Raw genomic sequence first — 227736 nt, 5'->3', positions numbered from 1 at the left:
ATGGTCCCCGCACGGCAGCCCATCCGCTTCCGCTATCTCGCGGACGGCGGCGTGTGGTTCGACGACGCGGACGCGGACCACCACGACGAGCACGGCGGCCGGATCAACCCCGCGGACGTCCAGGAGGCGCCGGAAGGCCCCGGCGCGGCGCGCGGTACCGTCGGCAAGCCGATGCGGCAGACGCTCTCGGCCGGGCAGCCGGTCTCGGCCTCGGTGGCCGCCTCCTAGTATCTCGGTGACCGCTCGTAGGACGGGATCCCCTTCGCGGGGCAGACCGTTCCACCGTCTCCGCGATCAGCGTGACGGTCCGCCCCGTCCCCTCCCGGCAGGGACACGGAAGGGGCGGGCCGCCCCGCGGGAACCCTGGGGCGAACCCGCCGGACCCCGGGCGGGGGGAGACCGCTCACCGCGAAACCCGGCACGTGTCGTGCGGGCCGTCAGGTCTCGCGGCGGAGACCGTTCGCCGCATCGGATCCTCACGCGTGCCGGCCGAGCGCGCCGAGGGCCTCCCTGGCGAGTTGCAGTTCCTCTCTCGGCCGGACCACCAGCACGGGCACGGACGCGCCGGGCGCGCTGACCGTGCCGTCGGCGTCGAGGTCGGTACGGGCGGGCGGCTCGACACCGAGCAGCGAGAGCCTGCGGCAGACGGCCTCGCGGACCTCCGGCTGGTCCCAGCCGATCTCCCCGGTGAACACGAGCGCGTCGAGCCGGTCCAGGCTCGTCGCGGCGGCGGCGATCTCCCGGCTCACCCGGTGCTCGAACACCTCCAGGGCCAGCGCGGCGGCGGGATCCCCGGAGGCGACGAGTTCCCGGGTGTCGCCCGACTTGCCGTCCGAGAGCCCGAGCAGTCCCGACCGGTGTTCCAGGCCCTCGCGCAGCTCGTCGAGCGTGAGCCGGGAACCGGACAGCAGCCACAGCAGCATGCCGGGATCGACGCTCCCCGACCGCTTGCTCATCGGGACCCCCTCCAGCGGGGTGAACCCCATCGAGGTGTCCACACTGCGCCCCTCGCGGACGGCGCACACCGATGAGCCTCCGCCGAGATGGGCCAGCACCACCCGCAGGGTTCCTTCGGGCCGCTCGAGCAGCTCCGCGGCCCGTCCCAGCGCCCAGGCGTACGACAGGCCGTGGAAGCCGTAGCGGCGCAGGCCGTATCGGCTCCTCCACTCGGCGGGCAGCGCGTAGGTGGCCGCGGCGGCGGGAAGTCCCGCGTGGAAGGCGGTGTCGGGGCAGAGCACGTGCGGGACGTCGGGCAGCCTGCGCCGGGCGGCCTCGACGAGCGCGAGGGCGGGCGGCACGTGCAGCGGGGCGAGGTCGGCGTACTCCCGTACCGCCTCCAGCACGCCGTCGTCCACGACCGCCGGCTCGCGTACGGCCTCGCCTCCGTGGACGAGGCGGTGGCCGACGGCGGCGAGGCCGGTGCCGGGGGCGGCGTCGAGGAATTCCGCGATCGCCCGCTCGGCCGCTCCGGGGTCGGGGCTCTGCTCGCTGTGCTCGGTGCGCAGGACCTGTCCGTCCCGGACGAGGTGAAGTTGGAGGCTCGACGATCCCGCGTTGACGGTGAGCACCGCCGGATCAGTGGTTCCCATCCCCCAGGCGTGCCCGGGGGCGGGCAGGGCAAACGGTGCCCGCCACGGGTCCTCGCCCGTCACTCCGCGTGGGCGTCCGGGGGGAGGGCGTCGAGGCCCGTTCGACCGCGCCGAACTGGGAGGACGACGTCCGGGCCAGGTGGCGGGAACAGGTCGCGGCGTCCGGTCACCGGCCTTCCTGACCACCGGCTGTTCGTAATCACTTGTTGAACTGTCATGAGCCACGGGCGTACGGTGGGGCCAGTGGCACCCGTCCTTCGTACGGCTCCCGACAGGGCGCTGTCGCCAACTGCCGTAGACAGCGGGGCGATATGACTCGACTATCCGTCACTGTGGACACGCATCCGCACTTCTCCGTGGTGACCCTGATCGGCGATCTGGACAAGTCATCGGCACCTCTGCTGGAGGAGAGGCTCGCGGACTTCATGAGGCGCGGCCACGTCTGCCTCGTCGTCGACACGACGGGGCTGGGATTCTGCGACTCCACGGGCATCTGGGTGCTGCTGACGAGCCTGCGGCGCGCCTACGAGCGAAAGGGCTGGCTGCGCCTCGTCGGCGTGCACGGATTTCTCGGCCGCCTGCTCGACCTGACCAGGTTGAGAGAGGCGTTCCCCATCGACTCCACCGTCGAGGAGTCACTGCGCGAGGTATCCGACGGGGTCGTCCCCGTCTCGCGCTGATCCCGATCGCCGGTGGCGTGCGGAGGTCCTGGACGAAGACATCCGGAAGGGGCGGTCCTGGACGAAGACACCGGAAGGTGGGTACGGCGGCACCCGCCCCCGTAGGAGGCCGGCGGTTCCGGCAGCGGGCGAGAGGGCCGCTGCCGGGTGCCGGAGGCGGATCAGTCGCGAGCGACCAGGCGGACGAACTCCTCGAACGAGAACCGGCCGTCGCCGTCGGAGTCGCCGTTCTGGTTCAGCGACCCGATGGCCTCGGCGGGCAGGGCGGGGAAGTGCTCGCCGAACTCGCTTTCCGTGATGAACCCGTCGCCATCGGTGTCGATGGCCGCGAACGCCTGCCTGAGCTCCGCCAACCGCTCCCCGTTGGGCTCTGTCGACATGGGACCCACCTCTCTCAACGACCCGCACTTCGATCAGCAGACAACTTACGGGAGGGAGCCCCCGTCCAGCCAAGCGACCCCATATAACACGTTTTATCATCGAAAATCCCTTTTAAGGCTCATCCTCGGCCCGCGCCTAGACTTCGAGCATGATTCGCCCCGCAACGCCGGACGACGTCCCGGCGATCATCGACATGATCCGCGGACTCGCGGAGTACGAGAGAGCGCTGGACAAGGTCGAGACCACCCCCGGCATGCTCCACGAGGCGCTCTTCGGCCCCTCACCGAGCGTGTTCTGCCACATCGCCGTCGACGGGGAGAGGATCGCCGGGTTCGCGATCTGGTTCGTCTCCTACTCGACCTGGCTCGGCACCCACGGCATCTATCTCGAGGACCTCTTCGTCCACCCCGAGCACCGGGGTGGCGGGTACGGCAAGAAGCTGCTCGCCACGCTGGCGGGCATCTGCGTGGAGCGCGGCTACGGCCGCTTCGAATGGTCGGTGCTCGACTGGAACACCCCGGCCATCGACTTCTACCGGGCGATCGGCGCGGAACACATCGACGAATGGGACAGGTACCGGCTCTCCGGCCCCGCGCTGGAGAAGGTCGCGGCGGGAAGCACGCGGTAGCCGTACCGGGAAGCGGTAGCCGTACCGGGAAAGGAATTCGTCCCGGGCCCGCCCTCACGGCGAAGACCGGCCGGAACACCCTTCCGGCCGGTCTTCCGTCCTGTCGTACGGCGTTCTCCCGTCTCCAGGGAGCCCGCGCGCGAAAACCCCGCCGGGACACGCTCCGGCCGTGAACCTTTCATCTCACGAAACCCCCGCACACCCGCCCTGAACTGGTACGACGAGCCGTTGCCGCAATGCGGGAGAAACACTCCGTTTACACCCCGGGATCGGCGACCTAGAGTCCGTCTCGCGTGAGCGCCTCACCGCCATTGATCAGCGACTCGTCACCCCTCGAAAGGGAGGGTAATTCTGTGAGTAAATGGCGAAGTATGGCTGTCGCCGGTGTGGTCACGTTCATGACCGCGCTCCTTGCCGTCGTCCTCGTTCCCCTGCCGGCCTCGGCGCACGGCGCCATGATGACGCCCGGCAGCCGGACCTTCTTCTGCTGGCAGGACGGTCTCTCCCCGCAGGGGAACATCGTGCCGATCAACCAGGCGTGCTCGGCGGCGGTGGCCCAGAGCGGGGCCAACTCGCTGTACAACTGGTTCAGCCTGCTGCGGTCCGACGGGGCCGGGCGAACCCGCGGGTTCATCCCCGACGGCCAGGTGTGCAGCGGCGGCAACCCCGGCTACAGCGGGTACGACCTCCCGAGCCCCAACTGGCCGGTGACGCACCTGACCTCGGGCGCGTCCATCCAGTTCAAGTACAACAAGTGGGCCGCGCACCCCGGCTGGTTCTACCTCTACATCACCAAGGACGGCTGGAACCCCAACCGGGCGCTGACCTGGGACGACCTGGAGAGCGAGCCGTTCCACACGGCCGACCACCCGCAGAGCGTCGGCTCTCCGGGCACCAATGACGCCCACTACTACTGGAACGCCAGGCTCCCGTCGGGCAAGTCCGGCCGACACATCATCTACTCGGTGTGGAAGCGTTCCGACAGCGCGGAGACGTTCTACAACTGCTCCGACGTCGTCTTCGACGGCGGCAACGGCGAGGTGACCGGCGTCGGCCGGACGGGCAACGACCCGACCCCGACCCCGACGCCCACCCCCACCGTGACGCCGACGCCCGGACCGACGCCGACGCCGACGCCCGGACCCGGCGCGTGCGCCGCCACCTACCGGACCGTCAGCACCTGGACGGGCGGCTTCCAGGGGGAGGTGACCGTGAGAAACACGGGCACGGCCGCCTTCAACGGCTGGACGGCGAGATGGACGCTCAACAGCGGCAGCACGGTGAACAGCCTGTGGAGCGCCACGCACACCACATCCGGGTCCACCGTCACGGCCAAGAACGTCGAATGGAACCGGACGATAGCGGGTGGCGCTTCGACCACCTTCGGATTCACCGGAACGGGAACCAGCGGCTCCCCCTCCGTCACCTGTAGCAGCCCCTAGCGCGACGCGGTCCCCGCCGGTACGTACCGGCGGGGACCGACGCGCGCCCGTCTCCGTCCCCGCCCCGCACCATTCCCGTCCCGCACCGGCGGAACGGAAAGACCGCCGGACCACCGCCTCCCCACGGCCGCCGCGCCCTCGCGAAAGGGCGGAAGGGAGTCCCGTGCCGCCCACCACGAAGCTCGCTCCACTGCTGGGTCTCGTCTCGCTCGGAGCGGCGGCGGCCCTGATCGTGGCGGCCTGCGCCGGCCGGACGCCGGAGGGCGGGCACGCCGTGGCGCACCCGCCCTCCTCGCCCTCCCACAGCGCCGTCCCGGCATCCCCGGCGTCCTCGCCCCCCACGCCCGTTCACGCGACTTCCAAGCGCGACACCACCGCCAAGGCCTCCGCGAGGTGCCGGGCGACGGTCACCCTGGTGGAGTCATGGCCGGGTGGCTACCGGGGCGCCGCGACGATCAGCAACACCACCGACCAGCCGATGCGTGACTGGTACATCCAGTGGATGCAGCCGCGCGAGGCGACCTTCAGGCAGTCCTGGAACGGCACCCACATGCAGAGCGGTCCCGTCGCGATGATCCATGCTCCTGTGGAGAAGCCGTCGCTGCCGCCGGGGGAGACCGTCTCCGACATCGGCTTCGTGGGAGCCGCCGCCACTCCCCCGACCTTCACCGAGATCACCTGCGGCTGACGGGACCGGCACGGCCCGAGCAGGGCCGGCCGGTCCGATCCGGTGTCAGCGCTTGGCGTAGCGCTGCTTGAAGCGCTCGACGCGCCCGGCCGTGTCGACGACCCGGCTGCGCCCGGTGTAGAAGGGGTGGCTCGCCGAGGAGACGTCGACGTCGACCACCGGGTAGACGTTGCCGTCCTCCCACTCGACGGTCTTGCGGCTGCCGACGGTCGAACGGGTCAGGAAGGCGAAACCGGCACTCGGGTCGCGGAAGACGACCGGGCGGTAGTCGGGGTGGATGCCCTTCTTCATGGCTATCTGTCCTCTCGGAACGGAACGTGCTGGCGGACGATCGGGTCGTACTTGACGAGGGTGAGCCGGTCGGGGTCGTTACGCCGGTTCTTGCGGGTCACGTAGGTGAAACCGGTGCCCGCGGTCGACCTCAGCTTGATCACTGGGCGCACCTCGTTCCTGGCCACGGTCGGCTCCTCTCGGGTTGGCGGGTCGCACGATGCCGATGATAACGGTTTTCATTCGCCGGACATTCCCGGGTGCGGGACGACGGCCGTGCGGGCGTCACCCCCCGGTAACCTCCCGTCCATCCGCCCCCTGTTCGCTGTGATCCATGCCGTGGCCGGAAACCGAGATCGTCGGATCGGACGTCAGCCCTCCCGTCACCGTGTACGGCACGGTGGACAGGAGTCCCGACGGGGAGCTCGCCCACGAGGGCAACAGGGTCCCCGACATCGTCGCCCTGGACCACCGGCGGCTGGTGGTCGCCTGGCGGGCCGGGGTCCGGGACGCGCGGGACCCGGCGCCGACCGACCAGGGCTCCATCATGTACGCCCGCTCGCAGGACGGCGGCCTGACGTGGACGGTGGGCACGCTCGCCGCCGCCACCGCGACGACCCGCTACCACTACGTGATCCTCCTCAACGACGCGGGCACGCTGTACGCGCTGCTCGGCGTGATCTCCGTCGACCGCGACCGCGACAGGGAAGGCGAGGTCGACGGCTTCCCCACCTCGCTGGCCGTCAGGAGGAGCACCGACGGCGGCCGTACGTGGACCGCCTTCCCCGTCACCGTCGACGTGCCGGACAACGCCAGGGGCGTGGTCGTCGCGGGCAGGCCGCTGCGGTTCGGCGGTGTGTGGCTGGTGCCGTACTGGCGGCACTCGGGCGGTACGAACAAGGCGGGCGTGCTGCGCTCGGCCGACCTGGTGACCTGGACCTCCGGCGGGATCGCGGAGAACCCGCCGGGGGTGGCGGTCGAGGAGCCGCAGATCGCGCTCTCCCAGGACGACCCCGGGACGCTCGTGATGGTGACCCGCGCCCTGGACCTGAGGAGCGGGACCTCTGCGGCGGCGCGCGACGCCCGCTACCGCTCGGGAGCGGCCCACAGCGCCACGGCGACCAGCACCGACGGCGGGCTGACGTGGTCCCCGCTGAGGCTGGACACGGACCTGCCCAACTACTACGTCAAGACGTTCTTCACGCGCGATTCGGCGGGCCGCCACCTGGCCATCTTCAACACGCTGGCCGGGCCGTTCACCGGCTCCTCGGCGAGCAAGCCCGACCAGTATCGTGAGGTGCTCTACTACAAGGTCCGGCGGCCCGGCGAACCCTGGGAGCCGGCGCGGCTCTTCGCCGACGGCCCCCGGCTGACGAGCGGCGCGGCCCGGGGGTGGGACGTCTACCCCAGCGCCGACGAGTACGAGCCCGGCCGGTTCTTCGTCGTCTGGGAGCACAACCAGACCAACATCAAGGTCGCCAGGCTCGACATCTCCCGTCCCGTCTCCGGCGCGCCCCTCGCCGAGGGTGACTGGACCACGGGCGCGAACGCGAGGGGCTGGACGCTGGGCGGCGGCGCGCGGATCGCGGGCGGCGGGCTCCGGCTCGCGAGCACCGGCACCGCGGCGTGCCGGGCGTCCTTCCCCCTCGACGCCTCCAAGGGATGCGACTTCACCCTGGAGTTCCGCGGCCGGGTGGACGACGACAGCGCGCTCGACCCGCGTACCGGAAACGGTGTGTGCCTCGGCGCGAAGGTGGCCAACGGCGCCAGGCGGCTCATGCTGACCGTGCAGCGCAGCGGGGTCTGGACGATGCGCAAGGGCTCCGCCGTCTGGGAGAAGGTCTACTCGCTGGACACGGCCGGCCGCACGGCGACCTGGAGGGTACGGGTGGACAGCGCGGGAACGGCCCGGCTGTTCAGGGACGGCTCCGACACCGGGGCGACCTGGGTGATCCAGGACAGCAGGGAGAGTCCCCAGCTCACGCACTGGGTGACCGGCACCCCCGGCGGCAACGCGGCCGGGGCGACCGTCGAGTGGACCCGGCTGACCCCCGCCTTCGAGGTACTGCCCTGACGTCGCGGCTCCCGGTGCGGCCGCGGCGGGAGCGCACGGTTCTTTTCCTGCTCTCAGGTGATTCGTCCCTTCGGCTCTCCGGCCCTCCAGGGGGGTGAGGCGGTAGCTTGGAGACCGCCATCACAGAGGAAGAGAGATCGTGACCACGTCTATTCATCAGCGGATCGCCGAAGAGCTGGGTGTGCGCGAGCGACAGGTGAGTGCGGCGGTGGACCTGCTCGACGGCGGGGCCACCGTGCCGTTCATCGCCCGCTACCGCAAGGAAGCCACCGAGATGCTCGACGACACGCAGTTGCGCACGCTGGAGGAGCGGCTGCGCTACCTGCGGGAGCTGGAGGAGCGGCGCACCGCGATCCTGGAGTCCATCCAGGGCCAGGGCAAGCTCGACGACACCCTGCGGGCGCAGATCCTGGCGGCCGACTCCAAGGCCCGCCTGGAGGACATCTACCTTCCGTACAAGCCCAAGCGGCGGACCAAGGCGCAGATCGCCAGGGAGGCGGGGCTCGAACCGCTCGCCGACGGCCTGCTGGCGGACCCGTCCGTCGACCCGCGGGCCGCGGCGGAGGCGTTCGTCGGCGAGGGGGTGGCCGACGCGGCCGCCGCGCTGGACGGCGCCCGCGCGATCCTGGTCGAGCGGTTCGGCGAGGATGCCGACCTGGTCGGCGAGCTGCGCGAGCGGATGTGGACGAAGGGCCGCCTCGTCGCGGCGGTCCGCGAGGGCAAGGAGGAGGAGGGCGCCAAGTTCTCCGACTACTTCGACTTCGCCGAGCCGTTCACCAAGCTGCCCTCGCACCGGATCCTGGCGATGTTCCGCGGTGAGAAGGAGGAGATCCTCACCCTCACCCTGGAGCCCGAGCAGGAGCCCACCGGCACCTACGAGGGCCGCATCGCGCACCACTTCGGCATCTCCGACCAGGGACGGCCCGCCGACGCGTGGCTGGCCGACACGGTCCGCTGGGCCTGGCGCACCCGCGTCCTCGTCCACCTCGGCATCGACCTGCGGATGCGCATGTGGCAGGCCGCCGAGGAGGAGGCGGTGCGCGTGTTCGCCGCGAACCTGCGCGACCTGCTGCTCGCCGCGCCCGCCGGGAGCCGCGCGACCATGGGGCTGGACCCCGGGCTGCGCACCGGGGTGAAGGTCGCGGTGGTCGACGCGACCGGCAAGGTGCTGGCCACCGACACCATCTACCCCCACGAGCCGCGCCGCCAGTGGGACCAGTCGCTGGCCACCCTCGCCGCGCTGGCGAAGAAGCACGACGTGGAGCTCGTCTCGATCGGCAACGGCACCGCCTCGCGCGAGACCGACAAGCTCGCGGGCGAGCTGGTGAAGCTGGTTCCCGGGCTGACCAAGGTCGTGGTGTCGGAGGCCGGGGCCTCCGTCTACTCCGCCTCCGCGTTCGCCTCGCAGGAGCTGCCCGGCATGGACGTGTCGCTGCGCGGCGCCGTGTCGATCGCCAGGCGGCTCCAGGACCCGCTGGCCGAGCTGGTCAAGATCGATCCCAAGTCGATCGGCGTCGGCCAGTACCAGCACGACCTCGCCGAGACCAAGCTCTCCCGCTCCCTCGACGCCGTGGTGGAGGACTGCGTGAACGCGGTCGGCGTCGACGTCAACACCGCCTCGGCGCCGCTGCTCACCCGCGTCTCCGGCATCGGCTCCGGGCTCGCGGAGAACATCGTCCAGCACCGCGACGCCAACGGCCCGTTCCGCTCCCGCAAGGCGCTGAAGGAGGTTCCCAGGCTCGGCCCGAAGGCCTTCGAGCAGTGCGCGGGCTTCCTGCGCATCCGCGGCGGCGACGACCCGCTCGACACCTCCAGCGTGCATCCGGAGGCGTACCCGGTGGTGCGGCGCATCCTGAAGAGCACCGGCGGCGACCTCGCGTCCCTGATCGGCAACGACACGGCGCTGCGGGCCCTGCGCCCGCAGGATTTCGTGGACGACACCTTCGGCCTGCCGACCGTCACCGACATCCTCGCCGAGCTGGAGAAGCCGGGCCGTGACCCGCGTCCCGCCTTCAAGACCGCGACCTTCAAGGAGGGCGTGGAGAAGCTCTCCGACCTCACGCCCGGCATGCTGCTGGAGGGCGTGGTCACCAACGTCGCCGCCTTCGGCGCGTTCGTCGACGTCGGCGTGCACCAGGACGGCCTGGTCCACGTGTCGGCGCTGTCGCACACCTTCGTCAAGGACCCGCGCGAGGTGGTCAAGCCCGGCGACATCGTCCGGGTGAAGGTGCTCGACGTCGACATCCCGCGCAAGCGCATCTCGCTCACCCTCCGGCTGGAGGACGACGTCAAGCCCTCAGGCCCCCGAGGGCCGCGCGACCAGCAGGGCGGCGGGCAGCGCCAGGGCGACGGCGGCGGCAGGCGCGGTGGCGGGCAGGGCGGCGGGCAGGGTCGCGGCGGGCAGGGCGCACAGGGCGGGCAGGGCCGCGGCGACCGGCAGCGCCAGGAGGGCGGCGGCCGGCAGCGCAACGCGCCGAGCGGCGCGATGGCCGACGCGCTGCGCCGCGCCGGGCTCGACGGCTCCGGAGGCAAGCGCTAGGCACCCGTCGCGCACCCAGCCGCGCACCCGCACGGGACACACCGCCCCGTGCGGGTGCGCGGATCGGGTGCCGCGACGACAGCGGGCACCCGAGCGGCATCGGGACCGGCAGGGCCACCGCCTTCGCGCGGCGGTGGCCCTGCCGGTGACCCCCGAGCCCTCCCGTCCGGCCGGGTTCACCTGGACCGGGTCACCGTACGAATGCCAGGCGCGTGGAGCCCCCGCCGCCGACCGGTACCCGGCGCCGTGTCGCCGGCGCGGGAACGGCGGCCGGTGGCACCGGCCACGCTCACCGGGGGCGGCGGCCCCGGCGGAAGGCGGAGACGGCGAGGACGAGACCGACGACGAGGGTGGCCAGGCCGATCCAGAACCACTCCCGCGCACCGCTCATGGAGCTGCCGCCCACGTAACCGAGACCCTGGAGCGCCCAGAGGCCGCCCGCCAGCACGAGCAGGACGCCGAGGCCGATCGGAAGCCAGGTCTTCATCGCTCACAGGTCCTTCGTGGTGCGCGGGTCGTGGAACTCGGAGGCGAGGAGGCCGAACAGCGCCTCGTCGAGGAAGGACCCGGCCACCCAGGCGTGCCTGCGGAGCGTGCCCTCGCGCCGGAAGCCGGTCTTCTCGGCGGCGGCGATCATCGCGCTGTTGGTGGCCAGCGTCTCCAGGCCCAGCCGGTGCAGTCCGCGGATGCGGAAGGCGTAGTCGCACAAAAGCCTCAGCGCGTCGGGGGCGTAGCCGTGGCCGCGCGCCTCGGGAAGCAGCGAGATGCCCAGGTGCCCGTTGCGGTTGAGGGTGTCGATCCCCCAGACGCTGCCGGATCCGAGCAGATCCCCGGAGAGGGACTGGATGGCGAAGCCGACGTTGGCCGGATCGGCCTGGCGCCGCTCGTAGTGGGCGATGACCTGGTCGATCGTCTCGGGAACCCAGGGCGCCGTGGTCGCCCCGGCCGCCGTCTCCACGTCGTCGTTCAACCGGTGGAGCGGGACCAGGTCCTCCTTGGTGATGGCCCTGAGCAGGACCCTGTCTCCACGAAGCATGAGTGAAACCCCACTGTCGATCGGCGGGCGGCGCGCGCGAGGGCTCGCCACGTACCGGACATCACACCATACGAAAAGTCGGAAAGAACACTGAATAACGTCACGCCGCGGATGGTCGGGACGCCGTCCCGCCACGGGCGCGGAGCCCCGCACGCGGCACCGGGTCACCGGGCGCCGAGGCCGGCACGGCGCCGGGCCCTGTGATCCGGTGCCGCACGCGCCTCTCCGATCGCCGTCCCGGAATTCTCTGACAGGAGCTCCTGACAGCAAGGCCTCGTGGAACGTTCCTTTCAGGGGTTCCACCGTAAATAAACTTTCCTTTTTACCGCCAGTTCACAGCGCTCCGCACAATCCGGGACCCGAAGCCGTGACGCTTTTTTTACTCCTTGTATTGACTTGAGAATGAAGGCTGGCCTAAGGTCCCGGGCAAGCGAGACCTTGCCGTGAAGGGACCCCCCATGACTCGCTTCCCCTGACGCCGGACGGCGGCGGGCGTGGTGATCGCGCTCGCCCCGTCGCCCTGACCACACCCCGTCACGAGTGTGGGGCGCACTGGCCGCCCCCGCCCGTGAAGGCTCCCGTTCTCCCTGCCGTATCCGTCGCGGCAGGGCCCAGGACGCGCCGAGCGAGCGCGTGCCGCCGCAGGGCGGGCCCGCCCCCGGGCCACCGTGCGGCCGCTCGCGGAAAGCACGCTCGCCGCGTCCGGCACCACCCGCATGTCACCCCCTGATACGGGTCGTGACGTCACGCACGCGTCGCGTCCCCACCGGGGCGGGGCGTCACCCGTACGTCACTCCCCAAGACGGAAGGAAATCCGCGCATGGACACCGGACAGTCGCCTCGCCGACGCCGTCGCATGTCGCTTCCCACCACCCTCGGCGGGATGTTCACCGTCGTCGTCCTCGCCCTCGCCGGCGTGACGACCGCGACGCCGGCCGCCGCCGCCACCGGGCAGATCACCGGCATCGGCGGCAAGTGCGTCGACGTCGCCGCGGCCAACACGGCCAACGGCACCCCCATCCAGCTGTACGACTGCAACGGCAGCGCGGCACAGCAGTGGACCCGCAACGGCGACGGCACCGTGCGCGCCCTGGGCAAGTGCCTGGACGTCACCGCCGCCTCCACCGCCAACGGAGCGCAGATCCAGCTGTACGACTGCAACGGCACCGCCGCCCAGCAGTGGACCTACAGCGCGGCCCGGGATCTCGTGAACCCGGCCGCCAACAAGTGCCTGGACGCCACCGGCCAGTCCAGCGCCAACGGCACCCGCCTGCAGATCTGGACCTGCACCGGCACCGCCAACCAGAAGTGGAACGCCCCGAGCGACGGCGGCGGCAACCCGCCCACGGACCCCCCGCCGGCCGGCAAGATGGCCGGAGCCCCGTACCTCTACATGGGCTGGGGCAACCCGCCGAGCCCGGCGACGATCATGAGCACCACCGGCGTGAAGTCCTTCACCATGGCGTTCATCCTGTCCGGCGGCGGCTGCACCCCGCGCTGGGACGGCTCCAGGCCGCTGACCGGCGGCACCGACCAGGCCGCGATCAACCAGATCAAGGCCGCGGGCGGCAGCGTGCAGGTCTCCTTCGGCGGCTGGTCGGGCAACAAGCTCGGCCCGAACTGCTCCACCCCGGCCGCCTACGCCGGCGCGGTGCAGCAGGTCATCAACGCCGTCGGCCCGGCGGTCGTCGACTTCGACATCGAGAACAACGACGAGTTCGAGAACTACACCGTCCAGGACCGCATCCTCAACGGCCTGAAGATCGTCAAGCAGAACAACCCGAACGTCAAGATCGCCGTCACCTTCGGTACCGGGATCAACGGCCCGAGCTCGACCGGTGTCCGCCTGATCAACCAGGCCAGGGCGCTCAACGTCCCGATCGACAACTACACGATCATGCCGTTCAACTTCGGCGCCTCGAACATCTACAACGCCACCGTCAGCTCCGCCGAGGGCCTGAAGAACGCGCTCAAGGCCGCCAACGGCTGGACCGACGCGCAGACGTACGCCCGGATGGGCATCTCCGGCATGAACGGCCTCTCCGACCAGGGCGAGCTGACGACCGTGGCGGCCTGGACCCAGATCCGCGACTGGGCCAGGTCCAAGGGCCTGACCCGCCTGGCCTACTGGGCGGTCAACCGCGACCGCCCCTGCCCCGGCGGCGACGCGGGCTCCGAGTGCAGCGGCATCTCCCAGCCCAACTGGGAGTTCACCCGCATCACGGCCGGCTTCTAGCCCGTGACGCCCCCTTCCAGTCCTTCCAGCTTCCAGCGGACACCGGATCGAAAGGAACAGCCGATGATCTCCACCAGCCCGGTGCCCCTTCCCGGCCCCCGCCCCTCGCGGAGCCACTCACAGGGCCGCTCACAGGGCCGCTCGCGGACGCGGCGCGCGCGGCTCGGCGGCCTCCTGGCCGCGACGCTCCTCGCCCTCGGCTCCGCCACGCTCGTCCCCTCCCCGGCGGGCGCCCAGGCCACCGCCGCGCGGAGCACCGCCGCCCAGCCCGCCGCCCAGCGGGCCCTGGCGGCGCCCGCCCCCGGCCCCCTCGTGTGGTCGGACGAGTTCAACGCCGCCTCCGGCACCGGCCCCGACACCACCAAGTGGCGCCGGGACGTCGGCGGCGGCGGCTGGGGGAACAACGAGCGGCAGTACTACACGGACGGCAACGGGAACATCGCCCACGACGGCGCGGGCAACCTGGTCATCACCGCGCGCAAGGGCAACCCCGCGGGACTCGGCTGCTGGTACGGCTCGTGCGAGTACACCTCCGGCAAGCTGACCACCGCCGCGACCTTCACCCGCGCCTACGGCCGCTTCGAGGCGCGGATGAAGCTCCCCCGGGGCAAGGGCATGTGGCCCGCGTTCTGGATGCTGGGCACCGGAGGGGCCCAGTGGCCCGCCAACGGCGAGATCGACATCATGGAGAACGTCGGCAGCGTCCCCGGGCAGGTGCTCGGCAGCCTGCACGGCCCCGGCTACTTCGGGGCCAACCCGCTGAGCGGCAGCTACAACCTCCCCGCGGGCCAGGCCTTCGCCGACGCCTTCCACACCTTCACCGTCGACTGGGAACCCGGCGCGGTGACCTGGTACGTCGACGGCGTCCAGTACTCCAGGAAGACCCCCGCCGACACGCGGGGCAACCCCTGGGTCTACGACCACCCGTTCTTCATGATCCTCAACCTCGCCGTCGGTGGTAACTGGCCCGGCTCGCCCGACGCCTCCACCACCTTCCCCCAGCAGCTCACCGTCGACTACGTCCGCGTCTACGCCCCGCCCAGCGGCGGTGGCCGTACGGGACAGATCACCGGTATCGGCGGCAAGTGCGTCGACGTCGCCGCCGCCTCCACCGCCAACGGCACCCCCATCCAGCTGTACGACTGCAACGGCACCGGCGCCCAGCAGTGGACCCTGGGCACCGACGGCACCGTGCGCGCCCTCGGTAAGTGCCTGGACGTCACCGCCGCCTCCACCGCCAACGGAGCGCAGATCCAGCTGTACGACTGCAACGGCACCACCGCCCAGCGGTGGACCTACAACGCCGCGACCCGCGATCTCGTGAACCCGGCCGCCAACAAGTGCCTGGACGCCACCGGCCAGTCCAGCGCCAACGGCACCCGCCTGCAGATCTGGACCTGCACCGGCACCGCCAACCAGAAGTGGAACGCCCCCACCTGACCGACCCCGCCTGATCTGACCTGACCTGGCCTTACCCGGCCTGACCCGGCCCGTCGCGGGCCGGAACCCTCACCCTCGGTTCCGGCCCGCGACGGGCTTCTCCCGTTCGCCGTCGCTCACGACGCGGTGACCGTGTCACCGACCGCGATCGTGCCGAGGGCGCGCGGGATGCCGAGCCTGCCGAACATGACGCCGCGACCGCCCTCGAAGACCCGGGTCCGGTAGCCGGCCAGCACCCGCAGAGGCTCGCCGTTCTTGCGCGCGGAGTCCTGGTCGACGTTGATGATGACGCAGCGCGCGCAGGGCTTGACGAGCTCGATCTCGGCGGCGCCGACGCGCAGCGTGGTCAACGCGTCCTCGCCGTAGGGGCCGAGGCCCTCCAGCACGATGTTGGGCCGGAACCGGTCCATCGGCAGCGGGCCGTCCACGCGCCGGTTCAGGTCGTCGAGGGACTCGCGGGACAGTACGGAGAGCGGGTGGGCGTCGGCGAACGCCAGCGTGCCGCCGCCCCGCGAGGTGGGCCGGGTACCGGCGAAGCGGACCAGGCGGCAGGGCGCTCCGAGGAGGTCGGAGAACCACGCGGCGGCCATCTCTCCCTGGTCCACGCCCTGGCAGGGCTTCCCGTGCACGGTCACCTCCAGCACCGGCCCGTCCACCGGCTCGTGGACCAGGGGCGTCACCGCCCCGGGCGCGCCCACGACGAGCTCCGTGCCGTCGTACGCGGGCCGCAGCGTCGCCAGCCGGGGCAGCTCCCGCTGCGACAGGTGCCGCAGGTCCGGCCGGACCAACATGAACTCGCGGTCGTGCCGCAGCCCCGTCGGTGTCAGCTCGGCGCCGGCCAGTGGGGTGCCGCCCGCGCTTTTGAGCGGGAAAACGTTCAGTTCCACGACGACGGCGACCGCGCTCTCCCCGCCGCGCGCCGCACCCTCCCGCGCGGATCCCTCGCGCGCCGAGCCTTCACCTGGGGATATCTTCCCCGTCCTCGCCGGGGCCGCACCGCGGAAGTCGTGCACCATGTATCGGACGCTAGGACATCCACCCGGGAGAGAGGTCAGAAAGGGGCAGTATCTGACAAAATTTCGTTAGTTTTGCCGCCGACCGTCCGGCGGAAAGGTCAGAGCAGGCGCCTGATGTCGCCGTACGCCCGGTAGAAACCGCCACGCTCGGAGAAGCGGACACCCTCGACGAGATAGCGGGCCCCGGCCTCGCGCACGCCCTTGGGGAACTGCACGTTGCGCCGCACGTCGTAGCCCTCGCTGACCACCCGTACCCGGAGCCGCTCGCCCTCGCGGAAGCACTCCACCACCACGCCGTCGCCGGTGTCGGGGACGGTGTCGAACACCACGGTCTCCAGCGCGGTGGTGGGTTCCACCACCGCCAGCCCGGCGGACGCCTTGACGTCCACGGCCTCGGGGACGGTGCCGTCCTGCGCCGCCCTGATCGCCTCCTCGGTGGCGTCGATGCAGGCCAGGGTGCCGTCGGTGGTCACGATGTAGAGGCGGTCGTCGAGATACTGCATGGAGAAGGCGGAGCCGCAGCCGGTCGCCAGTTTCCACAGGCGCTCGCCGCTGTGGTCGAAGCAGTAGATCGAGGAGTGGTTGTCACCGGCGAAGACGTACCGGCCGCCGGGGGCGGTGGCGCAGGAGAAGACCGTGGCGTCGCAGCGGTAGACCGCCTGGGAGGCGCCGTCCGACTTGCGCAGGCGGTGCACGGCCGAGCGCGAGGTTCCGGCGTAGACCGAGTCGGCCTCCTGCCAGCCGAACAGCACCGCGCCGGTGAGGGGCGTCTCCCAGACCGGCGTGCCGTCGGCCGCGTCGTAGCGGGCCACCCCGGTGGAGTGCCCGTGGTAGACGGCCTCGTCGTCGCAGCGGACCATCCAGGCCGAGTCGCCCCTGCCCTTGCGCGCCCACTGGAACTCGTCCTCGTGGTCGATGGTGGTGATCCGCCCCGCGCGGTCGGAGACGCCCAGCACGCCTTCGTGGATGTCCAGCCAGTAGATGTCGACGTCCTCGGCGATCTCGTACGCGACCCTGGGGACCTTGCCGCCGAGGTCGTAGACCTTGCCGTCGTCGGCGCCCGCGTAGATCCAGAAGTCGTCGCCGACGATGCACTTGACCCCGTCGGGCAGCTTGAAGCGGCCGGTGACGGTACCGCCGTGGGTGACGGTGTAGACGTCGCCGCGCTGGTTGCCGACCCAGCAGCGCTCGGAGTCGACGAAGATGCCGAACGCCGCCGCGCCACTGGCGAAGCGCCACAGCACCGGCGCCTGGGTGGCGGTGGAGCGGGTGCTCTCCACGCTGCGCCGGGTGACCGCGCGGCGCTGGCGCACCCCCTGGACGGCGGGGGCGTAACCCCGGCGGACCTTCTCGTTGATCTTCTTCGCGGCGGCCGCCTCGGCCTTCGCCGCGCTGGCGAACGCCGACGCCTTGGACTGGCCCGACTCGCCGATGCGGCCGTACCTGATCGTCACCTCGGCTCCGTCGACCACGACCTCGTAGAACTTGTGCGAGCTCCCGCCGTCCTCGGACAGTTCCAGGTAAGTGCTCCGCGCGGCCATGCCCCACCTTCTCGGTTGATCGACTTTCCGGGAGCGTAGGGCAGCCATACGACAAATAACGAAAAGTCAGGAAAAGTAGCGGCGAGGGTTGTCGATCAGCATCTGGTCCACCTGCGCGTCGCTCACCCCGGCCTCCCGCAGGGCCGGGAGCACGTCGTCGTGGATGTGGCCGAAGTGCCAGTTGGGCGCGGCCAGCGGTATGCCGTCGTCCCAGGCCGCGCCGAAGTAGTCCATGAAGCACGCGCTGTCGTGGCTGAGCACCATCCGGTCGGCGTAGCCGCGCTCGCAGAGCGCGACGACGGTGGCGACCCGCGACGCCGTGGAGTTGTAGGCGTCCAGCCCGAAGCGGTCCATGCCGAGCGTCGCGCCGGTGTCGGCCAGCCGCATCAGGTGGTCGAGGTCGTTGGAGTCGCCCGAGTGCCCGAGCACGACCTTGGCCGGGTCGACCCCCTCCTTCAGGAACAGGTCCAGGGCGACCAGCCCGCTCCCGGTGGAGGGGTTGGTGTGCACTGTGATCGGCACGCCGGTCCGCAGGTGGGTCCGGGCGACCGCCCGGCAGATCCGCTCGACGCCGGGGGTGAGCCCCTTACTCTCGATCGCGCACTTCAGGAACGCGGCCTTCACCCCGGTGTCGGCGATGCCCTCGACGATGTCGCGGGAGAAGTCCTCGACCATCGGCTCGGGCACGTCCATCATCAGGCCGGGGCCCCGGTGCTCGTACTGGTGCGGGACCTCGTCGAAGGAGTAGATCCCGGAGGCGACGACGATGTTCAGCTCCGGCACCTGGTCGGCCACCCGCCGCACGCGCGGGATGTAGCGGCCCAGTCCCCACACGGTCGGGTCGACGACGGTCCTCACGCCTTTGGCCGCCACCGCCCTGAGCTTGGTGACGGCGTCGGCCACCCGGTGCTCCTCGTCCCACCACGTGCCCCTGCCGTAGTTGTCGACGTGCTCGGGAGAGAGGACGAAGACGTGCTCGTGCATGAGGGTCTGGCCCAGGTCGGCGACGTCGACGGGACCTCTGACGGTGTTCACGACCGGCATGCGCGTCCTCCGGGGGGTGATCCGACCGGCCGACGGTTGCGTACCGAGCGGTCGCTTCCTGAGAAGGTAGGCCGGGGCACCGGGACCGTCAACCTGCCGCGCGGAGCGGGCCGCGCGGAAACGTTCGACCGGGAACGGCCAGTCCGAGCGGACCGCGCGGGAACCTTCGGCCGGGAACGGTCAGGCGCGGGCGGTCGCCGGGAGCGGGCGGTGGACGCGGCCGTGCCTGGCACCGGCCACCAGCCCCAGCATGGCCAGCACCGCCACCTCGAACCCCACCACCAGCCGCTGGATCACCCCGGCGGGGATGTCGTCGTTGGTCAGGTCCACGCCGAGCATCCGCACCACGTACGGGAGGACCACCAGGACCAGCACGCCCAGGGCGGCCAGGCTGAGCAGCCGGACCGGGCGGGCGTACGGGCTGGTCGCGTACCGCCTGGCCAGGAGCAGCCCGGCGACCGGCATCGTGAGGAAGGCCACGAACGCCGCGTACCTGTGGATGCCACCGGACATCGACAGCGGCACGCCGGGCTCGTCGGTCGGGAAGGCGCCGATCAGCAGCATGCACAGACCCCAGGTCCCGACCAGCAGGGCCACCGCGCGATCCTCGCCGCGACGGGCCAGCATGGCCCCGATGATGGTCGCCGCGACGGAGAAGAGCGTGAGCGACAGGGGCAGCAGCCAGCCGTCCGCCTCGAACGCGTACTCGCTGATCACGGTGTGCACCGGATCGAGACCGGTGACCACGTGCAGTCCCAGCATCGTGACGGCTCCCGCGCCGATCGCCGCGTAGCCGCCGAGGATCATCGTGTGCCGCGTGAACGCCTGGCTTCCCATGCCTCAACGATGGCGACGAGCAAGATCACGGAGTATCGGAGACAGCCCCCGGCCGCCCCTGAACGGTCCCGGATGGTCCCCGGGACGAGGTAGTGCCCACCCATCGGGGATATTCCCCGTTATACGCCTCTGAACTGCGCTAAAGCCCGCAAAGGTAGGGCCTTCCCCCTCAGGGTTCCGCCCTCGGGGGCGGGCCGTCCGGAGCACTCGCAGCACGGTGACGTGGCGGGCGGAGACGAGTCAGTGCGGGGATGAGTCGGCGCGGGGAACAAGCCGGCGCGGGTGTGGGCCGGCGGGAGTCACGGGAGGGTTCCGGAGTCGAAGGGCAGGCCGACGTAGTTCTCCGCGAGCGTGGTCGCCGCGGCCTCGGAGGAGGTGACGTAGTCGAGGTGGGAGGTCTGCAGGCGCCGCCCGTAGGGGTCGTCGGCGTCGAAGGTGTGCAGCAGCATCGTCATCCACCAGGAGAAGTGCTGGGCACGCCAGACGCGTTTGAGACAGCCGTCGGAGTACGTGTCCAGCAGTCCGGTGGAGCCCGTCGCGTAGAACTCCGCCAGGGCCGCGGTCAGCAGCCGGACGTCCGCGACGGCCAGGTTGAGCCCCTTGGCGCCGGTGGGCGGCACGATGTGGGCGGCGTCCCCGGCGAGGTAGAGGTTGCCGTGACGCATGGGCTCGGCGACGAACGAGCGCATCGCCGACAGGTCCTTGGAGATGATCGGCCCCTCGGCCAGCGCGAACCCCGGGACCGTCTCCAGGCGGGCCCGCAGCTCGGCCCAGATCCTCTCGTCCGGCCAGTCGTCGAGCGAGGCGTCCGGGGGGACCTGGAGGTAGAAGCGGCTGATCTCCGGGGAGCGCATGCTGTGCAGCGCGAAGCCCCGGTCGCTGTGGGAGTAGATCAGCTCCTCGGACGACGGCGGGACCCGCGCGAGGATGCCGAGCCAGGCGAACGGGTAGTCGCGCTGGAAGACCGACAGGACGCCCTCGGGAATCGACGGCCGCGAGACGCCGTGGAAGCCGTCGCATCCGGCGATCACGTCGCAGTCGAGGCGCTCGCCCTGGAAGGTGAGGTAGGGGTCCTGCTCCAGCGAGTGCAGCGCGACGTCGGGGACGTCGAAGAGGATCTTTCCTCCGTCGGCCAGCCGCCGGGCGATGAGGTCCTTGACGACCTCCTGCTGGCCGTAGACGGTGATGGCCCGCCCGGGGACCAGCTTCTCGAAGGCGATGCGGTGCCCGGCCCCGCCGTAGCGCAGCTCGATGCCGTGGTGCGGAAGCCCCTCCGCGCGCATCCGGTCGCCGACGCCCGCCTCGTTGAGCACGTCCACCGTGCCCTGCTCCAGCACCCCGGCCCGCACGCGCTGCTCGACGTACTCCCTGCTCCGCGCCTCCAGGACCACCGAGTCGATGCCCCGCAGGTGGAGCAGATGGGAGAGGAGCAGCCCGGCGGGTCCCGCGCCGACGATCCCGACCTGAGTTCGCATGCACCGAGCATTCCGTACCGTCCGCCCTCGCATACCGCACCCTTCCGCTCAGCGGAAAACCCCACCCCGCGGGAGCGGCGGTGACCGTGAACGTCCGGCGGGAGCGGGAGGTACGGGAGCCGGAGGCCGGTGGCGGGAAACACCGTCGGCGGGAGACGGCCGCGAGGCGGCCGCGAACGCTCAGCGGGGAGCGGCGGCGAGGTCGCGGGAGAGGGCGGCGGCGGCGGAAAGCACTGCCGACGCCAGCCGTCGCGGATCGGCGGTGTGCCGCCAGGTCACCAGCGACAGCGCCGCCACCACCCGGCCGCCCGCCCCCCGTACCGGCGCCGCGACCGAGCAGGTGCCCACCGACATCTCCTCCTGCGTGCGGGCGATCCCGGTCCTGCGGACCTCCTCCAGCTCGGTACGCAGCCGCGCCGGGTCCACCACCGTGTTCGGCGCGTGCGGGGTGAGCTCCCTGGCGAGCACCCGTTCCACCGTCTCCGGATCCGCGAAGGCCAGCAGGACCTTGCCGACCCCGGTCGCGTGCAGCGGCAACTCCCCCGCCACGCGCGAGACGACCGGCACGGAGGTGGGCCCGCGCAGTCGCTCGAGGTACAGCGCCCGGTCGTCGCGGAGCACCGCGAGCTGCACGTTCTCGCGGGTGGCGGCGTAGAGGTCCTCCATGTACGGCAGGGCGAGCTCGCGCAGCTCCCTCGGCTCCGCGGCCTGGGCGCCGATCTGCCACAGCAGCATCCCGACCCGGTAGGAGCCGTCGGGGAGCCGCTCCATGAACCCGCCCTCCACCAGCTCCCTGACCAGCCGGTGGCCGGTGGCGGGCGGCAGCTCGGCCCGGCGGCAGATCTCGGTGAGCGTCAGCCGCACGTCTCCCGGCAGGAACGCGCCGAGGATGGCCATGACCTTCCCGGTGACCGTGGGCGCCCTCACGCGCCCCAGCCTAGGTCCTGGCCCGCGGATCCCGCCGCGCCGGCCGTGACGGAACCCGGGAGGCGGGACCCGAGGCGGCGTCCAGGGAAGGAGCCCGGGGGCGCGACCCGGGGGACATCCGGGGGACATCCGGGGGACATCCGGGGGACGGAGTCTAGGGAGCGGAACCCAGGCGGGAGGCGAGGACCCCGGCGCGGGCGAGCTGCACCTCGCGGGCCTTCCTCGCGGCGTAGCCCAGCAGCGGCCTGGCCCAGGCGTGCACCACGAGGATGTCCTCGACCTCGGTGCCCCCGTCCTTCTCGTTGAGGGTGAACCGGTAGTCCAGACGCACCCCGCCGGGACTGTCGACCTCACCCTCGACGGTCCGCGGCGTGCTCCGCAACGTCACCTTGATCATGTTGTCGTACTTGACGAGGCCGAAGAACCTGAACCGCTCCACCGAGGTGTAGCGGGTCTCGGCCTCGCCCCGCTCGACGTCCTTGACGGCGACCACCATCGGCGAGAGCCCCACGTAGCTCTGCGGCTGGCTCAGATGGGCGTGGAGCACCTCCGGGGTGTTGCGAACGTGGAAGGTGTTACGCAGAGTGACCTTTGGCATACCATGCCCCCGTTTTAAGATCTTTACTGGGAGACAGTAACGGGTTCGGCCATGTACCAGCGGGCATGTTGCTCACCTCGGGTGAGGGAATCCAGCCTGCGGGGAAGCTCGCGCCGGGAGAACGGGTCGGCGGCGGCGTTGCGGATGTGGATGCCCACCGCGTAGATGTCCCTGACCTCCATGAGAGTGGAGTATCCCGGCCAGGAACGCAGGTCGCTGCCGTACGCGTCGGCGAAGGCGTCCACGTCGGCGGCGGTCAGGCCGAAGCGCCGCTGGCCGTGGTAGGTGTGGACCAGGTCCCACTCGCGGGGGCCGACCGCGACACCGTCCCAGTCGCAGAGCACCACGTGGCCGTCCGTGCAGCGCAGCAGGTTGTCGATCCACGCGTCGCCGTGCAGCAGCACCGGCTCGTCGTCCACGCCGAGGTCCGACCAGCGCTCCGTCAGCTCCGCGATGCGGTCGCGCAGCCAGGCCCGCTGGCAGGAGGTGAGCTCCTCGGACCGGTCCACGGCGCGGCGCACCTCGCACAGCGGGTCGACGAAACGCCGCAACGCCACCGGCGGGACCGGCAGCAGGTGCAGGCTGCGCAGGATCTCGCCCAGCTCCGTGGTGGTGGGGCGGCCGCTGGCCGGAACGTAGTGCCAGAAGGTGACGACCCTGCCCTCGTGCACCACGGGCTGCTCGGAGATCTCGTCGGCCGGGCGCACCGCGGGAAACCCCTGCTCGGCGAGCCAGCGTGCCACCGCGAGGACCAGCGGCAGCCGGGTCAGCGCGTTGGGAGCGGTGGCGATCCTGACCACGATCTCGCTGCGCAGCTTGAAGACGGCGTTGCTGCGCACCCGCAGCAACTCCGCGTCCCTGTGGTCGATGCCGAGGTCCTCGCAGACCTCCCGCAGGACGGTGAACGCCTCTTCGGCGAGCGCGTTCATCAGCCGACCGGTGCCGCGCCGGTGACCAGGTCGTTCAGGCGTCGCACCGCCGCCGCCCTGTGCCTGGTCTGCGGCACCTCCGACAGCAGCGCCCGCGCGCGGTTGAGCACGATGGAGGTGCGGTGTTCCGGCGGGACCTGGAGCAGCGCCTTCTCCGCCAGGTGGCAGGCGTCGTCGATCTTGCCGTCGCGGACCAGGTGCGCGGCCTGGTCGAGCAGGAGGAGGACAGGGTCGATGGCGTACGGCATCGAGGGCCCGGCGGGCCCAGGGTTCCAGTCGACGTCCTCGCCCAGCTCGATCAGGGTGCCGATCCGGTAGAACTGCAGCCGCCGCTCGGAGAAGCGGAACGCCAGGTGGTCGTGGCCCTCGGGGGGCATCCTGGCGAAGATCCGCTCCGCCTCGGCGAGCGCGATCCTGGCGGCCTTGTGCTCACCCATCCGGGCCAGGGCCCGCGCCTCCGCCGCCGCGCCGAGCGCCGCCGGGGAACTGGGCGCGCTGCCGGCGAGCATCCTGGCCTCGCGGGCCAGCCTCACGGTCTCGGCCAGGTCGCCGTAGTAGTAGGGGAGCATCGCCTGCTGCGCCCGGACGAGGGCGCGCAGCCGCACGTCGCCCATGTCGTCGGAGGCGTTGCGCGCGGTGCCGTACCAGGCGTGGGCCTGGCGGGTGTCGCCGAGCTTCATCAGCGCGTCGGCCGACAGCAGCGCCAGCATGACGGTGGCGTTGAGCAGGCGGCGCTGGGCCATCGCGGGCTGGCGGGCCAGCGAGAGCGTCCGGACGTCCGACAGCTCCAGCATGAGCCGGTAGAGCATCGGCAGCGGCGCGCTGCTGATGTACTCGCGCCGGTAGCGCAGCACCTGCTCGTCCAGCCGGTCGAGCTGCTCCTCGGAGACGGTGGCCAGGGCGAGCGTACGGTCCAGGTCCTGGCGGGTCCGCTCGACCTCGGCCAGCAGCCGGCCGGTCATCACGGACTTCGAACCGAGCAGGGCGTGGTGGAACAGCGCCCGCCGCTCGATGTCGTCCTCGGACCGTTCCCGTTCCTCGGTCTGGTACGGCGCGCGAGCCTCACCGCCGGAGACGACCACGACCTTGGTGCCCCCGCCGTCCTCGCAGTAATCTCCGGCCAGGCCCAGTCTTACGGCGTTCGCGCGGTACAGTCGAGCCAGTAGATCGATGGTCTGCGGGCGCGGCCGTGCCCGGTTGTTCTCCCAGGCGTTGAGCAGGTCGATGCTGGCCCGCGCCTCGCCCAGGTCCTGGCGCTCACAGAGCTCCTCCAGTTCCTGCACGGACTGCCTGGCCGACCATCCCCTGGCCAGGCGGTGTGCCTTGAGCAGGCTCGCTCCGCAGCAGCCGTGGATGGCCTGCGCGGTCTGCCAGTGGGTCCACTGCCTGGACGCCGCCTGCTCCCGCCACCGTCGCGCGCACGCGGGGGAATGCTCACCTCGGGCCACGGCACCCCTCCCGGTCGCTGTTTACACAACATTAACAAACACGCACCTCAGCGTAAACGCAGCTGTGCGCGACGCTCCTTTTATTCGCGGTTTCTCCACGGAACATCAGCGACTTTCCGGTCTATTCCACTGTTCCCGAGGGGGGTTGCGGAAGGACCGATTGCCTCAAGTGCCGCAAAACCGCACTCTGCAAAGAAGCAAGTCACGAGTGTCCGCCAGGAGTGATCCGGATGATGGCAGAGCACGGCCAGGGCATCGACCACCTGCGTCGGTTGGCCGCCCAGTTGGAGGCACACGCCTTCCAGGTGCGGCTGAGGTCGGCCGCAGGGCTTTATCCACGGCTTCATGTGATCAACCCCATGGCCCCCGCCAGGACCGAGGACGTGCTCGCCGCCCACGAGGAGGACGGCGAGTGGTGGTTCTGGCTGTCCTGGGCGGGGCGCATCGGCCACGCGGAGGACGTCGCGACGGCCGCGGAGCGTGTGGCCAGTGTTCTTCATGTGATACGGAGATAGGTGATTCTTGGGCCTGGCATGGGTAACACCCGGTGATCAAGCCCAGAATGGAGCGGCACCGTGAAAAGGATCCTGGTCGTGCAACGTCCGCGTCCGCCCCGTGAACCGGTGCCGCTCGATCTGCGCAGCCCCTCGGGTCGTACGCTCCCCTTCTGACGAGCCCCTGCGATCCACATCGGGTCGCGCCTCCCCTTCGGGAACGGTTGGCGAAGAGACCTTCCCGCCGCCCCCAAGGGGAGGTCAACAGGCACGATCCTCCGTCACGTACGGGGTTGCAAGAGGCTTTCAAGCGTTCTGCAGGTGGTTCGGTACACCTTGGGACCATGAACAGCGCCCCCTTCGCCTTCAGTGTCAGCGTGGTCGTCCCCGCCATGAACGAGGCCGAGAACCTCCCCCATGTCTTCGCGACCCTGCCGTCCTGGATCGACGAGGTGATCCTGGTCGACGGCAACTCCACCGACGACACGGTGGCCGTGGCCAAGGCCCTCCGTCCGGGACTGCGCGTCGTCAGCCAGACCCGCAAGGGAAAGGGCAACGCTCTCACCGAGGGCTTCGCCGCGGCGACCGGTGACATCATCGTCATGATCGACGCCGACGGGTCCACCGACGGCCGGGAGATCCACGCCTTCGTGACCGCGCTGGTCGAGGGCGCCGACTTCGCCAAGGGCTCCCGTTGCGCCCCCGGCGGGGGCTCGGACGACATCAGCCCGATCCGCTCGCTCGGCAACACGGTGCTGACCAAGATGACCAACCGGCTGTACGGCACCCGCTACACCGACCTGTGCTACGGCTACAACGCCTTCTGGGCCCGCCACCTCGACGCGCTCGACCTCGACTGCGACGGCTTCGAGATCGAGACCCTCATGAACATCCGCGCCGCCCAGGCCGGTCTCGTCATCCGCGAGGTCCCCAGCCACGAGCGCAGCCGCATCCACGGCGCCAGCAACCTGCACGCCGTCCGCGACGGCCTGCGGGTGCTCCGCACCATCCTCCGCGAGCGCGAGGGACGCGTCGGCGGCCTCCGGCTGCGGCAGGAGCGCCCCACCCACGCCACCGCCTGACCCGCGCGGATGCCGGACAGTTCTCTCAGCGCCGCCACGCCACCAGTAGATCCTCCGGCGTCCAGGCCGCGGCCAGCGGAAGTCCTGGTTCGAACCCTGCTCTGGACACCGCCACCTTCGGCGTGTCGACGGTCACACCGGGAATGGCGGCAGAGCCCCGAACCAGAGCGTCGTAGTCGTGACGGTCGAAGGGCCGCGCGTCAAGCCACTTGATCGATCCGATGAAGTGGACCCGGCTCGCGACAGGCTCCCGGTCTGCGCCCACGAGGTCGATCTCGGGATTGTTCTGCCTGTTCCACCACCCGCCCACGACCTCGGTATCCGGCCATTCGCCGTTTGGAAGCATCCTGGCCAGGCAGTCGCGTACGAGCGGCTCCACCGCGCGGCCTCGCCAGGTCGTCCACGAACGCTCGATTCGCCGCAACGCCAGATCCGGTCGGCCTCGCTCGCTGTCGGCAATGGCCCGCTGCAGGAACGCGAGCCAGAACCGGAGATAGTGGTCAGCCACCCGGTACCGCTTGTTCTTGGTGTCAGGCCGATCGGAGAGTGGAAGGTCGGCCGCTACCACGCGTTTGGCGACCAAGTTCGTGAGGATCGGCGCCAGGGTGCCGGACGGCAACGGCGTCGCTCCTCCCACGTTGGCGGCGATCGCGCTGAAGGTGCGCTCTCCTGCCCCGATGGTCTCCAGCACGGCTCGGGCATGGGTCGCCGACGGAAACTCTCCGAGCAAGGACAACTCCCCGGAGGCGAGAAGGGCGGACAGCGGGCTGGCGAGACTGTGGCGCAGAAAATCGATCCTGGCCACACCTCGCTCCCACGACCGGACCACTTCGGGAAATCCTCCGGTGATGAGCAACGCGTCCACGGCGTCGGCGGCGGGCAGCCCCGTCATGCCGGCGACGTCGTGGAGGCCGAGTGGCTTCAAGGTCATATGAGCGGCCCGGCCGAAGAACGGACGGCCGTACTCCTGCAGGGACTCCATCACCGACAGGTCGCTTCCGACCAGGATCAATAGGATCGGCCGGGTGGACAGATACCTGTCCCAGATCGTCTGCAGCGCTCCTTCGAACTCCCCGTCCTGCTCGATCAACCATGGGACCTCGTCGAGAACGACGACGCACGGGGTCTCGTCGGCCGAGGCCAGCATCAGCGCCCGCAGCGCGTGGTTCCAGTCCTGCGGCACGGCCCCCTGGACAAGCTCGCCACCCGCGAGTCCGGAAGAGGCGATGGCCTCGGCGAAGTCGCCGCGCTCCGCGACGGGACTGCGCCCTCTCGTCGCCTGGAAGACGATGTGCGGCAGGCCGGAACGGTTACAGAACTCCTGCACCAGGCGTGACTTGCCCACCCGCCTGCGACCGGTGACGATCACCGCCCGGCCTCGCGTTCCCCCCTTCCCCTCCAGCACGAGCCGCAGCTGTGCGTCCAACTGGTCGAGGTCAAGAGCCCTCCCGGCGAACTCCATCGATCCCACCTTAGTAATATCAAATCTTACTTAGATTGAATCTACATGGCGTGGCCGCATTGCGAGCTCATTATCAGGCCCCTGATCTGGTCGATCTTCATGCGGAGAACAGAGTCGATCTTCATGCGGAGAGCAGAAGAGACCTTCTACGGACAGTGGATCCCGGTGGCGGTGAAACGGGGCGAGGCGGATGCCGGTCTTCGACAGGCGGCAGCGCGACAGGCCGGTCCCGGAGAGAGCTCGAGCACCACGAAGCCCCAGGCGGTGCGGAGAGCAGGGCCGCCGCAAGGGCCTCAGGCGACCTCGAGCGCGTCGGCCACGGAGGGGAACACCTCGAACACCTGGATCAGGCCGGCGAGGTGGAGCCGCCTGGCCAGATTGCCCTGGACGCCGGTGAGGATGACCCGCACCCCCCTGTTCAGGCCCTGGTGGCGCACCTGGAGCAGCTCGCCGATCCCGGAGGAGTCGCAGAAGGTCAGGGCGGACAGGTCGAGGATCAGCATCGGCGAGGGCAGGGAGTCCCATGCCCTTCCCATCTCCTCGCGGAGCACGGACGTGTGGTAATGATCAAGCTCTCCACTCGCCCGTACGACGAGCGTCGTACCGTGCAGTCCGGATGTGGCGGTAAAGACCGTCTCCGGCTCATCTCCCACGAACATGACCAACCCTCTGACCGACCCTTTGCCCAAGCAACAATAACTGTCCCATACGGCACGGATCGCCCTGGTGCGGAGAAGCCCGGCCGTTCACGTCGTCTCGGGAAACGCCTCCACCGCCTCTTCGACCGTGCGCCGGGTGTCGAACAACTCCGCCACCCCCAGACGGCTCAGCCGTTGCCTCATCACGGTGGAGGGACCGACGAGGACGAGGGAGCCCGCGAGCCTGCGGACGCGGGTGAGGGCGTACATGAGCACGCCGTATCCGGTGGAGTCGCAGAAGGTGACCTCGGTGAGGTCGATCACCAGGCGCGGGTGGTCCATCGCCCCCAACGCGGCGTCTGCCTGCTCCTTCAGCAACGGGGAGGACCCGTAGTCCAGTGCCCCCACCGCGTGCAGGGCGGTGAAATGGCTGTGCTTGTCGGCTCGGACGCGGAATCTCGCGTCCTCCTCAGCCTTCGACATCGGCATCCTCTCCCGCCTAAGTCCCCGGTGCCCCAGCCAGGCGGTTCTAATCATCGCGGGCACGGCCGGACGGCGGAGGCATGCGGAACAATGGTGGCATGCTGAAAGCGCGCCCGGTGGCGGTACTGGTCGTCGGAACGCTCCTGACCGCCGCGTGCAGCGCGGCCCCGGCAGCGCCCACCCCGCCCACCCCGCCCACTGCGACACCGGCGCCGGGCGGTACGGCCTCGCTGACCCCCTCCTCCCCCGACTCCACCTCCCCGGGCTCCCCGAGCCCCGCGCCGCGGGACCCCTCGGCGAGTCCGGTGGCGACCGGGGCGATCGCCGCATCCGCCGAGTGGACGGCCGTGGGGGCCGCGAAGCTGTCGGGCGGCACGGCGCTGCTCGACGTGGCGGCGACCGGGCCCCGCGACGCCTGGGCCGTCGGATACCAGGACAGCGCCGAGGACAGGGAGGGCACGCCCGCCGTCCTCCGCTGGAACGGGAGTCGCTGGCGGGAGATGCCCCTGGGCGAGGGGGCCGGAGCCCATCACCTGGAGGGGGTCGGCGCGGCCGGGCCCGACGACGTGTGGGTGGTGGGCAACGGCCCGAGCGCGCTCGCCGCGCACTGGAACGGGCGGGCGTGGGCCCCGCACCGGCCCTTCGGGGTGGCCGAGGACTACCGGCTGTCGGACGTCACGGCGAGCGGCGGCGACGCGTGGTTCACCGCGAACGGCCCCTCAGGCGCGGTCGTCCTGGAGTGGGCGGGCGGCGAGTTCCGCAACGTGCTGAGCACCGGGGGCACCTTCGAGGCGATCACCTCCGGGGCGGGACACGTCTGGGCGGTGGGAACGAGCGAGACCCGGACCCCGCTGGTCTGGCACGGCACGGCCGGATCGTGGGAGAGCCTGGAGACGCCTCCGATCCCCGGCGGCCGGCTCAGCCAGGTCTGGCAGGTCTCGCCGTCGGAGGTGTGGGCGGTCGGGCAGGTCTCCGCCGCCCCGGGGGCGCGACCGGAGGGCGAGACCGGGCCGAGCGCCCAGGCGGAGACGCCGCCGGACGCCCGGGCGGGCGGCGAGGAGACACGGCCGCTCGTCCTGCGCTGGGACGGGACCCGCTGGACGCGGGTCGAGGTGCCGGTCTCCCGGGGGAGCCTGCACGGGGTCACCGCCTCCGGCCCCGGTGACCTGTGGATCAGCGGCGTCGACGCCGATCACGCCGGACAGGTGCTCATCCTCCGCTTCGACGGCGCCGCCTGGTCACGCGAGTACGGTCCGCTGTTCCGCACCTACACCACCACCCAGCAGTACGACGAGACCGACGACGTCGGAGGCACCGGCCTGACCCGGGTACCGGGCACCGGCACACTGTGGGCGGTGGGCTCGGTCGGCGTGGGCGACGACGAGAAGGCCTTCGTGCTCCGCCGCTGATACTCACCGCCGATCCCACCGCTGATAATCACCGTCGATCCCACCGCCGATCCTGCGGCTGATCTCGTCTACCGATCTCGTCTCCGAGGTCGCGGCCCGGCCGCCTCGCGCGGCGCCGAGGTCGCGGACTTGGAACACACGGTGTCCCTGCCGGAAACATGAGCCGCTTACTGTGCGGACATGGCGGGCTATTACTCCCAAACGCTACGACAGAGCCCTCGACGACATGACCGGGACGACAGAGGGCAGATCTCCGCCCTGGACGCCGCCCGGATCCGCGCGCTCACGTGACCCCTAGAACCCCTGACCCCACCCCAGACCTGCACGCGCTTGGTAAAAAATCCGTGAAAAAGTCGGTCAGGTGACGTAGTCTCTCTCAAACTCCAACAAAGAGGGAGTATCACATGAAAAAGGTTCTTATCCTCCAAAAGCCCCGGCCGCCCCGGAAACCCGTCGCCCTGGACCTCCGTACGCCCTCAGGACGAGCGCTGCCCTTCTGAGAGGAACAGCCGGTTGACGAACCAGAGGGCCACTCCGATCACGAGCAGCACTCCCGCGCGGACGTAGACGTCCACGCCCCTGCCGGTGACCGGAAGCACCAGGACGAAACAGACCACCGCCCCCAGGACCGGCATCCAGCTCGGCGCCCGGAAGTGATCATGGTCCACCCGGTCCCCGCGGAGAAGCAGCACGGCCACGTTGACCAGCGTGAAGACGCACAACAACAACAGCACCGTGGTGTCGGCCAGGCCGCCCACGTCGCCGGTGGCGACCAGCACCGCCGCGACACCCACGGTGAAGACGATGGCCACCCACGGGGTGGACCTCGTCGGATGGACCGCCGCGAAGACCCGCGGCACGATCCCCTCACGCGCCATGCCGTAGACCAGGCGCGAGGCCATGAGCATGTTGATCAGCGCGGTGTTGCCCACCGCGAGCAGCGCGATCAGGGCGAACAGCTTGGGCGGGAACGCCAGCCCGGCGACCTTGACGACCTCGAGCAGCGGGCCTGACGAGTCCGTCAGCGTCTTGGTGTCGACCAGCATGGTCGCCGTGAACGCGACCCCCATGTAGATGATCGCCGCGATGGTCAGGCCACCGAAGAGCGCGCGAGGGAAGTCTCGCTGCGGCTCCTTGGCCTCCTCGGCGAGGTTGACCGAGTCCTCGAAGCCGAGCAGGGCGTAGAAGGCGAGAGCCGTACCTCCCAGGACGCCGAGGAAGGCGCCGTTGGCCGGGTGGAACTCCAGGGCCCGCCCCGGGTCGCCGTCACCGGACACCAGGGCGAAGATCCCGATCGCGATGATGACCAGCAGGCCGAACGCCTCGATGATCGTCAGCACCACGTTGACCTTGATGGACTCGGAGATCCCGGCGAAGTTCACCAGCGTGATCAGGCCGAGGAAGATGAACGCGCCGACGACGACCGGCAGCGTGACGAACTCCCCCAGATAGTCGCCGCCGAAGGCCCGCGCGGCCGCACTCGCCGAGGTGATCCCGCTCATCAGCACCGCGAACGCCACGATAAAAGTGACAAAGGGAATATTGAACGCTTTGTTCGCATAAAGCGCGGCACCGGCTGCTTGAGGATATTTACCGACAAGTTCGGCATAGGCGGTCGCCGTCAGCGCGGCCAGCACGAAAGCCACGAGGAAGGGCGCCCACAGCGCCCCGCCGACGTGTCCGGCGACCTTCCCGACCAGGGCGTAGATGCCCGCGCCGAGGATGTCGCCCACCACGAACAGAAGGAGCACCTTGCGCCCGATGACCCGCTTGAGCGAGTGCTGACCGGAACCGGGATCGACGATCGCCTCAGCCATACCCCGCCCTTACCCATCGCGGGGGCGAAATCACGTCAGGTCACACGAGTCACTGTTGTAAGCGTCATGAAAGTGATCCGCAAGGAACCCTGCCTACAGTTCCAACTGTCACGAAATGCAATGAAAGGCAGAAATGTTCCGCGCCCTCTCTTCCCGCCGCCTCGCCGTCGCCGCCGCCGCGGGAATCGCTCTCATATCGATGACCGCCGCCTGTGGCGCGTCGTCCGCCAACAGCGCGGTCTGCACCGAGGCCGCGTGGTCGAAGCCCTTCGCGGACTTCACCACCGCCGCCACGTCGAGCGCCGGTGACCTCAACAAGTACAACGACGCCACCGCCAAGCTCGCCGCCGACCTCAAGGCACTGGCGGGCACGGCCGACGGCGAGGTGGCCACCGCCCTCAACGACTTCGCCGCGTCCTTCGAGTCGGTCAAGATCGACCCGAACGACCCGGCCGCGGCCGCCACGGCCGCGGGATCGCTGGCGACGAAGGCCCAGGAGGCGAGCACCAAGCTCGCCGCGGCCTGCGCCTAGGGGCCCGCTCCTGGACGAACCCGTCAACCGGACTCGTGCCTCCTGGTGACAGGAGGCACTCCGGGTACGGCCGCCGCCCCGCCTGCGGGGGGCAGTGCGGTGCGGCGGCCGTACCGACCATCTCCACCGGGTTCCACCGGGTTCCACCGGGTTCCATCGGGTTCCATCGGGTTCCATCGAGGCCCCTGCCACCGCGCGGCAGGGGCCTCGCACGTTTCCCCGCCTCAGTCCCGCCCCCCGGCCCCGCCCCCCGGCCCGGCCCACGCGACCGCCGGCCCTCGCCCGCGCGAGGCGGGGCACGTCAGGTCCTGGCGGCGCGGGCCTGCTCGTAGCAGCGCCCGAAGCCTTCGAGCACCGCGGGCCAGGAGCTGCGGACGGGTTCGGTCTCCCGGTTGTTCGCCGCGATCGACTCGCGCAGCTCGCGGTCGCGGACCAGCCTGGCCACCGACGCGACCAGGTCGTCGAAGCTCCTCCCGAGCAGCCCTTCCTTGCCGGGCCGTACGAAGTCGGCCACCCCGCTCTGCGCGCGCGCCACCACCGGCACCCCCGCGGCCCTGGCCTCCAGCGCCGCCAGCCCGAAGGACTCGCGGGGCGCGGGGGCGACGAACACGTCCGTCGAGGCGAGCAGCTCCCGGATCTGGTCGCGGCTGTAGCGGCCGGGGAGCGAGACCCAGCCGGTCATGCCGTTGGCCCTCAGATAGCGCTCCATCTGCGACCGGGCCGGGCCGTCCCCGACGACGGTCGCCCGCATCGGCGTCTCCCCCGGCACCTGGGCACGGGCCTCCCGCAGGAGCTTCAGCAACCGGACCGGCTGCTTGCGGGGCGCGAGCCGCCCCACCGCGACGACGTGCACCGGCTCGGGCCGTACCGGACCGCCCTCCGGCTCGGGCCGCGAGGGATCCCCGCCCGCCTCGGGGCGTACGTGATCGGCGGGAGGCGGCGAAGGAGGCGCGGGAAGGGACGCGGAGCGCCAGCCCGAGACGTCCAGGCCGTTGGAGACCACGTGCACCGGCACGCCGGGCCCGGCCACCGCGCGGATCGGCAGCGCGGCGGCCTCGCTCACCGCGGTGCCCACCAGCCCCCAGCGGTGCCACCCGAACAGCAGCCGCAGTCCCCGGTAGACCGCCCGCGTGACCGGGTCCCACATGCTGTGCACGGTGACGACCACGGGCAGGCCCGCGCGGGTCGCCGCCCGCACGCCCATCCAGGCGAACGGCGAGACCGCGCCCGTGTGCACGTGCACCACGTCGGGTCGCCGCGCTCTCACCAGACGGAGCAGGTGTCCCGTCCCGAAGGGATGGACCGGCAGGTCGAAGGGGAGTCTCGCGACGATCCTGTGCACCCCGGGAAGGCTCTCCCCCGGGGTGGCGGTCGCCACCTCGACCTGGTGACCCGCCTCCCGCTGCATCCGGATCAGATCGGCGACCTGCACCTCGATCCCGCCGAGACGCGGCAGATAACAGTCACTGATGTGGAGGATCCTCACCGTGCCAGCGTAGACCCGCGTGAGATCATGCCTGCGTGCCCCGCGTGGGCGCGCCCGAGTCGCGCGAACGGAGTGAGCCTGATCAGCAGCGTCAAGACAGCAGTGTTCTTTCATGCCCATCCCGACGACGAGGCCCTGCTCACCGCGGGCACCATGGCGATGCTCGCCGCCGAGGGCCACCGGGTGGTGCTCGTCGTGGCGACCTCCGGAGAGCGGGGCCAGGCCGACCTCGAACCCGGTGAGGCGCTGGGCGCCGCCCGCATGGCCGAGCTGTACAAATCGGCGGCGGCACTCGGCTGCGCCCGCGTGGTGAACCTCGGCTACGGCGACTCCGGGCTCGCGCCCGGCGGCGGGGTCGCCGACGACCGGCCCGACGACGCCTTCATCGACGCCGACGTCGAGGAGGCCGCCCGGCGGCTGGCCGCCATCCTCACCGAGGAGAAGGCCGACCTGCTGACGACCTACGACCCGGCGGGCGGCTACGGCCACCCCGACCACGTCCAGGTGCACCGGGTCGGCGGCCGGGCGGCCGAGATCGCGAAGACCCCGATCGTGCTGGAGGCCACCGTCAACCGCGACCCCCTGCTGCGGGGGCTGCGGCTCGCCAGGAGGTTCTACCCGCAGCTCGACATCCGGGCCTTCGAGCGGGCGTACTCCCCCGGCGAGGTGATCACCCACCGGGTCGCCGTGCGGCGCTTCGCCCGCCAGAAGCGGGCGAGCATGGCCGCCCACGCCTCCCAGGCCACCGGCGCCGACACCCGCACGCTCGGGGTGATGCTCAAGATCCCCCGGCCTCTGTACCGTCTCGTCTTCGGCACCGAGTGGTACGTCCGCCGGGACGCCCCCCTGGGCTCCCGGCTGAGGCACCCCTTCGAAGTTCCTCCGAAAGGATGAGAACGGGACCGGCAGACTTGACCGGGGGTGCCGGATGAAGAGCGGGCGGGTCACATGAAGAGCAGATTGCTCCAGGTCGGGCTGTCGGTCGTGTCGCTGGCACTCGCCGCCACGCTCGTGTTCTTCATGCCCCAGGTCGTGGCGGCCCTGACGGGCAAGCACGTCTCCTGGGCGCAGATCGGCGCGCAGTTCGCCTCGCTGGGGCCCCGGGAGGTCGCGCTGATGGCCGCCGTCTGGCTGCTCAGCCTCCTCGCCTACACCTTCGTGCTGACCGCCTCCCTTCCCGGGCTGACCCACCTGCAGGCCCTGACGCTGAACGCGAGCGGCAGCGCGGTGAGCAACCTGCTCCCCTTCGGCGGCGCGGCCGGGGTGGCGATGACGTTCGCGATGACCAGGGGGTGGGGTTTTCCCACCCGGCCGGTGCTGGTCTCCACGCTGACCACCGGCATCTGGAACACCCTGTTCCGCTTCCTGCTGCCGGCGGCGGGCATCGTGGCCCTGCTGTTCAGCGGGCAGCCGCTCAGCCCCTCGGTGACCAGGGCGGGCTGGGTCGGCGTGCTGTCCATCCTGGCGCTGGTCGCCGTGGTGACCGTCGCCCTCTACTGGGACCGCGCCGCGAACGTGCTGGGCCGCGGCCTCGACGCCCTGACCCGGCTGCTCCCCGGCCGGATCCGTCCCGGCGAGCACGCCGCCTCCGGGGCGCTGACCAAGCTGCGGGCCGACACCTCCGAGATCGTGCGGAGCCGCTGGGCCGGGCTGACACTGGGCATGGTCTTCTTCCTCGGCTTCCAGTGGCTGATCCTCGTCGTCTGCCTGCACGCGACCGGCGCCTACCCCGGCCTGGCGCAGTCGATCGCCGCCTTCGCCCTGTCCAGGGTCTTGACCACCGCTTTGGTGACTCCCAGCGGTACCGGAATAATGGAGGCCGGAACCATCGGCGCGCTGGTCTTCTTCGGCGCTCCGCTGGACTCCGCCACCGCCGCCGCCCTGCTTTTCGGGTTCTGGACCTACACTGTCGAAATCCCCTTCGGCGGGCTGGCGCTGGGGGTGTGGACGTTCCTGCGCAGGCGTGAGAACGCCACTCCGGCCCCTGAAAAGGAGTCGATCAGCCGCTAGATTGGGAAATACCTTGTATGCGATTGGAAGGCCCACATAGCGTGGCGGCTGACATGGTGGCTTTCCGAGTTCTCGGCCCGGTCGAGGCGTATTCCGGTGAGGACGAGCTCGACCTGGGCGGGCTTCGTCAACGTGCGGTCCTGGCACGCCTGCTCGTCGCGCGCGGGCAGGTCGTTCCCGTCGACTCCCTGCTGTACGACCTGTGGGACGACGACGCGGCCAAGGGCGCCCAGTCGGGTCTTCAGGTCTACATCTCCCGGCTGCGCAGGGTGCTGGAGCCGGGCCGTCCGCGCGGGGGCCCCAACCGGCTGCTGGTGACCGTGGCCTCCGGCTACGCGCTGCGCGCCGCTCCCGACCAGGTCGACGCGCTCCGCTTCGAGACGCTGGTCCGCACCGCCGGAGAGCACCTGGAGGGCGACGACCCCGCCTCCGCGCGGGCCCGCCTGGAGAAGGCCCTGGGCCTGTGGCGCGGCACCCCGTACTCCGACTTCGCCGACCAGCCGTGGGCCGAGGCCGAGGTCAACCGGCTCACCGAGCTGCGCCTGGTGGCCCGCGAGCGGCACGCCGACAGCGGCCTGCGGATGGGCCTGCCCGCCGAGTCGGTGCCCGACCTGGAGGCGCTGACCACCGAGCACCCGCTCCGCGAGGAGGGCTGGCGGCTGCTCGCCCTGGGCCTGTACCGCTGCGGGCGGCAGGGCGACGCGCTGGCGGCGCTGCGCCGGGCGCGCACGATCCTCTCCGACGAGCTGGGCATCGACCCGGGCCCGGCGCTGCGCAAGCTGGAGTCCGACATCCTGTCCCAGGATCCCGGCCTGCAGCTCGCCACCCCGCCGCCGGGCAGGCAGCGCCAGCAGGTGGCCGCGGAGACCTGGCCGCCCAGGCCCACGGTGGCCCAGGTGGAGCTTCCCCCGCTGGAGCCGGAGCCGTTCGTCGGCCGTGACGCCGAGCTGGGCAGGCTGACCACCGCCGCGGCCAGGACCGGCCGGTTCACCGTCGCGATCATCAGCGGCGACGCGGGCGCGGGCAAGACCACCCTGGTCCGCCAGCTCATCAGGCGGCTGTCCGACGACGGTTGGGGCATCTCCTCGGGCGCCTGTCCCGACAGCAGCGCCACGCCTCCCGGCTGGGCGTGGGTGGAGATCCTGCGCACCCTGGTGAACGCGGCAGGGCCCGGCGAGTACGCCTCGCTGCTGGCGCCGCTCCTCGACGACGCGGCCCCCGAGCCCGACGACGACCAGGCCTCCGGCGGGTTCCGGCTGCACCGGGCGGTGGGCGGCTACCTCGCCGCCGTCGCCAAGGAGACGCCGATCCTGCTCACCCTGGAGGACCTGCACTGGGCCGACGACCAGACGCTGGCGCTGCTGCGCGCCCTGCCGAGCCTGCTCGCCACCAGCCGGGTGCTGCTGGTGGTGACCTGCCGCGACAGCGAGCTGAGCGACCAGCAGGCCGACGTGCTGGCCGCGCTGGCCAGGCTCGGTCCCGTCCGGGTCGGCCTCACCGGGCTCGACACCAAGGCGGTGGCCGAGCTGGTCAGGGCGACCTGCGTGCGCGAGGTCGACGAGGACGCGGTCAACAGCATCGTCGAGCGCACCGGCGGCAACCCCTTCTTCGTCCGCGAGACGGTGCGCCTGCTCGACGCCGAGGCGGTGAGCGACCGCGCCACGGCCGCCGAGGTGATCTCCGGCGTGCCCTCCGGCGTCCGCGACGTGCTGCGCAGGCGGATCTCCCGGCTGCCCGCGACCGCCCAGCAGATCCTGCTGCAGGCCGCGGTGATCGGCCGGGACGTCGACGTGGACGTGCTGGTCGACGTCTCGGGCGACGAGGAGGCCGTGGTCGACGCGGTGGAGGCCGCGCTGCTCGCCGGCCTGGTCACCGAGCCGGGCCCCGGCATGCTGCGCTTCGACCACGACCTGGTCCGCGACACCCTGTACTCCGACGCCTCCCGGCTGCGCCGCTCCCGGCTGCACGCCGCGGTGGCCTCGGTGATCGAGCGCAGGAACCCCGGCGACGTGGCCGCGCTGGCCCACCACTACGACTCGGCGGGCACCAGCGAGACCGCCGGCAAGACGGTGCACTACGCCGGGCTCGCCGCCGAGCAGGCCGAGCGGCGCTTCGCCCACCGCGAGGCGGCCACCCTGTGGGAGCAGGCCATCGCCGCCTTCGACAGGTCGGGCATCACCCACACGCCAGACAGCACCAGGGATCGGCTGCTGCTGACCCTGCGGCTGATCAAGGCGCTGGCGCTCTGCGGCGACATGGCCGCGGCCCGCAGGCGGCGGCGCGAGGCGATGGACGCGGCGCTGCCGCTGGGCAACCTGGAGCTCACCGCCCGGGTGGCCGCCTCGCTGGCGGTGCCGCACAAGGGCATGGCCCGCGACTTCACCCGCACCGCCTGGGAGATCGTCGACGTCGCCGAGCAGGCGCTGGTCGAGCTGCCCGCCGGTGAGCAGTCGCTGCGGGCGAGCCTGCTGGCCACGCTCGCGCTGGAGCTGGAGGGGTCGGCCACCCCCCGGGGCGAGCAGGCCTCGCTGGAGGCCGAGGAGCTGGCCCGCCGGTCCGGTGACCCCGCCCTGCTGGCGACCGCGCTGAGCGGGCGGCTGCGCCAGTCGTACGGGATCACTCCGGTGGGCGAGCGCGAGGTCATCGGCAGGGAGCTGCTGGAGGTCGGCAAGACGACCGGGCAGATCTCGGTGCAGGCGCTGGCCCACCTGGTGCTGATGGAGTGCGCGGCCGCCTCGGGCGCGTTCGCCGAGGCCGACGCGCACGTGGCCGCCGCCGAGCGGCTGGCCAGGCAGTACGGCCTGTCCGCGCCGGCCTCGGTGGTCGCCTGGTACGCCGGGCAGCGCCTGATGATCGCCGGTGACTTCGCCGGGGCGGAGCGCGCCTACCGCGAGGCCGCCCGGCTGACCGCCAAGGCCGGGATGCTGGAGGGCCGCCAGGACCTGCCGCTGATCACCACGTTCTGCCTGCACCTGGTGAACGGGCGGGCCGCCGAGATGGTCGAGCCGCTGGCCGAGGCGCACCAGCGCGGGGCCAAGTGGACCCTCGACGCCTACGCGGTGGCCCTCGCCTCGGCGGGTCACCACCGCGACGCGCGGGCCGTGATCGCGGTGAAGACGCCCGTGCGCCCCGACTTCCTCTACGAGCTGGCGATGATCTGGCGGGCCCTGGCGGGCATGCTGCTGGACGACCGGGAGCGGATGATCGAGGCGTACGACACGCTGAAGCCGTTCGCCGACCGGATCGCGGGCGCCGGAACCGGGGTGGTGGCGCTCTGGCCGGTGGCCCTGACCCTGGGCGATCTGGCGCTGCGGCTGGGCTTCGCCGACGCGGTGAAGCCGCACTACGAGAACGCCCTCGCGGTGGCCGAGCGGGTCGGCGTGGGCCGGTGGGTGGAGGCGGCACAGCGCTCCCTCGGCGGCTGACGCCTCCCGGGCCGGCGCCTCCCCGGGCCGGCCTCTCCTGGGGTCGGCTCTTCCCAGGGACAGCGTTTCCCCGGGTCGGCGCTTCTCTGTGTCGGAGCTTCCCTGGGCCGGCGCTTCCCGGGTGGGCGCTTCCCGTGGGGGCGTTTCCCAGAGGCAGAGGCCGGGGAAGAGGCGCGGAGCGGGCGGATCAGCAGCTGACGAGGAACTTCTTGCTGCGCAGCGGGGCGTCGCCGGAGACCGACAGCACGACGCGGTACCAGCCGGGGTTGTTGACGATCCTGGGCTGCCACTCGACGGTCTGGCTCTCGCCGCCGAAGCCGGACCCGGTGCCCAGGTAGGTCTGCCAGCGGCGGGTACCCGGGCTCCAGCGCTCCAGGCGCCAGCCGTAGGAGACGGTGGCCCGGGGGTCCTCGTTGCCGACGACGCTCTGAACCTGGTACAGCCTGTCGCAGGGACCGAGCGCCTCGAGCGCGCTGACGGTGACCGTACCGGGGGCCGTGACCGTACCGGGGGCCGTGCCCGCGGCGGGAACCGCGCCCGCGGCGGAGACCCGCTCCGCGGCGGCCGGGACCCGCTCCGTGGCCGGCATCGACCGCGACGACAGCTCCACCGTCCGCACCGGCGCCTGCGCCGCCGCGCCGGCCGGGATCCGGGCCTGGGTGCCGTGGGTGGCCTCCACCCCCAGGTAGGCTCCGGCAAAGGCGAGGGTGGCGACGAGCAGCTTGACGGCACTCGCGGTTCCACTCGCCACCATCGGCGCCACACTGCTACGCGGACTCATGACAGACACCTTTCTTCGTTACATCCCAGGTGTACGCCACGGCTCTTGCCCTGGAGTTGACGTCCGCTTGCAACCGGGTCGCCGGAAGGGCGCCGGTCTGCCGGTTCAGGTAAGCCTCCCCTAATATCGAGGTAGGCAGGTGGAACGACCGTGGTGGTGATGTTCAGAGTGCGACCTGTTGTGGCGGGCATCCCCGACCCGGCCTCCGCGTCCTTCCTGGGCATGCCCCTGTGGCTCTGGGTGATCGTCGGCGGCCTGGCCCTGTTCGGCGCGTTCCAGGCCTACTACTGGATCGGCCACGTCCTGGGCTCCAGGCTCTACACCTCGCGGCTGGGCGCCAAGATCGGCCAGGAGAACATCACCCGGGTCGAGAACGTCGTCAGGAAGTGGGGCGCGCTCGCCGTCTACGCCTGCTTCTGGGTGCCCGGGCTGCGCCACACGCTGCCCTGGGTGGCCGGGGTGCTGCGGATCTCCTACCCCTGGTACGTCGTGGCCAGCGCGCTCGGCTGCCTGACCTGGGTGCCGGTGACCTCCTTCGGCCTGTACTCGGTGATCTGGGGCTGGCTGGGGCTGGCCGCGCGGTCGCCGCTCCTGGCGGGCCTGGCCGCGCTGGTGGCGGTCGCGGTGGTCGTCGGGTTCGTCCGCTGGCGCCGCCACCGGGCCGCCCGCCGCGAGGCGGAGAGACTGGCCGCCGCGGCCTGAACCGCGGGTCGTGACGGTCGCGCGAGCCCGGACGCCGGGCGAGACACCGGCCGGGCGGGGATCGTGGCGCGAACCCGGATGCGCCGGGTGAGACCGCTCCCGCGATCGTCCCTTCACGTCCGCACACGGCACCGATGTCAACTTTTCCATAGCCAAACCGCCAACTTCCGCATATCAACGGTGACCTCTGTCAGCATGGCTCGCATGCATCACGGGGGAACACGCCTCATAGCCCGCGCCGCGCTGGTCACCGCGGTCACCCTGGCCACCGTGTCTGCGGTGCCCGCTCTGGCCGCGGTGTCCTCGGCACCCGCGCCGCCCGGCAGGTCTCCGGCGCACGTCCCGAGCACCGGGGCCATGGCGTCCGCCCTGGTCACCGCGCCGTCCGCGCCCCGCGCGTCCGTCCTCACCGCCGCGTCCGGCGCGCTCGCCCTCATCTCCGCGCCCGCGGCGGAGCGGCGCGCCGTGCCCTCGGTGCCGGGACGGGCCGCGTACCTGTACGACGCGGGCACGGGAACGGTCCACCTGAGCAGGCAGGCGGGGAAGCGGATGCCGGTGGCCAGCCTGACCAAGGTCATGACGGCGTACGTCGTCCTCAGGGAGGCGAAGCCGGACGACACCGTCACGATCCAGGCGGCGGACGTGCGGCACGCGGCGGCGAACGGCGCGACCCACGCCTCCCTTCGCGCCGGGGAGCGGCTCACCGTCAGGGACCTGCTCTACGCGGTCATGCTCCCCTCGGGGGCGGACGCCTCCCACGCCCTGGCCCGCGTCTACGGTCCCGGCAACGCGAAGTTCGTGGCGAAGATGAACGCCACGGCCCGCTCGATGGGGCTGGTCGACACCCGTTACGCCAATGCCGACGGCCTGCCGAAGCCGGCTCCCGGTCACTCCACCGCCCTGGACCAGGCGAAGCTGGCCGATCTCGCGCTGCGCGACCCGCTGCTGCGGATCATCGCGTCCACCAGGCGCCACGTCGTGGCGAAGTCCAAGGTGCACCGGGCGCACTCCTGGACCAACTCCAACAAGCTGCTCGGCAAGACGCCCGGGGTCATGGGCCTGAAGACCGGCTACACCAGCGCCGCCGGATACTGCCTGTCCTTCGCCGCCGACCGCGACGGCCACCGGCTCGTCGGCGTCATCCTCGGCGAGTCCAACGCCGACCGGCGCTTCCAGAGCGCGACGCGGCTCCTCGACTGGGCGGGCGAGCAGGCTCCGTCCGAGCTGTGAGGACCGAGCCGTGAGGACCGGGCGGTGAGGACCGGGCGGTGAGGACGGCGGGAGCGGGGTGCTCCCGGGTCCGAGGCGTGTTCGGGCATGCCGGGGACACGCCTCGGACACGAACGCGAAGAGCGCGTGAACCGGGCCGCCCCCGGCCGCGCCGCCATCCCGCGCGCGGGAATCCGGCCGAACTCTGAGAGAGTTTGTTCCACACGTCGAGAGGAGTTGGACGGGTGGAACCCGATGGGGAGCTGAAACACCCCAGCCTGGTCGAGCTTTCGATGCGGCGGCTCCGTCACGAGATCCTCTCCGGCGCCCTCGCGCCGGGCGCGCGGCTGATCGAGGAGCAGCTCACCCAGCGGTTCGGCATCAGCCGGGCGCCGCTGCGCGAGGCGCTGCGGTCGCTCGGGCAGCAGGGGCTGGTGGAGCACCTGCCTCGGCGGGGAGCCCGCGTCACCGAGCTGACCAGGGGCGACGTGGACGAGCTGTTCGGGCTGCGCGACGTGCTCGAACGCTACGCGGTCGAGACCGCGCTGCCGCTCTCCGGGGTCCACGACATGACCGCGCTGGCCGAGGCGTTGGAGGGCATGGCGTCGGCGGTGCGGCTGGACGACCCGTTCAGCGAGAACGAGGCGCACCGGCGCTTCCACGTCGCGCTCGTCGCGCTCGCGGGCCACCGCCAGCTGCTGATGGCGTACGAGCCCGTCATCCTGAAGCTACAGCTCTACATGGCCGCGAACCTGCGCAGGGAGGCCGAGCAGCGAGCCCCGTCCGAGGGGGTGGAGCGGCACCGGCGGCTCTTCGAGGCCATCGCCTCCGGCGACCCGGCCACCGCGCTCGACGCCCTGTCCCGGCACGGGGCGCGCACCTACATCGGCTGAACACCTCCGCCGAGGGGCGCGTCCCGGGCCCGGCGACCGGTGTCCGCATCCGCGATCCCGGCCGGAACCCGACCGAGCTCGGCGACCGTCCCGGCCGACGCACGGCCACCGGGGAGGCGCGCCGGGCGGTGCGATCACGCTCCGGTCCGAGCCGCTAACAGAAGCGTAACCGGGCGGGAAAACCACGGACACAATTCTGTCGACAATCGACAAAAGGAGGATCCGAGGAACGGAGTCAACGTGTCCGATCCGCTTCTCGTCGAGGCCGAGCCGTACGCATACGGATTCGATCCGCGACACACAGCGCTGCTGCTCATCGACATGCAACGGGACTTCGTCGAGCCCGGGGGTTTCGGGGAGACCCTGGGCAACGACGTGTCCATGCTGCGGCGGGTCATCCCGCCGCTCCAGGAGGTGCTGGCCGCCACCCGCGCGGCGGGGATGACCGTCATCCACACCCGCGAGGGGCATCTGCCCGACCTGTCCGACTGCCCGCCCGCCAAGCTCGGCCGCGGCGCGCCGTCGCTGCGCATCGGGGACCCCGGCCCCAGGGGACGGATCCTGATCCGCGGCGAGTACGGCCACGACATCATCGACGAGCTGGCCCCCGCCGAGGGCGAGCTGGTCGTCGACAAGCCCGGCAAGGGCTCCTTCCACGCCACCGACCTGGACCGGACCCTGCGGGCGGCGGACATCCGCAGCCTGATCGTCACCGGTGTCACCACCGAGGTGTGCGTGCACACCACCGTCCGCGAGGCGAACGACCGGGGTTACGAGTGCCTGGTCCTGTCCGACTGCGTGGGCTCGTACTTCGCCGAGTTCCAGCGGTACGGGCTCGAAATGATCGCCGCCCAGGGCGGCATCTTCGGCTGGGTCGCCCCCTCCGGCGGCTATCTCAAGGCACTCGAAACACGGAGCTGACCGATGACCACGACAACCGACCCCGTCAAACTCAAGCTCCCCTGGTGGGTCAGCGGGGACACCAACGCCTTCTTCGGCCTCGGCTTCAACGTGATGGTCAACGTGCTGGTGCTGAGCGGCCTCTGCCTCGGGGTCGTCCACCTGCCCGGCTCCGACGTCTTCGGCGTCATCCTCCCGGCGATGGGCATCCAGCTCCTGATCGGCAACGTGTACTACACCTACCTCGCCCGGCGGCTGGCCCGCCGCGAGAACCGCACCGACGTGTGCGCGATGCCGTACGGGCCCAGCGTCCCGCACATGTTCATCGTCGTGTTCGTGATCATGCTGCCGACCTACCTGGCGACCAGGAACCCCCTGCAGGCCTGGGTGGCGGGGCTCGCCTGGTGCTTCATCATCGGCGTCATCGTGCTGATCGGCGCCTTCGTGGGCCCGTACATCCGCCGCTTCACCCCCAGGGCGGCGATGCTCGGCACCCTGGCGGGCATCTCGATCGCCTTCATCTCGATGCGGCCCGCCGCGCAGATGTGGGAGGCGGCCTGGATCGCGCTGCCGGTGCTGGTGATCATCATGGTCGGCTTCTTCACCGACCTGAGGCTGCCGGGCAACATCCCCGTCGGGCTCGCCGCGCTCCTCGCCGGTACCGCGATCGCCTGGATCGGCGGCTACATGAACCCCGCCGACGTGGGCGCCGCCGCCGAGAACATCGCGGTGAGCCTGCCGTCGCTGAACATCGACCGCCTGCTCGAAGGGCTCGGCCAGGTCTCGCCGCTGCTGGCCACCGCCATCCCCCTGGGCATCTACAACTTCACCGAGGGCATGAGCAACGTGGAGAGCGCCGCCGCCGCGGGCGACTCGTACAACCTGCGCTCGGTGCTCCTGGCCGACGGCGCGGGCGCGGTGGTCGGCTCGATGCTGGGCTCGCCGTTCCCGCCCGCCGTCTACATCGGCCACCCGGGGTGGAAGTCCGCGGGCGGCCGTACGAGCTACTCGATGGCGAGCGGCGTCGTGATCGCACTGTTCTGCTTCCTCGGCATGTTCGCGCTGCTCGGCGCGGTGCTGCCGGCGCCCGCGATCGTGCCGATCCTGCTCTACATCGGCCTGCTCATCGGTGCCCAGGCGTTCCAGTCGGTGCCGAAGGCTCACGCGGTGGCCGTGGTGATCGCGATCATTCCCAACATCGCCGCCTGGGCGCAGGGCTACATGGACAACGCGCTCGCCGCCGCGGGGACCAGCGCGCGGGAGGTCGGGTACGACACGATCGCGCGGAGCGGGACGGTCTACGAGGGAACGGCCCTGCTCGGCGGGGGCGCCGTGCTCGCCGGCCTGGTGCTCGGCTCGATCACGGCCTTCATCATCGACCGGTCGTTCCTGTGGGCCGCCGGGTACGCCTTCGCCGGCGCGGCCCTGGCCTTCATCGGCCTGATCCACGGTGAACGGGTCGAGTGGAACGCCAACGGCCAGGTCTCCCTGGGTTACCTCTTCGCGGGGCTGATCCTGCTCGCCTTCATCTTCCTCAAGCCCAGGCCGTCGGAGGAGACGGCGGTCGCCGCCGACGCGCCCGAGCCGGCCGCCGCGAGACCCGTCGCCGCGGGTTCGCCGGCGGCCCCCGCCACCTCGTGAGCGGTGCCCCGCGAACCGGCCGGCACCGGCTCGCGGGGCACGCCGTACGCCGACGACTCTCGCGAACCGGTCCGCGCCCCCGCGCCTCCATGCCGGGCACCGGGAACCACGTACACACAGGAAAGGCACATGCATCCTCCGCCTGATCCGGACAGCACGCCCCACCCCGCCCCGAACAGCACGAACAGCACGCTCCGCCTGGATCTGGAGAGCCTCTCCGGCCTCTACCGCTCCGGGACGGCCCGCCCCTCCGATGTCGCGGGGGAGGTGCTCGCGCGGATCGCGGCGCGGGGTGACGACCACGTGTGGATCACCCTGCGCCCGGCGGCGGACCTGCTCGGCGACGCTGCCGAGCTGGCCCGCCGCTGGCCTGACCCGGACGACCGTCCTCCGCTCTACGGCGTTCCGTTCGCGGTCAAGGACAACGTGGACGTGGCCGGGCTGCCCACCACCGCGGCCTGCCCCGCCTACTCCCACATCCCGGAAAGCGGTGCGCCGCTGGTGGAACGGCTGCTCGCGGCGGGCGCCCTCCTCGTCGGCAAGACCAACCTGGACCAGTTCGCCACCGGCCTGTCGGGCACCCGCAGCCCGTACGGCGCGTGCGAGTCGCCGCTGGTACCGGGCCTGATCTCCGGCGGGTCCAGCTCGGGCTCCGCGGTGGCGGTGGCCTCGGACCTGGTCTCGTTCGCCATCGGCACCGACACGGCCGGTTCCGGCCGGGTGCCCGCCGCGCTCACCGGCACCGTGGGGGTCAAGCCGAGCCGTGGCCTGGTCAGCACGCTCGGCGTGGTGCCCGCGTGCGCGTCGCTGGACTGCCCGAGCGTCTTCACCCGCTCGGCCGCCGACGGTCTCGCCGTCCTGTCCGTCATCGCCGCCTTCGAACCCGCCGACCCCTGGTCACGCGCGCTTCCCGTCCCCGGTCCTGTGCCGCCTTCCGCGTGCTCCCTGCGGATCGGGGTGCCGCGCGAACCGGAGTTCTTCGGCGACACCGCCGCCGAGGCGGCCTTCGCGGAGGCGGCGGAACGGCTCACCGGCCTCGGTCACCGGCTCGTCCCCGTCGACCTCGACCCGTTCCTCGCCGCGGGACGGCTGCTGTACGAGGGACCGTGGCTCGCCGAACGGCTCGCCGCGGTCGGCGACTTCGTGGCCCGCAACCCCGGTGAGGTCCACCCGGTCACCCTGAAGGTGCTGTCCGGCGGCGGCGCGCTCAGCGCGGTGGACGCCTTCGAGGGGCTCTACCGCCTGCGGGCGCTGAACGCGGAGACCCGGCGGGCATGGGCCTCGATGGACGTCCTAGCGGTCCCGACCGTGCCCACCACCTTCACCGTCGCGGAGATGCTCGAAAGCCCGATCGAACGCAACGCGGTCCTCGGCCACTACACCACCTTCACCAACCTCCTCGACCTGGCCGGGATCTCCGTACCGGCCGGAACGACGACCACCGGCCGTCCGCACGGCGTCACCTTCCTGGGACCGGCGGGCTCCGACGAACTCCTCGCCGGTCTCGGCGCCGCCTTCCACGGCCTGACCGGCGGCCCCGCGGTCCCTGTCCCGGACACGCGATCGACGGCCACCTCCGGACCGGGCGTCCGGCCGCCGGCCGTACACGCTCCGGAAGCGCGGGCGGTGCTCGCCGTGGTCGGCGCGCACCGCTCCGGCCAGCCCCTGCACGGCCGGCTCACCTCCCTCGGCGCCACCGGCCTGGGGACCGCCCTGACGGCTCCCCTCTACCGCCTCTACGCCCTGGACGACGGTGACATGCCTCGCCCGGGGCTGGTCCGCTCGACCTCCGGCGGCGTCCAGGTGGAGGTCGAGCTGTACGACCTGAGCGCCTCGGCACTCGGCATCCTGCTGACGCAGACCACCCCGCCCCTCGGCCTCGGCACGATCCGGCTCTCCGACGGACGCGCGGTGCACGGCTTCCTCTGCGAGCCGTACGCCACCGAGCAGGCTCCCGACATCAGCCACCACGGCAACTGGCCGGACTATCTCCTTTCCCTGCCGTAGCCCGGACGATCCGGCCCGCCGGACCGGCGACGGCTCCGGCACGTCCGGGCCCGCGCCCGCCGAGACGCGGGCCCGGGAGACGACCGTGCGCGAACCGGACGGGAGGACCTACGGTTGGCCGTATGACTGAGCGGTTCGCGATCCTGAGCGGTTCCACCTTCGAGGAGCGGATCGGATACGCGCGGGCGGTGGTCGACGGCGACCGGGTGCACGTGTCCGGGACGACCGGCTACGACTACGCGACCATGACGATCTCCGACGACGTGGTCGAGCAGGCCGAGCAGTGCCTGCGCAACATCGAAGAGGCCCTGGCCAGGGCGGGCTGCTCGTTCGCCGACGTCGTCCGGGTGCGGTACATGCTGCCCGACCGCGAGGACTTCGAGCCCTGCTGGCCGGCCCTGCGCCGCCGTTTCGGCGAGATCCGCCCGGCCGCGACGATGCTCGTGTGCGGCCTCGCCGACCCCCGCATGAAGATCGAGATCGAGGTGGACGCGCGCCGCCCCGCGACGCTGGTCATCGACTGACAGTGAGGATGTAGATGAACGCCTCCCCAGCGGCACCAGGCGCATGGTCGTCGGCGGTTCCGTCCAGTCTTTGAAGATCTTCACCAGGAACCGGCCGAAAGGACCGTCGCGAGCCCGGAGGAGTCCCGCCGTCCGGCGTCAACCGCCACGGCAAGGGACACGGGCGCCGTCACCCACAGAGCCGTCACCCACAGACCAGCCGGGCGGGGTCCCGCCACCGTCCCCGGTGATCGCGCCACAGCTGGAAAACCGTCGATCCCCGCCGGTAGATCACCTCAATGGTCTTGTGACCACCTTCCTCGCCGTCCGTGACACTCACGGAATCGACCCCGCCGGTCACCGGGAGCCGCTCGGTAATCCAGGAACCGCTGTCCACGGCGGAGGCAGTAGCCATGATCAGGCCGTTCTTCACCGGTACGAGCAGGCGAATCATCCCAGGGGAGTCGACGGTGACATCGGTGACGACGGCCACCGGGTTGCCTGTCACCGAGCCGGCGGAGATGTCCAATCGCAGCGGCATGGCCTTCCATCCCTTGTGGATGGGAGCCACGGGCCTGGGAGCCCTCTCCAACCGGATCAACCGCTCTCCGGAGCGAAGGACCGCCACGAATCGGCTCTCCCAGCCGATCTGGACCACGGTGATCGCGTCAACCCGCCCGGCACCTTTCCCTATTTCTCCCCGCCAACGCCAGACGAATGGCGTTTTAGTGTCATGGTCCGGGCGCTCCACCAAGGCGATACCGCCCTGCCTGCGCGGTGCGAACGCCAGAAACCGGATCTTCTCGTATGGCCTCATCTGGAGAAAAGAGGCTCTCCCCCCGACGTCCTGAACCGTCAACCCATCGATCTTGACCAGGTCGGGCCCGTTCCACCGGTGGTCGCTGTCACGCCAGCCGAAGACGAGGGCGCGTTTGCTGTGGCCGATCACCTCGATACCGCTGTAGGTGCTGAAAAACGCCGACGCCCCCTGCGGCGCGACCCACTTCCCTTCGATGACGGGATCCAGCCAGCGCCGGTCGCGACGGCCACAGACGGCGACTCCTCCACCTCGCAGTGGGATCACGACGCCCGGCCCGCTGGCGAGATCGAGTAGCGCGACCTCACCGGAGGCGAACAGGCGTACCGAAGCCGGGACGTCCCCGCCCAACAGCACGGCAGCCACCGCCAGGGTCGTCGCACGAAGAGCTATACGCCGGGCGGCGGCCGGCAGAACGATCCGCAGGTTCATCCAGGCGAAAACGCCCTGTTTCGCCTCATCCTCCAGACCAGCCCACATGGTCAGTGGCGTCCCCACCGCGAAGGCGACAAGACCGACGACCGTTCCCGTGCTGTCGCCGTCAAGCCCGACCTGAAGGCACACCAGCCAGGCGACGGCGCAGGCGGCGACGGTGAGGACGGTCGCCAGGATGATCCTGCTGCGCAGGCGCACTGCCACCTCCATGGTGAAGAAGAACCGATCACCCGCCGAAGATGCGACGCGCCAGAGGCAGGCAAGGGTTACTTCATTCTGCAATCCTCTCATCTTTATAAGAAATCCATACTTATCACAAAAAGAGAGTCCTCTTCCTATAAAACCCTTTTGTCATATTCTATCCAATTAATGCCCACGTGTCCTTTTCTGCGATATTCTTACACCGGAGGCACGGGAATTCTGACCGGATGGCGGAAACGTAACAGGAATATCGCGCACGATTGAGATGGCAAGGCGCGGAAGATAAGAAGTAGACGACAAGCGAACGTCCCCATCATGCGCGCCGCCAACACAGTCAACGGAGAAAATATGCCCCATCGCCCTCACCGTGTCCTGCGCACAGCCGGAGCGTTCATCCTTTCCGTTCCCCTCCTTCTGACCGGAACGCATGCCGCGAGCGCGACCACGAAGGCAGGGTCCGAGGACGCTCGAACGCTCCGAACGTCCGACGATCTCGAGGAGGCGACGGACCGCTACCTTTTCGAGTACTCCCTGGACGAGTTCGAGGCCGTGTGGGACGAGAAGCACAACAGCTCGGGAGATGCTCTGAGATGGACGGCGGACGACTGCTCCAAGTCACCTGACGCGCCATCGGGGTACAGATTCGACTACGCCTGCCGACGCCACGATTTCGGTTATCGCAATTACCGAATCCAGCACCGTCTCACCGAGGACAACCGGAAGCGCATCGACGACAACTTCAGGAAGGACATGTATACGATCTGCGATGAGTACAGGGGCTGGGCCGCACAGCAGGAATGCCATAGGCTCGCGGACGTTTACTACTACGCCGTCCGCCGTTTTGGGGCACAGCACCCATCGAAGTGCCGGGCCGGGGGAAACCCCAACCTGTGGAATCCCGCGCTCATCTCGACGGAAAGATCGGCGACTCTGTTCGGCAGGACGTTCGAACTACGTTTTCACTCCGGCGCCAACTGCGCTTGGGGGAAGATATCCAATGGATCCCGCGGGGACTCGGTCTGGGTCGACTGGTCGATCGACGGCGGCGACACCTGGAAGCAACTGAGTGTGACCAGAATCCCCTACGGGGGGCGTCAGGTGTACACAGTCGCGCACAATCATTCCGGTTACACGATGCGTGCCTGCGGTAAAGCCGGAAACCGGCCCGACATCGCATGCACAGGATGGTGGTGAGCGGCGTCATCGATCACCTCACGGCGCCGAGATCGAACCTCGCATGAGGCCGTGACAGGCGATGGCCGCCGCGGCAACCACGTTGAGGGAGTCGACGCCCATGCCCATTGCGGCCGGGCTCATCGGGATGCAGACCGCCTCGTCGGCCTCGCGCAGCCAGCGGGAGGAGAGCCCGTCCCCCTCCGAGCCGAGCAGCAGGGCCACCCGGTCGGCCATAGGAGCCCTATCTATAGGTGTGGCGGACTGGTCGGGAGTGAGGGCCAGCGTCCGGAAGCCCTTTGCGCGCAGTTCGGCCAGGCCGGCGTACCAGTCGGTCATGCGGGCGTACGGGATCGCGAAGACCGCTCCCATGGACACCTTCACCGAGCGCCGGTAAAGAGGGTCGGCGCAGCGCGGCGAGAGGATCACCGCTTCCACCCCCAGGGCGGCCGCGCAGCGGAAGATGGCGCCGACGTTGCCGTGGTCGACGAGGTCTTCGAGGACCAGGACGCGCCGGGGCGGTAAGCCGGTCCGTGCCATGGGCTCGCCGTCCTCGCGGGCGGCACCCGGCGCGGAACCGCGCAGGGAACGTGTCGTGAGTTCGGCGGTCCCGGGATCGGGTCCCGCCTGGGCGAGGTGACTTCCATCGCCGGGAGCGGCCCGGCCGGACAGGAGGTCCTCCACCCCGGGAAGAGGGAGGCGTTCCATGGCGGCGAGGGCGCCTCGGTGGACCTGGAAGCCGGTGACGTCCTCCATGACGGCGTCGTCCACGACGTGGACCCGGTCGCCGAGCGGGCCGAGGAGGTCGGCGAGAGGTTCGGCCCAGCGGGAGGTGAGGAGGACGGAGCGCACGGGGTAGCCCGCCGCGACGGCGCGGCGGATGACCTTCTCCCCCTCGGCGATGAAGAGGCCGTGCTCGGCCTCCATGCTCTTGCGCAGCTCGACGTCGCGCAGGTTGGCGTAGTCGGCCAGGTGGGGGTCGATGGCTTCAGGCACCCTCGAATACTGCCATGACCCGCCTGAGCTGCCATATCAGCGCGTAGACGAGCAGCATCGCGGAGCAGCCGACGACCACCCCCGCGCCCAGCCTCGTCACGAGCTCGGCAGTGGTGCCCGAGGGGAAGGCCACCGACCAGGCAACCGCGCCCAGCGGGATCGACACGGCGGTGGCCAGGAGCACGGCCGCCCGCTCGCCCGCGGGCAGGAGCAGCCGCTCGGGCACCGGCCGCGGCTCCATCCCGGCCAGCCCGCGCCAGGCCCACCAGAGGACGACCGCCAGGCCGATCACGGTGGAGGTGTACTGCAGCAGGCGGAACAGGGAGATCACTCCCGCCACCCGGGTGTCCAGCCAGCTCCAGCCCCACAGGGCCGAGCTGTACGAGTGGGTGAAGGAGTCCCAGAGCTTGTGGGTGAGGGCGCCCACGACGCCTCCGGCGATCACGGCGGGCAGCCGCCGCAGCCCGTACATGCCGGGGGTCAGCGAGGCGGCGCGCCCGGCGAGGGTGGGGGGCAGGAGCGCGGTCAGCGGGTCGCGGAGCACCAGGTGGAAGACGGCGAGCAGCACGACGACGGCGAACGGGTCGATCGTGAGGACGCCCCTGAGGGAGTGCCAGATCATGTAGTCGGGCAGGAACGGGAAGAAGATCGGCAGGTCGGGCACCATCGCCCCCAGCGCGAGGGCCCAGGGGTCGAGGAACCGGCGTACTCGCTCCGAGGAGATCATCGGCAGCACGGCTGCGACGTGACTGGGCGTGAACGGCACGGGTTTCCCTCCGACGATCCGCTGAACAGGTCCATCTTGCGACACGGCCGCCTCGTGGGAACACGCCGCTGTCACCGCGTGGAGCTTTGCCGCTTTCCCCCCTTCCACACTCCGTGACATATAGATTACCGAGCGCTGTCGAGCGGTATCCGGAGGTCGTCGTGACCGATCAGATCGTGCTGGCGCCGCCGAGCGCCGAGTGGCTGCGTGACGCCCGCAGGGCTCGCGCGCTCTCCCTGGCCACCCTGATCTGGCTGGGCGTCGAGAGCGTGCTCGGCATCGCCGCCGGTCTGGGAGCGCATTCGGTCGCCCTCATCGGCTGGGGCGTGTCGGCCCTGGTGGAGGCGGCGGCCAGCCTGATCGTGGTCTGGCGGTTCACCGGGGCGAGGACCGGGTCCGCGCACGCCGAGGCACGGGCCCGCAGGGCGGTGGCGATCAGCTTCTGGATCCTCGCCCCCTACCTGGTGCTGCACGTGGCGCACGACCTGGACGCGGGTCACCGGGCCGTGCCGAGCGTGCTCGGGATCGTGGTGACGGCGGCCAGCGTGGTCGGCATGCCGTTCCTGGGAATGGCCAAGCGGCGGCTGGGCGTGCGGCTGCACTCGGCGGCGACCGCGGGCGAGGGGACGCAGAACCTCCTCTGCGCCCTGCTCGCGGCGGGGGTGCTGGCGGGGCTCGCGCTGAACTCCGCCGGGTGGTGGTGGATCGATCCCGCCATGGCGGTTCTGCTGGCGGCGGTGGCGGTGCGCGAAGGTCTCAGGGCGTGGCGCGGGCACTCCTGCTGCCACTGACCGCCCTTCCCCGACCGCCGCCGCAGGGCTCCCCGGCCATCGGCCGCCGATCGCCGCCGGTGCTGCCGCCGATCGCCGCCGGTGCTGCCGCCGATCGCCGCGGGTGCTGCAGCCGATCGCCTTTTCCCGTCACCGGCCATCCGGTTCCACCGGCCGCCGGTCGCCTGTCTCCCGTTGCCGATCTTCCGTTGTTTCTGCCGCCCGACCAGGTGATCTCCGCCGCCGCCGGTCGTCGGCGGCCCGCGCGGACGCAGGGCTCAATGATCGACACATACGGTAACAGCGGCACCGAAATGCGTTTTTTGCCCCAGTAACCATTCCCAGTACAGTTCCGTGAATATTGCGGACGACCTCCCGATAGGGTGACCCGCTAGCTCCATGACATCGACACCAAAGAGGACATCGTGGGCGGACGTCACCGGACGGATGAACTCGAGGACGGCTACACCCCGTACAAGGAACCGCAGCCCAGACGCAGGCGCGGGGGACGCGGCAAGGTGCTGGTCCCGCTGGCCGGGTCCGTCGCCCTCGCGGTGCTGCTCGGCGTCGCCGCGTTCGTGGTCATCAACCGCGACCGCGGCGCCGGGGCGTGCGGGGGCGAGGCGCTCCCGCTGCGGATCACCGCCTCCCCGGACATCCAGCCCGCCCTGTCCCAGATCGCCGGGCGCTTCAACAAGGCGGCCCACGACATCGAGGGCAGGTGCGCCACGGTCACGGTGACCAAGGGCGCCTCGGCGACCGTGGCCTCCTCCTTCAGCGGCGGCAAGGCCGCCGCGATGGACATGTGGATCCCGGACTCGAAACTGTGGGTGACCAACCTGCGGGCGAGGAACCAGGAGGTGCCCGAGGCGGGCGAGTCCATCGCCCGCTCCCCCATCGTCATGGTGGCCTCCGGCTCGGTGGTGCCGAACCTGAAGAAGAGCTTCGGCGAGGCCAGCTGGGGCGGCATGATCAGCGCCGCCAACGTGGCCAACGTGGACGGGCCCGGCCGCAAGGTGCGCGTCCTCGTGCTGGATCCCTCGCTCAACGCCGCCGGGCTCGGCGCGCTCCTGGCCGCCGCCGGGGTGGCCACGGCCTCCGGCGCGGGCGAGGAGCAGCTGGTCGGCGCGCTCAAGAGCCTGTCGGGGTCGACGTCGACGGTCCGCGACCAGGACGCGCTGCTGGCCAGTCTCGGCGTCAAGGGCAGCAAGGCCCCGCTGGGCATCTCCTCGGAGCAGGGGGTCTGGGCGTTCAACAAGTCCAAGAAGCCCGAGGTCCCGGCCGTGCCGCTGTATCCGGCAGAGGGGACCATCAACCTCGACTACCCGGTGGTGGTCACCGCCGAGGACGCCGCCGTGCGCAAGGCCGCCGAGGCGTTCCGCAAGGAGCTGGGCAGCGAGGCGTCCAGGAAGACGCTGCAGGACCAGGGGTTCCGCACCCCGGACGGCAAGGGCGGCAAGGCGATCTCCGGCTCCGAGGGCTTCCAGGCCAAGGCCCCGCAGGCGATCGAGCCGCCCGACGGCAAGACCGTCGCGAGGATGTCCCAGACCTGGTCCCGGATCAAGCTGGGCACGAGGCTCATCACCCTGCTGGACGTCTCGGGCACCATGGCCCTGCCGGTGCCCGGTACCGGGCTGACCCGGATGCAGGCGATCAGCAGGATCGCCGTCGAGGGCATGAAGCTCTTCCCGGCCAAGAGCGAGATGGGACTGTGGGAGTTCTCCACCCATCTCAACGGCCAGGGGGTCGACTACCGCGAGACGGTCCCGGTCGGCCCGCTCACCGAGGACATGAACGGCGTCCTGCGCAGGGACGTGATCAACCAGAGGCTGATCACGACCCGGGCGAAGTCGACCGGCGACACCGGTCTCAACGACACCCTCGCCGCCGCCTACAAGCAGATGACCGACGAGTACCAGAGCGACAAGATCAACACGGTGCTGATCCTCACCGACGGCGCCGGCAACGACGACCCGGACGGCGGGATCAGCAACCAGCAGATCCTGAAGCGGCTCAAGGATCAGTTCGACCCGGAGAAGCCGGTCAGCGTCCTGATCATCGCCTTCGGTCCCGACGCCCCCAAGGGCAAGCGCCAGATGGACGCCCTGGCCAAGGCCACCGCCGGTGACGCGTACATCGCCAAGGACATCCTGGAGGTCAGGAAGTTCTTCCTGGAGGGCATGAAGCGCCGGCTCTGCGCTCCCAACTGCGACTGACCCTTCCCCCTCACCTTCATCCTGTACGGCTGGTGTCACATTGGCACCAGCCGTAGCAGTTTTCCCAGGTCATACCGTGTCGGCATGATATGAACCCCTTTGGTCAACCGGTTGCCGGGAGGTGGCGTCCTACGCGTGTGGGCTGGAACGGGTGAGTGGTGAAACCCGTGAACGAGCCCGTCTCGCGGGGGAGGAATGTCCGTGCCCGGATGGCCGACCGTCGGCCGAACCGACGATCAACAACTCGTTGAGGCGCTGCGGCGTGCCGACACAACGGCGCCGGCGAGCCTCTACGACTCCTATGCCGAACGTCTCAACGACTACGCCCACTCGCTGCTGGGCGACCGTGAGGCCGCCGCCGGTGCCGTGCACGACGCCCTGGTCGCGGCCCAGGGCGGCGTGGACCGCCTGCGCGAGCCCGGCCGCCTGCGCGCGTGGCTGTACGCGCTCGTGCGGATCCGGTGCGCGGACGAGGGGCGCGGCGGCCCGCGGGGGTCGGCGCCGCCGCCCGACGTCCACGACGACCCGGGCGAGCGGGAGCTTGCGGCCCTGGTCCACGAGGCGATGGCGGAGCTGAGCGGGCAGGAGCGCGAGGTGCTCGAACTGTCGCTCCGCCACGACCTCGGCAGCGGCGAGGTCGGCGCGGTGCTGGGGCTGACCTCCCGCCAGGTCACGGCGAGGCTCGGCCGGGCCCGCGACCACCTGGAGAACGCGGCCGCCGCCGTGGTGCTCGCCAAGGTCGGCCGGGCGCACTGCCCCGACCTGTCGGCGATGGTGGACTCGTGGGAGGGCCCCCTCACCACGCTGCTGCGCAGGCGGCTGTCGGCCCACATCGGCCGCTGCGAGGTCTGCGTCGAGCGCAGGGACCGGCACGTCTCGGCCGGGCGGCTGCTGGACCTGGTCCCCCTGGCCTACCCTCCGCTCTCCCTGCGCCGCCGGGTGATCGAGACCTGCGTGAACCCGGAGGCGCGCGAGGACCGCGCCGCCATCGTCGCCGGGAACGGCTTCGACAAGGCCGGTTTCCCCGTCGCGGCCGAACGGCGCTCGGGGGGCCGCCGGTGGGGTGGCAGGAAGGGCGCGGGCGGCAGGCGGGCACGCGACGAGAACTCCCCCTCGGGCGGGGGGAGCACGCCCCCCGAGGGCACCCGCTCCCGGCACGCGGCGCTCCCCGCGGACCCCGGGACGTCACACCCGGACGTGAGGGCGTGGCCGGCCGGGACGGAGGCGCGGTACGGGGAGAAGCGGGCGGGACACGCGGACACCGGGACACGCTCCCCGGAGAGCGCGCCGCGCCACCCCGAGATCGGGACGGCGCCGAGGTACGTGATGGCGTCGCCGGCGGACGGTGAGCCCGGACGCGCGACACCGCGGACGGACGCCGGGACCCCGCGCGCGTCATGGCCGGCGGAGGGCGAGGCGCGGCACGCGCCACCTCCCGTGGACGTCGAGGCCTGGCCGGCACCGGCCGTGAGCGCCGAGGCGTGGCCGGCCCCGACGACGAACCCCGACGCCTGGCCGGCACCCCCCGCTGACGGCGAGGCGTGGCGCACCACGCCACCCGCGAACACCGAGGTGTCACCGACGCCGTCCCCGGACGGTGAGACCTGGCGCACCCGGCCGTACGCTGACGGCGAGGCGTGGCGCACGTCGTCTCCCGACGACGAGATGTGGCCAGCGCCATCCACGGCCCGCGAGTCACGGCCCGCGTCGTCTCCCGACGGTGAGGTCTGGCGCACGTCGTCTCCCGACGACGAGATGTGGCCCGCGCCATCCACGGCCGGCGGATCGCGGCCCGCGTCGTCCCCCGACGAGGCGTGGCCCGGGGAGTCCCCCGAGAACGGTGAGGCCCTGCCCACCCCGCCGGCCGGCGGCACCGAGGTCTGGCCCACGTCGCCGGCGGAGGCTTCAAGGGTACGACGCACGCCACCGGCGGGAGACCCCGGGGTCCGGCGTACACCGCCGCCCCCCGGCGAGGGGAAGCGGAGGACGGAGGCGCCGCCCGCGCAGCGACGGCGGCGGCGCGGGCGCAGGGGGCCGGTGCTGCTGGCGGTGGTGTGCGTGCTGGCCGCCACCGGGGCGGTGGTCGTGGTGGGCGGGCAGGACCTGGCCGGAGGGGCATTGAGGGACCCCCGGACCGCGCCGGGGACGGAGCCCGCGCTGATCACGCTGGAGCCCGGCCCCGAGCCGGAGGCCGGCTCGCCGCCGGAGGAGCCGGAGGCGGAGGCCGCGCCGACGCCCACGCCGAAGCGGAGCCGGAGGACCGAGAGGCCCGTTCCCGCCGTCCCCACCGCCACCGCGGCGCGACCGGCACCGAGCCGCGCCCCCACGGCGGGGCGGCCCCGCCCCACCCGCACCGCCGCCAGGCCGCCCGCGGCCGGACGGCTGAGCGTCTCGTGTCCGGGCGACATCGGGGAGGGCGCCGGGCAGATCCGGCTCGCGGCGCGCAACGCCACGGTCTCGTGGTCGGCGACCACCTCCGGCGGGCTCGACGTCCACCCCGCGCAGGGGCGGCTGAGGGCGGGCACGAGCAGCGTGATTTGGGTCACCGCCAAGGATCCGTCGGAGAGCGGCGCCGGGCGGGTCGCGTTCAGGTCCGCCGGCGGCAACGCCGGATGCGCGATTTCCTGGGAAAGCCCTGAGTCCGAGGCCTCCACGCCCCAGGACGAGCCGGCTCCCGATCCGACTCCCACCCCTTCCGCCGGAGCGAGCTCCGAGGGGGCGACGGACTGATTCCCGTATCTCGTTTTACCTAACACCGAGACTTCTCCCGTGGATCAGGTAAACCATGGACTGGTGCCGAGCGTCGGCATTGACGTCCATGTTGAGTGATTGGTCACATGAAGAGCGCGATCAGTCACATCATTACCAACCAGGAGCTCGGAGATGTCGATCAAACGCAGGGTGCTCAATTGGGCCCTCACTCTCGCCTGTGTCGCGGGAGCCGTGATCGCCTTGGCCGACATCGACACTCCGTTACGCTTGTTCCTTACGCCCCTGTTCCTGTTGGTCGTGCCGGGCGCCGCAGTGGTAGGACTGTTGCGTGATCGTGACCCGCTTGCGGCACTATCAGTGGGTGCGGCAGCGAGCCTGGTTGTGAACGTTCTCCTGGCCGCTGCCATGCTTACCTTTGACGCATGGTCGCCCCGTGCCGGAGTCGCGACGATCGCGGTGCTCGGCGGCTTCATATACGTACTACGCGTGTTGTATCGGGGGAGCGGGAGCTTGCAGACCGAACAGGGGGCCAGGTCAAGGTGAACATCGTCATCGTTCGCCCGGAGGACCTCGGGGAGCCCGAGATCTCACGATGGCGGGAGTTGCAGGTGGCGGATCCGTCGCTGGACAACCCCTTCCTCTCCGTGGAGTTCACGCTCGCCATGGGGCGGCTGCGCGACTACGTCCGTGTCGCGGTCATCCAGGACGGTGGCAAGATCGTGGGGTTCTTCCCCTACGAGCGCCACAGCTTCGGGATCGGCAAGCCTCTCGGCGGCTTCCTGACCACCTGCCACGGGTTGATCTCGGTCCCCGGCCTCAAGCTGGACGTCCGGACCCTGCTGCGCGCCTGCAAGCTCTCCGTCTTCGACTTCGACCACCTGGTCCCCGGCCAGCCGACGTTCGCGCCGTACGAGTCGGACGTGCGACCGGCTCCGGTGATGGACCTCAGCGTGGGGTTCGAGACCTACATCGAGCAGGTGAAGGCCAACTCGCCGAAGAACCTCAAGACTGTCCGCTACAAGGAGCGCAAGCTCGGCCGCGAGCAGGGCGAGATCCGCTTCGAGTGGTACTCGGCCGACCCGGGCACGCTGCGCACGCTCACCAACTGGAAGTCCGACCAGTACCGCAGGACCGGCCGGGTCGACCGCTTCGCCCAGCCGTGGATCGTCCAGTTGCTCGACGAGATGCACGCGGCGAGGTCCGAGAGTTTCGCGGGCGTCCTGACCATGGTCTACGCCGGAGACAGGCCCGTCGCCGGTCACTTCGGCCTCCGGACGGCGACGACCCTGGTGGGCTGGTTCCCGGCCTACGACACCGAGTTCGCGCGTTACTCCCCCGGCATCATGCACCACCTGCACATGGCCGAGCACGCCGCGAACTCCGGGCTGCAGCAGGTCGACATGGGCAAGGGCGGACGCGAGTACAAGAGCTGGTTGAAAAGCGGTGACCTCTTCGTCGCGGAAGGCCGCGTGTCGCGTCCCTCCCCGGCCGCCGCCGTCCACTGGATCGGCCGCACCCCGGTCAACAAGGCACGAACGATCGTTACAGATCGCCCGAATTTGTACAGGCTTGCCGACCGTGTGTTGAAGGGTTTCGGCCGTATGCGCTCCCCCGCGCAGAACCAATCAGGCACTCCGGTCGTCAAGGAACCATGGGGAGTGGGCTAGACCGCTCCCGTTCATCACCACACCACCCGCCAGGACCCTCGCATGCATCCCTCATCGCATTCGCCGTTTCCGCCGGTCGTCCCGATCGGCGAAGACCCCGGGTCCGTCCGCCAGTCACCCCTGACGACCGAGCGCCCGGAAGGACATCCGTCACAATGAGTCCCGAGATCACCAAGCACTACAACAACAAGCCACCGCTGAGGGCGGTGCCACCCATAGAGCGGTTCACCCCCATCACGCCCAACATGGCGATCTCCCCCACCGTCAGCGTCGTCGTCCCCGCCATGAACGAGGCGGAGAACCTTCCGCACGTCTTCGCCACGCTGCCGCAGTGGATCGACGAGATCGTCCTGGTCGACGGCAACTCGAAGGACGACACCGTCGCCGTGGCCAGGAGGCTGCGTCCCAACGTCCGCGTGGTGCACCAGACCGGCAAGGGCAAGGGCGACGCGCTTTCGGCGGGCTTCGCCGCCTGCACCGGCGACATCATCGTGATGATCGACGCCGACGGGTCCACGGACGGCCGCGAGATCATCCAGTTCGTGGGCGCGCTGGTCACCGGCGCCGACTTCGTCAAGGGCTCGCGATACGCCTCCGGCGGCGGCAGCGACGACCTGACGTTCATCCGCAAGTTCGGCAACAAGACACTGACCGCGCTGGTCAACAGGATGTACGGCACCAGCTACAGCGACCTGTGCTACGGCTACAACGCCTTCTGGGCCCGCCACCTGGACGTCCTCAACCTCGACTGCGACGGCTTCGAGATCGAGACCCTGATGAACGTCCGCGCCGCCAAGGCCGGTCTCAAGGTTCACGAGGTCCCCAGCCACGAGCGCTGCCGCATCCACGGCGAGAGCAACCTGCACGCCGTCCGCGACGGCATCCGGGTGCTGAAGACCATCATCCGCGAGTGGCGGAGCAACCCGGCTCCCGTCGTTCACGAGCCGGCCGCCGCCGCCCCGGCCGCCGACCAGGGCGCCGCGTAACCATGAGAAGCAGTGTCGTCATCTGCGTCTACACCGAGGACCGCTGGGATGACATCCGGGCGGCCGTCGAGTCGGTCGAGAACCAGACGCACGCGCCGCACGAGATCATCCTGGTCGTCGACTACAACCCGGATCTCCACCTGAGGCTCAAGAAGGAGTATCCCGGCGCGATCGTGGTGGAGAACGCTCAGGAGAAGGGGCTGTCCGGTGGCAAGAACACCGGTGCGGCGACCGCCTCCGGCGACATCGTGGCGTATCTGGACGACGACGCCGTCGCGGAGCCTGGCTGGCTGGAAGCACTGGAGGAGGGCTTCCAGGACCCGACCATCGTGGGGGTGGGCGGGCTGACCAGGCCGCTGTGGGGCATCGGGCACCGGCCCGGCTGGTACCCCCACGAGTTCGACTGGACCGTGGGGTGCAGCTATCTCGGCATGCCCACGGAACGAGCCCGGATCCGCAACGTCATGGGCGGCAACGCGGCCTTCCGCAGGGAGGTCATCGGCGGTGTCGGCGGGTTCCACACCGGCATCGGGCGCAGCGTGCAGGGGCGCAAGCCCCGCCCGCTGGGCTGTGAGGAGACCGAGTTCTGCATCCGGCTCTCGCAGCGGATGCCTGGGTCGGGAATGCTGTTCGAACCGGCCGCGGTGATCGGCCACAAGGTGCCGCCCGTGCGCTCGACGTTCGCCTACTTCCGCTCGCGCTGTTTCGCCGAGGGCCTGTCCAAGGCGCTGGTCGCCCAGAGCGTGGGAGCCGGCGACGGACTGTCGAGCGAGCGGGCCCACGCGCTGAAGGCGCTGCCGCTGGGCGCGCTGCGCGGGGTCGGCGAGGCGCTGCGGGGCGACCCGTCCGGCCTCGGCAGGGCCGGGGCGATCGTCGTGGGCCTCGCCTGGACGACCTGGGGTTACATCGTCGGCTCCCTTCGACTGAAGATGAAGCGGGTGCGTGCGTCATGATCCGCGTACCGATCCTGATGTACCACTCGGTCTCCGACCGGCCCAACGCCGAGACGAAGCCGCTGGCGGTACGCCCCTCGGCCTTCGCCGAGCAGCTGGCCTACCTGAAGGAGAACGGCTTCACGCCGCTGACGGTGGCCGACCTGGTCGCCTCGCTGCACAACAACAACGGCCGTTCCATCCCGGAGCGGCCGGTCGTGGTGACCTTCGACGACGGGTACGCCGACTTCCACAGTGAGGCGCTGCCCCTGCTCGAACGCTACGACTTCCCCGCGACGGTCTTCCTGACCAGCGGGTGGGTCCGCGACGCGGGCAAGGACGCGGCGGGCAGGCCCCTCGACACGATGCTGTCGTGGAGCCAGGCCCGCGAGGCCGCCTCGTGCGGCATGGAGATCGGCGGGCACAGCCACAGCCATCCCCAGCTCGACCAGCTGCCCGAGGACGAGCTCCGCCAGGAGCTGCGGCGCAACAAGGCCCTGCTGGAAGACAAGATCGGTTCCCTGGTCTCGACGATGGCCTACCCGTACGGCTACTCCAGCGTGCGCGTGCGGCGCGAGGTCAGGAAGGCCGGATACTGGGCCGCCTGCGCGGTGAACAACGCCATCGCCGCCGACAGGCACGACGTGCTCGCGCTGCCGCGCCTGACCGTCGCCGAGGGCACGTCGATGAAGATGTTCAGCCGGGCGGTCGAGGGAAACCAGGTCCCGCTGATCTACATGAGGGAACGAATGCTGACGAAGGGGTACGCCGTCGTCAGGCGCACACGATACGGTCTGCGCAAGGTACGCGGCCAGGCGTGAACCACCGGCCACGCCCCGGGAGACGCGCGATCCGCGGGGCGGGTCGCGCACCGGTGGCCGACCCGGTGTGACCGGCGGTCCTCGTTCCGTCCGACGCCCCCTCCCCCGGGAGCGGAGGCGTCGGGAGAGGGGCCGCCCGGCCGGAGAACGGCCGCCGCACCGCTTCTCAACGATCTACGCGAAGCGCCCGGACATGACGGATCTCCGCGGTGACTCGTCACACCCTGGTCCGCGTAGCCGCCATGATGTTAGACGTGAGGCAACGGGCAGGTAATGACGTGACGACGACGGGGGCGGCGGAGACCGCCGAGGTCGGGGAGATCGATCCCACCCACCCCGCGCCTTCGGACGGAACCCGGGCCGGGTCCGACGGCGAGCCCACCGGCACGGCGCCCTCCGAAGCGCCTGACGACGAGGCTCCCGGCGAGCTCCCGGACGACGAGATCGCCGAGGGCGAGGCTCCGGACGGCGAGACGCCCGGCGGGGGTCCGTACGGCGAGAGTCCCGGCGGAGAGACGTCCGACGGCGAGGAGGCTTCGGGGGGCGACCCGCGCGACGACGCGGCCGACGACGGCACGCCGCCGGACACGGACGCCGCGGACGCCACGGGCGATGCGGACGACGCGGATGCTCTGGACGACGCGGACGCCTCAGACGAGGCGGATACCGCGGATGCCGCGAGCGCCTCAGACGGCGCGGATGCTCTGGACGACGCGGGCGGCACGGACGACGCGAACGCCCTGGACGAGGCGGATGCCGCGGACGAAGCGGGCGACGCGCCGGATGACAGCGTCTACGGCGACGACCCCGAGGTCACCGCCGTCATCAGGCTCCCCCTCCGCCCGGTCGCCCCGCCCCCGGCCGGCGTTTCCGAAAACGAGACGGCCGAGACGGCCGAGGTCCCGCCCGCGCCCACCGAGGACGAGGACGAGGACAGATTCGAGACCACGGCGGAGATGCGCCTGCCCGGCCGGGCCGCGCCACTCCTCAAGCCCGCCTCCACCACTCGGAGGCCCTCGGAACCCTCGACGTCCCCGCCGGCCGCGGAATCCTCAGCGCCCTCAGCGCCCTCAGCGCCCTCGCAGCCCTCCGACCCCTGGGAGTCCGCCGAGCTTCCTGGCGGAGAGCCGCGGGGAAGGTCCGCCGGGGCGCCCAGGCAGCCCCTGGAGGCCTCGAAGCACCTCCCCGAGGTCACAGAAACCCCAGCGGCCCACCAGGCCCCACAGGGCACGCAGAGGAGCTCGGGGACCGGTTCCGGGGCGGGAAAGGAAACCGGGAAGGGAGCGGGAAAGGCGGCGCCGGCGACCAGCGCCATGCCTCCGTCCGCGGCGCCCGCCGCCAGGCCCTCACGCCTGCAGGCCGTGATGCGGTCGGCCATGGTGTGGCTGCCGCCGGTCCTCACCATCGAGGGTCTGATCATGTACGTGCTGGCCCTGCGCGTCGCGCCGGGCCCGCTGCGGGGCGTCGACCTGAACGACATCGACGGGGTGGGCCTGATCTCGGCCATGCCGCCGACCGCGTTCGCCGCGATCCTGCTGATGCTCGTCGCGTTCTTCGTCACGATCGCGCAGAACACCGACCGCAAGTTCCTGCTGCTCTTCCAGATCGCGGCGATCACCTTCGCCCTGCACGGGGCGGCCGCCCTGATCGAGGACGAGGCCAGGTTCCACACGGCCTACGTCCACGCGGGCTTCGTGGAGTACATCAACCGCACCGGCGAGTCCTCCGCCCTCCTCGACGCCCGCCTGGCGTGGCCGGGGTTCTTCGCGCTGGTGGGGTTCATCACGAAGGCCGCCGGGGTCACCGACCTGACGACGATCATGCGGTGGACGCCGCTGCTGTCGAACCTGCTGTACCTCCTGCCGTTCGTGCTGATCCTGCGCCAGGTCGTCGCCACCACCCGGGCCCGCTGGTTCGCCGCGCTGCTGTTCGTCATCGTGCAGTGGATCGGCCAGGACTACTTCTCCTCCCAGGGCTTCACGTACGCGATCTACCTGGCCTTCGTGGCGATCGTGCTGCGCTGGTTCGGCAAGGTGGAGCCCCGCGAGAAACCGATGCCGGCCAAGGGGTTCGTCCGGCGGCTGCTGGCCCGCCTGGACGGGCTGACGCCGGGCGAGCTGCCGCACTCCACCGGCGTCTACGACCGGGCCATCATGCTGATCGTGCTGATCGGCCTGTTCGCGACCGCGACCGCCTCGCACCAGATCACTCCGTTCATGATGCTCGGCGCGCTGACCGGCCTGATCCTGCTGCGGCGCTCCTCGCTCAGTTGGGGGCTGCCCTTCTTCCTGGGCCTGATGGTGCTGGCGTGGATCAGCTACCAGACGGTCGCCTTCTGGAGCGGGCACATCGACCAGCTCTTCGGCGGTCTGGGCCGGATCCTGGAGAACCTCCAGAGCAACACCGGCGACCGGATCGACGGCAGCGACCCCAAGCACGCGCTCGTCCTGATGGCCCGCCTGGGCATCTGCGGCGTCATCCTGACGCTGGCCGCCGCCGGCCTGTTCCGCCGCCTGCGGCGCGGCGTCGGCGACCGCGCGGCCCTGCTGCTGCTGTGCATCCCGGTGCTCGCCCTCGGCCTGCAGAACTACGGCGGCGAGATCGGCCTGCGCATCTACCTGTTCGCGCTGCCCGGCGCCTGCATCCTGGCCGCGTACGCCTTCTTCCCGAACCTCCCCGCGGGCACCGAGGACGCGCCGGAGGAGACGGTGCCGATCCGCAAGCGCAACATCCGGTTCAACCCGGAGCTGACGCGGCGGATCTCGCTGCTGCTGGCCGCCGGGTGCGCCATGGTGCTGGCGATGGTCTTCCTGGTCGCACGGTACGGCAACGAGCAGTTCGAGCGGGTCTCCGCCAGCGAGGTCGCGGCGATGCACTACGTCTACGACCACGACAAGCCGAGCGCCCGCGTCCTCTACCTGGTCCCGGTGGTCGGCGAGGAGGTCACCCCGAGCATCCCGTGGGGCGAACGCGACTTCGACAAGATCTCCTACCAGCAGGTGCTGGTGGACAAGAACCCGGCCCTGCTCTCCACGGTGATCGACAAGCTCCGGGTGTCGCCGCCCAACACCTATCTGGTGGCCACCCGGGGGCAGGCCGGATACCTGCAGCTCAACCACGGCTTCCCGACGGACTGGGCGCCGAGGTTCCGCGCCGCGCTCGACGCCCACAAGGAGCTCAAGCGGGTCTTCAACGGTGAGGACGCCGCCGTCTACACGCTCAAGACCTACCCCGAGGGGGCCGAGATCCCCGAGCCGGGGGTACCGACCGGCGGCAGCGACCCGACCTCTCCGTGGACGCCGATCGGCCTGGGCGCACTGGGCGTGACGTGGATCGCGCTGTTCGGCTACGAGGTGTTCCTCCTGCGCGGCCGCGATCAGACGGCCAGGACGAGGAGGACGAGGAGGCGCATCCTGCTCGTCGCGGTGCCCGCGTTCGTGCTGGCCGTAGGGGTGATCGCGGAGAGGTTCATCGTCATCGGCTCCTGAGCTCAGCAAAGGACAAAGTCTCTCGGCGGACGATCGGCGCGCGCCATACTGAGCACCGTTCGCCGGGGGGCGCACGTCTCGAACTGCTCGAAGGACGGTCAGATGCTCGCAGAGGGACCCCGTGGCCGGGCGGGGGCCTCCACCGAGGTCACAGGGCGGCGGATCGCGGCGGTCGACGCGCTACGCGGTTTCGCGCTGTTCGGCATCGTGGTGGTCAACATCACCTATCTCGCCTCGGGATACCGGATGGCGGGGCTGGCGGCGCCGTCGTTCTCCGCGCCGCTCGACTGGGAGGTGCGCTGGGTCGTCTCGGTGCTCTTCGAGAACAAGTTCTATCTGCTGTTCGCCTTCCTGTTCGGCTACAGCTTCACCCTCCAGATCGACTCGGCCCACAGGTCGGGGGCGGCTTTCGTCCCCCGGTTCCTGCGCCGCCTGGGCGGGCTGTTCCTGCTCGGCCTGGCCCACGGGATCCTGCTGTTCCCCGGTGACATCCTGGCGACGTACGCGATCGTGGGGCTGGTCCTGCTGGCGGTGCGGCGGATCACCCCGCGCACCGCGATGATCGCCGCGCTCGCGATGACGGTGGCACTGGCCGTGGGGGTGCTGCTGCTGGCCGTGCTGGCGGCGCTGGGCACCGACGCCTCCGAGGCCGTTTCGGAGAGCGCGGCGCAGGCCGCCGTGTCGGACCGGGCCCTGCACGGCTCCGCGTCAATGATCATCAACGAGCACCTGCACAAGCTCGCCAAGATCTTCGTGTTGCGGGTCTTCTTCCAGGGGCCCACGGTGCTCGCCGCGTGCCTGGTCGGGCTGGCCCTGGGCAAGCTGCGGCTGCTGACCGACCTGTCCGGGCACACGGCCACGCTGCGGCGGCTGCAGTGGGCGGGATTCACCGCGGGGCTCGCCGGGGCGCTGGTCTACGCGCACTCGACCTGGTCGGGAGGCGGGCACGCGTACCACATGGTCGGCCAGACGGTGAACCTGGTCACCGCGCCGCTGCTGGCCGCGGCCTACGCCGCCACCCTGCTGCGCCTGCTGCCCGCGGTGCCGCGGCTGGCCGGGGCGCTCGCGGCGCCCGGCAGGCTGGCGTTGACGAACTATCTGGGACAGTCGCTGATCAGCTCGCTGATCTTCACCGGTTACGGGCTGAGCCTGGTCGACCAGGTCAGCCCGTTCCATGTGGTGTCGATCGGCGTCGGCATCTTCGCGGCGCAGGCCGTCTGGAGCCGGTGGTGGCTGCGCCGCCACCGCTACGGGCCGGTGGAGTGGCTGCTGCGCTGGTTCACCAACCGGCGCAGGCCCGCCCGCCCCCCGGTCGGCGACGCCTAGGCGTCGCCGGCGTCGCTAGGCTCCCGCGCGCTCGCTCCACCTGACCTCGTACGGCTTGAGCTGGAACTGCTTGCCGTCCACGACGGTGACGGCGTCTGCCGCGGTGGTGTTGACCATCACGAGCTGGCGCTCCTGGGCCAGGACCCGCACCTGCGCGTTGGAGGAGGTCACCGCCTCCAGCGGGACCCCGAGGGGGAACCACTTGGTGAAGCCGCTCATGATGCCCGCCATGGGCATCTCGACGCCGGTGGTCGGGTGCCACAGGCAGCCGGGGCAGGCCTGGTCGTCACCTGTGGACTTGCGCTGGGGGTTCCAGAAGAGCGAGGTGGTGACGCCGCTGGTGGCGAACTCCATCATCGCGGCCGTGTGGACGGCGATGCGGTGATCCTCCTCCCAGTCGCTGTTCATGGGCTCGACGTACCACTCGGCCCACCAGACCGGCAGGTCGCCGCTCTTCTCCCGGAGCCAGCGGGTGAGGGCGCCGAACTTGCCCAGGGCGGTGAACTCGTCGGGGAAGGCCCCGGCCTCCTTGGTCACCGAGGCGCCGTCGACGACGATGAAGTCGGCGCCCTTCTTGTTCTCGATCCAGTACTCGACCGCCTCCAGGTCGCGCTGGACGATGCTCCCCCACGGTCCCTGGATCTCCGCCCCCTGCTCGGGGGTGCTGGTGCTGCCGACCGACACGTAGGGACCGCCGACCTTGATGTCCTTGTCGACGGCCTTCAGCGCGTCGTAGACCTTGTTGTAGAACTCGGTGTAGCCCTCGATGTCCCAGCGGTTCTGGGCCGTGTTCCAGAAGCCCTTCAGCTCGTTCCACACCATGAAGTGCTTGACGGTGGGATAGCGCCTGGCGACGGTCGCGGCGAGCTTGGCGTAGTCGTCGAAGTGCTCGGGCCGCGGCGCGGTCTCCAGCTGCGTCCAGTCGGTCCTGCCCGAGCTGCCGCCCTTCATCCAGTCCGGCGAGCAGCACAGCGTGATGATCGGGATGGCCTGGGAGCCGGACATGAACCTGATCCGGCGGTCGAGGTCACGGAAGTCGTTCCTGCCGGGCGCCGGTTCGGGGTTGCCCGCCCCCCAGCCCATGATGTGCTGGTTCTGCAGCATCGGGACCCGGCTGAGCATGTGGGAGGCGGCCTCGGTGACCTCGCTGCCCTCGTTGTCGGCGCTGAACTCCGTGTGAGTGATGCCCCAGCGCGGCCAGTCCTGGACGACGGGGGGTGCCTCCAGCACGGGTGCCGCCTGCGTTGGGGCCATCGTCATGGCTTGTCCGCGCGGAACGTCCGGCTTGGCGGCATAGGCGATGATGCCGACCACGAGTGCCGCCGTCACGACCAACGCCCCCAGTGCGACCGGCCAGGCCGGGCGCCGTCGCTGGTGCCGTCCGTTAGTCGGTATCACCGAATTTCCTCGATCCTCGCAGGTCAACGAATGTAGCGTTCCATAGCGGCATCGGACGTGACGGTGCCCCGGCATGGTTCACAGGCAAGCGTTACCGGCCGCGCCGCCAGCGTATCCGTGGCGGCTTGCATGACGCTTGAAACTTCTACGGTAGTTGCCGTCCGCCCGCGCGCCCACCCGGCCCGGCCCCCGGCCGCGGATCCCGGCGCCGGCGGTGCGGGCGCGGGGATCACCGGCGGCCGTTCAGCCCAGGACCCGCAGTGCCCGGTCGACGAGCGTGGGGACGGCCGCGCCGATGTGCTCGAAGCCCTCGCCGACGGTCTTGCCCTGCTTGAACCTGGCGTGGATGCCCTCCACGATGACGGCGAGCTTGTAGTTGCCGAAGGCCACGTAGAAGTCCAGGTCGGACAGGTCGGCGCCGGAGACCTTGGCGTAGTGGGCGGCGAACTCGCGGGCGGTGAGGAAGCCAGGGGCCACGGTGACGCCCGCCGCGACCGGGACCGAGGCGCGCTCCTCGTCACCGGGGTCCTGCCAGTAGGTGAGGGTGAGGCCGAGGTCGGCCAGCGGGTCGCCGAGCGTGGACATCTCCCAGTCGACGACGGCGAGGATGTCGGGATCCGGGGAGAGCCGCACTAACGTGTTGTCGAGCCGGTAGTCGCCGTGGACCAGCGTCGAGGCGGAGCGCGCGGGCAGGCGTTCGCGCAGGCGGGCCACCAGGCGGTCGTACGCGGGCAGCTCGGCGGTCTTCGACCGCTCCCACTGCTGCCCCCAGCGCTCCAGCTGGCGGGCCATGTATCCCTCGGGACGCCCGAAGTCCCCCAGCCCCACCTCCCTGTAGTCGATCGCGTGGATCGCGGCGAGCACCTCGGCCAGCCGCTCCGAAAGCCGCCGGGTCTGGGCGGGGGTGAGCCCCAGGGCGTCCTCCCGGGTCCGCACGGCCGCGCCGTCCACGTGTCCCATGAGATAGAAGGGCGCCCCGATCACGTCCCGGTCGTCGCAGAAGGCGACCGGTTCGGGCACGGGGACCGAGGTCGGCGCGAGAGCCGAGATCACCCGCCACTCGCGCCGCATGTCGTGGGCGGTCGGCAGCACGTGCCCCAGCGGGGGGCGGCGCAGCACCAGGCGGCGCCCGGAGGTCTCGACGACGTACGTCAGGTTGGATCTGCCGCCCGCGATCATGGAGACCCCGGTAGGCTCACCGACGCCCGGGACATTGGCCGCGATCCATCCGACAAGGCGTGGCCAGTCGATGCCAGGGGTGCTCATGGCCAACCATTAGAACGTCACTCGGGTCAGCGGCGCCAGCCGGGGTCGCCCAATGAGATCCCGAAACGTTGCGGTCGACACCACCCGAGCTCTGTTCTGTCCTTTATCGTTACATTACGTGCCTACCAGCATGCTTGGGCTCTGCGGCATCCTTCACTGGGTGACGTAGGGGACCCCGCACATCCCAGTAGGAGCTCATGCGCGTCTCAATCGTTCAGCCCCGTGACCTCGGCCCGGCCGACATCGACCGATGGAGAACCCTCCAGGGTGCCGACCCCGCCTTCGACAATCCCTTCCTGTCTCCTGAGTTCACCGTCACCGTCGGCGCGCTCCAGGAACGCGTCCGGGTGGCGGTGCTGCACGACGGGTCGGACGTGGTCGGATTCTTCCCCTTCGAACGCCATCCGATGGGCATCGGCATGCCCGTCGCCGCGGGCCTGACCGATGCACAGGGGCTGGTGCACGCCAAGGACGTGGAGATCGACGCGCAACGACTGATCAGGGCGTGCGGCCTGGCCGTCTACGAGTTCGACCACCTGATCGCCGGGCAGCCGCTGCTCCAGCCGGGGCACTGCAGATACCCCTCGCCGATCATCGATCTGCGTGACGGCTACGAGCCGTACATCGAGACGATCAAGGTGACCTCCGGCAAGACCTACCGCTCGACGGCGTACAAGAGCCGCAAGCTCCAGCGCGACACCGGGCCGCTGCGGCACGACTACGCCACCACCGACCTGGCGCCGCTGCGCACGCTGCTCGGCTGGAAGACCGAGCAGTACCGCCGCACTGGCCGCACCGACCGGTTCGCCCGGCCGTGGATCGTGGAGCTGGTCGAGCGGCTCCTCGCCACCGACACCGAGCACTTCGGCGGGGTCCTCGACATGCTGTACGCGGACGGCAAGCCGGTCGCCGGGCACTTCGGGCTGCGCACCGGGACCACCCTCGCGGGCTGGTTCCCCGCCTACGACACCGCCTTCGCGAAATACTCCCCCGGCCTGATCCACCACCTGGCCATGGCGGAGAAGGCCGCCGAGGCAGGGATCCAGGTCATCGACATGGGCCGCGGCGAGAAGGAGTACAAGGAGAAGCTCAAGAACGGCGAGTACGAGGTCGCGGAGGGCCGGATCGCCCGGCTGAGCCCAGGCGCCGGGGTCCACTGGATGCTGCGCGTGCCGGTGCGCAAGGCGCGCGGCACGGTCCTGGCCAGCCCGCTGCTGCGCACCACCGCCGATCGCGCCCTCAAGACGTACGGCCGCCTTCGGACGTCCATGCAGGCGTGAGCCGTTTCGTCGCCTCGGCGTGGGAACGGTCCCACGCCGAGGCGGGCCCGGTGGCCGGTCGCCCCGAAGGACGCGCGGCCGTTCCCGTACCGCGCCGGGTGGAGCAGGCGACGAGCGCGGCCGTTCCCGCGATCCGCCGGACGGCCCCGGGGACCGGTCAGCCGATCAGCTCGGCGACCACCGAGACACCTCGCCTGAGGTCGGCCCGCGACGCGGAGCCGTAGCCGATCACCAGGCCGTGCCGCAGCCGCGGCCCGTAGTAGTGGCGGGCCATCGAGTCGAGCAGCACGCCCCGGGCGTGGGCCGCCTCGACCAGGGGCTCGACCGCGTCCTCGGGCAACTCCACCATGACGTGCAGGCCCGCGGTGTCGCCCGTGACCCTGCCGGAGCCGAGGATGTCGACGACCACGGCGCGGCGGCGCGCGTACTCCAGGCGCGTGCGGCGCAGGTGCCGGTCCAGGTCCCCCTTCTCCAGGAGCACCGCCACCGCCTGCTGGGCCGGGCCGCTCGTCCGGTCGGCCAGGGCGTCCCTGGTCACGGCGAGGGCTTCGACGAAACTCGGGCGGGCGACCAGCCAGCCGACGCCGATGTCGGGTGACAGGGCCTTGCTCAGGCTGCCCAGCAGCACCACCCGGCCGGGATCGAGACCGTGCAGGGCGGGCAGCGGGGCGACGTCGTAGCGGAACTCGGCGTCGTAGTCGTCCTCCACGACGACCGCGCCGGTGCGGCGGGCCCAGGCGAGGAGGCGCTCCCTGCGCGGGATGGGCAGGCGCCCGCCGAGGGGGTACTGGTGGGCGGGGGTGGTGTACAGGACGCGCAGGTCGTCGGGGAGACCGTCCACGACGACGCCGTCCTCGTCGACCGGGCAGGGCACGAGCTCGGCGCCCCGCCCGGCGAAGACGTTCCTGGCGACGCGGTAGCCGGGCTCCTCGACGCCCGCCCGGTCACCGGGCCGCAGGAGGGTGGCGGCGACCAGGTCGAGCCCGTTGCCGGTGCCCCGGGTGACCATGATGTTCTCCGGCCCGACGGGGATCGCCCTGGTCCTGCGGAGGTGCTCGGCCAGCGCGGCACGCAGCCTCGGCAGGCCTCGGGGGTCGGGATCGCTCGCCGGCGGCAGGTCGGCCGCCCCTCGCCAGGCCCTGCGCCAGGCCGCCCTGTCGTAGTCGTGGACCCACGGCTGTCCCGGGCGCAGGTCGATCATCCTCCGCCCGCTCCCGTGCCCGTGCCCGTGCCCGTGCCCGTGTCCGTTCCCGTGTCCGTTCCCGCCGCCCGGCGACGGAACGGGCGCCGCCGGAGCGGGGACCCTCCCCTCGGCGGGAACCGCCATGTCGGCCACGTAGGTGCCCGAGCCGTGGCGCCCCTCCAGCCAGCCCTCCGCGTACAGCTGCTGGTAGGCCTCGGTGACGACGGTGCGGCTCACCGCGAGCTGGCGGGCGAGGGCCCGGGTGGAGGGCAGGCGCTCTCCGGAGGAGAGGGCGCCGCCGCGCATGGCGTCCCTGAGGCGGTCGCCGAGCTGGACGGCGAGCGCCGTACCGGCCTCGCGGTCCACCGACACGGGCAGGTCGACGGAGGGGCGCGGCAAAGTGGTCTCCTGTAAGCGCGTGAAAGTGGACGTGTTCCCGGTATCCACTTCTTCCTAGGTTAGTGCCATGCCCTCGACGCTTTCCTCGACTCCCCGCACCACCCTCAACCGCGCGAAGGACAGGGGCCGGACCTCCCGGGAGGACCTGTACGCGGTGCTGGACGCCGGGCTGGTCTGCCACCTGGGCATCCTGGCCGGCGGCTCCCCCATGGTGGTCCCCACCGGCTACGGCCGGATCGGCGACACCCTCTACCTGCACGGTTCCACCGGCGCGACCTCCCTGCGCAACGCGGACGAGGTCTGCGTCACGGTGACCCACGTGGACGGCGTCGTGCTCGCCCGCTCGTCCTTCCACCACTCGCTCAACTACCGTTCCGCCATGGTCTACGGCCGCCCCCGCCGGGTGGTGGACGCCGAGGAGCGCCTGGCCGGGCTGCGGGCGATCACCGAGCAGCTCGCCCCCGGCCAGTGGGACGCCACCCGCAGGCCCACCGGCAAGGAGCTCGCCGCGACCATGGTGCTCGCCCTCTCCCTCGCCGAGGCGTCGGTGAAGGTGCGCCAGGGCCCGCCGGTCGACGACGAGGAGGACTACGCGCGGCCGATCTGGGCCGGGGTGCTGCCGCTGCACCAGGTCTGGGGCACGCCCGAGCCCGATCCCGCGCTGAGCTGGGACCTGGCCGTGCCCGAGCACATCGCGTCGCGAACCATGCCCGTTCGGTAAACCTCTCCGGCAAACCCGCCACACGCGCCACGCGTCTCCATACCGAGGCCCCTATCCGGCCCCCGAACCATGGAGGCGGCCATGACGGCCATCGGCTGGACACCCCCCGGCTACACCGAGCTGCGCGAACTCGGCGTGGGCGGCGGCGGGCGGGTGGTCCTCGCCCGTCACGACGAGTCGGGCACCTGGGTGGCGATCAAATACCTGGCCGAGTGGCTCAGGGACGACCCGGGCTTCCTCGCCCGCTTCCGCGAGGAGGCCAGGCTCCTGGTGGAGCTGGCGGACGAGAACGTGGCCCGGCTGTACGAATACGTCGAGGTGCCCGGCGGCGCCGCCATCGTGATGGAGGCCGTCAACGGCGTCTCCCTGCGCGAGCTGCTGCGCGAGCACGGCTCGACGGGGCCCGAGGCGGCGCTGACCGTGCTCAAGGGCTCGCTGGCGGGGCTGGCCACCGCTCACCGGGCCGGGCTGGTGCACCGCGACTACAAGCCGGAGAACGTGCTCGTCGAGACCACGGGCACCAGCAAGCTGGTCGACTTCGGCATCGCCGTGCGGGCGGGAGAGGGCGGCCGTGCCGCGGGCACCCCGCCCTACATGGCTCCCGAGCAGTGGGCGGGCGCCCCCGCCTCCCCCGCCTGCGACGTCTACGCCGCGACGGCGGTCTTCTTCGAGTGCCTGGCCGGGCACCGCCCTTACCGCTCCGGTGAGCGGGTGGTGCTGATGCACCAGCACATGACCGCGCCGATCCCGGTGGACGAGGTCCCCGAGCCGGTCAGGCCCCTGGTCGCCAGGGGCATGGCCAAACGGCCCGGTGACCGGCCGGCCGGTGCCGGGGAGTTCCTGGCGGAGCTGGAGAGCGTCGCGGTCGCGGGCTACGGGCAGGACTGGGAGGAGCGCGGGCGGGCCCGGCTGGCCGCCCTGGTGGCGCTGCTTCCCCTGCTGTTCCCGCCCGCCGCCCCCGGCCCGGTGGCCGGGACCACGCTGTTCAGGACGGTGCTGCGCACGCTGCGGTCGAGGTCCGCCGGGGTGGCGGCGGGCGCCGCGGGGGTGATGCTGGTCGCGGGCGGCGCCGGCGTGTACGCCCTGACCTCGGGAGGGCCCGAGCGACCTCGCACGATCGACGTGGTCGCCGCGACGCCGCCCCTGCCCCCCTCGCCCGGCACGCGGGGCCAGGTGTCGCCGTCCCTGCCCGCGCCCTCCTCCGCGACCTTCTCCCCTCCCGCGTCCGCGGAACCGGTCTCGTCGTCCGGACCCACCGGGGAGAGCGTCCCCTCCACCGGCCCCACCGCCGGGGAGGCGAGCGCTCCCCCCGCCACCGGCACGCCCGGCGGGCCGACACCCCGGCCGTCCTCCTCCCCGCCGACGGCGCCGACGCCGCCGACGCCGCCACCGTCCTCCCCGCCGACGACCGGTCCCTCCACCGCGCCGCCCGAGGTGGGGGTACGCCGGGTGGAGGTGGTGCGGGCCCGTGTCAACGCGCGGGGCGCGGCCCTGGTGGCGGTCTCGGTCGACACCGCGAACGCCCGGCAGGTACGCCTGCGCGTGGTCTTCCGCGCCGGTCAGGCCGTACGGAGGACGGTCGTGCCGCTGTCGGGCGCGACGAGCTACTCGCGTACGGTCAGGTTCGGCTTTCCCCGGGTGGGGTGCGGGGCCGCCTGGAACGTGGTGGTGACCGGCCTCCCCTCGGGCCGCGCGAGCGGCGCGAGCGGTGAGACCTCCCCGTGCGCCGGGCCGACGCGCACCCCGAGGCCGGCTCCGACGGTCCCCGGGACGGCCGCGCCCACCTCCGGGCCCACGCAGAAGCCCACCCCGAGGCCGACGGTCACCCGCACCGCGCGCCCCGGGCCGAAGGTGACGGTCACCCGCACCGCGCGGGCCACCGTGAAACCGTCGGCCGCCCGCAGCGCAAGACCGAAAATTGGTATTTCGGTCATACCTTCCTCGCCGGCCTCACCCGGGGAATCGAGCCGCGCATAGCGGATAACCACTGATCAGCTCCGTACCGTGAGACTGATTCACGGTTAATGAGCGGAATGCGGTTATCTATCGCTAGGCTACGGTCCGTCTGTTATGGGTGGGGGCCCAGACAACTGAGGAGACCGTTATGTACGGCACGCCATCGGCCTGGCGAGTCCCCGGATACACCGAGATCCGCGAGTTGGGCGCCGGTGCGGCCGGGCGTGTGGTGATGGCTCGGCACGACGCCGACGGCATCATGGTGGCGATCAAGTACCTGTCCGACGAGCTCAGGAGCGACGTCGGGTTCGTGGCCCGCTTCCGGCACGAGGCGCGGGTGCTCAACACCCTGAGCAGCCCGCACTCCGTCCGGCTGTACGACTATGTCGAGACCGGCGACGGCGCGGCCATCGTCATGGAACTGGTCAACGGCGTCGCCCTGCGGGCGTTGCTGCGCTCGGAGGGGCCGACCGGCCCCGAGGCCGCGCTGCTCGTGCTCAAGGGCTCGCTCCTGGGACTGGCCGCCGCGCACTCGGCGGGTGTGGTGCACCGCGACTTCAAGCCCGAGAACGTGATGGTGGAGGCCGACGGGAGGAGCAAGCTCGTCGACTTCGGCATCGCGGTCCGCTCCGGCGACGGCGACACCCCCGCGGGCACGCCGCCCTACATGGCTCCCGAGCAGTGGGTGGGCGGCCCCGCCGGGCCCGCCACCGACGTCTACGCCGCCACCGTCGTGTTCTTCGAGTGCCTGACCGGCGCCCGTCCCTTCCGGGCCACGAACATCGCCGCGCTGGCCCGCCAGCACCAGGTGATGCCTCCGCCGGTCGAGGAGGTGCCCACCGCCCTGCAGGGGCTGGTCGAGCGCGGCCTGGCCAAGCACCCCGCCGACCGGCCGCCGACCGCCAGCGCCTTCCTCACCGAGCTGGAGGCGGTGGCCGCCGACGCCTACGGCCCCGACTGGCAGGAGCGCGGCCGGCGCCGCCTGGCCGGGGTCGCCGGGCTGCTGGCCGCGATGTTCCCGCTGGACGTGCCCGTCCCCGGAGCCGACACCTCGCTGGCCATGACCGAGCTCGACGGAGACGGCGGCGATGGCGACGGCTGGGAGAAGACCTCCTCGATCAGCAAGCTGAGCGTCAAGATCCTCATCGGCGTCGGCTGTATCGCGGTGATCGGCGGGCTGACCGCGGTGCTGGTCGGCTCGGGCGGCTCCACGGAGATCCAGTCGCAGAGTTCCGTCACCTCGCAGAGCCCGACCCCCTCGGAGCTGGAGACGCTCATCCCCGGGGACGAGACCGACGAGACCGACGAGCCGGTGGAGGAGTCGCCGTCCGCGGCCACGCCGACGCCCACGCCGACCCCGAGCACCGCCGCCACCTCGGGCCTTCCGCCCGTGGCACCCACCGCGACGTCGGCGGCCGCCACGCCCACGCCGTCGGCGACGCCCACCAGAAGGCCCACCACGCGGCCGACGAGGAAGCCGACGCAGCAGCCGGCGCCGACTCCCACCTCGGAGGAAAGCGCCACCCTGGACGGTCCCCGCGACACCGGCCGTCCCACGACCAGGCCGCCGTCCGCCACCCCGACCCAGCCGACCGCGGCCCCGACCCGTCCGACGACGAGACCGTCCCCGACCCGGACGACGGAGCCGACCACGGAGCCCTCCCCCACCGTGACGGACACCTCGTCGCCGGGCACCTCGCCCTCGGCCTCCTCACCGCCTCCGCGCCTCACCGCCTCGCCCCTGCCGTCCGCGGAGGCGACCCCGGCCGCTTTCCTCGCGCTGGGCCTGGTGACGAGCGGTGCCGTACCGTTCACACTGGCCGTCAAGCGCGGCATGGCGGGACGGCACCGGAAACGCCGGTAGACAGGGGAACGATCGCGATATGAGCACCGGGGGAGGCGCCGCCGGGTTCCGGCTGACCGGCCGTACCTGGGCGGACGACCTGGGAATCTGGTCGTCGGCCGTCGCGGCCGACGGGCGGCCGGGGAGCGCGCTCAGGTTCGACCCCCGGCTGGTCGCCGATCCCGCGGCGCGCGAGCGGCTGGTCGCGGCCGTGGTCGCCGACCGCAGGCTCACGCAGAGCGGCACGACCGGGCTGGTCCCGATCGCCGACCTCATCACGGCCAGGGACGAGGTCTGGCTGATCACCTCGGAACCGGTCAGCCCGACGTTGGGCGACCTGCTGTCGCCCGGCTCGCCCGGGTCGCCCGGGTCGCCCCGGCCCGACGCGGGCAGCGCGGCCACGGTCCTGGTGGAGACCGCGCAGGCGCTGCTTGCCGTGCACGCCTCCGGGCTCGCCCACGGGGAGCTCCACCCGGGCACCGTGGTGATCGCCTCGGACGGGTCGGCGCTGCTCGCGGAGCGAGGGCTGGCCGACGCCCTGCTCGGCCGCCCTCCCGCGCCGGAACGCGACGTGGCGGCCTGGGCGTCGCTCGCCCGAGGTCTGGCCGCGACCTGGGCCTCGGCCGACCGCGGGGCCGCCGGGCTGCTGGAGAGGGCGGCGGCGACGGCCTCCATCAGGGGGCTCGCTCCCGCGCGCGACGCGCTGCTCGCCGGGCGGGACGTCCTGCCGTCCGGGTTCACCACCCGCGACAGGCTCGTGGCCACCCTGCACCGGTGGCCGGGGCACGAGGCGCCCGCTTCCGGCGGGCATCCGGCCCCCGCGCGGCCCGCCCCCGACGAGGGGGACATCGTCACGCTGCTGCACGTCCCGAAGGCCGGTGATCCGCGCGCCGCGGGGGCCGGCGACCGGCGCGGCGCGGGGGGTGACGAGCGCCGGCCCGAGGACGTGGTCATGCGATTCGGTCCCGGAGTGCCGTCGGAGACCACGGCCGCCCAGCTGTGGCGGGCCGGCCGGGACCAGCAGCAGACCGAGTTGCCGTCCGGCAGGCTCGCCGCCGCCGCGGCTCCCCGCGCGCGGCGCAGGCGCGGCCGTACGGTCCTCGCCTCGGCGATCCTCGCGCTGATGGTCGTGGGCGCGCTGGCGATCTGGCTGTTCCGGGGCTCGGCGACACCGCTGGAGGTGACGAAGGTGGATGTCAGCGCCCCGAGGAAGGCGCAGGGGTGCGACACGACGGTCAAGATCACCGGTGTGCTGTCCACCAACGGCGCGGGCGGCGAGGTCCGCTACCAGTGGAAGCGGAGCGACCGCAAGGAGCCGATCGCGCAGACCGACCGGATCGCGTCCGGGGACACCTCCCACGAGGTGAGCCTGGAGTGGACGGTCAAGGGCGAGGGAAATTTCAAGGGAACCGCCACCCTGATGCTGCTCGCGCCGGTCCCCGAGGGGAAGAAGCTCCAGGACAGAGCCACCTTCACCTACAAATGTTCATGATTGATCATCAAGGTCCACAATGCGGCACAAAGCCGTTCTTACTACTCTGGCGGCCATGACCACGCAGACCCCCTCCGGCTGGTATCCCGACCCCTACGGCTCACCGCTGTTGCGGTGGTGGGACGGCAGTGAGTGGACCGACGCCACCCATCAGACGGACGCTCCCACGGGGCAGGGCGCGGCGCCGGGACCACAGACCGGCCCCTTCCTCCAGCCGCACTCCGCGGGACCCGGCCCCGGGCAGACAGGGCCGCATCCGGCCGGGCTCGGCCCCCAGCAGATGGGGCCGCGCCCCGCGCCGGAAGGATCCCCCGGGGCAGGTTCCCCAGGCCCCTCCGGCCCCTCCGGCCCCTCCGGCCAGTGGTCCGGTCCGGCCGCGCACCAGCAGGCCACGCAGGTGCCGGCGGGCACGGGACAGCCGCAGTGGGGCGGGCCGCCGAACGGCCACACGGCGCAGATGCCCCTCCCGCCGTACGACGGCTACCCGTCCGGGCCGCCGCCGCGCAAGAGCGGCCCTCTGCCGTGGATCCTGGGCGGCGGCGGCGTGCTGATCCTGATCGTCGTGATCGTGGTCGCCGCGATGTACCTGATCAACCCCGAGCGCAGGAACACCGCGGGCGAGCCCACCGGGCTCCCCACGCCGCCTCCCACCGCGCCCCTGGAGCCCAGCCAGGAGCCGACCCCCGAGGCGACGCCCGCGCCCTCACAGAGCGCGCCGCCCCCGCCCCAGGCCGTGGACGGGCGCGTCACGGACCCGGTGACCGGCCTGTCGTACGAGATGCCCGGCGAGCCGTGGGAGGTGCCCCCCAGCGTCGGCGGCGGGCTCGGGTTCGTCTGGACCAGCGCGGCCGTCGCCGTCGCCCAGGAGAACTTCGACGGCAGGGGCGGCAACTGGCTCGGCAACGTGCTGACCGGCGAGCTTCCCGACCAGTACGGCTACCAGGGCGTCGACAGCATGCGCTCGGTCGCCACGACGCTGCTGCAGGTCGTGGAGCCCGCCTTCTACACCCCCCCGCACCGCCGGAAGATCGTCGAGGACAAGGCCGTCAAGGTCAGCGGCAGGGACGCCTGGCTGTTCGTCTTCGACCTGGACTTCTCCGAGCAGTCGAAGGTCAACGGCTGGAAGTGGAAGCGGGAGCGGGCCGCGTTCGTGATCGTCGACCGTGGCGAGGGCAGGCGTCCGGCGCTGGCCTACGTCTCCGTACCGGACAATCTCGACCTATCCGTGGCAGACAAGGTGATCAAGTCATTCAAGCTCTCGTGAAGTGAGTACTACCCTGAGGGCTATGAGTGACCTGCTGGTCTGGATCGACTGTGAGATGACCGGGCTCGACCTTGGGCGTGACGCGCTTGTCGAGGTGGCCTGCGTGGTCACCGACGGCGAGCTGAACCAGCTCGACGAGGGGGTGGACGTGGTCATCAAGCCCCCGCCCGAGTCCCTTGAGCAGATGTCGGAGGTGGTGCGGGAGATGCACACCGCCTCCGGCCTGCTGGACGCGCTGGGGGGCGGTGTCACGCTGGCCGAGGCCGAATCCATGGTGCTCGAATACATCAGGGGCCACGTCCGGGAGCCGAAGAAGGCCCCGCTGTGCGGCAACTCCATCTCCACGGACCGGTCGTTCCTCTCCCGCGACATGCCGGCCGTGGACGCGTTCCTGCACTACCGGATGATCGACGTCTCCTCGGTGAAGGAACTGGCCCGGCGCTGGTACCCCCGGGTCTACTTCGCCTCGCCCGAGAAGCAGGGCGGCCATCGGGCGCTGGCCGACATCGTCGAGAGCATCCGGGAGCTGCGCTACTACCGCGCGGCGGTCTTCGTGCCCCAGCCGGGCCCCGACTCCGCCACCGCCAGGGAACTGGCCGAGGGCGTGTCCACGCACAGAGCTTGAGCGTTTCACGAGAAACCCGGTACGAAACGACTCCCAAAGACCGCTACACTTTTCATGTGCTGCTGCGGCGGCGATGGTGGGCGTAGCTCAGTTGGCAGAGCGCTAGGTTGTGGTCCTAGATGCCGGGGGTTCAAGTCCCCTCGCTCACCCCACGAGAACGGCCGGTCCCCAGGGACCGGTCGTTCTTCATTTCCAGCCTCATTACCCACCAAAAGTGGATATTGCAGGTTATGCTCGCTGCTATCGCTACGCCGTTAGGATCGGGGGTTTCGGCGACCTGACCGTGTTGCAGCCACGGAGGCCGGATGAGAGTCGACGATGCCCCGTTCGACGCAGAGCCCAGAGTCGTGACGGGTCTGAGCAGGCGTGAGACCGAGGTTATGGAACTGATCGCGACGGGTCGCTCCAACGGGCAGATCGCCCAGCACCTGTTCCTGAGCGAGAAGACCGTGAAGAACCACGTGAACCGGATCTACGCCAAGCTCGGCGTCGACTCGCGGGTCACCGCGATCGACCTGTGGCTGGAACGGGCGGCCCGCGAGGAACCTCAGCCCCACTAGCCCGGCGCGGGGAACCCCGGTACCGCTAGGCGGACAGGCGCAGGCAGCGGGAGGCCTCCAGGGCGCGGGCGATGGCGGACGTGCCCTCCCCCAGCTCCTCCGAGGTGATCGAGAGCGCCGGCCGCAGCCGTACCGACCGCTCGCCGCACGGCAGGACCAGCACGCCCTCCTCCTCCCGCAGGCGAGCCACCAGGAGATCGCGCTCCACCGTGTCCGGCAGGTCGAAGGCGCACATCAGGCCGCGCCCGCGCGCGTTCTCCGCCAGGTCGGGGTAGCTCTCCTGGATCTCCCGCAGCGCCGCGAGGAGCTCGGCGCCGAGCCTGCCCGCGCGCGGGATCAGGCCGTCGCGCTCCACGATCTCCAGCATCCGGCGGGAACGTACCATGTCGACCAGCCCGCCGCCCCAGGTGGAGTTGATCCTGCCGCTCACCTGGAACACGTTGCCGGGAACCGCGTCGACCCTGCGGCCCGCCATGATCCCGCCCACCTGCACCTTCTTGGCGAAGGCCACGACATCGGGGCGCAGGCCCAGCTGCTGGTACGCCCAGGGGGTGCCGGTGGTCCCCGCGCCGGTCTGCACCTCGTCCATGACGAGGAGGGCGTCGTACTCGTGACAGAGCCGTTCCATCCCGAGCAGGAACTCCGCCCGCATGTGGTTGTCGCCGCCCTCGCCCTGGATGGGTTCGGCGATGAAGCAGGCGATGTCGTGGGGGTGGCGCTCGAAGGCCGCCCGCGCCGCGGCCAGGGATCTCTCCTCGGCCGCCTCGACGTCGCCGAGATGGATCGCGGGCACCTCGATCCTGGGCCAGTCGAACTTCGGGAAGCGGTCGGTCTTGATCGGGTCGGTGTTCGTCAGCGAGAGCGTGTAGCCGCTGCGCCCGTGGAATGCGCGGGTGAGGTGGAGAACCTTGGTCCCGAGCTCCGGGGAGCGTCCCCGCGAGGCGTTGAGACGGCTCTTCCAGTCGAAGGCGCACTTCAGCGCGTTCTCCACGGCGAGGGCGCCGCCCTCCACGAAGAACAGGTGCGGCAGCTCGGGGTCGCCGAGCACCCGGGCGAACGTCTCGGCGAAGTCGGCCAGGTGGGTGGTGTAGAGATCGGAGTTGGCGGGCTTGTTCGCGGCGACCCTGCCGAGCAGCGCCAGGAACTCCGGATCGTCGTCGAACGGGTTCACCCCGAGGGGCGCCGAGGCGAAGAAGGTGTAGAAGTCCAGGTAACTTCGGCCGGTGTGGGCGTCGACGAGGCGAGACCCCCGGCTCCGTTCGAGGTCCAGCACGAGCCGGTAGCCGTCGACGAGCAGATGACGGGCGAGACGGCCATGAACGTCCATGTACCCTCCACGGTGGTCCGAGAAGATGATCCCCCGTCATTGACACATCTACACGGAGACATTACGCGCTAGATCCGATTCTTGTGAAGATTTTCTTGCGTACGCGCGACCAGAGCACGGATGTCCGAGCGCGGGCCAGCGCATCCCGGGCGTGGGATCGTACGCCCGAACCCGAACCCGAACCCGAACCCGGAACCGGACCCGGAACCGGGGCGGGACCCGAACCCGGAACCGTGCGACCCGGCCTCCCCGGATGACCGTTTCCCTTCCCGAAGATCACCCCTCTTGAGCCCACAAACCGGTTAAATCGGCCTATCGTGCGATAAGGCCGTACGACTGCCAGGAGGAAGCCCGATGTCCCTTCGCGAATCCGCAGCCGACATGCGGGACGAGCTGGTCCGCCTCCGGCACGCCCTGCACCGGGAGCCGGAACTGGGCCTCGACCTGCCGCGCACGCAGGAGAAGGTGCTGACGGCGCTGTCGGGCCTGCCCCTGGAGATACGGCTCGGTGAGAGGCTGAGCTCGATCACCGCCGTGCTGCGCGGCTCCCAGCCGGGTCCGACCGTGCTGCTCAGGGGCGACATGGACGCCCTGCCGGTCACCGAGCGGGGCGACGCCGCGGTCACCTCCCGGATGGCCGGGCGGATGCACGCCTGCGGCCACGACCTGCACACCACCATGCTGGCGGGCGCGGCGCACCTGCTGGCCGCCGGGCGCGACCGGCTCGCGGGGAACGTGGTCTTCATGTTCCAGCCCGGCGAGGAGGGCCCCGGCGGCGCGAAGATCATGATCGACGAGGGCGTGCTGGACGTGACGGGCGAGCGCCCGGTCGCGGCCTACGCCCTGCACGTGATCAGCTCGATACTCCCCCAGGGCGTCTTCGTGACCCGGAGCGGCCCGATCATGGCCGCCGTGGACAGGTTCACGGTGACCGTGCGCGGCGCGGGGGGCCACGGCGCCTCCCCGCACCGCGCCAAGGACCCCATCCCCGCGGCGTGCGAGATGGTCACCGCGCTGCAGACCATGGTGACGCGCGGGTTCGACGTGTTCGACCCCGTGGTCGTCACCGTCGGCAGCTTCCACGCGGGCAGCGCCGACAACGTGATCCCCGAGGAGGCCCGCTTCGAGGCCACGGTCCGGTCTTTCTCCGCCACCGCGCACGCGCGCGTCCAGGAACGGGCGGTGACCCTGGTGAGGGGCATCGCGGCGGCACACGGGCTGGAGGTGGACGCCGACTACGAGGTGAGCTACCCGGTCACGGTCAACGACGGCGCCGAAGCCCGCTTCGCGGGCGAGGCCATCCGCGAGGTCTACGGCGAGCGGCGCTTCGTCGAGGCTCCCCAGCCGTTCACCGGCTCCGAGGACTTCTCGTTCGTCTGTGACCAGGTGCCGTCGGCCTTCGTGGCACTCGGCGCCTGCCCGGCGGACGTCGATCCTGGCAGGGCCGCCTACAACCACGCCCCCGAGGCCAGGTTCGACGACGCGGTGCTGCCCGACGGGGCCGCGCTCTACGCCGAGCTCGCGGCCCGCCGCCTCGCCCTCGCCGCGAGCTGAGCGGACCGGGCGGGCCGGGCGCGGGACGAGCCGGGCGGGCCTGGCGTGGAGCGGGCCTGGCGCGGGACGGGCGGACGGCACGCGGGATGACACGGGCCGGACGGGCCAGGCGGTACAGGACCCCGTCGGCGCGTCACACCGCCGCGTAGACCACCAGCGAGACCGCCACGTACTGCGCCAGGTAGGCGGCGACGGTGAAGGCGTGGAAGACCTCGTGGAAGCCGAACCAGCGGGGAGAGGGGTCGGGCCGGCGCATGCCGTACACGACCCCGCCCGCCGTGTAGAGGACCCCGCCGAGGAAGAGCAGGACCACCGCGACCACCCCCGCGCCCTCCACGAGCTGGGGCAGCACGAAGGCGGCCGTCCAGCCGAGGGCGATGTAGAGCGCGGTCGAGAGCCATCGAGGGGCGGCGGTCCACAGCACCCGGAAGAGGACCCCGGCGATCGCGCCGGTCCAGATCACGCCGAGCACCACCGCGCCGGCCGCCCCGTCCAGGGCGAGCAGCGCGAACGGCGTGTAGGTCCCCGCGATGATCAGGTAGATGTTGGCGTGGTCGAGGCGCCGGAGCACCTCCTCCGAGCGCGGGGAGAGCGTCCCGCGGTGGTAGGTGGCCGAGATGCCGAAGAGCAGGCCGGAGGTGATCGCGTAGATCGCGGCGGCGAGCCTCGCCTCCAGGGTGGGCCCCAGCGCGACGAGGACGAATCCCGCGACGAGCGCCACGGGCAGCGCCCCGGCGTGCAACCAGCCGCGAAGACGGGGCTTGACGGACTCTGCGAGCGTTTCGGCAAGGATCGGGGCCATGAACCTACGCTAGCGTAAGTTACGCATCCGTAGGTTGTGATCTCGTTCATAAAGGCCGCAGGCTCCGCCGTTCAGGGCGGAGGTGGGCCGGAACCGGCCGGTACGCTTAACATGATCATGCGGTATCACGTCAAGCATGTCCCAGATCGTGAAGCGGGCCTTCAAACACCGCTTCCACCCCACCCCCGAGCAAGCGGATCTACTGGTCCGCACGTTCGGGTGTGTCCGGCTGATCTGGAACAAGGCACTGGCCGAACGCAACCGCCGCCACACCGACGAGCGCGTCTCGACCTCGTACGTGGAAACCGCCAACTGGCTGACCACGTGGAAGCAGGACCCGCACCCGGAGTTCCTGCGCGAGGTGTCGAACGTGCCGCTCCAGCAGGCGTTCGGCACCAGCAGGTGGAAAACGCCTGCGGAGGGCCGGTAAGACCGGTCCCGGAGTTTTCCGGGGAGGCACGGCCCGATGAAACAGGAAACCCCTGGGGCGACCCTGGGAATCCCCTCCCTTCAGGGAGGGGAGAAGGTCAGCTGTCCTACATGGCGTCAACCGGTCGCGGCTGCGCATATGGTTTCCCCTTCGGGTTCGCATCAGGGAAAAGAGGACCGGACCGATGGGCAGGCGGGAAGCGCGGGAGCCGATGCCGGGGCGATATCCGGTGACCTTCGGCGAGGTCGATCTCCTGCAGGACCTCGACCGGCCCTCCGGCTGGGTCGTCTCCAAGGACGGCGTGCCGCAGTCGTACGTCGACCTCGACGACGCCACCTACCTCGACTTCGAGTACGTCCGGCTGATGGCCGACGTCATCGACCTCCTCGACGAGGGTCCGCTGGACGCCGTGCACGTGGGCGGCTGCGCCTGCACCCTGCCCCGCTACGTCGCGGCGACCCGTCCCGGGTCCCGGCAGGTCGTCGCCGAGCCGGACGAGGGGCTCGTCCAGCTCGTCAGGGACCAGCTCCGGCTGAAGTCGGTGCCCCGGCTCAAGGTCAGGATCCTCGACGGCCGCACCGCCACCGCCGGGCTCGGCGACGCCTCGGCGGACCTGCTCGTGCTGGACGCCTTCAGTGGTGCCACGATGCCGATCGACCTGGCCACCTCCGAGTACATGGGGGACGTCGCCCGCGTCCTGCGCGCGGGCGGCACCCTGCTGATCAACGTCGCCGACGGCAAGGGGCTGGCCTTCACCCGCCGGGTGCTCGCCACCGTCCGCGGCACCTTCCCTCAGGTGGTGCTGCTCGCCGAGCCCGGCGTCATGCGGGGACGCCGCTTCGGCAACCTCATCGTCGCCGCCTCCCGCGTGCCCCTGCCCGTCTCCGACCTGACCCGGAGGGCCGCGGGCGGGCTCACGCAGGCCCGCTGCGTGCACGGCGAGGACATCGTCAATTTCATCGCCGGAGCCCGCCCGCTGAACGACGGCGACGCGGTGGTCATCCCCGTCCCCCCGCCCGCTGTCTTCGGCTGACCCGCTCGCCGTCCCTCCGGCCCGGCAGGTCAGCCCGGCCCCTCAGCCCGGCGCAGGAACCCAGGCACCGACCAGGGTGCCCTCGCCGGGCACCGAGGAGACGTCGAGGCCGCCGCCGAGCGCGGCCATCCGGTCGGCCAGCGCGCTCAGCCCCCCGCGGCCGGGATCGCCCCGCTCGAAGCCCCTGCCGTCGTCGGAGACCGTGGCCCGCAGGCGCCCGCCGGACCAGGCCAGCCGCACCTCGATCCTGGAGGCCTCGGCGTGCTTGAGCGCGTTGGCGACGGCCTCGCTGACCGTGAAGTACAGGGCTCCCTCGATCTCGTCGGGGAAGCGCCGCGAGCGGAGCGCCGCATCGGCCGTCACGGTCGTGGCCACCGGCAGCCGCGAGCAACGCTCCTCGACCGCCTCCGCCAGGCCGCCCTGGCTGAGCACGGACGGGTGGATGCCCGCCGCCAGTTCCCGCAGGTCGGCGAGGGTCTGGCGGGCCTGCTCACGCAGGAGCGCCAGGCTGCCGGGGCCACCCCCGGTGGCGCGGGCCAGCTCCAGTCCCGCGATCAGCGCGATGAGCTGCTGCTGTGCCCCGTCGTGGATGTTGCGCTCGATCCGCCGCCGCTCGGCCTCCTGGGCGTTGACCAGGCGTGCCGCCAGCCCCGCGCTCTGGATCGCCAGCCCGATCGGCACCGCGAGCGAGCCGAGCAGCCTGCGGTCCTCCGCGTTGAAGCGCCCCGCGACCTTGGGGCCGCAGGCGATGTGCCCCAGCCCCGCCGGGACCGTGAGCACCGCCTCCCCGTCCTCCTCGCCCGCCACCACCCGCGTGCCGTCCGCGAGCGTCACGGCGGCCCACCGCGTCTCCAGGCCCGCCCGTACGGCCTCCGCCAGCCTTCCCAGCTGCTCCACCGGGTCCGCCTCCTCCAGGCCCGGCCCGAGCTCCGTCAGGAGCTCGTCCACCGTCGGCCTGAGGTCGAAGACCAGGAAGAGCCTGGAGCCCCTGACCGCCATCCGGATGTCGAGCAGGTTGTGGCGGAACACGACGGTGGCGATCACCGCGGGCAGCGCGGCCACCGCCGTCACGACGCCGACCCAGCTCACCGCCTGGCCACCCTGCCCGAAGATCATTGTTGTCACGGAGCCGCCCAGGGCGGCCACCATCCCGAGGATCATCCAGCGGAGGCGGCGTCGCTCGACGAGGGTGCCGCGCCTCCGGCGCAGTACGAGGGAGGCCAGCACCGACAGCGCCACGAGGAAGACCACCAGCTGCCCGAACCCGCCCACCAGGGCGGCGAGCAGCCCGGCCGTGCCTTCGAGCCCCAGCGGGTTGCCGTACGAGAAGGTCGAGGCGTAGACCTCGTCGGGGCTCAGCAGGATGCCCAGCCAGTGCAGGAGGATCGCCGCCCCCGCGATCCAGGCGACCGGACGCCAGCGCGGCGAGGGCAACCTGCCGTCGGGGAAGATCAGCGGGATGAACACCCAGCTCAGACCGTAGAAGCCCGAGAACAGCGAGGTGAGCAGCGCGCCGGCCACGGCGAGGGGGCCGTGAGCGTCGCCGTATGCCACCAGGACGCCCACGCCGAGGCAGCCGAGGCCGAGGCAGGCGGCGGTGACCAGCAGCAGCCAGCCGTAGGGGTTGTCGGGGCGCCTGACCGCGATGAGCAGGCCGACCGAGGGCAGCAGCGCGCAGGCCACGACGAACAGCCACTGGCTGAGCGGCACGGGCACACCGGCCTCCAGCACGCCGCCCGCGACCATCCCGGCCACCGACACCGCGGCCATGGACACGGCGAGGGGGCGGACCAGGGCGGACGCCGACGGGCCCGGCGGTGACGCGGGTGCCGGAGCGGTTCGGGAGGCCGTGGACGTCATGGGACGTAGGGTGACCTGCCGCGGGCTCCGCCGTCCAGGGGGTTGTCCGCACATCCGGTGCGGTTCGCCGCACCGGCGGGACGGAGGACCGCCGGGTGTCGCGAGCCGGGAACGCTTCCTAGTTTCGGATGAGGGCCATCGGGGAGATGGCCGCAACGCCGGAGAACATCCCAAGGAGCATCTCATGCGGTTGCCGTTCCGATCGAAGCGCCTGCTCGCCGTCGCCGTCGCCGTCACGGCCGTTCCGGTGGCGGCCCTGCCACTGGCCGTCCCCGCGTCGGCGGTCACGACCGGGGCGGTCACAGCGAGGGCGGTCACGGCTGGGACGGTCACGGCGGGAAGACCTTTCGCCGAGCCGGAGATCCCGGACAGCCCCGCCGGCCGGCAGCTGCGCTGGTTCCTCGGCGCGCCGGACCGGGCACCGCTGGCGGAGAGCGAGCTCAAGGAGCATCTCAACTCCGGCTACCTGTCGTCGCTCACGGTCAACGGCGTCAACGCCTTCCTCAAGGCGTCGAAGGGGTTCCGCCTGGAGAAGCTGACCAAGGAGACGCCGTCCGCGCTGGCCGGGACAGGGGTGATCGGCGAGCAGGCGTTCACCCTGCAGCTCGGCGTGGACGGGGACGGGAAGATCAACCTGCTCGGGCTGACGCCCCCCGAGCCCTCCGTGCCCGCCGCTCCCAAGAGCTGGAAGCAACTCGACGCCCGGCTCCGCGAGGTCGCGCCGCGGGTGGGCTTCCTGGCCGCCGAGATCGACGCGCGGGGCAGGTGCGACGTCGCGCACGCCGTGGCGCCGGACACGGTACGGCCGCTGGGCTCGATCTTCAAGCTGTACGTGCTGGGCGCCGTGGCCGAGAAGATCCGCGACGGCGGGCTGAGCTGGAACACCAAGCTCACGATCAAGCCCGAGTGGAAGAGCCTGGGCGAGGACGGGCTGACGGGCCGCCCCGACGGCAGCACCACCACGGTCAGGGAGGCCGCCAAGCTGATGATCTCGATCAGCGACAACACCGCCACCGACGTCCTGATCCACACGGTCGGCCGCAAGGCGGTGGAGGCCAAGGTACGGCGGTGGTCGAGCCGTCCCGAGCGGAACCTCCCCTTCCTCACCACGCGCGAGGTCTTCCTGCTCAAGGGCGTGAACCACCCCGCGCAGGCCCGCGCCTACCTGGCGCTCGACACCGCCGGCAAGCGCGCCTACCTGAAGGACACGGTCGCCGGGCAGTCGCTGTCGGACATCGTGCTCTGGCAGAAGCCCAGGGAGATCGACACGCTGGAGTGGTTCGGCTCGCCCCGCGACGTCTGCCGGGCCTACGCGGGGCTTCTCAAGCTGGGCGGCAAGCAGGTGAGCGCGGTGATGTCCGCCAACGACGTCGGCCTCGGGCTCGACGAGAAGAAGTGGCCGCTGGTCTGGGCCAAGGGCGGTTCCGAGATGGGGGTCTTCGACCTGTCGTACCTGGCCCGCTCGGCCGGGGGGAGGACCTACGTCGTGACCGCGCTGACCAGCGACCCCGCCGGCGCGCTGGACGAGCGGGTCACGGCCCCCGAGCTGATCTCGCTGAGCCGGGGCGGCTTCGCGCTGGCCACCGGAAAGTAGTCCCTTCCAGGGGCGGCGGTGAACAGCCGCCGGAAGGTGGCCCCCGGACGGGCCCCCGGACGGGCGGCCGGGCAGGCGGCCGGGCAGGCGGCCGGGCAGGTGGGCGGGCAGGTGGGCGGGCTTCGCCGGCGAGGCCGTGGCACTTCGTTGTCACGGCCTCGTCCGTCATGGAATAGTTGAAACATCAACTGAGTTATCACCTGCGAACACCGCAGGAAGGAATCCACAATGCCGGCCGTGACCGTAGAGAACCCGCTGACCCTGCCCCGCCTGCCGCAGCCGCTGAACGCGACCCGCGAGCGCCAGGTGCTGGCCGTCACCACCGCACCGAGCGGATTCGAGGGAGAGGGCTTCCCGGTCCGCAAGGCACTCGCGACGATCAAGTCCCAGTATCTCGACCCGTTCATCATGATGGACCAGATGGGTGAGGTCGACTACGCGCCGGGCGAGCCCAAGGGCACCCCCTGGCACCCGCACCGGGGCTTCGAGACCGTCACCTACATGATCGACGGCGTGATGGACCACGCCGACTCGCACGGCGGCGGGGGCACGATCTCCGACGGCGACACCCAGTGGATGACGGCCGGTGGCGGCATCCTGCACAAGGAGGCTCCCCCGGAGTGGCTGGTCCAGAAGGGCGGCCTGTTCCACGGGATCCAGCTCTGGGTCAACCTGCCGGGCAGCGAGAAGATGGTCGCGCCGAAGTACCAGGACATCGGCAGGACCAACGTCGTGCTGCTCAGCAGCCACGACGGCGGAGCGCTGGTCCGCCTCATCGCGGGCGAGGTCGGCGAGTTCACCGGCCCCGGCTCCACCCGGACGCCGATCACCCTGCTGCACGCCTCCCTCAGCCCCGGTTCCCGGCTGACGCTCCCCTGGCGCAAGGATTTCAACGCGCTCGCGTACGTCCTGTCGGGACGCGGCACCGTCGGCGGCGACCGGCAGCCGATCGAGTCGGGCCAGCTGGCCGTCTTCGACGGCTTCGGCAACCTTCCCGGCCTGGGCACCGACGGCGAGACCATCACGCTCTCGGCGGCAGGCACCCAGGAGAGCCGCAGCCCCAACCTGGAGGTCATCGTGCTCGGCGGCCGCCCGATCGGCGAGCCGGTCGCGCACTACGGACCGTTCGTGATGAACACCCAGGCGGAGCTGGCGAAGGCGTTCGAGGACTACCAGGCCGGTCGTCTCGGCACCATCCCCGCCGGCCACGCCTGATCGCGGAACACGCGGCCCGGAGGCCGGGATCCGGCGCGGAGCCCGGCCTCCGGGACCCGATGCGGAGCCCGGCCTCCGGCGCGGACCGGAACATCGCGGCCGGGGGGCGCCATGAGCCCGGCACCGGAGCCCGCCGGACTCATGCCGGGTCCGTGCCGGGCCTAGCGTTCGGTGAGGGTGACGCAGGCGACGCGGGGGCCGGCATCGCCGACCTCGGTGCCGGTGGTGCGGGTGGGCTTGGCGTGGATCACGAGCGACCTAGGCAGCCGGCCCGGGACGAGCGCCCAGTCCTGGGTGGTGGTGGCGATGGCGTCGCCCCGGACGTCGGTGGTGAAGTCGAGCCAGACCTCGTTCTCGGCGCTCGCCGGGGTGTGGGAGTGCCGGTAGTGCGGCCCGGCGTCCTCCGGTTCGAAGCCGCACGCGTTGACGTGCAGGTGCGCCCCGTAGGTGCGATTGTGGAGCATGCCCTTGACGACGACCCTGGCGGTGGCGAGCACCGCTCCCGACTCCACGGTGACCCGCGCCGAGGCTCCGGGGGGCACCAGCGCGGTGTCGTAGACGATGACGGTGGCGCGCGGCGCGGGACTGGTGAACGTGCCGCCCCCGGCGAGGCGGATCCCCTCGGCGCTCGGACCCGCGCTGGGACTGTGACCGGCCGGACGGGGCGCGGCGACCTGCTCGCCGCAGCCCGCGCAGAGCAGGGCGACGGCGGCGAGAACTCCCAGAATGCGCATCCACGATCTCCTTGACCGGGCCGGACAAGAGCAGCGCCCACCATATCGAGTGATCATACGACCACGCTCGGTGTTGACCACTCCCGGCCACGCCGTCCCGGAGATCCGCGGCGGGGGCCGGACGGTTCCCGCGCCGCGCGGGAAGGCGGAGCTCACGGCGGGAGCCGGAGACACCCGTCGTCGTCGGCCCGCGCGGGACGGGAGGACGGAGCCGCCTCCATCGGACCCGTCACCACGGCGACGACCGTGGTGTTCCTGGGGAAGGCCCCGCGTTCCGCCAGGGTGAAGACGCCCCACATCATCTTCGCCACGTAGATCCGGTCGAGCGACATCCCGTGCCGGCGGGCGAAGTCGTCGGCGAACGCGTCCAGTCCGGGGGCGCGCCTGGCGTAGCCCCCGGCGTGGAAGTCGTGGTCGATCGTCCAGTTGGCCGACACCTCGCCGTAGGTGGCCGCCTGGAGCCTGGCGACGTCGTCGGCCAGGAACCGCGCTCCCCGCAGGACGGAGAAGCCCAGGGCCCGCTGTCCGGCGGCCAGCCCCGCGGCGATGCCCGCGAGCGTGCCCCCGGTGCCGACGGGGCAGCACACGACGTCGAACGGCACGTCGATCTCCCCGGGGAGTTCGGCGCAGCCGCGGACGGCCTCCTCGTTGCTGCCGCCCTCGGGCAGCAGGTAGAACCGGCCGAACCTGCGGTGGAGTTCCTCGACCACGGGCGCGGTGCCCTTCGCGCGGTAGGTGGTGCGATCCATGTAGACCAGCCGCATCCCCGAGCGCGCGGCGAAGGCCAGCACGTCGTTGAGCGGCAGGTGCTCCTCGCCCCGGATGACGCCGACGCTCCGGAACCCGAAGCGGGCTCCGGACGCGGCGACGGCCCGCACGTGGTTGGAGTAGGCGCCGCCGAAGGTGAGCAGGGTCTCGTGGCCCAGCTCGGCGGCCCGCGCGAGGTTGTACTTGAGCTTGCGCCACTTGTTGCCCGGCAGGAGCGGGTGGATCAGGTCGTCGCGCTTCAGGATCACGCGTACGCCCGCGCGGGCGAGCCGGGGGTCGTCGAGCTCCGCGAGGGGCGAGGACGGCGTCCGGCCGAACTCCCGCGGCCCGTGTCCCGGATCGGTCATGATCGGCCGAGGAGCGGTTCAGGCGCCGGCCGAGACTATCTCGTCGATGCGGGCGGCCAGGGTGAAGTCGAGCTCCGTCAGGCCACCCGCGCTGTGCGTGCTGAGCGCCAGGTGGAGGGTGCGCCAGCGGATGTCGATGTCGGGGTGGTGGTCGAGCTTCTCGGCCTCGACCGCGATCTCGTCCACGATGCGGATCGCGGCGGGGAAGTCGGTGGCGGTGATCGTGCGGCGGATCTCGTCGCCCTCGCGCCGCCACTCGGGCAGGCCGGTCAGCCGCTCGTCCACCGCGGAGTCGTCAAGCAGGTTCATCCTCCCAGGAGATCATGTCTCCGGCGAAGACGCCAAGCCTGGGCAGGCTTCCGGCGCGGCGGGCCATGGCCATGATGCCCTGGGCCATGGAGGTGGCGTGGCTGGCCTGGTCGAGGAGGGGCTCCAGCTCGGGCAGCAGGCCGGGCAGCCGGGCGAGGCTCCATTCGTGCCAGTCCGACAGGCGGGTGCCGCCGCTGTCGGGGTCTTCCGCGCGGTAGACCGCCAGGATCGGGCACTCCCGGTGGATGCGCAGCAGCCATCTCTCGATGTCGGCGTTGAGCGCGGCGATCCGGGAGGGGGCTGCGTACAGCCAGCCGTCGTCGCCGATGCGGTCGGACTCGCCGGGGGCGACCGGGTAGGAGCGGACCACCGTGCCGTGCAGGAACAGGCCGCTGGCCACCATCAGCTGGCGGCCCTCGCACCAGTCGAGCGCCCCGCGCAGGGGTGCCGGGACGGTGTCGACGATGACCGCGCGCTGGGAGGTGCTCGGCTGCCGGGCGAAGCGTACGTGCACCTCGGCCCACATGTAGTAGCTCGCCTCCCCCGCGCCGAAGAAGGGGAAGGGGAAGTCCTGGTCGAGGTGGGCCATGTGTCGGGTTCTCCGTGGGGAGGGGACAGGAGTCGTTCCGAATATGAACGACTCCCGACGACACTCCTGGGATTACTCGCCGGAGCTCGTATTTTGACCGGATCCGGTCATTTGACGGCGCCGGAGGTGAGGCCCGACTGGATCTGGCGCTGGAAGATGATGTAAATGATCATGACGGGGATGATGGCCATGCTCAGCGCGGCGAACAGGCCCGGCCAGTCGGCCTCGTACCCGGCGCTGGTGGAGATGTTGGCGACACCCTGGGTGATCACCCACTTGTTCTCGACGTTGCCGGAGAGCAGCACGATCGGAAGGAGATACTGGTTCCACTGCCCCAGGATGTTGAAGATCGTGATGCTGATCAGGCCCGGCTTGGCCATCGGCATCATGACCTGGAAGAACGTCCGGGTGTGCGAGCAGCCGTCCATCATCGCCGCCTCGGCCACCGAGGTGGGCAGCGTCTTGAAGAACGCCGACAGGAAGAAGACGGTGAACGGCAGCGAGTAGGCGATGTAGACCAGGATCAGGCCGAGGTGGGTGTCGATCAGGCCGAGGTTCTTCACCACGAAGAACAGCGGGACCAGCGCGAGGAAGACGGGGAACGTCATGCCCGACACGAACAGGAAGTAGATGAGCCTGTTGCCGGGGAAGGTGTAGCGAGCCAGCACGTACGCGGCCATCGAGCCCAGGAGCATGGTGCCCGCCGTGCTGCACGCCACCACGAAGACGGTGTTCAGCATGTACTGGCCGATGTGGGCCTTCTCCCAGGCCCGGCCCCAGGAGTCCCAGCCGAAGGAGGCCGGGAGGGTGATGGCGTCCCCGAAGATCTCGGTGTTGGTCTTGAAGGACGACAGGAACGTCCAGAGGATCGGACCGATGATCAGGAGCGCCCAGACCAGCAGCGCGACGTGGGACAGCGCGCCGAAGATCCCGAGCGGGTTCTTCACGCGGCGCCCGGGGCGCGCGGGGGCGGCGGGGCGGGAGGCGGGCTTGCGCGCCGTGTCCGTGGCCATCAGAACTCGATCCTCTCGCGCCGGGTCACGCGCAGGGTGAGGGCGGCGAACGTGATGGTCATGAAGAACAGCGCCACGCCCATCGCGGACGCGTAGCCGAACTTGGAGAAGTTGAACGCCGTGCGCCAGATCTCCATCGGCAGCACCGTCGTGGAGTTGTCAGGCCCGCCGCGGTCGACCGAGAGGACCTGGACCAGGGCGAAGGCGTCGAAGGCGGCGATGCCCAGATAGACCCAGGCGACCTGCATGGTGTCCCACAGCAGCGGGATCGTGATCCTGAAGAACAGGGTGAACCGGCCCGCGCCGTCCAGCGCGGCGGCCTCGAACACGTCCTTGGGGATGGAGGACATGCCTGCCGAGAACAGGACCACGTAGAAGCCGACGGCCTGCCAGACCATCACCGCGATGATCGACAGCAGCGCGATGTCCGGGTCGATGAGCCAGCCGACCGGGTCGATGCCGACCTTGCCGAGCAGGCCGTTGATCACGCCGGTGCCGTCCGGGCGGTAGATCGCCTGGAAGAGCACGCCGACGATGGCCACGGCCAGGACCTGGGGCAGGAAGAAGATCACACGATAGACCTTCGAGCCCCAGATCCCGGTCATCTGGCCGCCCCGCTGCCCGCCGCTCAGGTTGAGCAGGAAGGCGAAGAACAGGGCGATCACGATCGTGACCAGCGGCATGACAAGTAGCAGAACACCGTGGTGGCGCACCGCGGCCCAGAAGACCTCGTCGTCAAAGAGCCTGGTGAAGTTCTCCAGGCCGATGAACTGGGGGTTCGCCGAGATGCCCTTCCAGTTGGTCATCGAGATGTAGAAAGCCTGTATGTACGGGCTGATCACGAAGACCACGTAGAGAAGGACCGGCGCGGCCAGAAAGCCGACGATGAACGGATACTTGCCCTGCCGCATCGGGAGCTACACCGTCCGGTTCTGCTTGGTGATGGACGAGTCGGACTTGGTCTTGTCGGCGGCCTTCTGCATCTTCTCGCAGAACTCGTCGGCGGAGATGCGGCCGAACATGAGCGCGTTGGTCTGCTTGCGCAGCTCGGTCTCGAACTCCTTGTACCAGTTCTCGAAGCTGCTGAAGGTGACGATGTTCTGGCCGGCGGCGGTCTGGGCGGCGCTGAGGCTCGCGTTGCCGGGCGACAGCTCCAGGCCGTCGGCGGCACCGGTCACGACGGTGATGTTGCCCGACTTCTCGGTGAAGCCGCGCGCGCCCTCCTTGGAGAGCATGATGCGCAGGTACTCCAGGCCGCCCTTGGGGTTCTTGGCCTTGGCGGGGACGATGTAGGCCTCGCCGGCGGCGGCGCGGATGGCCTCGAACGGCATCTTGTCGGCGGCGGTGACGCTCGGGGTGGGCGACAGCGCGTACTTGAAGGTCTCCGGGGTCTGGTCCTTCTGCTCGTTCTCCAGCCAGGAGCCCGAGGGGTAGAGCGCGACCTTGCCCTGGTTCTGGCGGAGCTGCACCTCGGTGTGGATCAGGCCCTCGAAGGACTTGTCCATGTACTTGGCGATCTCGGCCCAGGCGGCGGCGGACTGCTTCATGGCGTCGCGCTGCCAGACACCGTCGACGAGGTTGTCGACGTCGACCAGGATCTGGTTGCCCTCGATCTTCGCGGCGGAGATGAGGATCATCCAGTACGCGTAGTAGGCGGCGTTCTTGCCCGCGTACGCGAAGGGGGTGATCCCGGCGGCCTTGGCCTTCTCGGCGAAGGCCTTGAACTCCTCGAAGGTCTTCGGCGGGGTCCAGCCGTTCTTCTCGAACAGCGCGGAGTCGTACCAGAGGCCGTACGCGGAGAAGACGTAGTTCATCAGGTAGGGCTTGCCGCTGATGAGGCCCGACTCGACGGTGCCCGGCGCGACCATGTCGCGCACCTTCTTGCTCGGGTCGTCGATCGAGGGGGCGTCCCACAGCTCGGTGAGCTCCAGGAGCTGGCCCTCCTGCTGCAGGGCGCCGTTGTCCATCAGGTCGGTGCCGGAGTTGGCGATCATGTCGGGGACGTCGCCGCCGGCGAACCGCGGCTGCAGGGTCTGCGCGATCTGCTGGGTGGCGACGTGCTTGATCTGGGCCTGCGGGAACGCCTTCTTGTACAGCGGCTCGTGGACCTCGGTCGCGTAGCTGTCGCCCAGGCCGCCCTTGAAGATGACGACCTCGAGGGGCGCGTCGGCGGCGACGCCGAACGGGTTCGCCGCGGAGACCGCGCCGCCCGCCGAGGGGGCCGCGGAGGCCGGGGCCGCGGGGGCCGCGCCGCCACTGGTGGCGCAGGCGGTGAGCAGTCCGGCGCCGGGGCCGGCGATCAGAGCGCTCATGCCGATCCGGCGGAGCATCTGCCGCCGGGTGATATCTCCGGGCGTACCGGCCGAGTTGGACATGTAACCCTCCTGAACGGGGGATCAATTAGGAAAGTTTCCTAAACGTTTGCCCGAAGGTACGTACCCCCGGAGTCCACCGTCAAGAGCTCGTATCCGGTCTAGACCGAGCCGTGATGTCCTCGCGACATATCCGGTAGAAACCAAACGCCAGGGAAGTGCAATCCAATGACAGAACGGCACACAGTAGCCGATATTTCCCGGCAAACCGTTGACGCGCGGCCGATGGGAAGGTAAAGGAACCATGCTCCCCGGTCATCGAGGAGCAACAACCGGTCTAGACCAGATAATGAGGGTTTGCCGCCTGATACCGCAACCCCCTACTTTTGGGGACATGTTGCTGGCCGAGCAGCGCCGACTGCTGTGTGAGTACGGCCACCGGGCCGCCGCGACCGGACTGGTCGTCGGGACCGCGGGAAACCTCAGCGTGCGCGCGGGCGACCTGGTCGCCGTGACGCCCGGCGGTGTCTCCCTCGACCGGCTGGAGCCCGAGGCCTGCCCGGTCGTCGACATCGAGGGCCACCTCGTCGAGGGCGACCTGCGGCCGTCCTCGGAAACCCCCATGCACCTGGCGGTCTATACGGCCACCGGCGCGGGCGCCGTCGTGCACACCCACTCCGTCTTCGGCACCGTGGTCGCCACGACCATGAGCGAGCTGCCGCCGATCCACTACAACGTCCTGCTGCTCGGCGGGGCCGTCAGGGTCGCCGAGTACGCCACCTACGGCACCCCCGAGCTCGCCGCCTCCGTCAGGGCCGCCCTCAAGGACCGGCGGGCCGCGCTGCTGGCCAACCACGGCGGGGTCACGATCGGCGACGACCTGGACGGGGCCTTCGAGGCGACCCGGCTGCTGGAGTGGCTCTGCGAGGTCTACGTACGGGCCAAGGGCGTCGGCGAGCCCCGCGTGCTCACCGAGGAGCAGCTCGCCGACGTGGTCCGGCGTGCCTTCGACCCGCCCGCCTTCCCCCGCCGCGAGGACTGACCACGGCACGACCACCCGTCCGACCGGCACACCGCCGGACTTCCCGTCGCGAGGACTGACCGCATGCCCCTCCAGCTCACCGGCGCCCCGAGCGATCCGGACCTCATCCGCCTGCCCTGGGACGTCCCGCTGGAGCAGTGGCCCGAGCACCGGCTGGTCTCCCTGCCCCGCGGCATCTCCCGGCACGTGGTGCGCTTCGCCCGCCTGTCGGGCAAGGTGTACGCGATCAAGGAGATCAGCGAGTACTACGCCAAGCGCGAGTACCGCCTGCTGTGGGATCTGAGCCGGATGGACACCCCGTCCGTCGAGCCGGTGGCCGTGGTCACCGGGCGGACCGACGCGAACGGCGAGCCGCTCGACTCGGCGCTCGTCACCCAGCACCTGCAGTTCTCCCTGCCCTACCGCGCGGTCATGTCCGGGACGGTCCGGCCGGAGACGCTCAACCGGCTGCTCGACGCCCTGGCCGTGCTGTTCGTGCGGTTGCACATCAGCGGCTTCTACTGGGGCGACTGCTCGCTGTCGAACGTCCTGTTCCGCCGGGACGCGGGCTCCTTCGCCGCCTACCTGGTCGACGCCGAGACCGGCGAGCTGCACCCCATGCTCAGCGAGGGCCAGCGGCTGTACGACATCGACGTCGCGCACACCAACATCTTCGGCGAGATGCTCGACCTGGAGGCGGGCGAGCTGCTGCACCCCTCCATCGACCCCGAGCAGATCGCCGACTCGGTCGTCCGCCGCTACCACCGCCTCTGGAGCGAGCTCACCTCCGACGACATCATCGACGAGGTCGACTGGCACATGATCGACCAGCGGATCCGCCGGCTGAACTCCCTGGGGTTCGACGTCGCGGAGATGATGGTCCGCCGCAAGGCGGGCACCGGGCGGCTGATCGTCCGGCCCAAGGTCGTGGACGCCGGGCACCACCAGCGCAGGCTGCTGCGGCTGACCGGCCTGGACGTGGAGGAGAACCAGGCCAGGCGCCTCCTCAACGACCTCGACTCCTTCCGCGTGTCGCACGGCCTCCGCCACGAGGACGAGGCGATCGTGGCCCACCGCTGGCTGGCCGAGGTCTTCCAGCCCACGGTGCTGGCCGTGCCCCAGGAGCTGCGGGGCAAGCTGGAGCCCGCCCAGTTCTTCCACGAGGTGCTCGACCACCGCTGGTACATGTCGGAGGAGGCCGGGAACGACGTCGGGCTGCCCGCCGCGGTGAATTCCTATGTGAAGAACATTCTTGTTTTCAAGCCGGACGAAAAGGCACTCATCACCGACGAGCCAACGGGTTGATTTCCACCCAGGGTATGTAACTTCCTACTCGGTTGGAGAATCGTATGCCTTCTCCTATCAAAGCCCTAGCGAGGAAGTTCGGTTACCGAGAGGTGTCCCTACGCTGACCGGGCGACGCTTGAAGTCGCTGGCGAGGGAGAGCACGTGCTCGGAATCGAAGACTGCCTCACCGAGGTAATGGCCATCCCCGGCGCCCTGGACGCGATCCTCATCGATCAGACCAGCGGGACCGCGGTGGCCACCGGCGGCGCGAGCCGCCACGCCGACGTGGAGAGGTCGGCCGCGGGGCTGAGCGAGACCCTGCGCGCGACGCTCGACGGGCTCGCCCTCGCCTCGCCCGGCGGCACGGTCCGGATCAACGACATGATCATCACCACGGACGGCGGCCACCATTTGCTGCGGCCGCTGGAAACGCTTTTCGACGGCCCTCTGGTCATTTATGTCAGGCTCGATCTCGAACGCTCGAACCTGGCACTGGCCCGCCACCGGCTCCAGGCCCTTTCCGGCCGTCTGATATCGACGTGAAATCATGCCGAACGTCGAGAACATCCTCAGCGGGCTCGCCGGCGACCACGCCACCGGCTCCCTGCGACTCGGCAAGGCGGGGGTCATCTACCTCACCGACGGTCGCGTGACCTACGCCGAGAGCGCGGCGGCCCCCCGGCTGGAGGACCTGCTGGGCGCCTGCCGCGGGATATCCGCCCACGCCGTACGGCAGGTCAGGCAGGCCGCCGGCCGCCGGCCACCTGACGCGCTGACCCCCCAGCCGTCGGGGGGCGAGCAGCTGGTCGCGCGGGGCCTGCTCACCAGGGGGGAACTGGAGTTCTGCGTGCTGAGCGCGGTGCTCGACGCCGCGTACTTCCTGCTGCAGGCCACCGGGCACCGGCCCAGGTTCCGGCGGGGAGAGCGGCACTGGCTCGGACCGCAGTGGTACTTCGACGCGACCGGCCTGCTCCGGGAGTGCGAGCGAAGGAAGGCGCAGTTGGAACAGACCTGGCCGTCCGCGGAGCTGGACACGCTCCCGGTCGTCCCGCTGGGACGCATCGGCGCCCAGCGGGTGGTGCTGAGCTCGCTCCAGTGGGAGGTGCTCGTCGGCGCCGACTCCACGGCGACCCCGGCCGACCTGGCGCGCAAGCTGGGCCGTCCCGCGTACTCGGTACTGCTCGCCGTACGGCAGCTCGCCTCGTCCGGGCTGCTCCGCCTCCCGGAGACCGCTCCGGCACAGACTCCCGGGACTCCCGGGACTCCTGAGGCACCGGCACCGCTGCCCAGGCGGACGAGGGGTGCCACGGAGATCCCGGCGGCCGGCACGGGTTCTCCGGAGACGTCGGACTGGCTCCCCAGGGCGAACGGGGACCCGGCCGACGTCAGCCTGCTCATCCGGCTCAGGAACGCATTGGAGGCGATGACTTGAGCGACTTGAGCGACTTGAGCGACTTGAGCCCGGTCACATGCCGATAAGGCTGCGGACGCTGAAGCTGATCGGAAGGAGGATGCCGGTGGAACTGCGTGAGGAGATACGGCGCGAGATGGCGGCGCTGCGAGAACGCGTACCCGACGTAAACGGGAGCATCGCGTGCAGCGTCGACGGTCTGACGATAGCGAGCGACCTGGACAGGGACACCGAGCAGACCGGGGCGCTCTCCTCCGCGGTACTGGCCCTCAGCCGCCGGATGACGAGCATGGCCGGCAAGGGCACCTTCGAGGAGACGTTGATCTCCGGCACCAACGGCTACGCGGCGTTCTACGCCGCCGGACCCAAGATCGTCCTCACAGTCCTGGCGCGCCCGGGGACCAACCTCGGGCTGCTCCGGCTGGAGGGCCGCAAGACGGCGGCCAGACTGGCCGCCGCCGGCTCGCGCACATCGATACCCCAGTGATCGGAGACAGCAATGGGCAACATGGACATCTCGCTCAAGGAGATGATGGCGATCGACGGTGCCGTCGGCGCGGTCGTCGTCGACTACAACAGCGGGATGGCGCTGGGCGCGCTCGGCGGGTCCAAGGACCTCGACCTCCAGATCGCGGCCGCGGGTAACACCGAGGTCGTCAAGGCCAAGATGCGGACCATGGAGTCGCTCGGCCTCAAGGACGGCATCGAGGACATCCTCATCACGCTCGGCACGCAGTACCACGTGATCCGCCCGGTCTCGGGCCGGAGCGGCAAAGGGCTGTTCCTCTACCTGGCTCTCGACCGGAACCGGGCCAACCTCGCGCTCGCGCGGCACACCCTGCGCGGCATCGAGGAGAAGCTCGAGGTCTGATCCTCCGGTGCGGTCCGTGCCCCGGGAGGCACGGACCGCACCGGAGTCCTTTCTGCGTCTTTTCTGAGCGTTCCCGGAGTCCTTTCCGAGCGTTCCCGGAGGACTCCGGCGGGGCGGGGCCCCTGCCAGGGAGTTCCGGTGGAGCGGGACTCCGGAGGGCGGCGGCTCCGGCTCAGCCCTTCCCCGCGCCGATCTCGGCGGCGCGGGCACCGGCGACGGCCACGCCGGCCGGGGCGTGCCAGGAGGCGGGCTCGACCATGACCTTGGGCTTGCCGGCCCACGGCCGCGCCGCGGCGCTCGCCAGCTGGGTCTGCACGCCTATCCCCAGTTCCCGGGCCTTGGCGAAGACGACCGTCGGGGGCTTGGCCGGGCTGGTGTCCCTGCGGCTCCAGGCACCGGTGGAGAACGCGACGGGGTGGTTCTTTATCCCCGTACCGTTACCCCACTTGGTGACCACGTACTGGATGTCGATGTGGCCCATCCCGCCGTTGCCGTCCACGCCGAGCGTGCCGGCGTTGAACGTTCCACCGGTCAGGTCGGCGAAGGTCTTGGCGTCGATGTCGATCATGATGCCCTGGTTCGAGGGGGAACCGGGGCCGCGGTCGCCGACGAAGAACTTGGCCTTCTTGCCCTTGTAGATGATGTAGCCCTCGGTGAGCAGGGGCCAGCTCGGGCTGGCGATCATGCCCTTCTGCATCGGCCGGCCGCTGGCGGGCAGACCGGTGTCACCGGCCCGGCCGGAGGAGTCGTCCCAGAAGTAGGAGGCCGTGGTCGCACCCTGGAGGAGGACGGACTCGGCGCTGGCCTTCGCCACCCCGACCTCGGGGTCGGCGGTGGCGGCGAAACAGGTGGAGGCGGGCAGCGCCACCGCGACACCGGTGGCGGCGAGGACGCTCGCGCCGACCAGGGCGGCGGCTGCGAGGCGGCTTCCGCGGGGCTTGTTCTTCTGCCAGGTGAACTTGCTCAGGCCGTTCTTGTGCAAACCAAAGAAGGGGCGCATGGAGAAAAGGCTCTTTCGCGAGGGAACGGGGCAGCCACGTGCGACACACCGAAGGGGTGCACGGGCGGGGACGCGCTCGTCGGAAAAGGGGGCGTAGCCGGAATCTCGGGCAATCGCTACGCGGAGCACGATCTGGAAGGTGCCGCGATCAGGCGCGGCGAGAAGGTCCGGGGGGAACGGGGGATGTCGGCGGAAGGGGGGAAAAGTTCAGGTGGTCGGCACGGACAAGGGCTGCACCGACGTGGTAACGCGGTGATCCATGAGGGGATCTCCTCTCCATCTCGTCTACCGGGTTAGCTGACGGGTTCGGGCGGTGGAGTTGCCCTACCGCCGCGTGGTCGCGGCGGATTCACCCCGGAAAAGTGGTTCCCCGGCTCCGGGGCCCCTGTGGGGCCCTCGGGATTCGACGTCGGCCGGCCGCTCCCTCTTGTGAAGGGCAGGTCGCCTACCGATGACTGTGGACACTACCCACCCAAACCGGACAAAGCAAAGCAAACACCATGAAAACCCCAGAAGATCTACCTACAAGCTTCAAGGAAGCCTCATCGATCGCCCCGCCAGGCCAACACCCGTCCTACCAGCGCGGATGTCTCCCCCATCTCGGTGTCCAGCCCCGGAACCCCTTCCCTGGCCCCGTTCCAGGGCCCCGCGCCCGGAGATCCACGGGAGATCCACGCGGGAGAACGCGCGCCCCGCGAGCCCTCCCCGGCCCGCCGATTCCTTTGCGCAAAGGTTCGCCCAAGGGGAGCCCGCCCCGCGGGCCGTCCCCGGCCGATCAATCCCGCCCGGTCCCGCCCGGTCCCGCTCAGTCCCGCCCGGTCCCGCTCAGTCCCACCAGAACGACCAGGCGTTCCTGCCCTTGATCTGCTCGGCGTAGTCGATGAGGTTCCCCGCCCCCTGGATGATGCTGTCGGGGCAGAACGTCCAGTGCTCCGCGGCGACGTGCAGGGCGTGCTCGGAGGTGGTCGGGGGCGCGGCGACGCTGAGGTCGAGGGTGTTGAAACCCATCCCGACCACCCGCACCCCGAACCTGTCCTCCCAGCTGCGCACGACGGCCGCGAGCGGGACCATCCACTCGTTGTGGTTCAGGGCGCCCTGCCAGCCCATGACGGCGAGGGCGTCGGCCCCGCGCTCGACCGCGACGAGCCCGAGCGGGGTCCTGCGCTCGGCCACCAGCCCGGCGTACCAGTCGGCGACCACGCCGGGGTCGGCGGCGAGCCTGCCCGGGGGGGCCGGGCCGGGACACTCGGGTCCGAAGGGCTCGAGCAGTTCGAGCTGGTCGAGGTTGGCCTTGGCGATCCAGTCGGACCACACCTCGGCCATGAACGCGGCGGCGTGGTAGTTGTCGATCTGACCGGCCGTGTCCGGGGCGATCTGGCCGGCCGACCAGGGCTGGACGGAGTCCTCCAGCAGCACCGGCCACAGGCCCGACCGCTCGTGCTGGGCCCTCAGCCGCGCCCAGTACTCGCCGGAGACCGCCACCTCGCTGAGCCAGAACGCCGGACGGCGACGGACGGCGAGCTGGGCGTAACCGGGGTCGGGCCACACCACGTCCCCCGGCGGCAGCTCCACCGAGAGCCGCCTGCCCCTGCCCCCGCCGGTCCCGTCGCCGCCCTCGCTCCTGTCGGCTCCATCGGCTCCATCGGCGAACAGCTGGCCCAGAACTGGCGGAAGTCGCTCACTCTCGCAATCGCTCATCTCTACCGATCCGATCCTGACCACGGACCAATTTTGGCCTGTCAACCATCCCGAGGGACAGTTCTGCCCTGGTCCAGGCAAAAATTATCGGTAGTGGGGAGAAACGGAACCGGGTGGGTGCCCGTCCTCCACCGCCCCGCCCGGCCGACCGGCCGCGGTTCGTTGTGCGGCCCGCTGTGCAGCTTGTTGTGCAGTGCAGAACGTTGTGCTGCAAAGTGGCCGTAGGGCGGGGTACTCGCCTACCTTGACCAGGTATTCGATTGCCGGATCACATGGGGAAGCCGCGATGAGTGAGCCCGCTCCGGAACGCAACCGGTCGGCCTCGCTCCGGCGCGCCCTCGCCGTCCTCGCGCACGTACGCGACCACGCGGACGCGGGCCACGGCCTCTCGCTCACCCGGCTCGCCGAGGCGCTCGACCTGTCCAAGAGCACGGTGCTCCGGCTGACCGCCCCGCTCGTCGAGGCCAGGCTCCTGGAGCGCGACCGCAGGAGCGGCGCCTACCGGCTGGGCAGCGGCGCCCTGCGCCTCGGGCAGGCCTACCTGTCCACCCTCGACCTGCGGACGGTGGCCGCCGAGGAGTCGCACCGCCTGATGGCGGAGGCCGGGGAGACCGTCCACCTCGTGGTCTACGACCCGCCCGACGTGGTCTACATCGACAAGGTCGAGAACGAGACCAACGTGCGCATGGCCTCGCGCATCGGCAGCCGCAACCCCGTCTACCGCACCGCCGTGGGCAAGGCGATCCTCGCCTGGCAGCCGGAGGAGGCCGTCGAGGAGATCGTGGCCGCCGGGATGCCGCACGTCACGCGGTACACCATCACCGACGCCGCGCGCCTGCGCGCCGAGCTGGGCCGGATCCGGCAGCGGGGCTACGCGGTCGACGACCGTGAGAACGAGCCCGAGGTGCGCTGCGTCGCGGCGCCGATCTTCAACCACAACGACGTCGCCACCTCGGCGATCTCCATCTCGGGCCTCACCTCCCGGATCACCGCCGCGCGGGTGCGAGACCTGGGTCCCCTGGTGGCCGAGACGGCCCTGCGCGTCTCCAGAAAGCTCGGGTCGACCCGATGACCGACGAAGCCCGCCCGCCGACTCCTAAGGACCCGTTCTCCATGACTGATCTGGTAACGCTCGGTGAGAGCATGGCGCTGTTCACCGCGCGGCGCACCGGCCCGCTCAGGCACGCCCGCGACTTCGGCCTCGGCGTGGGCGGCGCGGAGTCGAACGTGGCCATCGGTGTCGCCCGCCTCGGCGGGCGCGCGGCCTGGATCGGCAGGGTGGGCGCCGACGAGTTCGGCGAGCTGCTGCGCTCGACGCTGGCCGGCGAGGGGGTCGACGTGCGGGGGATGCGGGTCGACCCAGAGGCGCCCACCGGCCTGATGATCAAGAGCAGGCGCACGGCCGAGACGGTCGACGTGCGCTACTACCGCTCGGCGAGCGCCGGATCCCGGCTGCGCCCCTCCGACCTGGACGTCTCGCTGATCCGCTCGGCACGCGTGCTGCACGTCACGGGCATCACGCTCGCGCTGTCGGCGTCCGCCGCCGAGGCGGTGCGGGCCGCGATCGCCGAGGCTCGCGACGCGGGCGCGATCGTGTCGATGGACGTCAACTACCGCCGTGCCCTGTGGACGCCCGCCGAGGCGTCCGCCGCGCTGCGCGAGACCGTCGCCTCCGTGGACGTCCTGTTCGCGACCGAGGCCGAGGCCCGGCTGGTCGTCGAGGGGGACGACCCGCTCACCCTGGCCGGAGCCCTGTCGGCCCTCGGCCCGCGCCACGTCCTCATCAAGCGCGGCGCCCTCGGCGCGATCGAGCTCTCCGACGGCGCCGTACGGCACGCGGAGCCCCACCGGGTCGTCGAGCTCGACCCGGTGGGCGCCGGGGACGCCTTCGCCGCGGGCTGGATCGCCGAGACCCTCGCCGGGGCGGCCCCCGAGCGGCGCCTGGCCACGGCCGGCGCCGCGGGAGCCTTCGCCGTCACCGCCGACGGCGACTGGGAGAGCCTGCCCCGCCGCTCCGACCTGGACCTGCTGCGCCCGGCCGACGCGGCCGACACGGTCAGCCGCTGACCGGCGCACGCGGCGGTCACTCCGAGTCGACCAGCCGGTCCGCCTGCTCGGCACCAGCGCGCCGAAGGATGAGGACGCGGTCCTATCGTTCGAAGAGCACCAGGGGGTGGCGACGCACCATTTCCAGGACCGCTCGGCACACCTCTCCGGCCCGGGGGAAGACGGCGTTCATCAGCACGAAGTCCTCACCCACGGTGAGCGGCTCGGACCAGGGCGAGGTGCCGTAGTTCTCGGCGGTCAGGTCGGGGAAGAGCGCCGTCAGCTCCTCGTAGAAGGCCGCCACCTCCGGGCGCGGCTCACCGGGGGCGGCTCCGCTCTCGTCCCAGGCGAGATACCGGAGAAGGGCCTCGCGTGCGGTGATCGGTTCGGTCCCGAACCAGACTCCGAGATCAAAGCTCACACCACGTCCTCGTGTCCTCGTTCTCGCCTCGCCTGCCCGGCCGTCGAATCCTACGTGCCCGGCGGACACCTGATATGCGCGAACGGCACGGAAAGATCGGCGCCTGCCGATCGCCCGGTCGCGCGTGGCGGCGGTTCTGTCGGTGGCGGACCGTACCCTGACGTCATGATCATTGTCTCAGGCTGGATCCGGGTCGACCCCGATGCTCGTGACGGCTATCTCCGGGGGTGCGTGAGCGTGGTCGAGCAGGCTCGCGCCTCGTCCGGTTGCCTCGACTTCACCCTCGGCGCCGACCTCGTCGACGCCGGCCGGATCAACGTCTACGAGCGGTGGGAGTCGGAGGAGGCCCTCGACGCCTTCCGGGGTTCCGGGCCGGGCGACGACCAGGAGGCGGTGATCCGCGACGCCGAGGTGGCGCGCTACCAGATCTCCGGTGTCGGCCCCGCCTGACCCGGCGGGCTCCTCCCCCGTACGAACGCCGGCGTCTTCATCCGGACAACCGGGAAATCCCTGCTGGAAACGGGAAATCCTTGCTAGAAAGGTGCGATGCATACCCCGGCGAACACCCCGAAGGCGCCGCGAGTCAATCTCTCCTACCTGTGCGGGGCGGTGGGCGGACCGCTGTTCGTCATCGCCTTCCTGGTCCAGGGGGCCGTCCGCCCCGACTACGACCCGATGCGTCATCCGGTCAGCTCGCTGGCCCTCGGCCCGTCCGGGTGGGCGCAGGTCGCCAACTTCGTCGTCACCGGCCTGCTGATGCTCGTCTTCGCCGTCGGCCTGCGCCGGGGCCTGTCCGCCTCGGGACGGCACTCGACCTGGGGGCCGTTGCTGATCGGGCTGTACGCGATCGGGCTGATCGGCGCCGGTGTCTTCCCGACCGACCCGGTCAGCGGTTACCCGCCCGGCTCGCCCGCGCAGGGAGAGCACACCTGGCAGGGCCGGCTTCACGACCTCCCGTTCTCGTTGCTCGTCTTCGCCGCGCTGACCGCCGCGTGCTTCGTGTTCGCCCGGCGCTTCGCCGGCTGGGGCGAGCCCGGCTGGGCGGTCTACTCGGGGATCAGCGGCCTGGTGTTCATCGGCACGTTCGTCGTCGCCGGCCTGGGGTTCTCCCAGACCGAGGGATTCGTCGAGCTCGGCGGCCTGTTCCAGCGGATCTCGATCACGACCGGCTTCTTCTGGGCCAGCCTCCTCGCCGTCCGTATGATGCGGACGCCCCGAGGTTCCGTACCGGCGCGACCGGCCTGACCGCTCTCCCGGTCGCCGGGCGACCCGGGAGCGGGCTCCGGGTGTCAGGCCGGACCGTTCCCCCGCGCCTGTCACCCGAGGCGCCGCGTCAGGCCAGGCTTCCGGCCGGGGTCCGTCCCTGGGCGGACCACTCCTGGATCCAGTTCGGGTAGGCGACCGGCGGCCGGCCGGCCTCGTCGAGTTCGGCGAGATCCTGCTCGGTGAGCGTCAGGTCACTGGCGGCGATGTTGTCCGTGAGCTGTTCCAGCTTGCGCGCGCCGACGATGACGCTGGTGACGGCGCGCTGGGCGAGCAGCCAGGCGATCGCGACCCTGGCGGGGCTCACCTCGTGCCGCGCGGCGACGGTCCGCAGCACGTCGAGCACCTTGAAGCCCTTCTCCTCGTCGAACGGCACGAAGTCGAAGCCGTTCCGGGCCCGGCGGGAGTCCTGTTCGGTGGTCACCCCGCCGCGGTCGAACTTGCCCGTGAGGAATCCGCCGAGAAGCGGTTGCCACACCGTCAGGCTCAGCCCCGCGTCCTCCGCCAACGGCACCAGCTCGCGCTCGACGTCGCGCGTCGCCGGCGAGTACTGGATCTGGTTGGAGACGAACCTCGCCTGGTCGTGCAGCGCGGAGATGCCCAGCGCCTTGCTGACCTGCCAGGCGGCGAGGTTGGAACAGCCGATGTAGCGGACCTTGCCCTGTCGTACCGCGTCGTCGAGCGCGCTCAGCGTCTCCTCGAGCGGCGTCAGGCGGTCGTAGTTGTGGATCTGATAGAGGTCGATGTAATCGGTTCGCAGCCGGCGCAGGCTGTCCTCCAGGGCCCGCATCACGTGCAGACGGGAAAGCCCCTGGTCGTTGGGCCCCGGCCCGACCGGAGCGAACAGCTTGGTGGCGAGCACCACGTCCCGCCGGCGCTGCCCGATCGCCCGGCCGAGCATCTCCTCGCTCTCGCCGTCGGCGTAGATGTCGGCGGTGTCGACGAAGTTGATCCCGGCGTCGAGTGCCGTGCCGACGATCCGATCCGCTTCCTCCTGCCCGAGTGCCCCGAGGTTGTGGAACACCGGGTGATCCTTGCCGCCGAACGTCATCGCGCCCAGGGAGATCTCCGAGACCCAGACCCCGGTACGTCCCAGCAGACGATATTTCACCAGCTACTCCTTCGCGTGTACGTCCGGTTCACGGCAGGCGGCCAGGCGTCTCGCGCCCTTTCGGTCACTGCGTCCGGACATCGTGTCCGAAAATTACGCTACACGATGTCCGGACGAGGTGTAGCGCGCCGTTCGCCGCCGAGCGACGACCTAGGATCCGGATATGCCTTCGATTACCCGACGACGCACCGCGAGCGTCGGCCGTCCCACCTCGGCCGAGGCGGAGATCCTGGCCGCGACGCAGCGTCTTCTGATCAACGGCGCGAACTTCACCGAGCTCGGCGTGCAACAGATCTCCACCGAGGCCGGCGTCGCCCGCTCGACCTTCTACAGCCACTTCCGCGACAAGATCGACCTGCTCATGCGTCTGGCCACCGAGCTCATGGCCTCTTCGTTCGACCTCACCTCGGCGTGGGATCCGTCGGACGGCGCCGAACGTCTCGCGGACGCCTTCCTGCGGGTGGTGAAGGTCTACCGGAAACACGCCGCCGTACGGCAGGCGATCGCCGAGGTCGCCACCTACGACGCGACCGTGCGTGACTTCTGGAGCAAGGAGGTCAACCAGTTCACGGACTGGACGATCGCGGTGCTCCGCGCCGAGCAGGACGCGGGCCGCGCCCCCGCCGACCTCGACCCGGTGAGCGCCACCCGGGTGATCGTCATGGGCGGCGAACGGGCCCTCGTCGACCACGTGACCGCCGGAGATCCCGGCGGCGACGCCGCGTTCGCCCGCGAGATGGCACTGACCTGGTGGTACGGCGTCTTCCGCCGCCCGGCGGACCGCGGCAGGTAGACGCTTCAGAGCAGGTGAACGCTTCAGGCGCGAGTCGGCCGCGCGTGTTGAGGGGTGTGCGTACGGCCACCTCGGCGACAGGTTGAGGGGTGTCCATGTTGTCGCCTCGGCGACGGCCCGCCGATCCCATGTCCGGCGTTCGAGCACACGCCCTGCGTGCGCGCCTTCTCCTGGGTGGCCCTGCCGGTACCTGCCCGCTCAGGACCTGTTTCGAGCCCCGTGAACGAAGCTCGGGGTGATGTGCTGGATCGTGGCCGCCTGCCACGGCCTCACCCTTCGACTCGCTTTCCCCTCGGAAGGTTCTGCCGCATGCCCGGGGAAACCCCTTGGAAGGGCTGTCGCGACCAGGGCTCCCCCTGCGGCGAGTCTCCATATCGAGACTGAACAGAGAATTTCCCGTGAGTGATCAGAAATACCGGATACGCCCCATGGTCCCGCAGGACCTTTCCCGTGCCGTCGAATTGTTGAACGAGACGAGCGCCCACGATGTCCGCCACGTTCTCCTGTCGGAGCTGACCGGGGATTCGGCCGCCGCGCCTCTTCTCGCGATTGTCGCCACAAGAGCGGATGCCGTCGTGGGCGCGGCGAAACTCACGGCGGATCCCGTGTTTCCCGAAACCGTCTCGGCTTTGATCTCCGTCGACGCGGGCGCCAGAGGTCTCGGCGTCGGCTCGGCACTCGCCGAGCGGGTGGAGGCCGGGCTGCGACTCCTGAGGGGCGGAACGGCGACCTGCTCGATCCGGGACGACCTGCCTCGCGGGCGCGCGTTCGCGGAACGTCACGGTTTCACGGTCGCGCATCACAGCCTGGGTTTCCGCTTCGACCTGACCGGCTCCGGGTACTCGCTGGCCGCGCGGGCGACCGAGACGGCCGAGCGGGCCGGGGTGCGCATCCGGAGAGCGACCATGGCCTCCGAAGAGGACCTGATCCTTGAGTGCTTCACACGTTGCAGGATCGGACTTCCCCTCCCGTACGGAAACCGCCCTGTCGACGTTCGCGCACGACTTCTGCAATTCCCGCCCGGGAGCGTGTATCTGCTTGCCGATTCACCCGATGCCGGGTCCGTCCGGCACAAGGGCATGAGCATCCTGATACCGCAGGGGCGAAGTTGGTACGTGCGTTTCACCGGCACCGATCCCGACTTCCGGGGGCGGGGAGTGGCAACGGCCGTGAAGGCGGGTTCACTTCTGTACGCCCAGCGGACCGGGGCCGAAAGCGTCACCACCCACAACGACGAATCCAACACGCCGATCATCCGCGCCAACAAGGCACTCGGCATGGTGCCGGACGTCGGATACTGGAGCCTATTGCGTGATCTGTGAACGATGCGCGGAAGTGTCCGGCCCATGTTCATCCTGGGGACTTGAGGGCGCGGGGGGGCGCGAGGGCGCGGGGGCGCGAGGGCGCGGGCACGCCGGTCCGGCAGACTGGACATGACAGAAAGGGGTCCTGCCATGACTGACAAGCCCATCCTGCAGCCCAGCCCCAGTCATCCGATCACGATCACGGCGAACCCGGCCCGGGTCGTCGTCTCGGTGGGGGGCAAGGTGGTCGCCGACTCGCGGCGCGCGCTGACGCTGCGGGAGGCGGCGTACCCGCCGGTGCAGTACGTCCCGATCGACGACGTCGACCGCTCGCTGCTGGAGCGGACCGACACCGCCACCTACTGCCCGTTCAAGGGCGACGCGAGCTACTACACCGTCACGGTGGACGGGAAGCAGGCGGTGGACGCGGTGTGGTTCTACGAGTCGCCGCACCCGGCCGTCGCCGAGATCAAGGACCACGTCGCCTTCTATCCCGACCGGGTCGACTCCATCGTCATCGAGTAGCCCCCACCTGGACCCGAGGCGCTTTCCCTGTGCTCCCTGTGCTCCCTGTGCTCCGCGTTTCCGGTGTCCCGGTGTTCCCGGTGTTCCCGGTGCGAGGACCTTTTCCGGGAACATGACCGGGCCCGAGCGGCGGCCTGTGCGGAGCGCCGCTCGGGCCGGTAAGGCGCCGCCGGTCAGCTCCACCTGATCGATCGCGCGTCGTCGTTGAAGTTGCGGCCGTTGACGATCGGCATGACCGCCCGGTCATTCAGGTAACCGGTCGCCGGGGGAAGGAAGTTCGTATAGGCATAGTGGTTGGTGAAGCAGTTGGAGTAGTTCTTGAAAGAGGAGATGCGGTCCCACCAGCGCCGCGGAAGATTGTGCGAGTAGTCGATGTCAGTGGTCGGGCCGGTGCAACTCCGCGAGCCGCGGAAGGTGTATGAGGCGCCCCGGTAGTTTATGTGCTCATACTCGATCCCGATTATCATCAGGGCCCCGTTGGCGGCGGGGGCCGCTTTGGCGGTGACCGACTTCTCGCTGCTACCGAGCAGCGCGTCGAGGACGGGGTCGTCCACACCCTCGACGGCGGTGGGCGGAGCGTCGGTGACGGCGCCGTCGGTGGCGAACCGGATCGCCTCGGTGAACGTGGGGAAACAATGCTCCGTCCCCGGTTTGTTCGATCCTCCGACCACGTCGACGACGCAGTTGTTGGCGGGCGTGGGGGCGGGTTCCCCGGGTGTCGCGACGGCCCCGGCCGGTGCCGGGACGAGGGCGATCAGGGGCAGGGCCGTGCCGAGCCCCGCCGCGAGGAGGCGCGACCGCCGTACGGCGTCACGCTTGACTCCCTGACGCGACTCTGTTCCGATTTCCTGCTGCATTTCCATCTCCCCGTTACTCGATATCTCTGATTAACGTCACGCTTGCCGGAGTCATGCGCAGGAATTCTCGGCGTTCGGCAAATCTTGTACGCCCGCCCCCAGCCGCATGTTTTCCGCATCTCTCGCGCACCGGTTCGCGCCGCCGTCCAACTCAACGTGGACTCCCTGCTCATCCGCCACAGCGCGCCGCGCGTTCACATTTCCATACCGTGTCCGATTTGCCAGTGAATGTAATCTTTTGACAGCTATTCATGCTGGCTATTCGGTGCGTCGTGTTCGAATGTAAATGGCACACGGCCACCCGGGAAGACAACACGGCAATGTGAACCCGATTATCGGGGCCAGGGTTAGCAATATCCCAACAAGGTGGACTCGCCTGCATATATCGACACGAATTGGCCGCGGTTGCCCGTCATTCGAAGCCGTCGACCGGGAAACCGGGACGCTCATCCCGGCACGCGTCCGCCCGGCCTCGGCGATATGTCCATCCGGCGGCGAACGGGATGCCAGGAACTCGAACGGTGTCCTGCACGTCTGACAACTCGTGCGAACGCGTCAGCACCTCTACGAACCGGCCACGGCATTCATCCAGGGCGGGGACGCCTCGTGCCACGCCTGGTCCGGCGGGCTTTCCGCGGAGGAGGCTAGACGTACTCGCGCTGGATGAGAAGGCGGTGTGACTCCTGAAGCTCTGCCGGCAGGTCGTCCGGGGCGAACCACCCCGCCTCCAGGATCTCGAAATCGTCGAGCTTGAGCGTGCCGCCGGCGAACTCGGCCTCGTAGGCCACTTCCAGGCGCAGCCGGTAGCCGCTCTTCAGCCGGACCAGCTCTCCGACGTGGACCTTCAGCCCGGTTTCCTCCCGCACCTCGCGGCGGACCGTGTCCTCGAAGGTCTCCGACCGGTTCGCATAGCCGGTCGGGAGACCCCACTGCCTGCCCTCCGGCCAGAAGCGGTGCTTCAGCAGGAGGACGTTGCCGTCCTGGTCACGCACTATGCCGGTCACCCCGACCATGAACGTGGCGTGCCGAAGCCAGTTGACGCGCCACTGGAGTGAGCCGCTGGTCAGCCTCCAGAGCCGGACGATCAGCTTCTTCACGGTGAGTCCCATCCGCAGGCCGGCGCCCGCCTGAAGATCAGACGCTACCCGTTCGGACCATGACGCCCGAGCCCGGTTTCACGAACCGTGGGCGTAATAGGAGTCGACCGCGGGCCGGCCGGTGCAGTTGGGCCCGGCGGCGCCGGGAGTCGTAGTCCAGCCCGGCCTCCCGCAGCGCCGAGGCCAGCCGGCGCCCCGCCGCACGCCGTCCTCTACGAGGACGCTCCGGGCGTCGTGTTTCCCGTCAGGTCAGTCGGTCGAATTCACCGATCTTGACGCCACCGACGAAGGTTCGCCACTCGGCGTAGGTGAAGAGGAGCTTGGGGCCGCGAGGGTCCTTGCTGTCACGGACCGCGACCACACCCGGCAGGTTGGCGGCCACCTCGACACACTGGCCGCCGTTGTCTCCGGAGCGCGACGACTTCCGCCATACTGCGGCACTCAGGTCCATTCCTGCCTCGCTTCCTCGATCATTTTGAGGGACATGCGGTCAGGATAAGCCCATCGGCGTATGGATTCATATCTGTTCCATATCAAGGTCACAGAATCCTGGTCGGTCGTGACGTGTCCTTCGATCGACGAATCGACATGGATGGTGTCCGGTTGACCGTTCGGGAGTTCGGCGATCATAAAAGCGCCCAACATACCCGCGGTGCAATCCGGATCGACGACTTGAACGGCGACCGTAGGTCGCTGGGCCGCCTCCAGCAAGTGGCCGAGCTGTTCCCGCATCACCTCGGGGCCGTTGACGCGACGGCGAAGGACGCCCTCGTCTATGAGGACCAGGAGCATCGGAGGGTCGTCCTTGTCGAGGATCCGCTGGCGTCGCATGCGGGCCTGGACGCGCTCCTCCACCTCGTCGGGGGTGGCTCGGGGACCGTGGGTGAAGAGGTGCCGGGCGTAGGACTCGGTCTGGAGGAGGCCGGGGACGAGAAGAGGGTCCCAGGAGCGGAGGACGAGGGCGGCGGGTTCTATCTCCTCGGCCCAGCCGATGAACCAGGCCGGGCCGCTGGGACGGGCGACGATGTGTCGGCGCAGGTCCGTGAAGTGCGTGCTGCCGTTGGAGCCGAAGAGAAGGTCGAGCCGCTCGGCGTCGGATCTCGACGGCGTGCGGGTGGCGGACTCCAGGCGGCTCACCTGCGTCTGCGTGCATCCCAGGCGTGAGGCGACGGCGCTCTGGGACAGCTGCGCGGCCTCACGCAGGCGGCGCATCTCGGACCCGAAACGCGCGTGCGGGGATCCGGGCTCCGGGGAGGTCTCGACGCTCATCGCATTCCTCCTGAAATAGAGAAAAACGGCCTTTTGGGTTAATGGGCGATGTCAGTTCTTGGTATCAACAGGCCGACCGTCGGCATTTTCAGCTATCTCTCGGGTTGCCGATCCGGTTATGTCCTCGCCTCTCATGAGGGCAATCTAATCACACGTCATCTCTGTTCGACAGGACGAAAAACAAAGCGAACCAGCGCCTTTAAACCGGAGACGAGACGAGTGATGAATGATCAGAACGGCGACCTTTCACGCCTCAATCGCGTTCGCCGGAGGCACTCGGCGGACAGGAGCGTCACAGCGGTCGAGCGGCACGAACGATTCGTCCATCTGACCCGGCTGGGCTGGGATCTGCACCGGCTCGGCGTGTGCACCTCGCTGGTCCTCCCGGTGGCGGGGCAGCCGATTCTGGAGATCCGTACGGCGGCGGGCGCGGCACTGGTCAGGATCACGGTCGTCCGGCGCTTCTGCGGGTGGGCGTTCGTCTGGCGGCCCTGGTGGGCGCGGCTGTGGCAGCGCGGGGAATGGGTCTGGGCGGAGGCGGAGAACGCGGCCGACATGATCATGTCGGCGGTGACCGCGTGAGATCCGAAAAGGAGACCGCGGGGAAAGAGGACAGCTGTCCCGGACATCACGGTGACGGAACTTCGACAACGCCGTGGGCGGGTGGGCCGTACGGCGCGTGGCGGAGGGTGTTTCCCGGGCGGGTGGAATCCGTGCCGGAGGCTCGGGCCTGGGCGCGAGACCTGCTCGCCGGGCGAGTCGGAGCTTCGGTGCTCGACGACGTGCTGCTCCTGCTGAGTGAACTGACCACGAACGCCGTGGCCCACTCCGACTCCGGGCGTACGGCGGACGGACGGGTGACCGTCTACGTGGCGCGTACCGGCACGATGGTCCACGTGGAGGTCGCCGACGACGGATCGGCCGCGAGCGCGCCCGCCGTGCGCGTGCCGGAGGCGGACGACGACGGCGGGCGGGGGCTGTGGCTGGTGGAGATGGTCGCGGCCGGATGGGGGTCGCACCGCGACGGCGCGGGCGGGTCGGTCTGGTTCCGGGTGGCGGGGTAGATCCGCGCACCCGACCACTCGAAGGCGCGAGATCCTGCGCCAGGGCTCCGATGGTCCTGACGGATTGTGTTGAGGTGGGCTTGGCCGTCACCGAGAAATGCTGTTGATCAAACCGCTTCGTGCGTGAAGGCTGTGCCAGGTCATTGGTGAGGAGCACCCGCGAGGAGTCGTTCGTGGCGAGTGACTGGGTCGTTGTCCTCGTACTGGGCGCCATCATGACGGTGGGTGCCTCGGTTCAGCGGCTGGCGGGGATCGGGTTCGCGCTCGTGGCGGTGCCCGGCCTGGTGTTGCTGCTCGGCCCGGCCGAGGGCGTGGTGCTCGCCAACTGCGCGGCCGGTGCCATCAGCGCGGTCGGGCTCGCCGGCACCTGGTCCCAGATCCGCCCGGCCCAGATGGTCCCGTTGGTCGCCGCGGCTGTCTGCACGGTGCCGGCCGGGGTTTGGGTAGCCGCCCATCTGCCCGAGCCGGTGCTGCTGGCCGGTACGGGGGTGCTGGTGAGCGTGGCCGTGCTGCTGGTCATGTGGGGTGCTCGGGTGCCCGCCCTGCGCGGCGTCAAAGGCGCGGTGGCCGCCGGCGCCGCGAGCGGGTTCATGAACTCCTCGGCCGGGGTGGGCGGCCCGGCGGTCTCCCTGTACGCGGTCAACGCGGGCTGGACGGTGCGGGAGTTCGTGCCGAACGCGCAGTTCTACGGGCTCGTGGTGAACGCGCTCTCCGTCGTGGCCAAGGGGCTGCCCCAGCTCCCCGTGCCGCTCTGGCTGCTGGTCGCGTCCGCGCTCGCGGCAGGCTCAATGATCGGCAAAGCACTCGCCCAGCGGGTGCCGGAAAAGTCGGCCCGGCTGACAATTCTGCTGCTCGCGCTGACCGGCGGGCTCACCACACTGGGCAAAGGGCTGTGGAGCCTGTGACCGGGCGAGCCCGAAGCGGTTCGAACATCAGGTGGCCGACGGTCACGTACCCGCTCTGTCCGGGGGCGCCGGCATCATGGCGGACGGCACATGCGGAAGCGTGACCTACGAGGACACGGTCTCGCGCGGCGACCCGGGCCGGCGAATCAGCCATCGCGGGGTGCTCGCGCGGCGAGCCCCTCTGGGCGCCGGTTAAGAACGGCTCCACGCCCTCGCGGGGCACCCGGGCAAGCAGGCCCGGCGGAACGGGATCGGGCCCTGGTCCGCCGCCGTTCACCGTCACCACGCCCTCCTGCCCGGGGCCGGGCCCCGTTCCGAGATCAGCCGGCCCAGGTGGCGTTCTTCAGGATCGCGGCCAGGCCGGGGGTGGCCCACTGGTCGACGATGAGGATCTTCGACTGCGGCAGGTACCACTCGCGCTGGTTGAACGTCGACTTCTGCTCGCCGCTGCTGTACGACACACACCGGCCGGGCCAGACCCGGTAGTGCGCCTTGTGCGCCACCCCGATGTTCCGGTAGCCGACCACGATCGCCTTGCCGATGACCTGGCCGTACCTGGGGTCGGTCGGGCAGCGCTGCACGTCGGAGGCCGGGTAGTACGGGCCCTGCGTGGGGTCGTAGCGCCGGAAGCCCTCTCCCCCGCGCTTGAGCGTCTTCGGCCCCATGACCCAGAAGCTGTCACATCTGGGTTGGAAGTAGCCGCCGCTGGGCCGAGCGCAGGCACCCGTCACCACCTGGACCCGGTCCGCGGTCCCGTACACCCGCCAGGAGTTCGGGATCTCCAGCGTCAGACCGGCGCGCAGCCGGAGCAGCGCGGTGGAGGAACCCGCGGACGCGGGGAGCTGGGCCGCCAGCACCGCGGCTCCTGCCATGGCGGTCACCGCGATCGTTCTTTTCATCATGGCGGCGACGATATGGAGCCCGGCTTGTCATCGGCTTGCAGGCTTCTTGTCCTCGAAAGGCGCCAGTCTCCCTCGAAAGGCTCCATGCCCAAGATCGGCGGGCGGGGGGCCGGAGCGACATACCGCTGGGTATGCTCGCTGACGCGGATGCCCCGTCCGATGACACGGGTCAGAATCGCGAGAGAGGAGCCGGACGTGTTCAGTACTCCGAGCAACCCCGAGTCCGTCTTCACCTACGGCGCCCCCGCCCTGAAGTTCGGGCCGGGCGCCTCCGCCGAGATCGGTTTCGATCTCGGGCAGTACGGCGCGCGCCGCGTCCTCGTCGTCACCGATCCGGGGGTGGCCGCGACCGGCGCGCCGCGGCGGATCGCCGACCAGCTCGCGGGCTACGGCATGGAAGCGCGCGTGTACGACGGCGTGCGCGTGGAGCCGACGGACGAGAGCCTGCTCGCGGCCATCGAGCACGCCCGCGCCTCCGGCCCGTGGGACGCCTTCGTCGCCGTCGGGGGCGGGTCGAGCATCGACACGGCCAAGGCGGTCAACCTGCTCACCACCAACCCGGGCGAGCTGATGGACTACGTCAACGCGCCCGTGGGAGGCGGCCTGGCGCCGTCACGGCCGCTCAAGCCGCTGGTCGCGGTGCCCACGACCACGGGCACCGGGTCGGAGAGCACCACGATCTGCGTGCTCGACGTGCTGGACCTGAAGGTCAAGACGGGGATCAGCCACGCCCGGCTCCGCCCGGTCCTCGCGGTCGTCGACCCGGACCTGACGCTGTCCCAGCCCCCGGAGGTGACCGCCGCCTCCGGGATGGACATCCTCTGCCACGCCCTGGAGAGCTACACCGCCCGCCCGTACACCTCCTACGAGCGCAAGCGTCCCGAGGAGCGCGTCCCGTACTGCGGCTCGAACCCGGTGGCCGACATGTGGTCCGAGCGGGCGCTGCAACTGCTCGCGCGGTCCCTCCGCGCCGCCGTACGCGACGGGGACGACAAGGAGGCGAGGGCGCGGATGGCGCTGGCGGCGACGTTCGCCGGGCTGGGGTTCGGCAACGCGGGCGTGCACATCCCGCACGCCAACGCCTACCCGATCGCCGGGCGCGTGCGGGACTTCCGCCCCGAGGGGTACCCGGGGGACGAGCCGATGGTGCCGCACGGGATGGCCGTCGCGCTGACCGCTCCCGAGGCCTTCAGGTTCACCTTCGAGGCGGCGCCGGAACGGCACGTGCGGGCGGCCGAGTTGCTCGAACCGTCCGCCGCCAGGCCCGGCGACCTCGCGGAGTTCCTGCCCGGCGTGCTGGCGAGGCTGATGCGCGACGTCGGGATGCCCAACGGCATCGGCGGCGTCGGGTACACCGAGGCGGACGTCCCCGCGCTCGCGGAGGGGGCGATGAAACAGCAGCGGCTGCTCGCCACCGCCCCGCGCCCGGTCGGCGAGGACGACGCGGCCGGGATCCTGAGCCGGTCCATCACCCTTTGGTGAAGGCACCATGCCGTTGGTGAAGGCACCGGTCAGTGCAGCATGACGCGGGCCCACTGCCTCCGGGCCACCACGAGGCCCAGCGCCCCCATGGCCAGGAGGTAGACCACGCTCACGATCAGGCCGGAGTCCATCCGGCCCAGGGCGCAGCCTCGCAGCAGCTGGATGGCGTGGTAGAGGGGGAGCAGCTCCACGATGACCTGTATCACCCGGGGGTAGACGGTGACCGGGTAGAACGTCGTCGCGAAGAGGAACATCGGCAGCAGCACCAGCTGCACGTACTGGAAGTCGGACCAGGCCCGGATGCGCGTCGTCACGGCCAGTCCAGCGCTCCCGAAGGCGAAGGCGACGAGCAGCGTCCCGGCCGCCGCGACCAGGGCGTCCGGCCAGGCGACCAGCCCGAACACGGTGATCACCAGGAGGAATCCGACCGCGGTGACGAACCCGCGCAGCACCGCCCACGCCACCTCGCCGACGACGATCCCGGTGAGGGACACGGGGGTGGACAGGATCGCCCGGTAGTGGCGTTCGTGGGTGAACTTGACGAAGGCGCCCTCCATCGTCTCGTACAGGGCGCTGTTCATCACCGCCGTGGCGAGCAGGCCGGGCGCGACGAAGGCGGCGTAGGTGACGTTCACCCCGTCGACGTCCCCGACGAGCCGCCCGATGCCGACGCCGATGGCGAGCAGGTACAGGATGGGCTCGAAGATCGAGTACATCGCCATGGTCCACGGGTTGCCGCCCGTGTGCACTCGAAGGTTGCGGAACACCAGGAAGTGCGCGCCGCCCCAGCGGGGCACGGCGGGCGGCACCCTGTTCTCCAGGTCCGGCGCCCTGGTCTCCAGGTTCTGCGGCATGTCGGCTCCTCAGACGTGGATGTGGCGCCGGTACGTGGCCAGGGCCACCGCGACGCCCCCGGCCGTGAGCGCGGCCAGGTAGCCGACGTGGATCGCGGAGGTGAGCGGGGTGGCGGTGCCCAGGCTCAGGGCGCGGCACAGGTCGACGCCGTGCCACAGCGGCGTGACGTACGCCAGCGGGCGCAGCCAGCCGGGGAGCGTCTCGATGGCGAAGAAGGTCCCGGAGAACAGGTACATCGGCATCAGCACGAACCGGAACACCGTGTTGAGGGTGTTGAACTTCTCGACGGTCACCGTCCACGCCGCCAGCGGGGCCGCGAAGGCCATGCCGGTCAGCAGGGCGGCGGGCACGGCGAGCACGGCCCACGGGGAGCGGGTGGCGCCGAAGGCCGCCATCACCGCGGCGAACGCCAGCGCGCTCGTCCCGATCCTGAACGCCATGAACAGCAGGTGCCCGGCCATGATGTCGCGGGGCTCCAGCGGGGTCGCGGCGGCCACCAGGTAGCCCTTGTCCCGCCGCAGGGAGCTGTGGACCACGAACACCGACTCGACGTAGGCGTTCTGCATCGCCGCGGCGGCGAGCATCCCGGGGGCGAAGAACTCCAGGTAGGTCAGGCCGCCCAGCGACGCGGGGTCGACCAGCTGTCCGAGCCCGGCGCCGATGGCCACCAGGAAGAGCAGCGGGTTCGCCACGCTGATGACGATGGTGCCCCTCCAGGAGCGGCGGTAGCGGAGCATCCACGAGGAGAACTCGCGAAGGAACATCGGCATGCGTCGTCCGCCTCGGTCCGTCGGAGTCGGGAACGTGGGCATGATGGACATGTCGCCCGCCTCAGTCCGTCAGGGTCCGGCCGGACAGGCGCAGGAACACGTCCTCCAGCGTCGACCTCCGGACGAGGGCGGTGATCGGGGTCATCCGCGCGGCGGTGACCGCGGCCAGCGTCGCCTCGCCGTCGTGCGTGTAGACCAGCACCCGGTCGGGCAGCACCTCCACCCGCTCCCCCTCGGCGGGGCTGACCAGGTCGTGGAGCTTCTCCGCGGCCTGCTCGTGCTCGTCGATCCGGAACCTCAGCTCCAGGACCTCGCGCGTCGAGTGCCGGCGGATGAGTTCCCGGGGTGATCCCTCGTCCGCGATGAGCCCCTTGTCCATCACCACCAGGCGGTCGCACAGCTGTTCGGCCTCGTCCATGTAGTGGGTGGTGAGCAGCAGCGTCACCCCCTGCTGCTTCAGCCTGAACAGCCGGTCCCACAGCACGTGCCGCGCCTGCGGGTCGAGCCCGGTGGTCGGCTCGTCGAGCAGGAGGACGTCCGGCTCGTTGATCAGGGAGCGGGCGATCGTGAGCCGCCGCCGCATGCCGCCGGACAGCGCCCCCAGGCTCTCCCCCGCCTTCTCCTCCAGCTGCGCGAACTCCAGCAGGCGCTCCGCGCGCTCCTTGATCACGCGACGGGACAGCCCGAAGTAGAGGCCGTACATCGTCAGGTTCTCGCGCACGGTGAGGTCGGGGTCGAGCACGTCGTCCTGCGGGACCACGCCCAGGCGCGCCCGGATCCTGCGGCCGTCGCGCGCGGGGTCCATGCCGAGGATCCGCAGGGTTCCGGCGGTGGCCGGGGAGACGCAGCCGAGCATGCGCATCGTCGAGGACTTTCCCGCCCCGTTGGGGCCGAGGAACCCGAAGGCCTCCCCCCGGTTCACGTGGAAGTCGATCCCGGCCACGGCCTGGAACCCGGCCCCCCGCCTGTCTCCGGGCGGGTACGTCTTCCGAAGCCCCTCCGCCCGGATCAGCGGTGTCGTGCCGTCATCGCCTGCCATGGACACCTCGGCTCTCCAGCACGACCAGTCGCATTACTTATAGATCAAAGGATCTTCGAGACTTGATTTTGCAAGAGATCGCTCATACGGCGCAATATATTTACGTGTCAAGCGGACGACGCACGTCGAGGCAGCGTCCCGAAACGGCGCCTCCGTGAGCACCGCCCGCGCCCCGGACGGAGATCCGGCGCGCCGGTCCCCGGAGGCCACCGGCGAGACGGGCGGCGGCCGGCACGGCGGCGGCCCGATCGGGCGTACGACGAATTGCGCCTATCCTTCTCCCGTGGCACTGCGGTTCGAGACTCGCGCGTCCGACTCACCCTGGGTCGACACCGTGTGGACCTGCACGAGCGATCAGGTCACGGAGATGACCTCCGTCGCGACGGCGTGCTGGGGCCTGGTGTTCTGGGAGCTTGAGGGCACGGCGTACGCGAGCGTCTCCGGCCCCGAGACCGGGACCGGCACCGCGCCGGTGCCGGAGGGCGCGACCTTCGTCGGTATCGAGTTCGCCGTGGGCACGTCGCTCCGGGCCGCGCCCACGCCGGACCTGATCGACAGTGGCGTCGAGCTCCCCGACGCCACGCACAGGACCTTCCGGCTGGACGGTCTCCGCTGGGAGACGCCCGGCCCCGACGACGCCGAGGCCCTGGTCGACCGCCTTGTGCGCGCCGGGGCCGTGGTGCGTGACCCGCTCGTCGCCGAGGTCCGCCGAGGCCGCCGTCCGGTGGTCTCGGAACGCACCGTCGAACGCCGGTTCCGCGCGGCGACAGGGTTCACCCAGGGCGCCGTACGGCAGATCGAACGCGTCCGCAACGCCTCGGCGCTGCTGGCCGCCGGCGCCCCGGTCGCCGATGTCGTCTCCAAGCTGGAGTACTTCGACGAGCCGCACCTGGCCCGCGCGCTGCGCCGGTACGTCGGGCGTACGGCGCGGCAACTCCGCGAGGGCACCGGCGGTGCGATCGCCCTGGACCTGGATCAGCCGACGACGTCGTAGATCATCTTGGCGACACCGTTCGGGTAAACCTCGGACTCCCGGAGGCTCAGTGCCTGCTTGTCCCTGTCCGCCCTGCTGAACAGGCTCTTCCCGGCTCCGAGCAGCACCGGGAAGACGAGCAGGTTGTACCGGTCGATCAGACCCGCGTCCGACAGGCGCCGACCGAGCTCCGCGCTCCCGTGGATGAAGATCGCGCCCCCCTCGCTCTTCTTGAGCTCGGCGACGTCCTCGGTCGAGCGCAGGATCGTTATCTGACCCCAGCCCTCGACGAGGGCGTCCTCGGGCAGCGTGGACGAGACCACGTACTTGGGCAGTTCCTTGTAGGCGGCGTGGTCGTCCGAGTCGCGCCAGACCGGCGCGAACACCTCGTAGCTGCGGCGGCCGAACATCAGCGCCGTCGTGTCCTCCAGTTCCTCGCCCTTGAGCGAGAACGCCTCGGGCAGGAACTCGACGTCGGTCACCCAGCCACCGCCGCGGTGCCCCTCGCTCGACGCGCCCGGGGAGTCCACGACGCCGTCGAGCGAAACGAACGCGGTATAGACCAGATCACGCATGTGCTGTTCTCCTCATCGCCGTGTGACGGGGCCGCCGGGTAGATCGACAAGCGGATGACAGTGCCACGCCGACGCACCGCGGCGGAGTGCCATGCTCATGTTAGGAGGCACCATCGCGGCCGTCTTGTACGGAAACGACGGCCCGAGGAGGTGGCGGACGACGCCACGACCGGGCAGCGGCCGACGCGGACCGGCGCCGGCACCGGCCGCCCCGCCCCCGGCTCGCCGAGGCACCGGCGAGACGGCGGTCCTCCCCCAGGCCGGAAGGTCAGGAGGCCGCCGGTACGGGCCTTCCGAGCACCTCCGCCAGGCGCGAGAAGCTGTCACCCCCCTGGCCGGCGTCGACGGCCCGCCGGGCGACGGCCAGGGCCGCGCTCAGCACGCCGGTGTCGATGCCCCGCGCACGGGCCGCGTGGATGATGTGCTCCATGCTGGCGGCGGCCGACAGGATGGTGGACTCGTCGCCGGGGTGGTCGCCGGTGTCGAGGTGCTCCGCGAACTCGTCGACGATGTCGGGGAGCAGGGCGCCGATCCCCTTGGCGAGCGGGGCGAGGTCCCTCGCCGCGATGTTCTCGGCGGCGGCCAGGGCGAAGGCGTGGACGAGGCCGCTCATCGACGTCCAGAAGAGGTCGAGCAGGGCCACGTCGTGCGCCGCCGCCCTCCCGGGGTCCGCGCCCAGGTAGGCGGAGGTGCCGCCCAGGCTCGCCAGCGCCTGCCGATGGGTTCGGTGGAGCTCCTCCGGCCCGCTGTACAGGACGACGGCCGCCGGTCCCCCGATGGTCGGCGTCGGGGTCATGACGGCCCCGTCGAGGTAGTCGATGCCGCGTTCGGCGGCCCACGCGGCCATCAGGCGGGCGCGTTCCGGCGTGTCGGCGGTGAGGTTGACCAGGGTGCGGCCCTTCAGCGCGCCGGCGGCCGGGTCGACGATCGCCCGCACGGCGTCGTAGTCGATCACGCAGGCGATCGTCAGCGGGCTCGCCGCGACCGCGTCGGCGGCCGTGTCCGCGCGGATCGCTCCCCGGGCGACGAGATCCTCGGCCCTGGCGGCCGTCCGGTTCCACACGGTCGTGGGATGGCCGTGCGCGAGGAACGCTCCGGCCAGTGCCTGACCCATCGGTCCCAGGCCGAGAACCGTCACGGGGGCGGGGTGGTCGTGGGTCATGTCCTACTCCGATCCGAAGTCGTGCGATCCGGCGTCCGCGGGGTCCGTGCTTCTCGCGGGGTCCGCGTCTCTCGCAAGGTCCGTGACCTTCGCGGGGTCCGCGACTTTCGCGGGGGCCGTGCCTCTCGCGGGGACCGCGTCCCTCGCGGAGTCCGTGCGGAGCAGGTCGATCAGGGCCGAGAGGTCGTCGTCGCCCCGGTTCGCGGCGACCCCCCGGTGGAGCAGCGTTCCCATGGGCTCCAGCAGCTCGGTGCTGACGCCCTGGTCCCTGCCGGCGTCCAGCAGGTTGACGAAGGCCTCCGCCTGCATCCCCAGGTTCGAGGCGGTGGCGGAGTGGTCGTTCGCGTCGTACGCCTTCGCCATCTCGGGAAGGCTTGTGATCATGGCGTTGAGCCACGAGACCACCAGCGGCGTGAACTCCGTCGCCGGGACCTTCTCGGAACCGACCATGGCGACGGCCTGGAAGAAGCCGCCGAACATCCCGTACATCGCGCTGAGCAGCGCGATGTCGTACAGGGCCGCCCGGCCCGCGTCCTCACCCAGGTGGGAGAGGGTGCCCAGTGCCGACAGGGTCCGCTCGTGGGCGGTGAACGTCTCCGGCGACCCGCTGCAGAGGATGAGGGATCCGGGGCTCCCGATCATCGGGGGCACCGCCATGATGCCGCCGTCCAGGTAGTCCGCTCCCTGTTCGGAGGCCCAGCGGGCCAGCTCGCGCGCCTGGCGGGGCGTGCCGTTGGTGAGGTTCACCAGGGTCCGGCCCGCCAGGAGGCCGGCCACGGTGCCGGGCGCGCCGGGGGTTCCGGGGGCGCCGAGGACTTCGCGGACCGCGTCGTAGTCCAGCACGCAGACCACGACGACCGGGCTCGCCGCGACCGCCTCGGCGGCGGTGGCCGCCTCGGTCGCGCCCCGCTCGGTGAGCTCTCCGGCCTTCCCCGCGGTACGGTTCCACACGGTCGTGGGATGGCCGTTGTCCAGGAAGGCCCCGGCCAGTGCCCTGCCCATCGCCCCCAGACCGATGACTGTCACCGGCGGACGAGCGTCGGTATTCATTTATCCCCCTATTTCATGCGGTGTCGGCACAAGAAGGTCCCAGTCCCGGATCCCTTCGTGACCCCGGCTGGGACGTTTCGATGCTGGCGCGCCGCTGAAATTTCCTCAAGTACCTACTATTTTGTCAGGTACTAACCTTTTTGTAAGTATGGGAGAGCGGAATGAAGAAACGGACCTACTCGTGCGGGCTCGACGCCGCCGTCGACGTCGTGGGCGGCAAGTGGAAGGCGCTGATCCTGTGGGCGCTCCACGGCGGGGCCCTCCGGTTCGGGGAGCTGAGCCGGAGCGTGTCGGGCATCAGCGAGAAGATGCTGATCCAGCAGCTCCGGGAGATGGAGTCGTACGGCCTGGTGCACCGCGAGGTCTATCACCAGGTTCCGCCGAAGGTGGAGTACTCCCTGACCGAGTTCGGCCACTCGCTCAACACCGCGCTCATCCCGCTCGGCGACTGGGGCGAGATACACATGGAGACCATCGAGGCCCTCCCCCGCCCCTGAGCGCACGTCGGGCGGCGCCCGCGAATCCGTCCCGCCGTCCCCTCTCGCCGGGAGAACCTCGCCGGGAGAGCCTCACCGGGAGGGCACGGCCTCGGACGGGACGGGGTGCTCGGCGTGCACCAGCAGGTCGCTGAGGATCTCGCCGAGGATCTCCACGCCGTTGCGGGTCAGCACCGACGCGGGGTGGAACTGCACCGAGACGAAGCCGGGTCCGCGCAGCGCGTGGACCTCGCCGCTCGACGCCTCCCTGAACACCTCGACCGTGCCCTCGCGCTCCCGGCAGGGGAACCGGTCGGCGGAACTGCGGGCGGCGAAGGTGTTGTAGAAGCCCACCAGCTCCGTCCGCCCCAGGAAATCGATCTTCCGCTGCACGCCCTGGTTGGGGAACGGGTTGCGGCCGATCTCCAGCCCGAGCAGCGTGCTGAGCACCTGGTGGCCGAGACAGACCGACAGGAAGGGGATGCCCAGCTCCAGCAGGCGCCGCGTCGCGTCCCTGAGATGGGCGATCTTGAAGTCGTCGTGGTCCCTCGGGTCCCCGGGACCAGGGCCGACGATGACCAGGTCGTGCTCCTCCAACCGGTAGTCCTCGTCGAACCTGCGCACGCAGACCTCGCACCCCAGCGCGGCGAGCTGGTGCCTGGCCATCGCGGTGAAGGTGTCCTCGGCGTCGATCACCAGCACCCGGCGGCCGACCAGCCTGGGCACGAGGTGCCTCCTGTTGTCCGGGCCCTCGAACCAGAACCCGGCGAGCGGCGCGTTGCGCTCGATCAGCGCCCGCCGCACCCGCGGGTCGGTGCCCATGTCCGCCGGCTCGGCGGGGGCGTCGACGCCGCCTCCCGGCGCGTGGCGCAGCGCCTCCAGCAGCCCGGCGGCCTTCGTCCGGGTCTCCTCGGCCTCGGAGACCGGGTCGGAGTCGCGGACCAGCGTGGCGCCGACGGCGATGCGCATCCGGCCCGTCGCGTCGATGTCGGCGGTACGGATGACGATCGCGGAGTCCAGGGCCCGCCCGCCCTCCTCGTCCCGGCCGATCAGCGCGGCCATGCCCGCGTAGTAGTCCCGGCCCTCCGGCTCGTAGCGGCTGATCACCCGGCAGGCGCTCTCCAGCGGTCCGCCGGTGACCGTGGGAGCGAACATGGTCTCCCGCAGGATGTCCCGCACGTCCAGCGAGCTACGTCCCTCGATCAGGTACTCGGTGTGCGCCAGGCGCGCCATCTGCTTGAGGTACGGGCCCACCGTGCGGCCACCGAGGTCGCACACCCGGCCCATCATCTTCAGTTCCTCGTCGAGCACCATGTAGAGCTCGTTCGCCTCCTTGCTGTCGGACAGGAAGCCGAGCACCCCGCGCACCTCGGGCCCCTCCGCCGGGTACCGGTAGGTGCCGCTGATCGGGTTCATCACCACGGTGCCCGCGTCGAGGCTGATGTGCCGCTCGGGCGAGGCGCCGACGAAGGTGCGCCCACCGGTGTGGATCACGAAGGTCCAGTGGCAGCCGGGGTCCCTGCCGAGCAGCCGCCGGAAGAACGCCAGCGCCGTGCGGGTCGACCAGTTGGTGATCTCGGCGGAGAACGACCGCTTGATGACGAAGTTCGCGCCCGTTCCCCGGCCGATCTCCTCGGAGAGCACCCGGCGCACGGTGGCCGCGTACTCCTCGTCGTCGGAGTCGAAGTCGCCCTCGCCCAGCTCGATCGGCCCGTCGGGGAGCCGGTCGAGGACCTCGCCCATCGGCAGCACGGCCTGGTCGACGACGGTCATCGCGAGCAGCGGGGCCTCGTCGTCGGGGAACGCGTACCCGCGCTCGCCGATCTGGCGGTACGGCAGCATCGCGAGCACCTCGTGCCGGGCACCGGCGCCCCGGGAGACGTCGTCATCGGGCGGCAGCGGGATGTCCGCGATGCGGCCGACCTCGGTGGTCTCCCCGACGATCAGGTCGAGCCGGTCCGCCCCGGTCGAGCCCGGACGGTGCAGCAGGGCGAACGGGGGCGCCTGCGGACCGAGGATCCGGTCGAGCAGGAGCGTCCCGGCCATCGTCCCGGCCGCCGCCGCGTTCATCGCCCCGGGCATCTGCCCGTTCATCGGCCCGGTCGTTGTCGCGGTCATCGTCCCGCTCCTTCCAGCGCCGCCTCGTCCAGGACCGTCGCGTCCGGCGCGGCCCCGTCCGCGGCCGCCCCGTTCAGCATCGCCAGCGCGGACCGGGTGGACAGCGTCACCGAGCACCTCGACGCCGCGTAGTCCAGCGCCTGCCGGTGGTACTCCCGCGAGAAGTCGGCCACCGCGTCCGCCACCACGAACGTCTGGATGTCCTGGGAGAACCCCTCGTGGGCGGTCATCAGGATTCCGACGTGGGCGTACACCCCGCAGATCACCAGCTGGTCGCGGCCCCTCTCGCGCAACAGGTCGAGCAGGCCGGTACGGCAGAACGCGCTGGGCCGCCACTTGGTGAACACGACGTCGGGGCCGAACGGGGCCAGCCGGTCGATGATCATCCGGTGCTCCGGGGCGGAGCTCATCCCCGCGCCCCAGAAGTCCTTGAGCAGGCCGCGCTGCTCGTCGGTCATCCCGCCGGGCTGGGCGGTGTAGACGACCGGCGCGCCGAGCGTGGCGAAGCGCGCCCGCAGGGTCGCGACGTTCTCCACCAGGTCGGTCGTGGGGGCCTGCCCGCTCGGGAACGGGCTCAGGAAGTAGTTCTGCATGTCGTGGACGAGCAGCACCGCGCGATCGGGATCGATGGTCCAGCGCGCGATGTTCTCCGGCAGCTCGTCCTCGGTCGGCATGGGATAGGACTCGATCGCCGGGATCGCCATGGCGTGCCTCCGCTCTTCGTTAAGTCTCTTCGTGACGTCTCTTCGTGGGGTTCCGGGCTCCGCGGCCCGGCCCGGCTCTCGGCCGGGCGGGGTCGTGCTCAGTTGCCGAGGGCGGCGCCGCCGTCGACCGTGAGGTCCTGCAGGGTGATGTGCGCGGCGCGGTCGGAGAGCAGGAACAGCACCGCGTCGGCGACGTCGGCGGGCCGCGCCAGCCGCCCCATCGGGATGCCGACCCTGAAGGTCTCCGGCGCGCCCTCGATGGAGACCCGCAGCGCGTCGCCTCCGGCCCACAGCGAGGTCAGCATCGGCGTGTCGGTGGAGCCGGGGGCGACCACGTTGCACCGGATGCCGTGCTGGGCGAGCTCCAGCCCCAGGCACTTGGTGAAGCTGCTCGCCGCGGCCTTGGACGCCGCGTAGGCCGCCATGTTCCAGCGCGGCGTCCTGGCCGCGTTGGAGGCCAGCGTGACGATCGCCCCGGACCCCCGGGGGATCATCCGGTTGGCCACCGCCCTGCTGACGTGGAACACGCCGGTCGCGTTGACCGCGAACGTGGTGTCCCAGTCGTCGTCGGTGAGCGAGGCTCCCGCGCCGACGCGCAGCACCCCGGCGGCGTTGACCAGGTAGCCGATCGGCCCCAGCTCGCGTTCCGCCCGCTCCACCGCGATGTCCACCTCGGCGCTGGAGGTCACGTCCACGACGAAGCCCCGGACGCGGTGCCCGGCCTCGGCGAGATCCTTGACGAGCGGGTTCAGTGCCTCGGCGTTCGCGTCCACCGCCGCGACGGCGACGCCCTCGGCGGCCAGCGCCCGCACCACCGCCTCGCCGATACCGCCTGCCGCCCCGGTGACCAGGGCCGTCCTGTCATGCATCGGTCATACCTCCTCATCGGCGTGCCGCACGGGTCAGCGTGGCGACCAGATCGGGGTCGACACCGAGGCAGCGCACCGAGAAGGCGCCGAGTGCCTCGATGTAGTCGGCTTCGAGCTCGTCCTCGTCGAGACCGGTGGCCCTGCCCCCCTCCACCAGCGTCCGGCCCGCGACGATCACGGTGTCCACGTCCGTCGAGCCGCCGAGCGCGAGGAAGCTCTCCAGCGGGCGCGGGTTGAGCAGGTAGCGCCAGTCGTCGGCGGGGACCAGCAGCAGGTCCGCCTGCTTGCCCGCCTCGATGCTGCCGATCTCCCCTGCCCAGTCCAGCCCCCGGGCCGGGAGCCGGGTGGCCATCGCCAGCGCGTCGGTCGGCAGCACCTCGGTCGGGTCGGCGTACATCTCGTTGTAGATCTGCCAGGTGACCCGCATGGCCTCGGCCATGCCGCCGACCGGCAGCGCGGCGCCGTCGGTGGACAGCGAGACGTCCAGCCCGGCGCGCCGGAACTCCGGCATCGCCCGGGTCTCGGTCAGCGAGGACTCCCCCGCCGGGCCGTACTTCGCCGGCGAGTGGCTGATGTGCGCGTTCGCCGCGACGAGCATCTCGCGCTCCTCGTCGTCGGCGAACGCGCAGTGCACCGCCATGAACCGGTCGGAGAGCAGGCCGAGCTCGGCGAACCTGCGCACCGGGGTCGTGCCGTAGTAGCTCCGCGTCACCTCGGCCTCGTTGCGCAGCGCGCCGACGTGTGTCGCGAACGGCACGTCGTACCTGGCGACGAGTTCGGCGAAGCCGGCGCCGAGCTCGCCGGTCATGTTGACCCCGTAGACCGAGGTCGGCCTCGCCCGTACCAGCCCGCTCGTGTCCCCCGCGCAGTCGCGCAGCAGGTCCTCGATCCGCCGCAGCACCATGTCGGCGTCGCGGGTCCTGCGGAACCGCGACTCGCCGGGGGCGCACACCGCGTCGCTCGCCCAGGTGCTGACCACGCAGCGCATGCCGAGGTGGCGGGCGGCCGAGGCCAGCGCCTCTGGCCGGTTGAACGAGCCCACGTCCCCGAGGGTGGTCGCGCCGGAGCGCAGCTGGGTCCACATCGAGTAGCGGGCGATGGCCTCGGCCTCGTCCGGGGTGAGCCGGTCGATCTGGTCGTGGAAGGAGTCGAAGACCACCGAGATCTGCCGGACGTCGCCGCCCAGCGCCATGAACGCGGGCTTGTCGTCGCGGTCGGCGGCGGGCCGCAGCGCCCCCCTGAAGGGAAACCGCATGGCGAACAGGTCGTGCCAGTGCGCGTTGACGAAGCCGGGCAGGATCATCTTCCCCCGGGCGTCGATCGTGCGCAGGTCCTCGTGCCGCCGGGGCTCCATGGCGGCCTCGACTTCCGCGGTGGTCCCGGCGGCGACGATCCGCTCGCCCTCGACGAGCACGGCGCCGTCGGGGACGACGCGCGCCCCGGCGTCGGCCGGGTAGAGGCAGCCGCCGCGGATCAGCAGCGCGCTCATCCGACGGCCTCCCCCGATTTCACCTGCCGGGCCTCCCAGGCCGCGCGCAGGTGCCGCTGCCACGCGTCGACGGTCGGCTCGGCGGCGAGCTCGCCGAACTCCACCGCGACGCCCTGGCGTCGCCATCGGGTGACGAGCCGCATCATCTCCAGGGATCCCAGCCCGAGGAAGACGAGGTTGGCGTCGCCGGTGATCTCGCCGGGCTCGGTGCCGACGATCGTCGCGACGGTCTGCCGCAGGTCGTCGGCCGTGGGCGGTGCCGAGATATCGCGTTCCATGTCTGGTTCACCTTTCCTGGTGTTCGGGGGTGGGTTCCGCGGGCGTCCACCGGCGGGACAGGGCCGGGTCCTTCGCCGCGGCGGCGAGCACCTTCTTGTCGATCTTGCCGAGCGGGGTCAGCGGGAAGTCGTCGACGAACTCCACGCGGTCCGGCAGCTTGAACTCGGCCAGCCCGCGCTCGTGCAGCGCCCGCTTCAGCTCGGCCGTCGCCGGTCTCTCGCCCCGCTCGCCCCGCCCGCTCCGGGGGACGACGAACGCGTAGATCCGCTCGCCGAGGAACTCGTCGGGGACCGGCACGACCGCCGCCCTGGCGACCGACGGGTGGGTGAGCAGGTGGTTCTCCACCTCTCCGGCGGCGATCTTGTCTCCGCCGCGGATCACCACGTCCTTCAGCCGTCCCTCGATGACCAGGTTCCCCTCGGCGGTCAGCCGGGCCAGGTCACCGGTGCGGTAGAAGCCGTCCTCGGTGAAGGCCCGCCGGTTGTGCTCCTCTGCGCGGTAGTAGCCGCGCAGGGTGTACGGGCCACGGGTGAGCAGCTCGCCGGTGGCGCCCGCGGGCACCTCGGCGTCCCGCTCGTCGACGATCCGCACCTCGTCTGCCGGTGAGATCGGCCGCCCCTGGGTGTCCACGACGGACCCGGGGTCGTCGCCCTTCCTGGACATGGAGAGCATTCCCTCGGCCATGCCGAACACCTGCTGGAGGCGGCAGCCCAGCTCGGGCTCGATCCGCGCGGCCAGCTCCGGCTGGAGTCTGGCCCCGCCGATCTGCAGCACGCGCAGGCTGGACAGGTCCGCCTCGGCCCACGCCGCCTCCTCCAGCCAGAGCTGCGCCACGGTGGGGACGACCGAGGTGATGGTGACCTTCTCCCGCTCGATCGCGCGGAAGCAGTCCTCCGCGACCGGGCTCTCGGCGAGCACGACCGTGCCGCCGGAGCCGAGCGTGCCGACGACCCCCGGGCAGCCCCAGGTGAAGTTGAACTCCACCGGCAGCGCGGCCAGGTAGACGTCGTCCGCGCCGAGCTCGCAGAGCTCGGCCACCGCCCTGGTCTGGTACGCGTAGTCGTCGTGCGTGCGCGGGATCAGCTTGGGCAGCGCGGTGGTCCCGCCGGAGAGCAGGAAGAACGCCACGTCCGACGGGTCGCTCCCGGGGAGCGGGACCGGGTCGGCGTCCACCCGCGAGAGCGGGATCACCGCGGCGGCGGCCGTGGCGGTCTCGTCGCCACTCCTCTCGCCTGTCTCGCCGCCGCTCTTTCCCCCGCCCTCCTCACCGGTCTCCCCGTCCATGACGAAGATCCGGCGCAGGCTCGGTACCTCGGCGGCCATCCGCAGGGCGAGCGCGGTGTGGTCGAACCCGCGATGGACGCCCGGGACGACGTACCCGGACGCGCCGGACAGCTCGCACAGGTGCCTGATCTCGTTGGCCCGGTGCGACGCCAGGGAGAACACCGGCTTGGCGCCCACCCTGAAGAGCGCGAAGGCCACGATGACGAACTCGGGGACGTTGGGCAGCTGCAGGACGATCCGGTCACCGGGCTCGATCCCGAGCCGGCGGAAACCCGCCGCCATCCGGTCGACCCGGTTCTCCAGGTCCCGGTAGGACAGTCGCAGCTTCCCGCCGACCAGTGCCGTACCGTCTCCGAACGCGCGGGCCCAGGTCCGCGGGAGGTCGCCGAGGCGTTCCCCGCGCCAGAGTCCCTCGCGCCGGTAACGGGCGGCGAACTCCTTGGGCCATGGTGTGCATCCGTCAAGCATCTACCGGCCTCCGTTCTCCGGCTCGCGGTTCCCGGGCTCGTGGCTCTCGTCTTGGGAGTCGTGGCGCCGGGGCTCGTGGTCGCGGGGCTCGTGGCTCTCGTTCTGGTGTTCGTGGTTCCCGGGTTCGTGGCTCTCGGGCTCGTGGTTCTGGAGCTCGGGGTTCCCGGGCTCGTACGGGGCGACGATCTCCACGACCGCGCAGCCGGCCTCCATGCCGGGGGCGCTGCCGATGAGCAGCACGTGGTCGCCGGGAGCGACCTGCCCGCTCGTCCACAGGTGTTCCAGGCCGATGAACGGGTCGGCGGCGCCGGCGTGCCCGACCCTCCGGGTGAAGTCCCACAGGCCCCGGTTCGCGTCGATCTCCAGGGGGTCGAGGAACATGCCCTCCAGGGAGCCCCGCGCGAAGCCGGTGTGGCAGACGCGGGTGACCTTCTCCATGGAGATCCCGGCCTCCGCCAGCGTCCGCCCGGCCGCCTCGGCGACGCACTCGCCGAAGTGCCCCATCGGGGGCGCCTTCCCCTCCGCCCACTGCCGGCGCCAGTAGTCGCTGCGCTCCTCGAAGTTCAGCGAGCGGCCGACGGTGATGCCGGGCGGGAAGAGCACCTCCCCGCCGCGGTGCAGCTCCTCCATCCCGGGATTGGAGACCGTCCCGAAGGCCAGCACCCGGGCGAAGCCGCCGCGCCGCGACACCACCGCGGCGCCGCCGCCGTCCGCGAGCAGGAACATCCTGGAGGCCCGCCACCGGTCCACCAGCGGGGTGGAGAAGTTGTCCCCGGCGGTCAGCAGCACGGCGTCCCTGCCACGGTCGGCGATCAGCCGGTGCGCGGCCATCTCAAGACTCGCGATCATGCCGAGGCAGCCCTGCCTGACCTCCAGCGCGGTGATCGGCCGGTTCAGCGTCCTGCGCAGCACGTAGTGCGGCGCCGACCAGCCGTCCGGCCCCTGGTGGTAGCTGTCGCTGTGCAGCAGCGCGCCGAAGTCGTCCGGCTCGTGCCCCGACCGGCGCAGCGCGACCAGGGCCGCGCGGGCCGCCATCTCCGGGGCCGGCGTCTCACCGGCCACCATCACGGCCTCCATCCCGGAGGCCTCGCGGTCGGCCCGGTCGTACCAGGACTCCCGGACCGCGTGCTCGGTGGTCACCACGGGGGGCAGGTAGGCGCCCACCCCGGCGAGGTAGATGTCGTCGACCCTCATCGCGTGCTCCCCTCGACGGCGGGGACCAGGTAGCGCGCGACGCTGTCGAGCTTCTCGCAGGTCTCCTCGAACTCCCGCTCGGGAGTGGACTGCCCGACGATGCCGGCCCCGGCGCGCAGCCAGGTGCGGCCGTCCTGCCGGTAGGCGCTGCGCAGCACGAGTGCCGCGTCCATCTCGCCGGTGTGGTCGACGGTCAGCACGGCCCCGCTGTACAGGCCGCGCGACTCGGGCTCGTGCCTGCGGATCGAGGTGTACGCGGCCTCCTTCGGCACGCCGGACGCGGTCACCGCGGGGAAGACCGCGCCGAAGGCGTCCCACGCCCTGAAGCCGGGGGCGAGCCTGCCGGACACCTGGGAGGCGAGGTGCTGGACGCTGCCGCGCTCGCGGATCGCCATGAACTCCGGCACCTCGACCGAGCCGGGCACGCAGACGTCGACGAGCTCGTCGGTGCCGACCTTCACCGAGATCGCGTGCTCGTAGATCTCCTTGGCGGAGGCCAGGAGGTCGGCGCGCAGGCTCTCGTTCTCGAGCAGGTCCGAGGTGAGCGCCCTGGTCCCGGCCAGCGGCTGGCTGATCACGTGGCCGTCCGCGGACACCTTGACCACGATCTCCGGGCTGAACCCGGCCGTCTCCACGCCACCGAGGTTGAGCAGGAACGACCGCGCGGGGTTGTTGCCCCGGCGCCCGGCCAGGTAGGTGGCGATCAGGTCGATGTCCTCGTCGACGTCGACGACCCTCGACAGGATGACCTTGTTCAGTTCGCCCTGGTTGATCTCCTCGACCGCGAGCTTCACCGCGAGCCGGTACGCGTCCTCGCCGAGCTCGCGCACGTCCAGCGGCTTCGGCGCTCCGTCGGGGGTCTCCGCGGGGCTGGAGATCGTCTCCAGCAGCGCGGTCAGCGTCTCCTGGTCGGCGGCGCGGAGGTGGGCGTGGCCGTCCTCGATGCGGACCTCGGCCTTCGGCACCACGAGGTGCAGCAGCCGGCCGTCACCGACGTGGTCCAGCTTTCCCTCCTTGGCGTAGGAGAGCTCGAAGGTCGCCCAGCCGTACGCGCGCCAGGCGGGGACCTTCACGGTGTCGAGCAGCCGGGCCACCTGGCGCAGGGGCCGGTCGCTCCAGGGCAGGACGACGTCGGGCTCGTCCTCCTGGACCAGCCGGGCGCCGTTGCGGTCCAGCGTGACCTCGGCCCGGGCTCCCCCCGCGTAGGACCACTTCCCTCCGCTCTCGTACACGACGTACGCCGCGTGCAGGCCGGAGCCGGCGAGCCTGGCCGCGATCCGCGGCGGCTCCTCGGAGAGGGGGATCTGCGTCTCGAAGTAGTGCAGCCACCTGTTGGAACTCATCTGCGGGCATCCTTTCCCGGCCGGGGGAGGTACGTGACGAACAGCGGCCGACGCTTTTGTTACCAGCAATTACGCTATGCCGGTAACAAAATCAGGACAATGGGCCCGCGATAAGACATCCTTCTCGGGATGCGAAGGCGGAACGGCGAGAACGGAACGGCGGACCCGAACGGATCGGGAGGCCGAGGAGGCCGGGAAGGACAAGGAGGCCGAGGAGGCCGAGGAGGCCGGGAAGGACAAGGAGGCCGGGAAGGACGGGAAAGCCTGGGAGGACGGGAAAACCGGAAGGACGCGAGGTCCCGCCCGGTCAGATCCAGCCGGCCTCGGTGGCGATACGGATGGCGTCCACCCGGTTCCTGGCGTTCAGCTTGGTGACTATCTTCGTGAGGTAGTTGCGCACGGTCCCGACGGAGACGTGCATGACGGCCGCGATCTCCGGCGGCTCGGCGCCACCCGCGGCCAGCCTCAGGACCTGGACCTCACGTCCGGACAGCGGGTTCTCCCCGACGTCCCACGCGGTCAGCGCGAGCTGCGGGTCGACGATGCGACGCCCCGCGGCCACCTCGCGGACCGCCTGGGCGAGGCGCTCCGAGGGCGTGTCCTTGAGGAGGAAGCCGGACACCGACACCGAGAGGGCCCGGCGAAGCGTGCCGGGCCGTCCCAGGCCGGTCAGGATCAGCGTCCGGCACGCGGGCAGCTTCGCGTGCAGCTCCTCCGCCGCGGAAAGACCGTCGAGCACCGGCAGGTCGACGTCGATGATCGCGACATCGGGGCGTGTCTCGAGCGCGACGGGCACGATCCTGTCCCCGCTGCCGACCTGTGCCACCACCGTCAGGTCGGGCTCGATGTCCAGCAGGGCGGCCAGCGCCCCGCGCACCATGGGCACATCCTCGGCGAGGAGGATCTTCAGCACAGCGGCGCTCCCGTTCGGACGTCGGCTCCGGGGCGAGAACCGACGATCGGGGGCCACGGCGTCTCTCGATCTCGCGGGCGCCCCTGCGGCCGATCCCACGGGCGGCGCCGGAGGCGGCACCGGGAGCGATCCCGCGAACGACTCTGCGAGGCGATTCTCGTCCACATACGCCTCGCCACCGTTCGATCAAACGACTGGACCAACCGATCTTGCCCCGAATAGTACCCAGTCAATTGAATTTGGCAATGCCGTGGAATTCTGACATTCACTTACTCGCATTTGTCAGCCGAAAACGCTCCGGCCGTATCACCCGCCCTGGCCGTCCGTTCTCCGCGCGCCTCCCGATATACCTCCGGACATATCTTCCGGTGTGTCTCCCCGAGCGTCCCGCGCCGTGTCCCCCAACGCCTGCGTACGGGGAACGAGGGCCGCGCCGGGAGCGGTGACGACCAGCCGGAACGCCCCGTCGGCGACCTCGGCCGCCAGCCGCCCGCCGACGGCGCCCAGCCGTGCCGCCAGGTCCCCCAGCCCGGAATCGTCGCGGACGGCCGGAAGCACCTCCGGCGGCGCCCCGTCGTTGGTCACGCACAACCGCAGCCCGCCCGCTTCCAGGACCACCTCGATCGAGCACCGCCGCGCGTCACTGTGCCGCAGCACGTTCGTGGCCGCCTCACGCAGCACGACCGCGAGCAGCGCGTCCAGCTCGCCGAGAACCAGGTCCGCGGGAACGGTCACCCCGGTGTCGATTCCCGCGGCGGCGAGCGTGGAGACCGACGAGTCCACCTCCGCGTCGAACGACATGTGCCGGTACCCGCTGGCCACCGCCCGGACGTCCGCGACCGCCCGCCGCGCGATCTCCAGCACCTCCGCCACCTCGGTCTTCGCCCGCTCCGCGGACCTCGGCAGCAGCCGGTGCGCCAGCTCGCTCTTGACGATCATCACCGACAGCTCGTGCCCCAGCAGCGCGTGCAGGTCCCGCGCCACCCGCAACCGCTCCTGGGTCACCGCCATCCGCGCCAGCTCCCCCCGCGTCCGGTCCACCTGCGCCACCAGGTCCGACAGCGAGCTGATGCCGAAGACCACCAGCCCGGTCAGGAGCGTGGAGATCACCAGGTACGCGGTCCACTCCGCCACGTCGCCCTGGAGCACGGACAGCAGCATCACCCCCGCGCCGACGGCCGCGTACAGCACCCACCGCCAGCGGCCGCCCACCAGCAGCAGGCCCGCCCCCGCGAGGAAACCGCCCATCGAACCCCACGGCGCGCCGATCCACAGCAGCGGCAGGACCGTGGCGACCGCCTGCACCGCCAGGGTCACCTTCCTGAGCCACCCCGGCCACGACCGGTGCTCCCCCAGGGAGTGGACGATCTGCACGCCGACCAGCACGGCCACGCACGCGGCGAATCCGATCAGCCCGACCGGGTGCGGCCGCTCCGCCAGCACGTTGACCACGATGAGGACGCCGTACCCCGACAGCACCAGCACGGCGATGAAGCGCGCCACCCGCAGGTGCCACGTCCGCACCGTGGCCCTGACCGGCGGCCGGTCGCCCGGTGCTCCCGGTCGCGCGTGCTCCTCCTCCGGCGCTCCGGGCGCCCTGACCGTCCCGGGCGTGCCGGGAGTCCCCGGCACCCCGGATTCCTCGGACGTCTCCGGCGCCTCGGACGTCCTGGTCGCCTCGGACGTCCTGGTCGTCTCGGACGCGCCGGGGACCTCGGAGCCCTTCGCGACCGGGGCCTCCGCCGTCAGCTGGAACCACTCACCGTCGACCGTGACCGACAACCGTCCCCCCGCGGCCTCCAGCCGGCCCGTGAGATTCCCCAGTCCCGTACCGGTCCCGAACGAGCGCGTCCCCAGTTCCGGCTCGACCCCGTCGTTGCCGACCCGCAGCCGCGCCCAGCCCTCCTCCACCCCCGCCTCGATCTCGCAGCGCTGCGCCTTGCTGTGCCGCAGCACGTTGGTGACCGCCTCCCGCAGCACGATCGCCAGCACGGTGTCCAGCGCCTCGGGCAGGCCCTCCCGCGAGACGGCCACGCCCACCCGTATCTCGGCGACCGACAGCATCGACTCCGCCGACTCGACCTCCGCCGTCAGCGACATGGGGAGATACCCGCCCGCCACCACCCGCACCTCCGCCAGCGCGCGGCGGGCGATCACCAGGACGTCCCGGAGTTCCTGCCGCGCCCGGTCGGCCGCCCCCGGCAGCAGCCGGTACGCCAGCTCGCTCTTCAGGGTCATCGCCGACACGTTGTAGCCCAGCAGGTCGTGCAGGTCCCGCGCCACCCGCAGCCGCTCCCGCGCCACCGCCATCCGCGCGAACTCCCCCCGCGCCGCGTAGAGCATCTTCACCAGAGACGCCAGCGAGCTGACCCCGTACACCATCAACCCGGTCAGCAGGGTGAAGTAGACGCTGTAGACGACGTCCAACGCCAGTAGGTTCGCCTCCCGGAGGGCGAGCAGCACGCCGACACCGGCGGCGACGGCGAAGAAGAGCCCCCAGCGCCCCGGCCCCGCCACCACCAGCAGCATGGACCCGGCGAGGAACCCCGCGATGGATCCCGCCTGCGGACCGACCCACGCGAACGGCAGGAAGGTGGCGACGGCCTGTGTCGACAGCGTGAGAACCCGGACCGGCGCGGGCCAGCTCAGCGCGTCCCGCGTCGAATGCGCGAGCTGCAGGACCAGCGCGACGAACAGGCAGCCGGCGAAGCCCAGCAGGTCGGGGCCCGGCAGGCCGCTTCCCCATACGAACATCAGCGCGTTGAACACGTAGCCGTACAGGACGGCGACGATGATCGCGCGGGCCATTCTGGGGGCCGCCAGCCCGCCCACCCCGTGCCGGGTCCTACGGCGTGACCTGTGCAGCGACCTGGCGAATCCGCGCCAGCGCTGCGGAGGGCCGGCGTTCACCGTCATCGACCGTCTCCTTCAAAGCCCGACCGGTGGTCCTTCCCCGTCAGCCCGACGCCCCGAAACAATCTATATCAGCTGAATAAGCTTAGATAGGCCCGTCCGCGTGGCTCCAGGGGAATCAACGGGTGCACGCAGCGGAAAATCCGCGTGTCATAGTCGTGCGGCACGATTCACGCGCGTCTTGCGGGTGGGACGCGGCGTGTTCACGCTGCTCCCGCCACGCACATCCTCACGCATTCATAAAATGCCAAAAAGGGAAGTCCGACTCACGCGATTTCCGCCCTTGCTCGAAGAACCCACTCGGCGTCATTCACCGCGTATCGCCCGGAAAAGCGGTTCGGCTCGCGCCCGGGACGGTGGCCGACGACGAATCCGCCGACACTCGACTCGACACGCCAGTCGAGGCCGAAAACGCGTCCCGTCACCTCGATGTCGCCGCTGTCCAGCCTGCACGCCGCCAGCCCCATGGCCGTACTGACCAAGGAGAGCGTCTGCGTCAGCGCTCCGACGTTCTTGAGCACCAGCGAGTAGCTTAGCCCGTTGTACTTCCGCGAGAGCCTGCGGAACCGCGCGGTGATGGTCAGCAGGACGGGCGGCGTCGCGTCCAGGTTCGCCGCCACCATGCCCGTCTCCAGCAGCTCGTCCACGTCCGCCGGGGTGGACTCGATCGGCTCCAGCCGGTGCCGCAGCGGGTCGTAGTGGTAGACGCCCCGGGGGACGCCGGCGCACCTGTCCACCGTGGCGTACAGCTCGAGCTCGTAGGAGCCGCCGCTGCTCGGGTAGGGGCGATCGCTCGTCGAGGTCGTCGAGGTCTCGTCCGGGGAGCCGACCAGGGACCGGACCCTGGCCGTCCGGTACAGGAGCTCCCCGAGCTCGTCGGCCGTCAGCTGTCTCTCACCGTAGTGCCGGGTGTGCCGGCTCGCCTCGACGACCGTGGTCAGCGGCGGATCCGCCGCGAGCAGCTCGCCCCACTTCGGCCGGGGCAGCGCGACGGGAGCCCGCTCCTGCCCCGGATCGGCGAGAGCCCGCGCGGGCTCCGGCTTCACGACGGGCTCGACGCTCCACTTGTCTCCCATCGGGTACGTCGCCCCGAAGTCGTGGTCGTGCCGGCCCAGGGTGGACCGGGTGTGGAACATGAGGTCGACGGGAGTCCAGGCGACGAGGGCGGGGTCGACGTCCTCCTCGAACACCATCGGCTGGAAGGGGTCCTCCTCCACGGTCTGCACCACCATCCCCGCCGCCATCAGATAGGCGATCACGGGCCGGCGGTCCCGCTCGATCTCCGACGGGACGACCGGGCGGATCAGCGACCCGACACCGGACATGGCCTCGGCCCGGTGCAGGATGACCCGGTGCAGCGACAGCGGGGACTCGATGTGGTAATTGTTCCCGTCGGTTCTGATCAGCGCGAACCTGGACAGGCGGACCGGGTGCAGCAGGGGGACCTCCGGCAACCGGAACCGTGCCCGCTGGGCGAGCGGGATCACCGACATCAGCGGCTGCTCGGGGTCGAAGCCGAAGGAACGCACCACGAGGTGCTGGAGACCGTCGAGGATCGCGTCGAGCTCCCGCCGCTCGGCGTCCTCGCGGATGACGTTGTCGAGCGAGGTGGGCCCCAGGCTCATCCGGCGCATCGCCTCCAGCACGGCGGATCCGGGGGATCGCAGGACCACGTCCTCCCAGCGGCTGTGGAGCACCACGGTCCCGCTGTACGGTTCCGGTTCGACGTACACGTCCTCCCGGAACGACCACTGGGGGAATATCTGGAGCACATCGGTATCGCTGCCTTGGCCTCCAACCATCTTGTGACTCCTGACCCTTGTCGAGGCGGAACGGCTACATGAACAGGGGAATCGGGTTGAGGTCCTCGTAGGCCGTCGCCCTGTCGAGACGCCCGAGGAGGACGGGGACGTCGTACAGCCGGCCGGGGCCGAACCTCGCCCAGAAATGCCGCAGGCCGGGAACGACGACCTTGACGACCGGCATGCCGATGTCGGGACGCGTCTGGTCGAGGACGAGGACGTCCAGGCCCATCCGCCCGGCCAGCGTGACGATGTGCTCGACGTCCTCCCGCAGATCGCCGCGAGGGGTGTAAGCGTAGTCGCCCAGGATCCGCGGGGCCCGGTCCTCGTGGGGACGGAGGTAGGGCTGATTCTCCGTCGTCGCGGTGAGCCACCAGTCCCGGATGTGGTGATCGGTCGCGCCGTACCCCGTCCCGTCGGCGCGTGCCCCGGCGACGGCCGGGAGCAGCTGCCCGAGTTCGGTCAGCGCGCGCCGCGCGGCGATCCGGGGGTCGAAGTGGGCCCCGAACCCGAGCATGATGTCCTCGGCCGGCTTGTCGACGCGCCGCGAGATCGCCGCCATGACGGGGATGCCCAGGTCGGAGGTGACGTCGAGGACCCAGAACTCCCGGTCGATGTCCTCGTAGCGCGACCGGAGGTCGGTGATCCACGGGTCGTCGAAAGAGCCGAGGTCCACCGCGGGCTGGCGCGTGCGGTTGTACCACCAGATGGCCACCGCGTCGCGCTCCACCAGTTCGAGGAAGCCCTGGACGATCGCGTCCTCGACGCTGGAGCCCGCGGCGTTCCCGTTCGAGGTCGCGCGCACCGACGGATGGCCGCCCCTGCTGAAGTAGAGCAGGTCGGTGGGGAGCAGTCGCTGCCGCTTCGCGGTGAGCGACCACACCGGGGTCCACTCGACGACCTCCTCGTCGTCGAACGGCTCCGGGATGTGCTGGAAGGCCATGCTCTCGGCGTTCCAGCGGTCGCGGTCCTCGAACTGGCGCCGGTGGAAGTGCTGGCACTCGTCGGGACGCACGGCTCGCTCGCCCAGGCCGCGGAGGCTGTCTCTCACCGTCGGCTCGTCCCCGTGCCGCGAGCCGCAGTGTCTCTCCACCGCCTCGCAGAGCGCGCCCACCCTGGCCTCGATGTCGGTGCTCCCCTTGCCGCCGCTCTGCTGGCGCAGACCGGCTCTCATCGCGGTGAGGCTGTCGTCGGTGAGCGCGAGATTCGGCCCGGAAAGGTAGCAGTGCAGGAAGGAGGGGCTTCGGGGGTCGCGCCGGATCGCGTCCGTGATCCCGGTGAGGGGGTCGGCCAGGTGGCGGTAGCGTTCCCACACCAGCTCGCAGGCGAGCGCGCGGTGCCCGTTGCCGCCCATGGCCGCCTTGCTCCTGGACGCGATGACGACGGGCTTTCCGACACTCGCCGCCACCAGCCCGGAATCCCCGCAGGAGGGGCACTGCGGGCGCTTCTCCACGCGGTGGTGGCGGCCCTCCAGCGAGAAGGTGTCCAGCGTCCACACGGTGTCCTGCTGTCCGCCCCGCGACCCGGCCAGCCACTTGACCGCCTCCAGGGCCGCGAACTGCGCCCCGAGGGCGCGGGTGAGGGGCAGCGACGCGTCGGGCGGGCTGGTGGCACCCGTCTTCGACGCGCTCCACAGCCGCGCCTCCCCGCGCCGGTGCCCGCGCAACCGCGTGGTCAGGCAGGACCAGCAGGGCCCCTCACCCGGCCGGAAGACCGGGCCGATCCACAGGTCGGCGCCGGTCGGCTTGGCCAGCAGCCAGGGCCGCCCGTCCGCCAGCAGCCGCTCGTTGACCCGTTCGAGTTCCGGGTCGAGGTAGTCGTCGCAGAGAACGAGGGTCAGGGCCGCGGGCCGGTCACCGTCCTCCTCGACGGTGACGCCCATCGATCGCAACGCCTCGGCCACGGGCCCCGCGTCGACGCCCCCGAGGGCGACGAGCCCGACGGACGACTCCGCCAGGGCCGTCGCGGCCCGATCCGCGTCCATCCGCCCGAGGTCCCAGTACGCCTCGGACGCGACATCGGCGCCGCCGCGCGGGGGACGGCGGGATCCGACGAGGTTCGCCTCCGCCAGCCTGCCGAGGATCCGCCCGAGCTGCACGGCCGATATCTCGGACGCCGTCCGCCTCCGCACCTCGGCGAGGCTGTGGTCGCCGCCCAGCAGCGGCGCGAGCGCCTGGATCTGCCTGCCGGACAGGGCGACCGTTCCCCGGGCCGAGGTCAGATAGACCGCCTCTCCCGGAACCGTCACCGCCCGCAGGTGGCGCTTGAATCCGATCAGCGGTGAGGTCGCCCTGTCCTCGATGTCCTCGATGGGATCGTTCATCCGCAGTATGTCCAAGCGGCCACGACGGGAGCGGGATGGTCGAGGTCCTCGATGACGAGGTCATCGAGGACCTCGCACTCCACGGGCCCGGTGCCCGGCTCGGGCGCATCCTCCCCGCCGCGGAGGTGGACACCGAACCCGGCGAGCGTGGCGACGGGGTCGCCGGCGAGCGCGGGCTCGCTCCAGGCGCTCACGAAGAACTCGGCGAAGAGCCGGTCGTGCTCCTTCGGCTGCTCAGTCCGTGAAGCGTTCAAGGTCACCATCGCCGTCTCCTCGATCTGGATGAGTTCGAATAAGTAAATTGTGCTTCTCGACCGGCCACGAGAATAGTTTTCGCGTCATCAAGCGAGCATGAGAGTTTCACACCGCACTCGTGGCCCTGTGTGTAGGAGCTCCCGGTCGCCCGGGGTTACGCTGACCGCATCCGGACCGGAAGACTGGAGGAGACCATGGAGCGGAAGCAAATCCGCCGGCCGCAGAGAAAACTCATCCGGATCCCCCGACAGCGGAAGAAACGTGCGAACGACTCCCGGTACGCCCTCGACACCCGCACTCCCAGCGGGGTCCACCTGCCCTACTAGAGCACGGCACGAACATCCGGAAAAGCTTGCGACCTATTTATCCAAAAGCCACCTCGAACAGATGGCTCGATACTTTCCTACTAGGTCAGCTTAAGAGGAAGAATGTACCACGACCTGCAAATAAATCGGCTGAGAGCATTGGTCACCGTAGTCGATGTCGGCGGTTTCCGGAGGGCCGCGGAGGCCCTGCACATAACCCAGCCCGCCATCAGCCAGCAGATCCGCCAGCTGAGCGGTCTCGTCAAGGGGCCCATATTCATCTCGACCGGCCGGAAGCTGCAGCTCAGCCCGCAGGGCGAGGAACTCCTCGGGTACGCCCGCCGCCTCGTGGCACTCAACGACGAGGCGGTGGGCCGTTTCGTCCCCGCGCCGGGGAACGTGCGGCTGTCCATCGGGATCGTCAACCAGCTCGCCGAGGCGCTCCCGGAAATCCTGCGGCTGCTCACCAAGGGCATGCCGCACGCCCAGGTCAGCGTCCAGACGGGGCTGAGCGAATCCCTGGAGGGCCGGGTGAACACCGGCCAGCTGGACCTGGCGCTGCTCCTCCAGACGAAGTCCCACGGCGCCGGCGCCACGAGCCAGGAACTCGGCCACATGCGTATGGACTGGTTCGGCCGTCCGGCCCACGGAGAGGGCGCCGCGCTCCCGCTCACGCTCTTCACGGAACCGTGCACGCTCCGCGGCCGCATCGTCGACATCCTCGACGAGTCGGACGTCCCGTGGCGTGTCGGCTACGAGGGTGCCGAGCTCGTCGGGCTGCGCGCGGCCGCCAAGGCCGGCCTGGGCGTGGCCTGCCTCGTCGCCAACGGCGACGACCTCTGGGGCCTGCCCAAGGCGGCCAAGCTCACCCTTCCCTCCCCGCCGGGCCCGCTGCCGGTGACCATGGCCCTCTCCACCGGCGCCGCGACCTCGGGGTACGTCCCGATCGCACGCAAGGCCTTCCAGCAGTCACTGCGCGGCTACCCCTTCGCCGGCTGAGCCCTCTGAACAGGCCGGCCCGATCGAGCCGGTCGACTCCGTCCCCGAAGATTTCCCACCGGGTGGCTCGCCCTGAAGACGCCGGGTGACTCACCCCGATGACCACGGGCACCGGACGACCCGCCGCCCAGGCGAGCAGACTCACCCCGGAAACCACGAACACCCGATGACTCACCCTGAAGATGCCGGGTGAACCGCCCTGGAGATGCCGGGTGACTCACCCGAAGGCGTCGGGTGACCTCACTGCCGACCACCACGAGCGAGAGACCGGGTGCTCCCCCTCAGGTGGGGATGAGCAGCGTGCTCAGCAGGTCGTCCAGGCTGATCAGGCCGACGGGAGCGCCGTCGGGGGAACGGACGAGCGCCAGCTGGCTGTGGGCGGCGCGCAGCGTGGTCACGGCCTCCGAAATCGAGGTGGTGGAGGGCAGCTCGGGCAGGCGGTAGGCGAGATCACCCGCGCGGGAGGCGGCGCCGCGACGGCGGGCCAGGTAGGCGTCGCGCACGTGGACGACACCGACCGCCTCACCCGCGTCGTCCCGGACGATCAGGCGGGTGCGGCCGGTGCGGGCGCAGGTGTCGATCACCTCCTGGCAGGAGTCGCCGGCCGCGACCGCGACGATGCCGCCGGCGGGGGCGACCAGCGGGGCGATCTCGGCGACCGGGGCGCGCAGGGCCTGGGTGAGCACGGCGTGGTCGGTGGTCTCGATGAGGCCCAGGCGGCGTGACTCCTCCACCAGGCGCTGCAGCTGGGCGGAGGTGCGCGGGTTGGAGATCTCATCGCGCGGCTGGACCCGCACCGTGCGCAGCAGCAGGTTGCTGACGCCGTTGAGCGTGGTCAGGATCGGCCGCACCGCCACGGTGAAGCCGCGAAACGGCAGCGCCAGGATGGTGGCCGAGCGCTCGGGGTGGGCGATGGCCCACGACTTGGGAGCCATCTCGCCGATGACCATGTGCAGGAACGTCACGATGGCCAGCGCGATCACGAAGGCGACCGCGTGCGCGGCGGCCTCGGGCAGGCCCAGGGTGTGAAACAGCGGGGCCAGGCTGCCGGCGATCAGCGGTTCGGAGACCACGCCCAGGCCCAGCGAGCACAACGTGATGCCCAGCTGCGCTCCGGCGAGCATCAGCGACAGCTCGCGGATGCCCTTGACCGCCGCGGCGGCGGCGCGGCTGCCGTGCGCGGCGGCTTTCTCCAGCCGGTGCCGTTTGGCGGCGACCAGCGCGAACTCGGAGGCGACGAAGAAGCCGTTGCCGATCAGCAGGACGATGGTGAGGGTCAGGCCCAGGGGCAGGTTCACCTGTCCTCACCCTCGCCGGCCTGACGCTGCTCGCGGCCCGGCTCGTCGACCTGCTCGCGGCCCTGCTCGTCGGCCTGCTCGTCGGCGGGGGCGGTGTGGCGCAGGGGGTGCAGCCGTACCCGTTCGGGAACGTGCCGGTCCAAGGTCAGTACCTCGATCTCGACGTGGGTGGGCGCGTCATCGGTCATGGAGGGCACCAGCTCGGCGGTGACCACGTCACCGGGGACGGCGAACCGGCCCAGGCGATCCAGCACCAGGCCGCCGACGGTGTCGTAGTCGTCCTCGTCGGGCAGCTCCAGCCCGGTGGCCAGGGCGACCTCGTCGATGCGCAGCTCCGCCTCGATCTCCCAGTCCTCGCCGGTGTGGATCACCGCGGGGATGTCGAGGTCGTTCTCGTCGGCGATCTCCCCGACCAGCTCTTCGGCGACGTCCTCCCAGGTGACGAGCCCGCTCAGGCCGCCGTGCTCGTCAAGGACGCAGGCGACCTCCCGCCCGCGGGCGTGCATCTGTGCCACCAGGTCCGGCAGCGAGGTCGAGAACGGCACCACCAGCACGTCGCGGGCGACGTCGGCGACCCGCGTGCCCGCGGCCCGCTCCGGTGACAGAGCGGCCAGCTCGCGCAGGCTCACCATGCCGACCAGGTCGTCCACCCCGTCGCCGCCGAGCACCGGGTAGTGGGTGTGGCCGTGGCGGGCGATGATCTCGTCCAGCTCCGGGACCAGCGCCGAGCCGCTGACGGCGATGACGTTCGCGCGCGCGACCATGACCTCCTCGGCGGTGTGCTCGGAGAAGGCCAGCGCCCGCTCCAGCAGGTCGGCCTGCTCACCGGGCAGGTGCCCGTGCGCCTCGGACTCGCCGATGATGTGCCCGAGCTCCTCCAGGGTGGCGCCGTGGTGCAGTTCCTCGACCGGTTCGATGCCGACCGCCCGCAGCAGCCTGTTGGCCGCCGAGTCGAACAGCTTGATGATCGGCCCGGCGATCATCAAGTAGATCAGGGTGGAGGAGGCCAAGGCGCGGGCCAAAGGTTCGGGCCTGGCCAGCGCGAGGTTCTTGGGCGCCAGCTCGCCCAGCACCATCTGGACGATCGTGGCGATGACGAAACCGATCACCAGGGCGATGGCGTCGACCGCGCCGCCGCTCAGGCCGGCGGCGCTCAGTGCGGGGGCGACCAGTTCGGCGAGTGCGGGTTTGGCGATGAAGCCGACGACCAGCGCGGTGACGGTGATGCCGAGCTGGGCGCCCGAGAGCATGAACGACAGCCGCTCCATGACCTTGACGGCCTTGGCGGCCTTCTTGTCCCCGGCGGCCGCCTGCTGGGACAGGGTCAGCCGGTCGGCGGTGACGTAGGCGAACTCCTGGGCGACGAAGTAGCCGGTCGCCAGGGTCAGCACCAGCACGGCCAGCAGACCCAGCGCGATACTCACCGCGAGCTCCCATCCGGTGATCGGCGGTTTCTGGCGCGGCCTGCGCCATGGCCTGAGTCCGGCGACACGGACATCACCACCTTGCCCTTCCCCTCCGGCTCCAGCGAGCCGTTTCGGCGGACCTGGACGTCACCGGCCAGGTGGTCTTGCGCCACGCTATCGGCCTTTGAGGACGAAGCAGCGCCGGCGACCTGCTTGCCCGGGGCAACGTCTCGCCTGCCGGCCAGGTGCCCGGTCGTGAGGCAGGTCACGCCCCAACCGTCTCGCCGGTTCCTCCTCGCCCGGACTCGCCGCCGCCTGTACGCCTGCCGCGGCGCGTTCTTCGAGGATCCCCCGACCTCCGCACCAGGTGAGACACGTTTTTTACCTGCCGATCCGCTATGGAGCAGCGGGAACCCTTGCCGCGAGGTGATCGTTTCCCTCTCGACCGTCACACGTCACGCGAGCGAGAAAGAGAGGAAACCGTGATCTTCAAACGGATGCTAGGGGCCTTCGGGGTCGGGGCTCCCTCGGTGGACACCGTGCTGGCCGCGCCGCGGGTGCGTCCCGGCGAGCTGCTGAGCGGCGAGGTGCGCGTCAAGGGCGGTGACTTCGACGCCGACATCGAGTACATCGCCCTCGGCCTGGTCACCAGGATGGAGTCTGAGCACGGCGAGGGTGAGCAGACCGGCCTGGTGGAGTTCTTCCGCACCCAGGTCAGCGGGCCCTTCCGGCTGCGCAGCGGCGAGGACAAGGTGGTGCCGTTCCAGCTCCCCGTCCCGTGGGAGGCTCCGGTCACCGAGGTGATGGGCCAGCGCCTGCACGGCATGGTCATGGGGGTGCGCACCGAGCTGGCGATCGCCGCGGCCGTCGACAAGGGCGACATGGACCCGGTCGAGATCGCCCCCCTGGCCTCCCAGCAGGCCGTGCTGGACGCCTTCGTGCGACTCGGCTTCCACTTCAAGAGCGCCGACATCGAGCACGGCCACCTGTACGGCGTCAGCCAGCAGCTGCCGTTCTACCAGGAGATCGAGTTCTACCCGCCGCCCGCCTACGCCGGGCAGATCAACGAGGTCGAGCTCACCTTCGTCGCCGGCCCCGCGGGCCTGGACGTCATCGTGGAGGCCGACAAGCGCTCCGGCGGCTACGGTTACGGCTCCGGCGACGACGCCTTCGGCCGCTGGCAGACCAGCCACGACCAAGCCGTGCACCGTGACTGGGCCGCCGAGATCAACGGCTGGCTGGCCGCTCTGGCCCAGCGCGGGCATGGCGGCTTCCACCCTGGCGGCCACGACCCCTACGCCTCCCACGGCGGTGCCCACTACGGCGGCCATCACGACGGTCACCACGGCGGCCACAGCAGCGGACCCGGCTGGGGCGGCATCGCCGCCGCCGGAGCCGCCGGTGTGGTCGGCGGCTTCGTCGCCGCCGAGGTCGTCGACGAGATCTTCGAAGACGACGAGGGCGAGGACGAGTAGTGAGACCTCGGTGAGATCAGCCCGTTGATCTCACCCCGAGGCCACACCGTTGACGGCCCGTCTCGCCTGCGCCGCGGGGCGGGCCTGCCGCGGTTCCCTTCGGCGCCCAGGCGCCCCCGGACGCCGTGGACCGCGCCCGCCTTCCACGGCCGGACGTCCGCGCGCCGACACTCTCATGGCGGATCCACTGACGCTCTCGCGGTCGGCGCTCACCCCGGCGGCGTCTCCTCGACGATCCCCGCGGCGCGGGTGGTCCCGTCCGCCGGATCGATCAGCAGGCAGGAACCGGTCATGCGGGACCGCGCGTAGGGGTCGGCCGCGAGAGGGTCGGTGGTACGCAGCACGACGTTCGCGATCTCGTTGACGGCGAGGCTGTCCGCCTCCGGGGCGCAGGTCAGATCCCCCAGGGCGACGGAGGGCACGATGTCCTCGACGACCGCCTGGACCGTCCTGGTGGTGTGCTTGACCAGGACCCGTTCCCCCACGCGCAGGGCGCGCTCGTGGAGGTGGCAGGTGGTCGTGCGCAGCTCGCAGGTGAGGTCGGGGGCCGCGTCCTCCGGCACGATGAGGGAGCCTCTGGAGACGTCGACGTCGTCGGAGAGGCGTACGGCGACCGACTGCGGCGCCCACGCCGTGGCGACGGGCTCGCCGAGCACGTCGATCGCCGCCACCGTGGAGGTCCGCCCGCCGGGCAGGACCGTGACGCGCTCGCCGACGCGCAGGACGCCGCTGGAGATCTGGCCGGCGTAGGCGCGGTGGCCGTCCGCCCGGATGACGTACTGGACGGGAAGCCGCGCGGGCGCCCGGGAGGGGTCGACGCCCACCGGCACCGTCTCCAGGAGTTCCAGGATCGTGGGACCGGTGTGCCAGTCCATGTTCGGCGAGGGGGTGACGATGTTGTCGCCGGTGAGGGCGGAGATCGGGATCGCGGTCACCTCGCCGATCCCGAGGCCGGACGCGTGTTCGGTGAACTCCTCGGCGATCGCCGCGAAGACCCCCTCGTCCCAGCCGACGAGGTCCATCTTGTTCACGGCCAGCACGACGTGGGGGACGCGGAGGAGGCCGGCGACGGCGGCGTGCCGCCTGGTCTGCGAGACGACGCCGTTGCGGGCGTCGACGACGATGAGCACGAGCTCGGCGGTCGAGGCGCCGGTGACCATGTTGCGGGTGTACTGCACGTGGCCGGGCGTGTCGGCGAGGATGAAGCGCCTGCGCGCGGTGGCGAAGTAGCGGTACGCGACGTCGATCGTGATTCCCTGCTCGCGCTCGGCGCGCAGGCCGTCCGTGAGCAGCGCGAGGTCGGCGGTCTCCAGGCCCTGCTTGCGCGAGGCCGCCTCCACCGCCTCCAACTGGTCGGCGAGGATCGATTTCGAGTCGTACAGCAGCCGGCCGACGAGGGTGGACTTCCCGTCGTCCACGGATCCGGCGGTGGCGAAACGCAGCAGTGTGGTGGTCATCAGAAGTAGCCCTCCCGTTTGCGGTCCTCCATGGCGGCCTCGCTCAGCTTGTCGTCGGCGCGGGTGGCGCCCCGCTCGGTCAGCCTGGAGGAGCAGATCTCCTCGATGACCGCCTCCAGGGTCGCGGCGCCGGAGTCGACGGCGCCGGTGCACGACATGTCGCCGACCGTGCGGTACCGCACGAGGCGCCGCTCCAGGGGCTCGTCCTCCCTCGGGCCGCCCCACGCGCCGGGGGCGAGCCACATGCCCCGGCGCGAGAAGACCTCGCGCTCGTGCGCGAAGTAGATCGGCGGAAGCTCGATCCCCTCCCTGAGGATGTACTGCCAGACGTCCAGCTCGGTCCAGTTCGACAGCGGGAAGACGCGGACGTGCTCGCCGGGCGAGTGGCGGCCGTTGTAGAGGTTCCACAGCTCGGGCCGCTGCCGCCGCGGGTCCCAGGCGCCGAAGTCGTCGCGCAGGGAGAACACCCGCTCCTTGGCGCGGGCCTTCTCCTCGTCCCGCCGCCCGCCGCCGAAGACCGCGTCGAAACCGTTCGTCTCGATGGCATCGAGCAGCGGCACCGTCTGCAGCGGGTTGCGCGAGCCGTCGGGCCGCTCGGCCAGCTCACCCCGGTCGATGAGCTCCTGGACCGAGGCGACCTCCAGCCGCAGGCCGTGCTCGGCGACGACGCGGTCCCGGTAGCCGATGACCTCGGGGAAGTTGTGGCCGGTGTCGACGTGCAACAGGGGGAACGGCACCGGCGCGGGGGCGAACGCCTTGCGCGCCAGGTGGAGCATGACGATGGAGTCCTTGCCCCCGGAGAAGAGGATCACCGGCCGGTCGAACTCCCCGGCCGTCTCCCGGAAGATGTGGGCGGCCTCCGCCTCCAGCGCGTCCAGGTGGGACAGCTGGTAGGTGTGGCCGGCGGTCTCGTCGACGGCGATCGTTGTCATCACGGTGTCCTCTCTCCTGCGACAGCCTCAGCGGCTCCAGCGGCTCCAGCGGCTCCAGCGGTCTCGCCCGCCCCGGCGCCACCGGCGGGCCCGGCACCTTCGGCGGGCCCGGCCGCGTCCTGCGGTGTGGCCGGCGTCGCCGGTGGGCGGCCCTGCTCCACCCAGTTCGCGACCGCCCTGGACAGCACGGTCCTGGCCCGTCTGAACTCCTCGGCGTCGAGGTGCTCGTCCGGCGTGTGGTCGAGCGCGGCGTCACCCGCGCCGTAGGCGACCATGGGCACTCCCCGCCAGGTGGTGGCGAGGGTGTTCATGTCACTGCTCCCCTTCTTCGCGAGGAACCTCGGAGCCACGCCCTCCTCCCTGAAGGCACGCGAGAACGCCTTCACCAGCGGGCTGGTGCGGGAGGTGACCACTCCGGGCGTGGCGCGGAGCACCTCCACGACGACCGGTCCCGCGACCCGGCGGACGAGCTCGACGAGGTGTTCCAGGTCCAGGGTGGGGGGAACCCGCACGTCGACGACGGTCTCGCCCAGCTGGACGTCCCCGCCGTTCACCGCGTGGATGCCGAGCACGGCCACCAGCGCCTGGGAGTCGGCCCTGCCGATCTCGTCGCGCAGCCTGCTCAGGACGTCCACCATCTGGTCGGCGGCGGTGGTGACGCCCTGTCCCGCGGTGTGCCCGACGCTGTGGCTGACGCGCAGCCGCACCTTGAGCAGGCCGTAGTAGCCGATGGTCAGGGCCTTCTCGCCACTGGGCTCGCCCACGACCACCGCGTCGGCCGGGTAGTGGTCCCTGGCGTGGAAGGCCCCCGCCGAGGTGACCTCCTCCTCGACCGCGCCGACGACGCGCACCTGCGCCCAGCTCGGCACGTCCATGTCCGCGAGGGTCTCCAGGTAGGCGACGAGGCTGGCCTTGGCGTCGACGCAGCCCCGGCCGGTGATCGTCAGCCCGTCCCAGCGCACCGGCCACCGGTGCGGCACGGTGTCGAGGTGCCCGAGCATGAGCAGCCGCCGGTCGCCGGAGCCACGGGTGGCCACGAGGTTGCCGGCCGCGTCGATCTCCGCGTGGACGCCGCGCTCCGTGCACCAGTCCACCAGGTACTCGGCGAGCTCCCGCTCGTCGGCCGACACCGAGGAGATCTCCACGGCGCGGGCGAGGAGCGACAGGTCCGGCGCGGGCGCCGGGGCGCGCCAGAAGCGCGTTCCCGACGCGGGCGACAGGATGTGCGGCCCGGTTATCGCGACGTCGGCGCTCCCGTCGAGGGCGATCTCCGCCGCGCGTACCTTCTGCCGCATCCGGCCCCGCGCGAACCGCTCCCCCTCGCCGCGTACGACGTCGGCCAGGCGGCTCGCGGGATCCTCCGGATCGGCGAGCAGTCCCGGCGTGCCCGTGACGAGGCGCAGGTGGTCGGCGGCGAGGGCGTTGGCCAGCTCGGCGGCGAGGACGTCGGCGTCGACGTTGAGCGCTGAGCCGTCGCCGCCGTCGGTGCCACCGGAGCCGTCGGCGACGGGCGGCGAGAGGCACACCACGTCGAACGCGTCGAGCAGCGCCTGGAGGCGGTCCGCGGCCACTCCGGTCACGGTGCCCGCCCGGTGGTCGCGGACCACCGTCGTCCTGCCGTCCCGCACGGCCCGCAGCGGCCGGTTGGCCTGGGCGCTCACCAGCGCCCCGTCCCGCGCGACCGAGGCGAAGACGGTGAGCCCGCGCGAGGTGAGCGCGTCGCGCACGCGCGGCAGCGTCACCCGCTCGTACGCGTCCACGATGTGCGGCATCTCCTCGGGAGGGCAGTAGCGCACCTCGCTGTCGCCCCGCAGGCTCAGTGTCCTGACCGGGCGGCCGATGTCGGCGTAGTGCCGGGTGATGCCGGCCGCGCCGCCCGCGACGAGGAGCACGCGGGCGCCGCGGCGGCGCAGCAGCGCCAGCTCGTCGAAGAGCGCGTCGTGGCCGAGACTCGCGCTGCCTATCTTGACTACGTAGAGTGCCGCCTTGCGCGTACTGGCGACGTGTCCGAGTACGGACATCTTTCGCTCCTCCTCAGCTTCCCGGCCGGTCGGCCGATGTCCTCAGCCGATGTCCTCGGCTGATGTCCTCGGCCGATGCCTTCAGCCGATGCCGCGGGTGTTGCCTCCGTCGGCCACGAAAACCGTGCCCGTGACGTACGAGGCCTGGTCGCTGGCGAGCATGGCGGCCAGCGCGCCGAAATCCGCCACGTCCCCGATCCTGCCGAGGGGGATCCGCTCGGCGACGCGGGCGATCTCCGTCTCCACCTCCGCGCCGAACTGCTCGTCGAGGATGGGGGTGCGGTGGAAGCCCGGGGCGAGGATGTTGATCGTGACCCCGTTCGCGCCGAGCGCGTGCACCAGTCCCTTCATGTAGCCGAGCAGGCCCAGCCTGGCCACCGACGACAGGCCGCTCTCCGGGTGAGGCTGGCGCACCGACTCCGAGGCGATCATCAGCATGCGGCCCCAGCCGCCCTCCTTGATGAAGGGCAGCGCCGCGAGGGTGACGCTCACGTGCGGCAGGAGGTTCCCGTCGATGGCCGCCCGGTAGTCGGCGACCTGGAAGCTGTCGACGGGCCCGAACGGGACCCCGCCGGAGTTGGTCACCACGATGTCCAGCCCGCCGAACGTGTCCGCGGTCCGCCGCACCCATTCGGCGGCGGCCCGCTCGTCGCGCAGGTCCACGGGGGTGCTGAGCACCTCGCCCGTTCCCATCGTGTTGACCTCGACGTGGGCCGTGGCCAGCTTGGCGGGATCACGGCCGCAGATCGAGACGTTCGCCCCCTCCGCCGCGAGGGTCTTGGCCACGGCCAGCCCGAGCCCACTGCTCGAAGCCGCCACCAGGGCCACGCGCCCTTTAAGCCGAAGATCCATGAAATGGCTCCCTAATTCTCGTGCCTGCCCGATCGGCAGGAGCGGGTACCCGCGGCGGTCGCCTACCTCGTCGGCAGGAGCGGGTACCCGTAGCGGGTGAGCACCGGCAGGGCCGGCGCCGTCGCGGCGGCGATCTCCCGCGCGGACAGCGCGGTGCGCCAGCGCTCGTCGGAACGGATCTTGGTGTCGCCCTTGGACAGCCGGTCGGGGTTGCCGGTCACCGTGTGGTTCTCCCCGAGCGAGACCAGGCCGGTCCCGTCGACCGGCGGCTCTCCCGCCAGCCCCGCGAACCGCATGACCCGCTCGACGACCTCTCGCGGCCGGTCGCAGAGGTCCTCGTGCCTGACCCGCAGGTACCGGTCGGGGGCGGCCCCTCCGACGAGTTCCGACGCGACGTTGAACGCGCTCCAGTACCCGCTGCTGCGGGCGGGGCTCATCGGGTCGATGTACTCCTTGGCGTTCTTGTAGGAGAACGCCGTCGCGCGGGGGTCGCGCACCATGTGCAGCACCCGGACGTCCAGGTCCGTACGCCCCAGCAGCGCGGCCGCCTCGGCGGGATACTTCGAGCCGTCCACGATCAGGCGCTCGCCGCCGCTCGTGGCCAGCGCCCGGTAGACGGCGGCGGTGCGTCCGAGCGCCTCCTCGACGCCGGGCGCCGTCGGTGTCCTGCCCTGGGCCTCCGCGAGGCGGGTCCTGGTGTGGCGGGTCCGCAGCAGGAAGCGCTGCAGGATCATCATCCGGCGCGCGGCGCCGGCCTGCGCCACGTCGCCGGATCCGAGGACCGGGGACCAGACGTCGCACGCGGTCAGGTCCCTGCCGCAGCCGCAGCTGGAGTTCGTGCCGGCGTTCAGCACGCCGTTGCGCCACAGGTAGTGCAGCTCGCCGGCGTGCAGGACGCCGGGGAGCTCGCCGAGGACGTTCCCGAGCAGGGTGCTGCCGCTCCGCATCCACCCGGTGATGTACAGGATCCGCGGGTCACCCATGGCGGCCACCCCACGACAGCGTCATCAGGTGCTGCGGCAGGTGCACGGCGAGGCCGACGCGGGTGCTCGCCTCGACGAGGTCGGCGCCGTCGGTCCCGGCGCCGCGGCGCAGTGCGAGGAAGGAGGTGCCGGGCAGCAGCAGGGTGAACGCGGCGCGGAAGTCCCCCATGAGCAGGGTGTCCCTCGGGATCATGCGCGTCCTCGACACGGTGATCCCGGCGGCGGCCAGCCGGCCGAGCATGCCCGTCCTGACCATCTCCCAGTAGACCGCGGGGTGGGCGACGACGCCGTCGCACGAGCCGCCGGTCTCCTCCACCTCGGCGGCGGCCTCGGTGGCCGCCTCCTCGAGGCCGAGGCCGGTCCGCCGGTGGCGGGTGCCGGGCAGCCGGAGCAGCCCGGTGATCGCTCCGTCGCGGGTGCCGTGCAGCAGCGCCTCGTTCTCCGCCACCGACAGCCGGACGAGCACGCGGTAGTCGACGTACGGGGCCAGCAGCGCGGGCTGCCCGAGGATCCCCTCGGGGATCGGCACGGAGACGGTGAGGTCGGTGAGTCTGGTCCGCTCGATCCTGGGCGCGAAGGCCGCCTCGGGGGTGGCGGCGTAGGAGGTGCCCGACTCGCTCAACCGCCCCCGGGGAGGTTCGTGGACGTAGGACGCCGGGCCGTCGGCCACGGGCGCGGTCTTCAGCAGGTGGCGTACCGGATAGCGGGGGCGGGAGGCGAAGAGCGGGAACGCGGCGGGCAGGTGCATGCCGAAGGGCACCACCAGGTCCCCCCGTTCTCCGGCCCGCTCACCGGCACGGTCACCGTCGCCCGCGCGTTCGCCGGCCGCGCTCACGGCGGCCGCGAACTCCTCGCCCGGCGTGCGCTCGACGGTTCCGAAATCGAAATCAAGATCAGATGGAGCCGGGTGCGCACCGTTGCCGTTGACGGCCGGACTCTCTGCGATCCCTCGCATTACCCCTCCTTCTGGAGACATCTGGAGACCTCTGAAGATGACGACAAGCAATCAAATAATCACCACCAAATAGCTTAGTCACCCGACACGGCAATTTTCGGCCCCTACCCAAGAAGCGATGCTTATGAGGTAATAGATCGGCGTTATGAGATCGCCACATAAGCGATATCGTTCATTTCGAGTAAAACCACTTATTAGCTGTTTCACGGGAAATGGGGTTACGGTTTATAAGACAATCTCGGACAACTACGAACAGGGATGAGCTCATGCAGAAGGTTGTGAACGGCCCGGAATGCCCTGAGTGCGCGGCCGAGGTGACGATCGACGGAGACGCCAGGGTGAGCGAGATCGTCGAGTGCCTGGACTGCCGGAGCGAGCTGGAGATCGCCTCCGTCCAGCCTCCGACCCTCACGCTGGCACCGGACGTCGAAGAAGACTGGGGCGAGTAGCGGAGGGAGCTGTGCCATGGATTCCGTAGCACCTCACCTCGCCGTCCTCGCGTCACGAGTGCGGTTCGAGGAAAAGAGCATCATGGGCGCCCTCGAACGGCGCGGCGCCAGGTTCGAGCACCTGGACCCCAGGTCGCTGTTCGTCGCGGACGACTCGGCCTGGACGGGTCCCACCCTCGTCCTCAATCGCGAAGTCGGGCACTTCCGCGCTCTCTACGCGGCGAGTGCCCTGGAGTCGGCGGGGGTGACGGTGCTGAACAGCGCCGCCGCCACACATCTCAGCGGCGACAAGTGGCACACGTCGGCGGCCCTGCTGAAAAGCGGGCTGCCGACGCCCAGGACCGCGCTGGCGATGACGTCGGAAGCGGCGCTGGAGGCCCTGGACGAGATCGGCTACCCGGCCGTGGTCAAACCGCTGGTCGGCTCCTGGGGCCGGCTGGTGACCAGGGTCACGGACCGCGCCGTGGCGACGGCCGTGCTCGAACACGTCGCCGCGCTCCCCTCCCCGCAGTCGCACGTGGTCTACCTGCAGGAGCAGGTGCCCAAGGCCGACCGGGACCTCCGCGTGCTCGTCGTGGGCGGCGAGGCGCTCGGCGCGACCTACCGCCGGGGCGAGGAGTGGCGCACCAACGTGGCGAGGGGCGCCGTGAGCGAGTACTGCCCGCTCGGCCCCGTCCACGCCAAGCTCGCGGTCGCCGCCGCCGAGGCGGTCGGCACCGACATCGCGGGCGTCGACCTCATCGAGGACGTGGACGGGCACCTGACCGTGCTCGAAGTCAACGACCGGGTGGAGTTCAGGGGCTTCCAGGAGGCCCACGGCTCCAGGGTCGACGTGGCGGACGCCATCGCGGCCCATCTCATCGCGAGGGGAGAGACATGACACGCGTCGCGGTCGTCGGAGCCGCCGGCTACATCGGCGGCGAGCTCCTGCGCATCCTGACCACCCATCCGGAGGTCGAGCTGGCCGCCGCCACCTCCCGGCGCCTGCGGGGCCGCCAGATCGACGGGGTCCACCCGAACCTGAGGGGAAGGACCCGGCTGACCTTCTGCGCGGAGGACCGGCTCGACCACTACGACGTCCTGTTCCTGGCGACACCGCACCGGGAGACGATGCGCCGGATGCCGGAGTTCCTCGGCAGGGCCGACACGATCATCGACCTGTCCGGCGACTTCCGGTTGCGGTCCGCCGACACCTACGCGGACTACTACGGGGTCCCGCACGAGGCCCCCGAGCTTCTCGGCACCTTCGTGCCCGGCGTGCCGGAGTTCCACCGGGACCGCCTGCGGACGGCCGACCGGATCAGCGTGCCCGGCTGCATGGCGAACGCCGGGATCCTGGCGCTCGCCCCGCTGGCCGAGGCCGGACTGATCAGGGACGAGATAACGGTCGACGCCAGGACCGGTTCCAGCGGCGCCGGGGCGACCGCGGGCTCGGAGAACCTGCACGCCGAGCGCAGCGGCGCGCTCAGGGTCTTCGCCCCGACGCGCCACCGGCACGAGGCGGAGATCTCCCAGGCGACCGGGCTTCCCGTCAGCATGACGGCGACGGGAGTGGAGGCCGTACGAGGGGTGCAGCTGCTGTGCAGGGCACGCCTCGCCGACGGTGTCGGCGAGCGGGACATCCGCACCGTCTACCGGGAGCGGTACGGGAACGAGCCGTTCGTCCGCGTGGTCGCCCAGCGGCGCGGCCTGCACCGGTTCCCGGACGCGAAGATCCTGTCCGGTTCCAACTTCTGCGACGTCGGCTTCGCCCTGGACCCGGAGTCGGACGGCGTGACGGTGATCGCGGCCCTGGACAACCTGGTCAAGGGCGGTTCCGGGAACGCGGTGCAGTGCATGAACATCCGGCTCGGCCTGCCCGAGTCCCTCGGGCTCGACTTCATCGGCCTGCACCCGAACTGACCGAGGCGAAAGGAGCAGACGTGAGCAGCACCTCCACCCTGCCGGGTACGACCCAGGCGGGCGAGATGACCGATCCGGCCGCGGTGACGGGCCGGATCAGGGAACACATCGTGAACATGTGCGCGAGTCCCGAGGGCGGGCACCTGGGGGGTTCCATGTCCCTCGTCGAGGTTCTCGCCACCCTGTACTTCCAGATCATGCGCATCGACCCCCGGAACCCGGGTTCGCCCGACCGGGACATGTTGCTGCTGAGCAAGGGACACGCGGGCATCGCCCTCTACGCGACCCTCTGCGAGGCCGGCTTCTTCCCCGAGGAGCGGCTCGCCGACTACGCGCTGCCGGGGAGCTCCTTCATGGCCCACCCCCACGCCGAGATTCCCGGCGTGGAGATGCCGTCCGGCTCTCTGGGCCACGGCCTGGCGCTGGGCGTCGGGGTCGCGCTCGCGGCCAGGCTCGGCGGCTCAGGCCGCCGGTGCTTCGTGGTCATGGGCGACGGCGAGCTCCAGGAGGGCTCGGTCTGGGAGGCCGCGAGCGTGGCCGCGAACCACGGGCTGGACAACCTCACCGCCGTGATCGACCGCAACCGCCTCCAGATCACCGGCGAGACGGAGTCCGTCGGCGACCTGGAGCCGCTGGCCGACCGGTGGCAGGCCTTCGGCTGGCAGGTCCGCGAGGTGGACGGCCACGACGTCGGCGCGCTGACCGCGGCGTTCACCGCGCCGCCCGAGCGGGGGCGGCCCACCCTGATCATCGCCCACACCGTCAAGGGCAAGGGACTGCCCTTCATCGAGGGGCAGGCACGCAGTCACTACGCCAAGCTGGGCGACCGGCAGCACCGCCGCGCGCTCTCCGCCCTGCGCGCCGCCGCGGAAGACCTGCGCGCCGCCTCGGAAGGAGAGCGGCGATGACCGCCACCACACTGAAGACGCGCTCGTCCCGTGAGGTCTACCGGGACGTGCTCGTGGAACTCATGCCCGCCGACGAGCGGCTGATCTGCCTGGACAGCGACACCGGCCTGTTCAGCGGGGTCGACTTCGGCGAGGCGGGCGACAGGTACCTCAACCTGGGCATCGCCGAGCACACCCTCATGGGCGCCGCGGCCGGGCTCGCCAAGGAGGGGCGCGTGCCCGTCGTGAACACGATGGCGGCGTTCGCCTCGACCCGGGCCCTGGAGGCCGTCAAGGTCGACATCGCGCTCAACAACCTGCCCGTCCGCATCGCCGCGACCCACTCCGGGGTGTCGGGCGGCCATCTCGGCCCCACCCACCACTCGCTGGAGGATCTGGCCGTCATGCGGAACCTGCCGAACATGACCGTCGTCGTCCCGGCCGACGCGGCCACCACCGACGAGCTGTTCCGCCAGGCCCTCCTCCTGCCGGGCCCCGTCTACTTCCGGCTGGGCCGCAACGCCACCCCCGACCTTCCCGACGGCCCGCCCGTACGGCTCGGGCAGGCGCGGACCCTGCGGGAGGGCACCGACGTCACGCTCGCCGCCTGCGGCCCGTACCCGGTGCTCGCCGCCCTCGACGCCGCGGACCTGCTGGAGCGCGACGGCATCGCGGCGTCCGTGATCCACGTGCACACGGTCAAGCCGCTGGACACGGCCACGCTCGCCGCCGCGGCGAGCGCGACCGGCGTCGTGGTCACGGTGGAGGAGCACTGGCGCGCCGGGGGCTTCGGAGCCGCCGTCGCCGAGAGCCTCTCCGAGATCCTGCCGGTCAGGGTGCACCGGGTGGCGATGCCGGACGCGTTCGTGCCGGTCTCCGGTGGCCAGAGATATCTCCTGGAGCGGGGTGGCATCACCCCCCAGGCCGTCGCCGCGCGGGCCAGGACGGCCCTCGGCAGACCGAGGAGGGACCACCGATGAAGGACGACTTCCGGTCCGCCGGCTGGTGGCGCGACGAGACTATCCTCGACGACCTCCGGCGTTCCGCCGCCGACCACCCGGACAAGCAGGCGCTCGTCTGCTACCGCGACGGCGTCGCCGAGACGGTGACCTACGCCGAGCTCGCCCACCGCGTCGACCGCCTCGCGGTGAGCCTGGTGCGGCTGGGCGTGGGCCGCGGTGACGTGGTGACCCTGCAGCTGCCCAACTCGTGGCAGCTCGTCGCGTCGATCCTCGCGTGCGCGCGGATCGGCGCCGTGGCGGGCCCGGTCGTGCCGATCATGCGCAGGCGCGAGGTCGAGTTCATGACCGGGCTCACCGCCAGCCCCGTATACATCGCGGCGGCCGAGTTCCGCGGCTTCTCGTACGCGGACATGAGCGCCGAGGTCGCCCGCGCCGTCCCCGGCCTGCGCCACCGGGTGCTGCTCGGCGGCGGTGGCGGTGGCGGCGGCGGTATGAGCGGCGCGCTCGACTTCGACCGCGACCTCCTCGGCCCCGACCCCTCCCCCGAGGAGATCGAGGCCCTCGACGCCCTCGAGGCCGGACCGGACGACCCCGCCCAGATCGTGTTCACCTCCGGCACGACCGGTGAGCCGAAGGGCGTCGTGCACAGCCACAACACCCTGTACTCGATGAACAGGGCGCAGGCCGACGTGCTTCACCTGACGATCAGGGAAGTGACGGCGATGGGTTCCCCCACGACCCACCAGGCCGGTTACACCTGGAACTTCATCATGCCGCTCATCCTCGGCGCGACGGCCGTGCAGGTGGACGCGTGGGACCCGGCCCTGATGCTGCGGATCCTGGAGGAGCGGAAGGTCACGTTCTTCATGGGCGCGCCCACGTTCCTCTCCGACCTCATCGAGGCGCAGCGCGCCTCCCCGAGGGACCTGTCCGCGCTGGCGACGTTCGCCACGGGCAGCGCGCCGATCGCGCCGCTCCTGGTGGAGGACGCGCGGGAGGTCCTCGGCTGCCGGGTGTACGCCCTGTGGGGCATGAGCGAGAACGGCTGCGTGACGATCACCCGCCCCGAGGACCCGGCGATGCGCGCGGCCGAGAGCGACGGCACCCCCGTACCGGGAATGGAGGTCAGGATCGTCGGCCGCGAGGGCGAGCCGGTGGCCGCGGGGCAGCCCGGCCTGCTCCAGGTCCGCGGCGCCGCCCAGTGCCTCGGCTACTTCCGCCGCCCCGAGGTGTACGCGAAGTCGCTGACCGAGGACGGCTGGTTCGACACCGGGGACCTGGCCCGCGAGGACGGCCACGGCGGCATCCGGATCACCGGCCGGGTCAAGGACGTCATCATGCGGGGCGCCGAGAACATCCCCGTCGTGGAGGTGGAGGCGGCCCTGCTGCGGCACCGCGCCGTCAAGGACGTGGCCGTCGTCGGCTACCCGGACCCGCGGCTGGGCGAGCGCGCCTGCGCGATCCTCGTCACGGCGGACTCGCCGTCGGATCCCCCGATCACCATCGACGACATGCGCGGCCACCTCGCCGGCCTCGGCATGGCCAAGCAGTACTGGCCCGAGCGGCTGGAGATCGTGCCGTCGCTGCCGAGAACCCCTTCCGGAAAGATCCAGAAATTCGCCCTGCGCGACCGGCTCCGGGCTTAGGACAGGTCATGGACTTCGAATTCACCAGTGAACAGCAGGCGCTCGCCAAGAGGGTGCGGGAGTTCGCCGCCGACAGGGTCGCCCCGTACCGCCACGAGAGCGACGCGCGGCGCGGTTACCGTTCCGGGCTGCTCGCCGAGATGGGCGAGGAGGGGTTGTTCTCGCTGCGCGTCCCCGAGGAGTACGGAGGGCGCGGGCTCGACGCGGTGAGCGCGGGCGTCGCCCTGGAGGAGCTGGCGGCGGCGGACCTGTCGGTCTGCTACCCCGTGCTCAACGCCGCCCTCATCGGCGGCGTCCTGGCCGCGAACGGCACGCCGGAGCAGCTGGCGGGCTGGCTGCCGCCGATCGCCACCGGCGAGGCGATCGTCGCGCTCTGCCTCACCGAGCCCGGCCACGGCACCGACGCCGCGGGCATCGAGATGCGCGCCGAGCCCGACGGCGACGGATGGGTGCTGAACGGCGAGAAGACCTCCATCATGCTCGCCGCCTACGCCACGCACGGCCTGGTCTTCGCGCGCACCGGAGAGCCGGGGGCGCACGGCATCACCGCCTTCTACGTCCGGCTCGACGAGGCCAGGGTGAGCCGCGAGGTCCTCTCCGACCTCGGCTGCCGGTCCGGCGGGCGCGGCAGGCTCGTCCTCGACGGCGTCCGCGTCGGCCCCCGGGACGTGGTCGGGCAACCGGGACTCGGCTTCGCCGCGGTCATGCGCGGGTTCGGCGTCTCGCGGGCGCTCATCTCGCTGATGGCACTCGGGGTCGGCAGGGCCGCGCTCGACGAGGCCGTCGCCCACGCGGGCGCCAGGGAGGCGTTCGGCGAGCGCATCGGCAGGTTCCAGGGGGTCGCCTTCCCCCTGGTCGAGCACGCGACCATGCTGCACGCGGCACGGCTGGTGTCGTACGAGGCGCTGTGGCGTGCCGACGGCGGCCTGGACCCGCGGCTCCCCTCCAACATGGCCAAGTGGTGGGCGCCGAAGGCGGCGATGGAGGCCGTTCACCAGTCCCTGCTGACCATGGGCCACCTCGGCTGGTCGGAGGACGGGCCGGTCGCGCAGCGGCTCAGGGACGTCATCGGGCTCCAGCTCGCGGACGGCACCGCGGCGGCCACCAAGCTCGTCGTCGCGAGAAAACTTCTCGGCCGGGAGAACGCACCGTGATCCGCCGTGATCCCCGGCGAGGCGCAGCCGTGATCTCCGGCGAGGCGCATCGGTGACGCGCCCGGATCGGTGACGCGACCGGGGAGCCGGGTGGAGGGCCGGACCGTCTCCACCCGGCTCTCCGGCTCACCCGGTCTCGTTGTGCGCCCGCTTCGCCTCGCGGTAGGTGCGCATCTTGGCCCGCGTCCCGCACACCGACATCGAGCACCACCGGCTGCCCCGGTTTCGTGACCGGTCGTAGAAGACCCACTCGCATCGGTGCTCGCCGCACGCCTTGAGGCGCTGCCAGGAACCGTCGGCGACGGCATCGGCGACGGACGCCAGCACCGCGGCGAGGGCCCCGCGCACGTCGGTCAGCGCGGGCCGGAGGCCGAGGGCCCCGGCCTCCCCGTCGAACCCCACGACGAGCGGGCAGGCGCGCGCGACGTGCTCGATCGTGCGGCGGGCCTGAGGGTCGGGGGGCCCGCCGTTGTTCTCCCGCAGGAGCGCGCGGAGCGCCTCCCGCAGGACCACGGCGTCGCGGCGATCCAGCTCGCCCGGCTCCACCCCCGGGCCGCCGAGGCCGTTGCGTTCCAGCCAGGTGGCGAGGCCCTCCGCGGTGGCGAAACGGTCAGGGCCGAACTCCACGTTGACGCTGTTGACGAACGCCTGCACCAGCGCGAGCGGGCCCGGCGCCACAGCTCTGTCTCCCGGTTGTCGTTTCACCCTGACAAGGTTACTACCGAAAAATGTTTACCGGTAGTCAATATCGGTGATTCGACATGCCTCGCCAAGCTTCCCGCCCCACCGGCGTCGGCACGGGGCACGGGCACGATCGGCGAGCCGTTCCATCCCCGTCGCGCCGCGCGCTCCACGGTTCGCGTTCGCATCCCGAGAAGCAGGTCTTATCGCACCCCCGTTGTCCCACCCTTGTTACCGCCTTAGCGTAATTGCTGGTAACTACAAATCCGACAGAGAAATCCGGGGCGCGAAGGGAAACGACGTGACGACCAGGGTCTATCCCGCCTACATCGGCGGCAGGGACATCACCGGCGACAGCGGGAAGTACGTCCACACGGTCACCGCGCGGGCCGTCCTGGAGGACACCTTCTCCAGCCTGAGGCTCAAGCGCGACCTTGACCTGGGCGTCGTCGACATCGAATCGGCCGGGGACGTCGTCGCGGGAGCGTGTGCCGTCGCCGACGAGGCGATGGTGGAACTGGCCCTCGAATCGGCGGCCCGGGCCGCCCCGGAATGGGCCCGCTTCCCGCTCGCCACCCGGATGGAGATCGGGTACCGCATCGCGGAACGCCTCGCCGAGCACCGGGACGAGCTGGTCGAGATCCTGGTCGCCGAGGGGCAGCCCCGCTCCCTCGCCGAGGGCATGGTCGACGGGATCCCCCTCACCGGCTGGAGCCGGGAAACGCTCGGATGGTGCGCCGCGCAGATGCGCTTCGACCGGCACGACGGCGAGCGCGAGATGATCCTGCGACGCGTCCCCGACGGGGTGGTCTGCGTCAACCCGCCGCAGAACGCCGCGGTCGCCAACGCCCTGTTCGGCGTCACCGCCCTCCTGGCCGGCAACGCCGTGGTGGTGCGCGCGCCGCGCGGGATCCCGCTCGCGGTCATGTACACGATGCGGGAGATCGTGGCGCCGGTGCTCGAGGAGGCGGGCGCGCCCCCCGGCACGCTCAACGCGCTCTGCGGGCCGCCCATGCTCGACGCCTGGCTGGCCAGCGAGCACGTCGACGACATCGTCTACATCGGCGGCAGCAAGAAGGGCCTGGCCCTGGAGCGCGACTGCGTCGCGGCCGGCAAGAAGCCCATCCTGGAACTCGCGGGCAACGACTGCTTCGTGGTCTGGCACGACGCGGACCTGGACGTCGCGGTGGAGAGCCTCACGCAGTTCTTCACGCAGTCGGGCCAGATCTGCAACGTGCCCAACCAGGTGGTCGCCCACCCCGCGATCGCCGACGAGCTCGTCGAGCGGCTGACCGTGGCCGTGCAGAAGATCCAGCCCGGCTACCCCGAGGAGCGCGGCGTCGTGCTCACCCCGGTCCTGATGGTCGACGCGTTCCACGCCTGCGTCGCCCAGGCGCTCGGGCAGGGCGCGACGCTCGTCCACGGCGGCCGCCGCCTGGAGGTGGACGGGTCGGCGTCGGAGACCGGGTTCTTCCTGGAGCCGACGATCCTGCGGGTCGACGGGCTCCGCGACTCCAGGTCGCTGTGGGTGGTACGCGACGAGACGTTCTTCCCCCTCCTGCCGGTCATCGTCCCCGAGGCCGGCGGGACGGACGACGACCTGCTGGAGCGGGTCATCGAGTTCGTGAACGGCAACGCGTACGGCCTGCGCAACTCCTTCTGGGCCGCCGACCCCTCGGTGATCGACCGGTTCGCCGAGGGGGTCACGAGCGGCGGCCAGCTCAAGATCAACGACTCGCACGCCGGCTTCCTGCCGTTCCTTCCCACCCACGGCGGGACCGGCCTGACCGGCGGCGCCTTCGGGGAGGCGAACTACCTCATGCTGCGCGCCTCGCACCTGCAGGGCGTCAGCATCATCCGCCCGGCGACCGATACGGAGTAAATACCATGACATCTCGCATTTTTAAGGCCAAGGTGTGGTGCTCGGCCGAGGACCTGATCGAGCAGCTCGGCGACGACCGGGCGTTCCCGTCGTGCGCCCCGGACATCCTCTCCGTCGAGGACCTCGGCGGCGGGCTCCGTCAGTGGGTCCTCGCCTTCCGCGGCGGCACGGCCGAGTGGGTCCAGCACAGCCGCCACCTGGTCGGCGCGCAGCCGTACCGGATCGAGTTCGAGCAGGTCACCGGCGACTTCCACGAGTTCAGGGGCTCCTGGACGACCGAGGACCTCGCCGAGGGCTGCGAGGTCACCTTCCAGGTGGACTACTCCACGAGCGTCCCGCACCTGGCGGGCGCGATCGACACGGCCGTCGGACGGGTGCTGCTCCGCAGCGTCCGGCGGATCCTCGACGGGATCTGCGGGCCGATCCACGTCACCGCGGGCGGCGAGTACCTGTGGGACGTCCCCGAGGCCTCCGGCATCTCCGGCACCTCCGGCACGGAAAGGACGCTCAGCGATGCGATTCGATGACATCTGGATCTCCGGCACGGGCGGCACGCTCGGCGACCTGGTGCCGATAGGCCGGGCCGTCGAGGACGGCTCCTACTCGGCCGAGGTCGCGGAGAGCACCGGGATGGTCTCCGTCTCCCAGTCCGCGGACGCTCCCCCCGAGATGGCCGTGACCGCGGGAAGGCAGGCGCTCAAGGAGGCCGCGGCCTGCGGGACGGAGATCGGTCCCGACACGCTCTACCTGCACAGCCACAGCCACTTCCAGGGCGTCGACATGTGGCCCGCGGCCTGCTGGATCGGCGGGGAACTGCTGGGCACCCGGATGGCCGGGATGCCGATGACCGTCTCGGCGGCGTCGAACGGCTCCCTGGCCTGCCTGGAGATCGCGGCGAGCATGCTGGCGGGACGCCCCGAGCTCCCCTCCGCCCTCATCACGGTCGCGGACCGGTTCGCCCCGCCCACCGACCGCTGGTACCTCTCCCCCGGCATGGTCTTCGGTGACGGTGCCGCGTCGGCGGTGGTCACGCGCGGCGATGGCCGGCTGAGGCTGCTGTCCTGCGCGTCGGAGACCGACGCGGCCCTCGAAGGCCTCTCGCGCGGCGACGAGCCGTTCCGCACGGCCCCCGAGCCGCGGCCCGACATGAGGCGCAGGACCCGGGAGTTCCTGGCCCGCGGCGAGCTGTCGCTGCGCGACGTCCGCGCCAGGTCGGCGGCCGGGACAGCCGGCGTCGTCTCCCGGGCGCTGTCCGACGCCGGCCTGTCCATGGACGGGATCGACTGGCTCGTCACGCCGTTCGTCGGGCGGGCCCTGTTCAAGGAGAGCTTCGTACGACCACTGGACGCCGTTCCCGGTAACACCCTGGCCGAGCTCGGGCTCACGATCGGCCACCTCGGCCCCGCCGACCAGCTCTACGGCCTGGACCACCTGTTGAAAGAGAACCTTCTGGAGCCGGGAAAGCGGGTGCTCCTCATCGGTACCGGCATGGGATTCACATTCTCCGCGGCCGTCCTCGAGGCGCGCGGCGCCTGATCACCCCACAGGAAGGAACCCCGTCATGACCGTCACCCAGACCCCCGACGCGTCTCCCACCCCCTCTCTCTACTCCCGGGTCACCCCGGTCGAGCCGCTTCTCCCGCCCGCGACGCTGCGGGAGGAGATCCCGCTGTCGCCCGCCGCCGGGGAGACCGTCCTCAACGGCCGGTACGAGGTCGCCCAGGTGCTGAGCGGCCAGGACGACCGGCTCGTCGTGGTCGCCGGCCCGTGTTCCATCCACGACCCCCGCGCCGCCCTGACCTACGCCGAGCGGCTGTCCGACCTCGCACGGCAGGTGTCCGGCTCGCTCGTGGTCGTCATGCGGGTCTACATGGAGAAGCCGCGGACCCGCCTCGGCTGGAAGGGGCTCATCAGCGACCCCCACCTCGACGGCTCGCACGACCTCAACAGCGGGCTGCGCCTGGCGAGAAGCCTGATGGTGGACATCCTGGAGACCGGCCTGCCGATCGGCTGCGAGTTCCTCGACCCGCTGACCCCCCTCTACTTCTCCGACGCCGTGTCCTGGGGGTCGATCGGTGCCCGCACCGTCCAGAGCCAGGTGCACCGGCAGCTCACCAGCGGGCTCAGCATGCCCGTCGGCATCAAGAACGCGACGAGCGGCCACGTGGAGGACGCGGTCGACGCCATCGTCGCGGCCTCCAAGGGGCACGTGTTCCCGGGCATCGACGACGAGGGCGTCGCCTCGATCGTCGCCACCAGCGGGAACCCCGAGTGCCACGTCGTCCTGCGCGGCGGCAGCACGGCCCCGAACTACGGACCCTCCGACGTGGCGAACGCCCTCGAACTGCTGGGGAGGGCGGGACTGCCCCAGCGCCTCTTCATCGACGCCAGCCACGGCAACAGCGGCAAGGACCACGAGCGGCAGCCCCACGTCGCCTCGGACATCGCGCGGCGGATCGCCGGCGGGGAGACCGGCATCGCCGGGATCATGCTGGAGAGCTTCCTGGCCGCCGGCCGGCAGGACCTGGTCCTGGGGCGGACGGACCGCCTCGCGTACGGGCAGAGCGTGACCGACGCCTGCGTGGACTGGGAGCAGACCACCCGGATGGTCGAGGAGCTCGCCGCGGCCGCCGAGACCGGGCGTTCCCTCCGGCGGGCCGGTGCCGAGACCACTCCCCTGCTGGCCGAGGCCGCTCTCCCCGCCTCGATGCCCGCCCTCGCCTGAGCCCCCTGTCCCACGCTATTTCGAGAGGAACGATTCCCATGGAAACGACCAACTCGTCGCTTCCCCTCGCCCGTCCCGCCGGTGACGACCGGATCGGGGAGCCGCACCGGCACCCCATCCCCGTTCCCGAGAAGGCCGTCCCGGACGGTGAGACGTTCGCGGTGGCGGCCCTGGCCGGCCTGCTCCACCGCTACACGGGGGAGACCGAGCTGCTGATCGGACGGCGGGCGCGGCGGGGTCCGGCCGGGACCGTCCGGCTGCGGGTGTCGGGGGACACGACCGCCGCGGACCTGCTGTCCGCGATCGCCGCCACGCGGGCGGAGCCGTTCGCCGGCGAGGCCTGTCACGCCGTCGTCTCCACGGGAGACGTTCCCGCGAACGGCGTCCCCGCGAGTGACGCGCCCCCGAACGGCGTCCCCGCGAACGGTATCTCCGCGAGTGAGGGCTTCACGAGTGGCGGCTTCGCGAGTGACGGCTTCGCGAACGGCGAGGAGCCGGGCCCGCGTGCCGCGCTGACCGTGCTCACCCGGGACGGGGGCGGCCTTGAGCTCGTGATGTCCCGGGCGGAGTTCGACGCGGACGCCGCCGCCCAGTACGCGCTGCACCTGGGGCGGGTCCTCGACGCCCTGGCGGCCGACCCGGCCGTCGCGCTGCGGGACGTCGCCCTGCTCACCGAGGAGGAGTCGCGGCGCATCCTGGTCGACTGGAACCGAACGGAGGAGCCCGTGCCCGGCCTCTTCTTCCACGAGGTCGTCGCGGACATCGCGCGCCGGACGCCCGACGTGGTCGCGGTGGCCTGGCCCGGTGGCCGGCTGACCTTCCGCGAGCTCGACGACCAGGCCAACCAGCTCGCCCACCGGCTGGCCTCGGCGGGGGTCCGCCCCCGCGACCGGGTCGGGGTCTGCTTCCCGCGCGGCGCCGAGAGCCTGATCGCGCAGCTCGCCTGCTTCAAGACGGCGGCGGCGGCGATCCTGCTGGACCCCGAGTTCCCCGACGACCGCGTCCGCTTCATGATCGAGGACGCCTCCGCCGTGGTGGTGCTGACCATGACGGCCCACGAGTCCAAGGTGTCCGGGATCTGCCCGGTGCTCTCGCTCGACGACGCGGACTGGCGCGAGGAGCCCACCACCCCGGTCAGCGAGCGGGTGGAGGCAGAGGACCTCATCCACATCTGCTACACCTCCGGCTCCACGGGGGTGCCCAAGGCCGTCATGGTGCCGCACGGCGCGGCCCGCAACCTCATCTACAGCATGCGCGTGATCTGCGGCATCACCGAGAGGTCCCGCGGGACGTGGCTGGCGGCGCCCGGCTACGGCATGGTGGAGGTCGAGTGCTTCTCGGTCCTGGCCGCGGGCGCCACGGTCCACATCCCCGAGCCGTCGGTCGTGACGTCGCCCGAGTGGCTGCGCGACTGGCTCGTCTCGGAGCGGATCACCCACACCCTGCTCATGAAGGCCATGGCCGAACGGCTGTGGACGCTTCACTGGCCCGCCGAGACCGAGCTGGTCAACATCAGGATCTGCGGCGAGCGCGTGCAGTCGTGGCCCTCCGCCGACCTGCCCTTCCACGTGTTCAACCTGTACGGCTCAGCGGAGGCGACGGTGGTGGCCACGTGCGACATCACCCAGCTCGGCGTGGACCTCGGCGAGGAGGGGCGCGCCCACCGCCTGCCCCCGATCGGCCGGCCCACGCCCAACGTCAAGGCGTACGTGCTCGGCGAGAACCTCGAAGTCCTCCCGCCGGGAGTCGTCGGCGAGATCTTCGTGGCCGGGGAGAGCCTGTCGCGGGGGTATCTGGGACGGCCCGAGGCCACCGCGGAGAAGTGGCTCGCCAACCCGATGGACCGGGTCCGCCACCCGGTGCTGTACCGGACGGGTGACGTGGCGCGCTACTGGACCGACGGGAGCATCGAGATCGTCGGCCGTACCGACAACCAGATCAAGGTGCGCGGCAACCGGGTGCACCTCGGCGAGATCGAGGCCGTCCTGGCCGCCCAGCCGGGCGTCGGCCAGGCGGCGGTCCTGGCCAAGAAGGACGGCCAGGGAGACGTCCAGCTGGTGGCCTACATCGAGCCGGGCCCCGGGCCCGTCCCCGAGGTCCGGGACGTCCGGGCGGCGCTGCAGCAGACGCTTCCCTCGTTCATGGTGCCTGCGGCGTACGTCATCGGCGGTCTCCCGACGACGACGAACGGCAAGATCGACCGGACCGCGCTCCCCGAGCCGCCCCGGTCCCGCCCGGACGTCGGCAGCCCCTACCAGGAGCCGCGCGACGACATCGAGCGGTCCCTGCAGCAGATCTGGGCGAAGACGCTGGAACTCGAGGGCATCGGCATCCTCGACAACTTCTTCGAGCTGGGCGGGGACTCCCTGCGCGCGGCCCGCCTGACCGAGCGGATCCGCGAGGTCTTCGACGCCGACGTCGACATCGACGACCTGTTCGACGAGGCCAGCATCGAGCGGATGGCCCGCACCATCGCGGAGGCGAAAAAGGGCTGACCGCTGATTCGCGCACAAGGAACCCGACGGAAAGGACCGTACGAAGAACCCGATGGAAAGGACCGGACCCGGCGAAGGACCGGGGCCGGTCCTCAATATTTCCCCCCATCCATCCCGGCCGCTTTCCGACACTCGCGCATTCATGCCTGGAACCTTTTCCGGCCGCCGCTCCTTCTTGTTCGCATCATGAGAAGAATGTCTTATCACCGGCCCGTTGTACCGCCCTGAGCTGGGGCCTACCGTAATAGATGAAAAACGAACAATGGCCGTGAATCCGGGGGACAAAACACCGGAGACAGCGGCACGAAGAATCGAATTCCGGAGGTGTCAAGCGTATGCAGGCCGCGATCGTCTGGTGGGATCTGCGGGACTCGGACCAGACCGTCGAATCGCTCCGCGCGTTTCTGCGCGACGAGGCGGTGGACCGGTTCGCCACGATTCCCGGCCTGCGCCTGAAGTTCTGGATCTCCGACCGGAGGAGCGACCGCTGGGGCGCCGTGTTGCTCTGGGAGTCGGCGGAGGCCGCGGCGGTTCCGCTGCCGGCCAGGGCCGCCGAGCTGATCGGATTCCCGCCCGTCCAGCGCTCCGTCTTCGAGGTGGAGGCCACCACCGAGGGCATCTTCGACATCGCCGAACTGGCGGGCCGTGGCCTGGCCCTGGAGGGATGACGAGGACATGGCGAAGATTCTCATCGCCGGTGGTGGCATCGGCGGCCTCGCTGCGGCGCTGAGCGTCGCCGATCGGGGACACCGGGTGACCGTGCTGGAACGCCAGGCCACGTTCGCCGAACTGGGCGCGGGCATCCAGCTGGGGCCGAACGCCTTCCACGCGCTCGACCGCCTCGGGGTCGGCGAGGCCGTGCGCGACCGGGCGGTCTTCATCGACGAGCTGCGCTTCATGGACGGCACGACGGGCGAGCGGGTGGCCAGCATGCCGCTGACCGGCGCCTACCGGGGGCGGTTCGGCAACCCGTACGCGGTGGTCCACCGGGGCGACCTGTACCAGCCGCTGCTCGACGCCTGCCGCGCGTCCGGCGACATCGAGCTGCTCGGCGGCCGGGCGGTCACCCGGTACGAGCAGGGCCCGGCCGGTGTCACCGCCGTCACGGACGCGGGAGAGCGGTTCACCGGCGCCGCCCTCGTCGGGGCCGACGGCATCCGCTCGGCCGTCCGCCGGCAGCTCGTCGGGGACGGCGGGCCCCGGATCTCCGGGCACACCATCTACCGTTCGGTCATCCCCATGGAGAAGGTCCCCGAGGAGCTGCGCTGGAACACCGTCACCCTCTGGGCGGGCCCGAAGTGGCACTTCGTCCACTACCCGATCGGCGGCGGCAGGTTCCTGAACCTGGCCGCCACCCGGGACGACGGCGCCCGCGAGGAGGTGACCGGCGAGCCCGTGGACAGGTCCCATGTGCTGGGCGAGTTCCCCGGCCTGAGCGACACGGCCCGCGACCTGCTGGAGCTGGGCGAGGAGTGGAGGACCTGGGTCCTGTGCGACCGCGACCCTGTCGACCGCTGGACCGACGGGCGGGTCGCCCTGCTCGGCGACGCCGCGCACCCGATGCTGCAGTACGCCGCCCAGGGCGCGTGCATGGCCCTCGAGGACGCGGTGGTGATCGGCAGGCTGCTCGACTGGGACGAGGACGCGATCCCGCAGCGCCTGGAGAAGTACAACGCCGAACGGCGCGAGCGCGCGGCGAGGACCCAGCTGGTGGCCCGCGAGCTGGGGACGCGGCTCTACCACCCGGCGGGCGCCGAGGCTCGGGCGCGCAACGAGATGCTGTCCTCCCTCACCGTGGACGACCTGCACGACAGGGTGGCCTGGCTGCACGGGGCCCGCGACTTCAGCCGCGCTCTCAGCCTCAGCGCGGGAGCGTCCCGATGAGCAGGCTGCGCTGGCTGACCGCCGGGGAATCCCACGGACCCGCCCTGGTGGCGACCCTGGAGGGGCTGCCCGCCGGCGTGCCGGTCACCACCGCGATGCTGGCCGACGCGCTCGCCAGGCGGCGGCTGGGGTACGGCCGGGGCGCGCGGATGAGGTTCGAAAAGGACGAGGTGACCGTCCTCGGCGGCGTACGGCACGGGCTGACCCTGGGCTCACCGGTCGCGATCATGGTGGGCAACACCGAGTGGGCCAGGTGGGAGCAGGTCATGGCGGCCGACCCGGTCGCCCCCGAGGCGCTGGAGGGACTGGCCCGCAACGCCCCCCTGACCCGGCCCCGGCCCGGCCACGCGGACCTGGCGGGCATGCAGAAGTACGGTTTCGCCGAGGCCAGGCCGATCCTGGAGCGGGCCAGCGCGCGGGAGACGGCGGCGCGGGTCGCGCTGGGCGCGGTGGCCCGTTCCTACCTGCGGGAGACGGCCGGGATCGAGCTCGTATCGCACGTCGTGGAACTGGCCTCCGCCAGGGCCCCCGGCGGGATCCTCCCCACCCCCGGGGACGCCGGGAGACTGGACGCCGACCCGGTGCGCTGCCTGGACGCGGACGCGAGCAAGGCGATGGTCGCCGAGATCGAACAGGCCCACCGGGACGGTGACACGCTCGGCGGCGTGGTCGAGGTCCTCGCCTACGGGGTCCCCGTGGGGCTCGGCTCCCACGTGCACTGGGACAGGCGTCTGGACGCGCGGCTGGCGTGCGCCCTGATGGGCATCCAGGCGATCAAGGGTGTCGAGGTCGGGGACGGCTTCGAGCTGGCCCGTACGCCGGGGTCGAGGGCGCACGACGAGATCGTGCCGACGAGCGAGGGCGTCAGGCGGGCCTCGGGGCGTTCGGGCGGGACCGAGGGCGGCCTGAGCACCGGCGAACCGCTGCGGGTGCGGGCGGCGATGAAGCCGATCGCGACCGTGCCCCGGGCCCTGGCCACCGTGGACGTCACCACCGGCGCCCCGGCGCGGGCCCACCACCAGCGGTCGGACGTGTGCGCGGTCCCGGCGGCCGGGATCGTGGCCGAGGCGATGGTCGCGCTCGTCCTGGCGGACGCGGTGGCGGAGAAGTTCGCCGGGGACTCGGTGGCCGAGACCCGCCGCAACGTCCGGGGCTACCTCGACCACCTGCCCGTCGGCTGACGACCGAGGTAGCGCCAGCTGTACCAGGAGTCTCCAGCTCGCGGGATCGAAGCGATGATCTCCCCCGCGACATGCTTCAGGGGTCGGCAAGTGACCCTCGAACAAGGAGTTCCGATGTACAAGCCCTCCTCCCCCCGCTCCCGCCTCCTCGCCTGCGGGCTCGCCACGATGATCGCCGTCGGCACCGTCGCCGCGCCGGTCGCGGCGACGGCCTCCGCCTCGGCGTCGGCCTCGGCGTCCACGGCCGCCGGTTTCGACGACGGCGTGCAGAAGTCACTCGACGGGCTGATCGGCAAGGAGTTCCCCGGCGCGCTGGCCTCGGTGCGCGACATCGACGGGCGCGTCACCGGCTACACCGCGGGCGTCGGCGACCTGGAGACGCGGGAGGAGGTGCCGGTCGACGGCCGGGTGCGCACCGGCAGCAACACCAAGACGTTCGTCGCCACCGTCGTGCTGCAGCTCGTCGGCGAGGGAAAGATCAAGCTGGACGGGCCGGTCGAGAAGTACCTGCCCGGGCTGGTCCGCGGCAAGGCCGGCGACGGCCGTGAGATCACGGTTCGCCAGCTCCTCCAGCACACCAGCGGCCTGCCCAACTACACCCGCTACATGCACCAGGACTTCTTCGAGATCCAGCACCGCTATGTCGAGCCCAGGGACATGATCGACGTGGCGCTGCGGCACAAGGCGTCGTTCAGGCCGGGCAAGGGCTGGGAGTACAGCAACACCGGCTACCTGCTGCTCGGCCTGGTCGTGCAGAAGGTCACCGGCCGGCCGATCGCCGAAGAGGTCACCAGGCGGGTCATCGACCGCGCCGGGTTGCGTGACACCTACTGGCCGGGCGTCGGCGACCAGACCATCAAGGGCCCGCACCCCCGCGGCTACACGGTCAGGAAGCCCAAGGGCGAGTTCGTCGACATCACCACGATGGACCCGTCCTGGGGCGGCGCGGCCGGCCAGCTCATCGGCACCCCGAACGACCTCAACACCTTCTTCCTCGCCCTCCTGGACGGCAAGCTGCTCAAGCCCGCGCAGCTGGCGGAGATGAAGAAGACGGTCAAGGCCCCCGGGTTCCCCGAGGGATGGCGGTACGGGCTCGGCGTGGTCAAGATGAAGCTGAGCTGCGGCGACACCGCGTGGGGCCACGGCGGCGACATCGACGGCTACGAGACTCGCGACGCCGCCACCACCGACGGCCGGGCGGCGGCGGTCGCGGTGACCGCCCTGCCCAGCACCGAGGCCGGGGCCCTGAAAGTCATCAAGGTCGTCGACGACGCCCTCTGCGCCGCCAAGTAGCGCCCTCCCCGGCTGCCCGGAGCCGCTGTCGCCCCTGCGCCGCCCCGGCGGCACGCGGGGGTGCCGGCGTTTCGGAAAGCCGCCCGGTCACCCGGGTACGGACACCGGCCGGATGGTTCCGTACGAGCGCACCCGGGCCAGGAAACGACTGTGGGCATCCCCGCCGGTGGCGAGAATGCCCATGTCATCGACCTAAATCAGGGTGCGCCGCCAGGGACTCGAACCCCGGACCCGCTGATTAAGAGTCAGCTGCTCTAACCAACTGAGCTAGCGGCGCTTGAAGCCCTTGAAGAATAGCGCACATCGGGCGGCGCTTCGAAATCGGCGACCGCCGCCGGCCGAAGGCGATCGCGAGCCGGAGACGATCACCGGCTAAGCTAGAACAACATTCGGTCCTGTACTGGGAGCACACATGTGGTTCGCCTCACCGAGCGACGCCGGCGAGCGGCTCGACGCCGTCGACTACCTCCCCGACGACTCCATCTCGACCTCGGTCTTCCTGGCGGGAGCGCTCGGCAAACCACTGCTCGCTGAGGGGCCCGCGGGGGTGGGCAAGACCCAGCTCGCCAAGGCCGTGGCGGCGACGACCGGGGCCCGGCTGGTCAGGTTGCAGTGCTACGAGGGGCTGGACGAGGCCAGGGCGCTGTACGAGTGGAACTACAAGAAGCAGCTGCTGCGCATCCAGGCCGGGCAGGGCGAGGACTGGGACGCCACGCACGACGACATCTTCACCGAGGAGTTCCTGCTGGAGCGGCCGCTGCTCGCGGCGATCCGGTCGGAGACGCCGACGGTCCTGCTGATCGACGAGATCGACAAGGCCGACGTCGAGGTGGAGGGGCTGCTGCTGGAGATCCTGTCCGACTACCAGGTCACGATCCCCGAGCTCGGCACGATCGCCGCCGTACGGAAGCCGTACGTGGTGCTGACCTCCAACGCGACCCGCGAGCTCTCCGAGGCGCTGAAGCGGCGCTGCCTCTACCTGCATCTGGAGTATCCGACGCCGGAGCGCGAGCGCGACATCGTGCTGGCCCAGGTGCCCGCGATCGAGGCGAGCCTGGCCGAGCAGCTCGCCCGCACGGTCGCCACCCTGCGCGCCCTGGAGCTGAAGAAGTCGCCCTCGATCGCCGAGACGATCGACTGGGCCAACACCCTGATCGCGCTGGGCAGGACCGAGCTCGACGAGGCGGCGATCGGAGCCACCCTCGGCGTCGTCCTCAAGCACGCCTCCGACCAGACGCGGGCCCGCAAGGAACTCGCGCTGTGACCGGCCCCCTGGTCGACAGCGTGGAGAGCCCCGCGACCGGCACCGCCCGCACGGCCCCGGGAACCGGGAGGGCCGCGACCGGCGTCCCGAACGGCCCGGCACGCGGGGTTCCGGGCGATCCGGTCCACGCGACGGGAGGCCGGAGGTGAGCCTGCTCGACCGGCACGTGGGGTTCGTGCACGCGCTGCGCGAGGCCGGGCTGCCGGTGTCTCCGGCCGAGGGCCTGGACGCGGCCAGGGCGCTGGCGGTGATCGACCTGGCCGAGCGGGAGTCGCTGCGGGCCGCGTACGCCGCGACGCTGGTCAAGCGGCCCTCGCACCGGCCGGGCTTCGACACGCTGTTCGACCTGTGGTTCCCCGCCTCGACGACCGGCCTGCGGGCGCCGCGCGCGGCCGAGCCGGACCTGCCGGGCCTGCCGGACCTGGAGACCGCCGAGGTCTCCGAGCTGCGCGGCCGGCTGGCCGGGCTGCTGCTGGGCGCCGAGGGGATGAACGAGTTCGCGCGGGCGATGGTGGAGCGCTTCGGCCGCCGGCCCGCGGGCCCCGGCAGGCAGAACTGGTTCTCCTACCCGGTGATGCGGGAGCTCTCTCCCGAGACGCTCATGGCGCGGCTGCTCGCCGAGGTCCTCGCGGGCCGGGAGCGCGGCGGGCTGGCGGAGAGGGTCGCCCGGCAGCGGATCGGCGAGAACACCAGGCGCTTCGAGGACGCCGTCTCCGCCGACGTGCGCCGCCGGATCGCCGAGGACTCCGGGATCGAGCGGATCGCCCGCTCCGCGGTACGCCCGCCGCTCGAACAGCTCGACTTCCTGCGGATCACCAAGGCCGACCTGGCCAGGCTCCGCCGGGAGGTCCACCCGCTCGCCCGCCGCCTCGCCGCCCGGCTGACCGTCAAGCACCGGCTCGGCCACCGTGGCCGCCTCGACTTCCGCAGGACCGTACGGGCCTCGCTGTCCAGCGGCGGGGTGCCGCTCACCACCTTCAACAGGCCGCGCCGCCCGCACAAGCCCGAGCTGGTCGTCCTGTGCGACACCAGCGACTCGGTCGCCTCCTTCGCGCATTTCACCCTGCTGCTGACGTACGCGCTGCGCGAGCAGTTCACCAAGGTCCGCGCGTTCGGGTTCGTGGACACCGTGGACGAGATCACCCGGTTCTTCGTACCGGGCGCCGACGTGGTGGAGGCGATGACCCGGCTGGCGAAGGAGGCCGACATGGTGCGGTTCGGCCGGACCGACTACGGCCACGCGCTGGAGCGGTTCGCCGAACGGTACGGCGACGCCATCGGGCCGAAGACGTCCCTGCTCATCCTGGGCGACGCCCGGTCCAACTACCAGCCGCCCGCGCTGGAGACGCTGAGGCGACTGGCCGGGGATGCCCGGCACGCCTACTGGCTCAACCCGGAGCCGACCGCCCAGTGGGACAGCGGCGACTCGCTGGCGACGGCGTACGGCGGGATCGTGCCGATGTACGAGTGCCGGAACGCCGCGCAGCTGGCGGCCTTCATCGAGGCACTCGTCTGAGAGAACGCGGCGGGCGCGGTCAGCTCATGCGGCGCAGCACCCGGGCGGCGGTCCTGGCGAGGACCTCGACCTGGGCGTCGTCGAAGTCGGCCCGTGGCCCCTTCTGGATCCAGCGCGCGACCAGGCGGGGCTTGAGAAGGGTGATCCCCTCCGCGGTGACCGACCGCCTGATCTCCCCGCCGTGCACGGCGATCAGGGGCTCGATGGTGACGGGGATGCCCGATTCGCGGGAGAGGATCTCGGCCAGCGACTCGGAGACCTCGACGAGTGCCTTGGCCACCTTCGTGCCGTACTTCTCACCCAGGAACAACCGGTCGCCGTACCGGGCGATCTCGGTGTCGGGGTCCCACGCCTCGTTGTCCACCACCCAGACGCCACCGGGGCCGATGACGAGGTGGTCGACCGAGGCCTTGCCCGGGACGGCCCGGCCTTCGAGGATGTGGTAGCCGTCCTTGCGCAGCTTGCGGCGGAGCAGCTTGCCGGTGATGACCTCACCCCGGCGCCTGCCGCGCCAGACGGCGGTGGCGTCGTACTCCCGCCAGGTCAGGAACGCGTCCCCTGCGGCGACGAGCAGGCCGCACAGCAGCCCGAGGATCGGCGGGGACAGGTCGAACCGGTAGGCGAGCGCGACGCCCACCGCCAGGCCGGCCACCGCCTTGACCGCGCGCATCTTCCTGCGCTGGGTGGCTTCCTTGATCCAGAACTGCTCGTACATGACCTGCGGCGACAGGCCGTGGACCTGGTCGACTGGCGTCACGTAGATAGATCCGCCCGGCATAGCGAACCCCCATGGCTAGAACGGTCGGGAAGGATGGGAGGGGGGATCTGCCACGCTGAAGATCCTTAGACTATGAAATACCCGATCGGGGGCTCCAGCTATCCCTGGATCGCGAAGGTGACGCAAGTAACACACATTCGCCAGCCATCAGCGGCGCAACCGACCAGTCGGTATGCTTTCCCTCACCACACCATGGGGGACGCATGACTCAGGACCAGGAGCCGGTACGGCAACGCCTGCTCAGCGAGGCCACACGTCTGTTCGCCGAGCGAGGCTTCGAGAGTACGTCAGTGCAGGAGGTCGTCTCGGCGGCCGGCGTCACCAAGGGCGCCATGTACCACTACTTCGACTCCAAGGACGACCTGCTCCACGAGATCTACGGGCGCGTGCTGCGCCTGCAGATGGAGCGGCTGACCCACTTCGCCGACGGCCCGGGGCCGGTGGCCTCACGCCTGCACTCCGCCGCCGCGGACGTCGTGACGACCACGGTGGAGAACCTGGACGACTCCAAGATCTTCTTCCGCTCGATGCACCTGCTCGCGCCCGACACCCGCAAGGTCGTCCGCGCCGAGCGGCGCAACTATCACGAGCGCTTCCGCGACCTGGTGACCGAGGGGCAGCGCGAGGGCACCTTCAGGAGCGACGTCCCCGCGGACATCGTCGTCGACTTCTTCTTCGGCTCCGTCCACCACCTGGGCACCTGGTACAGCGCGGAGGGCGCGCTCTCCGGTCCCGAGCTGGGGGCGCACTTCGCCGACCTGCTGCTCACCTCGCTGCGACCGGACCGGCCGGCACTCCCCGCGTGACCCTCCGCCCGAGCGGGGCGACGAACTCCACGACGCCCCCCGGCACGGAGCCGGGGGTCATCGTGCCGGCACACGGTCAGGCCGGACCGGGCAGGTCCGCGAGGGCCGCCACGGCCTCCCGGTGGGCGCCGGGGGTGCCGAACGCGATCTCGGTGGCCTTGGCGCGCTTGAGATAGAGGTGCACCGGGTGCTCCCAGGTCATCCCGATCCCCCCGTGGAGCTGGACGCTCTCCTCGGCGACGTGCACCGCCACCTCCGAACACCACGACGCGGCCACCGCCGCCGCCAGCTCGCGGTCCCGGATCGCCTCCTCGGAGGGCACGCCGGAGTCCGCGGCCAGCAGGTCGGCCGCGTTCCTCGCGGCGGCGCGGGCCCGCACCACGTCCAGCCAGAGGTCGGCCATCCGGTGCTTGATCGCCTGGAAGGAACCGACCGGCCGGGCGAACTGGTGGCGCTCCTTGATGTAGGAGAGCGTCGTGGTCAGGCACCACTCGGCGACCCCGAGCTGCTCGGAGGCGAGCAGGCCGGCACCGAAGTTCAGCACCTCCCGCACGTCGAGCCTGCCGATCGCCTCACCGGCGGGGGTGTCGGAGAACGTGACGGTGGCGACCGGCCGCGTCAGGTCGAGCGACGGCACCACGTCGATCCGGACGTTCGCCGCCTCCACCTGGAAGAGCGCCGTCCCGACGGGCACCAGCAGCACGTCCGCCACGTCCGCGCCCGCCACCGCCCTGATCTCCCCGTTCAGGACCCCGTCCGTGACGGTGACGGTCTCCGGCAGCGGCCGGTACGGCGAGGCCGACAGCGGCACCGCGAGCGCCGCCGTCGTCTCCCCCGAGGCGAGTTCCTGGATCAGGTCCTCCTCGCCGACCCGCAGCAGGGCCTTGGTGGCGAGCACCGAGCTGGTGAGGAACGGCAGCGGCGCCACCGCCCGCCCCAGCTCCTCCAGCACCACCGCGACCTCCCGCGCCGACGCCCCCGCCCCGCCGTAATTCTCCGGCACGAGCAGGCCCGCCACCCCGATGTCCCGGGACAGCGTCTTCCACAGGTCCATGTCGTACGGCGCGTCGGACTCGGCGCGCTTCAACACGGCGTCGGCCCCGCAGCGGTCCGCGAGAAGATCCCGCACGGAGGCGCGCAGTTCCTCTTCTACCTCGGTGTACAGGAGGGTCATCGCGGAAGGTCCTTCCAGGGCACGTCCTTGTCGACGCGGGGTTCCGAGGGGAGGCCGAGCACGCGCTCGGCGATGATGTTGCGCAGGATCTCCGAGGTGCCGCCCTCGATGGAGTTGCCCTTGGCGCGGAGGTAGCGGTATCCGGGGCCCCGGCCGAAGAAGTCGACGCCGTCGGAGCGGCGGAAGGTCCAGTCGTCGTAGAGCAGGCCCTCCTCCCCGCGCAGTTCCACGTCCAGCCCCGACAGGGCCTGGTTGAGGTCGGCGAAGGCGAGCTTCATGCCGGAGCCCTCGGGTCCGGGCTGCCCGGCGGAGAGCTGCTCGCGCAGGCGCGTACCGGCCAGGCGGGTCACCTCCGCCTCCACCCACAGGCGCAGCAGGCGCTGGTGCAGGTCGTGGGTGCGAAGCTCGGGCCGGGAGCGCCAGGTGTCGGAGACCAGGCCGACCACGCCGCCGCCCCGCCGGACCGGCGCGCCGCCGATGGCGACCCGCTCGTTCATGAGCGTGGTCTGCGCGACCCGCCAGCCGTCGCCGACCTCTCCCAGCCGCAGGTCGTCACCGAGCCGTACGCCGGTGAGGAAGACCTCGTTGAACTCGGCCTCGCCGGTGATCTGCCGCAGCGGCCTGACCTCGACCCCGGGGGCGTGCATGTCGCACACGAAGTAGGTGAGCCCCCGGTGCTTGGGCACGTCCACGTCGGTCCTGGCGACCAGGATCGCCCAGCGGGAGTGGTGGGCGCCGGAGGTCCACACCTTCTGCCCGTCCACCACCCACTCGTCGCCGTCCCTGACCGCGCGGGTGCCGAGCGTGGCCAGGTCGGAACCGGCGCCGGGCTCGCTGAAGAGCTGGCACCAGACCTCCTCGCCCGTCCACAGCGGGCGCAGGAACCGCTTGCGCTGCTCGTCGGTGCCGAACGTCAGGATCGTGGGCGCCGCCATCCCCAGCCCGATCGTCTGCAGCCCGGGATTGATCTGCGGCGTCCCCTCCAGCTCGCGCTCCACGACGCTCTGCAGCTCGCGCGCCGCTCCGAGCCCGCCGAGCCCCTCGGGGAAGTGCACCCAGGCCAGCCCGGCGTCGAACCTGGCCCGCAGGAACTCCAGCCGGTCCCCGGCGGGGTCGTGCCCGGCCAGGAACGCGGCAGCGCGCTCCCTGACCGCCTTCTCGTCCAGCGCCACGAACGCTCCCTTCGTCGATCTCCATCGATCCTCGTCGACCTGTGTCGACCTTCGCCGGCCTCCGCCGAGCCTCGTCGGCCGTCAGCCGACCGTCATCGGTTCGCGCGCCCCGCGCCTCCGGGGCGCCCCGGCCCCCTCGCCACCCCGGGTGTACGGGATGACGGGAGCGACGCCGGGTCACATGTGTTTTTTGAGCTCCCGGTAGGCCAGGGAGCGCTTGTGGACCTCGTCGGGCCCGTCGGCGAGCCGCAGCGAGCGGGCGCCGGCCCAGAGGCCGGCCAGCGGGAAGTCCTGGCTGACGCCTCCGGCGCCGTGGGACTGGATCGCCTTGTCCAGGATCCACTCCACGTCGCGCGGAGTGGCGATCTTGATGGCCTGGATCTCGGCGTGGGCGCCCCGGTTGCCCACGGTGTCCATCAGCCAGGCGGTCTTCAGCACGAGCAGGCGGAGTTGCTCGATCTTCACCCGCGACTCGGCGATCCAGTCCTGGACGACACCCTGCTGGGCGATCGGCTTGCCGAACGCGTTCCGCGACAGGGTCCGGACGCACATCATCTCGACGGCCCGCTCGGCCATCCCGATCAGCCGCATGCAGTGGTGGATACGGCCGGGCCCGAGGCGGGCCTGGGCGATCGCGAAGCCGCCGCCCTCCTCGCCGATCAGGTTGTCGACCGGCACCCTGGCGTCCTCGAACACGATCTCGGCGTGCCCGCCGTGGTCGGAGTCGGAGTAGCCGAAGACGTGCATGCCCCGCTTGACGTGCATGCCGGGCGTGTCGCGCGGCATCAGGATCATCGACTGCTGCCGGTGCGAGGACGCCTCGGGGTCGGTCTTGCCCATCACGATGAAGATCTTGCAGTTGGGGTTCATCGCGCCGGAGGCGAACCACTTACGGCCGTTGACGACGTACTCGGAGCCGTCCCTGACGATCGACAGCGCGATGTTCGTGGCGTCGGAGGACGCGGTGTCGGGCTCGGTCATCGCGAACGCCGACCGGATCTCGCCACGCAGCAGCGGTTCCAGCCACTCCTTGCGCTGCCACTCGCTGCCGAACATGGAGAGGACCTCCATGTTGCCGGTGTCGGGGGCGGCGCAGTTGGTCGCGGTCGGGGCGATCCTCGGCGAGCGGCCCATGATCTCGGCCAGCGGCGCGTACCGCAGGTTGGTCAGGCCCGCGCCGTGCTCGCCCGGCAGGAAGAGGTTCCACAGGCTTCGCCTGCGCGCCTCCTGCTTGAGATCCTCCATCAGCGGCGGAGTGGCCCACCCGCTCTCGGCGGCCTGGGCCTCGAAGGCCTCCTCCACCGGATACACGCACTCGTCCATGAAGCCGAGCAGTCGTCCCCGCAGTTCCTCGGTCTCGGCGTCGAACGCGAAATCCATGGCCCCTCCTCACGGTCTCCCGTGAGGGTACCGACCGGACGGTATGTCTGTCGACAGGCCCTCTATGCTCGACCCCATGGACCCCGCCTTCTTCGCCACCCCCGAGGAGTTCCGCGCCTGGCTGGAGGCGCACCACGAGACCGAGAAGGAACTGCTGGTGGGCTTCTTCAAGAAGGGCACCGGCCGCCCGAGCATGACCTGGCCCGAGTCCGTCGAGCAGGCCCTGTGCTTCGGCTGGATCGACGGCGTCCGCAGGACCGTCGACGCCGAGAGCTACAGCATCCGCTTCACGCCGCGCAAGGCGCGCAGCACGTGGAGCGCGGTCAACATCGCCAAGGTCGCCGAGCTGACCGAGCGCGGCCTGATGCGTCCCGCGGGCCTGCTCGCCTTCGCGCAGCGGACCGAGGACAACTCGGTGATCTACTCCCACGAGCGGGCCGAGGAAGCCGCGCTGGACGAGGAGCAGGCGCGCCGCTTCCGGGCGGAGGCGGCGGCGTGGGAGTGGTTCCAGAGCCAGCCGCCCGGTTATCGCAGGACCGCGCTGCACTGGGTGACCACCGCGAAGCGGCCCGAGACGAGGGAGAAGCGTCTCATCCGGCTGATCGAGGACTCCGCGTCGGGACGCAGGCTCACGCAGTTCGAGCGCCGAGTGGTTCCCGGGAACACTCCCTGATTGGACCTTCGAGCAGGTCCGCCGCAGGTTCTAGGGTCGTCTCCATGACCGCGAAGATGCCCGTTCCCGTCGTCCTCGAAGGCGAGACCGTACGGCTGGAGCCGCTGACCGGCGGCCACCTCCCCGACCTGTTCCTGGCCGGTGGCGGCGACGACGAGGTGTGGCGCTGGATGCCCGCCCCGACCCCGCGCACCGAGGCCGAGCTGGCGGAGATCGCGGTACGGCTGATCGAGACGCCGGACCACGTGCCGTTCGCGGTGATCCTGAGGGAGACCGGCCGCGCGGTCGGCTGGACCACCTACATCGACACCCCCGGGTACGCCGACAGCATCGAGATCGGCTGGACCTGGTACGGCAGGTCCGTGTGGCGCTCCGCGGTGAACACCGAGTGCAAGGTCCTGCTGATCGACCACGCCTTCGACGAGCTGGGCGTGAACCGGGTCCAGCTCAAGACCGACAACCTGAACGTCCGCTCGCAGGACGCGATCAGGCGCCTCGGCGGCGTCGCCGAGGGCACCCTGCGCCGCCAGCGCCGCCGTGCCGACGGCACCTGGCGCGACACGGCCTATTTCAGCATCCTCGACGACGAGTGGCCGGCCCACCGCGCCCGCCTCACCGGCCTGCCCCGCCTGCCCCGCAGTTCGTGACCTACGGACCCTCACGGCCGAGCCTGCCCCGCAGTTCGTGACCTACGGACCCTCACGGCCGAGCATGCCGCGCAGGAGTTCCCTGACCCCCAGCCGGAGGTCCTCCAGGGTCGGTTCCGCTCCGGCGCCGATGACGGCGTCGAAGATCACTCCCTCGCTGAAGGCGATGATCTGGCGCCCGTGCCTTACCGGGTCGGACGACCCCGCGGCGGAGAGGATCGCGACCGCGGGGGCGCGGAAGCGCTCACCCGCCCTGTCGTAGATCCTGCGCAGCTCGGGGCGGCGGGTGGCCTCGAGGGCCAGCTCGTAGCGGGCGACCGTCCGGCGGCGGCCGACGGTCAGCTGTGTCCAGAGCGCCTGGGCCGTCATCTCGGCGAGGGCTTCGACCACGTCCGGCGCCGGAGACTCGAGGATCGGCGCGAACGCGGCCGACTCCAGCTGGGTGAGCCGCGCGAGGGCCAGCTCCAGGAGCGCGGACCGGGTGCGGGCCAGGTTGGAGGTCGACCCCGGTGGCAGACCCGCCGCCTCGTCCACGGCTCGATGGGTCAGGCCGCGCATTCCCCGATCCGCCAGCAGGGCGATGGCGGTGTCGGCGACGAGCTCCGCGCGTTGGGACTTCACCCTTCGATACTACATTTGTAGTTCAACTACAGGCGTAGTAATATCCACTACATCCGTAGTAAAGGAGAAGGTCATGGCACGTGCGGTGGTCATCGGAGCGGGCATCGGCGGGTTGACGGCGGCGGTGGCGCTCCAGCGGCGGGGCTGGGACGTGACGGTGTTCGAGCGGGCGGCGTCCTTGGAGCCGGTCGGCTCGGGGCTGGCCGTCGCCGCCAACGCGCTCAAGGCGCTCGACACGATCGGGGCCGGTGACGAGATCCGCAAGCTGTCGGCCGTCCAGGGCGCCGGCGGCGTCCGGCGCTCCGACGGCAGGTGGCTGATGAGGACCAGCGTGGAGGCCGCCTCGGCGCGCAACGGCGGCGACTCCGTGGTGCTGCTGCGCCGCGCGGACCTGGTCGACGTGCTCTCCTCCCACCTCGAACCCGGCACGCTCCGGCTGAACACCGAGGTCTCGGAGGTCGACCCGGAGAGCGGTCTGGTGACCCTCCCCGACGGGCCGGCGGAGGCGGACCTGGTGGTGGCGGCCGACGGCATCCACTCTCCCGTCAGGTCGGCGCTGTTCCCCGGCCACCCCGCCCCCCGCTACGCGGGCGTCACCAGCTGGCGGGTGCTCATCCCCGCCGAGGGCGTCCCCGGTCAGGCGTACGAGAGCTGGGGGCGGGGCAAGGTCTTCGGCGTCATGCCACTGGCCGGGGGCACCTCCTACTGCTACGCCACCGACACCGTCCCGGCGGGCGGCGGTGTCGGTGGCGGTGGCGGTGACCAGCTGGCCGAGCTGCGCCGGCTGTTCGGAGACTGGCACTCCCCGATCCCGGAGCTGCTCGCAGCGGCCTCGCCGGAGAAGGTCCTGAGGAACGACGTCCACTACCTCGCCACCCCGCTGCCCGCCATGCACCGGGGCAGGGTCGCCCTGCTGGGCGACGCCGCGCACGCCATGACCCCCAACATGGGTCAGGGCGCCTGCCAGGCGATCGAGGACGCGGTGGTGCTGGCCCACGTGGTCGGCGATGGCGGGAGGTTCACCGGCGGCACCGGCGCGGACGGCGGAAGCGCCGTGTCACCGGCCGGAAGCGGCGGACCGGCCGACGGGAACGGCGGGAACGGCGGGAACGACGTGCTGGCCGGCTACACCGCCGCGCGGCTGGAGCGTACGTCCAGGATCGTGGCCCGGTCCGCGGCGATCTGCCGTGTCACCCGGATGCGCGGCCCGCTGGCCGTACGGCTGCGCGACACGATGATGGCGCTCAGCTGGCGGCTCGCCCCGTCGAGCGTGAACGGCGCGATGGACGAGGTGTTCGGCTGGACACCGCCCTCCGCCTGACCCCGCCTGATCCGGCTGACCCCGCATCGTTTCGCGACTACCGCGCGACGCCCGCCTTCTCGCGCACCGTGGCGGGAACCCCCTGGTCGGGGGAGAGCCGCCCCAAGGTGATCGTCCCCCAGACGAGCAGCGCGGCGGCGCCGAGAGCGGGGATCACGTTCAGCCAGCCGCTGGGCACCGCCTCGTCGAGCAGGAGCGCGCCCGCGAGGATCGAGGTGATCGGGTCGACGATCTGGACCGCGGCGTAGGAGATACCGAAGTAACCCACCTCGTAGGTCTTCTGCAGCAACACGACCGCGCAGACGAGCAGCACGGGGATGGCCACCGTGAACCAGTTGAGCAGCGTGCTCAGGTCCCCGTCGAAGTTGCCGCCCACCACCCGGACGAAGGTGGAGACGCTGGCCGTCACCGCCCCCGCGCCGACCGACAACGCGAGCGCGTGGGCCGAGCCGGTCATCTTCCTGGCCAGCAGATGGGTCACCAGCACGACCAGCCCGACGCAGCCGAGGAAGCCCAGCGCCTCCTGGTTCGTCATGTGGGGTTTCACGGGGTGCGCGGGGACCAGCAGCAACAGCCCGAGCAGCCCGACGGCCACCGCGGCCGACCCGACGATCTCCGCCCGGTGCGGGCGCCTGCCGTGCAGCATCGCCGCCAGCGGCACCGCGAACACCAGTGTCGCCACGCTGATCGGCTGCACCGCGATCAGCGGCGCGAAGCTGAGGGCGACGGCGTGCAGGGACGCCCCGGTGAAACCGATGACGCCGCCGATCCACCAGCGGGGCCGCTTCATCAGCTTCAGCGACGCGCCCTCGGAGACCGCCTCGAACTGCTGGAGCGCGGCTCCCAGGGCGTATCCCAGCGCGCCGACCAGGGCGATCGATATCCCGACCCAGGTCATCGCCACCTCACATAACGGACGGGGCATCCGGAAAGAAGCGATTCACGGGTCATCCCGCAAGCTTAAGGCGCACGGCGAACGGGTAGGGCCCTTCTTCTGCCTGTACGAGATGCGGCGAGGCGTCGTCCGGCCGGTGCCGACGAGATCGACGCTCCCTCCGGCGGGAAACACCCTCACGAACCGGCATTCCGGACATGACCGGCATCCTGGCCATCGGTCCGGATCCGATCGGCACCCCGACCGCCGTCACCGGTCCGGGCGGCGGCGGGCTCGCCGGGCCGGGAGTCCGCACGGCCCTCGGAGTCCTCGGAATCCTCGGAGTCCTCGGGGTCCTCGGGGTCCTCGGGGTCCTCGGGGTCCTCAAGGATCTCGGAGTCCTCAAGGACGAGATGCGCGGTGCCGAGGCCGTCATCGCCGGGCCGGGAGTCGTCGGGGTTCTCGCGTTTCTCCTGGTTCTCGCTGGCCTCCCGGACCAGATGCGCCGTGCCGGAGCCGTCGTCGCGGGCGGCCTCCCGCCAACCGGCGGGCCAGGATCGCCGGCCGGCGGGAGCCTCCCGTACCGTCGCCTCCCAGAAGGCGGGCGCGGTCGTGAAGACGGTCTCGCCGAAGGACGTCCCTCCCGCGAAAGTGGCCTGGCGGAAGACCGCCTCGTCCTCGAACACGGCGTCGCCGAAGAGCACGGTCCCCTCGAAGGTGGTCCCGCGGAAGAGAGCCCTGTCCCTGAAGACGGCCCGGTTGAAGAACGCCTCCCGCTCGAACGTGACCCCCCTGAAATCCGCCCGGAGGGCGAACACCGCCTGCCGGAACACGCTCTCGTCCTTGAACACCGCGCCCTCGAAGCCCGCCTTGTAGTTGGCCTCCCCCCAGGCCGCCCTGCCGCTGAAGACCGCTCCCCCGAACACCGCCACGCCCCCGAAGACGGCCCTGTCGAAGCGGGCGAACCCCTCGAACCTGGCTCCGCCGAACCCGGCCCGGCGCATCCGGCAGTCGACGAACCCCAGCTTCACGAGCCACGCGCCCGTGAGGTCGACGTCGATGTCCGGCCAGAACGTGGCGGGCCTGACCGGCTCGGACGCGCTCCAGCGCAGGTGGTTCCTGAGGATCACCTGGGCCGTGGCGCGCACCTGGAGTTCCTGCGGGTCGATGGTCTCCTCCCGGTCGGCGGGCTCCGCCTCCCCCGGCGCGGCCGGGGGAGGCGGCATCCGGAGATAGGCGCAGATCACGTCGACGACCGTCTGGCGGTGTTCGGGATTGTCCTGCGCGACGCGTTCCAGGGCGTACAGGCCGGCCAGGCGCACGGCGGCCTTGTCGTGCCCGAGTTGGTCGGCCGCCTTGGTGTAGAGCTCGGTCACGCGCCGCTCGCCGGCGTCGTACTCCTGGTAGGCCTGCGTACGCTCCCCGAGCCACTGGCGGCGCACGCCCAGGAGGAGCGCCACCAGTCCCACGGCCCCGGCGCCCACGGTCAGGCCGGTCTTCACCGCGTCCAGGCGCATCTCGACGCGCTTGGACGCGTCCGGCGCCGTGTCCGCGAGGAACAGCAGGACGGCCGTGGCGCTCCACATGGACACGACGATGAGCACGACGCCGGCGAGGACCCACCACCAGGACAGGACGCGCAGTGCCGCGCGGTCGTCCCGCCGGGGACGCGCCAGGGTCAGCCCGGCGCCCACCCCCGCGAGCACCGCGGCCACCAGGGCGAGCAGGCCGGGCAGGGGCACGTAGGCCGCCAGGTCCGGTGCCCCGGCCCGGCTCGCCACCAGCGCGACCGTCGCCACCGCCCCCGCCGCGACGAGTGAGATCACGCCGACCGTCCCGCGCCGGGGATGCCGCCTCATCAATCCTCCTCGGGGTGGGGACCTCCGCCTTCGGACGAGCCTCAGACGAGGGAGAACGGGCTCTCCGTCCCCTCCGGGGAGGGGAGAGTCCTGAAGGCAACTCCAGCGCATCCCTCCCGGATCGTCCAGTCGTCCGGAGGAACGCCCTGCCCCCGCCCCCTGGCTCCGGGCGTGCTCCGGGCGGGCTCCGGGCGGGGTCACCCTGCCCGGGACCCGCACGGCTGGTGATCACCCCGGGCCTGGACGCGAACGGTGCCCGGGTCCGGGGTGTCCACACGGCCGGCGGTCTCCCCGTGCCCGGCGGAGCCCGGACGGCCACCCGGCCCGAAGGTGCCCGCACGGCCGGTGGTCACCGGCCGGTGGTCACCGGCCGCTGGTCACTGGCCGCTGGTCACTGGCCGCTGGGCGGGCAGACGCAGAACAGGTGCCCCTCGGGGTCGGCGAGCACGACCCACTTTCCCTCGCCGGGCTGGAAGTCGGGCCGGGTGGCTCCGAGCTCCAGGTAGTCCCGGATGGCCCCTTCCAGGTCGGGCACGCGGACGTCCAGGTGGAACTGCTTGTCGGGCCCCGGCCACGCGGCCGGCTTGCGGTCGAGGTTCTGCTGGAAGTAGATGCTCATCGTGCCGTCGCCGATACCGGCGTAGGTGTCCTCCGCGTACTGGATCTCGTAACCGAGGACGGCCGCGTAGAACTCGGCCAGCCGCTTGGGCTCGGCGCAGTCGATGTTCACGGCGAGAAGCTGTGCTGTCGTGGTCATGGAGCGATCGTCGCGCCCATACCTGTCAGCTGCTGTCACGTTTGCCGGAACAGTTCGCGGGGCCAGCCCGGGTACCGGGACAGGCACAAGCACCGGCTCGGGCACAAGCACCGGCACGAGCACGGGCGCGGGCACGGGCACGGGGCGTCGGCGCGGTTCCCGGCACGGGCGCCGGAGCGCGGGCCGGAACGGCTGGCGGTCGGGATAAGTGGTGGCCGCCGTGAGGAGAGCCTGGCTAGGGTGACTCCGTGTTCCTGATCGTTGCCCCGCCGACCGCCCCCTAGCGGGCGGCCCTCTCTCCTGACGACCGGACCCGAGCGGTCCGGTGGGTGCTTGCCGTCCGCATACGTGCGACCTGACGACGACCACCTCATCTGGAGAGATCTCCATGACGCATGTCTCCGTACGGCGGGGCCTGCTGTACGTGTCCATCGCGGCGACCGCCTGGGGCACCGGCGGCGCCGCCGGCGCGCTGCTCCACCAGACGGGCGGGCTCGGCCCCGTCGCCGTCTCCTTCTGGCGGTTCGCCGCCGGAGCCGCCGTGCTCCTGCTGGCCAGGCTCCTGTTCGGCCTCGGCGGGCCCCGGCCCGCCGGACCACTCACCACCGTCCGGCGGGCCCGCCTCGCCCGGCGGGGCTCGGTGCTCGGGCGGGTTTTGGTCACCGGCGTGGCGATGGCCGTCTACCAGACGGCCTACTTCGCGGCGATCGCCGAATCGGGCCTGGCCGTGGCCACCGTGGTCACGATAGGCGCCACCCCCGTCCTGGTGGCCGCGGGCGGGCGGCTGCTGCTGGGCGAGCGCCTGGGCGCCACCGGGCTGGGCGCGGTCACGATCGCCCTGACCGGCCTGGCCGTGCTGACGCTCGGCGACGGGTGGGCGGCCTTCTCGGCGGCCGGTGTCGGCTGGGCCCTGCTGTCGGCGGCCGGGTACGCGGGTGTGACCCTGCTCAACCGGGCCTCCACCGACGAGCCGTACGCCACCGCGACGGGCGGCTTCGTCGTCGGCGGGCTCTGCCTGCTCCCCGTCGCGTCGGCCCAGGGCCTGCTGCCCTCCGGTGACCCGCTCGTCTCCTGGGCGGTCGTCGCCTACCTCGGTACGGTGCCGACGGCCCTGGCCTACGGGCTCTTCTTCACCGGCCTCGCCGCGGTACGCGCCACGACGGCCGCCGTGATCTCCCTGGTGGAGCCGGTCGGCGCGGCGATCCTGGGGATCCTGCTGCTCGGCGAGCGGCTCACCCCGGCGACGGCGTGCGGGAGCGTCCTGCTGCTCGGCGCGGTCGCCCTGCTCGCCCTGAAGGAGAGAGGACAGGCGCCCGTCCCGGTGTGATCGGGGGGCGGGCCCCGTACGGGAAACCGTACGGGGCCCGCGCGGGGCGTCAGCCGAACAGGTCGGGTTCGGTGGCGACGATCTGGTCGTACAGGGGCTGGAAGTTGATCCAGCCGACCGTGTCGTTGCCGATCTGGCCGTGGGTGAGCTTGGCGTTCTCGTGGGTGATCTGGACGGTGGGCCCCGCGGCCTTGGCCAGGAGCTGGGCCTGGCACGAACGCTCCATCGTGATGAACCACCAGGCGGCGGCGTCCACGCTGTCGCCCACCGTCAGCAGCCCGTGGTTGCGCAGGATCACCGCCTTGTGGGAGCCGAGGGCCTGGGCGATGCGGCGGCCCTCCTCGGTCTCCAGGACGACACCGGTGTAGTCGTCGAACAGGGCGTGGTCCTCGTAGAAGGCGCAGGCGTCCTGGGTGAGCGGTTCCAGGAGCGTGCCGAGCGACGACAGCGCCTTGCCGTGCACCGAGTGGCTGTGCGCGGCGGCGACCACGTCCGGCCTGGCCTGGTGGACCATCGAGTGGATCGCGAAGGCGGCCTGGTTGACGTGGTGGCGGCCGTCGACCACCTGGCCCTCGTGGTTGACGAGGATCAGGTCACCGACCTTGATGTGCTTGAACGACATGCCGAACGGGTTCACCCAGAAGTGGTCGGTGTGCTCGGGGTCGCGGACGGTGATGTGCCCGGCCACCCCCTCCTCGAAGCCGAACCGGCCGAACAGCCGCAGCGCCGCGACCAGGCGTTCCCGGCGGTGGCGGCGTTCCTCCTCCACGGTCTCGAACTTCCGCGGGAGCCGGAAGGTGAGCTGGTCACCGGGAACGGGCCGCAGGTCGGACAGGCTCACAGTGCCTCCAGGGCGGAAGGGTCGAGATCGGCGGGGCGGCTGTGGCCCGCCAGGCCGAGAGTGAGATCGAGCTCGGCGAGCAGGCCGCGCACCACGTGGCGCACGCCCTCCTCGCCGCCCGCGGCCAGGCCCCAGACGTACGGCCTGCCGAGGAGCACGGCCCGCGCGCCGAGGGCGAGGGCCTTGACGATGTCGGAGCCGGTGCGGACGCCCGAGTCGAAAAGCACGGTCATCCGGTCGCCCACGGCCGCCGCGATCGCGGGGAGCGCGTCGAGCGAGGCCGTGGCGCCGTCGATCTGGCGGCCCCCGTGGTTGGAGACGACCACGCCGTCCATGCCCGCGTCCGCGGCGCGCAGGGCGTCGTCCACGTGCTGGACGCCCTTGAGGACGATCGGCCCGTCCCAGTTGTCGCGGAGCAGGGCCAGCTGGTCCCAGGTGTGGGGGCGGCCGTTGAACATCGGCACCCACTGCATGATCGCCGCGTCGAGGTCCTCCTCGACCGGGCGGGCCAGCCTGGCGCGGAACACCGGGTCCGACAGCGGGATCGCCAGGCCGGTCCCGCGCAGGAACGGCAGGTAGGCGTGGTCGAGGTCGTGCGGGCGCCAGGCCAGGGTCCAGGTGTCGAGGGTGACGACCAGGGTGTCGTAGCCGTTCTTGGCGGCCCGGTCGAGCAGGCTGAGCGTGACCTCGTCGTCGTGCGGCCAGTAGAGCTGGTACCACCGGGGGCCGTCGGCCTCGGCCACCTCCTCCAGCGTGTGGGACGAGGCGGTGCTCAGCACCGTGGGAATGCCGAGCGAGGCGGCGGCCCTCGCGGTGGCCAGCTCGCCGTCCGGGTGCACGATCGACTGCACCCCTATCGGGGCGAGGGCGAGCGGCGCGGGATAGGTCCTGCCGAACAGCTCGACGGCGAGATCCCTGACCGGGACGTCGCGCAGCATCCTGGGCACGATCCTCCGGCGGTCGAACGCCTCGCGGTTGGCGCGCTCGGTCGCGCCGGTCCCCGCGGAACCGGCGACGTACCAGTACGGTCCCGGGTCGAGCCGCTCGCGCGCGACCCGCTCCAGCTCGGCGACGGACGTCGAGTACGGGGGCGGGGTCCCGACCAGGCCGTTGAGGTAGATCTCGTACTGGTAATCGGAGAAGGCCATGTTCCAAGCTTTGTGGTGATCATCCTGGATGTCCACGGCTTGTTGGCTAAAATCGCCTCCGACTTATCCCGCTATGGCGTGACAAGTCACCGGTGCCTCGGAAATCTGGCGGGAGCACCCCGATCCTGAACGGCCGATCTTTGCACCACAATGTGCGGAGAGACGGAACGCGAGCCCGGGGACGGGCGTTGGAGGGAACGTGGCCTCGATTACCCAGCTCTTCAGGCGGTTCCTCGAACGCCCCGGCACCATCGACCTCTCGAAGTTCGAGAAGGTCGTCGCGGAGGCCGGGACCCGCGAGGAGCGGATCCGCGCGCTCGACGAGCTGCCCACGCCGTCGGCCGACGACCTTCCCGAGTTCTGCGCGATCATGCGCGAGGCCGCACGCCGCGCGCTCGACCTGCGGCCGTACGACGTGCAGCTGGTCGGCATGCTGGCGATGCTGTCGGGAAACGTCGCGGAGATGGCCACCGGCGAGGGCAAGACCCTGTCCGGCGCGATGGCCGCCGCCGGATACGCCCTGCAGGGCAAGCGCGTCCACGTCATCTCGGTCAACGACTACCTGGCCCAGCGTGACGCCGAGTGGATGGGCCCCCTCTACGCCGCGCTCGGCGTCTCCTGCGGCTGGATCGGCCAGAACTCCACGCCCGGCGAGCGTCGGGCGGCCTACGCGGCGGACGTGACGTACGGCTCGGTCAGCGAGATCGGCTTCGACGTGCTGCGCGACCGGCTGAGCACCGGCGTGGACGACCTGATCGTGCCCGCGCCGGCCGTGGCGCTGATCGACGAGGCCGACTCCGTGCTGGTCGACGAGGCCCGGGTGCCGCTGGTGCTGGCCGGCGCCGCCGACCCCGGCGACGCGGTCCCGGAGATGGCCGTGCTGGTCAGGCAGCTGGTCAAGGGTTACCACTACGAGCTCGACGACCAGGCGCGCAACGTCCACCTGACGAGCAAGGGCATCGACACCGTCGAGCAGGCGCTCGGCATCGACCTCTACGACACCCCCGCCACCCTGACGGACGTCAACCTCGCGCTGCACGCGCACGCCCTGCTCACCAAGGACGTCGACTACATCGTCCGCGACGGCAAGGTGCACCTGATCAACCCCTCCCGGGGCCGGGTGGCGCTGCTGCAGCGCTGGCCGGACGGGCTGCAGGCGGCGGTGGAGGCCAAGGAGGCGCTCTCGCCGTCGGAGACCGGCGAGATCCTCGACTCGATCACCGTCCAGGCGCTGATCACCCGTTACCCGGAGAAGTGCGGCATGACCGGCACCGCGGTGGCGGTCGGCGACCAGCTGCGGGAGTTCTACGACCTCAAGGTCGCCGTGATCCAGCCCAACCGGCCGAACGTGCGGATCGACGAGCCCGACCGCCTTTTCGAGTACCGCATGGAGAAGGACCTCGCGCTGGTCGAGGAGATCGTCGAGGTGCACGCCACCGGCCGGCCGATCCTGATCGGCACCCTGGACGTGGCCGAGTCCGAGCGCCTGGCGCTCACCCTGAGCGGGCGCGGGCTGGAGTGCGTGGTCCTCAACGCCAAGAACGACGCCGAGGAGGCGGCCATCATCTCCCGGGCCGGGGAGCGCGGCGCGCTCACGGTCTCCACCCAGATGGCCGGGCGCGGCACCGACATCCGCCTCGGCGAGGGCGTCGACGAGCTCGGCGGCCTGTACGTCATCGGCTCGGGCCGGCACACCAGCAGCCGCCTGGACGACCAGCTCCGCGGGCGCGCGGGCCGCCAGGGCGACCCCGGCGGCTCGGTCTTCCTCGTCAGCGGCGAGGACGAGCTGATCACCCACTACGTCGCCGACGAGTACGCCAAGGGCGTGCCCGAGCACTCCCTCGTGGGCCACGCCCAGCGGGTCGCCGAGGGCGTCAACATGGAGATCCACCGCAACACCTGGCGCTACACCCGGCTGCTGGAGCGCCAGCGCGGCCAGCTGCTGGAGCGCCGCGACCGGGTCCTGCGCGGCAGGGTGGCCGGCGAGGCGCTGGCCGCGGCGGCCCCCGAGCGGTGGGCGGAGCTGGCGGAGAGCGTCGGCGAGGACGTGCTGCACGAGGCGGCCCGCCAGATCGTGCTGTTCCACCTCGACCGCGGCTGGGCGGACCACCTGGCGTACCTGGCGGAGCTGCGGGAGGGCATCCACCTGCGGGTCCTCGGCAGGCTCAACCCGATCGACGAGTTCCACAAGGACGCCGTCCCGGCGTACCAGCGTCTGCTGGCCGAGATCGAGTCACGCTCGGTCGAGACCTTCGAGACCGCCTCCGTCACCGAGGAGGGCCTCGACCTGGAGGGCGCGGGCCTCAAGCGCCCCACGGCCACCTGGACCTACCTCGTCCAGGACAACCCCTTCGGCACCGAGTGGGACCGCATCCTCAACCGCCTCGCCACCAAGGTCCGCCACCGCTGACCAGGATCACCCCTCACCGCGACCGGTAGGCGTCCGACCGATGCTGGATGGTGATCACTTGGACCACGACCGTGTCGTCGTCGATCAGATAGAGCACCCGGTAGTCGCCCCGGCGCGCTGACCACTGCGGGGCGAGAGGCTCGTCGAGCGGCTTGCCCACCCGGTGAGGGTTGTCCAGGAGCGGACCGGTGATGAACTCCCATACCGTCGGAACGACCTTCGCCGGCAGCCGCTCGGCGAGATCCTGCCTGGCGCGGCGGGTGAAACTGAGTTCATAACGCCTGTTCACAGACGACCGGTCCGGCGGAGCTCGGCCTCCACCTCCTCAAGGGAGGAGACGCGTCCCGACTCCAGGTCGGCGAGCCCTTCGCGGATGGCCGCCACCGTTTCCGTCGAAGCGAGAATCTCGATCATCTCGCGCATCGTCTCGTAGTCGTCGGCGGCCAGCAGCACAGCGGCGGGCAGGCCGTTACGAGTGATCTCGAATCGCTCATGGGTGGTGACCGCGGACTCGACAATGCCGGAGAGCCGGTTTCGCGCGTCCGCGAGAGGAAGAACAGTCATGTACATAATTCTAGCCAATATGGATCGCGGTGGCCAGCGATTCGGATTTCCTGGGAAACGCAAGCGCCCACTTCAGCTCCGACATCATGGCGCGCGTTACGTGGGTGGTAATGGTTTCGCCGAACGTCACCGATTATCGTGGCGTACGTGACCACCACCAGCGCGTCCCGGCCGGTAGGCGAGCTTCTGCGCCAGTGGCGGGAACGACGGCGGATGAGCCAGATGGACCTCGCGATCCAGGCCGACATCTCCACCCGGCACCTGAGCTTCGTGGAGACGGGCCGGTCCAAACCGAGCAGGGACATGATCCTGCACCTCGCGGAGGAGCTGGAGCTCCCGCTGCGCGAGCGCAACCACCTGCTGCTGTCCGGCGGGTTCGCGCCGCTCTACGCGGAGACGCCGCTCAGCTCACCGCACATGGCGTCGGTGCGGGAGGCGCTGGGGCAGGTGCTGAGCGGGCACGAACCGTACCCGGCGGTCGTCGTCGACCAGCGCTGGAACCTCGTCGACCGCAACGCCGCGACCGGGTTGCTGCTGCGCGGGGTCGCGCCGGAGCTGCTGGTCCCCCCGGTCAACGTGCTGCGGCTGAGCCTGCACCCCAAGGGCATGGCGCAGCGGATCATCAACCTGGGCGAGTGGCGGGCCCACCTACTGCACCGGCTCCGCCGCCAGATGAGTCTCACCGCCGACCCCGAGCTGGCGGCGCTCTGGCAGGAGCTCGACGACTACCCCTGCGACCAGCCCGAGCCGGAGATAGACCGGCCGGGGCCCGGCGACATCGTGATCCCCCTCCGGCTCCGCCGCGGTTACCGGGAGCTGGCATTCTTCAGCACCATGGCCACCTTCGGCACCCCGCTGGACATCACCGTCGCCGAGCTGGCCATCGAGGCGTACTTCCCGGCGAACCCGGAGACCGCCGCCTACCTGCAGCACCAGCACCACCCCGACTGAGCCGGGGGTGCGGCGTGCGCCCCACGCCGCACCCCCGCCGTCTCGGCCGGTCCGGCCGGTCCGGCCGGGGTCACTCGTTCCCGGCCGGTCCGGGTCTGGAAGGTCTTCGGTCGCCGTCGGCGGGTCTCAGCCGGAGACCCCGGCCTCGGGCTTGCTCGGCTCGCCGGGATCGTCCGACTCGCCTGCCTTGCCGACCTCGCCGGGCTCGCCGGGCTCGTCCGACGTGCCGGACTCCCCGGACTCCCCGGCCTCGCCGTTTTCCGGCTTCCCCGCGCGCGACGCCGCGACCCTGGCCAGGACCACGTCGACCACGAGGAAGGCGAGCAGCGAGATGCCCAGCAGCGGAAGGAACACGCCCACCGCGACCGCCACGGCCGCCAGGGGAAGGACCACCGCGAGGGGCAGCCGCCGCAGGCCGCCGCGCTCGTAGGGGGCGCCGAAACCGCGGGTCGGGCGGCGCAGCCACCACATGCGGTAGCCCCACACGATGACCGAGATCAGGGCCACGGCCAGCACGCCCAGCAGGACCTGGTTGACCAGGCCGAACAGCACTCCCATGTGCCCGTCGATGCCCCACCGGGTCAGCTTGGCCCCGATGGGGAAGTCGTCGAAGCGCAGCTCCGCGACCGCCTGGCCGCTGGCGGCGTCGACCGCCACCTGGTCGTTGCGCTGCGGCCAGAGGCGGTCCGTCTCCTTGACGACGTACGGGTCGCCGGACTCGGCCGGCCAGACGATCTCCAGGGGACCGGACAGGCCCTTGCCCGCCGCCGCCCGGACGACCTGGTCGGCGTCGGCCGCCGGGACGGCGCCCGCGTCCCCTCCGGCGTGGCCGCCGTGGTCACCGTGGCCGCCGGAGACGGGCATGGACGGGGTGCCCCAGCCGATCGCTCTCTGGATCACGTCGACGTTGGCACCCGCGTACTTCGACCAGGTCAGGCCGGTGGCCGACAGGACGAGCAGGCCGACCAGCGCCCACAGGCCGACCGAGCCGTGCCAGGAGAGGGTCTTGCGCCGGCCGCGGGCGCCGCGCTCGGGGGCGACGAGGCGGCGCAGCCGCTGACCCGCACGGCGGCGGCGGGTCAGCCACAGCACCAGGCCGCCGAGCCCGACCAGCCACAGCCAGCTGGCGGCCGTCTCGCTGTAGACACGTCCCGGCTCGCCCAGGTGCAGGTGGCGGTGGAGCTGGGAGATCCAGGTCCGCACGGGCAGCGCTCCCGAGCTGCCGTAGCTCTCCAGCGACCCGCGGACCTGGGCGGTGTACGGGTCGACGAAGACCGCCGTGCGGACGCTCTCCGCGAGGCCGGGGTCGTTGAACAGCACCCGGGTCGTCGCGCCGGGCTCGTCGTAGGTCCACACGGCTCCGACCGTTCCCCCGGGATGCGCGGCGGTCGCGGCCGCGACCTGCCGCGCCAGGGGCAGCTTCTGCTGCCCGGCCGGTACGGGGACCGTCAGCTCGTGGGAGTGGACCACCTTCTCCAACTGGAAGGAGGCGGCGTACAGCAGGCCGGTCGTCGCCGCCACCAGCAGGAAGGGCGCGACGAGGATCCCGGCGTAGAAGTGCAGGCGGAGCAGGAGCGAGCGCAGCGTCGCCCAGGTGGAGGGCACCGGGGACCCCGGGGACCCCGGGGACCCCGGGGACACAGCGGGCACGGGGGGCACGGGAGCAGGTGAGGGGTCGGACGGCCCGGTCTCGGGCTGGACATCGACGTCAGACGTCATGGGGAGGGTTCTCCGTTCGCAGGGAACGCGCGCACCGTCGGGTACGCGGCACCGCGGTGTGAGGTTCGGTTCGGCGTCGCGGGAGGGCAGGCGGGATTCCGGCTCTCACCTGCCGGAGGCGTGGTGGGAGCCGGGCTCGCGGCCCGTTGGCGTTGGCGTGTGCCGCCGGGCACTACCGGGAAGTCGGCGTGTACCGCCGGCTACCACCGGGAACCGGCAGTCGCCGGCGGACACCGGTGTGGCGGCACTCGGGCTCACCGACCGGGAAGGGCGCGACGGCGCGACGACCCGCGGTCGGGAGGGGTACGGCGCCCGGAGACGCGGGCCCGGCGAGGGCGCGACGGCGTCCGGGCGCGACGGCCCGATGTCAGACGGCGTACGAGAGCGCGGGCGGCCCGCGGCGCGAGACGGCGGCGGCGAGCAGCCGGGTGACCGGTGGCACCCGGTCGACGGGCGCGGCGGGGAGCGGCGCGACGCGGCAGGTGACGGGCGCGCGCCACCGCAGCAGGGTGAGGACCGAGGCGAAGAGCAGGAACAGGAGTGTGGCCAGGCCGCACTCCCCCCGCTCCAGCCAGTGTGCCGACAGCACCGCCGTCACGGCGTGCACCAGCAGCATGAACAGGCCGGTGGACAGGTCACCGGCGCCGTGCTCGTGCCCGGTCGACGGTGGTACCGCGCCGGAGGTGAACCACAGGTGCATGCCGTACTGCGCGGCGAAGCTCGCCGCCAGCAGCATGCCGAAACCACGCCGCCGCCGGGCGAGCGCGAACGCGCCCGCCGCGGTCGGCAGCACCGCCCAGGCCAGCACACCCGGTCCCACCGGGCTGCCTCCGGCCAGCACGTGCATGGCCAGTGACGCCGTCACGCACACGACCGCGAACACCGCGGCGCGAACAAGACGGAAGGCGTGCATGGGGCAATGGTGACAGAGAATGGTGAATTCGCCAGCCCTTGAACTGTTGATAAGAGTGTGGATTAATACCACTCGATCCGTGCGTCACCATCGCACGGTTCGTGCTAGTCGCGTGCTCCTTGTGGGCCGGTCGCGGGGTCGGCGTCGCCGGACGCGGGGCCGTCCACCTCGGGCGCGCTGTCGGCCACCTCGACCTTCAGTTGCGCCGTCGAGGTCAGCAGGGTGCCCTCCGGCGCTCCCGCCCTGGCGGCGTCCGTCGCGACGACGCGCTCGCCCAGGTACAGGTAGGTGGTGGAGTCGAAGATGTACTCGTGCCGCACCCCGCCGAGCTTGTTGGCCATGGCCACCGCGACCCCCTCGCGCCCGGCCGCGTCCTCGGCCCGGTCGACGGTCTCGACGCCGGGGATCGTACCGGCCGCCCGGAACAGCGCGGCCCGCTGGGCGGACGGCATGTACGCCTGCGTGATCATCGAGCCGACGTTCCCCCACGCCTTGTAGTCGGCCAGGGGGTCCTGGGCCAGCCCCCGGTAGAGGTGCTCGCGCATCCTCGCGGGATCGGTGGGCAACCGGCTCAGGTAGGCGTAGTCGGTGCGCTGGTGCTCGGCACGGATGTCGTGGCCGGTGAACTGCGACGGCGGCGCGCCGCCGCCCTCCCGCCGTTCGGCCTCGGCGGGCAGCGGTTCCCCGGGGAACGGCTCCGGCCGCAGATGCCTGCTCGACGTGACGCCCCCTTCCATGGGGGAGCCCTCGACCGGCAACCACACCTTGAACAGCACGCGGTCGAAGAAGCGGACCTCCTTCCCGCCCTCCTTCAGCTTGACCGGGAACATGCTCTGTATCTCGTAGGCGAGGAACTGGCCGGGCTTCGGGTCCAGCTCGTCCCGCTCGCTCGCGGTGTCGGCGGCCCGCTGGAGGACCGCCGACATGGCCACGGGCGCCACCCGGACGGCCGTCTCCGGCCGGGAGACCGGGCCGGTCTCGACGAACCCGATTCCCACGACCACCGCGGCCCCGGTTCCCACCACCAGGCTCGTTCCCAGGCTCAGCCGGAGGTTCCTCCGGAGGCTCGCCGGGCGACGGGTCTCGTGACCGCCGGGGGCGGCGGTCCCCGGCATCCGGAGCCTCCCCGGGCGGCGGGTCTTGGGGCGGGCCGGTGCCGCGCCGAGGGCGGCGATCTCCGACAGCAGCCGCCGCTCCTCGGCGCGCAGCTCCGCCGGGCCAGGCCGGGGCACTTCCGAGCGCAGCCGGTTCACCTGGGTCATCTCATCCATGGAAGGTCTCCTCGTTGACGGACGTGGGGTCGACCCCGCCGAGTTCCTCGCGCACCTTGCTCCTGGCCCGGTTGACGCGCGAGCGGACCGTGCCCACCGGGATGTCCATCGCCTGGGCGGCCTCCGGGTAGGTGAGGCCGCCCCACGTCACCAGCAGCAGCACGTCCCGGTGGCCCGCGGGCAGCCTCGCCAGGGCGGCGGCCAGCCTCCTTCGCGCGGCACCGGCGCTCAGCCGCTCGTCGCTGCGCTCGGTGAAGGGTGCGGTCACCGGGTCGACGCCGGTCCGTTCGAGAACGCGCAGCCGACGCACCTCGACGCGCTTGTGCCGCCTGATCAGGTTGGTCGCGATGCCGTACAGCCACGGGCGCGCGCTGGGCTGCGCCGGGTCGTAGCCCTCCCTGCCGCGGAACGCCACGAGGAAGGTGTCCGCCACGACGTCCTCGGCCGCGTCGGCTCCCAGCCGCCGGGTGACGTAGCGCTTGATCTCCGGCGCGTGCCGGTGGAAGACCGCGGCGAACGCCTCCGGCTCCCGCCGCGACCGCACGATGAGGGAGGCGTCGTCGGCCTCCGTCCCATCGACGAGGGAACCGGTGGGAGAGAGGTCGCGGTCCCCTCCCCCGCCGGTGGAGAGGAGGTCGTGGTCCCCCGCCCCGCCGGTGGGGGAGGTGTCACGGTCCTCCGCCTCATCGACGGGGAGGATGCCGCCCGCCCCCGTCCGGGTCCGGCTCGTTTCGCTCATATCCGGCCTCTCGGCTCTCGGTCAGGACACCCGTTGTTGCCCTCCCGCGTGCCCGCGGTTCCCGAAATCCGCCAGGCGATCGGCCGCGTTCCCGTCAGGCCGGGGTGAACTCCAGGTAGGAGACGGCGGGCATGGGCAGGGAGAACTCCAGCCGCAGGATCCCGTCCGGCGCGTGGAGGGTACGGGCGGGCTCCAGCTCGTCCAGGCCGTTCGCGGCGCGGAGCCGTTCCCACTGCTCGCCCTCGGGCCAGTCGGCGCCCCCGCCGATCTCCGCCCAGACCGCCCGGATGTTGGAGTGCCGCTCGTCGATCCGGTGGTGGCTGACCGCGTACTCCCCCGCGGCCAGGCCCTCGACGGTGAGGGCGACCTCGCGCGACAGGATCTCCGCGCCGTCGGCCCGGTCCTGGTCGAGGGTGCCGTTCCACACCAGCACCCCGACGGTGCCGGTGGCCGAGCGCGCCGCCCACGCCTCGACCCCCGCGACGTCGCCACCGGCCGTACAGGCGAGCTCGTCCTCGCCCAGCCGGTCGGCCAGGGTGAGCGCGAGGTAGCGGGGCTTGCGCAGGTTGCCGACCGTGAGCAGGCCGAACCCGCCGTGGAAGAGCGCCGGCGGGCGGCCCAGCTCCTCGAAGTGGTCCGAGGCCACCCAGTGGGCCAGCGCGTCCACCCGCCCGGCCGCCGACCGCATCCCGTGCAGCAGGAACGCCGCCCCGAACGGCCCGTCGCCGATGCCGTGGAAGTGGGTGGGGGTCGGCCCCCACTCCGTCCACCAGATCGGCGTGCCCGCGCGGCCGTGCCGTTCCAGGGCGGGCCGCCAGTCGAGCGGGGCGTTGCCGTAGGTGTGGGTGGAGACGAAGTCGAGCGCCGAGCCCGAGGCGTCCACGTGGTCGATGAGTTCCTGGACCCAGCCGTTGGCCGCCGACGACGGGCCGCCGACGCGGATGTCCGGGTGGACGTCCTTGACCGCCGCCGCCGACACGTCGTACAGGCGGAAGAACTCCTGGGGCGTGCCGCTCCAGAAGACCTCCAGGTTGGCCTCGTTCCACACCTCGAAGGCCCAGTTGTCAATCACCTCGCGCAGGCCGTACCGGTCGACGAGGTGCCGGGTGAGGTCGCGGACCAGGTCGCCCCACCGGTCGTAGTCCCTGGGCGGCGAGATGATCGCCTCGTAGCCGAAGACCGTCTTCGACGGGTCGGAGGCGAGGTCGCGCGGCATGAACGACAGCTCCACGATCGGCCGCATGCCGAACGCGGTGATCGTGTCGTAGACCTCGTCCACCCGGCTGAAGTCGTGCACGGGCTTGCCGTCCTCCTCCCGGTAGACGCCGAGGTCGTCGCAGAGGATCGCGTGGGCGCGCACGGTCTCGACGCCCAGCTCGTCCCGCATCGTCCGCAGTGCCTCGGTCAGCTCGGGACCGATCGGGCGCCCGCCCACGGTGTCGGCGGACAGCATGTACGACAGGTGCTCGGAGCCGATCATGTACTTCCACGGCCTGGGCAGCGGCCGCGTGCTCGCCGAGGCGTCGACCCGCAGGACCGCCGCGCCCGGCTCGGCGAGCGGCGCGGCGAACACCGCCTCGGTGAGGGGGCCGGTCCGCTCCATGGTGGTGACGGCGGCGACCCGGTACCAGGCGGGTTCCCCGCGCGTGTCGACGTAGCGCGGGTCCGGCACGGCCGGCACGTCGACGTCGCGCTGCTCGGTCGGGGTGTACGGTCCCGCCTCGGCGGGCGCGCGGTGGACGAGGTAGCCGATGGCCCCGGCCACCGGTTCCCAGGTCAGCGTGACGTGCCCGCCTCCGCTGTCGGCGCGCAGGCCGCGGGGGGCGGCGACCTCGACCCGTCCGGTCGCGGCCACCTCCCCCGACGGCCGGTAGATGCGGGCCTGCCAGTCCCGGTGTGCGGCGTCGGCCGTGCTCATTGATGTCTCCCCGATGGTCGATGGGTGGGTGTGCGCGTTGGGCCACGGCTCACTTGGGAGGCACGACGGCCCATTCCTCCAGGCGCAGCACGGGGGCGAGCCTGGCCGTGACGTCGCGGGTGGCGAAGTGGCGGCGCAGGCTGTCGTCCGCGAGCGCGTTGCCGAGCGCGATCATGATCATTCCCTGGTCGAGGGCGAGATACTGCTTGGCGACCTTGCCGCTGCGCACGGCGACCGCGTCGTAGAAACCGCCGGGCCCGTAGGCGTCGAAGTTCGCCTTGAGCCTGGCGAGGTTGTCCAGGGCCGCGCCGGGCGCGTGGCGCAGCGCGAGGAACGACGCGTGCGGGGTGACCACGCCGTCCCCGTACGACGCGGGTTCGGGCGCTCCCTCGCGGCATCCCTCGAAGCCGTAGTCGACGGAGGTGCGCTCCTGGTCGGAGGTGTAGCCGGGGGTGTCCATGCCGATCGCGTCCACGCCGTACTCGCGGTAGCCCCCGGCGGGGTCGTTGGACGGGGAGAAGCCCCAGTAGCCGTACTTCGCCTCGTTCATGCCGTGCTCGATCTGGGCGGCGATGTAGACCGGCTGGTTGCGGCCCCAGCTCCTGGCGCCCCAGACGTCCTCCGGCACGAGCTGGGTCACCATCAGCTCCTCGAACATGCTGCCGCCCCAGGTGGGCACCAGGCGCATGCCGCGGTAGCCGTAGGTGCCCTCGAAGACGTTGACGCCCATGTACGTGCGCCAGGTGCCGACCGGCTTCTGCTCGGCCCACGACCAGTCGCAGGTGTCGGGGAAGGTCCGCCACATGCCGTAGTAGTGCTCGGGCGGGAGCTGGCCGAGGACGATGCCGACGTAGCTGGCGATCCTGGCCTCGGTGAGCGCGCCGTAGTGGTGGCAGGTGGAGTGGACCGTGGTCCCCGAGCCGTTGTAGTCGCTCTCGACCGAGCAGCCGGTGGGCTTGTCCGGCCAGAACCCGCCGCGCAGCAGGCCGGTGCCCGCGTCGGGACGCGCCTGCGGGTCGTAGTAGGACTCGAAGTCCATGCTCCTCGCCAGCGCCCCGGCCTGCTTGGAGACCTCGGGCACGGCGCTGCGGAGCATCATGAGGGCGGCGGCGAGCCAGCCGTTGTCGACGCTGGACAGGAACGGCTGGACGGCGGACCCGTCCTCCGGCCAGGTGCGGACGATCTCCAGCGTGCGGGGGTCGTACCAGTTGTAGAACTGGCCGGTCGGGGCGTGCCGCTCCAGCTTCGCCGTCGAGGCGAGCGTCCTGGTCACGCGGCGCAGGGCCTCACCCCGGGAGATGAGGCGGGTGTCGCGGGCGGCCACCGTACTCCACAGGTAGGTGGCGATGTTGGTCGGCGAGGTCACCTTGGCGCGGGTGGCCGGGTCGAGCGAGCCGTCGATCTTGTCGGAGGGCAGCCCGGTCGCCGGGTCGGCCATCGCGGCCATGGACTTCCAGGTGTCCGCGGCGTAGCGGCGCAGCAGCTCCCGCTGCCGCCCCGCTGTCAAGGGGGCATCGGGGGAGACGAGGGGAGACGTGGAGGGGGAAACGGAAGGGGCGGAAGGCGCGGGGGGAGCGGGGGCGGGGGCGGCCGAGGCGGGAGAGGGGGCGGCCGTGATCAGGGCGAGGCCGGCCGCCAGGAGGGCGGCCGCGTGACGACGACGCACGGGGGCTCCTTACGTGGGGGGTTGCTTTGGGTCCGGTGGGGGCGGCGCCCTGGATCACTTGAGTCCGGTGGAGGCGATGCCCTGGGTGAAGAAGCGCTGCAGGAAGACGAAGAGGACCAGGACCGGCAGCACGACGACCACCGCCCCGGCGATGAGCAGGCCGTACTGGGTTCCCTGGTAGCCGTTGAAGATCGCCAGCGCGACGGGCAGCGTGTACTTGTCCTCGCTCTGGGCGACCACCGCGGGCCACAGGAAGTTGTTCCACGAGCCGAGGAACGTGATCAGGCCGAGCGTGGCGAGCGCGGGCTTGCAGAGCGGCATGACGATCCTGAAGAAGATCCGGAACTCCCTGGCGCCGTCGACCCGCGCGGCGTGGATCAGCTCGTCGGGGATGTCCGCGATGAACTGGCGCATCAGGAAGATGCCCAGCGGGGTGACCAGGCCGGGCAGGATGATCCCGAGGAAGGTGTTGACCAGGCCGAGCTTCGCGATGAGCACGAACTGCGGGATCATCACCACGATGGCGGGCAGGGCCATCTGCGTGAGGACCAGCGCGAAGAGCACGTTCTTTCCGCGGAAGGCCAGCTTGGCGAAGGCGTACCCGACCATCGAGCAGAACAGCAGGTTGCCCGCGACGGTGGCGAGGGCCACCACCGCGCTGTTGACGAACACCTGCGTGATGTTCATCTTCTCCAGCAGCTCGCCGTAGTTGCCGAGCGTCCACTGCACCGGCAGCAGGTCCGGCGGGGTCCGCCTGATCTCGGTCTCCGGCTTGAACGAGGTGAGCAGCGTCCAGGCGAACGGGAGCACGACGAGCACGAGCCCGACGCTGAGCAGCGCGTACGTGGAGAAGCGGCGTTTCACGAGGGCCTCGCGGCCCGGAGCGGGTCTCGCGGGGGGCCTGCGCCCCGGCGCCGGTCTCACGCCGGCCTCCCGGCCCGGAGCCGGTTTCGCGGGGGCCTCCCCGCCCTGAACGGACCTCATCTGGACCTCCCGACCCGGAACTGCAGGACCGCGAGGGCCACGATCACGGTGAACAGGACGCTCGCCGCGGCGGCGGCGTAGCCGTAGTTGCCGGAGCCGAACTGGCCGTAGATGGCGAGCGACGCCGAGGTGGTCGCTCCCGCCGGGCCTCCCTGGGTCATCACCAGCGGTTCCTCCATGAACTGGGCGAACCCGATGGAGCTGTAGACGGTGCAGAACAGCAGCGCAGGGCGGAGCATCGGCAGCGTGACGGAGCGGAACCGCTCCCAGCGTCCGGCGCCGTCGACCTCCGCCGCCTCGTACAGCTCCCTGGGGATGCCCTGCAGGGCGGCCAGCAGGACGACCATGTCGAAGCCGAAGCTCCGCCAGGCGGTCATGACGATGATCACCGGAAGCGCCAGGTTCTCGTCGGCGAGCCAGCGGGGGCCGTCCACGCCCACCGCCCCGAGCACCTGGTTGACCAGTCCCGCGTCGGGTTCGAGCAGGAACCTCCAGGCCACCGCGACGCCGATGATGCTGGTGACGTACGGCAGGTAGTAGCCGAGCCGGAAGAACGCGGCGGGCAGCCGGGCGATCCCGGAGTTCAGCGCCACGGCCGCGCCCAGGCCGAGGGCGATGGTGAGCGGGAGCGCGGTCACCACGAAGATCAGCGTGTTGACCGCGGCCTTGCGCATGAGCTCGTCGTCGAACAGCCGCAGGTAGTTGTCGAGCCCGACGAGGTTCACCCCGAGGGGGTCGCGCACGTCGGTGCTGCGCATGTCGGTGAAGCTCATGCCGAGCTCGACGAGGAGCGGCCCCGCCCAGAAGACCGCGAACATCACCACGAAGGGCGTCACGAAGATCCAGGCCAGGCCGGTACGGCGGAATCCTCCCCCGGATCGCCGCTCCCTGACGGGAGCCGGTCCGGTGGGCTCGCGCGAGCCCACCCGCTCGCTGACCACCATGGTCAGACCCCGGTCCCGATGGTCTCGGCCTGCTCCTGGACGCGCTTGGCCGTCTCCTCGGCCGTCTGCTTGCCCAGGGCCATCTTCTCGACCTCGGTCTCCATCACCTTGGCCACCTGCTCCCAGGTCGGGACGGCGGGGACGGCCTTGGCGTTCTTGAGCTGCTCGCCGAAGACGGTGACGCGCTCGTCGGCGGTGAGCGCCGGGTCCTGCCAGGCGGCCTCGACGCTGGGCAGCGCGTTGACCTTGGTGTACCAGGTGGCCTGGACCTTGGGGTCGACGAGCCAGCGCAGGAACTTCCAGGCGGCCTCGCGGTTCTTCGCTTCCTTGAAGACCACCATGTCGCTGCCGCCGACCAGGCTGGGGCCTCCGGCGCTCCCCTTCGGGTAGGGCGCGACGGCGAACTTGTCGCCGAAGCCCTCACCGCCGTCCTTCTCCAGGCCCGCGATCATCCACGGCCCCGAGTAGAAGGCGCCGACCTTCCCCTTGACGAACGTCTGCGGGAAGGCTCCGGTCGGCTGGTCGGTGCTGGCGAGCCCGCTCTCGAAGAACGAGCCGTACTGCTTGAGCGCCTTGACCATCTCGGGCGTGTCCAGCGTCCACTTCCCGTCCGCGATGATCTCGCCCCCCGCCTGCCACACCAGCGGCAGCACCTCCTGCCAGGAGCCCTGCCGGAAGTTCTGCTCGACGCCGAGGGAGGCGCCGCCCCTCTCCTTGAGCGCCTTCACGAAGGCGGTGGTCTCCTCCCAGGTGGCGGGCGGCTTCACCGACGCCTTCTCGGCGAGGTCCTTGCGGTAGTACAGGGCCCGGGTCTCGACGTACCAGGGCACGCCGTACGCGGTCCCCTCCACCTCGACCGTGCCCCACGCGCCGGGGAAGAACGCCGACTTGTCGATCAGGTTGGCCGGGGTGGGGTCGAGGGCGCCGGTCTTGGCCATCTCGCCCATCCAGGTGCTGCCCAGCATGGTGACGTCGGGGGTGGCGTTCCCCGCGATGGCCGCGGTGATCTTGTCGTGGGCGACGTCCCAGCCGAGCGCGGTCACCTTGATCGTGATGCCGGGGTTGGCCGTCTCGAAGTCCTTGGCGAAGGCGCCCAGCGCCTCCCCCTCGGCCCCGATCGCCCAGACCGTGACCTCGCCGGTGGCCTTGCCGGTGTCGACGTCCCTCGCCTGCTCGGCGGCCCCTCCGGTGCTCCGGCCGCACCCGGCGAGCACCAGCCCCAGCGCGAGGATCCCGACGGCGTACTTCTTCACTTTTCCTCCAGGGGGTGAGGCCCGCAGCTGGATCGGACGATCAGCTGGGTGGGGAGAATCTCGGAGTTCGGGACGGTGCGGGTGCCCTTGATGAGCTCGTCCAGCGCGCGGGCGGCGCGGGCGCCGAGCAGGCGCATGGGCTGGCGCACCGTGGTGAGGGCGGGCCTGGCGTGGCGGGCGGCCATGATGTCGTCCCAGCCGGTGATCGCCACGTCGCCGGGCACGTCGAGGCCGAGTTCCTCGGCCGCCAGGATGACGCCCAGGGCCACCTGGTCGTCGGCGCAGATAACCGCCTCGGGGCGGCGCGCTCCGGCCGTTCTTTCCCCGAGCAGCGTCCGCCCCGCCGCGTACCCGCCCTCCACGGTGAGCTCGCAGGGCAACGGCGCCGGAGGCCGGATCCCGTGGCCGGACAGGACCCGCCTGACCCCCGTCCAGCGCTGGGTGACGTCGCCCCGGTCGTCGTCCCCGGCCAGGGCGAAGGTGGTGTAGCCGTGACCGAGCAGGTGGGTGGCGAGCGCCTCGGCCGAGGCGGTGTTCTCGCTGGAGACCGCGTCCGCCCGTTCGACGGGGTCGCGCGCGAGCAGGACCAGCGGTGTCCTGCTCCTGACGATCTCGTCCACCAGGGTGTCCTCGACGGTCCTGCCGAAGATCACCATGCCGTCCACCCGGCCGACGAGGTCCCTGACCAGGTCCTGCACCGCGGCCCGCCCGCGGGTGGACATGATGAGCACGGAGCGGCCGAGCTCGGCGGCCACCTCCTCGTACCCGAGGAGGACCTCGGCGAAGTAGGGGCCGGACAGGTCGGGGAAGACGATCCCGTTGGCCGCGTGGCGGCCCTGGGCCAGGGAGACGCCGAGGCGGCTCGGGGTGAAGCGGAGCTCCTCGACCGCCCTCAGCACCTTCTCGCGCGTTCCGGCCGCGACGGGGCCGGTGTTGCGCAGCGCCCGGGAGACGGTGGCGATGGAGACGCCCGCCCGCTGCGCGACCTCGTAGATGGTCGCGCCCTGACCTTCGTCGCTGTTTGACACCCGTCGTCCGATCTGCCAGGAAGTGGAAGCGCTTACACTCGGCGGCGACTGAGGGTGGAAGCGCTTACAGTGGATGAGCGGAGTCAATCACCGGACGGAATCATCCGTAAAGGCTTGTTACATCACCGTTACCAAACAGGCACAGCGATGTTCCGGGATTTGTGAGACTTGTCAGGAAAAAAGAAAGCCTGCCGCCTCCCGGCACGAACGAATGCCGGTCGACTATCGCCAAAAGATCATCCGGGCTATCCTCGCCGGAATCGGGCAGTCCGTAATCGCCAGGGCGTGGCACCGTCCACCTCGCCCCCTGGGATCCGTGAGCCGTTCGGGGAGCTTGATGAGATTCCAGGTGCTCGGCGATGTGACGATCATCGCCGACGAACGTCCCGTGCTCCTGTCCTCACGCAGGCAGGAGCAGTTGCTGGCGCTCCTCGTCTGCGCGCGAGGGCGCGTCGTACCGGCCGAGACCCTGATCGACGCGCTGTGGGGGGAGCGGCTCGGACCGCGCGCGGGCAAGAACCTGCAGGTGCTCGTGCACCGGCTGCGCAGGACGCTCGACGCCCCCGAACGGATCCGGCACGACCGCTCGGGCTACGCGCTGTCCGCGCGGCCCGAGGAGGTCGACGCCTGGCACTTCGCCGACCTGACCGAGCGCGCCAGGCGGGCGCTGGGCCGGGGGGAGCCGGAGGCGGCGTCCGTCCTGCAGCGGGAGGCGCTCGCGCTGTGGAACGGCCGGGCCTTCTCGGGACTGGACGGCGTGGCCCAGCTGGCGGAGGCGGCCGAGCGCCTGGAGCAGGACCGCAGGCGGGTGCTGACCGAGCGCATCGACACCGACCTGGCGCTGGGCAGGCACGCGGAGGTCATCCCCGAGCTGCTCTCGATGGTCGCGGAGGATCCGCTGGTGGAGTCCACGACCGCGCGGCTGATGGTGGCGATGCACCGGGCCGGGCTGCGTACGGAGGCGCTGGAGACCTACCGGCGCACCCGTACCGTCCTGGCCGAGGAGCTGGGCCTGGAGCCGGGACCGCAGCTGCGCGCGCTGGAACGGGCCATCCTGCGCGGGGATCCCCGGGTCGACCTGGACCCCCGCCCTGAAGCGGAACCGGCGAGGAACCCGGGCCCCGCCCCTCCCGTCCCCTCTCCCCCGGCTCCGTCGCCGCCGTCACCGCCGCCCCCGCCGGCCCCGTCCCTGCTCCCCGCCGGAGTGGGCGACCTCACCGGGCGCGACACCGAACTGCGCTGGCTCCTCTCCGTCCTGCGAGACCGTCCCGCCTCCGGACCGGTGATCTGCGCCATCTCCGGCATGCCGGGGGTGGGCAAGAGCGCGCTGGCCCTGCAGGCCGCCCACGACCTGTGGGACGCCTTCCCCGACGGCCGGCTGTACGTGAACCTGCGCGGCGCCGGAGCCGAACCGGTCGAGCCGTCGCACGCGCTCAGCCGGTTCCTGCGTGCCCTCGGCGTGCCGGGGACGGCCGTTCCCGACGGCCTGGACGAGCGCGCCGAGGTGTTCCGCGCCCACCTGTCCGACCGGCGCGTGCTGGTGCTGCTGGACGACGCCGCGAACGAGGCCCAGATCGAGCCGCTCATCCCCGCGGGGAACGGCTGCGCGGTGGTGGTCACGAGCCGCGGCGCGCTGACCGCCCTGCCCGGCGCGCAGCGGCTCGCCCTGGGTGTGCTCGGAGAGGCCGCCGCCGTCCGGCTGCTGGGTACGATCACCGGCCGGGTCGAGCTGGCCGCCGACACCGCCACCGCCGGGCGGCTGGCCGAGCTGTGCGGGCATCTCCCCCTGGCGCTCAGGATCGCCGGGGCGCGGCTGGCCGCCCGGCCGCACTGGAGCGTCGACCGGCTGGTCTCCCGGCTCGCCGCCGAACACGACCGGCTCGACGAGCTCACCCACGGCACCCTGTCGGTACGGGCCAGCCTCGCCCTCGGTTACTCCGGTCTCGACGAGCCCGGCCGCACCCTGTTCCGCCGCCTCGCCCTGGTCGAGACGCCCGACTTCGCCGGCTGGGTCGCCGCGGTGCTGCTCGACGCCGGCCCCCGCGCCGGCCCCCGCGCCGGATCGCGCTCCGGATCGCGCTCCGGATCGCGCTCCGCCGAGGAGATGGACGCCGAGGAGGTGCTGGAGAGGCTCATGGAGGCGCAGCTCGTCGAGTACGCGGGCCAGGACGGCGTCGGCGAGCCCCGCTACCGCGTCCACGACCTGGTGCGGCTGCACGCCAGGGAGCGCGGCGAGACCGACGATCCTCCCGGCGCCACCGTCGCCGCGCTGACCCGGCTGGCGGGAGGGTATCTCGCGCTCGCCGAGCGGGCGCACCGGCGGCAGTACGGCGGCGACTACACCGTCCTGCACGGCGGCGGGCCGCGCTGGGACTGCGGGGAGGCCACCTCCGACCGCCTGCTCGCCGACCCGTCCGGCTGGCTGCGCGGCGAACGGCTCGGCCTGGTGGCGGCGGTGGAGCAGGCCGCCCGGCTCGGCCTGAGCGAGATGTGCTGGGACCTGGCGATGACGGCGGTCACCCTGTTCGAGGCGCAGGGCCACTTCGACGACTGGCGGCACACCTCGGAGACCGCGCTGGCCGCCGCCCTGCGCGCGGGCGACCGGCGCGGCGAGGCGGCGATGCGCTACTCGCTGGGCACGCTCGCCCTGTTCCGGCAGCGCTACACCGACGCGCGACCGCACCTGGAGGCCGCGCTGCCGCTCTTCGAGGCGGTGGGCGACCGGCACGGCCAGGCTCTCACCCTGCGCAACGCGGCGCTGATCGAGCGGGTGGAGGGGCGGGTGGAGACCGCGCTCGACGCCTACCGGCGGGCGTTGCGCATGCTCCGCGAGGTCGGCGACCGGCACGCCGAGGCCCACGTGCTCGGCAGCATGGCCCAGATCCACATCGAGCACGACCGCCCCCGCACGGCGGCCCCGCTCCTGGAGACGGCGCTGGCCGTCTACCGTGACCTGGGCAACGCGCGAGGAATCGCGCAGATCCTCAACAGGCTGGGACTGCTGCACCTGCGCCAGAACGACCCGGCGCGGGCGAAGGACGCGTTCGGGCAGGTCCTGCTCGCCGCCAGGTCGGCCGGAGACCGCATCGGCGAGGCGTACGGCCTGCTCGGGACGGGCGAGGCCGAGCTGCTAGCGGGCGAGCTCGACAGCGCGGCCGGCCTGCTCGACGCGGCGCTGCTGCTGGCCGAGGAGCTCGGGGAGCCCTTCGTCGCGGCCCGCGCCCGCCTGGCCCGCGGGCGGCTCGCCGCCGAGCGCGGCGAGCACGGGCAGGCCGCGACCATGCTGGACCGGGCGGTGAGGGAGTTCGCCGACATCGGCCTGCCGGTCTGGCACGAGCGGGCGCTCGAGGCCCGGCGCGCCCTCGACGGCATGCTCTCCGCGCCGCCCACCCCCTGCTGACCGGACGGGACCGCGTCCGGGCCGGATGTGCGACCCGGGGGATGACCGAGCGGGAGCACGGCCGGGCCGGATGTGCGACCCGGGGCGCGACCGAGCGGATGCGCGGCCGGGCCGAATGCGCGACCCGAGGGGCGCGGCCGGACGGGTGCACGAGGCCGGGAGTACGCGGCCGGGCGGGAGCGTGACCGGGGGTGCCCGGCCAGGTGGGTGCGCGGCCGGACGGGAGCGCCGAAGCCCCTCGCCCGGCCGCTTCACGCGACGCCGGTCCCCGCCGGTGAGCTACTCGCCGGGGTCCATCCAGTGGCTGTCACAGTCGGGCTTGGTTACCTGATCATGCAGATCGATCGCCGCGGCCGGCGTGGCGCTCGCGCCCAGCAACCCGGCCACCATCAGCGCCAGCAACCCCGTCTTGATCTTCTTCATCTTTCTCCTTGATCGTCAACAGATCGGTGCCATACCCCGCGGGCGTTGGTGATCGATAGCAAATCACGAGCGCCAGGTGTCGCGTATGGGATCTCGCTGTTGAACTTCTCCCCCTTCGGCTGTTATCGCCCTTCCCCTGGCGAAGGCTGACGGTAGGACGAGAAGGCCGGTTCCGCCGGCCCGGGCACCGGACCTCGGCCCACCCGCCGCTCGACGCTGAGCGGCGGCTGCTCCCCACCGGCGATCAGTGTCCGGTGCCCGGCCGCCGGTGCCGGACGTCCGGCGCGAGCGGGCCCGCGCGGAAGTGACCGGCACCCCTCGGTGGAGCCTCGATGACCACGTACAACCCCGTTCCCGGTATCAGACCGCAACAGCCCCCGTAGCCGCTACGGCGACGACCCCGGCGCGATGTGGCCCACCCTGCGTCGTTCCCGGCCGGTGGCCCACCCGAGATTCCGGGCGGTTCCCCGGCCGATGGGAAGCGAGACGACAGGCATGGGTGCGGCCGGCTGACCGGCCGCACCCATGCCGCCCCGGTGTCGTGTCGTTGGTTCCCACTGCGGACGACCATCTCCACCTCGCACAGCTCGGATGCCGCCTGCGGACGACATCGACGCTGGTCAACGCCAAGATAGACAAATCCGGTTTCACACCGGTTTCACGTCACCCCCTCCGGCCGGGCCCGGACGCCCCGGGCCGGGAAACCCCGGATCCGGCGTCACGGGACGGTGATCACGATCTTGCCGAGGAGATGCCCCTCCTCGCTGAGACGCTGGGCGTCGGCGGTTCTTCCCAGCGGGAAGGTCTGCCCGATGACCGGCCTGATCCGGCCCGCCGCCGCCTCGGCCAGCGCCAGCCCCGCCAGCCGCCTGCCCTCCTCCGGGACGAACTGCACCTGCTCCATCCCGCGCACGCTCACCCCCCGCCGCCCGGCCTCCTCGGGGTCGATCCGCGCGAAGCTCCCACCGGGCACGCCGTACGTGAAGAACCTGCCGCCGCTCGCGACGAGCCCGAACGCGTCCTGGCCGATCCGCCCCCCGGCGCCGTCGAAGACCACGTCCGCCCCGGCACCGCCGGCCGCCTCCCGGACCCGTTCGGGCCACCCCGGCTCGGAGTGGTCGACCACGGTGCCGGCTCCCAGCTCCCGGGCCAGGCCGAGCTTGCGCCCGCCCCGGGCGGTCGCGATCACGTGGGCGCCGGCCGCGTGGGCGAGCTGTACCAGCAGGGTGCCGAGCCCCCCGGCCGCCGCGGTGACCAGCACCCGCTCCCCGGCCTTGACCTCGGCCGCGCCCGCCAGGCTCAGCGCGGCCGGGCCGATCTGGAGAAGCGCCGTCGCCTCCCGCACGCCCAGCCCGTCCGGTACGGGGACGAGAGCCTCCACCGGGACCACGGCCCGCTCGGCGTACCCTCCGTCGCCGGTCATGGCGATGACGTCGCGGCCGGCCCAGCCGGAATCGACCCCCTCCCCGACGGAGACCACTCGCCCGCCCACCCCGCCCCCCGGCACGTACGGTGGACTCTGGCCGAAGAACTCGGTACCCCAGCCGGTGCGGAGCTGCGTCTCGAGGGACAGGACATCGACGACGGACACCCCGACCACGACCTGCCCGGCTCCGGCGACCGGCTCCGGCGAGCGGTTCACCACGAGTACCTCCGGCCCCCCGAACGCGGTCACCTGGACAATGCGCATGTCGACCACTTTCTCTCGATGTCCTCGCGCACAGTCTCGAACCTGAAGTTTTGTTGATGTCAACCGACGACAAAAGGATCATGCCCGTGCACCCTTCCGTCCATGACCTGCCGGACCACCGCGACCGCGTGAGAGGCTGCCTGCTGGGCGGCGCGCTCGGCGACGCGCTGGGGGCTCCCGTCGAGTTCGAGTCGATCGAAAGGATCCGCAGGCAGCACGGGCCCGAGGGGCTGACCGGCCTGGTCCCCGACTGGCGCGGCAAGGTCGGCCTGATCACCGACGACACGCAGATGACGCTGTTCACCGTGGAGGGACTGATCCGCGGCGGTGACGTCGCCGCCGTCCGGCGCGCCTACCTGCGCTGGCTGGACACCCAGCAGCACCGCTCCCCGCCCCTCGCCTCCCCCGCGCACGACCGCACCGCCGCCCGCCCGGCGCCCACCTCCTCCCCGGCCGCGAACGACCGCCCGGCGAACGATCCCGCTCCGGCCCCGTCCGGGAACGACCTGGTCCGCACCGGCCTGCTCCGCGAGCAGGAATGGCTCTACTCCCAGCGGGCCCCCGGGAACGCCTGCCTGTCGGGCCTGCGCGACCGCCGGGCCCGCCAGGCAGGCGCCCCCGCCCCGTTCGGCGAGCCCGGACCGGTCAACCCCGGCTCCAAGGGCTGCGGGACGGTCATGCGCTCGGCCCCCTTCGGCCTGGCCGCGCGCAGCGCCCGCCACGCCTTCGACCTGGCCGCCGAGTGCGCCCAGATCACCCACGGCCACCCCACCGGCTACCTGGCCGCCGGCGCCTTCGCCGCCATCGTCCACTTCCTGGCGGAGAACGAGTTCCCTGCGGAGAACGAGTTCCCTGCGGAGAACGAGTTCCCTGCGGAGAACGGCTTCCTGACGGAGAACGGGCCCGGCGGGGCGGGCGGGTCCCCGAAGCCGGACGAGACGCTCGCGCGGGCCGTACGGAAGGCGATGGACCTGCTGGCGACGTACCCCTCGCACGAGGAGACCAGCCTGGCACTGCGCGGCGCCGTGTCCCTCGCGGCGCGGGGCGGCCCGACACCGGAGAAGGTGGAGTCACTGGGCGGCGCGTGGGTCGCCGAGGAGGCACTCGCCATCGCGGTCTACTGCGCCCTGACCCACCCCGCACCCGGCGACGTCGAGCGGGCGCTGCTGCTCGCGGTCAACCACTCCGGCGACAGCGACTCCACCGGCGCCGTCTGCGGCAACCTCCTGGGCGCCCTCCACGGTGAGGCGGCGCTCCCCGCCGGCTGGCTCGCGCACCTTGAGGGCCGGGACGCCATCACCGAGCTGGCCGACGACTTCGCGGCCTGGTCCGCCGGGAACCACGAGATCACCGATGCCTGGCGCAGGAAGTACCCGGGCGCCTGACCTCTGGAGCGCGGCGAGCAGCACCGCGATCCCTGGGGAGTCAATCCCTTCGAGCGTCGCTGAACTGCGCCGCTCTCGTAGCCGCGGCCAGGCGTAAACGAGTGTGTGGTTTCCCGCACGTGCCGGCGCCACTGATCGTTCCGTTCCTCCCCGGGGACCGGCCGGCCGGACTCGGCGTCGACACCGGCGTGGACCTGGGCGAGCCGGTCGAGGCGAGCGCCTGGCTCGTCGCGCGTCCGGACCGTCCGCCCCCTTCGCGTACGGTCCGGGCCCTCACACCGTCCGCGTGCTGAGCGGGAGACGGAGGACGAAGCGCGCTCCGCCCGAGGACGCGTCCTCGACGTGGAGGGTGCCGTGGTGGGCGCGGGCGATGTCACGGGCGATGGCCAGGCCGAGCCCGGTGCCGCCGCGGTCGCGGCTGCGGGCGGTATCCAGCCGGGCGAAGCGCTGGAAGATGTGCTCGCGCTCCGCTGGAGGCACGCCCGTACCGTCATCGGTGACGCTGAGCTCGGCCATGCTTCCGGCGCGGCGCACTGTGACCACCACGTCGTGCGTGGCGTGCCGTTGCGCGTTGTCCAGCAGGTTGTCCAGCACCCGGCCGATCTGTTCCGGGACGGCGTCGGCCGTCATGCCGGCGGTGAGGTCGAGCCGTGCCGGGTGCGGATCGCGGGTGCGGCGCGCGGTTCCGGCCTCGGCCAGTACGGCCAGGTCGACGGGCTCCAGGGCGGCGGGCGGTGCCGCTCCGATCCGGGCCAGCATGAGGAGGTCGCTGATGATGGCCTGCAGCCGGTCCACATCGTCCAGGGAGTGTTTCACCAGGTCGGCGAGGTCGGTCTCGTCGGGGTGAAGTTGCGCCTCCTCCAACTTGACCCGTAGCCCGGCCAGCGGAGTGCGCAGCTCGTGCGAGGCATCGGTGGTGAAGCACCGCTGGCGGTCGAGCGCCTGCTGCAACGACTCGGTGACGCGCTCCAGCTCTGCGGATATCGCGCGCTCGCGGGTGTAGTGGCGGGCGTTGTCGACACACACCGCGGCGCGGCCGACCAGTTCCTCGGCCAGGGCGAGGTCGTCCTCCTCGAACGCGTCCTTGCCCGTGGCGCGATAGAAGCTCACCACCCCGAGCGTGACGCTCCGGGCTCGCACCGGCACCGTGATGAGCGAGTGGATGCCCTGCTCGCAGATTCTCCGACCGCGCTCGGGATCCTGTGCCATCCACCCGAAAGCGGTGGACAACACCGGGTCGAGCACCGGCTGCTCGGTGGCGAGGCTGCGCCCCTGCGGCGTGGACGGGAGCGGGTGGATGAGCGCGCCGAGCTGGTACAGAGCGGTCCCCTCCCCGATGCCCGCGAAGGCGACCCGGCGCAGCCCCGCGTCCATGTCGGCGGGCTCGTCGCCCCGCAGGACGCAGTCGGCCAGGTCGACGGCGACATAGTCGGCGAACCGGGGGACGGCGACCTGGGCCAGTTCCTCGGCGGTCCGGGTGACTTTCAGGGTGGTGCCGATGCAGGAGCCCGCGTCGCACAGCAAGCCGAGTCGCTCGCGCGCCCGCAGGGCGAGCCGGCCGATGCCCGGCTCGCTCATGGCGAGCAGCCACTCGTCGGTTTCGGTCACCTTCCTCCCCCGTTCGGCCGGGCCTCCTGGCCGTCGGCGAGCCTCGCCTTCACCGCGATGGCGGTGGAACCGATGATCGATTGGGCCACAAGCGTGGCGGTGCGGCCGTCCGAGAGGGCCATCTTCACCATCGCCGCCCGGCCCTGCGCGACCAGCCTCACGGCGGCGTCCTCCAGGGCGCGCCGATCACGGCGGCACAGGTCCAGGGGCGTGGAAGCCGTCGCGACGCCTCCTTCGGGCGCCCGGAGGAACTCCTCCGTCAGGGCCCGCTCGTGTTCGACCACCATTTCGAACAATCGCCGCTCGACGGCGGCGGCCAATCGCCGGGCCAGGACCATCATCTCCGCGTTGGCCGTGTCCTTCAGGCAGACGACGCTGATGGCCCCGTTCATCCGCCCGCTGAGCGGGTGGCGGATCGGGGCGCCCACACCGGTGAGCCCGCGCAGTTTCTCCGCGAAGTGCTCATTGCCGGTGACCTGGCAGATTCGCCGTTCCACCAGCGCCGAGCCAAAGGCGCTGGTGCCCATGTCCGCCTCGGCGAAGTGGAACCCGGGCGCGGCGCCGACCGCGTCCATAGTCCGGCGCAGGGCCGGATCGCCCTCGTCGCGCAGGAACAAGACCCCACTCGCGTCGCCCAGGAACATGGTCACGGGGGTGCCCTTGACGACGGTACGCATCCGCTCGAACACGGGTCGGGCCGCGCGCACCACTCCGCAGTCAAAATCAAGATCACCGGACAGGCGCGGCCTCACGGCGCCGGGCGTGAGTCCCGCCTCCTGGCACCGCCGCCACGATTGCAGGGTCGCGGCGCGCACCTCATTCCCCGCGAGCTTCCCCTCCAGGAACCACTCCACGAGCTTCTCGTCGGGCCCTCCCCCGTCGTCCCAGCCATCTGCCATCCTGCCCACTCCAAAAACATCCACACGGTGAGCTTTATGTACCTTTCATCCAGAATACGGAGGAACCGCATCCCTAATCCCATACCGTGGCAAAGAAATGTCAGGCCCTGGCTCGCGCCCGGGCGGAGGCGGCCAGCAGCGGCCGGTTCTCGGCGATGTCGACGGTGTAGTCGTCGTAGCGGACCTCGACGGGCAGCGGAAACCCGTACCGGCGGCGGATCTGGCCGGCCTCCCGGATCCGGCCCCGCACGACCGGCAGCGCCTCCTCCACCTCCCGGTAACCCCGCAGCACTCCCCGCCGCAAGGCGCGGCCGGCGCGTAGGCGTGCGCGAGCGCCGGAAGCAGCTCGGGGCGCTCCCCCGCGTCCACCTCCTCTTGAGGGCTCTTGAGGGCCGAGACGCCGTCACCGAGCCGACCGACGGCTTCGCGACCTGGTCCGCCGGGAAGCACGAGATCACCGACGCCTGGCTCAGGAAGTATCCCGGCGCCTGACATCGGGGGTCCCGTCGCTGCCGTGGCGCCCGGGTCCGCGGATCCTGATCTTCGGGTGGGTCCTGGCGTACCGCGAGGTGATCATGTTGAGGGCGGCTTCGGAGGAGGCGTACGCCAGGGCGGGGAGCGCCCGTCTCGCCCTCCCCCGGGCGGGGGCGGTCACAGAGAGGCGGGGGCGGTCACAGAGAGGGCGTCCTCCCCCGTCAGGCAGGGCGATACCGGGCCGTGGATGGGACGGGCGGTACCAGGCTGCGCCTCGGGAAACATCGCATACTGGGTAAATGACCGAAAGCGGAGAACTGGGCCCCGCGCTGCGGCACTGGCGTGACCGGGTCGCCCCGGCCGCGGTCGGGCTGCCCGGCGGCGGGCCGCGCCGCGCGGCGGGCCTGCGGCGCGAGGAGCTGGCGATGCTCGCGGGGGTGTCGGCCGACTACATCACCCGCCTCGAACAGGGCCGGGCGACCTCCCCGTCCGCGCAGATCCTCACCGCGCTGGCGCGGGCGCTGCGGCTGTCCACCCAGGAACGCGAGCACCTGTTCCTCCTGGCGGGGCAGCCACCGCCCACCGCCGGGCGCATGTCCACCCATATCACCCCGAGTATTCAACGGCTGCTCGACCAACTGGACGGCACACCCCTCAGCGTCAGCGACGCCTCCTGGAACCTGATCAGCTGGAACCGGCCGTGGGCCGCGCTCTTCGGGGACCCCTCCCTGCTGGTCGGGCGCGAGCGCAACGCGATCTGGCGCCACTTCACGGGCCTGCCGGGGCGCGTCAGCCACACCCCGGAGCAGGAGATCCGCTTCGAGACGGTCGCTGTCGCCGATCTCCGGTCGGCGACCGCCCGCTACCCCGCGGACACCGATCTGCGCTCGCTCGTCACCGGCCTCCGGAGCCTCAGCCCGCGCTTCGCGGAGCTGTGGGACAGCCACGTCGTCGGCGTCCACGAGTCGGACCGCAAGACCGTCCACCACCCCGACGTCGGCCCGCTCACGCTCGACTGCGACGCGCTCACCGTGCCCGGCAGCGACCTCCGCATCATCGTCTACAGCGCCGCCCCCGGCACCGAGGCCGCCGACAAGCTGAGACTCCTCACCGTCATCGGCACCCAGACCATGCGGCCGTCCTGGCCCCAGGCCCGCTGAAATCGATCATCGGAGAGATCGCTGATAACCGCAAAGGCCGGGCACCCGATTCATCGATGCTCCCCACCTCATTTCCAACATTCACCGCAGCTGTTCAGCCACTCCTCGCAGAAGCTCATCAGCACCCAGGGCAGGCGGTACGACTCCGGCGCCGCCACCCTTGCCTTTGCCTTGAGCGACTGACGATGCTTAACCATCCTGACCATGTAGGTAGCCGCTTCTCTGCTGGGCGGTTATCCGGACCACTCCGATTCGGCGTGTCTCACGGGAGACAACCGATCAGTGATAGCCGAACTGGCCAAGGCGATGATGGGCGATCTCAATCTCGGCCGGTGTGAAGAGATCTTCGAAGCGTGGCTGGACGACCAGCGCCTCAACGGTCAGGTCGAGGCGGCCGCGCTCCCAAAGAGCGGCGAAGCCGTCGGACACCGCAGGGGCGTGCAGGAGCTTGCGGGCCGTGGCGAGGCTGCCATGCTCGGCGAGCATGCTCAGGAAGTACGCCGCGTGATAATTCGCCTCAGCGCGCGCCCTGTCATAGACGGAACGCATCGCCTCGTTGAACTCGGCGTCCACCGCCGTCCCGGTCTCCGGCTCGTCCCCGACAACAGGCTCCTCCGCCGAGGCCCCCGAGACCCCAGCAGCGCCGGAAGCGCTCTCGTTACGACGAGTCACATAACCGAGCAGGGCGTCCACCGAAGTGAACACCTCATACCCCAGCTCCTCCAGCCGAGGCAGGTCCGCGACGTCCGGGTCGAGCTCCAGGACCACGGGTCTGCCCTGCCCCGTCTGCAACCCATCCGGCCAAAAAGCCTCCGCCACGGCCAGCGCGCGACCGGTGACGGGATCGGCGATTTCACTGTCGAGCGCAGGTTCGGCATACCCCAGTCGCACCAGTTCCTCTGCCATGGCCTTGATCTGGGTCGAACGGACGTCGTCCTGCTCGTCCGCGACTACCGTCACCGGCCGAAGGTCAGTGGCCGCCACCGCGGAGGCTCCGTTGCGAAGTTCGGCCAGAAAGGACTGCACGGCCTGCGCCAGCAGTTCACGCCGGGCTGCGAGAAAGTCGGGGTAGCGTTCGACTTGCCACAGGTCGGGGTCGGCCGGGATCCACTGCGAGGCGAGTACGCCGGGATGCTTCTCCTCCGCCTCCGCGAAGTACTCCTGAGGAGAGCGCTTCCCGATCGTGAGGTTGGTGTCCTGGGTCAGGAAGCAGAAGTTCGCGACGGCGTTGACCTGCGAACGGTCGTAACCGGCCCGGTAGAGCACTGACTTGGGGAAGATGTGATGCACCTGCAGGGAGGCGAGCTTTCCGAGCATCTCGGCGCGCAGTTCCAGTCCGCTGCCGAGGTCTCGGGCGCCCTTGACCCGGGTGAGCATGTAGAGGAGCGGGTAGAAGCGCGAGCCCTTGGTCGAGCCGTCGAAGTCACGGGCCTGGATCTCCAGGTTTCCGCCACGCCAGCGTTCCAAGGACGCGATCAGCCCGTCGATGCCGGACTCCCTGACGACCTCGTAGTCCTGGGCGAGCACCGTCTCGGTCGACCCGGCAAAGCGTCCCCACAGCGCGGAGTGGACGTACCAGAACAGCACCTTGTCCCGATGTACGGCGTCGGCGAACCGGCCGCCGGGGCTGAGGTGAAGCAGCCGGGAGACGACGGGGATCGCGTAGCGCCCCATGAGCACCTGGTCGTGGTCCAGTCCCAGCCGTCCGGAGATGGATTCGAGGAAGTTGCCGACGTATCCGACGGACTTGGTCAGGGCGGTCTCGAATTCCGTGGCCGACACGGTGTCCAGTGCGGTGAACACCGCCCGCCCGGTCGCCACCGCGGTGGTGTTGCGCAGTAGCCAGTCCAAGGAGAAATCGAATCCCGCGCTCTCCCAGCGCTTCAACTGGTCGCGCATGACCTGCCGGGCAGGCGACCAGTGCGCGCAGATCTTCGCCAGCGCGAGGTCACCCTTGGACAGCGCGGTGCCGCCGGAGTTCACACGGTTGAAGATGTCGACGACGACTTCCACGTCCTTGTCGGCCCCGGTGATCTTCTCCTCGTGGAACTCCCGGTCGAGAAGCTGCCGCAAACGGTTGAGCCGCTCAAGATAGGTAGTGAACTCCGGAACGGAGCTGAAGTCCTTGATGAAGGGCTCCAGACCGTCGGTGAACAGCCGGGTCACGTCCACCCATCTGGAGTCGTCACGCATTTTCGCCGGACCGTAGAACTCGAAGTTCTCGTCCTCGACATTGAACCGTAGACCGGTGAAGGCAGAGGCGTCCCCCTCGAAGAAGGCGGGGGCTTGACCGCGGATCACTCCGTACAGGGAGGTGATGCGCTGCTGGCCGTCGAGCAGCAGCAAACGTACGCCGCCGTCGGTCGCACCGCCTCGCACCGAGGCCTGATCTGGTTCGGTCTCCCACATCAGCAGGCCGCCGACCGGGTATCCGCGATACAGCGAGCGCATGAGACCACGGACCTGGTCACGGTTCCAGACGTATCCCCGCTGGAACTCCGGCAGGAGCACGGTGCCGTTGTCGATCTGGTGGAGGAGTACCGAGAGCTTGGCCATGTCCCGCCTTCATCGTGACGAACTGATGATCTTAACTGTCGCCGTACTTTTCGTGCATGGTCTTTCACTGGAAGTCACATGGCGAAACCGGCCAGGAACGAACTGGACGTGCCGTGCCAGGAAACGTGGAGTTGCTCGCGCGCACGAGTACACGCGACGAACAGCAGACAGCGCTCACGCTGCAGATCCTGCGAGTGCGTCAGGGGATCCTCCTGAACCGGGGTGACGGCGCTCGACGACGGCACCTGGTGCTCCGAGACCCCGATGACCGCCACACATCGGAACTCCAGCCCTTTCATCCGATGCATGGTCCCGGTCCGGACGGCGTCGTCGGCGTCCTGCGCCTTGGCCAGCGACCGCACGGGAATCCCGGCTCGCTCCAGCACGGTGACCGCCGAGTCGGCCAGCATGTTGGACCGGGCCGCGACACCGATCTCTCCCGGCGCGACGCCCGCTTCCAGCCAATCCCCGACCTTGCGCGCCAGCGCGTCCAGCTCGTCCTTCTGGGTACGGAAACCGCGTAGCTCCGGAGGACGGCCGTGCACCTGCGACCGGTAGCCGGCCACCATGTCCAGCCCGGTGTCCAGCCCTCCGTCCATGTCGTCGATCCGCTCACCGCGCAGCATTCCCAGACTCCAGGCGAGGATCTCGGCGGTCGTCCGATAGTTGACGGTGAGACGTGAGGAGCGTCCGCCGACCTTGATACCGATCTCCCGCAGCGAGACACGGCTGTTGTAGATCCGCTGGTGGGTGTCGCCCGCGATGAACAGATCGTCGGGCCCCTCGGCGACCGCCGCGCGCAGCAACCGCCACTGGACCGGATGCAGGTCCTGCGCCTCGTCGACGACGATGTGCCGGTACGGCTTGTCCGTCCGCTCCTCCAGCAGCCGGGTCGCCTCGACGCAGATCGTCTCGTAGGTCCACACGCGCCGCCGCCGGAGTTCTTCCTCGAACTCCCACACCGCCTGCCACACCTCGGCCTTCTGCCGGGAACCCAGACCACGGCCCCGCCCTTCGCGCTTGGCCTTCAGGTATTCGGCCGCACCGGTCACCCGCTGGGCGAGCACCACGTGCCGCCATTCCTCCGCGAGGAACGTCTCGGTGAAGGAGACGTCGAGCCGTTTGACAATCCGCCGCCAGATCTCCTTCTCCTCCCTGTCGCGCAGGATGGCGGGACGGCCGTGCCTCTCGGCGAAGACCTGGTAGGAGAGCTGGTCGACATGCCGCACCTCGATGCGGTCACGAACCCGGGGAGAGTCGGCCAGTAGCCGCAGCCCAGCCTCCAGCGAGGCGGACAGCGTCGAGGTGAAGGTGGTCACCAGCACCGGCCCGGCCCCGAGGCTCGCGAGGTGGTGGGCACGGTGCAGCGCGACGACCGTCTTGCCCGTTCCCGGACCGCCGGTGACACGCGCCGACCCTTTGAAGTCCGCGTACGCCACCTTGTGCTGTGCCGGATGGAGATAAATCTTCCAGAGTGCGAACGGGTGGCGGAACACCTCCATCAGCTCGTCCGGTCCGTCGACGAGTACGACCCGCTCGGGAGTGCGCTCGACCGCTGCCGTGATGTCCTCGGTGTCGTACGGCTCACGCCCGGCGCTGACGCCGAGTTCGGCCCACACCTGTTCGGGGGTCATACCCGCGGCCAGCCCGTAGAGGGCGTCCCACTGGTTCTGCGGCAGGAAGGACCTGGCGGCCTCCAGCTGCGTCACATCGGTCAGCGCCCTGGCGAAGGCCAGGGTCTGCTCGTCGACACCGAGCCGCCTGAGATCGGCGTCGCCCGCGTCGTCGAACAGTCGTCGCGGCGCTCGGTCCGCCATTCTGGCCAGCTCCGGCAGGGTGGCGTCGATGGCCGCGCCGTCCCTGATCTCGATGCGGCCGGTCGCCGTGTTCACCGATGCCCTGCGACGCTGCGCCCAGGTGTAGGCGTCGTCATGCGGAAGCACTTTCAGCAGCGTGAACGAGTCACCGGTCTCGGGTGCGAGCACGACCCCACGCCAGAACTTGTCGATGCGAATCGTCCGAAACCGTGGGTCACGCGCGTTGTTCGGCTTCTCCAGATGCAGCCCGGCATGGGTGGCATGCTCGAATTTGGCGAAGATCTCCGTGACCCGGTCCTGGACGGATCGTTCCAGCTTTCCGAAATCACGGAGAAAATCCTTGTCGATTCCGAGCCTCGGCACGCCATGCCCTCCAGGGGGTCTCGCTTGTGGAAGCGACCTACAAGAATGCTCGCCCTGCTTATCGGCTATCAAGGCTTTCCAGGATTTCCCGGACTTTGTCCACGGCGGGGTGTCGAGGACCGTATTTGTGTTCGAGATCCCGCAGCAGGTCGCTCAACGTGGCTTTCGCCCGCGACCTCCTTCCGGAGCCGAGTTCGAGAAGCCCAATCTGGCGCCGCAGTTCCAAGATCCGTTCCTCGTCGACGCCGAATCGTCTCTCGTCGTCCAGGAGCCCGGTGAGCTGGGCCAGGGCGAGGTTCGTCTCCCCGATCGCGGCGTGGCAGTTCGCCTCCATCAGGCGGCAGCGCAGTACGAGATCGTGCTCGGGCCCTTCCCGCTCGGCGAGGTCGGCCGCGAGTCCGCTGAACTCGGGAGCGGCTCGCCGGTAGTCCCCGCCGAGGAAAAGAGCGTCGGCCAGCTCGATCCGCAGGTCGATCACCATGGAGTCCTTGGGTCCGAGGGCATGGACGGCCGGTTCCATCGCCTCCGCCAGCACCTCCGCGGCCTGGGTGAACCGGGACTCGGCCTTGAGCGCCGCGGCGTCCTTGCGAGCGAACGCGACGTCACTGCGTCCGGCCGGTACCAGGTCGTCGCCTCGGCGGACCTCGCCGCCTCGGAGCGGCTCGGGCCGCGCCTTCCCGGTCTGTGGTCGATCCACGGTGGGGGCGTCGAAGCCGGCCGATCCCGCCACGGGCGGCTCGGAGTCGATCCGGCCCACGACGGCCGCATACATGCGCACCGGATGGGGTGAGCCGAGGTTCACATAGCCGGGGAAGGGCGGCAGGTGACGGCAGAAGTCCATCAGCCGCCGGTAGACAACGTCGGCGCTGGGAGGCCGCTGCTCCGGCGCCTTGGCGAGCAACCACAGAACGAGCCGCTCCAACCCTTCCGGAACGTCCCGCCTCCTGTCGCGCAGCGGCTGGGGAG

200 protein-coding genes, 2 tRNA genes and 1 riboswitch (2 of these 203 running past the window's edge) are annotated in these 227736 nt (G+C 71.2%); of the genes, 97 read left to right on the top strand and 105 right to left on the bottom strand.

The features are described from left to right. A protein-coding gene (locus ACTOQ1_RS09185; protein WP_440065829.1) for an isoamylase early set domain-containing protein crosses the window boundary here: on the top strand, positions 1-228 show its 3' portion. Its footprint begins 168 nt before the window's first position; only the last 228 of its 396 coding nucleotides appear in the window; its start codon lies beyond the left edge, outside the window; the stop codon is at positions 226-228. A 248-nt stretch (positions 229-476) separates the two neighbouring features. Here the strand turns inward: ACTOQ1_RS09185 and ACTOQ1_RS09180 are convergent, their stop codons facing one another. Then, positions 477-1589 carry an acetate/propionate family kinase gene (locus ACTOQ1_RS09180; RefSeq protein ID WP_440065828.1) on the bottom strand — a complete coding sequence of 371 codons (1113 nt, stop codon included), beginning with the start codon at positions 1587-1589 and terminating at the stop codon, positions 477-479. A 332-nt stretch (positions 1590-1921) separates the two neighbouring features. On the opposite strand from ACTOQ1_RS09180, the gene ACTOQ1_RS09175 reads away from it, so the two are divergent. Next, positions 1922-2269 carry an STAS domain-containing protein gene (locus ACTOQ1_RS09175; RefSeq protein WP_440065827.1) on the top strand — a complete coding sequence of 116 codons (348 nt, stop codon included), beginning with the start codon at positions 1922-1924 and terminating at the stop codon, positions 2267-2269. 161 nt (positions 2270-2430) lie between these two features. Here ACTOQ1_RS09175 and ACTOQ1_RS09170 read toward each other — a convergent pair whose 3' ends face one another. After that, positions 2431-2649 carry an EF-hand domain-containing protein gene (locus ACTOQ1_RS09170; protein WP_362687225.1) on the bottom strand — a complete coding sequence of 73 codons (219 nt, stop codon included), beginning with the start codon at positions 2647-2649 and terminating at the stop codon, positions 2431-2433. A 149-nt stretch (positions 2650-2798) separates the two neighbouring features. On the opposite strand from ACTOQ1_RS09170, the gene ACTOQ1_RS09165 reads away from it, so the two are divergent. From ACTOQ1_RS09165 to ACTOQ1_RS09155, 3 genes are all read left to right on the top strand, one after another. Then, positions 2799-3278 carry an N-acetyltransferase family protein gene (locus ACTOQ1_RS09165; RefSeq protein WP_440065826.1) on the top strand — a complete coding sequence of 160 codons (480 nt, stop codon included), beginning with the start codon at positions 2799-2801 and terminating at the stop codon, positions 3276-3278. 398 nt (positions 3279-3676) lie between these two features. Continuing rightward, positions 3677-4720: a lytic polysaccharide monooxygenase auxiliary activity family 9 protein gene (locus ACTOQ1_RS09160; protein ID WP_440065825.1), complete on the top strand. Its 1044-nt coding sequence runs from the start codon at positions 3677-3679 to the stop codon at positions 4718-4720. Between the two features lie 163 nt (positions 4721-4883). Further along, positions 4884-5408: a cellulose binding domain-containing protein gene (locus ACTOQ1_RS09155; RefSeq protein WP_440065824.1), complete on the top strand. Its 525-nt coding sequence runs from the start codon at positions 4884-4886 to the stop codon at positions 5406-5408. A gap of 45 nt (positions 5409-5453) precedes the next feature. On the opposite strand, the gene ACTOQ1_RS09150 is transcribed toward ACTOQ1_RS09155, so the two are convergent. Further along, positions 5454-5699 (bottom strand): type B 50S ribosomal protein L31, encoded by a 246-nt coding sequence (locus tag ACTOQ1_RS09150; RefSeq protein WP_362687236.1) that lies wholly within the window; start codon positions 5697-5699, stop codon positions 5454-5456. 2 nt (positions 5700-5701) lie between these two features. After that, positions 5702-5866, bottom strand: coding sequence for a 50S ribosomal protein L33 (gene rpmG, locus ACTOQ1_RS09145; RefSeq protein WP_440065823.1), 165 nt, complete (start codon positions 5864-5866; stop codon positions 5702-5704). A gap of 146 nt (positions 5867-6012) precedes the next feature. On the opposite strand from rpmG, the gene ACTOQ1_RS09140 reads away from it, so the two are divergent. After that, the gene (locus ACTOQ1_RS09140; protein WP_440065822.1) at positions 6013-7752 is read left to right on the top strand and encodes a sialidase family protein; all 1740 of its coding nucleotides are present in this window, start codon (positions 6013-6015) and stop codon (positions 7750-7752) included. 139 nt (positions 7753-7891) lie between these two features. Beyond that, positions 7892-10291 carry a Tex family protein gene (locus ACTOQ1_RS09135; protein ID WP_440065821.1) on the top strand — a complete coding sequence of 800 codons (2400 nt, stop codon included), beginning with the start codon at positions 7892-7894 and terminating at the stop codon, positions 10289-10291. Between the two features lie 289 nt (positions 10292-10580). Here the strand turns inward: ACTOQ1_RS09135 and ACTOQ1_RS09130 are convergent, their stop codons facing one another. Both ACTOQ1_RS09130 and ACTOQ1_RS09125 read right to left on the bottom strand, forming a co-directional pair. Next, entirely contained in the window at positions 10581-10778 is a 198-nt protein-coding gene (locus ACTOQ1_RS09130) for a hypothetical protein (protein ID WP_440065820.1), read from the bottom strand. A gap of 3 nt (positions 10779-10781) precedes the next feature. Beyond that, positions 10782-11327 carry a GNAT family N-acetyltransferase gene (locus tag ACTOQ1_RS09125; protein WP_440065819.1) on the bottom strand — a complete coding sequence of 182 codons (546 nt, stop codon included), beginning with the start codon at positions 11325-11327 and terminating at the stop codon, positions 10782-10784. An 820-nt stretch (positions 11328-12147) separates the two neighbouring features. Between ACTOQ1_RS09125 and ACTOQ1_RS09120 the strand changes: the two genes are divergently transcribed. Then, positions 12148-13563, top strand: a complete 1416-nt coding sequence (locus ACTOQ1_RS09120) for a ricin-type beta-trefoil lectin domain protein (protein ID WP_440065818.1) — start codon at positions 12148-12150, stop codon at positions 13561-13563. Between the two features lie 63 nt (positions 13564-13626). Beyond that, positions 13627-15003, top strand: coding sequence for a ricin-type beta-trefoil lectin domain protein (locus tag ACTOQ1_RS09115; RefSeq protein ID WP_440065817.1), 1377 nt, complete (start codon positions 13627-13629; stop codon positions 15001-15003). Positions 15004-15119: 116 nt separating this feature from the next. Here the strand turns inward: ACTOQ1_RS09115 and ACTOQ1_RS09110 are convergent, their stop codons facing one another. The 9 genes from ACTOQ1_RS09110 to ACTOQ1_RS09070 form a co-directional block, all read right to left on the bottom strand. After that, entirely contained in the window at positions 15120-16019 is a 900-nt protein-coding gene (locus ACTOQ1_RS09110) for an MOSC domain-containing protein (RefSeq protein ID WP_440065816.1), read from the bottom strand. Positions 16020-16117: 98 nt separating this feature from the next. Then, positions 16118-17560 (bottom strand): WGR domain-containing protein, encoded by a 1443-nt coding sequence (locus ACTOQ1_RS09105; RefSeq protein WP_440065815.1) that lies wholly within the window; start codon positions 17558-17560, stop codon positions 16118-16120. Between the two features lie 66 nt (positions 17561-17626). Continuing rightward, positions 17627-18604 (bottom strand): phosphotriesterase family protein, encoded by a 978-nt coding sequence (locus ACTOQ1_RS09100; protein WP_440065814.1) that lies wholly within the window; start codon positions 18602-18604, stop codon positions 17627-17629. 180 nt (positions 18605-18784) lie between these two features. Further along, complete coding sequence (locus ACTOQ1_RS09095) at positions 18785-19441, bottom strand: DUF998 domain-containing protein (protein ID WP_440065813.1); 657 nt, start codon at positions 19439-19441, stop codon at positions 18785-18787. Positions 19442-19740: 299 nt separating this feature from the next. Continuing rightward, positions 19741-20916, bottom strand: a complete 1176-nt coding sequence (locus ACTOQ1_RS09090; RefSeq protein WP_440065812.1) for a 4-hydroxybenzoate 3-monooxygenase — start codon at positions 20914-20916, stop codon at positions 19741-19743. 180 nt (positions 20917-21096) lie between these two features. Beyond that, positions 21097-21843, bottom strand: a complete 747-nt coding sequence (locus ACTOQ1_RS09085; protein WP_440065811.1) for an IclR family transcriptional regulator — start codon at positions 21841-21843, stop codon at positions 21097-21099. A gap of 154 nt (positions 21844-21997) precedes the next feature. Further along, positions 21998-22441, bottom strand: a complete 444-nt coding sequence (locus ACTOQ1_RS09080) for an SRPBCC family protein (RefSeq protein ID WP_440065810.1) — start codon at positions 22439-22441, stop codon at positions 21998-22000. Positions 22442-22464: 23 nt separating this feature from the next. Beyond that, positions 22465-23370, bottom strand: coding sequence for a phosphotransferase enzyme family protein (locus tag ACTOQ1_RS09075; RefSeq protein ID WP_440065809.1), 906 nt, complete (start codon positions 23368-23370; stop codon positions 22465-22467). Further along, positions 23370-24818, bottom strand: coding sequence for a helix-turn-helix domain-containing protein (locus tag ACTOQ1_RS09070; RefSeq protein ID WP_440065808.1), 1449 nt, complete (start codon positions 24816-24818; stop codon positions 23370-23372). The genes ACTOQ1_RS09075 and ACTOQ1_RS09070 overlap by 1 nt, the downstream gene beginning before the upstream one ends. 230 nt (positions 24819-25048) lie before the next feature. Between ACTOQ1_RS09070 and ACTOQ1_RS09065 the strand changes: the two genes are divergently transcribed. Together ACTOQ1_RS09065 and ACTOQ1_RS09060 are read left to right on the top strand one after the other, a co-directional pair. Continuing rightward, complete coding sequence (locus tag ACTOQ1_RS09065; RefSeq protein ID WP_440065807.1) at positions 25049-25333, top strand: hypothetical protein; 285 nt, start codon at positions 25049-25051, stop codon at positions 25331-25333. Positions 25334-25656: 323 nt separating this feature from the next. After that, complete coding sequence (locus tag ACTOQ1_RS09060; protein WP_440065806.1) at positions 25657-26394, top strand: glycosyltransferase family 2 protein; 738 nt, start codon at positions 25657-25659, stop codon at positions 26392-26394. A gap of 25 nt (positions 26395-26419) precedes the next feature. Here ACTOQ1_RS09060 and ACTOQ1_RS09055 read toward each other — a convergent pair whose 3' ends face one another. From ACTOQ1_RS09055 to ACTOQ1_RS09045, 3 genes are all read right to left on the bottom strand, one after another. After that, positions 26420-27856 (bottom strand): ATP-binding protein, encoded by a 1437-nt coding sequence (locus tag ACTOQ1_RS09055; RefSeq protein ID WP_440065805.1) that lies wholly within the window; start codon positions 27854-27856, stop codon positions 26420-26422. Positions 27857-28149: 293 nt separating this feature from the next. Then, entirely contained in the window at positions 28150-28515 is a 366-nt protein-coding gene (locus ACTOQ1_RS09050; protein ID WP_440065804.1) for an STAS domain-containing protein, read from the bottom strand. 87 nt (positions 28516-28602) lie between these two features. Continuing rightward, positions 28603-28977, bottom strand: a complete 375-nt coding sequence (locus tag ACTOQ1_RS09045; RefSeq protein ID WP_440065803.1) for an STAS domain-containing protein — start codon at positions 28975-28977, stop codon at positions 28603-28605. Between the two features lie 98 nt (positions 28978-29075). On the opposite strand from ACTOQ1_RS09045, the gene ACTOQ1_RS09040 reads away from it, so the two are divergent. Continuing rightward, the gene (locus ACTOQ1_RS09040; protein WP_440065801.1) at positions 29076-30386 is read left to right on the top strand and encodes a hypothetical protein; all 1311 of its coding nucleotides are present in this window, start codon (positions 29076-29078) and stop codon (positions 30384-30386) included. 476 nt (positions 30387-30862) lie between these two features. Here the strand turns inward: ACTOQ1_RS09040 and ACTOQ1_RS09035 are convergent, their stop codons facing one another. Next, entirely contained in the window at positions 30863-32203 is a 1341-nt protein-coding gene (locus ACTOQ1_RS09035) for an APC family permease (RefSeq protein WP_440065800.1), read from the bottom strand. Positions 32204-32336: 133 nt separating this feature from the next. Between ACTOQ1_RS09035 and ACTOQ1_RS09030 the strand changes: the two genes are divergently transcribed. Then, positions 32337-32735 (top strand): hypothetical protein, encoded by a 399-nt coding sequence (locus ACTOQ1_RS09030; RefSeq protein WP_440065799.1) that lies wholly within the window; start codon positions 32337-32339, stop codon positions 32733-32735. Between the two features lie 301 nt (positions 32736-33036). Here the strand turns inward: ACTOQ1_RS09030 and ACTOQ1_RS09025 are convergent, their stop codons facing one another. Beyond that, positions 33037-34221 carry a glycosyltransferase family 4 protein gene (locus ACTOQ1_RS09025; RefSeq protein ID WP_440065798.1) on the bottom strand — a complete coding sequence of 395 codons (1185 nt, stop codon included), beginning with the start codon at positions 34219-34221 and terminating at the stop codon, positions 33037-33039. Between the two features lie 72 nt (positions 34222-34293). On the opposite strand from ACTOQ1_RS09025, the gene ACTOQ1_RS09020 reads away from it, so the two are divergent. The 3 genes from ACTOQ1_RS09020 to ACTOQ1_RS09010 are packed head-to-tail and all read left to right on the top strand — an operon-like array spanning position 34294 to position 39656. Next, positions 34294-35115 (top strand): PIG-L deacetylase family protein, encoded by an 822-nt coding sequence (locus ACTOQ1_RS09020; RefSeq protein WP_440065797.1) that lies wholly within the window; start codon positions 34294-34296, stop codon positions 35113-35115. Positions 35116-35169: 54 nt separating this feature from the next. Further along, complete coding sequence (locus ACTOQ1_RS09015) at positions 35170-36231, top strand: lysylphosphatidylglycerol synthase transmembrane domain-containing protein (RefSeq protein ID WP_440065796.1); 1062 nt, start codon at positions 35170-35172, stop codon at positions 36229-36231. A gap of 53 nt (positions 36232-36284) precedes the next feature. Beyond that, complete coding sequence (locus ACTOQ1_RS09010; protein WP_440065795.1) at positions 36285-39656, top strand: BTAD domain-containing putative transcriptional regulator; 3372 nt, start codon at positions 36285-36287, stop codon at positions 39654-39656. A 187-nt stretch (positions 39657-39843) separates the two neighbouring features. Here ACTOQ1_RS09010 and ACTOQ1_RS09005 read toward each other — a convergent pair whose 3' ends face one another. Next, positions 39844-40437 (bottom strand): hypothetical protein, encoded by a 594-nt coding sequence (locus ACTOQ1_RS09005; RefSeq protein ID WP_440065794.1) that lies wholly within the window; start codon positions 40435-40437, stop codon positions 39844-39846. 159 nt (positions 40438-40596) lie between these two features. Here ACTOQ1_RS09005 and ACTOQ1_RS09000 point away from each other — a divergent pair, with 159 nt between their 5' ends. The 7 genes from ACTOQ1_RS09000 (at position 40597) to ACTOQ1_RS08970 (ending at position 48313) form a co-directional block, all read left to right on the top strand. Beyond that, complete coding sequence (locus ACTOQ1_RS09000; protein WP_440065793.1) at positions 40597-41139, top strand: DedA family protein; 543 nt, start codon at positions 40597-40599, stop codon at positions 41137-41139. 204 nt (positions 41140-41343) lie between these two features. Next, positions 41344-42369: a serine hydrolase gene (locus tag ACTOQ1_RS08995; RefSeq protein ID WP_440065792.1), complete on the top strand. Its 1026-nt coding sequence runs from the start codon at positions 41344-41346 to the stop codon at positions 42367-42369. A gap of 224 nt (positions 42370-42593) precedes the next feature. After that, positions 42594-43241 carry a GntR family transcriptional regulator gene (locus tag ACTOQ1_RS08990; protein ID WP_440065791.1) on the top strand — a complete coding sequence of 216 codons (648 nt, stop codon included), beginning with the start codon at positions 42594-42596 and terminating at the stop codon, positions 43239-43241. 240 nt (positions 43242-43481) lie between these two features. Further along, entirely contained in the window at positions 43482-44162 is a 681-nt protein-coding gene (locus tag ACTOQ1_RS08985; RefSeq protein ID WP_440065790.1) for a cysteine hydrolase family protein, read from the top strand. 3 nt (positions 44163-44165) lie between these two features. Next, positions 44166-45782: a hypothetical protein gene (locus ACTOQ1_RS08980; RefSeq protein ID WP_440065789.1), complete on the top strand. Its 1617-nt coding sequence runs from the start codon at positions 44166-44168 to the stop codon at positions 45780-45782. Between the two features lie 129 nt (positions 45783-45911). Next, positions 45912-47789, top strand: a complete 1878-nt coding sequence (gene atzF, locus ACTOQ1_RS08975) for an allophanate hydrolase (protein WP_440065788.1) — start codon at positions 45912-45914, stop codon at positions 47787-47789. A 122-nt stretch (positions 47790-47911) separates the two neighbouring features. Further along, a complete protein-coding gene (locus ACTOQ1_RS08970; RefSeq protein WP_440065787.1) occupies positions 47912-48313 on the top strand; it encodes a RidA family protein in 402 nt (133 codons plus the stop codon). Between the two features lie 184 nt (positions 48314-48497). Here the strand turns inward: ACTOQ1_RS08970 and ACTOQ1_RS08965 are convergent, their stop codons facing one another. Then, positions 48498-49835, bottom strand: a complete 1338-nt coding sequence (locus ACTOQ1_RS08965; RefSeq protein ID WP_440065786.1) for a hypothetical protein — start codon at positions 49833-49835, stop codon at positions 48498-48500. A gap of 225 nt (positions 49836-50060) precedes the next feature. On the opposite strand from ACTOQ1_RS08965, the gene ACTOQ1_RS08960 reads away from it, so the two are divergent. After that, positions 50061-50939, top strand: a complete 879-nt coding sequence (locus ACTOQ1_RS08960; protein WP_440065785.1) for a phospholipase — start codon at positions 50061-50063, stop codon at positions 50937-50939. Positions 50940-50957: 18 nt separating this feature from the next. Here the strand turns inward: ACTOQ1_RS08960 and ACTOQ1_RS08955 are convergent, their stop codons facing one another. After that, the gene (locus ACTOQ1_RS08955; protein ID WP_440065784.1) at positions 50958-51914 is read right to left on the bottom strand and encodes a TrmH family RNA methyltransferase; all 957 of its coding nucleotides are present in this window, start codon (positions 51912-51914) and stop codon (positions 50958-50960) included. Beyond that, on the bottom strand, positions 51907-52680 hold the full coding sequence (locus ACTOQ1_RS08950) for a DUF4184 family protein (protein ID WP_440065783.1): 774 nt from the start codon (positions 52678-52680) through the stop codon (positions 51907-51909). The genes ACTOQ1_RS08955 and ACTOQ1_RS08950 overlap by 8 nt, the downstream gene beginning before the upstream one ends. A gap of 161 nt (positions 52681-52841) precedes the next feature. Here ACTOQ1_RS08950 and ACTOQ1_RS08945 point away from each other — a divergent pair, with 161 nt between their 5' ends. The 9 genes from ACTOQ1_RS08945 (at position 52842) to ACTOQ1_RS08905 (ending at position 67598) form a co-directional block, all read left to right on the top strand. Further along, positions 52842-53471 carry a hypothetical protein gene (locus ACTOQ1_RS08945; protein ID WP_440065782.1) on the top strand — a complete coding sequence of 210 codons (630 nt, stop codon included), beginning with the start codon at positions 52842-52844 and terminating at the stop codon, positions 53469-53471. Between the two features lie 404 nt (positions 53472-53875). Then, entirely contained in the window at positions 53876-55666 is a 1791-nt protein-coding gene (locus tag ACTOQ1_RS08940; protein WP_440065781.1) for a substrate-binding and VWA domain-containing protein, read from the top strand. Between the two features lie 201 nt (positions 55667-55867). Further along, positions 55868-58396 carry a sigma factor-like helix-turn-helix DNA-binding protein gene (locus ACTOQ1_RS08935; protein WP_440065780.1) on the top strand — a complete coding sequence of 843 codons (2529 nt, stop codon included), beginning with the start codon at positions 55868-55870 and terminating at the stop codon, positions 58394-58396. Between the two features lie 521 nt (positions 58397-58917). Further along, positions 58918-60045, top strand: coding sequence for a GNAT family N-acetyltransferase (locus tag ACTOQ1_RS08930; protein WP_362687360.1), 1128 nt, complete (start codon positions 58918-58920; stop codon positions 60043-60045). 155 nt (positions 60046-60200) lie between these two features. Further along, complete coding sequence (locus tag ACTOQ1_RS08925) at positions 60201-61031, top strand: glycosyltransferase family 2 protein (protein ID WP_440065779.1); 831 nt, start codon at positions 60201-60203, stop codon at positions 61029-61031. 2 nt (positions 61032-61033) lie between these two features. Beyond that, on the top strand, positions 61034-61984 hold the full coding sequence (locus ACTOQ1_RS08920; protein WP_440065778.1) for a glycosyltransferase family 2 protein: 951 nt from the start codon (positions 61034-61036) through the stop codon (positions 61982-61984). Then, on the top strand, positions 61981-62784 hold the full coding sequence (locus ACTOQ1_RS08915) for a polysaccharide deacetylase family protein (protein WP_440065777.1): 804 nt from the start codon (positions 61981-61983) through the stop codon (positions 62782-62784). Before ACTOQ1_RS08920 ends, ACTOQ1_RS08915 begins: the two co-directional genes overlap by 4 nt. Before the next feature lie 278 nt (positions 62785-63062). Further along, entirely contained in the window at positions 63063-66272 is a 3210-nt protein-coding gene (locus ACTOQ1_RS08910) for a hypothetical protein (RefSeq protein WP_440065776.1), read from the top strand. A 102-nt stretch (positions 66273-66374) separates the two neighbouring features. Beyond that, positions 66375-67598, top strand: a complete 1224-nt coding sequence (locus ACTOQ1_RS08905) for a DUF418 domain-containing protein (RefSeq protein ID WP_440065775.1) — start codon at positions 66375-66377, stop codon at positions 67596-67598. Positions 67599-67613: 15 nt separating this feature from the next. Here ACTOQ1_RS08905 and ACTOQ1_RS08900 read toward each other — a convergent pair whose 3' ends face one another. After that, complete coding sequence (locus ACTOQ1_RS08900) at positions 67614-68996, bottom strand: GH39 family glycosyl hydrolase (protein ID WP_440065774.1); 1383 nt, start codon at positions 68994-68996, stop codon at positions 67614-67616. A 243-nt stretch (positions 68997-69239) separates the two neighbouring features. Further along, entirely contained in the window at positions 69240-70262 is a 1023-nt protein-coding gene (locus ACTOQ1_RS08895) for a phosphotransferase family protein (RefSeq protein WP_440065773.1), read from the bottom strand. Between the two features lie 197 nt (positions 70263-70459). Between ACTOQ1_RS08895 and ACTOQ1_RS08890 the strand changes: the two genes are divergently transcribed. Continuing rightward, on the top strand, positions 70460-71542 hold the full coding sequence (locus tag ACTOQ1_RS08890; protein WP_440065772.1) for a GNAT family N-acetyltransferase: 1083 nt from the start codon (positions 70460-70462) through the stop codon (positions 71540-71542). Between the two features lie 157 nt (positions 71543-71699). Here ACTOQ1_RS08890 and pdxR read toward each other — a convergent pair whose 3' ends face one another. Next, positions 71700-73124, bottom strand: a complete 1425-nt coding sequence (gene pdxR, locus ACTOQ1_RS08885) for a MocR-like pyridoxine biosynthesis transcription factor PdxR (RefSeq protein WP_440065771.1) — start codon at positions 73122-73124, stop codon at positions 71700-71702. A 67-nt stretch (positions 73125-73191) separates the two neighbouring features. On the opposite strand from pdxR, the gene ACTOQ1_RS08880 reads away from it, so the two are divergent. The 8 genes from ACTOQ1_RS08880 (at position 73192) to ACTOQ1_RS08845 (ending at position 81585) form a co-directional block, all read left to right on the top strand. Beyond that, positions 73192-73845 (top strand): pyridoxamine 5'-phosphate oxidase family protein, encoded by a 654-nt coding sequence (locus tag ACTOQ1_RS08880; RefSeq protein ID WP_440065770.1) that lies wholly within the window; start codon positions 73192-73194, stop codon positions 73843-73845. Positions 73846-73926: 81 nt separating this feature from the next. Beyond that, positions 73927-75822, top strand: coding sequence for a protein kinase domain-containing protein (locus ACTOQ1_RS08875; RefSeq protein WP_440065769.1), 1896 nt, complete (start codon positions 73927-73929; stop codon positions 75820-75822). Positions 75823-75949: 127 nt separating this feature from the next. Then, positions 75950-77665, top strand: a complete 1716-nt coding sequence (locus tag ACTOQ1_RS08870; RefSeq protein ID WP_440065768.1) for a serine/threonine-protein kinase — start codon at positions 75950-75952, stop codon at positions 77663-77665. Between the two features lie 19 nt (positions 77666-77684). After that, positions 77685-79136, top strand: coding sequence for a hypothetical protein (locus ACTOQ1_RS08865; RefSeq protein WP_440065767.1), 1452 nt, complete (start codon positions 77685-77687; stop codon positions 79134-79136). A 55-nt stretch (positions 79137-79191) separates the two neighbouring features. Continuing rightward, positions 79192-80400 (top strand): DUF2510 domain-containing protein, encoded by a 1209-nt coding sequence (locus ACTOQ1_RS08860; RefSeq protein ID WP_440065766.1) that lies wholly within the window; start codon positions 79192-79194, stop codon positions 80398-80400. A 22-nt stretch (positions 80401-80422) separates the two neighbouring features. After that, positions 80423-81025, top strand: a complete 603-nt coding sequence (orn, locus tag ACTOQ1_RS08855; RefSeq protein WP_440065765.1) for an oligoribonuclease — start codon at positions 80423-80425, stop codon at positions 81023-81025. Between the two features lie 76 nt (positions 81026-81101). Further along, positions 81102-81177 (top strand) — tRNA-His (locus ACTOQ1_RS08850). Positions 81178-81330: 153 nt separating this feature from the next. Then, positions 81331-81585: a helix-turn-helix domain-containing protein gene (locus ACTOQ1_RS08845; protein WP_362687442.1), complete on the top strand. Its 255-nt coding sequence runs from the start codon at positions 81331-81333 to the stop codon at positions 81583-81585. A gap of 25 nt (positions 81586-81610) precedes the next feature. On the opposite strand, the gene lat is transcribed toward ACTOQ1_RS08845, so the two are convergent. Next, a complete protein-coding gene (lat, locus tag ACTOQ1_RS08840; RefSeq protein ID WP_440065764.1) occupies positions 81611-82912 on the bottom strand; it encodes an L-lysine 6-transaminase in 1302 nt (433 codons plus the stop codon). Positions 82913-83266: 354 nt separating this feature from the next. On the opposite strand from lat, the gene ACTOQ1_RS08835 reads away from it, so the two are divergent. Then, positions 83267-84466: a M20 metallopeptidase family protein gene (locus tag ACTOQ1_RS08835; protein ID WP_440065763.1), complete on the top strand. Its 1200-nt coding sequence runs from the start codon at positions 83267-83269 to the stop codon at positions 84464-84466. Between the two features lie 133 nt (positions 84467-84599). On the opposite strand, the gene trhA is transcribed toward ACTOQ1_RS08835, so the two are convergent. Further along, complete coding sequence (trhA, locus tag ACTOQ1_RS08830; protein WP_440065762.1) at positions 84600-85268, bottom strand: PAQR family membrane homeostasis protein TrhA; 669 nt, start codon at positions 85266-85268, stop codon at positions 84600-84602. A 136-nt stretch (positions 85269-85404) separates the two neighbouring features. On the opposite strand from trhA, the gene ACTOQ1_RS08825 reads away from it, so the two are divergent. Beyond that, positions 85405-85698, top strand: a complete 294-nt coding sequence (locus ACTOQ1_RS08825) for a helix-turn-helix domain-containing protein (RefSeq protein ID WP_440065761.1) — start codon at positions 85405-85407, stop codon at positions 85696-85698. Between the two features lie 184 nt (positions 85699-85882). Beyond that, a complete protein-coding gene (locus ACTOQ1_RS08820; protein ID WP_440065760.1) occupies positions 85883-86731 on the top strand; it encodes a spermidine synthase in 849 nt (282 codons plus the stop codon). A gap of 42 nt (positions 86732-86773) precedes the next feature. Here ACTOQ1_RS08820 and ACTOQ1_RS08815 read toward each other — a convergent pair whose 3' ends face one another. Further along, on the bottom strand, positions 86774-88591 hold the full coding sequence (locus ACTOQ1_RS08815; RefSeq protein ID WP_440065759.1) for an ATP-binding protein: 1818 nt from the start codon (positions 88589-88591) through the stop codon (positions 86774-86776). A gap of 184 nt (positions 88592-88775) precedes the next feature. On the opposite strand from ACTOQ1_RS08815, the gene ACTOQ1_RS08810 reads away from it, so the two are divergent. Continuing rightward, positions 88776-90185, top strand: coding sequence for a serine hydrolase (locus tag ACTOQ1_RS08810; protein ID WP_440065758.1), 1410 nt, complete (start codon positions 88776-88778; stop codon positions 90183-90185). Positions 90186-90413: 228 nt separating this feature from the next. Next, entirely contained in the window at positions 90414-91400 is a 987-nt protein-coding gene (locus ACTOQ1_RS08805; protein ID WP_362687463.1) for a pirin family protein, read from the top strand. A 161-nt stretch (positions 91401-91561) separates the two neighbouring features. On the opposite strand, the gene ACTOQ1_RS08800 is transcribed toward ACTOQ1_RS08805, so the two are convergent. The 7 genes from ACTOQ1_RS08800 to ngcE all read right to left on the bottom strand — a co-directional run bounded on the left by ACTOQ1_RS08800 (position 91562) and on the right by ngcE (position 97535). Continuing rightward, positions 91562-92134 (bottom strand): hypothetical protein, encoded by a 573-nt coding sequence (locus tag ACTOQ1_RS08800; RefSeq protein WP_440065757.1) that lies wholly within the window; start codon positions 92132-92134, stop codon positions 91562-91564. Between the two features lie 152 nt (positions 92135-92286). Continuing rightward, entirely contained in the window at positions 92287-93249 is a 963-nt protein-coding gene (locus ACTOQ1_RS08795) for a 1-aminocyclopropane-1-carboxylate deaminase/D-cysteine desulfhydrase (protein WP_440065756.1), read from the bottom strand. Positions 93250-93267: 18 nt separating this feature from the next. After that, positions 93268-93558: a 4a-hydroxytetrahydrobiopterin dehydratase gene (locus tag ACTOQ1_RS08790; protein ID WP_440065755.1), complete on the bottom strand. Its 291-nt coding sequence runs from the start codon at positions 93556-93558 to the stop codon at positions 93268-93270. Further along, the gene (locus ACTOQ1_RS08785) at positions 93545-94147 is read right to left on the bottom strand and encodes a hypothetical protein (RefSeq protein ID WP_440065754.1); all 603 of its coding nucleotides are present in this window, start codon (positions 94145-94147) and stop codon (positions 93545-93547) included. Before ACTOQ1_RS08785 ends, ACTOQ1_RS08790 begins: the two co-directional genes overlap by 14 nt. Positions 94148-94254: 107 nt before the next feature. Next, entirely contained in the window at positions 94255-95160 is a 906-nt protein-coding gene (locus ACTOQ1_RS08780; RefSeq protein ID WP_440065753.1) for a carbohydrate ABC transporter permease, read from the bottom strand. Continuing rightward, positions 95160-96071, bottom strand: a complete 912-nt coding sequence (locus ACTOQ1_RS08775; protein WP_440065752.1) for a carbohydrate ABC transporter permease — start codon at positions 96069-96071, stop codon at positions 95160-95162. The genes ACTOQ1_RS08780 and ACTOQ1_RS08775 overlap by 1 nt, the downstream gene beginning before the upstream one ends. A 6-nt stretch (positions 96072-96077) precedes the next feature. Beyond that, positions 96078-97535 carry an N-acetylglucosamine/diacetylchitobiose ABC transporter substrate-binding protein gene (gene ngcE / locus ACTOQ1_RS08770; protein ID WP_440065751.1) on the bottom strand — a complete coding sequence of 486 codons (1458 nt, stop codon included), beginning with the start codon at positions 97533-97535 and terminating at the stop codon, positions 96078-96080. A gap of 331 nt (positions 97536-97866) precedes the next feature. On the opposite strand from ngcE, the gene ACTOQ1_RS08765 reads away from it, so the two are divergent. From ACTOQ1_RS08765 to ACTOQ1_RS08740, 6 genes are all read left to right on the top strand, one after another. Next, complete coding sequence (locus ACTOQ1_RS08765) at positions 97867-98514, top strand: class II aldolase/adducin family protein (RefSeq protein WP_440065750.1); 648 nt, start codon at positions 97867-97869, stop codon at positions 98512-98514. Between the two features lie 63 nt (positions 98515-98577). Next, a complete protein-coding gene (locus ACTOQ1_RS08760; RefSeq protein ID WP_440065749.1) occupies positions 98578-99798 on the top strand; it encodes a DUF4032 domain-containing protein in 1221 nt (406 codons plus the stop codon). A 144-nt stretch (positions 99799-99942) separates the two neighbouring features. Next, positions 99943-100323, top strand: a complete 381-nt coding sequence (locus tag ACTOQ1_RS08755; protein WP_440065748.1) for a roadblock/LC7 domain-containing protein — start codon at positions 99943-99945, stop codon at positions 100321-100323. A 4-nt stretch (positions 100324-100327) separates the two neighbouring features. Next, positions 100328-101212, top strand: a complete 885-nt coding sequence (locus ACTOQ1_RS08750) for a hypothetical protein (protein ID WP_440065747.1) — start codon at positions 100328-100330, stop codon at positions 101210-101212. A gap of 85 nt (positions 101213-101297) precedes the next feature. Further along, positions 101298-101678, top strand: a complete 381-nt coding sequence (locus ACTOQ1_RS08745) for a roadblock/LC7 domain-containing protein (protein ID WP_440065746.1) — start codon at positions 101298-101300, stop codon at positions 101676-101678. Between the two features lie 12 nt (positions 101679-101690). Beyond that, a complete protein-coding gene (locus tag ACTOQ1_RS08740; protein ID WP_440065745.1) occupies positions 101691-102062 on the top strand; it encodes a hypothetical protein in 372 nt (123 codons plus the stop codon). 172 nt (positions 102063-102234) lie between these two features. On the opposite strand, the gene ACTOQ1_RS08735 is transcribed toward ACTOQ1_RS08740, so the two are convergent. Then, positions 102235-103062, bottom strand: coding sequence for a hypothetical protein (locus ACTOQ1_RS08735; RefSeq protein ID WP_440065744.1), 828 nt, complete (start codon positions 103060-103062; stop codon positions 102235-102237). A 267-nt stretch (positions 103063-103329) separates the two neighbouring features. Continuing rightward, positions 103330-103481: riboswitch (cyclic di-AMP (ydaO/yuaA leader) on the bottom strand. A 406-nt stretch (positions 103482-103887) separates the two neighbouring features. After that, entirely contained in the window at positions 103888-104760 is an 873-nt protein-coding gene (locus tag ACTOQ1_RS08730) for a DUF4253 domain-containing protein (protein ID WP_440065743.1), read from the bottom strand. Positions 104761-105046: 286 nt separating this feature from the next. Between ACTOQ1_RS08730 and ACTOQ1_RS08725 the strand changes: the two genes are divergently transcribed. Together ACTOQ1_RS08725 and ACTOQ1_RS08720 are read left to right on the top strand one after the other, a co-directional pair. Further along, entirely contained in the window at positions 105047-105832 is a 786-nt protein-coding gene (locus ACTOQ1_RS08725; protein ID WP_440065742.1) for an IclR family transcriptional regulator, read from the top strand. A 41-nt stretch (positions 105833-105873) separates the two neighbouring features. Then, complete coding sequence (locus ACTOQ1_RS08720; RefSeq protein WP_440065741.1) at positions 105874-106827, top strand: sugar kinase; 954 nt, start codon at positions 105874-105876, stop codon at positions 106825-106827. Between the two features lie 82 nt (positions 106828-106909). On the opposite strand, the gene ACTOQ1_RS08715 is transcribed toward ACTOQ1_RS08720, so the two are convergent. Next, entirely contained in the window at positions 106910-107227 is a 318-nt protein-coding gene (locus ACTOQ1_RS08715; RefSeq protein ID WP_440065740.1) for a hypothetical protein, read from the bottom strand. Between the two features lie 165 nt (positions 107228-107392). Here ACTOQ1_RS08715 and ACTOQ1_RS08710 point away from each other — a divergent pair, with 165 nt between their 5' ends. Then, positions 107393-107677 carry a putative quinol monooxygenase gene (locus ACTOQ1_RS08710; RefSeq protein ID WP_440065739.1) on the top strand — a complete coding sequence of 95 codons (285 nt, stop codon included), beginning with the start codon at positions 107393-107395 and terminating at the stop codon, positions 107675-107677. A gap of 96 nt (positions 107678-107773) precedes the next feature. Beyond that, positions 107774-108472 carry a DUF998 domain-containing protein gene (locus tag ACTOQ1_RS08705; protein WP_440065738.1) on the top strand — a complete coding sequence of 233 codons (699 nt, stop codon included), beginning with the start codon at positions 107774-107776 and terminating at the stop codon, positions 108470-108472. A gap of 88 nt (positions 108473-108560) precedes the next feature. On the opposite strand, the gene ACTOQ1_RS08700 is transcribed toward ACTOQ1_RS08705, so the two are convergent. Beyond that, positions 108561-109601, bottom strand: coding sequence for an aldo/keto reductase (locus tag ACTOQ1_RS08700; protein ID WP_440065737.1), 1041 nt, complete (start codon positions 109599-109601; stop codon positions 108561-108563). 163 nt (positions 109602-109764) lie between these two features. Here ACTOQ1_RS08700 and ACTOQ1_RS08695 point away from each other — a divergent pair, with 163 nt between their 5' ends. The 3 genes from ACTOQ1_RS08695 to ACTOQ1_RS08685 all read left to right on the top strand — a co-directional run bounded on the left by ACTOQ1_RS08695 (position 109765) and on the right by ACTOQ1_RS08685 (position 112223). After that, the gene (locus tag ACTOQ1_RS08695) at positions 109765-110394 is read left to right on the top strand and encodes a TetR/AcrR family transcriptional regulator (RefSeq protein ID WP_440065736.1); all 630 of its coding nucleotides are present in this window, start codon (positions 109765-109767) and stop codon (positions 110392-110394) included. Between the two features lie 398 nt (positions 110395-110792). Then, positions 110793-111716, top strand: a complete 924-nt coding sequence (locus ACTOQ1_RS08690; RefSeq protein WP_440065735.1) for a GNAT family N-acetyltransferase — start codon at positions 110793-110795, stop codon at positions 111714-111716. 132 nt (positions 111717-111848) lie between these two features. Beyond that, entirely contained in the window at positions 111849-112223 is a 375-nt protein-coding gene (locus ACTOQ1_RS08685; protein ID WP_440065734.1) for a DUF427 domain-containing protein, read from the top strand. Between the two features lie 173 nt (positions 112224-112396). Here the strand turns inward: ACTOQ1_RS08685 and ACTOQ1_RS08680 are convergent, their stop codons facing one another. The 4 genes from ACTOQ1_RS08680 to ACTOQ1_RS08665 all read right to left on the bottom strand — a co-directional run bounded on the left by ACTOQ1_RS08680 (position 112397) and on the right by ACTOQ1_RS08665 (position 115446). Then, entirely contained in the window at positions 112397-113080 is a 684-nt protein-coding gene (locus ACTOQ1_RS08680) for a hypothetical protein (RefSeq protein WP_440065733.1), read from the bottom strand. 644 nt (positions 113081-113724) lie between these two features. Further along, positions 113725-114177 carry an NUDIX domain-containing protein gene (locus tag ACTOQ1_RS08675; RefSeq protein ID WP_440065732.1) on the bottom strand — a complete coding sequence of 151 codons (453 nt, stop codon included), beginning with the start codon at positions 114175-114177 and terminating at the stop codon, positions 113725-113727. Between the two features lie 244 nt (positions 114178-114421). Beyond that, positions 114422-114628 carry a DUF397 domain-containing protein gene (locus tag ACTOQ1_RS08670; protein WP_440065731.1) on the bottom strand — a complete coding sequence of 69 codons (207 nt, stop codon included), beginning with the start codon at positions 114626-114628 and terminating at the stop codon, positions 114422-114424. Beyond that, entirely contained in the window at positions 114619-115446 is an 828-nt protein-coding gene (locus ACTOQ1_RS08665; protein WP_440065729.1) for a helix-turn-helix domain-containing protein, read from the bottom strand. The genes ACTOQ1_RS08670 and ACTOQ1_RS08665 overlap by 10 nt, the downstream gene beginning before the upstream one ends. 222 nt (positions 115447-115668) lie before the next feature. On the opposite strand from ACTOQ1_RS08665, the gene ACTOQ1_RS08660 reads away from it, so the two are divergent. From ACTOQ1_RS08660 to ACTOQ1_RS08650, 3 genes are all read left to right on the top strand, one after another. Then, positions 115669-116028, top strand: coding sequence for a hypothetical protein (locus tag ACTOQ1_RS08660; RefSeq protein ID WP_440065728.1), 360 nt, complete (start codon positions 115669-115671; stop codon positions 116026-116028). Further along, positions 115968-116510 (top strand): ATP-binding protein, encoded by a 543-nt coding sequence (locus ACTOQ1_RS08655; protein WP_440065983.1) that lies wholly within the window; start codon positions 115968-115970, stop codon positions 116508-116510. The genes ACTOQ1_RS08660 and ACTOQ1_RS08655 overlap by 61 nt, the downstream gene beginning before the upstream one ends. Before the next feature lie 173 nt (positions 116511-116683). Further along, on the top strand, positions 116684-117415 hold the full coding sequence (locus ACTOQ1_RS08650; protein WP_440065726.1) for a TSUP family transporter: 732 nt from the start codon (positions 116684-116686) through the stop codon (positions 117413-117415). 320 nt (positions 117416-117735) lie between these two features. On the opposite strand, the gene ACTOQ1_RS08645 is transcribed toward ACTOQ1_RS08650, so the two are convergent. Then, positions 117736-118317, bottom strand: a complete 582-nt coding sequence (locus ACTOQ1_RS08645; protein ID WP_440065724.1) for a hypothetical protein — start codon at positions 118315-118317, stop codon at positions 117736-117738. A 195-nt stretch (positions 118318-118512) separates the two neighbouring features. Between ACTOQ1_RS08645 and ACTOQ1_RS08640 the strand changes: the two genes are divergently transcribed. Then, positions 118513-119799, top strand: a complete 1287-nt coding sequence (locus ACTOQ1_RS08640; protein ID WP_440065722.1) for a hydroxyacid-oxoacid transhydrogenase — start codon at positions 118513-118515, stop codon at positions 119797-119799. A gap of 29 nt (positions 119800-119828) precedes the next feature. Here ACTOQ1_RS08640 and ACTOQ1_RS08635 read toward each other — a convergent pair whose 3' ends face one another. The 3 genes from ACTOQ1_RS08635 to ACTOQ1_RS08625 all read right to left on the bottom strand — a co-directional run bounded on the left by ACTOQ1_RS08635 (position 119829) and on the right by ACTOQ1_RS08625 (position 122463). Next, a complete protein-coding gene (locus tag ACTOQ1_RS08635) occupies positions 119829-120653 on the bottom strand; it encodes an ABC transporter permease (RefSeq protein ID WP_440065720.1) in 825 nt (274 codons plus the stop codon). Positions 120654-120662: 9 nt separating this feature from the next. Continuing rightward, entirely contained in the window at positions 120663-121424 is a 762-nt protein-coding gene (locus ACTOQ1_RS08630) for an ABC transporter permease (protein ID WP_440065718.1), read from the bottom strand. A gap of 61 nt (positions 121425-121485) precedes the next feature. Continuing rightward, positions 121486-122463 carry an ABC transporter ATP-binding protein gene (locus ACTOQ1_RS08625; protein ID WP_440065717.1) on the bottom strand — a complete coding sequence of 326 codons (978 nt, stop codon included), beginning with the start codon at positions 122461-122463 and terminating at the stop codon, positions 121486-121488. Positions 122464-122746: 283 nt separating this feature from the next. On the opposite strand from ACTOQ1_RS08625, the gene ACTOQ1_RS08620 reads away from it, so the two are divergent. Next, positions 122747-123457, top strand: coding sequence for a helix-turn-helix domain-containing protein (locus ACTOQ1_RS08620; protein ID WP_440065715.1), 711 nt, complete (start codon positions 122747-122749; stop codon positions 123455-123457). Here the strand turns inward: ACTOQ1_RS08620 and ACTOQ1_RS08615 are convergent. The 3 genes from ACTOQ1_RS08615 to ACTOQ1_RS08605 all read right to left on the bottom strand — a co-directional run bounded on the left by ACTOQ1_RS08615 (position 123439) and on the right by ACTOQ1_RS08605 (position 126199). Beyond that, positions 123439-124011 (bottom strand): dihydrofolate reductase family protein, encoded by a 573-nt coding sequence (locus ACTOQ1_RS08615; protein ID WP_440065714.1) that lies wholly within the window; start codon positions 124009-124011, stop codon positions 123439-123441. The genes ACTOQ1_RS08620 and ACTOQ1_RS08615 overlap by 19 nt on opposite strands. 268 nt (positions 124012-124279) lie before the next feature. Next, positions 124280-125173 (bottom strand): NAD(P)-dependent oxidoreductase, encoded by an 894-nt coding sequence (locus ACTOQ1_RS08610; protein WP_440065713.1) that lies wholly within the window; start codon positions 125171-125173, stop codon positions 124280-124282. Between the two features lie 3 nt (positions 125174-125176). Next, complete coding sequence (locus ACTOQ1_RS08605; RefSeq protein WP_440065711.1) at positions 125177-126199, bottom strand: NAD(P)-dependent oxidoreductase; 1023 nt, start codon at positions 126197-126199, stop codon at positions 125177-125179. A gap of 185 nt (positions 126200-126384) precedes the next feature. On the opposite strand from ACTOQ1_RS08605, the gene ACTOQ1_RS08600 reads away from it, so the two are divergent. Beyond that, complete coding sequence (locus ACTOQ1_RS08600; RefSeq protein ID WP_440065709.1) at positions 126385-126720, top strand: winged helix-turn-helix transcriptional regulator; 336 nt, start codon at positions 126385-126387, stop codon at positions 126718-126720. 72 nt (positions 126721-126792) lie between these two features. Here ACTOQ1_RS08600 and ACTOQ1_RS08595 read toward each other — a convergent pair whose 3' ends face one another. The 13 genes from ACTOQ1_RS08595 to ACTOQ1_RS08535 form a co-directional block, all read right to left on the bottom strand. Then, positions 126793-128817 (bottom strand): anthranilate synthase family protein, encoded by a 2025-nt coding sequence (locus tag ACTOQ1_RS08595; RefSeq protein ID WP_440065707.1) that lies wholly within the window; start codon positions 128815-128817, stop codon positions 126793-126795. Next, a complete protein-coding gene (locus ACTOQ1_RS08590) occupies positions 128814-129521 on the bottom strand; it encodes an isochorismatase family protein (RefSeq protein ID WP_440065705.1) in 708 nt (235 codons plus the stop codon). Before ACTOQ1_RS08590 ends, ACTOQ1_RS08595 begins: the two co-directional genes overlap by 4 nt. 98 nt (positions 129522-129619) lie before the next feature. Continuing rightward, the gene (locus tag ACTOQ1_RS08585; RefSeq protein ID WP_440065704.1) at positions 129620-130390 is read right to left on the bottom strand and encodes a 2,3-dihydro-2,3-dihydroxybenzoate dehydrogenase; all 771 of its coding nucleotides are present in this window, start codon (positions 130388-130390) and stop codon (positions 129620-129622) included. Between the two features lie 13 nt (positions 130391-130403). Continuing rightward, positions 130404-131879 (bottom strand): amidohydrolase family protein, encoded by a 1476-nt coding sequence (locus tag ACTOQ1_RS08580; protein WP_440065702.1) that lies wholly within the window; start codon positions 131877-131879, stop codon positions 130404-130406. Next, complete coding sequence (locus ACTOQ1_RS08575) at positions 131876-132157, bottom strand: phosphopantetheine-binding protein (RefSeq protein ID WP_440065701.1); 282 nt, start codon at positions 132155-132157, stop codon at positions 131876-131878. The genes ACTOQ1_RS08580 and ACTOQ1_RS08575 overlap by 4 nt, the downstream gene beginning before the upstream one ends. Before the next feature lie 7 nt (positions 132158-132164). Further along, positions 132165-133910 carry a (2,3-dihydroxybenzoyl)adenylate synthase gene (locus ACTOQ1_RS08570; RefSeq protein ID WP_440065698.1) on the bottom strand — a complete coding sequence of 582 codons (1746 nt, stop codon included), beginning with the start codon at positions 133908-133910 and terminating at the stop codon, positions 132165-132167. Then, the gene (locus tag ACTOQ1_RS08565; RefSeq protein WP_440065697.1) at positions 133911-135104 is read right to left on the bottom strand and encodes a ketoacyl-ACP synthase III family protein; all 1194 of its coding nucleotides are present in this window, start codon (positions 135102-135104) and stop codon (positions 133911-133913) included. It lies immediately after the preceding gene. Continuing rightward, positions 135101-136447: a salicylate synthase gene (locus tag ACTOQ1_RS08560; protein WP_440065696.1), complete on the bottom strand. Its 1347-nt coding sequence runs from the start codon at positions 136445-136447 to the stop codon at positions 135101-135103. Before ACTOQ1_RS08560 ends, ACTOQ1_RS08565 begins: the two co-directional genes overlap by 4 nt. A gap of 307 nt (positions 136448-136754) precedes the next feature. Beyond that, the gene (locus ACTOQ1_RS08555; RefSeq protein ID WP_440065695.1) at positions 136755-137360 is read right to left on the bottom strand and encodes a response regulator transcription factor; all 606 of its coding nucleotides are present in this window, start codon (positions 137358-137360) and stop codon (positions 136755-136757) included. Positions 137361-137666: 306 nt separating this feature from the next. Next, positions 137667-140276, bottom strand: a complete 2610-nt coding sequence (locus tag ACTOQ1_RS08550) for a sensor histidine kinase (RefSeq protein ID WP_440065694.1) — start codon at positions 140274-140276, stop codon at positions 137667-137669. A gap of 263 nt (positions 140277-140539) precedes the next feature. After that, on the bottom strand, positions 140540-142045 hold the full coding sequence (locus ACTOQ1_RS08545; protein WP_440065693.1) for a SagB/ThcOx family dehydrogenase: 1506 nt from the start codon (positions 142043-142045) through the stop codon (positions 140540-140542). Between the two features lie 64 nt (positions 142046-142109). Continuing rightward, a complete protein-coding gene (locus ACTOQ1_RS08540) occupies positions 142110-144398 on the bottom strand; it encodes a TOMM precursor leader peptide-binding protein (protein ID WP_440065692.1) in 2289 nt (762 codons plus the stop codon). After that, positions 144395-144661, bottom strand: a complete 267-nt coding sequence (locus tag ACTOQ1_RS08535; protein WP_440065691.1) for a hypothetical protein — start codon at positions 144659-144661, stop codon at positions 144395-144397. Before ACTOQ1_RS08535 ends, ACTOQ1_RS08540 begins: the two co-directional genes overlap by 4 nt. 420 nt (positions 144662-145081) lie before the next feature. Here ACTOQ1_RS08535 and ACTOQ1_RS08530 point away from each other — a divergent pair, with 420 nt between their 5' ends. Next, positions 145082-145957 carry a LysR substrate-binding domain-containing protein gene (locus ACTOQ1_RS08530; protein ID WP_440065690.1) on the top strand — a complete coding sequence of 292 codons (876 nt, stop codon included), beginning with the start codon at positions 145082-145084 and terminating at the stop codon, positions 145955-145957. Between the two features lie 281 nt (positions 145958-146238). Here ACTOQ1_RS08530 and ACTOQ1_RS08525 read toward each other — a convergent pair whose 3' ends face one another. Together ACTOQ1_RS08525 and ACTOQ1_RS08520 are read right to left on the bottom strand one after the other, a co-directional pair. Further along, positions 146239-147255, bottom strand: coding sequence for a hemolysin family protein (locus tag ACTOQ1_RS08525; RefSeq protein WP_440065689.1), 1017 nt, complete (start codon positions 147253-147255; stop codon positions 146239-146241). After that, positions 147252-148679: a hemolysin family protein gene (locus ACTOQ1_RS08520; RefSeq protein WP_440065688.1), complete on the bottom strand. Its 1428-nt coding sequence runs from the start codon at positions 148677-148679 to the stop codon at positions 147252-147254. The genes ACTOQ1_RS08525 and ACTOQ1_RS08520 overlap by 4 nt, the downstream gene beginning before the upstream one ends. A 479-nt stretch (positions 148680-149158) precedes the next feature. Here ACTOQ1_RS08520 and ACTOQ1_RS08515 point away from each other — a divergent pair, with 479 nt between their 5' ends. Then, the gene (locus ACTOQ1_RS08515; protein WP_440065687.1) at positions 149159-150136 is read left to right on the top strand and encodes a sporulation protein; all 978 of its coding nucleotides are present in this window, start codon (positions 149159-149161) and stop codon (positions 150134-150136) included. Positions 150137-150345: 209 nt separating this feature from the next. Here the strand turns inward: ACTOQ1_RS08515 and ACTOQ1_RS08510 are convergent, their stop codons facing one another. The 6 genes from ACTOQ1_RS08510 to ACTOQ1_RS08485 form a co-directional block, all read right to left on the bottom strand. Continuing rightward, the gene (locus ACTOQ1_RS08510) at positions 150346-151593 is read right to left on the bottom strand and encodes a sulfate adenylyltransferase subunit 1 (RefSeq protein ID WP_440065686.1); all 1248 of its coding nucleotides are present in this window, start codon (positions 151591-151593) and stop codon (positions 150346-150348) included. Next, positions 151593-152525: a sulfate adenylyltransferase subunit CysD gene (gene cysD / locus ACTOQ1_RS08505; protein WP_440065685.1), complete on the bottom strand. Its 933-nt coding sequence runs from the start codon at positions 152523-152525 to the stop codon at positions 151593-151595. Before cysD ends, ACTOQ1_RS08510 begins: the two co-directional genes overlap by 1 nt. After that, positions 152525-154546: a M20/M25/M40 family metallo-hydrolase gene (locus tag ACTOQ1_RS08500; RefSeq protein ID WP_440065684.1), complete on the bottom strand. Its 2022-nt coding sequence runs from the start codon at positions 154544-154546 to the stop codon at positions 152525-152527. Before ACTOQ1_RS08500 ends, cysD begins: the two co-directional genes overlap by 1 nt. 81 nt (positions 154547-154627) lie before the next feature. Then, entirely contained in the window at positions 154628-155398 is a 771-nt protein-coding gene (locus ACTOQ1_RS08495; protein ID WP_440065683.1) for an SDR family NAD(P)-dependent oxidoreductase, read from the bottom strand. A 62-nt stretch (positions 155399-155460) separates the two neighbouring features. Beyond that, a complete protein-coding gene (locus ACTOQ1_RS08490) occupies positions 155461-156381 on the bottom strand; it encodes a sulfotransferase (RefSeq protein WP_440065682.1) in 921 nt (306 codons plus the stop codon). Further along, complete coding sequence (locus ACTOQ1_RS08485) at positions 156374-157336, bottom strand: family 3 encapsulin nanocompartment shell protein (RefSeq protein ID WP_440065681.1); 963 nt, start codon at positions 157334-157336, stop codon at positions 156374-156376. Before ACTOQ1_RS08485 ends, ACTOQ1_RS08490 begins: the two co-directional genes overlap by 8 nt. Before the next feature lie 266 nt (positions 157337-157602). Here ACTOQ1_RS08485 and ACTOQ1_RS08480 point away from each other — a divergent pair, with 266 nt between their 5' ends. From ACTOQ1_RS08480 to ACTOQ1_RS08450, 7 genes are read left to right on the top strand one after another with little or no spacing between them, the layout of a single operon-like run. Beyond that, the gene (locus ACTOQ1_RS08480) at positions 157603-157785 is read left to right on the top strand and encodes a lysine biosynthesis protein LysW (RefSeq protein WP_344745370.1); all 183 of its coding nucleotides are present in this window, start codon (positions 157603-157605) and stop codon (positions 157783-157785) included. A 16-nt stretch (positions 157786-157801) separates the two neighbouring features. Next, positions 157802-158665 carry a RimK family alpha-L-glutamate ligase gene (locus tag ACTOQ1_RS08475; RefSeq protein ID WP_440065680.1) on the top strand — a complete coding sequence of 288 codons (864 nt, stop codon included), beginning with the start codon at positions 157802-157804 and terminating at the stop codon, positions 158663-158665. Then, a complete protein-coding gene (gene argC, locus ACTOQ1_RS08470; RefSeq protein ID WP_440065679.1) occupies positions 158662-159687 on the top strand; it encodes an N-acetyl-gamma-glutamyl-phosphate reductase in 1026 nt (341 codons plus the stop codon). The genes ACTOQ1_RS08475 and argC overlap by 4 nt, the downstream gene beginning before the upstream one ends. 20 nt (positions 159688-159707) lie before the next feature. Next, positions 159708-160595, top strand: coding sequence for a transketolase (locus ACTOQ1_RS08465; RefSeq protein WP_440065678.1), 888 nt, complete (start codon positions 159708-159710; stop codon positions 160593-160595). Then, a complete protein-coding gene (locus ACTOQ1_RS08460; RefSeq protein WP_440065677.1) occupies positions 160592-161554 on the top strand; it encodes a transketolase family protein in 963 nt (320 codons plus the stop codon). Before ACTOQ1_RS08465 ends, ACTOQ1_RS08460 begins: the two co-directional genes overlap by 4 nt. Then, positions 161551-163182, top strand: a complete 1632-nt coding sequence (locus ACTOQ1_RS08455; RefSeq protein ID WP_440065676.1) for an AMP-binding protein — start codon at positions 161551-161553, stop codon at positions 163180-163182. Before ACTOQ1_RS08460 ends, ACTOQ1_RS08455 begins: the two co-directional genes overlap by 4 nt. Before the next feature lie 8 nt (positions 163183-163190). Then, positions 163191-164336 (top strand): acyl-CoA dehydrogenase family protein, encoded by a 1146-nt coding sequence (locus ACTOQ1_RS08450; protein WP_440065675.1) that lies wholly within the window; start codon positions 163191-163193, stop codon positions 164334-164336. Between the two features lie 126 nt (positions 164337-164462). Here ACTOQ1_RS08450 and ACTOQ1_RS08445 read toward each other — a convergent pair whose 3' ends face one another. Then, positions 164463-165041, bottom strand: a complete 579-nt coding sequence (locus ACTOQ1_RS08445; protein ID WP_440065674.1) for a CGNR zinc finger domain-containing protein — start codon at positions 165039-165041, stop codon at positions 164463-164465. 277 nt (positions 165042-165318) lie between these two features. Here ACTOQ1_RS08445 and ACTOQ1_RS08440 point away from each other — a divergent pair, with 277 nt between their 5' ends. From ACTOQ1_RS08440 to ACTOQ1_RS08400, 9 genes are all read left to right on the top strand, one after another. After that, on the top strand, positions 165319-166899 hold the full coding sequence (locus tag ACTOQ1_RS08440; protein ID WP_440065673.1) for an aldehyde dehydrogenase family protein: 1581 nt from the start codon (positions 165319-165321) through the stop codon (positions 166897-166899). Positions 166900-166904: 5 nt separating this feature from the next. Then, on the top strand, positions 166905-167426 hold the full coding sequence (locus tag ACTOQ1_RS08435; RefSeq protein ID WP_440065671.1) for a type II toxin-antitoxin system RatA family toxin: 522 nt from the start codon (positions 166905-166907) through the stop codon (positions 167424-167426). Next, positions 167413-168435 carry a ketoacyl-ACP synthase III family protein gene (locus ACTOQ1_RS08430; RefSeq protein ID WP_440065670.1) on the top strand — a complete coding sequence of 341 codons (1023 nt, stop codon included), beginning with the start codon at positions 167413-167415 and terminating at the stop codon, positions 168433-168435. The genes ACTOQ1_RS08435 and ACTOQ1_RS08430 overlap by 14 nt, the downstream gene beginning before the upstream one ends. A 25-nt stretch (positions 168436-168460) precedes the next feature. After that, positions 168461-169624 carry a 3-deoxy-7-phosphoheptulonate synthase gene (locus ACTOQ1_RS08425; protein ID WP_440065669.1) on the top strand — a complete coding sequence of 388 codons (1164 nt, stop codon included), beginning with the start codon at positions 168461-168463 and terminating at the stop codon, positions 169622-169624. A 38-nt stretch (positions 169625-169662) separates the two neighbouring features. Further along, positions 169663-172119 (top strand): non-ribosomal peptide synthetase, encoded by a 2457-nt coding sequence (locus ACTOQ1_RS08420; protein ID WP_440065668.1) that lies wholly within the window; start codon positions 169663-169665, stop codon positions 172117-172119. 335 nt (positions 172120-172454) lie between these two features. Continuing rightward, the gene (locus ACTOQ1_RS08415; RefSeq protein ID WP_440065666.1) at positions 172455-172787 is read left to right on the top strand and encodes a hypothetical protein; all 333 of its coding nucleotides are present in this window, start codon (positions 172455-172457) and stop codon (positions 172785-172787) included. Positions 172788-172794: 7 nt separating this feature from the next. Beyond that, positions 172795-174003 (top strand): 3-hydroxybenzoate 6-monooxygenase, encoded by a 1209-nt coding sequence (locus tag ACTOQ1_RS08410; protein ID WP_440065665.1) that lies wholly within the window; start codon positions 172795-172797, stop codon positions 174001-174003. Next, positions 174000-175184 (top strand): chorismate synthase, encoded by a 1185-nt coding sequence (gene aroC / locus ACTOQ1_RS08405; protein WP_440065664.1) that lies wholly within the window; start codon positions 174000-174002, stop codon positions 175182-175184. The genes ACTOQ1_RS08410 and aroC overlap by 4 nt, the downstream gene beginning before the upstream one ends. A gap of 114 nt (positions 175185-175298) precedes the next feature. Further along, complete coding sequence (locus ACTOQ1_RS08400) at positions 175299-176477, top strand: serine hydrolase domain-containing protein (RefSeq protein WP_440065662.1); 1179 nt, start codon at positions 175299-175301, stop codon at positions 176475-176477. A gap of 203 nt (positions 176478-176680) precedes the next feature. Here the strand turns inward: ACTOQ1_RS08400 and ACTOQ1_RS08395 are convergent. Next, a tRNA-Lys gene (locus ACTOQ1_RS08395) sits at positions 176681-176754 on the bottom strand. Positions 176755-176889: 135 nt separating this feature from the next. On the opposite strand from ACTOQ1_RS08395, the gene ACTOQ1_RS08390 reads away from it, so the two are divergent. Both ACTOQ1_RS08390 and ACTOQ1_RS08385 read left to right on the top strand, forming a co-directional pair. Next, on the top strand, positions 176890-177741 hold the full coding sequence (locus ACTOQ1_RS08390) for an AAA family ATPase (RefSeq protein WP_440065661.1): 852 nt from the start codon (positions 176890-176892) through the stop codon (positions 177739-177741). A gap of 145 nt (positions 177742-177886) precedes the next feature. After that, positions 177887-179257 (top strand): vWA domain-containing protein, encoded by a 1371-nt coding sequence (locus tag ACTOQ1_RS08385; protein WP_440065657.1) that lies wholly within the window; start codon positions 177887-177889, stop codon positions 179255-179257. 19 nt (positions 179258-179276) lie between these two features. Here ACTOQ1_RS08385 and ACTOQ1_RS08380 read toward each other — a convergent pair whose 3' ends face one another. Continuing rightward, positions 179277-180014, bottom strand: a complete 738-nt coding sequence (locus ACTOQ1_RS08380) for a nuclease-related domain-containing protein (RefSeq protein WP_440065655.1) — start codon at positions 180012-180014, stop codon at positions 179277-179279. Positions 180015-180238: 224 nt separating this feature from the next. Here ACTOQ1_RS08380 and ACTOQ1_RS08375 point away from each other — a divergent pair, with 224 nt between their 5' ends. Then, positions 180239-180841, top strand: coding sequence for a TetR/AcrR family transcriptional regulator (locus tag ACTOQ1_RS08375; protein ID WP_440065654.1), 603 nt, complete (start codon positions 180239-180241; stop codon positions 180839-180841). Positions 180842-180917: 76 nt separating this feature from the next. Here the strand turns inward: ACTOQ1_RS08375 and ACTOQ1_RS08370 are convergent, their stop codons facing one another. The 3 genes from ACTOQ1_RS08370 to ACTOQ1_RS08360 all read right to left on the bottom strand — a co-directional run bounded on the left by ACTOQ1_RS08370 (position 180918) and on the right by ACTOQ1_RS08360 (position 184567). Next, positions 180918-182015, bottom strand: a complete 1098-nt coding sequence (locus ACTOQ1_RS08370) for an acyl-CoA dehydrogenase family protein (protein WP_440065653.1) — start codon at positions 182013-182015, stop codon at positions 180918-180920. Continuing rightward, positions 182012-183187: an acyl-CoA dehydrogenase family protein gene (locus ACTOQ1_RS08365; protein WP_440065651.1), complete on the bottom strand. Its 1176-nt coding sequence runs from the start codon at positions 183185-183187 to the stop codon at positions 182012-182014. Before ACTOQ1_RS08365 ends, ACTOQ1_RS08370 begins: the two co-directional genes overlap by 4 nt. A 177-nt stretch (positions 183188-183364) precedes the next feature. Then, positions 183365-184567, bottom strand: a complete 1203-nt coding sequence (locus ACTOQ1_RS08360) for an acyl-CoA dehydrogenase family protein (RefSeq protein WP_440065649.1) — start codon at positions 184565-184567, stop codon at positions 183365-183367. Between the two features lie 76 nt (positions 184568-184643). On the opposite strand from ACTOQ1_RS08360, the gene ACTOQ1_RS08355 reads away from it, so the two are divergent. Then, entirely contained in the window at positions 184644-185240 is a 597-nt protein-coding gene (locus tag ACTOQ1_RS08355; protein WP_440065647.1) for a YdeI/OmpD-associated family protein, read from the top strand. A gap of 44 nt (positions 185241-185284) precedes the next feature. Further along, the gene (locus tag ACTOQ1_RS08350) at positions 185285-185887 is read left to right on the top strand and encodes a GNAT family N-acetyltransferase (RefSeq protein WP_440065646.1); all 603 of its coding nucleotides are present in this window, start codon (positions 185285-185287) and stop codon (positions 185885-185887) included. A 42-nt stretch (positions 185888-185929) separates the two neighbouring features. Here ACTOQ1_RS08350 and ACTOQ1_RS08345 read toward each other — a convergent pair whose 3' ends face one another. After that, the gene (locus tag ACTOQ1_RS08345) at positions 185930-186508 is read right to left on the bottom strand and encodes a TetR/AcrR family transcriptional regulator (protein ID WP_440065644.1); all 579 of its coding nucleotides are present in this window, start codon (positions 186506-186508) and stop codon (positions 185930-185932) included. Positions 186509-186581: 73 nt separating this feature from the next. Between ACTOQ1_RS08345 and ACTOQ1_RS08340 the strand changes: the two genes are divergently transcribed. Then, positions 186582-187829, top strand: coding sequence for an FAD-dependent oxidoreductase (locus ACTOQ1_RS08340; protein WP_440065642.1), 1248 nt, complete (start codon positions 186582-186584; stop codon positions 187827-187829). Positions 187830-187866: 37 nt separating this feature from the next. On the opposite strand, the gene ACTOQ1_RS08335 is transcribed toward ACTOQ1_RS08340, so the two are convergent. The 3 genes from ACTOQ1_RS08335 to ACTOQ1_RS08325 all read right to left on the bottom strand — a co-directional run bounded on the left by ACTOQ1_RS08335 (position 187867) and on the right by ACTOQ1_RS08325 (position 191319). Next, positions 187867-188727 carry a DMT family transporter gene (locus ACTOQ1_RS08335; protein WP_440065640.1) on the bottom strand — a complete coding sequence of 287 codons (861 nt, stop codon included), beginning with the start codon at positions 188725-188727 and terminating at the stop codon, positions 187867-187869. A 173-nt stretch (positions 188728-188900) separates the two neighbouring features. Continuing rightward, on the bottom strand, positions 188901-190562 hold the full coding sequence (locus tag ACTOQ1_RS08330) for a pentapeptide repeat-containing protein (protein WP_440065638.1): 1662 nt from the start codon (positions 190560-190562) through the stop codon (positions 188901-188903). Between the two features lie 391 nt (positions 190563-190953). After that, complete coding sequence (locus ACTOQ1_RS08325; protein WP_440065637.1) at positions 190954-191319, bottom strand: VOC family protein; 366 nt, start codon at positions 191317-191319, stop codon at positions 190954-190956. Between the two features lie 388 nt (positions 191320-191707). On the opposite strand from ACTOQ1_RS08325, the gene ACTOQ1_RS08320 reads away from it, so the two are divergent. Next, positions 191708-192646 (top strand): DMT family transporter, encoded by a 939-nt coding sequence (locus ACTOQ1_RS08320; RefSeq protein WP_440065635.1) that lies wholly within the window; start codon positions 191708-191710, stop codon positions 192644-192646. A 49-nt stretch (positions 192647-192695) separates the two neighbouring features. Here the strand turns inward: ACTOQ1_RS08320 and ACTOQ1_RS08315 are convergent, their stop codons facing one another. Further along, entirely contained in the window at positions 192696-193487 is a 792-nt protein-coding gene (locus ACTOQ1_RS08315; RefSeq protein WP_440065634.1) for a class II aldolase/adducin family protein, read from the bottom strand. Continuing rightward, a complete protein-coding gene (locus tag ACTOQ1_RS08310; RefSeq protein ID WP_440065633.1) occupies positions 193484-194635 on the bottom strand; it encodes a lactate 2-monooxygenase in 1152 nt (383 codons plus the stop codon). Before ACTOQ1_RS08310 ends, ACTOQ1_RS08315 begins: the two co-directional genes overlap by 4 nt. Before the next feature lie 208 nt (positions 194636-194843). On the opposite strand from ACTOQ1_RS08310, the gene secA2 reads away from it, so the two are divergent. After that, the gene (gene secA2 / locus ACTOQ1_RS08305) at positions 194844-197045 is read left to right on the top strand and encodes an accessory Sec system translocase SecA2 (protein WP_440065982.1); all 2202 of its coding nucleotides are present in this window, start codon (positions 194844-194846) and stop codon (positions 197043-197045) included. A gap of 13 nt (positions 197046-197058) precedes the next feature. On the opposite strand, the gene ACTOQ1_RS08300 is transcribed toward secA2, so the two are convergent. Together ACTOQ1_RS08300 and ACTOQ1_RS08295 are read right to left on the bottom strand one after the other, a co-directional pair. Then, the gene (locus ACTOQ1_RS08300; protein ID WP_440065631.1) at positions 197059-197334 is read right to left on the bottom strand and encodes a type II toxin-antitoxin system RelE family toxin; all 276 of its coding nucleotides are present in this window, start codon (positions 197332-197334) and stop codon (positions 197059-197061) included. Next, positions 197331-197609, bottom strand: a complete 279-nt coding sequence (locus ACTOQ1_RS08295) for a type II toxin-antitoxin system Phd/YefM family antitoxin (protein WP_362837472.1) — start codon at positions 197607-197609, stop codon at positions 197331-197333. The genes ACTOQ1_RS08300 and ACTOQ1_RS08295 overlap by 4 nt, the downstream gene beginning before the upstream one ends. A 147-nt stretch (positions 197610-197756) precedes the next feature. Here ACTOQ1_RS08295 and ACTOQ1_RS08290 point away from each other — a divergent pair, with 147 nt between their 5' ends. Then, a complete protein-coding gene (locus tag ACTOQ1_RS08290) occupies positions 197757-198560 on the top strand; it encodes a helix-turn-helix domain-containing protein (protein WP_440065630.1) in 804 nt (267 codons plus the stop codon). A gap of 126 nt (positions 198561-198686) precedes the next feature. Here the strand turns inward: ACTOQ1_RS08290 and ACTOQ1_RS08285 are convergent, their stop codons facing one another. The 10 genes from ACTOQ1_RS08285 to ACTOQ1_RS08240 form a co-directional block, all read right to left on the bottom strand. Beyond that, positions 198687-200165, bottom strand: a complete 1479-nt coding sequence (locus tag ACTOQ1_RS08285; RefSeq protein WP_440065628.1) for a PepSY domain-containing protein — start codon at positions 200163-200165, stop codon at positions 198687-198689. A 481-nt stretch (positions 200166-200646) separates the two neighbouring features. Continuing rightward, complete coding sequence (locus ACTOQ1_RS08280; RefSeq protein WP_440065626.1) at positions 200647-201192, bottom strand: hypothetical protein; 546 nt, start codon at positions 201190-201192, stop codon at positions 200647-200649. A 104-nt stretch (positions 201193-201296) separates the two neighbouring features. Continuing rightward, positions 201297-202463, bottom strand: coding sequence for a CU044_5270 family protein (locus ACTOQ1_RS08275; protein WP_440065625.1), 1167 nt, complete (start codon positions 202461-202463; stop codon positions 201297-201299). Further along, positions 202456-203202 carry an RNA polymerase sigma factor gene (locus ACTOQ1_RS08270; RefSeq protein WP_440065624.1) on the bottom strand — a complete coding sequence of 249 codons (747 nt, stop codon included), beginning with the start codon at positions 203200-203202 and terminating at the stop codon, positions 202456-202458. The genes ACTOQ1_RS08275 and ACTOQ1_RS08270 overlap by 8 nt, the downstream gene beginning before the upstream one ends. Positions 203203-203296: 94 nt before the next feature. Continuing rightward, complete coding sequence (locus ACTOQ1_RS08265; protein ID WP_440065622.1) at positions 203297-205120, bottom strand: GH39 family glycosyl hydrolase; 1824 nt, start codon at positions 205118-205120, stop codon at positions 203297-203299. Between the two features lie 49 nt (positions 205121-205169). Further along, positions 205170-206786, bottom strand: a complete 1617-nt coding sequence (locus ACTOQ1_RS08260) for a glucoamylase family protein (RefSeq protein WP_440065620.1) — start codon at positions 206784-206786, stop codon at positions 205170-205172. A gap of 54 nt (positions 206787-206840) precedes the next feature. Next, on the bottom strand, positions 206841-207710 hold the full coding sequence (locus ACTOQ1_RS08255) for a carbohydrate ABC transporter permease (RefSeq protein ID WP_440065619.1): 870 nt from the start codon (positions 207708-207710) through the stop codon (positions 206841-206843). Between the two features lie 56 nt (positions 207711-207766). Then, positions 207767-208714, bottom strand: a complete 948-nt coding sequence (locus ACTOQ1_RS08250) for a carbohydrate ABC transporter permease (RefSeq protein WP_440065617.1) — start codon at positions 208712-208714, stop codon at positions 207767-207769. A 2-nt stretch (positions 208715-208716) separates the two neighbouring features. Beyond that, a complete protein-coding gene (locus ACTOQ1_RS08245) occupies positions 208717-209967 on the bottom strand; it encodes a sugar ABC transporter substrate-binding protein (protein ID WP_440065616.1) in 1251 nt (416 codons plus the stop codon). Then, the gene (locus ACTOQ1_RS08240) at positions 209964-210995 is read right to left on the bottom strand and encodes a LacI family DNA-binding transcriptional regulator (RefSeq protein WP_440065615.1); all 1032 of its coding nucleotides are present in this window, start codon (positions 210993-210995) and stop codon (positions 209964-209966) included. The genes ACTOQ1_RS08245 and ACTOQ1_RS08240 overlap by 4 nt, the downstream gene beginning before the upstream one ends. 337 nt (positions 210996-211332) lie before the next feature. Between ACTOQ1_RS08240 and ACTOQ1_RS08235 the strand changes: the two genes are divergently transcribed. Further along, a complete protein-coding gene (locus ACTOQ1_RS08235; protein ID WP_440065614.1) occupies positions 211333-214395 on the top strand; it encodes an AfsR/SARP family transcriptional regulator in 3063 nt (1020 codons plus the stop codon). Positions 214396-214674: 279 nt separating this feature from the next. Here ACTOQ1_RS08235 and ACTOQ1_RS08230 read toward each other — a convergent pair whose 3' ends face one another. Together ACTOQ1_RS08230 and ACTOQ1_RS08225 are read right to left on the bottom strand one after the other, a co-directional pair. Then, on the bottom strand, positions 214675-214818 hold the full coding sequence (locus tag ACTOQ1_RS08230; protein WP_362687695.1) for a hypothetical protein: 144 nt from the start codon (positions 214816-214818) through the stop codon (positions 214675-214677). A gap of 718 nt (positions 214819-215536) precedes the next feature. Continuing rightward, on the bottom strand, positions 215537-216508 hold the full coding sequence (locus tag ACTOQ1_RS08225) for a zinc-binding dehydrogenase (protein WP_440065612.1): 972 nt from the start codon (positions 216506-216508) through the stop codon (positions 215537-215539). An 86-nt stretch (positions 216509-216594) separates the two neighbouring features. On the opposite strand from ACTOQ1_RS08225, the gene ACTOQ1_RS08220 reads away from it, so the two are divergent. Further along, on the top strand, positions 216595-217893 hold the full coding sequence (locus ACTOQ1_RS08220) for an ADP-ribosylglycohydrolase family protein (protein WP_440065611.1): 1299 nt from the start codon (positions 216595-216597) through the stop codon (positions 217891-217893). Between the two features lie 273 nt (positions 217894-218166). Here ACTOQ1_RS08220 and ACTOQ1_RS08215 read toward each other — a convergent pair whose 3' ends face one another. The 3 genes from ACTOQ1_RS08215 to ACTOQ1_RS08205 all read right to left on the bottom strand — a co-directional run bounded on the left by ACTOQ1_RS08215 (position 218167) and on the right by ACTOQ1_RS08205 (position 220704). Then, positions 218167-219501, bottom strand: a complete 1335-nt coding sequence (locus tag ACTOQ1_RS08215; RefSeq protein ID WP_440065609.1) for an ATP-binding protein — start codon at positions 219499-219501, stop codon at positions 218167-218169. Further along, positions 219498-220355 (bottom strand): hypothetical protein, encoded by an 858-nt coding sequence (locus ACTOQ1_RS08210; RefSeq protein ID WP_440065608.1) that lies wholly within the window; start codon positions 220353-220355, stop codon positions 219498-219500. Before ACTOQ1_RS08210 ends, ACTOQ1_RS08215 begins: the two co-directional genes overlap by 4 nt. Before the next feature lie 145 nt (positions 220356-220500). After that, the gene (locus ACTOQ1_RS08205; RefSeq protein ID WP_440065607.1) at positions 220501-220704 is read right to left on the bottom strand and encodes a 5-methylcytosine restriction system specificity protein McrC; all 204 of its coding nucleotides are present in this window, start codon (positions 220702-220704) and stop codon (positions 220501-220503) included. A gap of 20 nt (positions 220705-220724) precedes the next feature. On the opposite strand from ACTOQ1_RS08205, the gene ACTOQ1_RS08200 reads away from it, so the two are divergent. Further along, positions 220725-220892, top strand: a complete 168-nt coding sequence (locus tag ACTOQ1_RS08200; RefSeq protein ID WP_440065606.1) for a hypothetical protein — start codon at positions 220725-220727, stop codon at positions 220890-220892. A gap of 281 nt (positions 220893-221173) precedes the next feature. Then, positions 221174-222034, top strand: a complete 861-nt coding sequence (locus ACTOQ1_RS08195) for a helix-turn-helix transcriptional regulator (RefSeq protein WP_440065605.1) — start codon at positions 221174-221176, stop codon at positions 222032-222034. A 279-nt stretch (positions 222035-222313) separates the two neighbouring features. Here the strand turns inward: ACTOQ1_RS08195 and ACTOQ1_RS08190 are convergent, their stop codons facing one another. The 3 genes from ACTOQ1_RS08190 to ACTOQ1_RS08180 all read right to left on the bottom strand — a co-directional run. Further along, a complete protein-coding gene (locus ACTOQ1_RS08190) occupies positions 222314-224590 on the bottom strand; it encodes a GmrSD restriction endonuclease domain-containing protein (RefSeq protein ID WP_440065603.1) in 2277 nt (758 codons plus the stop codon). A 74-nt stretch (positions 224591-224664) separates the two neighbouring features. Next, positions 224665-226770, bottom strand: coding sequence for a UvrD-helicase domain-containing protein (locus ACTOQ1_RS08185; protein WP_440065602.1), 2106 nt, complete (start codon positions 226768-226770; stop codon positions 224665-224667). Between the two features lie 58 nt (positions 226771-226828). Beyond that, positions 226829-227736, bottom strand: the 3' portion of a protein-coding gene (locus ACTOQ1_RS08180; protein ID WP_440065981.1) for a protein kinase domain-containing protein. Its footprint extends 652 nt past the window's final position; the window shows 908 of its 1560 coding nt (coding positions 653-1560); its start codon lies beyond the right edge, outside the window; its stop codon occupies positions 226829-226831.

The sequence above is a fragment of the Streptosporangium sp. OZ121 genome (assembly GCF_051918885.1).
Lineage (GTDB): Bacteria > Actinomycetota > Actinomycetes > Streptosporangiales > Streptosporangiaceae > Streptosporangium.
This window is presented reverse-complemented; position numbering and strand designations above follow the sequence as displayed.

Bases quoted from the DNA above. Each gene is read 5' to 3' on its own strand.
- ACTOQ1_RS08455 (WP_440065676.1), top strand. From the start codon at position 161,551: ATGAAGGACGACTTCCGGTCCGCCGGCTGGTGGCGCGACGAGACTATC.
- ACTOQ1_RS08480 (WP_344745370.1), top strand. From the start codon at position 157,603: ATGCAGAAGGTTGTGAACGGCCCGGAATGCCCTGAGTGCGCGGCCGAG.
- ACTOQ1_RS08460 (WP_440065677.1), top strand. From the start codon at position 160,592: ATGACCGCCACCACACTGAAGACGCGCTCGTCCCGTGAGGTCTACCGG.
- ACTOQ1_RS09005 (WP_440065794.1), bottom strand. From the start codon at position 40,437: ATGAGTCCGCGTAGCAGTGTGGCGCCGATGGTGGCGAGTGGAACCGCG.
- ACTOQ1_RS08360 (WP_440065649.1), bottom strand. From the start codon at position 184,567: ATGGATTTCGCGTTCGACGCCGAGACCGAGGAACTGCGGGGACGACTG.
- ACTOQ1_RS09050 (WP_440065804.1), bottom strand. From the start codon at position 28,515: ATGTTCGTGGGAGATGAGCCGGAGACGGTCTTTACCGCCACATCCGGA.
- ACTOQ1_RS08540 (WP_440065692.1), bottom strand. From the start codon at position 144,398: ATGAACGATCCCATCGAGGACATCGAGGACAGGGCGACCTCACCGCTG.
- ACTOQ1_RS08645 (WP_440065724.1), bottom strand. From the start codon at position 118,317: ATGATGAAAAGAACGATCGCGGTGACCGCCATGGCAGGAGCCGCGGTG.
- ACTOQ1_RS08335 (WP_440065640.1), bottom strand. From the start codon at position 188,727: ATGACCTGGGTCGGGATATCGATCGCCCTGGTCGGCGCGCTGGGATAC.
- ACTOQ1_RS08865 (WP_440065767.1), top strand. From the start codon at position 77,685: ATGAGCACCGGGGGAGGCGCCGCCGGGTTCCGGCTGACCGGCCGTACC.
- argC (WP_440065679.1), top strand. From the start codon at position 158,662: ATGACACGCGTCGCGGTCGTCGGAGCCGCCGGCTACATCGGCGGCGAG.
- atzF (WP_440065788.1), top strand. From the start codon at position 45,912: ATGCATCCTCCGCCTGATCCGGACAGCACGCCCCACCCCGCCCCGAAC.
- ACTOQ1_RS08845 (WP_362687442.1), top strand. From the start codon at position 81,331: ATGAGAGTCGACGATGCCCCGTTCGACGCAGAGCCCAGAGTCGTGACG.
- ACTOQ1_RS09010 (WP_440065795.1), top strand. From the start codon at position 36,285: ATGGTGGCTTTCCGAGTTCTCGGCCCGGTCGAGGCGTATTCCGGTGAG.
- ACTOQ1_RS08355 (WP_440065647.1), top strand. From the start codon at position 184,644: ATGGACCCCGCCTTCTTCGCCACCCCCGAGGAGTTCCGCGCCTGGCTG.
- ACTOQ1_RS08670 (WP_440065731.1), bottom strand. From the start codon at position 114,628: ATGGACCTGAGTGCCGCAGTATGGCGGAAGTCGTCGCGCTCCGGAGAC.
- ACTOQ1_RS08880 (WP_440065770.1), top strand. From the start codon at position 73,192: ATGCCCTCGACGCTTTCCTCGACTCCCCGCACCACCCTCAACCGCGCG.
- ACTOQ1_RS08415 (WP_440065666.1), top strand. From the start codon at position 172,455: ATGCAGGCCGCGATCGTCTGGTGGGATCTGCGGGACTCGGACCAGACC.
- ACTOQ1_RS08970 (WP_440065787.1), top strand. From the start codon at position 47,912: ATGACTGAGCGGTTCGCGATCCTGAGCGGTTCCACCTTCGAGGAGCGG.
- ACTOQ1_RS09170 (WP_362687225.1), bottom strand. From the start codon at position 2,649: ATGTCGACAGAGCCCAACGGGGAGCGGTTGGCGGAGCTCAGGCAGGCG.
- ACTOQ1_RS08710 (WP_440065739.1), top strand. From the start codon at position 107,393: ATGATCATTGTCTCAGGCTGGATCCGGGTCGACCCCGATGCTCGTGAC.
- ACTOQ1_RS08625 (WP_440065717.1), bottom strand. From the start codon at position 122,463: ATGGCAGGCGATGACGGCACGACACCGCTGATCCGGGCGGAGGGGCTT.
- ACTOQ1_RS08270 (WP_440065624.1), bottom strand. From the start codon at position 203,202: ATGAGCGAAACGAGCCGGACCCGGACGGGGGCGGGCGGCATCCTCCCC.
- ACTOQ1_RS09115 (WP_440065817.1), top strand. From the start codon at position 13,627: ATGATCTCCACCAGCCCGGTGCCCCTTCCCGGCCCCCGCCCCTCGCGG.
- ACTOQ1_RS08785 (WP_440065754.1), bottom strand. From the start codon at position 94,147: ATGGCCCACCTCGACCAGGACTTCCCCTTCCCCTTCTTCGGCGCGGGG.
- ACTOQ1_RS08535 (WP_440065691.1), bottom strand. From the start codon at position 144,661: ATGGTGACCTTGAACGCTTCACGGACTGAGCAGCCGAAGGAGCACGAC.
- ACTOQ1_RS08350 (WP_440065646.1), top strand. From the start codon at position 185,285: ATGACCGCGAAGATGCCCGTTCCCGTCGTCCTCGAAGGCGAGACCGTA.
- ACTOQ1_RS08570 (WP_440065698.1), bottom strand. From the start codon at position 133,910: ATGCTTGACGGATGCACACCATGGCCCAAGGAGTTCGCCGCCCGTTAC.
- ACTOQ1_RS09030 (WP_440065799.1), top strand. From the start codon at position 32,337: ATGTTCCGCGCCCTCTCTTCCCGCCGCCTCGCCGTCGCCGCCGCCGCG.
- ACTOQ1_RS08595 (WP_440065707.1), bottom strand. From the start codon at position 128,817: ATGACCGCGACAACGACCGGGCCGATGAACGGGCAGATGCCCGGGGCG.
- ACTOQ1_RS08875 (WP_440065769.1), top strand. From the start codon at position 73,927: ATGACGGCCATCGGCTGGACACCCCCCGGCTACACCGAGCTGCGCGAA.
- ACTOQ1_RS08685 (WP_440065734.1), top strand. From the start codon at position 111,849: ATGACTGACAAGCCCATCCTGCAGCCCAGCCCCAGTCATCCGATCACG.
- ACTOQ1_RS08325 (WP_440065637.1), bottom strand. From the start codon at position 191,319: ATGACCACGACAGCACAGCTTCTCGCCGTGAACATCGACTGCGCCGAG.
- ACTOQ1_RS08320 (WP_440065635.1), top strand. From the start codon at position 191,708: ATGACGCATGTCTCCGTACGGCGGGGCCTGCTGTACGTGTCCATCGCG.
- ACTOQ1_RS08980 (WP_440065789.1), top strand. From the start codon at position 44,166: ATGACCACGACAACCGACCCCGTCAAACTCAAGCTCCCCTGGTGGGTC.
- ACTOQ1_RS08925 (WP_440065779.1), top strand. From the start codon at position 60,201: ATGAGTCCCGAGATCACCAAGCACTACAACAACAAGCCACCGCTGAGG.
- ACTOQ1_RS08500 (WP_440065684.1), bottom strand. From the start codon at position 154,546: ATGTCCGTACTCGGACACGTCGCCAGTACGCGCAAGGCGGCACTCTAC.
- ACTOQ1_RS08550 (WP_440065694.1), bottom strand. From the start codon at position 140,276: ATGACGGTGAACGCCGGCCCTCCGCAGCGCTGGCGCGGATTCGCCAGG.
- ACTOQ1_RS08560 (WP_440065696.1), bottom strand. From the start codon at position 136,447: ATGAGTTCCAACAGGTGGCTGCACTACTTCGAGACGCAGATCCCCCTC.
- ACTOQ1_RS08600 (WP_440065709.1), top strand. From the start codon at position 126,385: ATGAAGAAACGGACCTACTCGTGCGGGCTCGACGCCGCCGTCGACGTC.
- ACTOQ1_RS08615 (WP_440065714.1), bottom strand. From the start codon at position 124,011: ATGCGTGATCTGGTCTATACCGCGTTCGTTTCGCTCGACGGCGTCGTG.
- ACTOQ1_RS08775 (WP_440065752.1), bottom strand. From the start codon at position 96,071: ATGCGGCAGGGCAAGTATCCGTTCATCGTCGGCTTTCTGGCCGCGCCG.
- ACTOQ1_RS09180 (WP_440065828.1), bottom strand. From the start codon at position 1,589: ATGGGAACCACTGATCCGGCGGTGCTCACCGTCAACGCGGGATCGTCG.
- ACTOQ1_RS09040 (WP_440065801.1), top strand. From the start codon at position 29,076: ATGCTGAAAGCGCGCCCGGTGGCGGTACTGGTCGTCGGAACGCTCCTG.
- ACTOQ1_RS08530 (WP_440065690.1), top strand. From the start codon at position 145,082: ATGTACCACGACCTGCAAATAAATCGGCTGAGAGCATTGGTCACCGTA.
- ACTOQ1_RS08915 (WP_440065777.1), top strand. From the start codon at position 61,981: ATGATCCGCGTACCGATCCTGATGTACCACTCGGTCTCCGACCGGCCC.
- aroC (WP_440065664.1), top strand. From the start codon at position 174,000: ATGAGCAGGCTGCGCTGGCTGACCGCCGGGGAATCCCACGGACCCGCC.
- ACTOQ1_RS08190 (WP_440065603.1), bottom strand. From the start codon at position 224,590: ATGGCCAAGCTCTCGGTACTCCTCCACCAGATCGACAACGGCACCGTG.
- ACTOQ1_RS08835 (WP_440065763.1), top strand. From the start codon at position 83,267: ATGTCCCTTCGCGAATCCGCAGCCGACATGCGGGACGAGCTGGTCCGC.
- ACTOQ1_RS08610 (WP_440065713.1), bottom strand. From the start codon at position 125,173: ATGACCCACGACCACCCCGCCCCCGTGACGGTTCTCGGCCTGGGACCG.
- trhA (WP_440065762.1), bottom strand. From the start codon at position 85,268: ATGGCCCCGATCCTTGCCGAAACGCTCGCAGAGTCCGTCAAGCCCCGT.
- ACTOQ1_RS08435 (WP_440065671.1), top strand. From the start codon at position 166,905: ATGACATCTCGCATTTTTAAGGCCAAGGTGTGGTGCTCGGCCGAGGAC.
- ACTOQ1_RS09060 (WP_440065806.1), top strand. From the start codon at position 25,657: ATGAACAGCGCCCCCTTCGCCTTCAGTGTCAGCGTGGTCGTCCCCGCC.
- ACTOQ1_RS08375 (WP_440065654.1), top strand. From the start codon at position 180,239: ATGACTCAGGACCAGGAGCCGGTACGGCAACGCCTGCTCAGCGAGGCC.
- ACTOQ1_RS08870 (WP_440065768.1), top strand. From the start codon at position 75,950: ATGTACGGCACGCCATCGGCCTGGCGAGTCCCCGGATACACCGAGATC.
- ACTOQ1_RS09110 (WP_440065816.1), bottom strand. From the start codon at position 16,019: ATGGTGCACGACTTCCGCGGTGCGGCCCCGGCGAGGACGGGGAAGATA.
- ACTOQ1_RS08995 (WP_440065792.1), top strand. From the start codon at position 41,344: ATGCATCACGGGGGAACACGCCTCATAGCCCGCGCCGCGCTGGTCACC.
- ACTOQ1_RS08780 (WP_440065753.1), bottom strand. From the start codon at position 95,160: ATGGCCACGGACACGGCGCGCAAGCCCGCCTCCCGCCCCGCCGCCCCC.
- ACTOQ1_RS08825 (WP_440065761.1), top strand. From the start codon at position 85,405: ATGTCCCAGATCGTGAAGCGGGCCTTCAAACACCGCTTCCACCCCACC.
- ACTOQ1_RS09055 (WP_440065805.1), bottom strand. From the start codon at position 27,856: ATGGAGTTCGCCGGGAGGGCTCTTGACCTCGACCAGTTGGACGCACAG.
- ACTOQ1_RS08510 (WP_440065686.1), bottom strand. From the start codon at position 151,593: ATGACCACCACACTGCTGCGTTTCGCCACCGCCGGATCCGTGGACGAC.
- ACTOQ1_RS08695 (WP_440065736.1), top strand. From the start codon at position 109,765: ATGCCTTCGATTACCCGACGACGCACCGCGAGCGTCGGCCGTCCCACC.
- ACTOQ1_RS08815 (WP_440065759.1), bottom strand. From the start codon at position 88,591: ATGACGTCCACGGCCTCCCGAACCGCTCCGGCACCCGCGTCACCGCCG.
- ACTOQ1_RS08735 (WP_440065744.1), bottom strand. From the start codon at position 103,062: ATGCGCCCCTTCTTTGGTTTGCACAAGAACGGCCTGAGCAAGTTCACC.
- ACTOQ1_RS08475 (WP_440065680.1), top strand. From the start codon at position 157,802: ATGGATTCCGTAGCACCTCACCTCGCCGTCCTCGCGTCACGAGTGCGG.
- ACTOQ1_RS08740 (WP_440065745.1), top strand. From the start codon at position 101,691: ATGGGCAACATGGACATCTCGCTCAAGGAGATGATGGCGATCGACGGT.
- ACTOQ1_RS08905 (WP_440065775.1), top strand. From the start codon at position 66,375: ATGCTCGCAGAGGGACCCCGTGGCCGGGCGGGGGCCTCCACCGAGGTC.
- ACTOQ1_RS08280 (WP_440065626.1), bottom strand. From the start codon at position 201,192: ATGCACGCCTTCCGTCTTGTTCGCGCCGCGGTGTTCGCGGTCGTGTGC.
- ACTOQ1_RS08265 (WP_440065622.1), bottom strand. From the start codon at position 205,120: ATGAGCACGGCCGACGCCGCACACCGGGACTGGCAGGCCCGCATCTAC.
- ACTOQ1_RS08730 (WP_440065743.1), bottom strand. From the start codon at position 104,760: ATGAGCGATTGCGAGAGTGAGCGACTTCCGCCAGTTCTGGGCCAGCTG.
- ACTOQ1_RS08790 (WP_440065755.1), bottom strand. From the start codon at position 93,558: ATGAACCTGCTTGACGACTCCGCGGTGGACGAGCGGCTGACCGGCCTG.
- ACTOQ1_RS09015 (WP_440065796.1), top strand. From the start codon at position 35,170: ATGAAGAGCAGATTGCTCCAGGTCGGGCTGTCGGTCGTGTCGCTGGCA.
- orn (WP_440065765.1), top strand. From the start codon at position 80,423: ATGAGTGACCTGCTGGTCTGGATCGACTGTGAGATGACCGGGCTCGAC.
- ACTOQ1_RS09160 (WP_440065825.1), top strand. From the start codon at position 3,677: ATGACCGCGCTCCTTGCCGTCGTCCTCGTTCCCCTGCCGGCCTCGGCG.
- ACTOQ1_RS08430 (WP_440065670.1), top strand. From the start codon at position 167,413: ATGCGATTCGATGACATCTGGATCTCCGGCACGGGCGGCACGCTCGGC.
- cysD (WP_440065685.1), bottom strand. From the start codon at position 152,525: ATGACAACGATCGCCGTCGACGAGACCGCCGGCCACACCTACCAGCTG.
- ACTOQ1_RS09045 (WP_440065803.1), bottom strand. From the start codon at position 28,977: ATGTCGAAGGCTGAGGAGGACGCGAGATTCCGCGTCCGAGCCGACAAG.
- ACTOQ1_RS08295 (WP_362837472.1), bottom strand. From the start codon at position 197,609: ATGACTGTTCTTCCTCTCGCGGACGCGCGAAACCGGCTCTCCGGCATT.
- ACTOQ1_RS08515 (WP_440065687.1), top strand. From the start codon at position 149,159: ATGCTAGGGGCCTTCGGGGTCGGGGCTCCCTCGGTGGACACCGTGCTG.
- ACTOQ1_RS09150 (WP_362687236.1), bottom strand. From the start codon at position 5,699: ATGAAGAAGGGCATCCACCCCGACTACCGCCCGGTCGTCTTCCGCGAC.
- ACTOQ1_RS08425 (WP_440065669.1), top strand. From the start codon at position 168,461: ATGACCGTCACCCAGACCCCCGACGCGTCTCCCACCCCCTCTCTCTAC.
- ACTOQ1_RS08590 (WP_440065705.1), bottom strand. From the start codon at position 129,521: ATGGCGATCCCGGCGATCGAGTCCTATCCCATGCCGACCGAGGACGAG.
- ACTOQ1_RS09140 (WP_440065822.1), top strand. From the start codon at position 6,013: ATGCCGTGGCCGGAAACCGAGATCGTCGGATCGGACGTCAGCCCTCCC.
- ACTOQ1_RS08630 (WP_440065718.1), bottom strand. From the start codon at position 121,424: ATGCCGATGTTCCTTCGCGAGTTCTCCTCGTGGATGCTCCGCTACCGC.
- ACTOQ1_RS08810 (WP_440065758.1), top strand. From the start codon at position 88,776: ATGCGGTTGCCGTTCCGATCGAAGCGCCTGCTCGCCGTCGCCGTCGCC.
- ACTOQ1_RS09165 (WP_440065826.1), top strand. From the start codon at position 2,799: ATGATTCGCCCCGCAACGCCGGACGACGTCCCGGCGATCATCGACATG.
- ACTOQ1_RS08725 (WP_440065742.1), top strand. From the start codon at position 105,047: ATGAGTGAGCCCGCTCCGGAACGCAACCGGTCGGCCTCGCTCCGGCGC.
- ACTOQ1_RS08895 (WP_440065773.1), bottom strand. From the start codon at position 70,262: ATGAGCACCCCTGGCATCGACTGGCCACGCCTTGTCGGATGGATCGCG.
- ACTOQ1_RS08230 (WP_362687695.1), bottom strand. From the start codon at position 214,818: ATGAAGAAGATCAAGACGGGGTTGCTGGCGCTGATGGTGGCCGGGTTG.
- ACTOQ1_RS08310 (WP_440065633.1), bottom strand. From the start codon at position 194,635: ATGGCCTTCTCCGATTACCAGTACGAGATCTACCTCAACGGCCTGGTC.
- ACTOQ1_RS08665 (WP_440065729.1), bottom strand. From the start codon at position 115,446: ATGAGCGTCGAGACCTCCCCGGAGCCCGGATCCCCGCACGCGCGTTTC.
- ACTOQ1_RS08420 (WP_440065668.1), top strand. From the start codon at position 169,663: ATGGAAACGACCAACTCGTCGCTTCCCCTCGCCCGTCCCGCCGGTGAC.
- ACTOQ1_RS09035 (WP_440065800.1), bottom strand. From the start codon at position 32,203: ATGGCTGAGGCGATCGTCGATCCCGGTTCCGGTCAGCACTCGCTCAAG.
- ACTOQ1_RS08450 (WP_440065675.1), top strand. From the start codon at position 163,191: ATGGACTTCGAATTCACCAGTGAACAGCAGGCGCTCGCCAAGAGGGTG.
- ACTOQ1_RS08585 (WP_440065704.1), bottom strand. From the start codon at position 130,390: ATGCATGACAGGACGGCCCTGGTCACCGGGGCGGCAGGCGGTATCGGC.
- ACTOQ1_RS08635 (WP_440065720.1), bottom strand. From the start codon at position 120,653: ATGCCGCAGAACCTGGAGACCAGGGCGCCGGACCTGGAGAACAGGGTG.
- ACTOQ1_RS08235 (WP_440065614.1), top strand. From the start codon at position 211,333: ATGAGATTCCAGGTGCTCGGCGATGTGACGATCATCGCCGACGAACGT.
- ACTOQ1_RS08580 (WP_440065702.1), bottom strand. From the start codon at position 131,879: ATGAGCGCGCTGCTGATCCGCGGCGGCTGCCTCTACCCGGCCGACGCC.
- ACTOQ1_RS08330 (WP_440065638.1), bottom strand. From the start codon at position 190,562: ATGAGGCGGCATCCCCGGCGCGGGACGGTCGGCGTGATCTCACTCGTC.
- ACTOQ1_RS09000 (WP_440065793.1), top strand. From the start codon at position 40,597: ATGTTCAGAGTGCGACCTGTTGTGGCGGGCATCCCCGACCCGGCCTCC.
- ACTOQ1_RS08920 (WP_440065778.1), top strand. From the start codon at position 61,034: ATGAGAAGCAGTGTCGTCATCTGCGTCTACACCGAGGACCGCTGGGAT.
- ACTOQ1_RS08370 (WP_440065653.1), bottom strand. From the start codon at position 182,015: ATGACCCTCCTGTACACCGAGGTAGAAGAGGAACTGCGCGCCTCCGTG.
- ACTOQ1_RS09120 (WP_440065818.1), top strand. From the start codon at position 12,148: ATGGACACCGGACAGTCGCCTCGCCGACGCCGTCGCATGTCGCTTCCC.
- ACTOQ1_RS09095 (WP_440065813.1), bottom strand. From the start codon at position 19,441: ATGGGAAGCCAGGCGTTCACGCGGCACACGATGATCCTCGGCGGCTAC.
- ACTOQ1_RS08660 (WP_440065728.1), top strand. From the start codon at position 115,669: ATGAATGATCAGAACGGCGACCTTTCACGCCTCAATCGCGTTCGCCGG.
- ACTOQ1_RS09130 (WP_440065820.1), bottom strand. From the start codon at position 10,778: ATGAAGACCTGGCTTCCGATCGGCCTCGGCGTCCTGCTCGTGCTGGCG.
- ACTOQ1_RS08760 (WP_440065749.1), top strand. From the start codon at position 98,578: ATGCCCCTCCAGCTCACCGGCGCCCCGAGCGATCCGGACCTCATCCGC.
- ACTOQ1_RS08765 (WP_440065750.1), top strand. From the start codon at position 97,867: ATGTTGCTGGCCGAGCAGCGCCGACTGCTGTGTGAGTACGGCCACCGG.
- ACTOQ1_RS09125 (WP_440065819.1), bottom strand. From the start codon at position 11,327: ATGCTTCGTGGAGACAGGGTCCTGCTCAGGGCCATCACCAAGGAGGAC.
- ACTOQ1_RS08800 (WP_440065757.1), bottom strand. From the start codon at position 92,134: ATGCGCATTCTGGGAGTTCTCGCCGCCGTCGCCCTGCTCTGCGCGGGC.
- ACTOQ1_RS08575 (WP_440065701.1), bottom strand. From the start codon at position 132,157: ATGGAACGCGATATCTCGGCACCGCCCACGGCCGACGACCTGCGGCAG.
- ACTOQ1_RS08795 (WP_440065756.1), bottom strand. From the start codon at position 93,249: ATGACCGATCCGGGACACGGGCCGCGGGAGTTCGGCCGGACGCCGTCC.
- ACTOQ1_RS08485 (WP_440065681.1), bottom strand. From the start codon at position 157,336: ATGCGAGGGATCGCAGAGAGTCCGGCCGTCAACGGCAACGGTGCGCAC.
- ACTOQ1_RS08960 (WP_440065785.1), top strand. From the start codon at position 50,061: ATGCGCGCCGCCAACACAGTCAACGGAGAAAATATGCCCCATCGCCCT.
- ACTOQ1_RS09065 (WP_440065807.1), top strand. From the start codon at position 25,049: ATGATGGCAGAGCACGGCCAGGGCATCGACCACCTGCGTCGGTTGGCC.
- ACTOQ1_RS08195 (WP_440065605.1), top strand. From the start codon at position 221,174: ATGACCGAAAGCGGAGAACTGGGCCCCGCGCTGCGGCACTGGCGTGAC.
- ACTOQ1_RS08275 (WP_440065625.1), bottom strand. From the start codon at position 202,463: ATGGATGAGATGACCCAGGTGAACCGGCTGCGCTCGGAAGTGCCCCGG.
- ACTOQ1_RS08655 (WP_440065983.1), top strand. From the start codon at position 115,968: ATGGGTCTGGGCGGAGGCGGAGAACGCGGCCGACATGATCATGTCGGC.
- ACTOQ1_RS08410 (WP_440065665.1), top strand. From the start codon at position 172,795: ATGGCGAAGATTCTCATCGCCGGTGGTGGCATCGGCGGCCTCGCTGCG.
- ngcE (WP_440065751.1), bottom strand. From the start codon at position 97,535: ATGTCCAACTCGGCCGGTACGCCCGGAGATATCACCCGGCGGCAGATG.
- ACTOQ1_RS09075 (WP_440065809.1), bottom strand. From the start codon at position 23,370: ATGAACGCGCTCGCCGAAGAGGCGTTCACCGTCCTGCGGGAGGTCTGC.
- ACTOQ1_RS09105 (WP_440065815.1), bottom strand. From the start codon at position 17,560: ATGGCCGCGCGGAGCACTTACCTGGAACTGTCCGAGGACGGCGGGAGC.
- ACTOQ1_RS08490 (WP_440065682.1), bottom strand. From the start codon at position 156,381: ATGGGTGACCCGCGGATCCTGTACATCACCGGGTGGATGCGGAGCGGC.
- ACTOQ1_RS08495 (WP_440065683.1), bottom strand. From the start codon at position 155,398: ATGGATCTTCGGCTTAAAGGGCGCGTGGCCCTGGTGGCGGCTTCGAGC.
- ACTOQ1_RS08340 (WP_440065642.1), top strand. From the start codon at position 186,582: ATGGCACGTGCGGTGGTCATCGGAGCGGGCATCGGCGGGTTGACGGCG.
- ACTOQ1_RS08965 (WP_440065786.1), bottom strand. From the start codon at position 49,835: ATGAGAGGATTGCAGAATGAAGTAACCCTTGCCTGCCTCTGGCGCGTC.
- ACTOQ1_RS08565 (WP_440065697.1), bottom strand. From the start codon at position 135,104: ATGAGGGTCGACGACATCTACCTCGCCGGGGTGGGCGCCTACCTGCCC.
- ACTOQ1_RS08860 (WP_440065766.1), top strand. From the start codon at position 79,192: ATGACCACGCAGACCCCCTCCGGCTGGTATCCCGACCCCTACGGCTCA.
- ACTOQ1_RS08720 (WP_440065741.1), top strand. From the start codon at position 105,874: ATGACTGATCTGGTAACGCTCGGTGAGAGCATGGCGCTGTTCACCGCG.
- ACTOQ1_RS09090 (WP_440065812.1), bottom strand. From the start codon at position 20,916: ATGCGAACTCAGGTCGGGATCGTCGGCGCGGGACCCGCCGGGCTGCTC.
- ACTOQ1_RS09100 (WP_440065814.1), bottom strand. From the start codon at position 18,604: ATGCCGGTCGTGAACACCGTCAGAGGTCCCGTCGACGTCGCCGACCTG.
- ACTOQ1_RS08225 (WP_440065612.1), bottom strand. From the start codon at position 216,508: ATGCGCATTGTCCAGGTGACCGCGTTCGGGGGGCCGGAGGTACTCGTG.
- ACTOQ1_RS08390 (WP_440065661.1), top strand. From the start codon at position 176,890: ATGTGGTTCGCCTCACCGAGCGACGCCGGCGAGCGGCTCGACGCCGTC.
- ACTOQ1_RS09080 (WP_440065810.1), bottom strand. From the start codon at position 22,441: ATGCCAAAGGTCACTCTGCGTAACACCTTCCACGTTCGCAACACCCCG.
- ACTOQ1_RS08750 (WP_440065747.1), top strand. From the start codon at position 100,328: ATGCCGAACGTCGAGAACATCCTCAGCGGGCTCGCCGGCGACCACGCC.
- ACTOQ1_RS08250 (WP_440065617.1), bottom strand. From the start codon at position 208,714: ATGGTGGTCAGCGAGCGGGTGGGCTCGCGCGAGCCCACCGGACCGGCT.
- ACTOQ1_RS08680 (WP_440065733.1), bottom strand. From the start codon at position 113,080: ATGCAGCAGGAAATCGGAACAGAGTCGCGTCAGGGAGTCAAGCGTGAC.
- ACTOQ1_RS08400 (WP_440065662.1), top strand. From the start codon at position 175,299: ATGTACAAGCCCTCCTCCCCCCGCTCCCGCCTCCTCGCCTGCGGGCTC.
- ACTOQ1_RS08805 (WP_362687463.1), top strand. From the start codon at position 90,414: ATGCCGGCCGTGACCGTAGAGAACCCGCTGACCCTGCCCCGCCTGCCG.
- ACTOQ1_RS08820 (WP_440065760.1), top strand. From the start codon at position 85,883: ATGGGCAGGCGGGAAGCGCGGGAGCCGATGCCGGGGCGATATCCGGTG.
- ACTOQ1_RS08890 (WP_440065772.1), top strand. From the start codon at position 70,460: ATGCGCGTCTCAATCGTTCAGCCCCGTGACCTCGGCCCGGCCGACATC.
- lat (WP_440065764.1), bottom strand. From the start codon at position 82,912: ATGGACGTTCATGGCCGTCTCGCCCGTCATCTGCTCGTCGACGGCTAC.
- ACTOQ1_RS08705 (WP_440065738.1), top strand. From the start codon at position 107,774: ATGCATACCCCGGCGAACACCCCGAAGGCGCCGCGAGTCAATCTCTCC.